The following is a 229,030-nucleotide window of genomic DNA, read 5'->3' on the forward strand; positions in this document are numbered from 1 at the left end:
GAGGGAGGCTGACGAGGACGGCGTGACCGCCGTTCTCGGGATCCCGTATGCCGCCGCGCCCTCGGCGTCCTGCGGTTCCGGGAGCCGCAGCCCCGTGCCCGCGCGCGGTCGTCTGCCTGATGGCCATGGAGCGGACGCGGGGGCCGGTCCGGCGGGCCGTCGCCCACAGTGTGCCCCACCCGCTGTACTCGCCCGGCCTTGCAGCGGCGGTCACCCGGCGGATCGCGGCGGAGGCCGGGACGGACCCACGCCGGAAGGATTGCTGGCCGTGCCGCCCGAGGCACTCGTGGCCGCCTCCGACAGGGCCGCCGAACGCTGCGCCACCGATCCGGTGACTCCGGTGCACGCCTACGCCCCGGTGATCTTCCAGCCCGTCGTCGACGGCGAGGTGCTCGCCACGGAGCCCCTGCGGGCGCTGGCGTCGGGGGCGGCTTCGGCAACCTGGACGACGCCGGCGAGGACTTCCTCATCCGAGGGGCCCCCGACGACCACGACCGCGCCCTTTCCGGCCGCATGCCCAAGGCCTGGGCCGAGTCCGCGGCCGAAGGGGACCCCGGATGGCCGGCCGTCAACTCTTGCACCAGCCCGGTACGGTACTGGTCCGTCCCGGTCGATCGCCTCGCCCTCGACGACCCGTCCCCGACCCGCGTCCTGTGGCGTGGCCTCCGCTACGGTCCGCTGCACGCCCGGCGGGCACCGACCGGGCACGCGACGCCGCACGCCTGACCCTTCGCGACACGCATCGGCCACCGGGTGACGCTGCGGAGCCGCCCGGCCCGGGCCGCGCACGCGCGGCCGGCCCGCGATCGGGTCGCAGGGTGACCGCCCGAGAGCGCGACTCGCCGGCCGTCCGGCCTGCGTAAATGGTCGGTTGCGCTACCGGCATGGGCCGATAATCGTGCGGTATGCAACAGGAGTTGGGGATCGTGCATGGACGTGCTGGACGTGTCGGATGTCGGACTGTCAAGAAGAGACCGGTTCGAGTGGTTCCGTGACACGGTGTCCGATGAGCTGATGCCGTTCAGCATGGACACGGGAGACCGGACGAACTTCCGTGCGCGGATCACCGACCTGGAACTCGGTGCGACGAGGGTGTCGACCTTCACCTTCTCGCCGGTCACGTCACGCCGCACGGCGGCCGACATCCGCCGGGGCGATCCCGAGGACTACCAATTGGCATGGGTCCGGCGAGGGAGCCTGAAGATATCCCAACGGGACGTCAGATCGGTGATCACGGGGGCCGGGGACTTCGCGTTGACCAGCAGCTCGATGCCCCTGAAGAACGACGGGAGCAGCCCGGACGGGCTGGCCTCGGTCTCCGTGCTGAAGATTCCCCGTTCGGCTCTGGCGCTGCGCCCCGAACGGGTCGACAGCCTCCTTGCGCAGCCCATCCGCGGTGATCGCGGAACCGCAGCGGTCTTCAGGAGCTTCCTGAGTACCCTCCTCGCGCAAGGCGCAACGTGCCAACGGCCGGAGCTGGCGGCCATGGAGTCCATCGCCGTCGACTTGGCGACCGCGTGTCTGGCGCAGCAGCTCGGCCGTCCGCAGGATGCACCGGCCGAAGCCCGCGCTCAGGAGATGTTGCAGCGGATCATCCGGTTCGTCGACACCAACCTCGGCGACTCCGAGTTGACCCCGCGAGCGGTCGCCGACCACCACAACATCTCCCTGCGCACGCTGTACAACCTCTTCCAGGACCAGCCGATGAGCGTGGCCGCCCGTATTCGCCATGGCCGACTCGAAGGCGCGCGCCAGGCTCTCGAGCGCCCGGAGTCGAGCGGGCGGGCCGTGCAGACTGTTGCGCTCCGATGGGGCTTCACCAGTGCCACGGGCTTCAGCCGGGCTTTTCGGGAGGCGTACGGCGTCACCCCGACCGAACATCGCGCGGCTGCCCTCGTGGCACGGCCCGAGGGCGGCTAGCGCCGCACACGTCGTGGTTTCCCCGGGTGATCGACCTCAGTCGTCGTCAGCCTGTGGTGTGGTTCCAGAGCTGGTTGGGTTTGCCGTTGCGGTACCAGAGACCGACGGCAGAGCCGCCGGCCGTGGCTTCGCCGCCGACGTCGACGACCAGGTTGTTGGCTTGACTGGTGATGACGTGCTGGGCGTCCATGGTCCACTTCTGGGTGGTGCCGCCGTTGCAGTCGCGGATGACGAGCTTGGCGCTGGCGGCGGAACCGGCGGTGGCGTCGAGGCACTTGCCGCCGTAGACGCGCAGTTCGTCGGCTCCGGTGTAGGTCCACTGCTGGTTGGCACCGCCGTTGCAGTCCCAGATGATCAGTCCGGTGCCGTTGTCCTTCGCGGCGCCGGGGACGTCCAGACAGAGTCCGGAACCGGTCCCGCGTATCGCTCCTGCCGGCCGGGCCGGCGCCCCGGCGCCCCATGCCCAGGTGAGCCGGTCCAGCCCCGTGGGATTGGTGACCTGCAACTTGACGTCGGAACCGATGCTCGCGGGATCGATCCGGGTCAGTGAGTACCAGTCGCCCGTGCGCAGCCCCGGCCAGAGGACGGAGCCCATCTTCAGCTCGCGGACGGTGTCCGTGGTGGCCTGCAGGTACGCGATCGAGGCATCGCCGTTCGACGGACCGTCGTAGTCCAAACCGGTCGTCATGAGTGAGCCGAACTCGTCCAGGACGGTACGCGCGGCGCAGCGCCCGATGTTGCTCTTGAGTTCCGCTGCCCACTTGGCGGGGCTCGTCCAACCGGGGTGCCAGAAGCCGTAGTAGTGGAGGGAGAGGTACGTGCCGTCGAGGCGTGCATCCGCGCAGACCGGTTTGACGTCGCCGTTGTAGCCGGCTCCGCTGACGAAGACCCGGCTGCGGGGAACCGACGGATGCTCCTGAAGCCACGCGGCGGCGACGTCCGCCCACTGGCCTGCCGTGTACCCGAAGGGTTCGTTCATGGGTTCGAAGTGGATGCGGCTGTCACTGGCGTACGCAGCGGTGACCGTCCTCCACATGTCCCCGTAGGCCGCTCGGTCGTCGATGAGCCCGTCGGGCTTGCCGGTCGTCGGGCTGGGAGACTCCCAGTAGCTGAGAATGACTTTGAAGTCGTGGGCGGAAGCGGCGTCGATGGCGCCCCTGTACGCCTGCCAGGCCGGCCCGTTGACGGTGTGCGGATTGACGGGCATTCGCACGGTGTTGGCGCCGAGTTTGGTCCGGAAGCCCTCGATCACCGCGCTCGCCTTGAGATAGACGGTGTCGTAGTCGTCGGTCGGCGCCAGTCCCGACAGCACGAGCGCGTCCGGGGTGAAGTTGTCACGCTCGTCGGCCCAGTTCACCCCCTTGAAGCCGGTGCTGCCGAGATCGGCCGCTCCTGCCGCCGCGACGCCGCCCGGGAGGGCGGGCCCAAGGCCTGAGCGGGGCGGGTGGGCGCCGTCCTCGACCGTGAACGCCGCACCGACGTTGGAGGGATCGACCGGGTCTGCCGATGCCGATGGTGCCCCGGCCGTGGCCGTGAGTGCGGCGGTCAGGGTGGCCGCAGGTAGCCAGCTGCGAATACGCACGAGTGGTTGTGCCCTTCCAAGGCGATCCTCACGAGGAAAACGTGAGGGGAAACGAACAGAAAAGACCGCGCCGCAACGGTGCGGATGGTCGGAGATCGCCTGGGGGCCGCGAAGAACAGTAACCCCTCGGATGCAAGTCCGCACCTCCGGGTGTCGCGCAATCCGCGACCGATCTCACGAACTCGGCGCCTCGGGCGCCAGTTGCACGGATCGTCGAGAATTCCTGCACGCCTTGCGTACCGCAAGCACGATTCAGCGGCTTGGATATCTGTGCGAGCGATTGCTCCAGACCGTCATGGTCCGGAGTGGGGATCCGCCGCCTCCAGGCCTGGGGAAGCCGAATCGAGGAGGCCGGCGGATCCCGACCCGCTTGCAGTTGCGGGCAGGACACGACGACGCCACCGACCCCCCTCCCGGCCGGGGAGGGGCGTCACACCACACAGGGGAATCATTGGGCGCGTCACTCCCGAGTGCCGCCCCACAGAGCCTGGGAATCGAGATTGCATCGAGTGCTTCGGCGATTCCTTCGATCGGGGTGATCCCTGCGGGAGGCGGCCGTCACCCCGATCCGTCGCTTCCTCCAGCGGCGGCTGGCGCCGGCAGGCCCCGTCCTTCAGCGGCATCGGCGGGTTCGAGTCGGAGGTCGGAGCGGAGGAGGGAAGAAGCGGTTGAGATGACTTCGTCGAGGACGTCGCGAGAGCGGATCAGGTCGGCGATGGTGTGGTTGATGCGGTCGCGCTCCGCACTGAGCTCGTCGACCAGCTGCGGGGTCGCCAACTCGCTCGGACCGCCGTCCGTGTCCCGCATGCAGGGCAATAGCTGTGCGATCTTCTTGCTGTTGAGCCCGGCCGCGTAGAGGGCCTGGACGCGGATGACGCGGTCGACCGCCCATTCGCCGAAACGGCGTTGCCCCCCGGGCGTGCGCTCGGACGCCAGGAGGCCCTGCGTCTCGTAGTAGCGCAGCGATCTCTCGCTCACCCCGCTGCGCCGGGCGAGTTCACCGATCCGCACTTCCCCACCCCCGTATGCCGGTGCCGGACTTGACTCTGACGTCGGTGTCAACTTCTACCGTACGGGCATGACGAACGCACCTGTCGAGTCCCGCCTCTTCGAGTCCGCCCTCCTCGGTCCGCTGGAGCTGCCGAACCGTCTGGTCATGGCACCGATGACCCGCAACCGCGCCACGGCCGACGGCGTCCCCCGGCCCATCATGGCCACCTACTACGCGCAGCGCGCCTCCGCCGGCCTGATCATCGCCGAGGCCTCGACGCCGAACGCCGTCGGGCAGACCTACCCGAACATCACCGCCATCCACGACGAAGCCCATGTGGAGGGGTGGCGAAAGGTCACCGACGCCGTGCGCGCGGCCGGTGGCCGGATGTTCCTCCAGCTGCAGCACGGGGGGCGGGTCGGTCACCCGGACAACAGCGGCCTCGTGCCCGTCGCCCCCTCGCCCGTCCCCCTCCCGGAGCCGATCCACACGCCGAAGGGTCGCCAGGCCGCCGTCGTGCCGCGGGAGATGACCACCGCGGAGATCCACTCCACCGTGGCGGACTTCGCCGCGGCGGCCCGCAAGGCCGTCGACGCCGGTTTCGCCGGTGTGGAGGTGCACGCCGCCAACGGCTACCTGCTGCACCAGTTCCTGGCCAAGGGCAGCAATCACCGCACCGACGGGTACGGCGGGTCCGTGGCCGGCCGCATCCGCTTCACGGTCGAGGTGGTGCGGGCCGTCGCCGATGCGGTCGGCGCCGAGCGGGTCGGCGTACGGATCGCGCCCGGCCTGACCGTCAACGGCATCGAGGAGGGCGACACCGAGGACATCTACCCGGCCCTGGTCGCCGCCCTGACCGACATCGGGCCGGCCTACCTGCACCTGGTGTTCGCCGACCCCGACCAGCCGCTCTTCCGGGACCTCCGCAGGGCCTGGCCGGGCACGCTGATCGCGAACCCGGTGCTGGGCTGGGGACAGCCCCTGCCGGCCGACGGGGGCCGCCGGGCCGCCGAGCGACTCCTGGCCGCCGGCGCGGACCTCGTCTCCCTGGGTCGCTCCTTCCTCGCCAATCCCGACCTCGTCGAACGCCTGCGGACCGGCGCACCGATCAACCAGGTCCGTGAAGAGGGGCTGATGTACACGGGCGGTGCGGACGGCTACACCGACTACCCGGCTCTGCCCCGCCTCACGCCCGAGTCCGCCGCCCTCCCCGCGCTCGCCGGCCGGTCGTAGCCCCCACGTGCGCGGGAAGGCGCTACAGCCCCCGGCAGCAGCGAGCCCCCCGGCCGGGTACGACATCCACCGGAAAGCCTTTTCATGCCCCCCGGACCGCTCGCGGCGGGGCCGGCGGGCGGGGTGGTCCGCCGCAAGGTGCCGAACGCCGGCCCGGGGATTCGTTCCTTGTCGTACCGACGGTGTAGAACACCGTCAAGCGAATGCGCGTGCGGCAACGCCATGTGTGAAGGGACCTGCATGCACTCCACCAGACACTGCTTCGGTGCGATCGCGGTCCTCGTCGTGCTCGGTACCACGCTCAGTGCCTGCGGCTCGAGCGGGGACGCAGCGGGTCATGTGCCGTCGAACTCCGCGACGCCGACCGGTGGGCCGGCGAGCGGTTTCGAGCGGGAGGGCGCCTATGACGGCACTGGACGTGACTGCAGCAGGCCGCCGACGTTCCGTCCTGGCGTGAGGTTGGTCCAGGTGAGCGCCCGCCGCGGCCGCGACGTGGAAGCAGTGAGTGTCAAGCCGGACTGCACGGCGGAGGGGTGGATCCATCGCGTCGAAGGAGAGCCTGCCACCTACCCGCTTCCTGCGGGAGTCGTGGCCGAGCTGGCCCTGTCCACCGGCCCGGGCACATACGCGCGCGTGGACAAGTTCGAGCTCGTGCGGCACATCGACGACTGCATGGCCCACGCATATGACGTCGTACAGCCACCCTATGCCTGCCACGACAACATCTTCGAGGTCACGCTGGACGCGCAGGGCAAGATCCGGACGATACGCGAGCGCTGGGTGGCCTGAGCCTCGCCGGCTATCGGACGTCGTTCCGGGGTTCGGGCCCGTGTGGCGGTACGCGGCACTCACCCGGCCGCGGTGGCCTTCCGGCGCCAGCGCAGGTGCCCGGCCGCACGACTTGCTCCCGTTTCGGCCCCTCCCGCTCGGCCAGCCCCGGACACTGCCCGGATGCGCCCTCCCTGCAGGTCATCGCAACCCGGGTGACGATGCCGGAAACGGCGCCCGGTCCGAACCGAAGCTACTGAGTTTGTGGGATTCGGTAGACAGAGACGTGAGAACGCGACTCGGCGGTGAATGCCGCGCCAGCCCAGTCCGCATGCCTGCTCTCCAGCTCGAATCCGGCCAATTGGGCCATGAGGTCGAGTTCGGCCGGCCAGATGTAGCGGTGGGGACTGCGGAACAGCCTGGCCTGCGTGGTCCCGTCGAACCGGAAGTGGTGCGACACGACGTGCTGATGCAGGACGTCGTAGGTGTCCAGACCGATGTAGCCGGGCTCGGACTGCCAGACGGTAGCCGTCTGGCCCGGTGGGAGCCTGCGCAGTTCAGGGACCCAGAGCTCGACCACGAATCGACCACCCGGTGCGAGGTGGCGGGCAGCGTTACGGAAGCACTCGACCTGCTCGGCCTGGGTGAGCAGATTGGAGATCGTGTTGTACACGAGGTAGACCAGCGTGTACTCCCCGGGCGCGACGGTGGTCGCCATGTCACCCATGACTACGGGGATCGTCGCCTCATCCACCTTGGTGCGCAATTGCTCCACCATCGGCAGCGACAACTCGATACCGGTGACAGGGATGCCTCGTGCGGCGAGCGGGACGGCTACCCGACCGGTCCCGATGGCGAACTCAAGAGCCGCTCCCTCCCTCCCGAGATGAGCGAGGCGGTCCACGGTCGGCCCCAACACCTCAGGTGCGGACATGCCGGATCCGGGCGTGTCGTAGCGGCGGGCGGTATCGGCGTCCCAGATTTCCTCCTGCTGCATTTGCCCAACGCTCGCCGCTGGCCTGAGCGCTGTCCAGCGATTTTCCGCTCCGCTCCCAGGGCTCAAGAGTAGGTATTGACTGCTGGAAGGCCGCCCTCCACGTTACGGACACCTACGCAACCCATCGTTCCTGCTCGGCAGCGATCCCGGCACTCCCACGCTCGGTAAGGCCGACTTCGACTGGGGAGTGTCCGGGGATCTTGTGTCCTGCTGTCGGAAGGCGGCGCGGTAGGCATGGGGAGAGGTGCCGGTGTGGCGGGTGAAGTGGTGGCGCAGGGTCGCCGGTGAACCGAATCCGGTCCGGTCGGCGAGGAGCGTGATGGGCGTGTCGGTGGTCTCCAGCAGCTGTCGGGCCCGGTGGATGCGGGCGTGCAGGAGCCACTGCAACGGAGTGGTTCCGGTCTGCGCGCGGAACCAGCGGTTGAGCGTGCGGACACTGATCCTGGCGTGGTCGGCGATGTCGGCGAGGGTGAGCGGCCGGTCGAGGCGGCTTTCCATCCAGTGCATGACGGGCTGCAGGGCGCTGAGATCGGTCGGGTCCGTGGGCCGTTCGATGTATTGGGCCTGGCCCCCGTCGCGTTGGAGCGGCATGACGACGCGGCGGGCGGTGGCGGCGGCGAGCGCTGCGCCGAGGTCACGGCGTACCAGATGGAGGCTCAGGTCGAGTCCGGCAGCCACCCCGGCCGAAGTGATCAGATGGCCGTGATCGACGAACAGGACGGCGGGATCGACGTCGACGCGCGGATAGCGGCGGGCGAACTCGTCGGCGTACTGCCAGTGGGTGGTGGCGCGGTACCCGTCCAGCAGGCCGGTGGCGGCCAGCGTGAAGGCGCCGACGCACACCGAGGCCAGACGTGCCCCCTGCGCCGCCGCCCGCTCCAGCGCATCGGTGACGGTCGAGGGCTGCGGGGCCAGGAAGCCGGCGTGGGCGGGGATGACGACGGTGTGGGCGCCGACGAGGCCCTCGAGGCCGTACGGGGTGTCGATCCGGAAGGCGCCGTGCTCGGGGGAGGTCGTCGCGCTGCGCCCGGGAGCACAGACCCGAATCTCGTAGCGCGCGGTGCCGGCAGCCTCGTTGGCCGTGCCGAAGACCTGGCCGGGCGTGGCCAGTTCGAAGGGGACGACACCGTCGAGCGCGAGGACAGCCACCCCAAGAGTCATGGCCAGAATTTAGCGCACGACGGCATTGTGGCCGCTGTCCCGGCGGCGCGTGGGGCCGCAGGATCGAGGGCGTTCCCCTTCCGCACACATGAGGAGCTGCTGCGATGGTTGTCGCCCTGCCTGCCGTCCATGACGCGTTCGACCTGCCCCGGACGGAGTTGGCCGCCCGCGCCCTGCGCTACGCCGAGGAAGCGGAGCCCCCGGTCATCTTCCGCCACAGCGTGCGCAGTTACCTCTTCGCCCGGGCGCTCGCGGACCACCACGGGATGAAGGCCGGGGCGGACTTCGACGACGAGCTGATGTTCCTGGGCTGTGTCCTCCACGACTTGGGGCTGTCGGAACAGGGCAACGGCCACCAGCGGTTCGAGGTGGACGGTGCGGACCTGGCAGCCCGCTTCCTCCGCGAACAGGGCGTCGATGAGGAGGCCGTGACGGTGGTGTGGGACGCCATCGCCCTGCACACGTCGGAGGGCATCGCCTCGCGCAAGGGTCCGGAGATCGCACTGGCCCATGCCGGCATCACGGTGGACGTTCTGGGGCGGGGCAAGGAGCTCCTTCCCGACGGGTTCGCCGACCACGTGCACGCCGCGTTCCCCCGCGCCGACCTCGCCTACGCCATCACCGACGTGATCCTCCGTCAGGTGTTGGACGACCCCGCCAAGGCAGGGCCGCTGAGCTTCCCCGGCCAGCTGCTGCGCAGCCACGTGCCGGCCGGCACGCTGCCCGACTGGCACGACCTGATCGACGCGGCCGGCTGGGGCGACCGGCCCACCACTGTCCGGCCCGATGGGCCACGCGACGAGCGAGCCGCCGAATCCCGGTGACAGCGCCCCCCCAACGGAATTGATGCGTTGAGGGTGAGTGCGGGCAGGCCGCGAAGCACCAGGCGCCTGATCGCAAGGGCAAGGCAAGCGGGGGGACCACGCCTCTGGAGGCCGGGTCGGCGGACGGCGCGCGGGGGCAGCAAGCCGGGATCCCGCGGTGGCAATCGAACGCATCCGGAGGATCCCGTGCTTGATCTCAAGGGCACTTGAGGTCTTACCGTTTCCGTACGAGCTGCACGGCGTGCAGGCTCAGTACTCGAATCGCCACGAGGAGGACGTGCCATGACCATCCAGCAGATCTCCGACGCCGATCTCGCCCGCCAGCCCGCTGCCTACTGGACCGGTGTCGCCTACGAGGCGCTGATCGCGTTCACCCGCGCCCGGCAGGCCGAGAGGGGTTACACACAGCCCCAGTTCTGGCTGCTGCGCAACCTGTCGGAGAACGACATCTCCCCCGATGGCCAGGGGATGACGGTGTCCGAGCTGCGGAAGGCCATGTCCACCTACATCCGGCCCGAGGACGACCTGGCGGCGGAATCCGACGTGCTCGTGGAGCGCGGCTGGCTCACCCGGGACGCCGAGGACCGGCTGTGGCTTACCGAGGAAGGGGAACAGGCCCGGGTAGCCCTCGCCCGTAATGCCCCCGCCATCCGCGCCGCCCTCCACGAGGGCATCGACGACTCCGACTACGTCACGACGGTGAAGGTGCTCCAGCGGCTGATCCGCAACGCGGGTGGGCCGGTCGGCTAGGGCACCCGGCCCAGGGGTACCCCCTGGGCCGCGGATCGGGGACCGGTCGTGTCGCCGCCGGTCCTGCCGGGATCGACCGCGTCATGAACCCCGTCAAGCAGACCGCCGCGGCCCGCTCCGGCGGCGCCGTCCACGCGTGTGCCGAGGTGAAGTGGTACGGCTCCCATTTCCACCCCGTGGACGGCGCCACCCATGTCCGACTGGCCCATCGCCCGCGCCAAACGCGATCGCTGGTCGCCGCCGTCAGCGTCAGCAGGGTGGCTCGCTGTCGCTCGGGCAGGCACCGGCGACCTGCCCCATCAGCGCGCGGGTCCGCTGGATCAGCTGCTCAGTGGGCTGGCAGGCAAGGTGGTCATGCGCGAGTCGAAGTCGAGCTGTACCAAGAGGCTCTTGCCGACGGCGCTGTCGTGCGCGGTCTTCGTGAACGGCGCCCACTCGTGGACCGGCGGAGCCGCCGCGCTGGTGACCCTTCAGCCGGCCGATCAGGTGCGAACCGCAAGCGCGGAGTCCGCCGCGCTCGGCACCACGACCACGGCGCAAGACGATCACGGACGCGCGCTACCCCTCCGCGCCGGCTGCCGCGCGTTGGTGTTCCTCCCGGTGCGCGAGCACCTCGCCCATGTGGGCTTCGGCCCAGTCCTTGAGGCCGGCCACGACGTGGTTCAGGGACAGGCCGAGTTCGGTCAGTTCGTAGGTGACGGTGACGGGCACGGTGGGAGTGACGGTCCTGGTGATCAGGCCGTCGACTTCCAGGGAGCGCAGGGTCTGGGTGAGCATCTTCTGGCTGGCGCCGGCGAGCCGGCGGGACAGTTCGGAGTAGCGCATCGACCGGGGCCCGTCCCCGTGGTCGACCCCGGGACGGTAGGGGCCGTCGCTGCCGAGGGCCGCGAGGACCAACGCGACCCACTTGTCGGATATCCGGTCGAGCAGCTGACGGCTGGGGCAGCCCGCCATGAACGCGTTGTAGCTCGTCTTCTCCTCGGCCCGGCGCTGAGCCGCTGTCTGCGTCGACATTGATCGCTCCTTCGGTACTCGAGAGGGGCTTACGCACTTTCAAGTGCCTGCTTCCGCACCGAGGTTAACGAAACCAACATGGAGCTCGGAAACGATCACCCGCCGCAAAGGAACGAAGCCATGAGCGCTGCCACTTCTCGCACCGCCGAGGGCGCCCTCCGCGGCCGCTCCATCGTCTGCCCCTGACCGACCGAGCCGAGTGGGCCACCCGCCACGACCACTGGCACCCAGCGGCCGCCGCTCCCGCCGGCCGGCGCCACACGACACCCCTCAGGAGACCCGCCATGACCGCCAAGCGCCTCGCCATCGTCCTCGCCGTCCTCAGCGGCCTGTTCCTCCTCTACACGGGGGGCGGCTTCCTCCTGGCGCCGCACACGTTGGCCGAAGGGTTCGGGGTGCCGAGCCTGCCGCAGGACGCAGGAGACGGGTTCCTGATGGTCAAGGGCATGCGGGACGTCGGTTTCGGACTGGTGATACTCACGCTCCTGCTGGCCGGCCAGCGCAAGGCACTCGGGCTGGCGATGGCGGCCATGGCAGTCGTCCCGGCCGGCGACATGATCATCGTGCTGAGCCAAGGGGGCCCGGCGGCGACCGCGTTCGGCGTCCACGGCCTGGCCTCGGCGGTCGTCGCCGTGACCGCGGGCCTGCTGCTGCGCGAGCGCCCGGCAGCCGCCTGACGCCTCCACGAAGACGACATCTCCAGGATCCATCCCCGGCAGACATAACTCACCGCCACCCCCACCGCCACGGTCGCCCTCGCTGCAGCCGTCGGCCACCGAAGAGGGACCGGAGCAGGTCGACCCCGCCGCTGGCCGGGAACAGAATCTCAACGACATCCGCGCGATCCAAGGGAAGGCCGTGATCCTCCCAGGCCACCCTCACTCCGCTGCCCGCACAGGTTCACCGTTGCTTCGAGTCACGCAGACCTGCGGCGGCCACGGGGGGATTTCGGAGGCCGTCGCCATGCGATCCCAGACGCTGCCCCCCTTGCTCGCGCCGCGGCAAGCCCACGGCTCTGCTTCGTAGCCCTTTCAATTGAAAGGGCTACGAATCGAAGTCGCGTAACACCACATTCGGCCTGAAACTATAGAGGTCGGCGATTCAAGGGCGTCGACGTCGTGAGGGTGAGCGAAGGCACCCGAGGCACATTCGTCCGCGTGGTCTCGCCGCGGGCGGGAACGTCGACCTCGCCGCCCAAGCCCTGCGCACTGATTTCAGCCCGCCGCACGTCGGGATCGTGCGGGACCGGAGATGAGAGATTCTGGAGGAGTTCCCATGACGACGCTGCGCCTGGCGACCTTCAACGTCGAGAACCTCTTCGCCCGTTGGCGGTTCAAGGACGGGGTGGACCCCGCGGAAGCGAACACGCGCGGGTGGATCGTCGATCAGACCCGCTTCAAGGAACTGGGCATGGACGACAAGGCGATCACCGGAGCGGCGGTTCGTGAGGTCGAAGCGGACGTACTCGCGTTCCAGGAGGTGGAGAACGTCGACACCCTCAAGGCCTTCCGCGACCGGTCGCTCGGCGGGGCCGCGAAGTACCCGTACGTGGCCGGCGTGGACGGCAACGACCTCCGGCTGATCGACGTGGCGGTCCTGTCGAAGCTGCCCATCACGCACATCCGCTCGTACCAACACCTCGTCGATCCGGCCAGCCCCACCGCCCCGCTCTTCTCGCGCGACTGCCTGGAGGTCGACGTCCTGGTCGGGGCGAACGGCGGGCCGGGCACCACGGTGACCCTGTTCGTCAACCACTTCAAGTCCATGAGAGAGGGGCGCAGCCAAACCCGGGCGAAGCGGGAACGGCAGGCCGCCGGGGTCATGGACATCGTCACCCGCCGCTTCGGGCAGTCTCCGGGCGACCATCCGTTCGTGGTCCTCGGTGATCTGAACGACTACCTGCAGACGAACGGAAACGGCAGCTCCGGCATCGACGGCCTGGTCGGCTGGGACCAGGTGGAGAACGTCGTGGCGCGACTCCCCGAAGAAGAGCAGTGGACCCACTTCTTCGCCGGCGGCAACGAGTACCGCCAGCTGGACTACCTGCTCCCGTCGGCCTCGCTCGCCGCCGCGGTGCCCACCGCGACGCCGGAGATCTTCCGCAAGGGGATGCCGCTGCGGGCCGTGCGGTACAAGGGCCCCCGGTTCATGGGTGTCGGCTTCGACCGGCCCAAGGCCTCCGACCACTGCCCGGTGATCTTCGAGCTCGAGGTCTGACGGCCCGGTCCCGCTCAGCCCAGGCCGACCGTACGGAGGTGGAGAGATGGACCCCTACGAAGCGAGAAGGCGCCTGTACACCGCCGAGGAACTGCTCGACGGGTTCGACCCCGACAGCTCCCTGGGGTTCACCTCCACCCGCGACTTCGTCATCTTCCGCAGGTTCGTCCTGGACGGAGCCTCGACGCCCGGCTCACTGGAGGTCCGTCGGCGGCAGGCCGTGCACGACGCGGGCATCTCCTGGGCGCTGGGGGCCCACCTGGACCGATCCCGCCCGCTGGTGGGAGTGATGGGTGGCCACAAGGTGGCCCGTGACGATCCGGCGTACCGTCAGGTGGCCCTGCTCGCACGGCACCTGACCCGGAAGGGTTTCCTCGTCGCGACCGGGGGCGGGCCCGGCGCGATGGAGGCGGCTCATCTGGGGGCGGCCTTCGCGCACGTCGACGTAGCCGCCCTGGACCAGGCCTGCGAAGTACTACGGAGCCACGCCCGGCTGCCCGACCTCTCCCAGCCCCTGTTCGAGCCGGACGGGTCGATCAAGCCGGACCGGAAGGCCGTCCTCGAGGAGGCCAACCGGTGGCTCACCGTGGCGCTGGAGGCGCGGAGGCTGTGCCCGTCGCCCTGCGGGGACAGCCTCGCCATCCCCACCTGGCGCTATGGCCAAGAGCCCACCACGCCCTTCGCGACGGCGTACGCCAAGTACTTCCAGAACAGCATCCGCGAGGAGGCGCTCGTCGCGAAGTCCTGGGCGGGCATCGTCTATGCCCGCGGCGGTGGCGGCACCCTCCGCGAGATCTTCCAGGACGTGGAGGAGAACTACTACGCGGCCGACGCTGCCCGGTTCACCCCGATGATCTTCTTCGACCCCGACGGGTACTGGCAGAACGACCCCGAGATCGGCCCGGACGGCGCCCTCCGCCGCCGGGGCGTCAAGATCGACCACGTGCTCGGCAAGGTCTTCGCGCTCGCCCGTGCCGCGAGCGGCGACACCGAGGCCTGCCTGGCGAAGGTCCGCTTCACCCTCGACGTCGACGAGATCGTCGGCCTGCTGCAGGCCCAGGTGCCGACCGCCGAGGGCAATCTGGCCCTGATGCTGGAGGGCCGCGCCGCCGAGCTGCCCGCTGCCTCCTGGAACCGCTGAGCCGCCCGGGGCCGGCGTCCTCCCGGTCCGCCTGCTGCCGGGCCTTGCGCTGCGCCGGCGCGCGGGTGCGACGCGCGTCCGCCGCACCCTGCCGCGGACGGTCAGCGCAGGCCGGCGAAGAGGTCGTTCTCGGGCACGGCCGCGCCGGTGGTGTCCTGGACGCGGAGGAAGGTCTCCATGCCCATCAGCCGGCCGAACCGCTCCTTGCCCATCCTGAGGAAGAAGATGTTCTCGCCCTGACTGGCGTGGGCGGCCAGCGCGTCGAACTTCTGACCGCTGAACGCGGTGGTGTCCACCCAGGTGGTGATGTCCTCGTCGGGGAGTCCGATCTCGGCCAGCGCGGCGGCCTCGGCAGGGTCCGGCTCCGGCATGTCCTCGTGGAACTCGCGCATGATCTCGCCGAAGCGCTTCATCGCGGAGTGCGGCATCGTCGTCCAGTAGACCTTGGGTGTCAGCCCGGTCATCTCCAGCGCGGCCATCGTGATGCGATGGGCCTGGATGTGGTCGGGGTGCCCGTAGAAGCCGTTCTCGTCATAGGTGACGACGACGTCGGGCAGGTGGCGTCGCATGAGCTCCGCGAGCCGGGCCGCGCCCTCCTCCACGGGCGTCCGCCAAAAGGAACCGGGGGCGTCGTTGCTCGGCCAGCCCATCATCCCCGAGTCGGCGTAGTCCAGCATCTCCAGGTGACTGATCTTCAGGACCTCGCAGCTCGCTTCGAGTTCCCGCCGGCGCAGCAGGGCCACGGCCGCCGGATCGTGCCCGGGATCACCCGGCTTGACACCCCCCGGCCCGTCGCCGCACCCGCCGTCGGTACACGTCACGAGGACCGTGCGGATGCCCTCCGCCGCGTACCGCGCGAGCACCCCTCCCGTTCCGGTGGCCTCGTCGTCGGGGTGGGCGTGCACGGCCATGAGAGTCAAGGGCCGGTCAGTCATGAATGAGTCCTCCAGCACGTACCTGTGGTGGTCCGGTGCGCGGCATCGTTCCGCGGTCCCGGGAGGCCGGAATCCTGCCGGGACGGAAGGCACCGCGTCCACCCGTACGGGGTCCGGCCCCCGGTCGGTGCAACGACGCCGACCGGACCGGCTGTTCCCGACGCGGGGCTCGGCTTGCCCGGCCCGCTGCGATGTCGGCCGGAACACGAGTGCGATGGTGGGCGTTGTCCGTTCATGGTGCGCTTGCTGACAAGCCCGTTCGTGGTGCTGATCGTGGTGATACCGCTGTTCGTTCTGGCGGCCGTCCAGTATGTGGTCCGGCAGGCTCAGCGGCGGGGGTGGCTGCCCGGCCGTTTCCGGGATCGGGAGCTTGGGAGCCGGGGTGCGGGTGCCACGGCCACCGAGGAACTGCATGCTCTGATCTACCCGAGCAAACGGGTCCAGCTGGAGCAACGCCGCATCGAGCTGGTGGTGCGGGATGACGAGCAGGATGGTGCCCCGCGGAGAGCCGGGATCGACCTCGACGCCGGCGTGGCTCGTCTTGAGCGCCGCCGGTCAGCCTGATTCCCCGCACCCGCTGCGAGGATCCCGACGAGCCGTCAGTCCTCCCGTGCCCAGCCGTGGCTACTCAGCGGCGGGAAGGAGACGGCCTTCGACGACCTGTACTGCGACACCCTGCCCTGGGCCGTGGACACCGCAGCGTTCGCGGCCTCAAGATCCCCGTGTCCGGCCAGGTCACCTGGAACACCGGACAGACCTCCGACCTCGACGCCCAACTCAGCACCGACCCCGCCCAGCCCCCGCTCGGCATCGGCATCGACCTCAAGACCGGCCCCCTCGCCGGCGACAAGGCCGCAGCCGTCATCCCCACCCCGGTCTCCGACGTCGACTGCGCCCTGACCGGACTGCAGACGCTCACCGTCCCTGCCCTGGTCATCTCCTTCATCTGAGCCCCCCACCGGCCGGGCGTCCTCCGACGGCGCCGCTGCGGGACGGTAGGAGTCCCTCGCTCGGCCACGCCGCCAGGACGCATCCCTCCCGTCGAAGACCTGCCCCGCCCAGCGGTCGCAGCCCTTCGACCCTGCGCCGTGCGCGGGGTCGAAGGGGCACACCTCGGGTGCCCCGCGGCACCACGCGCGCACCACCGACGGTCGGAGGCGATCGGATGGTCGAAACTCAGGACAAGGCGCGAGGGCAGCCTGAGGCCGGCGGAGACTGCGGCGAGATCCCGTTCGGGGCCGTGACGAAGGCGTGGCGGCTGTGCAGGTCGTCAGTGCGCCGTCCGCAGGTCCTTTCGAGCGAAACAGGGGCGGACGGCTCAGCCGTCGCCCGAAGTCGCCCGATAACCGGGGGCGAAAGGTCCCCCAGACCGTCCCACCTCGGGAGGCACCGTGGCGCACCCCGCCGACAACTCCGCCCAGGACTTCGTCCCCCGGGCCGCAGAATCCGTCCGCGAACACCTGGCCGCGGCCACGGGACTGCCCGACTTCCTCGCCGGAGCAGGCACCCTGACGCTGGCCGAGCGCCTGCTCATCGTCGACCAGGCGCTGCTCATGCTGGACCAGAACTACGTCCACCTGCCACTCAAGGCCGCGATGTACGCGGTCAACCCGGTGCAGCGCCTGCGAGTGCTCCAGCGCCGGCTGGAGCGGCAGACCGAGCAGAGCAAGTCACCGGAGTGGCTGTTCCACGCCGAGATGTCGGAGATCTTCAACTTGGTGCGGGACCTCCACACGAACTACCTGCTCCCCGACCCCTACCGCGGCAAGGTCGCCTTCTTGCCCTTCCTCGTCGAGCACTACGAGGACGACCGGGGCGAGCACTTCCTGGTCAGCCATCTGACCCCGGGCTTCTCCGCCCCTGGCTTCGAGCCCGGCGTCGAGGTCACCCACTGGAGCGGCATCCCCGTCGGCAAGGCCGTCGACCTCAACGCCGCCCGGTTCGCCGGCAGCAACGCGGCCGCCCGCCGCAGCCGCGGCATCGAGTCGCTGACCGTACGGTCGCTCACCAGGCACCTGCCCCCCTTCGAGGAGTGGGTGACCGTGAGCTTCATCGACGGCGCAGGCACCGCGCGCGAGCTGCGGGAGGCCTGGCGCATCGTCGACAACCTCGCGACCCCCGTCGCGGCGGAGGGGCCCTCGGCCGTCGCGCAGCCCGTGGGCCTGGACCTCGACATGGAAGAGATCAACCGTGCCAAGGTGATGCTGTTCGCCCCGAAGGTCGTCGCCCGCCGGAAGGCCCTGGACGCCGGCGAAGCCGCCCCCGAGGTGCACGCCGGGGAGATCTCCACCTCGCTCCCCGAGGTGTTCCGGGCGCAGGAGGTGCAGACGTCCGCCGGTACCTTCGGCTACCTCCGGATCTTCAAGTTCTACCACCCCCCGCAGGAGTTCATCGGCGAGTACCTCGACCTGCTCCAGCGGATGCCGGAACGCGGGCTGATCCTGGACGTCCGGGACAACGGCGGCGGATACGTGCTCAACGCCGAGTTCGCCCTGCAGACCCTCACCCCGCGCCACATCACCCCCGAGCCGGCGCAGTTCATCAACACCCCCCTCAACCTGCGGATCTGCCGCCAGAACCCGGAAGAGCTGGGCGCCTGGCTGCCCTCCATGGAGCAGGCCGTCGAGCTCGGCACGACCTACTCCAGCGCCGTGCCCCTCATCCCGGAAGAGCTCGCCAACAGGATCGGCCAGCAGTACGCCGGCCCGGTCGTCCTCATCACCAACGCCCGCTGCTACTCGGCGACCGACATCTTCGCCGCCGGCTTCCAGGACCACCGGATCGGACCCGTCCTCGGCACCGACGAGAACACCGGTGCCGGCGGCGCCAACGTCTGGGAGCACAAGGACCTGATCGACGCCCTCGCGAACGACCCCGGAACGCCGTACCGGCGGCTGCCGAAGAACGCCAACATGCGCGTGGCGATCCGCCGCACCCTTCGGGTCGGTCCCAACTCCGGCACCCCGGTGGAGGACCTCGGCATCACGCCGGACGAGCACCACCGGATCACCCGCCGGGACCTCCTCGAGGGCAACGTCGACCTCTTCGAGCGCGCCGGGCGGATCCTCGACACGCTCACGCCGCACGCCGTGGCCATCACGGACGCGACCGCGGCCGGCGGTGCCCTGCGGCTCAAGGTCAAGGCCGTCAACATCGACCGGCTGGACGTCTATGTCGACCAGCGCCCGCGCGCCTCCCTCGACCTCTCCGACGGCCAGGCCGACGTCACCGTGCCCGACGCGGCCGCCGCGCGCTCCGCGCGGGTCGAGGGCTTCGTCGGCGGAGAACTCGTCGCCAGCAGGACCGCCCAGCTCAACTAGGACGTGGCCGGCCGGCCGCATCAAGCCCGGGCGGTCACTGAGCGTTTTCAGCTTCGCCCACCCCCCAGGGTGGCCGTGGCCTTCGCTTGAGCCCTGGAAACTCGTCGACAGGGCCCGCCGGGCACAGCGGCTTGTCTGTGAGAAGTCGCGGGCGGGCACTTCGCTGAGGGGCTGACCCTGCGCTTCGGGACGGAAGACGAACGTGGGGAGGAATGGAACACATGCTCGAAGTACCATTCCTGCAAGGTTCTCCGGCCGGCACTTCTCAACCTCCGCAGTGGCGTAGTCGGACGGAGACATCCCTGTGGAGAGGACAGAGGGCAGAGGGCGATGAGTGTGGCTGAGAGCTGGTCGCGTGTGATGGGTCTTCTTCGGGAGCAGGCGCCGGCCGATCACGCGGATCTGCCGGGGCCCGCTACGGAGCAGGTGCTCGCGGCAGCCGAAGAGCGGATGGGGATCTCCCTGCATGGGGACCTGCGGACGTGGCTGTTGCAGAACAATCTGGACCTGCCGGAGCAAGATTTCGACGACGACGTGATGTGCTGCGGCTTCGACGGGTTCCCCGACGAGGGAAGCTTCTTTCTGGGTATCCGGGCGATGGAGAGGCTTTACGCGAACCGTTCCACGTCCTGCGGATTCGACCCTCCGGACCAGCCGGACTACCCGTTCTGGCGGAACGAGTGGATCCCGTTCCTGTCGGACCAGGACGGCTGGAGGGGAAAGTTCATCGATGTGCGGGACGGGCGCGTCGGCCGCTGGTTCGTGGGTGAGATCACGGTCACGGGCGAGTACGAGTCGATGGCCCAGTATTTCGACTCCGTGGCGGAGACGCTGACGAAAATCGCCCGTGGAGGCTTCCCTGTCTGTCGGTTCACCGAAGGTCGTCAGCGTTGACGTTTCAGGGTGCATGAGGCAGGTCGAGTGCGGCAGGATGGGGAACCAACAGGGCTCCTCTGCCGATGGGTTGAGACTTCGAACACCTCCCTCAACGGCACGGGAGCCCTGTGCGTTGCGGTCCTCATCCTGACTCGGCCAGGGTCACTCGATCAGTGACCACTCTGAAAGAGCTCACTGTTCGGGAACGGCAGCCGGCCGGAGGCGACTGAGGCCGTCAAAGTTCTCCCAGTTCGAGGACGGTGTCGCCTTCGTCGTGGGCGTCGAGGTCGCGGAAGGTGTTCCCGTGGGCGGGTTGTCAGTGGGTGCCCTTACGCTCGCCTCCGTGAACGTGGACGATCTCGAGTGGCAGGCGAGCCCGCTGTGCCGGGCGGGGGAGTTCGGCCGTGCCATGGCCGGGCGAGGCTTCCTCGCCCAGAACACACCTCTCGACCGTCCCGAGGACGTGCTCTCCCTGCTGGAGGACCCCGGCGTCGTGCCGCACCACGGCCACGAGGAGTTCCAGCATCGTCTTCCACTTCACGGCAGTCGAGCAGTGGCCGCCCGCCCGAGCCCGCCCCTGTTCCCCGGCACGAGGACGGGTACTCCCCGGAGCCCCCGTTCTCAAGGAGCCCGGGATCGGCTACCAGCGAATCCTCCCCTGTCCCGTATCCAGCCGAGGACCCCGCCTCCCCACCACCGAAGAGGACGCCCCGTCATGAACCGCAGCAGGCAGGCGACCCGCCTCGCCGCGCACCTGTCCCAGATCACCGCCGTCCCCGTCGAGCTGGCCCACGACAGCGGCGCCCGATGGGTCGTCCAGTGGCACGACGGCCCGCACCGCGAGGAGATGCGGGCACACCTCGACGCCGCTCTCGCCGACAGCGACCGATACGCCGCCATGCGCGACCGCACGATCGGCTGCTCGCGCGTCCAGACGCTGCGGGCCTGGGCGGTCCTGGCCGCCGCCGCCCGTCGCGAGGGCGTCCTCGCCTCGGCCGTCGCGGAGATAGCCGGACACAAGGGCGAACAGGAATCCGACGAGGCGGGCGCCCTGTGGCGGTACGTGCGGCAGCTGTGGGAGAACACCTCCTACCCGGAACGGATCGGCGCCCCGGAGGACGTTCCCCTCATCGAGCGACTCGTCGCCGCCAGTCGCCGGGACCATCCGTCAGGACGGTCGAGCACGATCAGCGAGCTGTACATGGCGGAGGCACTCCTTGCGAAATGACGGGGTGCGCCGCCTGGAGGATGCAGAAGCGCCCGGCCCTGAGCGGGTGTACGGGTGTCCCCACCCGCCGCCCCACATGCGCCCGAAGACGTCCGACCCACTCGTTCGAGCGGAGGTGGGCGGGAACGTCGTGGCTCGTACCGGTGGCTGAGGCTGACGGAGGGCCGTCTCGGCGATGTTCCACGACCTGTGGGACGGCGCCGATCCGGCGGACGGGGGATGGGCGGATGCGACGGTCGGAGAGGGGGCGGCGACCGCAGAGGCAGGGCGGCCCGAGGTTCCTGATACGGCCGGCACCGAGCCTTCTGCAACACCCTTGAGGACCGGTTCCGCACCCGGCAGCAGGAAACCACCAGGGCCGGGCCCTGGTGGTTTCCGTGCTTTCGCGCCGCTACGGCGGGTGCGGTGTGACTAGGGCGTGATCCGGACCGAGTCGCAGCCCAGGGCGCGGAACCGCGTGCCGTCGGCGGACCGGAAGTCAGTCCTCAGGCAGGCTTCGGTGGACTGCGGGGTCAAGCCGCTGTCGGCGGGCTTGAAGTGCATCACCATGTCCAGGTCCGCGTCACGGGTCCGCTCGTCCAGCTCGTAGGAGCGCTCGATGTGGCCCCTGTTGTGGATCTCCCTGGCGCCGGACACCGTGCCCGTGTTGAACACGTTGCCGCGCAGGCCCCAGCGGGCCGACAGGGGGTCGATCGACCCCGCGTCGAAGGAGAGCGGGAGCCCGTACTCGCCGGCCCTGGTCGTCAGCGCCGCGAGCGTCGCGTCGGTCAGGAGGTTGATCGAGTTCGGGAAGCCGCCGGGCCGGACGTTGATGGCGATCGGGACCACGCAATCGATCCTGAACGACACGGACCTGGTGTTGTTCGCCGGGACCGGGTCGACCCCGTTCGGGTCCGTCAGCGCGATCGCGTAGTCGAACGAGACCGTCTTGAAGCCGGGGGACAGGCAGGTGAGGCTGAACGCCTGGCTGACCGTCCGCGGTCCGCCGACCGCAAGGGCGGTCTGCTGCGCGGAAGTCGCCGCCGGCGCGACACCGGCGCCGCTGCTCGCGGTGGCCGTGCCGGTGAGCAGGGCGTCCACCGGGCTGGAGGGTCCGCCGTTCTCGACGGTCACCTCGACCGTGGCCTGAGCGGCCTGGCCGATCAGGACCTCGAGCGGCGAGCCCGTCTTCACGTCCGTGATCTTGACGTCGGCCTTGGTGATGACGAGCGTGTCCTGCGAGGCGCGGTCGTTGCCGCTCTCCGGGTCGGGCCCGTACAGGTTGTCGACGCTCGCCGTGGTGGTGATGGTCTTCTGCCCGCCGGGGTAGAGGAAGCCGGCCGGGATGTTCACACGGATGTCGAAGGACTTGGACGTGTTCGCCGCGAGGCTGCCGAGGTTGCAGGTCACGACACGGCCGGAGCGGACGCACGGCACGCTCGTGTCCACGAAGTCGACGCCCTCGGGGAGGGTGGTCGTCACCTCCGTCGAGTGGGCGGGGTTCGGCCCGTGGTTGGTCGCGGTCAGGCTCAGCTTCAGCTGCTCGCCGGCTCCGACCGGGTCGGGGGTGTCGGCGATGGCGACGCTGACGTCCGCGGTGTTGGCCTGGCCGGTCATGACGTCGCGGTCCTCGAGGGTCGGCAGCGTCTCGTCCAGGGGTTCGAGCGCTCCGTTCCGCGAGGCGGGGAACTGGCGGAACGGGAGTGAGACCCGGTTCCAGTCGTGGTGCCCGGTGATGTTCTGGTCGGTGTTGCTGGTGTTGCTCGCACAGTCCTGGGGGCTCTGGGGCGCGGGTGCGGGCGGGGCCGGAATCGGCCCGGGCGGGCTCGACGTGTTGATGTTGGTCGGCGGAACGGTCGACTCGAACGGCGGGTCGGCGTTGTCACCGTTCCAGTCGATGCCGCCGGTCAGCGGGCCGGTGCGGCGCCGGCCCGCCCCGTCCTTGAACACGATGGTGTTCTCGTTGTCGGTCGAGTCCAGTACGACGTTCTCGTTGAGCGCGTCCTCCTGCAGCTTCGGCAGTGGCGCGACGCCGCGGGGGCGGCCGTTCAGGGCGATCCTCGGCGGCGAGTAGTCGATGATCGCCCCGCCGCGGACGCGGCCGATCCCGAACTGCTCGTCGTAGTCCATCACGCTGACGTAGTTCGGCTTGCAGTTCTTGTCCTCGTCGCCACCGTGGTCGAGGTTCAGGTTGTGCCCGAGCTCGTGCATCAGGGTGCCGCCGTCGTGGTTGTACTCGACGAAGTCGTTGCCGCCGAGCTCTCCCTGCCCGCCGGACGCGCAGCCCGTGTCGGGCCCGCGGCCGTCGGTGTCCTGATCGGGCAGGGTGCTGATGGCGTAGCGGAAGATCAGCCTGCGGTTCCTGTTGAAGTTGGCCGTCGGGAAGGCGCCGCCACCGTCCTTCGCGTTCCTGAAGACCCCGTCGAGGCCGCAGTTGTTCAGGTGCTGGGGCAACTGGTTCCCGCCGCCGAGGTCGTCGCCGACCAGGCAGTCGGGATTGCCCGTGTCCGCAAGGGTGCAGTCGGGCTGCGGGTCCTCGACGCTCGTCTCCAGGTACTCGCCGGAACCGCCGTCGGTGTTGCTGCAGTCCACGTCGGCGGCGTCCGTCCGTCCGTCGCCGTTGTTGTCGATCATGTCGGTGCAGGTGCCCGGCGCCTGGCCCTTGCGGGCCCCGAGATCCACGAGGTTGCCCGTGTCCACGTGCAGTCTGATGCCCCGTGTGCCGTCGACGTTGTCGAACGGGGCGTCGGCGAAGGCGTCCCGCACCGCCTCGACGTCGTCACGCGCGGGCGCCTGCCCGGCGGAGTAGTCGAGCTCCAGGAAGAGGTCCTTGTGGTCGGGCTCGGCCCCGAAGCGCGGCAGGTCCACGTCGATCGTGCCGTTGCCGTCGTCGTTGTAGCCGTTGCGCTCCCAGCCGTCGAGCAGTCCGTCGCCGTCGGCGTCCCCGCTCGCCGAGTCGACGCTGATGTCGAAGCAGACCTTGACTGCCTCGCCGCCGTCCCCGGTGACGCAGTTCGTCGGCCAGTTGACGTCGCCGCTCCAGCGGCCGGTCCGCAGGTCGAGGGCCACGGCGACCGTCTCGCCGGCACCGGACTTGATGTCGAGCCGGTCGTCGTCCGACTCCGTCACGCCGGTGTCCGTGCAGAAGGGGCTGTCGCAGTCGTCGTGGTCCCAGACGGACAGGGTCAGGTTCGCCGTCGGGACGTCGTTCACGGTGAACGGATCGACGAGCCCGGAGAGCACCCAGAAAGGGGTGATGTGCGGGGCGTCGTCGACGTGGGTGCCGAAACTGTTGCCCGCGGTCGTCGTGGCGTTGATGGTCCCGGTGCCGAATTCGACGCCCGCATAGAAGTCCGCGTCGCTGCGGCCGATCCCGTCGAGGTCGTCGCCAACCCCGTCGACACTCGTCACGGTGACGGAGACCGGCACGGTCGGCACCGCATGTGCGGCCGGTGCGCCGACCCATGCCACCAAGCCGAAGAGCAGGGCCAGGACGAGGACGCCCGCGCGGAGCGCACCCCGTCTGTTCCCGAACACCTGACGAAACGCACGACTGACGACCACGCCGCCTCCTTCTGAATAAAGCCGAACATCATGGCGGAAATTGTCAGAAAAAAGAAATAGAGTTCACGGCGAGATAAATGCGTACGCACTATATGGCGCAAAAGGGTCGACAGGGTCGTGCATGCGGCGCGTCGGAATTGCCGAATCGTTCCGCTGGTCACCGTTGACCAGCGTGGACCAGTGCCGGTCAGTTCTCGGCCGCAATGCCCTTCAGGCCGTGCTCGAGCAGCGTGGTGAAGGTGGCGACCCACAGCCCCGCCACCAGCTCGGCGCTGACCGGCGCGAGGTGCACCACCGTGCCGGCGATCACGTCAAAGATCAGGTCCGTGGTGCGTCGCCGTAGCTGGTCGTGGTCGTGTCCCTCGGTCGTCATCGTCATCGTCGTGCGCCGCGCAGTCGTCATGGTCGCGCTCAGCGGGTCGGGGGACGGCCTCCGGACCGGCCGGCATAGGTGAACTGCCCGGTGGGGTGGTCGTAGACGACGGAGAACTCGTAGCTGACGGGGGAGCGGCCTGGAGCCGTTCCGGTCACGATCATCTTCTGCTTGGTCTGCGTGGGGACCTCCGAGTCCATGCGCTCGGCGAACCGGCCCCGCCAGGTGCGTCCCGGATGGTCCCGCTCGAGCGTCCGCAGGTGACCGTTCTCCTGGAGCTCCGTCATGGCGGCTTCCGGGGTGAAGGGCTGAGTGGCTGTCTGCGGAGGGGCCTCCGGAGCCGCGGGGAGACTTCCTTCGAGCCGGGTGAGGCGTGCGCGCGCGCCGGCCTGCCAGTCTTCGAGGTCTTCCACGTCCTCCAGGGAACTGGACCTGTTCACCTCCTGCTGCAGTGTGCGCACTTCCTCGGCCAGGGCTCGCGCCTGGCGGACGGACTCGGCCCGGTCGGGCGCGTCCGCGGGAAGGGACTCCGCGCGGCGGACGGCTTCCGTGGCGCGTCCGGACAGCTCCAGTACCTCGCCCTGGAGGGCGCGTTGGCGCGGCACGAAGTCGGCCTCCAGCGCCTTGTTGTGGACCAGGACCGCGCCCGCACCCACGTGATAGGTGTGGGGGCCCGCCACGGTGATGTTGTGGACCGTCCATCGGGTTCCCGGGCGCCGCTGCACGGTGTCCACGCGCAGGTCGGCGCCCGCCGCGGTACGAAGGCGATGGCCGGGCAGGAGCGAGCCGGCTTCGACCCAGCCGAGGCCCCCGACCCAGAAGGGGTGTTCGGGACTGCACGTGATCACGTGGCCGCCGGCCGCGACATCGAGAACCCGCGACACCGTGCGAGTCAGGACGTCCGTGATGCGCTCCGCGGTCGTCAGGCCGGTGTCCGGGTCCTGGGCGACGACCACCTGACCAATGCGGAGCGTCTCCACGGGCACGGCTCCGGTCGGGGTGGCGACGAGGGTGCCGGAGACGAAGCACCCGCCGCTTTCCTCGCCCTTGCCCACCAGCCAGTCGCGCACCGAGCGGGCGGTGCGACCGACGCCGGAGGCGATCTCGGCGGCGACACCGGTCACCCCGGTGGCCATCCTGCCGAACAGCCCGCCGGTCAGCTCGACCGGACGTACGAAAGCCCCGCCGGGAGGTCCCTTGATCGCGGACCTGGCGCCGACGAGGACGCCGATGAGCGTGACGGCCCCCAGCACGCCCCGCTCCGTCCGGTCGGCCGCCGACAGCGATCGGTCGGTGACCAGCTCCCGCCCCCGGACACCTTCGACGATGCCCGTGATCCCGACGGTGTCCGAGAGGGCGAGGAGGACGGCCGTCCCCGGACTGCCTTCCAGTTCCCGCTGCCCGAGGCGCTGGACGAGGTTGTGGACGAGCCCGACGGCGAGCAGGATCGCCCCTGCGACCATGACGGCGGTCCAGGCGGTGAGCAGGACGCCGAACGCCGCGGCGATCGCGGCGACGACGAGCGCGACCACGACCACCACCACGAGGCCGACGGCGATCTGGACGAGCGCGCGGCCCAGGCCTGCGAGCACTCCCCGGCCCGCTTGCTCGCCCGCCTCCCGAGAGCGGGTGTGGACGTCGTCGGTACGGGGGCGGGTGGCCTCCACGACACTGCGCGCGGCCGCGTCGCCGATGCTGGTGCGGAACTGGCCGGCCATCTCGGCAAGCCTGCCCCGTGCTTGCGCCATGGCATCGTCCGCCTGGGCGAGCACGGCGTCCGTGACCCCCTGCTGGCGCAGGCTCAGCCCCTCCGTGATCGCTGCGGCCGCCTGCGCCCTGTTGCCGCGAACCTGCTGCAGGGCTTCGGCGAAGCCGTCCCGGACCCGCTCCTGCTGCTGCGTGACGTGCCCCAGCATCTCTTCCGCGGCCCGGTCGAACGCGGAGGAGACGGCCGAGAACCGGTCCCGTGACTGCGCGACGGCGCCGCCCACGTGGGTCCGGGCGGCGGCCACGGACCCGGCCATGGTGGCCCGGGCGGCCGCGACCTGCTCCCGGACGCCGGGCAGGAAGGGTCGCTCGGCCTCCTCGATCACCGTCGCCGTCTCGTCGGCGCCGTGCCCCAGGTCCTGGCCGATCGCCGCCGCGGCGGACTCCAGCTCACCCTCGGCACCCGCCCTGCCGGTCTCGAGCTCCTCCGTGGCCTGCGCCGCGGCGGAATCGAGCTGGGCACGGGCGGCGGCGGTGGCGGAATCAACGCCTGCGGTGTCCTGCCGCAGCCGTGCGTCCACGGTGGCCAGGGCACCGGCCAGCCCGTCCCGGACCGCGGCCTGCGCCTCGTCACCGGCCCGACCCAACTCGCCGGTCAGCGTCTGCTCGGCCTCGGTGAGCTGTGCGGCGATGCCGCGCGTGTAGGCGACGCACCGCCGGCCGTGCTCCACCGCCTGACCCCGCAGCTCGCGAGGCACCGCGGCCTTCTTCGCCCGGATGTCCGCCGCACTCTCCCGGGCCACCCGCCGCGACGCCTCCCGCTGCTCCGGGCGCGGTTCCTCGCTTCCGGCGAACCGTGCGGCCACGGCCTCGCCGGCCTGCTCGCAGGCGCCCGCGGAGGCCTCCATCTCCGCGACCGCCATCGCTCCCTCCGCATCGGCCGCCGCCAGTGCGTCGGTACGCGCCGTCTCCCCGGCCTCGACCAGAGACCGGCGGCGGTCCTGCACCTGTGCCCGGGCCGCCGCCAGCCGCTGGGCGGTCGCCGAGGCGGTGGCCGCGACGTCGGCGTCGGCCTGCGCCCGCAGCGAGGCCTTCTCCCGTTCCGCCGCGGCGGCCAACTCCCCTTTCATCGCAGCCGACTGCTGCGCCAGCGCGGCGGCCTTCGCCGACGAGGCCGCGCGGACGGCCGCCTTCTGCTGCAAGCCGTGCTCCCGTACGCTCTGCCGGTGGGCGAGCGTTTCCGAGACGGCCTCCGTCCGCCGGACACCGGCGTCGGCCCGCAGAGAAGCCGCCTGCGCACCGGCGTCCGCGGTCTTCTCCGTGTTCGTGCGCCGATCGTCGACGTCCTCAGCCACATCCTCCAGGGGCGGCAGCGTCTGAGGCAGTTGCCGCCGCAGCGCGTCGGGCGAGCTCGGCCGCACCAATGCCTCCGCGCGCGCCCTCGCCAGCGGTCGCGCGCTCCCCTCCGCCGCACCGCCGCCGTCGTCCGGGACCTGCGTCGACCGTGGCGGTATGGTCCCGCCCGTACCCGGGAGAACGCGGCCCGCGGCCGTGTCGAGTGCCCGTGCCGTCTCCTCCCGTACCCGCCCCGCGCCGGGGGCTTGCCGCGCGGCGGGACCGGCAGGAGCCTCACGGGGTGGCATGACGGGCTGCGGAACCCGGGCCGGGATCTCCTTGGGCGCCAGTACGTTGCGGCCGCCCGCGCTCCGTGTCACTCCTACGTTGGGTTGGGTGGCCACCTCCGACAGCTCCCCCTGGATCACCGACTGGTCCAGTACCTGCCGTGGGTCGGCGCCGTCGTTTGCGGCGGCCCCCTTCCCGGTTTCGCGGGCGAGTGCCCCGACTACCGCTCGATTGCCGGCCAGCCTCTGGAGTCGGGCCACACCCGGTGCGCCCGCACGGCGGTCGACCCTGGTGAACGGTGTCGACGAGGGCTCGACGCGGGCAGCCTGTCCACCGGACGGTTCCGCCTGGTCATCGCGGTCGCGACGCTGCTCCGTACCCCGACTCATCGCCCACCCCACGTGCCGCGTTCGCGCCTCGGCCAACGCTCGGCGCTCAGCGGCGCGCACGCCAAGACACGATCGGTCACCTCCTCGGGCACGGTCGACTGCCCTGCCGTACGGCGAGGCACCCCGTACCGAGGCGGCAGAGCCCTTCGCGGCGTAGGCGGAACCACATCGTCGTTGAGGACTGGAGAGCGGGCGCTGTCGCCGGCCGGGAGGCCGACGTGCTCGGGGAGGAAGAGCCGGGCGGCGGTCGTGCCGGTCCTGCCCAGGCTGGTGGCGGGCAGCACGGTCACCGACCGTCGTGGACGGTGTCCGCGTCATGGGCTCCCACGAACAGGTCGGCCAGGCCGTCGCCGTTGGCGTAGGTCAGCGCGACGGCTGCGCCGAACTGCTCGGCCCTGCGCAGGACGCCGGGGACGCCGGCGGTCGCCCGGGTGAAGCCCTGCGCGGCGGAGGTGCGCAGGCCCTTGGTGGAGCCGTAGAGGATGGTGACCGCGCCGGCCCGCGACTGGTCGCCCGTGGTCTCGCCGTAGGTGCCGACGGCCAGGTCCGCGCGGCCGTCGCCGTTGATGTCCCCGAGGCAGACGGCGACGCCGAAGCCGTCGCCCGGCTCGGCGGCGTTCGTGCGGGCCCTCCGCAGCCGTCCCGGGAACGACGGGCCCGCACGACCCGGGAATTTCACCGGGGCGGAGCCTGCGGACGCGCCCGGCCGGTGCCGGCGTGCTTCTGGGCGTGTGGTCCGAGGCCTGCAAGCACCGCGAGCCGGCTCTGGGCGAGCCGGCCCACGAGTGCGCCGGCCGCCTCTGGCCGGTCCGTACGGACCTCGCCCGCTGCCCCGCCACCACCCGCCGGTTCGAGGTCGAGTCCGCCACCGCTGCGTTTTGTGCGGCTGGGCCTGGACATGACTGCCGCCGACGTTGTGCACGGACCCGGCGGCCGCGTCGTCAGCCAGGGCGCCCCCCACAGGCGTGGGTGGGGTCAGTCGGGGAGGCCGGCCACGAGGTGGACGTCGACCTCGTGGCCCATCGTCCTGACCCGCCAGGCGACGAGCTCCTGGTACGCGGGTGAGGCGTACCAGTCGTGCGCCGACCGGGCGGTGGGGAAGGCCACCAGGGCGGTCTTGGTGAACGTGGAGGGGCCCTCCAGCCGGGTCGGGCTGTCGAAGGCGAGCAGCCGTCCGTCGAACGCGTCGAGGGTCGGGCCGACGTGGGTGAGGTAGTGGCCGAGGGCGCTGTCGGGCGTGTCGTCGGTGCGGACGAACAGCACATAGTGCACAGGCTTCTCCTGATCGCTCCGGCGTGCCCGCCAAGGGCACGTACCTAGCTTCGAAAGGTCGTATGGCAAAAGCTTTGAAGTCGAATCTTTTGCTGAGTGAAACGCTAGCGAGGCATCTCGTCGGAGTCAAATGGTTCGACGTCGAAGTGTGGTGGTAGCCTTGGCGTCATGCGCGACACGGTGGACGACGTCATTGAGCGGTGGGACGCGATCCGCCCCGGACTGGACACGGAGCCGATCGGCGTCGTCCTGCGGATCTTCCGTGCGTCACGGCTCCTTGAGCAGGGGATCAAGGGCTACTTCGACGAACACGGCCTGGAGACCTGGGAGTACGACATCCTGGCCACGCTCCTTCGCGCGGGCGGCGGCAACGCACTCCGCATGAGCGACCTGGCCGGCGCCGCGATGATCAGCCCCGCGGCCCTCACCCACCGCATCGACCGGCTGGTCGCCAAGGGTCTGGTCACCCGCGCCACCGACCCCGACAACCGGCGCCTGGTACGCACGGAACTCACCGCCGAGGGCCGCGGCATCGCCGAGGGCCTGATCGAAGGCCATCTGGCCAACGAGCGCGAACTCATCGAGAGCCTCAGCCCCAACGAGAGCCAGCAGCTGGCGTCCCTGCTCCGCAAGCTGCTGATGCCCTTGGAGGACGACTCCCTCAAGGCGAAGCGTTCCTGATGCGGCGGGGGCGCGCCGAGTTCACGCTGGGGGTGGTCGCCGGGCTCCAGCTTCCGCCGGCTCCGCATTCGTTGGGAACGAGCTCTTACAGCTGGACGGTGGTGCCGGGCTCGAGGCGGTCGATCGGGGTGCCGGTCAGGCCCTTCTCGCCGAGGAGATTGGCGGTGGAGTGCTGTCCGAGGTCGCTGAGCATGAGTTCATGGATCTGGATGATGCGCTCGGGCTTGATGGTCCGGACGTAGTCGGCGGCTTCGCCGAGCTTTGTCCACGGGCCGCTGGTCGGCAGCAGGAGGGTGTGTACGGGGGCGGCGGGCGCGAAGTAGGCATCGCCGGGGTGGTAGACGGCTCCGTCGTCGAGGAGGTAGCCGACGTTGTCGGGGCACGGGATGTCGGCGTGGATCAGCGCGTGGCGGTGGCCGTGGACGGTGGCGGTGATGGCGCCGACGCTGAAGGTGTCGCCCGCGGCGACGGCGTGGACGCGGCCGTCGTGGCTGCCGAGGGTGGCTGTGACCGTGGCTGTGCCGTAGACCTGCAGCCCGGGCTGGACTTCGAGAGCGGCGGCGACGAGCTCTTCGTCGAAGTGGTCGAAGTGTTCGTGGGTGATCAGGACGGCGTGGGCCTGGCTGACGGCCTCTGCCGCGTCCGGGGTGAAGGCGCCGGGGTCGATGACCAGGCGGGTGCCGTCCTTCTCGAGCGTGACGCAGGCATGGGCGTGCTTGGTGAGCTTCACAGCGGGTCCTTTCCGAACCGACCGAATGTCTACAACCAAACTGTATAGTGTGGTTGTAGATATCGCACGGTGAGCGCCGCCTGCGACTTGACTCCCCCGCCCCCGCCCGCGCCCCCGCCCCTCGCTCAGGCGAGGGCTGGCGGGCGCTCCTGCAGCGCCAAAGCAAACAATGGAGCCAAGGTGTACAGTCTGGTTGATGGGCGTGGGTAAGGTGGCATCGTGGACGAGAATCAGCTGGCTGAAGAACTTCGCCTGACCATCGGACGGCTCGTACGCACTGTGCGCACTGCCGACAAGATGCCGCCCGGCGAGGCCGCCGTCCTGGGCTACCTGGACCGCAGCGGCCCGCTGACCACCGCCGACATCGCACAACAGCGGGGAGTCAGTCACCAGTCGGCTGCCAAGGCGGTCAAAGAACTCCTCGCTCAGGGCCTTGTGTGTACCGAGGCACACCCCAGCGACGGGCGCAAGCTGTTGCTCCACCTGACGCCGACGGGAAGTGGCCGTCTGGCCGAGGAGCGCCGAAGGCGTGCGGACTGGCTCGGCACCGCGATCCACGATGTCCTCAGTTCCAAAGAACGAAAGACGCTTGAGGCGGCCCTGCCTCTGCTCTCACGCCTGACCGCACACCTGAATGACAAGTAGCCCGGGGGCTGTCGTTTGGGCCATCGAGCGCTGTGCATTGTGACGTTGTAGGTCACGGGTCTGGTGTGCGTGGTGTCCGGGATGCCCGTGCCGGCCGCGCACGGATGACTTCGGCGAAGACCCGCGGTCGCGGGGGGCTTCGCGCTTGCCGCAGTCGGAGTGGCGCTCTCGATGCGGCGGGGGCCGCGGGCTCGCCACCGCCTCCGCTGGTCGGGTCGTGCGAAGCGCTTGGGTTGTGGCCGGCGGCGTCCTCGTTGGAGTCCGACCGGTCCACCGCGAGGTGGGCCAGCAGCGCCGACACCTGAGACCAGCCGCCCGGCTCCTTGCCGGCGGCCCCCTGCAGGTCGTTGAACGAGCGTGGCCGCCTCCCGCGGGCCGCGGTCGGCGGCCGGTCCGTCCGCGTGTCAGGGCAGGTGCGACAGCACTAGTTTCGTGAGGCGTTCGGGTGTGCGGAGTGGCAGGTAGTGGTCGGCGTCCGGGATTGTCTCGCCGCGGGCGCCGGGGATGTCGGTGACGAGCCGCTCGGCGATCACCGCAATCTCCGGGTGGTCGTGTGCACCGTGCACGACCAGCGTCGGCACGGAGATGTCTGCGAGGTGCGGTTCGGCAGCACGGCCCGTTGAGACGGTGCAGTGCTGCTCGCTCACCACTCGCCGCTCGGCGTTCGAGGCGACCATGTCCTCGATGAGCTCACCTCCGGGAGCCGTACGTCCCATTGCCGCCCAGATCGTCAGCTCCAGCTCGGCCAGGGTGGTCGTGTCCCGCTCGCGCCGGGCCGTGGCATAGACCGACAGCTCGGGACTCGGCGGCCAGACGTGCCCACTGACCGAGGCGCCGACCAGGACGAGTGCGGTGACGCGTTCCGGGTGGGCCAGGGTGAAGTCCAGCGCGGTCTCGCCGCCCATGCTCAAACCGACCAGCGCGGCGTGACGTAGGCCGAAGTGGTCGAGGACGGCGCGTAGGTCCTCGACGTCGCTGAACGGCTTTCCGGGAGGGGTGGAGCGTCCCAGCCCGCGGGCGTCGTAGCGGATCACGTCGTGGTGGCGGGCCAGCTCGGGAACGACGGCGTCCCACAGACGGGAGTCCATGCCCGCGCCGTGCAGGAGCACGACCGGGTTTCCGGTGCCGTTGCGCTCGGCCCACAGTCGTCCGCCATCGCGAGTAGGAATGCGGACCTCTCGTGGAGGCATGCCAGATCGTTCGTGGAAATCGGTCGTCACACTGCGATCATTTCAGAGCGTTCAGCCATGAGCCCCCTTCCCGACGGCCCGGGCGTCGTCCACGAGCACTTGGCCTCAAGCAGCCTTCCTGGCGCGGGTGTTGATGGCTTCGGTACACGGGCCGGTCGGTAATGTCCTGAGTCCCACCGTGCTCGCGAACGTCCCCCGTTCACGGTCGCGGCCAGATGCGCGCAGACCTCAAGTGGCGAGCGGATTAAACGGATTGTGCCGGCGCAGGACGTGGGCTTGAGTGTGCCCGTGACTGCACTGAACGATCTTGTACGGCCGGACCGCTACCCCCGCTCGTCACGCTACGACCCGTCGTGGCTCGTCGACCTCGACATGGGGCCCAACCCGCTGTGGCTCCTCGAGGACCTGGCCCGTGACCTCGATCTGCGCCCCGGCATGCGGGTCTTGGATCTCGGCTCGGGCAAGGGCGCCACCTCGGTGTTCCTGGCCCGCGAGTACGGCGTCGAGGTCGTCGCCGCCGACTGGTGGGTACCCGCCGAGGACGCGGCGGCGGTCTTCGCCACCGCGGGGGTCGCCGACCGGGTGAGAGCCGTACGGACGGAGGCGCACGTCCTGCCGTTCGCTCCGGAGAGCTTCGACGCGATCGTGAGCATCGACGCCTTCGAGTACTTCGGTACTGCGGACGGCTACCTGCCCTACCTGACGCGGTTCCTGCGCCCCGGCGGCCAACTGGGCGTGGCCACACCCGGGATGACACGGGAGGTCCGCGACCTCGGGTTCATCCCTCCCCATGTCAAGCGGGTGGTCGGCTGGGAGGCCATCGCCTGGCACACGCCCGACTGGTGGCGCTTCCAGTGGGAGATCACCGAACTCGTGGACGTCACGTCCGCGCGGCTGCAGGAGGACGCCTGGCAGGACTGGCTGATCTGGGCACGGGCCTGCGCCGAAGTGCAGCCGGACGGCCCGAAGACCCACCAGCCGGTGATCGACATGCTGACGCAGGACCGCGGGGAGTACCTCTCCTTTACCCTGGTGACCGCCCGCAAGAAGTGAGCGGAGGGGGCCGGCGGCCCCCCGTTCCCGCCGACCCGGCGCCGGAGTCGTGCGGCCGGCATGGTGACGGCGGGTCTGCTGACTGCCTGACTGCTGGCTATGCGGGCTGTACGGCCGCGGTCGGGCCGGGCCGGGCCGGGTCGTTGGCGAACGGCGAGCGGCGAGCGGGGTCTACGCCGGAGCGGCAGCCATTGCCAGCAGCGGCCTGATCCCATCGCCAACCCACAGGAACTGCACGTCGGTTCCGGGGTGTCTCGGCCACCGTCTACGGAGTTCGTACGAAGGCCCCGGCGCGGGCCGCCGCCACCGCCGCGCCGGCGGCCCGCCGGGCCGCGGTGTCGTCGAGCGGGGCGTCCGTGGTCAGCAGTCGGTAGTACAGCGGGGCGGAGACGGCCCGCACCACCTCGGCGGCGTCGGTGCCCCGGGGCAGTTCCCCCCGCGCCACGGCCTCCTCGACGCACGGTGCCCATTCCGTGACCCGGACCTCGTAGAAGCGGTGCAGGGCCTCGGCCGTCCGGGCGTCGCCCGTGGCGGCCGCGATGACGGCCTTGAACAGGGGTCCCTGGCGCGGGTCGGACAGGGTGCGCCGGACGAGCTCGGCGTTGGCCAGCAGGTCCTCCTCCAGCGAGCCGGTGTCGCTGCGTGGGAGTGACTGCTCGGCCATGTCCGTCAGCACGTCGGCGACCAGGCCGGCCACGGTGCCCCAGCGCCGGTACACGGTGGTCTTGCCGACCTCGGCCCGCCGGGCGACCTCGCCGAGGTCCAGCCCGTGGAAGCCCTGCTCGGCGAGCATGTCCCCGGCGGCGGCCAGCACAGCGGCCCGCACCCGCGCCGTACGGCCCCCGGGCCGCAGGCTCCCCGGCTCTGTCGACCCCGCGGCCCGCGCGGGCATCGGGGCATCACTCGACGACGTCATAACGGGTCCCTGGTTCCATTAGTGGCGATCTGCTGCTACGTTGAGGATCACTTTAAAGGGTCTGCGGTCCCATTACTGCTCACGGGAGGAGTCCGTCGTGGAATACAGGCAACTGGGCGCGTCCGGCCTGAAGGTCCCCGCCCTCGGCTTCGGTGCCGGCACCTTCGGTGGCCGGGGCCCCGTCTTCGGCGCCTGGGGCAGCACGGACGCCCAGGAGGCGCGGCGGCTCGTCGACATCTGCCTCGATGCCGGCATCACCCTCTTCGACACCGCCGACGTCTACTCGGCGGGCGCCTCCGAGGAGGTCCTCGGCCAGGCCGTCAGAGGCCGCCGCGACCGGGTGCTCATCTCGACCAAGGCGGGGCTGCCCACCGGCGACGGCCCCGGCGCGTACGGCACCTCCCGGTCCCGCCTGATCGGCGCGGTCGAGGACGCCCTGCGCCGGCTCGGCACCGATCGCATCGACCTCTTCCAGCTGCACGGCTTCGACGCCGCCACCCCCGTCGAGGAGGTGCTGTCCACCCTCGACCAGCTCGTCCGCTCCGGCAAGGTCCGCTACGTCGGCGTCTCCAACTTCGCCGGCTGGCAACTGATGAAGTCCCTCTCCGTCGCCGACCGACACGGCTTCCCCCGCTACGCGGCCCACCAGGTCTACTACTCCCTCGTCGGCCGCGACTACGAGTGGGAGCTGATGCCCCTCGGCCACGACCAGGGCGTCGGCGCGATCGTGTGGAGCCCGCTGGGCTGGGGCCGCCTCACCGGCAAGCTGCGCCGCGGCCGCCCGCTGCCCGCCGGAAGCCGGCTGCACGAGACCGCCGACTACGGCCCGCCGGTGGCGGACGCCCACCTGTACGACGTGGTCGACGCCCTCGACGAGGTCGCGCAGGAGACGGGCCGCACCATCCCCCAGGTCGCCATCAACTGGCTGCTGCGCCGCCCGACCGTCTCCACCGTCCTCGTCGGCGCGCGCAACGAGCAGCAGCTGCGCCAGAACATGGGCGCCGTCGGCTGGGAGCTGACCGCCGGGCAGATGGCCCGCCTCGACGCCGCCAGCCACCGCCCGGCGCCGTACCCGTACTTCCCGTACGAGCGGCAGGAGGGATTCGCCCGCCTCAACCCACCGCTCACGGCCCGCAATTGACGCCCTCCGGCCCGTTGCCGCCGTCGGCCCGGGCAGCCTGCCGCCGCACGCAGGAAGGGACCGCGACCACGTGCGCAGAGGTCTGGATGCGGACGGGCGGAGCCGGCGCGCCCGCACGGTGCGCCGCGCGTCGCAGCTCTGCGTCGTGGCCGCTCCGTCCCGGTGCCTTGGGGTGCGCCGGCGCTCGCCGGCGACGTGGCGCCGGGCCCAGGCGCTGCGAGGAACAGTGCCGCCTCGTAGGCTGCCAGCCATGAGCGAGATCCAGACTCCGACGCCCCGTGACGCCTTCGACCTGCTGATATCCGGTAACCAGCGCTTCGTCGCAGGCACTCCTGAGCACCCGAACCAGGACGCCGTCCGCCGAACCGAGACCGCGCCGTCCCAGCAGCCGTTCGCCGTGCTGTTCGGCTGCTCCGACTCCCGCCTGGCCGCCGAGATCATTTTCGATCGCGGCCTGGGCGACCTGTTCGTGGTCCGCACCGCCGGGCACGTCGCCGGTACCGAGGTCCTGGGTTCCATCGAGTTCGGCGTGAGCGTGCTGAACGCGCCGCTGGTCGTCGTCCTGGGCCACGACTCGTGCGGCGCGGTCGCCGCGGCCTGCTCCGCCCTCAAGGACGGTCAGACGCCGGGCGGCTTCGTCCGGGACGTGGTCGAACGGGTGACCCCGAGCGTGCTGGCCGCCCGCGCCGCCGGCCGGGAGAGCGCCGAGGAGATCCTCGCCGAGCACATCGAGCAGACCGTGGACCTGCTGCTGGAGCGCTCCCGAGTCCTGGCCGAGGCCGTGGCCGCCGGCCGCCTCGGCGTGGTGGGGATGTCCTACCGCCTGGCCGACGGCAGCGCTCAGCTCGTGACCACCCGTGGTCTCGAAGCGGCGGCCACCACCTCGTGACCGCCCCCGGCCGGGGCCCCTACGCGACGTCGCGGGGCCCCGCCGCCCGGCGGAGCCGGTTGGCGATCGCCAGCCCCAGCCCCTCCTCCACCGGCAGGGACGCGACGATGACGTCGCAGCCCTGCCGGTCGAGCTCGCGCAGGTACCCGTACAGCCCCTGCGCGTACGCCTCCATCGCGCCCGGCAGGGGCACCACCGTGTGCGCCTTCACCCCGGCGCCGGAGAAGGACGACGGCAGGAGGACGCCCACCCGGAACCCCTGCTCCTGGGCGAGCTCGGCCTCGGCCACGACCTGCTCCGGCTCGACGAGGACCACCCGCGCGTGCGGTGCGTAGTGGGACGGGTGCTGGCCCGGCACCCGGACGCCGCTGGCGGCGGGAACCCCGACCGGGCTCCCCAGCACCGCCTCGAGGTCTTCGCGGGTCACGCCTCCGGGCCGCAGGATGGCCGGGGTCCCGCCCGTGACGTCGACGATGGTCGACTCGACGCCGACCTGGCAGGAGCCGCCGTCCAGCACGAAGTCGACCGCGTCACCGAGCTCGGCACGGACGTGGCCGGCGGTCGTGGGGCTGACCGAGCCGAAGCGGTTGGCGGACGGCGCCGTGACGCCGCCGCCGAATGCCGACAGCAGTGCGAGGGCCACGGGATGGTCGGGCACGCGCACGGCCACCGTCTCCAGCCCGCCCGTCGCCTCCAGCGGCACGCGGGGGCCCCGCCGCAGGACCAGCGTCAGCGGCCCCGGCCAGAAGTGCTCGGCCAGCAGGCGCGCTGTCGCGGGCACCTCCTCGACCCAGTCGTCCAGCTGACGTGCAGCACCGATGTGGACGATCAGCGGGTGCGACGGGGGCCGGCCCTTGACCTGGAAGATCCGCGCGACGGCAGCGGGGTCCTCGGCGTTGGCCCCCAGACCGTAGACCGTCTCGGTCGGCAGGGCCACCAGACCCCCGGCCCGCAGCACATCGGCTGCCCTGTCGATGTCGCTGTTCGTTGCCGTCACGCTCATACCTGCCTTCGTTCCCGGCTCACCGCGGCCGTCGGACCGGCCGCGCTGACGGCGAGACTACAAACCCCCAGCCAGTCACCGCGTCATCCCACCCAGTCGAAGATCTTCCTGACCTCGGCGTGTCAGGATGCCGGGGACACGACCGCCGGCAGACGGACGGAACGGAGCTAGCAATGATCAGTGGTGCGCATGTCATCCTCTACAGCCAGGACGCCGAGGCGGACCGTTCCTTCATCCGTGACGTCCTCGGCTTTCCCGGCGTCGACGCGGGCGGTGGTTGGCTCATCTTCAAGCTGCCCCCGGCGGAAGTGGCGGTGCACCCGACCGAGGGCCGGCCCCAGCACGAGTTCTACCTGATGTGCGACGACCTTGACTCCCAGCTGGGCGAGTTCCGTGCCAAAGGCGTTGAGATCACCCGCCCGGTCAGCGAACAACGCTGGGGCAAACTGACCGCGATCCGTCTCCCCAGCGGCGCCGAACTCCCGCTGTACGAACCCCTGCACCCGGTCGCCCACGGGCTGTGAGCCCACCGGACTCCACTCAGCTCATCGCAGCGCGGGCTGCCGTGGGGCGCTGGACCCTTCCGAATCGCGTCCGCTGAGTTCGGGCGTGGTTGCCGGCCAGGGGGGGGCTGACTCCGCGCGGGCCGACTCCCGCGGGCGGCGGACGTAGGCCATGGTCCGGTGGACGGTCAAGCCCCGAGATGCCGGGGCGTGTCCCGTGCTCCGGGGTGGGGCCTACTGGAACCAGGCGCCGCAGGGCGCCCGAAAGCGAGCCCATGAGCCCGAGACGGACGGGCAGCATGCGAGGAGGCAGCCGTGGCGATGGTGGGACTGTTCTGGATCACCGAGTACTCGGTGTACGTGGGTTCCCCGCCGGACCCGGCGGGGCACTGCGTCCGCATCACCTCCGAAGGAGTGCAGGCACGGGGTCCCGACGGCATCCGGGCGTGGCCGTGGTCGACCCTGGGCTCAGTGGAGGTGGAGGCCGCGCCCGTGGGTGGTCATGCAAAGGACGTCGGCCGCTTCCTGGCGGTAGTGGCGGACGCGGTGGTCACGCTCGGGTCCAGCTACGGAGGCGGGGAACCGCCCCAGATGCTGCTTGTCCTGGAGACGCAGGACGGAGCGCAAGAGGTGCGGGTGGCAGCGGCGACCAGGGGCTACACCTCCCGGGAGATCGCCCTGTCCCAGAACCTCCTCGCCCGCTTCCGGGAGGGCACCGCAGACCCCCGGACCCTCATGAGCTGGAGCCGGCAGCACGGCGACGACACACCGAAACCGCCCGAGCGCGAAGCCCTCTTGCACGGGTGGACGCACGCGTGAGCCCTGTCGGCGTAGGCTCGGCTCCCGCAGGCCCGCACCGCCGGACCCGGCCCCGCCCCTCATCCGGCCGGTCCGACGAGACACCCCTCTACGGCCCGCCGCCGAAGAAGCCGGACCTCAGATCCCCGATCACGGCGTCGATCGGATGGCCACTCACGATGAACGGTCCACTCCAGGGCGCGCTGAGCGCGAAGAGCAACGCCAGGCTCAGCCCGACCACACTCGCCACACCCACGACGAGCAGCGACGTTCGCAGGCTGCTGTGGAAGACCAGCGCGCCGGCATTCACGATCAACGCCAGTCCGCTGGCCACGAGCGTGACGACGTAGAGCGTGGGAACGTCACGCGAGGCGGCCGCGACGCGGGCGCGACGACCACTGGTGACGCTGTCCAGGGAAACCAGCAGCTCCGTGCTCGCCGGGGAGCCCAGCTCGGGCCGGGCCGCCTCGGCGCGCACGCTCCGCTCCAACCGTGCGATCGCGCGAGCGGTGGCACGGTCGTCAGCGGACGCCGCCGGCGCACCCTCCCATTCCCTGACCCGCGTGGTCTGCAGGTAGTCCTGCAGCGCCATATGAATCGGCTCGGACCGGACCCGCGGACTCGTCGCCGCCCACGCCAGACGGGAGGCCGCGGCCGCCTCGTCACTCACCAACCCCTCCGCTGCGCGCAGGTAGCCGGCCTCGCTGGCCAGTGAGAGCGCCGCGAAGATCGCGAAGGCAGCCCCGAGCGTGGGCATCAGGGGCATGGCGATCTGCGGCACGCGGTCCTGTTCCCCGACCGGCACGAGCGCCCGGACGCCGACCCGCGCCACGGCCGCGACCAGTAAGGCAACGGAGAGCCAGCCCACAACCAGCACCACCGCCGGCAGCGAGGTCAACCAGTCCATCACATCACCCACAGTGCTTCCCAGAGCGTCACACGGCCGCGACACGTGCGCCCCGCAGCCGCCCCGGAGCTCCTCGCCGATCACCCGGAACGCCCCATGATCACAGACCGAACACCTCCCGTTCCGGCGACGCCCGGCACGCCCCCGGCTTCGTGGGCTGAACAGCCGAACACGTCCGCCTTCCGTCAGCCTCACGCCGCGGCCCGCGCTGCGGCAGTACCCGTCGGCAAGGCCGCAACCGCCTGCCGCGCCGGGAGGTGGGAGCCATCTACTCGTGGACCTGGGCATCATCGGGCAAGCAGCCGGCCTGTTCGCCGTCACCAACATCGACGACATCCTGATCCTGGCGCTGTTCTTCGCCCAGGGCGCCGGCTACCCCGGCTCCACCCGTCGGATCGTGCTGGGCCAGTACCTGGGATTCGCCGCGATCCTCGCCGTGGCGGTGGCCGCCGCCTTCGGTGCCACCTTCCTGCCCGAGTCCGCCATCCCCTACCTCGGCCTGCTGCCGCTCGCCCTGGGTCTCAAGGCCGCCTGGCAGGCCTGGAAGGACCACCGTGACGGCAGCGCAGACGAGGAGGAAGAACAGGCCGAGGAGGGCGGTCCGGGCCCGCTGGAGGTCGCCGCGGTCACCTTCGCCAACGGCGGCGACAACATCGGTGTCTACGTGCCCGTCTTCGCCACCGCCGGCGTCGGCGGTATGAGCGTGTACGCCGTGGTGTTCCTCGTGCTCGTCGCCGTGTGGTGCTTCGCCGGCAAGTTCTTCGCCACCCGACCCGTCATCGCCAAGGCCCTCGCCCGCTGGGGCCACGTCCTGCTGCCCCTGGTCCTGGTCACCATCGGCCTGCTCATCCTCATCGAGGGCGGCGCCTTCGGCCTGTGACCACGGGCAGGCATCACCGGGTCCGTCCGAATGCCACACAACTCCGGGTGCCTCCCGAACCGGTGAACACGTGCTGTCCCTCCTCGTGCACAGAGCCGGCGGACCGTGAGAGCTTCAACGCGGACACCCTCAACCCGTCCGCGCCCCCCGGCGCAGCCGCGGGCCGGGCCGCCGGCGGCGCCGCAGCACGGCCGCGAACGGGGTCGCCATCAGGGCCGCGATGCCCACCCCACCGGCCGTGAAGACGGTCGGGTTGACCCAGCCCGGTACTTGCTCGTCCCCGTTCCTGCCGTCCGGAGTGTCGGAGCAGACGATGGACACGGGGAACACCGACCTCGTCACCAGGTGCCGTCGAGGGGCCTCCCGGTCAGGGGCCAACCCGTTGCACTGGGCATAGGGGTCGGGGACGCTGAAGCCGGTCATGTGCCCCCAACCGAAGGCGAGGGCCGCGATCCCGAACCCGGCCAGCGCCAGTTGGAAGCAGGCGACCGCTCTCATGAGAGGGCGCAGCGAGCGGTGGCGCACCGACACGCCCACACGGACGAACACCGCACCAGCCATGGCCACGGTGAGGAGGGGAAGCCCGATCACCAGCAAAACGATCATGTAATCTCCGATGCGGGCACGCGGCCTGCGGTTGCGCGGCGATGCAGTACGTCCGGGGCCCGGTGACGGACTGGCACCGGGAGTGCGACCCCGACGCCGACGAGGTCATCATGGGCCTACCGGCCCACGGCGGGCGGGCGGTGGGCGGTCAGCACTGCCACAGGAATGCCGCCTCGCCGCAGGGTATGCACGTGAATGCGTAAGCGCGGCCCGTGCCGAAGTTCATGGCGGTGATGGGGTCGGGCCCCTCCTGCAGCTGAACGGCCAGCCGCATGGGCGCGGCGCAGCTCGGGCACAAGGGGGTCTGGTCGTACTGGAGCCAGGCCGGTGTGCCGCCCAGCTGCCCGAGGACGTGGTTGCGGGGACGGCCGGTCTGTGCCGCCCAGGCCGCGCATGCGCTGTCGTAGTCCGCTTCGGCAGCCACGTGCGGTTCCGCAGCGTGGGTGGCGCCGAGGAACAGCTTCTCGATGTCGACGGACCGACCTCGGGGCCGTGCGATACGGCGCAGACCTCGAGCCGGCAGGAGCAGTGCGAGGTTGCCGCCGGAGGAGGCGTTCCAATCCTCGCACTCGCCCAGACGGTTCTGGCAGGCGAACAACGCCAGCATGTGCGCGTGTGCCTGCCGTCCGCCGACACCGGCCAGGGCCGAACCGGACTCGTCCAGACGGAACTGCGCGAGGAACTTCAGCGGGCCACCGCATGGGGCGCACGTCGGCCATACGGTCCCGGGCTCAGCCAACGGCACGCCGCCGATCCGGGTGACCGCAGCGCCGGGTGTGCCCTGGCCAGCGTAGGTGATCAAGGTAGTCATGTTTGCCGACCATAGGACAGGGCTACGACATCCGACGCGCCTCGGGGGTGCGCCGTGCTGACTTCGACCAGGTGGCCAGGCTCGGGTGGTTGGCCCCCCGAGGCGACCCGGAGACCATTTACGGGACAACCCTTAGGTCGTTTCTTTCGGATCGCCGTGCTGGCCAGATGTTTCATCGTTGTGGAGCACTTTACGCCGGACGGGTGAGCTATCAATTCACCCGTTTACGCAAGAGCGGCAGGTTCGCCGTGCGGGTAAAATGGCAAGGGCCTCAAATAGCGGTCATCAACAGCATGGCCCGACGAAAGGTGCACCTGAGATGAAGGAATTCAAGGTCGAGATTGAAGAGGCTTTCCTAAAGCCTGACGAAAACGCGATCCGTGAGTTTGTGAAACAGTTCAATACGGAAGTTGAGAACGACCCTGCACTCGGGAACCGTTTCGCCAAAGATCCCGGTGCGGTGCTGGCGGAGCGTGGTCTGGCGGCTGATCTCCAGCGAGAGCTGCTGGCGGCCAGCGGTGTGCCTGGGGCGGATGAAATGGCCTGTCACATTAGCTGCTTCCGCAGCGAACTGAGCACTCTGGTCCACGATATTGCTCTGCCGTGGCCGCCAGGGAAGTAAAACGCGATATCGCTCAAGCCGCCGCTGCCCGAGCCTGCAGCTGGCGCACTGTCTATCGATGTGAGGCCGGGGTCCTGCGCCGGGGGTAGCCGCTCCGGAGAACGGGAGGAGGTGCCTCGTTGGTTTGGTCGTCCTCGGGCCTGGCGAATGCCGGCCAGAGGGAAGGTGCGGACGAGGGGAGGGCGAGGTCAATCCGGTCCGGTGAGCAACTCCACATCCAGTACAAAACCACCCTCCAGTCGTTCACCGCCCGCCTCCCGCACGGATGGCGGGCCTGGGTGAGGGCTGGTAGCCCTATCACCTGGCAGGAGTGCTCGGCCCCTGGGGAACTGCCGACGCAGGGGTGGAAACTCCATATCTCTGCCGCCGCGACTGACGTCCTTGATTTGCTCGATATCGTACTCCCGAAACTGGTGGAATCTGGAACTACCTTCAAGCTGGCGGCTGATGTAAGTTCCGTCATTCGACTCAATGCCGGACTTGCTGGACACTCGCAGGTAGGAAAGATTGTCACTGCCTATCCGGTGTCTGATGAGGTCTTGGTCGGTCTTGTGGACCGCCTGGACGCGGCCTGGCGCCCTCTCGGTTCGCCTGCCGTACCCTCTGACCTCCCGGCGGGTTCGGGCGGCGCTCTATTCCTCCGTTACGGTGCGTTCACGGGTACCGAGGTGGTTACCGATGCCACCGGTGTCATTCACGCGGCGCTGCGGACGCCAGCCGGGGAGTTGAGCCCCGATGTGCGAAGCACCCAGGGGGAGCAGCCTCGCTGGGCGATTCCTCCGATGTGCGTCAAAGACCAAGCTGGCTGCACACCTCCGGGCGCACCGATCGAGATCGACGGTGTCGGGTACCTTCCGCTCAAAGCGCTGGCCGTAGATCATCGCGGACGCGTGGACCTGGGGCTCCGTATCTCGGATTGCACGCTGATCGTCATCCGGCGCAGGATGCGCGGGGTCGAGGGCGACGAGTTCGGGAACGACGCCGTCAGCCGGCTCGACAACGAAAGGCGCATGCTGCTCCGCCTACATGGATCAGGCATCGCGCACGAACTCGTGGCCCATGACCCGGCGGCCGGGTGTCTCGTGGTGACCGACGCGGGCGGACTCAAGCTGGAGCAACTTCCCGTACGGCGTCGCCTCGAGGAACTGCCCAACCTCGCTGAGACGGTAGCAAAGCTGCACGAGTACGGGCTCGTCCACCGAGATTTGAAGCTGTCCAACATGCGGCTCGGCCCGGACGCACTTCGGCTGGTTGACCTCGAACTGGCCGCGCCAGCCGGGAAGAAGGAACCGATTTCCGCAGGCACACCTGGTTACGTGGCACCGGAAGGGATGCATTCCACGGTCAGGCCGTCGTACGACGTCTACAGTCTCGGATCCTGTATCACCCATGCGGTGCTGGGGCACTGCCCTGGCGGACTGCCGCAGAGTAACAACGCCGGGCGCCAGACGGGCATGTTGCGCCACTATGGATTGCGGACGGCCGCCTCGATCGTGAAGGAGTGCCATAACCCTGACGCGGAGCGCAGACCAACCGCCAGAGACCTGACCGATCGCCTCAAGGATGCACTCCCAGCTCTGCAGGCGGAGTCCGCTGCAGCCCTGGGCGAATCCCCAGATGCACTGGACGTGCGCTGGGCCCGTTCCGCTGCTGTGAGCGCAGGCTTGGCGAGCCGCTGGTTCCGGGTGGGCCAGGACGGCACCTATCACTGGAACGATCCCGGCCGCCAAGCCCATGTCTCCGAGGGGGTGAACCGGGGCGTTGCCGGAATCCTCCTGGCACTGGCTGCCCTGGACACCGCACTGGGGACCCAGCAGTTCACCGACGACATCAGGGGCGCAGCGAATTGGCTGGCCGAGCGGCCGGCTACCATCAAGGCACACGGCCTGTTCACAGGGAATAGTGGTGTGGCTGTAGCGCTTGCCCTGGCGGGACAACGGCTGGGGCGAACAGACCTCCTCCACGCAGCACAGCGCCGATTCGAGTACGCGACATCCAGCCGCACCCTCGATTACGACCTCTTCTCCGGGGCGGCCGGGATCGTGTGGGCGGGGCGGCTGCTCGACGCCGTCCTCGGAACTTCCTGGGGATGCGGTCTTGCCGAGCAGCAGGTAGAGCGGATCCGCAAAGCAGCGAGCAGAACCGGCGGGGTGGTCGGGTGGCCAGCCAACCTCGAGTACGACTCGTCTGGAGGCGTCTACATCGGGGCTGCCCATGGCACGGCGGGCATCGCGATGGCCCTCGCCGGATGGGCAGCTGCCACGGGCTGTACGAACACGATGCAGCTTTCAAGGGAAGCCCTGCAAAGCATCGCGGAGCACGGCCTCACGGATGACGGCTCTAACATCCGGGCAACCTTGTCAGGCACCACCCTGCCAGCACACACCTGGTGCCATGGAGCAGCCGGCTACCTCTGGTGCCTCCTCCAGTCCAGCCATGACGTGGCGGTGCCGTATACGGCAATACTGGAGTCGTTCGCCACCAAATTCGACCGCGCGATGCCGCTGTTGGCCAACCCCTCAATGTGCCACGGAGTGGGCGGAATGCTGGAGACCTGGCGCATGCTTCGTGTGCTGCCCAGTCACCGTGACCAGGCGAGTCACCAAATCGGGAGCCTGATCGGCATGCTGCGGCTACTCCACCACACATACCGAGGCGCCACTGTCTGGTCGTCCGATCAGCCTGCGATCGTCACTACCGACCTGTGGGTCGGATTCCTGGGTCCGGCAGTCCAACTTGCTCTGGCGGTCAACGGCTCATCTGCGTCGGTGATCTCTCCGGACTGGTTGCAGAGATGCGCGTCTCCCCCAGACGGCCGTGCTCGAACGGCAGGCTCTGACGGTGTCCGTACGGCTAGCTATGAAAACGGCAAGGACCGCATCGTCCACGGCGACCAATTCGCCGTCTGGCCGAAGTAGCACGCCGCGATCGCCGGGCCGGACCTCGTCCGGCCCGGCCAGGGCCGTGCCTACCCGCGCATGTTCAACGGCGGCTTCCCGAGGCGCGCGGTCGACCGCTCAAGACGCGTCGTCGCCGGCCGTGGCCGCGGGGATTCCTGGTCCCCGTCCGAGGTGAACACGATCACGTACGACTCCAGCCCCTGCTGCGGAGCGTCCGTGCCCGCGCGCAGGGCCGCGTCGAAGCGTTCAGCCGAATCGTGTCGGCCCTTCGCCCACACCTGGACCCGATACGTCGAGCCGGGATCGAGCTCCAGAACCGGCTCACCTGGAGCCACCGCCTGCCCCCACACCTCCATCGGGGACGCGGCCGGCGAGGCGGCTCCGGAGGTCGGGCCCCACACCTCCAGCAGCCCTCCGTACACGGGACGGTAAGAGACCGAGTCCAGCAGCTCCCAGCCCTCACCGCCCGGTACGCCCGGGCTTTCGGACAGCGCTAACGCCACCCGGGCCTCATGGTCCTGGACGCGGGAGACAATCCTGATACACCCGGCCGAGGAGAGCACTACCCGCTCCGACGTGAAGTCCGGCCCTTCCTCGTACGGCTCGAAGCCCTCCACCACCGCCTCACCCACGTCGAAGTGCGAACTCCACATCGACCAGACCGGCCCCGCTCACTGTTAGCACTCGAATCCCCTCTCAGCGGCAACACGAGCACCTTTCCACTGTCGGGTGCGGGTGCGGGTTCGGGATCGGTGCCAGCGGGTGGCGGTCAGGCGGTGCGCGGGCTGCCGGGCCTGTCGAGTGCTGCGGACCGAGCAGGCCGCGCTGAAATGTCACGGCGAAGCGCCCGATGACGGGTTACACCCGGTGCACGATCGGGGCCCTTCCGCCGCCAGGGGGGAGTGCGGGCCTTCAGTGCAAAGACATTCGACGGGGTGGGGTCAGTCCCACCAGAATTCCCAGGAGTGGGTAGGGGGCGGTGACGGCCAGGCGTTTGTCGGGCGAGAGCATGTCGTCGTCCTCGTCGACCGCGGTGTACGTCGCCCACCAGGTCGCGAGAAGATCGGCCGGGTCGTGATCGGCGGGCGATGACATCCGCTCGGGGAAGAGCTCGCCGGTGCCCCAAGGCGCGAAGCCGCGCTCGTGCGGGTCACGCGAGTCGAGAAGCAGGGGCCACACTCCTGAGCGGAAATGCTCGGCGCGGATCCGCTCCCACAACCCCCCAGGTATGGCCCCGTCGCTCAACCACAGGGCATGGACGCCCCCGTCGCCTTCATCAGAGGTGATCAACCGGCCGGGCGGAAGCGGGACGGCAAGGGTCGACAGCAGCTGCGAGTTCACGGGCGGATGCTAGCTCCCGGCTCTGACAGGCTCGCGGGAGGCAGCTGGACGTGGGGTACCTGCAGCTTCCCGGAGATGACGCCGATATCCTCGGCAAGGTAGTCGCCGTCCTGCGCGCGTTCTGAGCGGGAGCGCCCTGCGCCGCAGGCGGGCTGACCTCCGCGGCACGGCGCGCACGCGGCTCCTTCACGAGCCAACGCCAGCCAGTATCCAGCACGACGACGGGACCCACCTTGACCATGATGCCCGGATCACGCGTGCCGGGACGGACCTGGACGGTCCGCCTCACCGGCCACTCCGATCACACCGTGTCCGTCACCTGCAGCACAGCCGCGTGCCGGATGCCGCCCCGCTCGAGGGACTCCGCGAGCATGCGCCGCTTCGCCGCAGAGCACGCCAAAGCCCACGGGCGCCTCGCAGGCGCCCGCCCCAACGCCGCCTGCAGCTGCGGCAGCGCGCTGTGCGCCCTCCATGAATCCCGTGTCCAGTGCGCCGGCACCAGCCTGCTGGTCCTCGTCCACAACCCGGCCGTCGGCCAGGTCTGGACCCTGGCAGAGGTGTGCCAGACCTGCGCCCGGCACATCCCGCACCTCGCGGTCCTGGCCACCGCCAGACCCACGCTCCCCACGCCAGCGGCCCCTGTCGCGGAGCAGTCGGCGCAGCGGGCCGCGGTGCCGGGCGGTTTCTCCTCACCGGAGGCCGCACCTGATCCCGCACCGGGGCCGCGTCGCACTCACCGCCCCCACCGTCCTCGGCGGCCCCGGAGCTGATCCGGCGAGGCTGAGGTTGCTGCGGTTGGCGTGACCATCTCCGGTCTGGGAGAGGCCGGACTGTCGGTTGCGTTGTCCCGGGGTGGCTGGGCCGACGTGGACTTCATCGCCGGCCCCGACGGCGCGGGTTCCCTCCCGGCCTCGGGCATCGACTCAGCGTCGGACTTCGAGGCCCGTATGGATCACTGGTCGCTCGTGTCTTCGGGGGTCCGTGGCGCTGCTCAGTGAGTGAAAGCAGGTCCTCGGGAACGTCCCGGGCATCCGCACCGAGCCCCACTGCACGGAGAAGCCGAGCCACATCGGCAGTGCTCATTTCGCCCGGGCCGCTTCGAGCCCGGGCCACGTCCAGGCGGAAGACGTGCTCCGCGTCGACCACCCCGACCGCGCCGCGCCGGTGGATCTGGAGCAGCCGGATCGGGGTGGAGATCTCGGAGAAGACCGGCCCCCGACACCCAGGCCGCCCGCGACGACCTTGCCCAGACACCAGACGGGGCGCGTTTCAGGAGCGGGCTCCGCCCTCGCTTCCGCCGGCGCGCCCGGCTCCGGTACCTTCGGCGGCTCGGCTGCGAGTGGCCAGCCCCGGCGCACCCTCGGGTGTGCCGGGGGCAGTTGGACAGGCGTGGAGTTCGTTGACCGGCATCCGCAGCGGATCGCAGCAGGCTGGTCCACGGTGCGCTAAGCGCATCGTGTGAGTGACGCCCAAGGCGCCTTCCACGACACAGACGCTATGAGCACGGGTGCGGACGTTCAGGCGGTTCGAAGATCCGTACCGGGGGTGCGTCCCTGGGGCTTTTAGGGCCTGTATCGAAAGTACTTTCTAGGAGATCGTCAGGCTGCCCGGCTACGGTGCGGGCATGGTGAATTTCGTGCTGGTTGCCGGTGCACGGCTCGGGGCGTGGGCGTGGGGCGAGGTGGTGCCGTATCTGCGTGCGGCCGGCCACGGCGTCTATCCGTTGACGCTGTCCGGTCTTGCTGACAAGCGGGGTGTACCGGCGGGGCAAGCGACTCACGTCCAGGACATCGTTGCCGAGGTGGAGCGCCAGGGTCTGCGTGACGTGGTCCTGGTGGGTCACAGTTACTCGGGCATCCCGGTCGGTCAGGCCGCGGAGCGGATCGGTGACCGACTGGCCCGCGTGGTGTTCGTCGACTCAAGTGTTCCCACTGACGGCGAGTCGTTTGTCTCGGCCTGGCCGGACGGCGGGGCGGCAGTGGAGGCATCGATCGCCGAGAACGGGGGGTTCTGGCCGCTCGCGCCAGCTGCTCACTACGACGGCGAAGGTCTCACCGATGAGCAGATCGAACGCCTCGTGCGTGGCTCGACGCCTCACCCAGGTGCCACGCTGACCGAGCCCGCTGTGCTGGCGGGGCCGCTCGGTGAACTTCCGGCGACATACATCCTGTGCGTGATGCCGGGGGCCGAGCCCGACGGCGCCGAGCCCGACGAAGATGTGGCCGAGCTGCTGACCAGCAAGCGCTGGCGGCTGGCCAAGATGGACACCGGCCATTGGCCGATGTTCTCCCAGCCGCGCGAGCTGGCGCAGATTCTCCTCAATGCTGCCGTGGAGTGAGAGCACCTTCATGCCTGCGGCCTGGTTTTGGACGCGCTTGATGTGTGCTGGTCACAGCCATTCGCTGATGGCCGCTATGAGGACGGTCGCCTCGTAGCGGACCGCCAGCTTGTCGTATCGCGTGGCGACAGCACGGTGTCTCTTGAGCCGGTTGATCCCGTACTCGACCGCATGGCGCTGGCGGTAGTCGACCGGGTCGAAGTGCGGGGGCCGGCCGCCGCGGGAGCCGCACTTCTGGCGGTTGCGTGCCTGGTCGGCCTTGTCCGGGATGGTGCAGCGGATTCCGCGGCGGCGCAGGTAGGCGCGGTTTTTGCGGGAGGGTACGCCTTATCGGCCCGCACGCGGTCGGGGCGGACGCGTGGCCGGCCCGGTCCGATGCGGGGTACGCGGACCTTCTCCAGCACGGGTTCGAACTGCGGCGAGTCACCGCGCTGTCCTGCCGTCCCACGTGATCGCCCCCTTCGCGTCGGCCAGGGACTGGAGCCGGGTAAGGATCCGATGCCAGGTCCCGCTCCGCTTCCATCTGCGGAACGGGTCGTAGATCCGACTCCACGGTCCGTACTCGGCGGGCACGTCCCGCCACGGAACGCCGGTCCGGACCCGAAACCGTATGCCGTCGATCAGCCGACGCCGGGGCCAGACGGGCGGCCGCCCCGCCCTGGCGCCCTTCGGCAACAACGGCTCCAGCACCGCCCACTGCTCGTCCGTGAGATCTCCGCGCCCCATGAACCGTGATCATTCACAGCCCGAGATCCACTTTCGGTACACGGCCTAGAAGGGTTCAGCGGCCCGCAGGAGGTACTGCGGCAGGTAGGGGGACTCCACGCGGATGGCCCAGCCCCGGCGGCGGGCGTGGCAGGCCAGGGCCAGGACGTCGAGGTTGACGGAGACTTGGGGTCCGTCGGCGCGGTCGGCGACCTGGTAGTGGGCGCGATGGGCTTCGAGCGCGTCGGCCAGGGCGAGGTTGAAGCTCTCCTCGTCACCCTCCACGAGCTGCGACAGCAGCACGGCCGGCGGCATCGCGAAGCCCCAGTCCTTGGCCTTCTCGGCCTCCTGCAGCGCCCGTTGCGCGGCCGCTTCGGGCTCGGCGCCGGTCAGGTAGGCGTGGAGCCCTTCGCGGTACGCGGTGAACGCTGATCCGTCCCGGCCGGCAAAGGTGGGGCCGGTGAGGACCAGGGGGGCGAGGTCCTCACGCACACCGGTGATCAGGGCGAAGGCGACGGCCATCTGCCAGTACCCGGCACCGGCTTCCCTGCCCCGCTTGGCGGGGTAGCGCAGGGTGCGCCCGCCGATGGACACCTCGACCTCGGTGTCCGGCTCGGCCAGCGCGACGCGGAACAGGGCCGCGCCCATCTGAGAGGCCAGCCGAAGAGCGGCGAGCTGGGCGTCCGCGAGGTTGCCGGGGTTTCCCGCCCGCCACTGGAACAGGCGCTGCTGGTCCTCGAGCGCGCTGGCCAGATGCCCGACAGCAAGGGGCTTGCCGTCGACGGGAGTGAACGCTTCGTGGAGGTGTTCCTCGTACATGGCCTCGATCCGCTGGATCCCGTCCCCATCCTGCTCACAGACCGGCCGCTCCACGACGAGCGGGCCCGCGGCGAGCGCGGCGACGGCGTCCGGCCGGCGGTTCCGGCCGAACCCCGAGACCCGCGGTCCCTGTGTCTCGAAGCCGGTGACCAGCGCGTGCGGGAGGTAGTCCGTGTGGACGGAAGGTGCCCAGCCCAGCGTCCGGTACGCGAGGGCGGCGAGTGCGATGGGGATCAGGGGGAGGAGAGTGCTCGGTGTGGCCGTGGGGCCGTGCAGGGCGGCGTGCATGGTCAGGAGGTCGGCGAGTGCGGCGTCGAAGCTCTCCCGGTCCTCTGTCGTCAGTGCGCGCAGCGTGCGCAGCGCCAGGCTGTCGGGCGGGTCGAGGAGGGGCTCGCCGGTCTGTTCGGCGCGGGCACGGATCCGGTCCAGAGCAGCGTCGAGGGCAGCCAGCTTGGCCCGCGCGCTCGCCGGGTACTCCCCGTCGCCGGCGTCGTCCAGGACCACGGCCGTCAACCCCGTGGCGAGCTCGCCGGCAGGCGTTCCCTTCGCCTGCTCGGCGAACTTCCGCCGGGCGAAGGTGAACTCCTCACCGTGCCACTTCACCTTGTCCCGGAGCACCGACAGACACAGTGCGTCGATCCACTCGCCGGGCGTGACCGTTTCCTCGGGGGCGTCGTCACCCGGGTCGTAGCTCACGCCGAAGTTGACGTACTCCAGGAAGACGTTGAAGGTGCAGTGGGGGTGGTACGCGGCGTAGGCGACGGCGCCGACCGCAGCCTCGGAGGCGTCCTTGAGGGCCGCCTTGGCCTCAGGGGTGTCGAGGTCAGGTGTTTCGACGGAGAGCGCGCCGAGGTAGTCGAGGAACTTGTCCGCGATCGACTGCCATTCGTACGTGGCCATGCGGCCGGCCCTCGACATGGAGTGCACCTGACGCCCGATGCGGTTCGTGAAGTCCTCCCGGGCTGCCGAAACGGCGGCCCCGCCCACCTGGTGACGCTCTATTCGCACTGCCCTACTCCTTGATCGAATCTCAGCGACAGCCTAGGCGAGGACTCTGACAGGCCGGCGACGTGAGCACGGCCCCATGCCATGTGGCGTCGCTCTGTGAGCCCACCGCGGCCTGCAGGCGGGCAGGCACGGAAGGCTAGGAGTGGAGAGTGCACCTCTCACCGCCCGTCGGGCCGATGCTGGCCCGCTCCGTGACGGCTCTGCCGCCGCCTGGGGTGAGGCCGTTGTCACACGAACACCCTGGGACGGGTCCCTTAAGAGGCGCACGGGGCGGGCGAAGGGGTGCAGATGCACGGGATCGAGACGGGGCCGTTGCCTCTACGGTCGAGGCTTGGACTGTGGTGCCAGTTCTACCTCCAGTGGATCTACCTGCCGCTGGGCGGTCTTTCTCTCCTTTCGGCGATGCTGGCCGGCGGAGTGCAGGCGGCAGGGTCCGGTACAGTCCCGGCCCGCTCCAGACGTCGAGCCATGGGACCCGTACGGCGACGAGTCCGTGTACTGCGCTGTTCTGGTCGAACATCAACCCGTACGGCACCTTCCGCCTCGACATGGACAAGCGGCTCGACCTGCTGCCTGCCCTGGTGCCCGGGCCGCGCCGCGCGGCGGATGATGGCGTTCAAGCAGCAGGCTCGGCATCCGGCCGCTGAGCCGGAGCAACACCACCGCCCGCGTCGTGACCACCCGCACCCTTCCAGGGACGTGATCCAAGCGGGAGCATCCTGGTGACGGTGGACGGGGGTGGCAGACCATGGGGCGTAGACGGGGTGCGTGGGCCGGGTCGGCGGTAGCGGGAGGGGCCGCATTGGTGGCGGCTGTGCTGGGGCCGGTGACCAACTACGCCAGTGACGCGGTGCCTGGCTGGGCGGCGCAGGCGTGGGTGATCTGGCCGCTGTTCGCCGTGCTGGTGGTGGTCAGCATCGGGCTGTTGCTGTGGAGCCGGCAGCTGGATGCCGCACCAACGCCCGCGGCGCGGCTGGCACCGGTGGGCCGGCTGGCCCGAGGCCAGCAGGCTTCGTTACGCCCCCCGCATGTTCAGCGCGTGCGGGGGCGTGAGGGAGAACTCGCCGAGCTGGCAGGCATGCTTCGGCGGCCACGAGGCCGGTTCGCGGTGCTGTGCGCGGTCGGCGGGATGGGCAAGACAACGGTGGCCGCGCAACTGGCCACCCAGGCCGAGGCGGCGGGCTGGCGAGTGTTCTGGGTGCGCTGGCGCGACGGTGCCGAGCTGGCGCAGCAGATGGTGCAGGCGGCGCTGGCCTGCGGCCTGCCAGAGGCAGAGCTCGAGGCCGCGCGAGCGGGGCAGGCGAGCCTGCCGGATGTGGTCTGGCGACAGTTGGGCCGGGTGCGGCGGTGGCTGCTGGTGGTGGACAACGCCGACGAGCCGGACGAGATCGGCCCGGCAGGGGAGCCGGTGGCCGACTATCGCGGCTGGATCCGTCCTCACGGCCGGGGCCTGCTGGTGGTGACCAGCCGGGATGGCAGCGAGCAGACCTGGGGTCCGTGCGCACAGCTGCTGCCACTGGAGCCGCTGCCGGTGCGACCTGCGGGGCAGGTCCTGCTGGACGCTGCTCCAGTGGCCGGCACCGCCGAGCAGGCCCGGGAGCTGGCGGCGCGACTGGGCGGGCTGCCACTGGCGTTGCACGCGGCCGGCACCTATCTGGCCGGACCCACCAGCCGCTACCGCACCTTTGCCGCCTACCGCCAGGCCCTGGAACAGGAACTGCGGTTCTTGTTGGGAGCGGCGCACCCGAACGCCTCCCATCCGCAGGTCGCCCGCGCCGTGGTGCGGCACACCTGGGAGGTGTCCTTGGACCAGCTCGCCGGGGAGGGCAACGCTTTGGCCCGCCCCTTGTTGCGGCTGCTGGCCCTGCTGGCTCAAGCCCCCGTCCCACTGTCCCTGATCACCCCGGACCTGCTGTCCGTCGTCACCGGACACGACGTCACCGCGGTGGCCCTGGAAGCCGCGTTCGCCGGCCTGCACCGCTACGGTCTCCTCGGCCTGCCCCGCTCTCCCGGGAGCACCGGCCCGGCGTCGGGCAGCAGTGGTGAGGGGGCGCAGGTGGTGCTGCATCCCCTGATCCGAGAGATCAACGCTGTCGCCCTCACGGCCGAGACCTCCGATCTCGCCGTGTGGCACCGGGCTCTTGCCGAGCGGCTGACCACGGCTGTGCACGAGGCCAACCAGCGCGGGCGCGCTGGTTGGCCTGCAGCCGTGCTCCTCGCCCCCCACCTGCCGCTGCTGCTCGACTACGCGGACCCGCGCACCGCCACGCACCACCGCACCACTCTCAACACGCTGGCGCAGGTGCTGCAGAAGGCTGGCGCTTTCGGTGCGGCGCGCCTGCTGCATGAACGGGTCCTCGAGGTCGAGACCCGCATGCTGGGCCCCGAGGACCCCGATACCTTGACGAGCCGCAACAACCTGGGCAATGCCTTGTTCGGAATGGGAGAGCCGGCCGAGGCAATACGCCTGCTCCGGCAGACCCTGGAGGACCGCGTCCGCATCCTGGGCCCCGAGCACCCCGATACCTTGACCAGCCGCAATGACCTCGCATGCGCTTTGGACGGGACGGGCGAGCATGCCGAGGCGGTGGGTCTGCTGCGGCAGACCCTCGGCGACCGTACCCGTGTCCTGGGCCCCGAGCATCCTCACACGTTGGCCAGCCGGGACAGCCTCGGTCTCGCGCTGGATGGGATGGGCGAGCACGCACAAGCAGTGCGCATGCTCCGGCAGACCCTGGAGGACCGCATCCGTGTCCTGGGCCCCGAGCACCACCTCACCCTGCTCAGCCGCCACAACCTCGCCAGCGCCCTGACCGGGGCGGGTGAGCAGACGGAAGCGGTACGGCTGCTGCGGGAGGCGCTCAACGACCACGCCCGCATTCTGGGCGACGGGCATCCTCACACCCTCGCCAGCCGGGACAGCCTCGGTCTCGCGCTGGATGCGATGGGCGAGCACGCACAAGCAGTGCGCATGCACCGGCAGACCCTGGAGGACCGCACCCGCATCCTGAGCCCCGAACACCCGGATACCCTTGCCAGTCGCCACAACCTCGCCCTCGCTCTGACCAGTGCAGGTGAGCAGGCCGAGGCGATGGACCTGCTGCGCCGAACCCTCGATGACCGCGTCCGCATCCTGGGCGACGAGCACAGGCATACCTTGAGCACCCGCAACGCGCTGGAGACAGCGCTAGCCATGTCCACCCAACGGTCACAGAGCCGGTGGTGGCAGTGGCTGCGGCGCAGGAACGTCGCAGCCGGTGGCGGTTGAGGAGACCCTGTATCCCCGAGCCGCCGTCAAGCAACAAGCAGCACGCTGCAATTATTGTCGCGTTGCGTGAGCGTAGCGGTGGTTGGCTCGTCGGAGAACCGGCGGGCTACCTGCCGCCGTACGCGGTCGGCGTCCGAGCCGCCCGTCGACCGGCACGACGTTGACCTACATCGGCGACAGGCGCTCCTCCATGCTCCGGCTCAGCGGGTAGACGCGCTCGGCGGGCAGCAGCCGCTGGGCCTGGGCGGCGCGACCGCTGCGGACGAGCAGCGCGGCCTTGCGGACCTGCGGGGTGTGGTCGGTGAGGCTGACGACCCAGTCGTCGGCGAACGTGCGGATCAGGTGGCGACCGATGCCGACCTGGATGCTGTAGTGGTTCAGGGCCGCCCCGCGCACCGAACGTTCGGGGTCCCACTGCAGGTGCACGGCCGCGCGGGCCACCGCCTCCGGGTGCGCGGTCGTCGGTACGGCTTGGGACAGGGCCTGCTCCCAGCCGTCCCGTGTCATCCGCACCGCGAGAACGCGCTCCTGCCCCGGCTTGCGGGCCCAGTTGCTGCGGTGCATGAGCCACAGGAACGAGGGCTTGATCCACGTCATCCGCTGGAACGAGAACGGTGCGACGAAGCGCCCCGCCCGCAGTGCGGCGTCGGCGATCGTGGACGGGTAGGCCTGGTAGACCACGATGGTCCGGGCGTCGTAGTCGGCGCGGATCTGGTGTGGCGGCGTCATGCACCGCACCCTGTCACCCGCCGTGCCCGCGTCGCCAACGGTTTCCCGCACGCGAGGACCTGTTCCGACCGGCGCGGACGGACGCTGTGGCCGCTCGCGCTCGCCGTCACGGACCCGGGTCCCAGCCGCCCCTGGCCGGGGCTCGCGCCCGGACGGGAAGCCCTCGGAAGCCGAGATCCGGAAGGGGGCGAACCGGAGCGGTTCAGCGGTAGTTCAGCTCGGCGAGCTCGGTGGCCAGGCGGCGACGCAGCGCGGGGATGCGGGACGCGACGGGCAGCACCGTGTTGCGTACGGCGCGCAGGGCCGGATTGCGGGTGGTCGCGATCCGGGTCATGCGGTCGGTGAGTGCCACCACCCGCTGGGCTACGGGCCGGCGACGGGCCTCGTAGCCGTCGAGGTCCTCGTCGGCGAAGGCGCGGCCGAGGGCGTACGCGTCCTGGATGCCGGTGTTCATGCCTTGGCCGCCGGCCGGGGAGTGCACGTGCGCGGCGTCCCCGGCGAGCAGCAGCCGGCCGACCCGGTAGCGGTCGGCGACGCGGTGGTGGATCCGGAACCGGGAGGACCAGGCCAGCTCGCGGACGGTGGCCTGGCCGGGCATGCGCTCGTCCAGCAGCCCCTGTACGAACGCGAGTTGCGGCGCGGCGGGAGCCTCGGCGACGCTCGCGACCACCCGGTAGTGCCCGCCGGGCAGCGGTGCGACGACGGTGAGCCCGGTGGTGCCGAGCCCGAGCGTCACCTCGCCGGCGCCGGGAGCCCAGTCCATGACGACGTCGGCCAGCACGAAGGACTCCTCGTACGCGCTGCCGGTGAAGCCGATCCCGGCGGCCCCGCGGACCGCGCTGTGCATCCCGTCGGTGCCGATGGCGTACCCGGCGCGCAGGGTCTCGCCGGTGGCCGTGGTGAGGGTGACCCCCTCCGCGTCCTGGGAGATCCCGGTGACCTCGTACGGGCGGTGGACGTCGGCGCCGAGGGCGCGCAGGCGGGCGAGGAGCACGGCCTCGGTCCGGTCCTGGGGGACCATCAGCGCGTACGGGTAGGCGGTCGGCAGGCCGTCGAAGCCGATCGCGGCGAGGGGACGGGCGCCGTCGCGGATCCGGAACGTGCTGACCGGGATGCCGCGGCCGATCAGCTCGGCGGAGAGCGCGCGGGAGGGGGCGAGCTCGTCGAGGACCTCCAGGGTGCGGGCGTGCACGACGGCGGCGCGGGAGGTGTTGGCGCCCTCGGCCAGCCGGTCGAGGAGCACGAAGTCGATGCCGGCCCCGGCCAGGGTCACGGCGAGGGCGAGGCCGGTGGGGCCGGCGCCGACGATGGCGACGTGGGTGGTGGCGGGGAGCGGGAGTGCGGCGGTGCTGGTCATCACGGGCCTCCTGCAGTAGGCCAACGCCTGTTGGCCAACGACTGTTGACTACAGGGTGCCGACAGGGGGCTGGCGTGTCAACGCTTGTTGGCCTACGGTTGTTGGCATGACGGTACGACGCTCCTCCGACCAGACCAAGGCGGCGATCCTGCGGGCCGCGCGCGAGCGGTTCGCGGTGCAGGGCTACGAGCGCACCACCATCCGGGCGATCGCGGCGGACGCGGAGATCGACCCCTCGATGGTGATGCGGTACTTCGGCAGCAAGGAGCAGCTCTTCGGCGCGAGCCTGGCCATCGACCTGCGGCTGCCGGACCTGGGCGCGGTGCCGGCGGCTGAGCTGCCGACGGCGCTCGTGCGGCATTTCGTGGCGCGGTGGGAGGGCGACCCGGCGGACGACGCGCTGCTCGTGCTGCTGCGTTCCGCGGTGACGAACGAGCAGGCGGCGGCCCGGATGCGCGAGGTGTTCGCGGCGCAGGTGGCCCCCGCGCTAGCGGCGGCCCTCGGCCCGGAACGGGCGGAGCGGGTGGCGGGCCTGGTCTCGGCCCAGCTCCTGGGCCTGGCGCTGACCCGCTACCTCCTGAAACTCCCCGGGGTGGCCTCCCTGTCCCCGGAGGCCGTGGTCAGCGGCCTGTCGCCCGCCCTGGAAGCCACCTTGTCGGCCCCCTAGCAACGGAGGAGTCGAGCCGCTGCGGCCGTGTCGGCCGGCATCCGCCGCACCGGGCGAGTACAAGGGATGGCACACCGCCGACCCTCGGCGTTCCGAGACGAGGAGCACCATGTCGCACGCCCGGCCCGCTCTGCGTCGCCCGCAAGCCGGGCTCGCCCTCGCGCTGGCGTTCGCGGCTGCCGCCGCCGTGTTCGTCGCCGTGTTCCTGTTCGGCCGGGCGAACACGCCGGACTACACCGCGACGCTGTTCGGCCGGACGGGCACGGACGCCCTGCGTCTCAAGGCGCAGCTCGCCACCGCCGCCCTGGGGCTGGCAGCCGTGCAACTGCTCCTGGCCCTGTGGATGTACCGGCGGCTGCCCGGGGTGCGCCGGGTGCCGGGCCCGGTGCCCCTCACGCACCGCATCGTCGGCGTGGTGCTGTTCGCCCTCACCGTTCCGATCGCGGTGCACTGCGTGCGGGCGTACGGCGTGCAACTCACCGGCTCGCGCTCGGCGGTGCACTCGCTCGCGGGGTGCTTCCTCTACGGGGCGTTCGCCGCCAAGGTCCTGCTGGTGCACAGCCGGCGCCTGCCGCACTGGGCCCTGCCGCTGGCCGGAGGTGCGCTGGTGGTCGTGCTGGTGGTCCTCTGGTACACGAGTGCGCTGTGGTACTTCAACGGAAACAGCGTGCCGGTGCTGTCGCGGGGCCGCTGAGGCGTGGCCCACGGCTCCCACGACCGTGCGGACGCCCTTGAGGAGCGTCACGCCCTGCCGCCGCCGAGCCCGGCCCGCACGGCGCTGGTACGCCACCTACGTCGCCGCCGTTGCGGCCCGCGCTCACGGACGCCGTGAGCCGGCACTGCTCGCCGAGCTCGAGGCACTCGTCGCGGAGGCCGAGCAGACGTACGACATCCCCTATGGTCTGCTGGCGCCGGCCCGCCTGAACCGCGCGTGGGTGCTGATGGACGTGGCACGGGCCGCCGAGGCGGAGGCGGAAGTCCGGGACGTCCTGACCGACGACCGGTCGCCGGCCGCCTGCGAGCGGTACGTCTGCGCCCTGCTCTCCCGTATCACCCCGTCCCGATCGTCGGCGTCCGGTGTCCGTCCGGCCGACTCGGTCGGGGGCGGCCCGGACGGGGGGACCTGTGTGGCGGGCGAGGTAAATGTGTGGTCGTCGTACAGCCGGAACGGTTGAGGCGGGAAGCGACGTGTGCGACGGGCCGCGTGGCCCGCCGTACCGCTGCTCACACCGGAGGAACCCCATGAACCCGACCGCGTCCCGTCTGCTGCGCGCCGCCCGCTTGGCCGTCCCCGCCACCGCGGCGGTCACGCTCACCCTGGCCCTGGCCTCGCCGGCCTCCGCCAGCCCCTCGCTCGTGGCACGCAACGGCAGCAGCGTGCAGTTCGCCGCGCTGCCCGGTGAGGTGAACGACGTCACCTTCACCCTGAGCGGGGGCACCCTCGTCGTCAGGGACGCGGCGAGTCCGCTGACCCCGGGGCAGGGGTGCGTCCGCGTCGACAACAACACCGTCCGCTGCGGTACGGGCGTGACCCGGATCCAGGCGACCCTGGGTGACCTGGACGACCGGGCCGACAACCAGACGTCCCTCGCGAGCGATATCGACGGTGGCCTGGGCCGCGACATCCTGCTCGGAGGCGGTGGCGCCGACAGGCTCACCGACCCCGACGGCTGGCCGGCCGCTCCGTCGGGGACCACCTTCGACGGTCGCGCGGGCAACGACACGATCGTCTCCCGCAACCTCGGCTACGACCGGGTCGTGTGCGGCTCCGGCTTCGACATCGCGATCGCCGACAACGCCGGCCTCGACGTCCTTTCGGGCTGCGAGTTCGCCCAGCGCTTCTGACGCCTCCGGTGCGGCGGGCCCGCCCCGGGCCCGCCAGGCCGCCTCTCCCCGTGCTGTGCGTCGCGTGGCCTGATGCCGAGGACCGTGTACATCATGTCGGTCACGTCGTCAGCGCCATGGCCGGCGCCATGGCGCTCTACCGGTGGTGACCCCGGTGAAACCCGGGAAGAGGTGGCATGGCGCACCGGGATCGGGGGACCAGCGGTGCATGACTACCAGCAACCCCGACCCCGATCCACGAACGACCACAGGGCTGACCGCCGGCGGCGCCGTGCCGGCCGGAGCGACCCCGCCGGCCGAGTCCGGCACGGGCACCGGAACCGGCCCCCACAGGCCACCGAAACGCGGGTGGGCAGGCGGACCGCTCACGGTCGTCGTCGTACTGGCTGTCCTGGTGGCGCTGTTCTTCCTCGTCTACGCCATCGTCGTGGCCCTGTGAGCCGTGCGTGGCGGGCGCGCCCGCGCGGGTCGGGGGTCGGGCGGTTCAGGAGCACTTCCTCGTACCGCCCCAGCGCCAGCAGCAGGCACAGCATCAGGGCCGGCACCAGCACCGCGACCAGTGCGGCGAGCGGGTCCCCGGGGCCGTGACGCATCACGTGGGCCCGTGTCGGCGCAGCCCTGCCCGCCGGCCGAGCACGTAGCCACCAGCCGCGGCCGCTGCCGCGAGCGAGCCCGCGAGGGAGGCGATGACCGGGAAGACCTTGCGGTCCTGTACGGCTTGCCAAGCCGGGGCGAGGGTGTCGCGTGCAGCCGTGGCTGCCGCGTGTGTCTTCTCGGCCAGAGGCGCGGGCACCACCGTCAGGCTGCGGCTCACGGTCTCCCTGGCGTCCGCCGCTCCGCCGGAAGGCGAGCGGTTACGGCTGCTGTCGGCGTCGGCGTCGGCGTCGGCGTCGGCGTCGGCGTCGGCGGTGTCGGGCTTCTCCCATTCGGTCATGTCACGCGTCTGGCCGTCTCGGGGACTTCTATGCGGGCTTCGGCGCACCGGCTGTCGGCTGCCTGCTGCGCGGCGCATGGCACCGGCGGGCGAGGGTACGAGCGAGGTGGCCGCGGCTGGAGCGGGTACCCCCGGTCCCGCACGGTCGGAAGGCTCCCGTACGACGGGCTCCCCGTCGCCCGTCAGCACGCCGGCGGCACCGCTGCCGCCGAGCGGCTCGGTGGATGGAGCAGCCCCGTCAGAGTCGCGAACGAGTGGTCCCAGGTCCATTCCGTCCGGATCCAGTGGCGGCCCTTCTCGCCCATCCGCTGGGCGAGTCCGGGGTTGCGGAGGAGCCTGGTCAGTCGGTCCGCCGTCGCCGCCACCGAGCGACCGTCGACGACGTAGCCGGTCTCGCCCTCGCGCACCGCGTCGGGGGCGCCGCCCGAGTCGCCGGCCAGGACGGGCAGTCCGCACGCGGCGGCCTCCAGGTAGACGATGCCCAGCCCTTCCACCTCCAGGCCGCGTCTGCGGGTGCGGCAGGGCATGGCGAAGGCGTCGGCGGCGGCGTAGAAGGAGGGGAGCGCGTGGTGGGGGTGGCCGCCTGCGAAGACGACCGAATCCACGACGCCTTCGGCCCGGGCCAGTCGCCGTAGTTCGGGAGCGTACGGGCCGTCGCCGACCAGCAGGAGCACGGCGTCCGGGAGCGCCCTGCGGATCCAGGGCAACGCCCTGATCAGGGTGTCCTGGCCCTTGCGCGGGACCAGCCGGGCCGCGCACAGGATCACCGGGCGGCGGCCCAGACCGTAGCGCTCCCGCACCGGCCCGCCGTCCAGGAAGGGGTGGAAGGCCGTGGTGTCCACGCCGGGGACCAGGCGTGCGGTGCGGGTCCCGGGCGCGAGGGCGGACTCGATCGGCCGTCGGGTGCTCGTGCCCAGCCAGGTGAGGGCGTCGACCTGGGTTCCGATGCGTCGCAGCAGCGTCCTGGCCCCGGGGGTGCGGGCCCACCACACCTCGTGGCCGTGCGTGGTGGCGACGGCGGTGCGGATGTCCGTCGTCTGCCGCAGTCGGTGCGCCATCAGGCCGAGTGGTGCCGCGGCGCCGAACCACACCCGGTCGCAGCCGTACCGGCGGGCCACGGCCGCGGCGTGCGCGGTGGCCCGGGGCGTGGGCAGGAGGGTGCGTGCCGGGTGGCGGATCACCGGGTACGGAAAGGAAGCGTCGGATGCCGGCCCGGGCGCGGCGGGGTCCGGCGCCGAGGTGAGGACGACCACCCCGTCGGGCGGGAAACGGTCGGCCAGTTCACGGACGAACGTCTCGATACCGCCCTGCCGGGGCGGGAAGTCGTTGGTGACGATCAGCGTGCGAGGGCGGGAGCCGTGCGTCATACGGCGGCCTCCTCCTTGGAAGGGGCGACAGGGGAGATAGAGGGGACGGAAGAGACAGAGGAGACAGAAGAGACAGGAGCGGCGGACGTCTCAGTGGCGGTGCCGCGCCGCGGCATCCGGTACGCCAGCGCCCCGAGCAGCAGCGGATAGACCAGGTATCCGAAACGGGTCGAGGGCATCAGGGTCATCGCCAACCCCAGACCGAGCGCGAGCCGGGCTGCCGCCGCCCGCGCCGTTCCCGGCGGCCGCGACACCAGCGACACGGCGATCAGCAGCGCGCTCATCGCGAGGAGCCCGAGCGCGACCACCTTCCCGCCGGGGGCGTACGTCGCCAGCAGGTGGCCGGGCAGCGGGCTGGCCGCCGGCGAGGCGGTGCCGGTGAGGCCCAGCGGGAAGGCGATGACGCTCCGGTAGAAGCCGGCGGGGTCGGAGAGGGCGAAGGGCAGCACCGCCGCCGTCGCGGTGGACAGGGCCACTGCGGCGTACCGCAGCGCGGGTCGGCCGCCCCTGCCCGCCGCGAGCGGCGCCAGTGCCACGGGCAGCGCGGGCCACGCCGTCCACTTGAGCGCGGCGCCGGCCCCGAGCACCAGCGCGGCGCGGCCCGCCCGCCCCTGCCCGGCGAGGACGACGCCGAGGCACATCAGGCCGGCGACCGGAAGGTCGGTCCCGCCCACCGCGACGGGCAGCGCGACGAGAGGGCAGGCGAGCAGCCGGGCCCGGTACAGGCCGGCCGCGCCGAGGGCCGCCACGAAGGCCCCGGCCAGCCACCAGCGCGCATCCCCGGGCAGTACGCCGAAGAGCGCCATCCCGGGCAGGTACGGGTTGAAGTCGGCGACGGCCGCGGGGTCGGCGACGTACGGGCTGCCGGTCGTGAGGAGCAGCCGCCCCGACCGCTCGACGACCGCGACCTCGAGCTGTCCGAGTCCGGCCGCCACCGACGAGACGAGCGGCACCACGACGGCCCCCGCCACGGCGACCACCCGGGCGGCCGGGCGGGAGCGCTCGGCGCAGGCAAGGACCGCCGCGACCGCGTAGCCCGGCCCCGCCACCGCCCCCCACATCCGGTGCGGCCCCAGGTCCGAGACCAGCGCGACCCCCAGCGCGGTGAGTGCGCAGCCGGCCCAGGCGTACCGCTCGTGACGCGTGCACCGGACGTGCCGGACGTACCGTTCAAGGTTCTTCGTCATGCCCACCGACGTTAGGAATCCACGGGCCCGAGGGCGTCAACCCCGGCTCCGGACCGGGGACTCGACCCGTGGCATGACGTCCGGCCGCAGACTCAACCCGTGCGGCGACGCGCTCACCCGCTCCGGCACGGACCATGGACGCATGAGTACGCCCCTCCAAGACCGCTTCCACGCCTGGATCGCCGCGCCCGCCCACCCCTGGGTCACCGGCGGAGCCCTGACCGTCGGCGCCGTGGCGGAACTGATCGCCTTCCCCGGATCCGTGACCTCCACGATCGGGGTCCTCGTCTCCTCGGCCTCGCTGATGTGGCGGCGGTCGTTCCCGCCCGTCGCGGTCCTCACGGTCGCCGCAGGCCTGCTCGGGTTCGCCGGCGACGTCAGCCTGTACGTCTCGATCATGGTGAGCGGGCTGATCGGCTGCTACACCCTGGGCCGCAACCGGGTGCTGCACCCCGCGGTCACCGTGGCGGGCGCCGCGCTCGGGGCCCTGTGCGTGAACATGGTGCACATCAACACGTGGTCGCGGATGGACCTGCCGGTGCCCGCCCTCTGGGAGAAGGGCTCGCTCAGCCTGTTCGCCGAGTCGTTCCTGCTGACCGTGGTCATCTTCGGGGCCGTCATGATGGGTGACGCGGTGCGCTCCAGGGAGGAGACCCGTGACGAACGGAACCTGGCGCAGGCCCAGTTGATCGCCCTGGAGCGGCAGCAGGCCGCCGAGGCCGAACGGGCGGCCATCGCCCGTGAGCTGCACGACATCGTCTCGCACTCGGTGTCGATGATCGCCGTGCAGGCCGAGAGCGCCACGTACACCACCCCCGGGCTCACCCCCGAGGCCCGCGACGGCTTCCAGCAGATCGCCGGCACCGCCCGCTCCTCGATGGCCGAACTGCGGCGCCTCCTCGGAGTCCTGCGCACTCCCCAGAGGCAGGGGGAGGAGGCCCTCACCGCCCCGCAGCCGACCCTCGACCATCTGGCCGAACTGGTCGAGCAGCACCGGACGGTGGGCGGCGAGGCCGAGCTGAGGGTCACCGGGGAGCGGGTGCCGCTGCCCGCCGCGTGGGAGCTGTCCGCCTACCGCATCACCCAGGAGGCGCTGACCAACGCGCGCAAGCACGCGCCCGGCGCCCGTACCGTTGTGGAGATCGACTACGGCACCGACCGGCTGCTCACGCTGCGCATCCGCGACGACGGTCCGGGTCCGGGTCCGGGCTCCGGTGCGGGCCCGGGCGTGGGCCACGGCCTCACCGGGATGCGGGAGCGGGCGGCGCTGGTCGGCGGTCGACTCAGCGCGGGCGCGAGCCCGGACGGCGGGTTCCTGGTGGAGGCGGAGCTTCCCTGGGGCGCCAAGTGATACGTATGGAAAGGGAGTTGAGCGTGATCAGGGCAGTGGTCGCCGACGACCAGGCGGTCGTCCGCACCGGCTTCGCCAACCTCCTCGACACCCAGGAGGACATCGAGGTCGTGGGCGAGGCCGAGGACGGCGTGCAGGCGGTGCGCATCGCGGCCGAGACCCGGCCCGACGTGGTGCTCCTCGACATCCGGATGCCGCACAAGAACGGCATCGAGGCGGCCCGCGAGATCCTGGCCGGGCCGCAGTGCACGACCAAGGTCCTGATCCTGACGACCTTCGGCCTCGACGAGTACGTGTACGACGCGCTCGCGGCCGGGGCGAGCGGCTTCCTGCTCAAGGACGCCACGTTCCCCGAGCTGCTGCACGCGGTGCGGGTGGTGGCCGCCGGGAACGCGCTGCTCTCACCCGAGATCACCAAGCGGGTGATCGGCGAGTTCGTCCATGCGCGGGCGTCGCGGCTGCCGGTCCACTCCGTGGGGGAGCTCACGGCACGGGAGGCGGAGGTGCTCGCCCTGATCGCCCGGGGGCTGTCCAACGCGGAGATCTCGACCCGGCTCACGATCACCGATCACACCGTGAAGACCCACATCAACCGGCTGTTCGCGAAGCTGGGGCTGCGGGACCGGGCGCAGGCGGTGATCGCGGCCTACGAGCTGGGGCTGGCGCGGGTGGGGGCAGGGTCGGCTGAGCGACCGCTTCCCGTCGCCGGTGGCGAGAGGGCACGTGTCGGGGTGCGGTCCCCGTCGCGGCCCTGATGGCCAAGACCGCACCCCGTACCTTCGACGCTACCCACAGGCCAGCCGGCCACACGATCGGATTTTCGCGGGTGCTCGGCGCGCGGGCAGGTCGTACGGACCGGTGCGGCGCAGTGCTGCGGCCTGGCGCGCTGCTTCGCCCTGCGCCCTCACGACGCGGTGGCATGATCGGGTCGCGGGCGCGGTGGTCGCGTCCCGGCAGGGGGAGGTCCACCGTGACATCCGAACGACGGACCCGGCACCGGAGTTCCGGGCGCGCGGCACCGAGGTCGACGGCCTGCTCGGCGCCCTCGGCCAGGAGGAGGTTCCGGGCCTGGGCCGGCTGGCGTTGATGGAGTGGACCCCCGCGCGTGAGGGCCGGACCCTGCGGGTCCTCGAGGGCGGGGCGGTGTTCCAGCTCTCCGTGTGGACGGACGAGGCGAGCGCGTACCCCCCGTCGGCCCGGCCGAGGGCCGTCGCGGGACGGCTGATTCGCGTCCTTGCCGGGGGAGCCGGGGGACAGGAGGATCCCCCTCGACCCGACGGCACGGCGGAAGGGGGCGGCGATGGGGCTGTGGAGGGTACTCGGACGGGCCGGGCTCGTGGCGGCCCTGGCCTGGGTCGGGCTGGCCGCGGGCGGGGCGGCGGAGGCGGTGCCCGCGGCGCCGCAACTGGTGGTGCAGCGGACGAGTGGGCTGCTCGACGGGGACATCGTCGAGTTCACGGTGAAGGGCGGTCCGCCCAGGGCCTACGTATGGGTCGAGATGTGCGCCCCCGACACGGTGGCGGGGGCCTGCGACGAGGACACCGGACGGCAGTTCCGCGTACTGCCGGACGGCACCCTGTCGCCCTCGCCGAAGAAGCTGTACGCGCAACTCGCCACCGGCGCGGGCACCTTCGACTGCCGCACCGCCACCGCGGCGCAGCCCTGCCGGCTGGCCCTGACCGACAACGCCGGCGCCGTCCTCACGACCGTCACCCTGGGCTTCCGGCCCCGCGGCGCGCTGGAGGCGGCCCCCACCGTCAGGGTGGATCCGTTCGAGGGACTGGTGGACGGCCAGTCCGTGCACGTCACCGGGCGCGGCTACGAGCCGCAGTACCACTCGGTGGTCATGGAGTGCGCCGCCGGCTCCACGGAGACCACCGGCTGCCGCAGCCGGGGCCGCCCGCCGGCCACCACCGACCGGGGGCGGCTGGACGAGACGGTCGCGCTCTCGGCGGCCTTCACCGCCATCGACCGTCGCACGGTCGACTGCCGCGTCGCCCCGGGCTGCGAGGTGGTCGTGTTCGGCACCCGCGTCCGCGGCCCGCACTCGGTGTCGCACCCCCTCCACTTCGCCCCGCCGGCGACCCCGCCCGCCCACTGACGACCCCGCTCGGCGGAGCTCGCCGTTCAGGGTCGCGGCCCACGGTCGGCGTGTGCGCTCGGCTATTCTTCCGGCACTGCTCGCCGACCGTAGGGATGACCAGAGTTGCCTCGAACGGGAATTCTCCCTCTGCGAGCACTGATCGTGACGGGTACGGCCCGCCCCGCCGGCAGGGCCGTTCCTCGATAATGCGTTGGCGGCGCCGGGAGGCGTCTTGTTAGCCTGACGGGGTCGTTCTGATTCGTTCTGGGCCTGTGTGCCCTGGAAAAGGGTGTTTGATGACCCGGCCCGCGCCGAGTGCGCCTCGCCGTACCGCGTAACCGTCCGTCGCCTTCCGCTGCCCGCTTCTCCGGGCGGCTGCCGGACGTGTCCTCCGGTGCTCTGACCTGCCCGTCCGCCGTCCGGCGGCGTTGTCGGGCAGCCTTCTGACGAGGCCACTCGGCCTGCTCTTGCTGTCGTGACCGTTTCCAGCAAGGAGCACCCGGGTGTCCAGCCACACCACCAACAACAACACTCTCGGCCTCAGCACCTTCGCCTGCGCGTGGTGCGGTCTGACCGTGTCCACGTACGCCGCCGACGGCGCGCCGCGCAACCACTGCCCGTCCTGCCTGCACTCCCGGCACGTCCTCGACCACGTCGAGGGCGGCCCGAGCGACTGCGAGGGCCGGATGTCCCCGATCGCCATCGCCGTGCTCCGCACCGGTGACTGGAGGGTGATCCACCGCTGCGTGCGCTGCGACGAACTCACCTCCAACCCGATCTGCACGGACGACAACCAGCTCATCCTGATGCGCATGGCCGTCCGCCCGCTGGCCCAACCCCCTTTCCCGCTCGAAGCGTTCGGAACCATCTGACCGCCCGACGGAAAGGACCACCGCCATGGCACGCAACAACCACAGCGGTCGTGCTCAGCGCCGACGCCGTCCGCAGCGCCACAAGGACGTCCTGCACGCCCAGGGCGGGCACCGGGCCGACGGCTTCCGGTGCACGTCCTGCCGTCTCGACGTGTCCCTGGACGCTCCCGGCACCGCGCACCGCAACCACTGCCCGAACTGCCTCGCCAGCCTGCACGTCGACCGGAAGATCCCCGGCGATCGCGACGCGGACTGCCACGGCCGGATGGAGGCCCTGGCCATGTCCGTCCGCCCCGACGGCGAGTGGTTGATCGTCCACCAGTGCGCCTCCTGCGGCGAGCTCAGCGCCAACCGCATCGCCGGCGACGACAACCCCCTCGCCCTCGTACGCCTCGCCCTCAGACCCCTCGCCGACCCCAAGGCCGCCGGCCGAGCCCTGCTCACCCTGTGACCCGGACGCGGCGGTCGCCGGCGGGACGCACCCGCCCCCGCGCCCCACCCGCGGCCCGACCCCCACCCCGGGTTTCACCAGACACTCCTGGCGCGATCCGGCCCCCTCGACCTGGTGGTCGAGGGGGCCGGATCGGTCCCGGTCGGTGAGCGGGTTCAGACGAAGTACAGGAGCTGGACCCTGATGGAGAGGTCCTCGGGCCAGCGCGACTCCACGCGGACGTGCACGCGTCCTCCGTCCAGGGGCACCACGTTGTGCAGGCTGATGACCGCGTCGCCCATGATGGGCTCGCCGCTGCCGGGGCTGAACTCCGTGACGCCGGCGAGCACGAAGCTGAACGCTCCTCCGAAGCCGGGCACCGTCAGAACCCTGTCGAAGACACCACGGCCCACGAGGTCGAAGGTCATGGCGGCCAGCTCCGGATTCAGCAGTGCCCTGCCCCCGCCTGCGCCCGTGGACGGGATCGCCTGCTCGGGCCCGGCCTTCATCGCGCTGCCGCTCGCCGTGTTCCCGGTCACGGGTTCATGCAGATTGCTGTGGGTGGTCATGTCCGTTCCCTTCGGTGAGGAGGGGATCCCGGGAGAGACGTGTCGGTGTCCGCACGCCATGCCCGTACGGGGATCTCCGGAAGGCCGGCCGTGTGCGCCGGGGGCTCGATGGGGGAGGATGCTCCGGCCTCGCCGTGCGAGCCGACCGCGTACGTTCCGGTCTCCCTCTCATGGTGGGCGGGATCGGCATCGCTGCGGCCCCCTGGATTCGGGGATGTACAGGCCGTGGACCGGAAGGCAGCGCGCGCGGGTCGTTGGGAGGGCGTTGCCGGCACCGCGCAGGCCGGCACGCCCCCCGCCGATGGCATCACATCTTGATCGACTTTAGGGTCGTCTTCCCGGACGACGTCCGCCCCTCCGCGAGCGAGAGGAGCGGACCGCTGCATGGAGGAACCATTGAACCTGCTCGCATCGGGCCGACGAGTCCTCGTCAGCGGCGCCTCGCGGGGCCTGGGCCGCGCGCTCGCCGAGGCGTTCGCGGCCAACGGCGACACGGTCGCCGTCCACTACGGCTCCCGAACCGAGGAAGCCCGCGGCACCCTCGCCTCCCTTGCCGGGAGCGGCCACACCCTCGTCGGCGGGGACCTCGCCGACCCCGTGGCGGCGGCCTCCGTGGTGGACGCGGCAGCCGACGCCCTCGGCGGCATCGACGTCCTGGTCAACAACGCGGGGGTCAACGTGCGCCACCCCCTGCCGGAGACCCCGTACGAGGAGTGGGTGGCGGTGTGGCAGCGGCACGTGTCCGTGAACCTGCTCGCCACCGCGCACCTCAGCCACCTCGCGGCCCGGCGGATGATCGACCAGGGCACCGGCGGCCGCATCGTCAACATCGGCTCCCGGGGAGCGTTCCGGGGCGAGCCCGACCACCCCGCCTACGGGGCGACGAAGGCCGCCGTCCACGCGCTCGGCCAGTCCCTCGCGGTCTCCCTGGCCCCGTACGGCATCGCCGTCGCCTCGGTCGCCCCCGGTTTCTTCGAGACGGAACGCGTCGCCCCGCGTCTGGAAGGCCCTGAAGGCGCGGCCATCCGCGCACAGAGCCCGTTCGGCCGGGTGGCCGACCCGTCGGAGATCGCCGCGGCCGTCCTCTGGCTCGCCTCCCCGGCGGCCGAATGGTCCTCGGGCGCGATCCTGGACCTGAACGGAGCTTCCCACCTGCGTAGTTGAGTCGTCGATCGGGGCTGGTCGGCGGGCGCCGTCCGGCAACGGGTCGCCCGCGCGGTGACCCGAGGGACGCAGGACGTGTAGCGGCACCTAGGATGCGGTGGCGGGCGGGGCCGTAGCGCAGAGGTCGACGCGCGTGGTCTCCAAAACCATGAGGACGCCGGTTCGAATCCGGCCGGCCCCGACCCCTCCTGCCCCACGACCGCGGGCGCATGCTCCTCGCCCTGATCCACCAGCTCCACGGCGGCCCGCGACCTTCGGGAGACACCGCCGCTCGGTGTCTGGATGCTTCTCACGTGAGACCGGCCCGGCGGGCGAACCCGCGGCGAAGCCCGGGAAGACGTCCGCCCGCTCCGCGGCCGAGACGTGCACGTTCCTGGCCGAGGGCCGCCAGGCGCGCGTGGAGACCGCCCCGGCCGCCCGCGTCCCCGCCCGGCCGGGGACCCGCCCGGTCCCCCGGGCGGGGGTGAACCCGCCGCAGTGGTGCGGGGACGCCCGAGGCCACATCGGCCACGAGTAGCGCGACGGCCCGTCACGGCGCCGCGCGCCGTGCCCCCTCGGCGCCCCGCGGCCCATGAAGCGCACGGTCGGCGACCGGACCGGTGTGCCGAGGGGTGCCGTAGCCCGGTCGGATGCGGCCTTGCGCGGCGTGCCGGGGGGTGCGCGGCGTGTCCGGTGGCACCGCGCATCGGCCGCGTGCTCCCTTGGGAACGCGGCCTGTCGCGCAGGCCGGTGCGAACGGAGGTCCGTATGACGGAATCCTACGCGGGCACCTACTACCCGCAGCTGCGCGAGGTTCTCGACCCCCGGTACTCCGGGCTCTCCGACCAGGAGTTGGAGGAGGCCTTCGCCGACGCGTTCGGCGAGAGCACGCCCGCCGAGTACGAGGAGTTCTTCGGCGGCCTCGGCAGGACCCTGGAGAAGGCGGCCAGGCAGGTCGGCAGAGTCGCCTCGGCCGCCGGTCCGGGCATCCTCCGGGGCGCCGCGGCAGGCAGTGCCCTCGGCCCCTTCGGGGCGCTCGGCGGCGCGTTGCTCGGCGGTACGTCGTCGGCGCTCCAGCGGTACGGGGGCCGCGAGGCCCGCGGCGTCGGCGCCGGCATCGGTAGTGCCCTGGGCGCCGCGGGCATGCTCACCGGCCGTGGCGGAACGCCCCCCGGTCTCCCGGGGACGGCCACCAGCGGTGGGGGCCCGACCGCCTCCGCGGGCGGGGGCCCCGCCACCTCCGCGCTGTTGGCCCTGCTCGGCCGGCCCGAGCTGATCGGGGCGCTGACCGCGCTCGCCTCCGGCAGCGCGGCTCCTGTGCCCGTGGGGCAGCAGGGTGTTCCGGTGCAGGCCGGAACCTTCGCGGGCCTGCTCGGCGCACTGGCCCGGCAGGCCGGTGCGGAGTGGACGGAGTCCGTCGGCCGGGCCGAGGAGGCCGAGGGCGAGGACCGGGCGGGCGGTCTCCTGCGCCTGCTCGCCGAGTCCGAGGCGAACGGCCCCGGGGACTCGGCATCGGGCGGCGGGTGCGGCTGCCGGGGCCACGCGCGGACCACGCGCTTCGCCCGCGCCGGCAACACCGGCTCACACGGCGGCGGCGACGCCTCCGGCCACGCCGGGTCGCCTTTCGCGGACCCGGGCTACGACGACTTCCCCTTCGACGATCCCGACTTCGACGAGTCCGAGTCCGAGTCGGACCACGAGTACGACGAGTCCGACTACTACCACCTGTCCCCCTACGACCAGTCCGGCGATGACGGGGCGTACGACGAGACGCTGACGGACGCCGAGGACTTCGAGGCCCGGTTCCACGATCTGGTCCGCACCCGGTGACCGTGTCGCCGCAGATGCTCGAGATGCTGCAGCGCCACTTCTCGGGGGACACGGCCGCCGACGGGCAGATCGGCCCGGACAGCCCGGCGGCCCACCTGGCCCAGCTGCTCAGCGAGCGCGAGGCGCGGTTGCAGCGCGAACTGGCGGAGGCCGAGGAGGCCGAGCTGCGGGAGGCCGAGGACGCCCGGCGGCTCGCCGGCCGCGAGGAGCGTGCCGCGGCGGTCCGCCGCCACGTCGCCGAGCTCACCGCCCAACGGGACACCGCGTACGAGCTGCTGGACGACCTGGCGGCCGCGCTCGGCGCCTGCCCCGCCTGCTTCGGCACGGAGCACACCTGCCGGTGGTGCCGCGGGCGGGGTGCGCCTGGCTTCACCACCCCGGAGCCGGCCCTCTTCGCCCGCCTGGTACGCCCCGCGGTCGTCGTGCACGCCCGACTGCACCGGCGGGTACCTCCCACCCGTCCCACCGAACCACCGCCCCCGCGCGAAAGGACCCACCCATGAGCGGGTACGACGACCTCGACACCCTGCTGGACGGCCTCGACTTCGACGAGTTCGACGAGAGCTCCCCGAGCCGCCGCAGCATGCGAACCCCCTCCCGGCGCAGCAGCTTCACGCCGAGACACGCCCCGACGCCCGCGAGCCAGGGCCAGGTGCAGAGCAGCGTCCGCAACCTGGACAGCAAGATCGAGACCCTGGGCAACGCGGTCAAGTCCCTGGAGTCACGCACCGATTCGCTCACCGCCGGGCAGAACCGGCTGGCCGCGACCGTCCGCAAGGAGGCCGAGGAGCGCAAGAAGGGCTCGGACGCGATCCGGGCGGATCTCCAGCAGACCAAGATGCTCACCCTGCTCCTGCCGATGCTCACCCAGGAGTCGGTGGACGCCTCCGTCGGCAGCAAGCCGGTCAAGGTGGTCACCCAGTCGCAGAACCAGTTCGCCACCCTCATGCCGCTGCTGCTGCTCATGCCCGGCATGAGCGGGGGCGACGCCGGCAAGGGCGGCCTCGGCGGCGACATGATGACGAACCTGCTCCTGCTGTCGATGCTGACCAAGAAGTGAGGCACGGATGGACACGTTGGACTTCGGACCCGCCACGGGTCGGAGCAGTGGGCAGGTGGGCGTCCCCGAACTGATGGGACGCAAGCGCACCGACGCCGAGCAACGGCTGCGGGCACTCGGACTGGTGGCCCGGTTCCACGAGATCATCACCGAGGGCGTCAAGGACACCGTCTTCCGCCTCGACCCTCCTGCCGGTGAGATCGTCGAGGCGGGTTCGACGGTGACCGTGCACACGATCTCCCCGGCGCCCGGCCCCGTCGACCTCGACCGCCGGCTGGAGGAGCTGACCGACGCGGTCAAGGCACTCGAGACCGAGGCCGACGCGAAGAAGCGCCACGAGGACCTGCTCAAGAAGATCGGCGAGCTCAAGGGCGGCGTACCGTCCCGCCCCCCTGCCCCCCCGGGCAAGCCCTAGGGATCGGAAAAGTTCTAGCGATCGGAGCGGCCGAGGATGGATCCGGCGCTGTACGAGTTGGCCCGCCACGGCCCCGACGACGAGGTCGGCGTCATCGTGCGGCTACGGGACCCGCAGCGGCCACCCGCGTCGGTGCGGGTCGTCAACACCTTCGGCGACATCGCCACGGTCCGGGTGCGCCGCGGGGACATCCCGGACCTGTGGGCCGACCCCGGGACCCTCAGCGTCAAGGCGTCGCACCTGTACGCCCCGGACGTCGAGGCACCGGAGCACGACGACCCGTACCACGCGGCCCCGGCGGGGGACGAATCGGCGGAGTACCGGCACCGCAGACCGCGGCCGGCCGAGACCGGCCGCGGGGTCGTCATCGGCATCGCCGACTGGGGCATCGACTTCGCGCACCCCGACTTCCGCCGTCCGGACGGGACTTCACGGCTGCTGGCGCTCTGGGACCAGCGTCCGGTGGACCACCGGGACCCCGCCCCCACGCGGGGGTACCCGGCCTGGAACCCCGGGTACCCGGCCCACCCCGGGTACCCGGCCCACCCCGGGTACCCGGCCCACCCCGGGTACCCGGCCCACCCCGGGGATCCCGGGGATCACGGCCGGATCCCGGGCCTGCCCGGCCCGAGCGGCACCGGGCGGCTGTTCACCTCCGCCCACCTCGACGCCGCCCTGCGCCGGCCCGACCCCTACCGGGCCCTGGGGTACCACCCCGCCGACTTCGACCACGGGTTCGGCGCGCACGGCACCCACACGCTGAGCATCGCAGCCGGCGGCGGCCTGGCCGGGGGGCCGCCGGGCCTCGCGCCGGAGGCCGGGATCGTGGCAGTCAGCCTGCCCGGGCAGGCCGGAACGGGGGGCGTGCCACTGGGCAGTTCCGGCGACATCCTCGACGCCTGCGCGATGATCTTCGAGACGGCGGGGGACCGCCCGTGCGTCATCAACCTGAGCCTGGGCCGGCACGCGGGCGAGCACACCGGCCGCCAACTGCTGGACCAGGCCCTCGACCACCTGGTCGGCACGGTCAAGGGCCGTGCGATCGTGCTGAGTTGCGGCAACTACTTCCAGCGCCGGACGCACGCCTCCTGGCGGCTGCACCCGGGGGAGGAGCGGACCTTCCGCGTCGAGGTGGACCCCGGCGACCGGACTGCCAACCAGGTCGACATCTGGTATCCCGGCCGCGACCGGCTGACCGTCACCGTGGCCACGGCGGACGGCGCCCACCGGCAGTCGGTACCGCTGGGCGGCCGCGGCGTGGTACGGATCGGCGGCCGGGATACCGGGCGCATCCACCACCGGGCCTGCGACCCCAACAACGGCGATCACCAGATCGCCCTCTTCCTGGACCCCGCCCCCGACGTGACCGGCTGGGACGTCACCCTGCGCGCCGACGACGTGGTCGACGGCCGGGTGCACGCCTGGATCGAGCGCGACGGCGGCTGCCGCAGCTGCCAGGCGCGCTTCGATGACGCCGACGTCGACACCCGCACCACTCTCGGCACCCTGGCCAACGGCTTCCGCACGCTCACGGTCGGTGCGTACGACGCCCACGACGAAGGGCGCCCGCCCGCGCCGTTCTCCTCGAGCGGTCCGACCCGCGACGGACGCCAGAAGCCCGACCTCGCGGCGCCGGGCGTGATGGTCACCGGCGCCAGATCACGGCCGCGCGACGGCGCGGGGGTCCCGGCGTACGTGCGGATGTCGGGTACCTCCATGGCCGCCCCCGCGGTGACCGGCACCGTGGCCCTGATGTTCCAGGCGGCCGGCCGGCCGCTGGCCGTCGAGGAGACCCGCCGGGCGCTGCTGGCCGCTTGCGAACCGCCCGGACCGGGCGTGGACCCGCGCCGGGTGGGCAGCGGCTACCTGCGGACCGACCGCGCGGTCGCCGCCGTCCGCGCGCCCGCGGCCGACCTCACACCCGTGCCGGTGCCGGAGCCGGAGCCCGATCCGATGGTGCGAAGCGCACCGGAGCCGATGTCGGAAGCCGCCGTCCCGGCCCCGGTGCCCGGCTGCGGGGAGCCCGTGGCCGCCGGCGCGCGGCCGGCCGTGCTCCGGACCGGGTCGCGGCACCCCGCGGTGGGCGACGCACAACGCCTCCTCAACGCCTTCGACGCGCGCGAACTCCGTGCCGGACGCCCGGAGTTGCCGTACGCCCCGCTGGTCGTGGACTGCGCTTTCGGCGACCGCACGTACGCCGCCGTCCTCGGCTTCCAGCGGCGGGTCTTTCCCGACCGGCCGAAGGAACACGACGGGCAGGTCGGCCCCAGGACCTGGGCCGCGCTCGAAGCGGCCCTCAAGGCGCCGCTCACCGTCCCTGACGACCCCTGCGCCCCGTCCAGGATGAAGGTCGCAGTGATCGGCGGCGGTTTCGCCGGTCTCACGGCGGCCTGGTGGCTGACCGCGGCCGGCGTCCAGGTCACCCTGTTCGAGGCCACCAAGGTGCTCGGCGGCAGGGTGCGCACCGACCGGTCCCTGATCCCCGGCAAGGTCCTCGAGGCGGGCGCGGAGCTGATCGGTGAGAACCACGTGGCCTGGCGTGCCCTGGCCAAGGCCTTCGGCCTCACCCTGGAGAAGATCACCGGCAAGGAGGACTACGGCCGCATGAAGCCGCCGCTCAAGGTGCGCATGCGGTTCGGCAGCTTCGACCTCACGGAACCCGAACAGAAGAAGCTCGCGGCGGACCTCCAGCCGGTGCTGCGCAGGATCGGCGCCGAGGCCCGTGCGGTCGACGCCCGGCGCCCCTGGACGAGCCGGGACGCGGCGAAACTGGACGCCATGTCGCTGTCGGACCGGCTCGACGACACGGACATGTTCGGCCTGGCCTCCTCTCCGGCCCGGCACTTCTTCGAGTTCGTGACGGAGAACGACCAGTGCGTGCCGGTGGCGGACCAGAGCTACCTCGGCTTCCTGGCCGCCGTGAAGGCCCACTCCTTCCTCGGGGACATGCTCGCCTACTGGACCCGTACCGAGACCCATCGCTGCCGGGGCGGCAACGACAAGCTCGCGGCCGCGCTCGCGCGCAGCCTGTCGGGCATCCGGCTCGACACCGAGGTCACCGCCGTGGAGGCACGGACCGGCGGGATCCGCGTCACTTCCCTGTCGGGCGGGAAGGTCGGGACCGCCGACTTCGACTACGCGGTCATGGCCGCCCCACCGGCCGTGTGGCCGACGGTCACCGGCCACACGCCCTTCGTCCCGGCCGACTACACGATGCAGCACGGGCCCTGCGTGAAGTTCCTCAGCACTTTCGACGACGACATCTGGACCAAGGACGGGCTGGCCCCGTCAGCGCTCTGGGACCAGCTGGGCAGCGTGTGGGAGGGCACCGACAACCAGCACACGCCGTCCGCGGGCCGGTGCCTGACGGTGTACTCCGGCGGCGGCTACGTCCTGGACCCCAAGAGGTACGAGGCGCGGCTGCCGCTGCTCTACCCGCGCTACACGGCCGAGTTGAAGAAGACCCTGATGGCCGACTGGCCCAAGGAGCCCTTCGTCAAAACCGGTTACTCGGTGCCCGGCAAGAACCAGGTCACCACGGTGGCGAAGAACCTGAGCGGCTCCTACGCGGGACGGTTGTTCTTCGCCGGCGAGCAGGCCTCGCCGGGCTTCTTCGGGTACATGGAGGGGGCGTTGCAGTCCGGGCTGCTCGCCGCCTTCCGGGTGGGAGCGGCCTGGCGGGCCTCTTGCGGCCGGCCCCCGGTCACCCCGGAGGACGTTGCGCAACTGGCCGTGTTCATCGGCACGGAAGCGGCGGAGAGCGAGGCGAACATGATCGGGCCCGGTGGGCTGAGCGACCTGCTGGCGCAGGCACCGGCGCAGGCGGAGGCGGAGTACGGCGAGGCGGTCGGGCCCTGCCCCGACGTGCCCGTACCTCCCGCCGCCCGCCCACGGCTGCTGAAACGCGGTTCCGAGCACACGGCGGTGCGCGCGGCGCAGCGCCGCCTCAACGCGATCCACGCCGACGAGGTGGCGGCCGGGCGGCCGGGCATCCCCGGCGCTCCCCTGGTCGACGACTGCCAGTTCGCGAAGCACACGTACGACGTGGTGCTGGCGTTCCAGCGGATGGCCTTCCCCGGCAGACCCGGGGAGCAGGACGGCGAGATCGGGCCGCACACCTGGGCGGCCCTCGATGCCGGACTCACCCCGGTCACCGCCCCGCCGAGCCCGCCCATGTCCGCACCCCGCCCGGTGACCCGGCCGTGCTGCATGCTCGAGTCGGGCTCGCTCGCGGGTGTGAGCACCTTCGGCGACCACGCCGACCCCACCCCGAGGACGGTGTACACGGGCAAGGCCGGCTTCGTGGACCTCGGCCACCTCTGGGACACCTGCGACGGCACGGCCTTCGCCTACCAGGAGATCCACGACGCCGGTGGTCGCAAGGGCACCAGGATCAGCACGGCGGAGGGCGGCGAGGCGGTCCTGACCTCCGACGCTCCGCGCGCGGAGTGGATGGAACTGGCGCGGTCCATCGCCTACGACGACGCCCTGGGGCACGAGATCGTCACCTACCCCCTCGGGGCCGGCACGTGCGGCCGGCCGTGGATGGTCGGGCGGCACAACTCCTCCTTCTCGCCGGAGGACCTGTGCTCCAACTACCTCGGCACACTCGTCGCCGAGCGCACCCTGAAGGCGGGCGGACCCTTCGTCGCCGAGGCCGAGCGCCAGGTGGCCGCCCTGCTCCTGTCCCTCGACGGCCAGTCGGACACCGAGACCCGGGCCGCGTTCGCGAAGATCTCGGGTCGGTGGGTCGACTCGACGCTGTCCTTCACGGACTCCTGCTTCCTCAAGCGGCGCAACTTCAGCTCCGTACCGTGGAAGGCGGGGCACAAGAGCGACGCGCCCACGCCCGCGTTCGTGGTCAGACCCTTCAAGCTCACCGCCACGTACGACTACACCCACCCGGGAGGGGTGTCCCGGGCCGGCTTCGGGACGGCGATCGCCAAGATCAAGACTGCGGCGCGCAAACAGTACGGAGCCGACTTCGCCACCCCTTGATCCCCCCGCGCCGCCGCCTCGCCCTTTCCGGTGACGGCCGCGAGGCGTACGGTCGGATCATGGCGGACGGGTACGACCTGCTGATCGTGGGTGGCGGGGCTGCCGGATGCGTACTGGCGGCGCGGCTGAGCGAGGACCCCTCGCTGCGGGTGCTCGTGCTGGAGGCCGGGCCGGACTACGTGGAACTGCCCGCCGCGCTGCGGGACGGCTCCGGACCGCACACGGCCTCGCACGACTGGGGCCTGTCGAGCGAGCCCGGCTCGGTCGGCCGGGCGATCGCCCTGCCGCGCGGGAAGGTGATCGGCGGCTCGTCGACCACCAATGCGGCCTTCGCCCTGCGCGGTTCGCCGTACGACTTCGACGCCTGGGCGGCCCGGGGGAACCGCGGTTGGGGCTGGGAAGACGTGCTGCCCTGGTTCGTCGCGGTCGAGAACGACCTGGACTTCGGCCACGAGCCGCACCACGGCGGGCACGGGCCACTCCCCGTCCGCCGGTACGCGGGCGAGGAACGCAGCGCCGTCGCCGCGGCCGGGCAGGCGGCGATCGAGGCCACCGGAGTGCCGGCGATCGCCGATCACAACGCTCCGGGTGCCGTGGGGGTGGGCCCGCTGCCGGTGAACGAGGTCGACGGGGAACGGCTCGGCGCGGCATCGACGTACCTGGCGGCGGCCCGGGCGCGGCGCAACCTCACCGTGCGCGGTGGGGCGCCGGTCGACCGGGTGGTCCTCGAACGGGGGCGCGCGGTCGGGGTGCGGCTGGCGGACGGGGAGGACGTGTTCGGCGATCACGTCATCGTCGCATCCGGCACCTACTCGAGCCCGGCGATCCTCCTGCGCTCGGGGCTCGGCCCTGCAGACGAGCTGCGTGCGGCGGGCATCGAGCCGGTGCTGGACCTGCCCGGTGTGGGACGCGGTCTCGCCGATCACCCCGCGGTCTCCGTCGACGTCGCCTACGCGGGGGCGGAGCGCCCACGCCGTCGCTTCCAGCTCGTCGCCACCTTGCACAGCGAGCAGGCCGATGCACACGCCGAGCCGCCGGACCTGCAGCTGATCGTCGGTGGCCCGTTCGACGACCCCGGCGGCGCGGCGACCGGCGCGACGTTCTTCGTCGGCGGCGCGCTCCTCACACCGCGGTCGCGCGGCCGGATCCGGCTGCGCTCACCGGACCCGCTCGAGGCACCGCGCATCGACCTCGGCTACTTCTCGCACCCCGCCGACCTGCCGCGGCTCGTGGAGGCCGTACGTCGGGCCTGGCGGGTGGCGCGCGCGGAGCCGCTCGACGACCTCTCCGCCGGCACGGTGAGCGCGCCGGACGACGACGGCGACGCCGCGGTCGAACGGTTCGTCCGGGCCCACGTGTGGACCTACCACCACCCGGTGGGCACCTGTGCGATGGGCCCGAGCCCGGCCGCCGGGGCGGTCGTCGATCCGGCCGGCCGGGTGCACGGACTGACGAACCTGCGGGTGGTCGACGCCTCGATCATGCCGGACGTGCCGTCGGCGAACACCCACGTGCCGACGCTCATGCTCGCGGAGCGCATCGCGGCCTCGATGCGGGCCACCGGCGCTGCCGGTGGCCCGGGGCGGAGCCCGGATCGAGGCCCTGGCGGACCACGGCCCTACGATCGTGGCCATGACTTCCGCACTGATCCTCATCGACCTGATGCCGCGCATCGTCGCCCTCCCCCTGGCACCGCACTCCGGTGACGAAGTGCTCGCGCGCTGCCGCGCGTTGGCCGCCTCGTTCCGGGCCGGCGGCCGGCCGGTGGTACTGGTCCGGGTGGAGCGCCCGAACGTCGCCGAGCAGCCGCCGGGCAGCGGCTTCGCCGACGACCTGGTGCAGGACGGCGACATCGTGGTGGTCAAGAGAACCGTCGGAGCGTTCTACGGCACCGACCTGGACGAGCAGTTGCGCAAGCGCGGTGTGGACACCGTGGTGGTCGCCGGGCTCGTCACCACGATGGGTGTCGAATCCACCGCACGGGCGGCCTCCGACCACGGCTACGAGCTGGAGTTCGTGGCCGACGCGATGTCCGGACTGGCTGCGGACGAGCACGAGTTCACCGTGGAGCGGAGCTTCCCGCGGTTCGGCGCGGTACGGAACACCGCCGACTACTGCTGACGGCGGGGCCGGGGCGAACCGCCGCCCGCGCCGGCCGCCCTGCCGTTCGCCGTCAGTCCGCCCGGCGGCTCAGGCTCGTCATGGGGGAGCGGAGCGTCCAGCCCAGAGCCTCGTACAGGGCCTTGCCGTCGGGCGTGCCCACGAGTACCCCGTCCCGCGCCCCCGCCTCCCACGCGGCGTTCTGCAGCGTGCGCATCACCAGGGAGCCCAGCCCCTTGCGCCGCTGGTCCGGCGCGGTCTCGATCTGGTCCGCCACCGCGGTGCGGCCGGCCAAGCCCGCCTGGCCCCTTGCGGCCAGCCGCCCGTCCTCGGCACGGACGAGGACCTTGAGCACCCCGCCCCTGCTCCAGCGCGTCACGGTGTACCCGGCCGGCGGCCGTGCGACAGGGGCGGCGGTGAGCGGCTGGGTCATCAGGAAGCCGGCGATGCCCGTCTCCCACTCGTCCCCCGCCCAGGGGCGCACCCGTTCGGCCGGGGCGAAGAGCTTGAGCCAGGTGCCCGGCGGGGCGCCGGCGGCGAGTCTGCGGACATCGGCCTCCACGGGCACGGGCACCACGTGCCGGGCGACCTCCTTCGACAGCCCGACGGCGACGGTCCACCCCCACGGTTCCTCGACCGGGTCGGCCGCGCCGCGTGAGACGGTCCAACCGTCGATCCACTGCTTCACCGAACCGATGAGCCGGTCCTCAGCCACGCTTCCCCCTTGTGTAACGAGCCGCTGCGCGTAAGGGCCATTACATCATCCGTCGGCGGGACGGCCGGCGGGCCCGACGGTACACCGGCGCGTCACCTTGCACGACGCCTTCTTCGTGCGCCGTTCACACGGCTGTGACCTGCGCATTTCATGCAGAGGTGGGGACCGATCAGGTCTCGCCAAACCGGTGTCCGATTCTGGCTCCCGACCCCTTCTAGGGCGAATGGTCTATACCTCTGAAGCTACTGTGGGGCTCCAGCAGGGCAGTGCAAGCAATTCAGCCGTGGGGGGCTTCGTGACCGTGCACCATCTTCCGCAACCACCGTCCGACGACGAGCTCTACTGGTACTTCGGCCCGCAACGGCGCTGGGTCCTCGTCGGCAGTTCGCTCGCCTTCGTCTTCACGGCGGCGACCATGCTCACCTTCGCCCTGCGCACACCCGCGCTCTGGGCGTTCCTGGCGGTCCTGGGGCTCAACCTCGTGGCCCTGGTCCTCTCCTCCGTCAACAACCTCCGCCAGCGCCGCCTGACCCGGCGGTCCCACGAGGTCCTCGTCCACGCCTGGCAGCCCGCCCGGGCGCCGAGCGTCGACCTCTACCTGCCGACCTGCGGCGAACCGCTCCCGGTCCTCGCCAACGCCTACCGCGCGGTCGCGGCCGTCGCCTGGCCCGGCGAGCTGACCGTGTGGGTCCTGGACGACGCCGACCGGCCCGAAGTCGCGGCTCTGGCGGGCTCGTACGGCTACGAGTACGTCGTACGCCCCGACCGCGGGCACCTCAAGAAGGCCGGCAACCTCAACCACGCGCTCACGCTCAGCAGCGCCGACCTCATCGCCATCCTCGACGCCGACTTCGCCCCGCGGCCCGACTTCCTGCACCACCTCGTGCCGTACCTCGCCGACCCCGGCGTCGGCATCGTGCAGAGCCCGCAGTGGTTCGACACCGACGAGACCATGGGCTGGATCGAGCGCGCCGCCGGCGCCGCCCAGGAGTGGTTCTTCCGTTGGATCCAACCGTCCCGCGACGCGAGCGACGCCGCCATCTGCTGCGGCAGCAACGCCGTCTACCGGCGGACCGCCGTCGACGCCGCCGGCGGCTTCGCCCGGCTCGACCACAGCGAGGACCTGTACACCGGACTCGCCCTGCACGCCCGGGGGTTCCGCACCCTGTACGTGCCGGTGCTCGTAGCCAAGGGCACCTCGCCCGACGAGCTCACCGCCTTCGTCAACCAGCAGTACCGGTGGGCCATGGGCAACCTGCACCTGATCGGCACCCCGGTACTGCGGCGGATGCGCGCGCCCTGGCGGATGCGGCTCTGCTTCTACGAGGGCGTCGTCGGCTACCTCACCACCGCCGTGAACACCTTCGCCGCCCCGCTGCCACCGCTGGTGATGATGTTCCGGTACCCGGACCAGATCCGCCCCTGGCACGTGCTGCCGCTGCTCGCACCGCTGTGGCTGTGGCACGTGCTGCTGCCCCGGATCAGCCGCACCCGCTGGCGGGTGGAGGTCATCCGCGCCAACGTCCTGACCAGCGTGGCGGCCGCGACCGCGTTCCTGCACACGCTGCGCGGGCGCAGCGCCGCCTGGGTGCCCACCGGGGTGCGCGGCAAGGGCGCCCGCGGCGGCATGGCCCGCCGGGTGGTGGGCGTCTCCCTGCTCTGGCTCGTCGTGTCGAACGGCGCTGCCGCGGTCGGCCTCGCGCTGGCCGTGGCCCGCAACGGCTGGGAGCCGAACTGGGGCCTGTTGCTCTACCTGGTGGTGCAGTGCCAGATCAACGGCCCGCTGATCCGCGACCTGGCGGTCGAGCTGCGTCGCGGGGCGTCCCGGGCTGCCGCGCCGGTTCCGGACTCCGGGGCCGAGCCGGATCCGGACTCCGGGGCCGGGGCGGTCGGCCGACTGCGGCGCGCGGTGGTCGGCCGGACGTCGACGGCACTGCGTCCGCGCACGGGCATGCTGCCGCGCCGCTGGCCCGAGACCGTCGCCGCGTCCGCGGTCCTCGTGCTCACCGGGCTGCTGGCATCCGGCTGGGTGAACCCGATGCTCCCGTGGCTGGGCTGAGACCGGCCGGGTCGCCTCCGGGCGATCGAGAAGAATCGATCCTGCATCACCGAAAGGCCTCATGACCATGGCTTTCCCCGTGGCACCCGGCCCACGTTCCGGAACGGAGTCGGGACCGAGCCCGCACCGCTCCGCGTTCCGGCCCGACATCGAGGGCCTGCGCGCGGTCGCGCTGCTCTCCGTGCTCGCCTTCCACGCCGGACTGCCCGGCACGGCCGGCGGGTTCGTCGGCGTGGACGTCTTCTTCGTCATCTCCGGATACCTGATCACCGGCCTGCTGGTCCGCGAGGCGATCGCCACCGGTCGGATCCGGCTCGGCGACTTCTTCTCCCGCCGCGCCCGCCGGCTGCTGCCGTCCGCCGCCGTCGTGCTCGCCACGGTCGCCGCGGCCGGCGCCTGGCTCACCGTGCCGCTCCAGCGCACCGACCTGGAACGGGACGTCCTGGCGAGCGCCCTGTCCGCGGCCAACTGGCGGTTCGTGGCGCAGCGGACCGACTACCTCGACGCCGGACTCGCCCAGAGTCCGCTGCTGCACTTCTGGTCCCTCGCCGTCGAGGAGCAGTTCTACCTGGTCTGGGGACCGCTGACGGCCCTGCTCGTGCTGCTCTTCGGCACGCCGCGGGCCGCCCGCCGCGGGCGCGCCGTCCGGCTGCTGCTCGCCCCGGCCGCCGCGCTGCTGGCCGTGGTGTCGGTCACGCTCGCCGTCCGCTGGACCGACACCTCGGCATCGCTCGCCTACCTCGGCACCCCGTCACGGGCCTGGCAGTTCGCCGTCGGTGCCCTGCTGGCGCTGCTGCCCTGGCACCTCGTGCGCGGCCCGCGGCCGCTGCGGCTCCTGTGCGGCTGGGCCGGCGCCGCGGCGATCGTGTGGTGCGTGGCGGCCTACGACTCCGCGACCCCGTACCCGGGTCGCGCGGCGCTGGTGCCGACGGCGGGGGCAGCCGCCGTGATCCTCGCGGCGGTCCCCGGGCGCGACGAACGCCCCGCGCACGACGAGCGGTTCGGCATCGCACGGATCCTGGCACGCCGGGCCCCGCGGGCCGTCGGACGCCTGTCGTACAACCTGTACCTGTGGCACTGGCCCGTGCTGGTGCTGGCCGAGTCGCGGTTCGGGGAAGCGCTCGGCGCCCCGCCCGGCGGCCCGCTGGGCTGGCCCGCGAAGGCCGCGCTGACACTGGTCGCGGTGCTGCCCGCGTACGCCACGATGCGCTGGGTCGAGCAACCGCTGCGGCGCAGCCGCACCGTGTCCGCGCACCCGCGGCGCGGACTGTCGGTCGGGGTCTCGGCCGTCGTGTTCCCGATCGTGCTGGCGCTGGTCGTGGGCACGACGACGGTGCGGCTGCTGGGTCCGGGCACCCCGGTCGACCCCGCGGGGCTGCCGCCGGGCGCCACCTCCGGCCCGTCGTTGCTGGCCCGCACCCCGGGGGTGCCCCTCGCCGACGGCCCGGTGCTGCCGGGACCCGCACAGGCCCGCAAGGACTTCCCGCCGGACGGCGCGTGCGAGGTCGCGCCGGCCGTGACCCGCAGCCCGCAGTGCCTGTTCGGCAACGTCACCAGCCCCGACCGGATCGTGCTGCTCGGCGACTCGCACGCCGGCCAGTGGTTCTCGCCGCTGCTGGCCCTGGCCGCCCGCCGCGGCTGGGCGCTCCAGGAGTTCGTCAAGCAGGGCTGCCCGCTGCCGCAGCTCGCGGTCGACAACCCGCAGCTGGGCCGCGGCTACCGGGAGTGCGACACCTGGCGCGCGGACACCCTGGAGCGGCTGCGCACCGGACCCCGGCCCCGACTGATCGTGATCGGCTCGCTCAACCGGTACACCGCCGACCCGCGGCGCCTGCTGGCCGGCTGGGAGACGACGCTCGCCCCGCTGCGCGCGCTCGGCGCGCCGATCGTCTACGTGGAGGACACCCCGGTACCGGGCACGGACATCCCGGCGTGCGTCTCGGGCAGCCCGGACTCCCCGGGCGACTGCGCGTTCGGCCGGGCGGACTCCCGGCAGCCCGATCCGCTGGCCCGCCGGATCGCGGCCGGCGCCCTCCCCGGCGTGTCCAGCATCAGCGTCAACCCGGTGCTGTGCCCGGGGAACGGCCCGACCTGCCCGGCGGTGGTGGACCGCATCCTGCTGTACCGGGACGACTCCCACCTGACGAACGCGGCGGCGGTCGTCCTGACACCCCGGCTGGAACGGCTCCTGACGGAGTCCGGCGCGCTGCCGGCCGCGGGCAGGACCGGTACGCCGGGCACCCCGCCGGGACCCGGCACGGGTGGCGGCACCGGCCCGGGTGCCGGTGCCGCGGGGCGGCCCGGCCCGGACGGCTGGGTCCGCCTGCTACGGGACGACTTCGACGGCCCGGCGGGCAGCCCGCCCTCGGCCGCGAACTGGATCCACGACATCGGGACCTGCTACCCGGGCTGTCCGGCACCGCAGTGGGGTACGGGCGAGATCGAGACGATGACCGACTCGACCGACAACGTGCGCCTCGACGGCAGGGGCGTCCTGGAGATCGTCCCCACCCGCACGGACGGCCGCTGGAGTTCGGGACGCATCGAGACCCGTCGCTCGGACTTCGCGGCACCGTCCGGCGGGGTCCTGCGCGTGGAGGCGTCGCTCGCCCTTCCGGACGTCACCGGCCCGGAGGCGGCGGGCTACTGGCCCGCGTTCTGGACCCTCGGCGCCCCGCTGCGCAACGGCTACACCGGTTGGCCGGCCGTCGGCGAGCTGGACGTCATGGAGTCCGTCAACGGCCGCGCCGCCGTCTTCGGGACCATGCACTGCGGGGTCGCCGTCGGCGGCCCGTGCCGGGAGCCGGCGGGCCTGGGCTCGGGCCCGCAGCCCTGCCCCACCTGCCGCACGGCCTTCCACACGTACGCCGTGGAGGTCGACCGGTCGCCCGGCGCCGAGGAGGTGCGCTGGTACCTGGACGGCAGGGTCCACCACCGGGTCACGGCCCGGCAGCTGCCCGCCGGTACCTGGCGGCGGGCGATCGACCACGGTCTGTTCCTGATCCTCGACGTGGCCGTCGGCGGCGGCCTGCCGCAGGCCGACGGCGCGACCCCCGGCCCCACCACCGAGCCGGGCCACCCGCTGCGCGTCGACCACGTCACCGTCGCGGTACGGAAGGGGGGCGCCCCCGGGTGACTGCCCGGACCGGCGGTCGTGGCGTCACGCATCGGTGAGCCGGTCCTCGACTGCGCCGACCCCGAGCGGCTCGCCGACCCCGAGCGGCTCGCCGGGGCCGCGGCGCGGCCGTGACGCCGCCCGGCTCAGCGGCGCAGCCCCGCGGCCTGCCGTACCGCTTCGGACAGCCGGACCACGTCGGCGTCCTCGGTGCGCGCCGCCAGCCCCTCGGCCCGCCGGGCGAGCGCATCGAGCGGGAGGGCGCCGGGCAGCGGCTCCCAGCCCCCGGACGCCTCGCGCAGCGCCGAGGCGAAGTAGGCCGCGACCGCGGTCACCTGCAGCCGGGCCGGGGCCCGCTCCCACAGGTCCCCGTGCAGGGCCGCCGCCTCGACGGTGCCGGAGGCCTCGTGCGGGGCCCGGGTCCGCGGGTCGAGCCACCGTACGGTCGCGGTGGCCAGGTGGCCGGCCGCGCCCGGCCGCGTACGGACCGCGTAGAGGGCGGTGACCGTGTGGCCGGGGCCCACTTCGCCGCCGTCCACGGCGTCGTCGCGGAAGTCCTCGTCGGCGACCTTGCGGTCCTCGTAGCCGATCAGGCGGAAACGTTCCACGGTCTGCGGGTCGAAGGCGACCTGGGCCTTGGCGTCCCGGGCGCGCAGGTCGATCTGGGCGGGCAGGTCCTCGCAGAACACCCGGCGCGCCGACTCCTGGTCGGCGATGTAGGTGGTGTGGCCGTCGCCGTGGTCGGCCAGGCGTTCCATCAGCGCGTCCCCGTAGTCGCTGCCGACGCCCACGCCGGACAGCGTGATCCCGTGCCGCCGGCGGGCGTCGTCGATCCGGTCGAGGATGGCGTCGGCGGTGGTCGCCCCGGTGTTGGCGAGTGCGTCGGAGAGCAGCACGACCCGGTTGGTGGCTCCGGGCCGCAGGCCCGCGACCGCCACCTCGTAGCCGCGGACCACTCCGGCCTCCACGTTGGTGGACCGGCTCGGCAGCAGGCCGTCGACGACCTCGTGCACCCGCTGCCGGTTCCCGTCCAGACGGGTCATCGGCAGCCGGGTCTCGGCCTGGTCGCTGAAGGCGACCACGGCCACCGAGTCGTCGCTGCGCAGCCGGTCGGTCATCAGCCCCATCGCGGTGCGCACCAGGTCGAGCCGGCCGGTCTCCGCCATCGAGCCGGAGATGTCGACGACGAACGTGAGGGCGGCCGGCCGCCGGTCGGCCCCGCGTGCGGCGGGGCCGGTCGTCAGCCCGACGCGGACCAGCGACCACCCGTCGGAACCGGCGAGGCGCGCACCGTCCACGGCGACGGCGAAGCCGTTGCCGTCGGGGCGGGGGTAGTCCTGGCGGAAGCTGTTGACGAACTCCTCCGGTCTGACCGTCTCCGGAGCCGGCAGGCGCCCGTCGGCGAGGCTGCGACGGGCGAATCCGTAGCCCGCCGTGTCCACGTCCAGGGCGAACGTCGACAGGTAGTCGGCGGGAGGGGCGGGGCTCCGGATCCCGTCGTCCTCGCCTTCGGGCGCGCCGTCGGCGGCGCCCGGGCCGGTCCCCGCCGTTCCGGCGCTGACCCCGGCCGTACCGCCGCCACCGGAGCGGGAACCGCCGTCGGGCAGGACGTACGCAGGTCCCGGACCGGAGCGGCCGGACCGGTCCGACGCGGAGCCGCCCGAGCAGCCGGTGAGCAGCAGCCCCCCGGCCGCGAGCGCGGCGATCGATCGTGCGAACTGCCGTGTGGACAGCATCAGTTCGGCCCCCTCGGGTCGTCGACGTCTCGGAGTCTCCGAATGTGACGCCCGAGGGGGCCCGTGGGAGCCGTCGAAGGGGTTGCGAATCAGTCTCGAAGCGACAACGGCATGCGGAACGTCAAGGTCGGGCCGCGATCGCGACACGAACCCCTCACGAGGGGAACCGCCCTCGGATCAGAGGCGTGTCTCCGGCTCCCTCCTGTCCGCGTCCGGAGCGGCCTTCACGCCCGGCGCCTCGACAGCCTGCGGCCGCGGCCACGCCTCACCGACACCACCGTGATCGGTACGAGCGGCCGACGCCCGGAGGTGGCGCAGCAGGGGCAGCCTTCCTCCGTCACGCAGACGCAGTTGGGTATGCAGGATTCCGCGGGGTCACCGCGTCCGGCTCCCGAGGCCGGTACCACCTGTGTCCCTCCCGCGCCGCCGACGGTGCGGAAGCCCGTCCCTCCGGAGCGCAGTGACTTCTCTGCCGTGAACCCTGGTACGAGCACGCGGATCACCTCTTCATGGATACGGCCGACACCTCACCGGTCGTAGTAGGGCTGGAACCGGCTGACCAGGAACGGAAACGTCTCGCTCACGTCCACGCGCGCGAAGTACTTCTCCGTGACGTCGGTCTCCCGGCCGGTGTAGGAGAAGACGACGTCCATGATCGTTCGAGTTCCGCTCAGCCGGGAGGGCCGCACCTCGACGCCGGACAGGGACTGGTTGTTCGCGAAGGCCTCGGCCGTCCGGGTGTAGACGGACGGGTACCGCACGGCGAGGTAGTTGAGCGCGCGGTGCTCGTCCGTCGCGCCGGCGTTGTCGGAGAGCTGGACGGTGCGGTCGAAGAGCTCCCGGGCCGTCGACCGGTACCGGCCGGCTTCCTCTCCCTCGGGCATCGGGAGGGTGTCGATCAAGGACTCCCGGTCGAAGGAGTAGATCTGGTCGAAGACCACGATGGGCACCATGAGCCCGTTGCAGAGTTCCGGCGCCGAGATCGGACCGCGACGACCGATCACGACGTCCACGTCGGCGCCGTCAGGCGACGGCCTGATCGACTCGATCAGCATGGACAGGTCGGCCGGGTCACGGGTGCGCAGCAGGTAGGTGTCCAGCCCCTGAACGGTGAACACCCAGCACAACTGCCGCGCGAGGTAACGGTTCCCGGGTTCGGCGAACACGGCCTGGAGCGCCTCCCGGTCGGTCAGTCCGTAGGTGTCCGTCCTGCCGGTCGCCTGGGCGAACTCCTTCTCCACGCCGAGGGTGGGAAAGCGCGGTTCGATGCGCCCCAGTGCGAAGACGTGCACGGGCGGCGAAGCGGTACGGTCGGCGCCTGTGGCGGCGGCGCACGACGGGCAGGTCTCCTGCCCGAACCCGGCCGAGACCGCACCGGTTTCGAAGACCGGCGGTGACGGCGGTTCCGGCGCGGTCGGTGCCTGTACCAGCGGATCGTCGAACGACTGCGGTTCGGAGACTTCTTCGGCTTCCCCGACCATGACGCGTTCTTCCATGTGTCCGTTCCCTTCCGGTCGGCAGCAGGACGTCTGTGGACCAGCGCTCAAGGACTGCGGCGGCCGCCGAAGCCGACCCAGTGGTTGAGCGCCTCGGCGCGTCGACGGCACCCGTCGCAGGGCCGGATCCCGACGGTCGCGGTGGCGCGCTTGATCACGTCACCCAGGCCGATCTCCCCGTCCGTGACGAGCCTCGGCAGCCGCACTCGCGGTGTCGGGGGAGTCCCGGATGTCCCGTGGCCGCGGGGAGCGCTTTCGTCCTTCACGTCTCTTCCTTTCAGGAGCCCGCCGCTCTTTCTTTCAGGAGCCCGCCGCCGCGAGCCGGCGGTGGGCTCCCCAGGCGTCGAGCAGCGGGGGTGCGACCCCGAGGCCGCGGGGTGCGCCGGCGAGGAGGGCGTGGCGGATCCGTGCAGCACTCGCCGTAGGGAACAGCGACCACAGCAGGGCGATCGCTCCGGTCACCAGGGGGGCGGACACACTCGTTCCGCCCACCGGCAGCAGGCGACCCGCCGTCTGCAGGCTCACGATGCCCTCGCCCGGCGCCCGCAGGCCGCGACGGGCCATGGTGGCACCCAGGTTGGAGTAGCTCAGGAGTCGACCCCGTACGTCACAGGCCGCCACCGGTACGACCGATGCATGCCGGGTGAGGGCCGAGCCGCCGACGAGGCCCTGATTTCCGGCGGCCGCTACGACGATGACGCCACGTCGCGACGCGTCGTCCAGTGCCTGCGTCAGCGCCTCGCACCCTCGGGCGGATGACCAGCGCAGGTCGGCACTGATGTTGACGACCGAGGCGCCGGCCGCGACGACTGCGCGGATCGCCTCCGCGAGGTCTTCCGGACTGGCGGTCGGCATCGGCCCGTGCCCGGGCGCGGTCTCGGCGAATATCGGCCGCACCAGGAGGGTGCAGCCCGGGCAGATGGCCGGCGCACCGGAGCCGCGGCGGCCTGCCAATACGCCCGCTACGAAGGTGCCGTGGCGGCACGCATGGCTGTCCGGGTACGTGCATGCGGCGCGCGCAGTAGCGGTGACTTCTCGAACGTTCCCGGCTACGAGCTCTGGATGTCCCGTAGCGACGGGACCGTCGATGAGGCCGACCGCCAGGTCGGACGTACCGCTCGTCCGACGCATCAGCGGGGTGAGTCCCACGAGATCGAACGGCGCGGCTGCCCGACTGCCCGGCGGCGCACCTCCCTTGCACGCCTCGTACGGCGCCGCCTCGGACCTCGTCATGCTGGAGCCTCCTAGCGATCACCAGGTTTGCTCGCGACGGGGCGTCCGTTCGAGAACGCCGGCTTCTCAGCCACGTGGGAAGCGTGTGACGTGCACGGTCACGTGGCGCAGCCGCGGACGAGCACGTGTCACGGGGCGCACCGGATCGTAGCCCGGCTACTGCGACTGGTAGCAGACGCAGTCCACCGTCCCGTCCGGGCGGCTGATGGCACCGCACCCCATGAGCTGGCACATCTGGAACCACTCGTCGTCCGAAATGGGTATCGCCGGTACCACGTGACCGGCGGCATCCGCGGTGGAGCGGACCAGGGACTGCGTGAACGAGGACGACGCCCCGCCGACGCAGGATTCCGCCGTGAAACCAGGTGTGTTCATACCGTCCTCCTCCACCTCGTTGTTCGTCGCAACGGGCGAGAGCGAACACGCGGGAGCAGATGAGTCCCATGATAGTTCCGGCACTCCGGTGGCAGCCATTCGACCGGCCGAGGCCTCGGGGGCCGGAGGCAGGGGACGGGCGGGCGGGGGGTCACGTCAGCAGGCGCAGTGACGTCGCCGCGATGCCCAGTCGTACGCTCTGGCCCCAGGTCAGCTGCAGCGCATCGGCCTCCATCCCGTCGCCGAAGACCACGATCCGGTCCGACTCCACGGTCAGCCGCAGCCCCTGATCGCGCTCCAACCGGCCGGCCACCCTCGAGGTTCCGGTGGCGGGCGACGGCCAGGCCTCGCGCACGAACCACAGGAGCCGGCGGTCGCACGGTGCGGGCAGTTGTGCCGTGCCGCCGCGCTCCAGCCACAGCGAGCGCAGCCAACCGGTGGCTCCGGTGCCGGTGCCGACAAGTACCCCGGAGGACGCCTGCGCCTCGCCCGGGCCCTCCTCACCGTCGGGGCCCAGGCGGTAGCGGACCGTCTGATGGCCGGGCGGGCCCAGGTAGATCTCGTTGAGTGCGAGCAGGCGCTGGGTGTCGTCGGCGACGGCCTCGACCATGGTCAGGTCCTCCGTCCGCCCCCCGGTGCTCGCGGCACGCAGGAGGGCGGCCGTGTCGGCGCAGCGGTGCCGGACCAGGATCCCGGGGTTGCGCCCCGGGTCGGTGTCGATGCCGACCACCGGCTGTCCGGTGAGGTACTTCGCGGCGTTGGCGACCAGACCGTCCTGCCCGACCACGACCACCACGTCCTCCGGCGCGAACAGGAACCGGTCCAGGTCCGCCCGCTCCACCTGGGAGCTGCGCCAGGTGAGGGGTACCGCCGCCGCCACTTCCCGCAGCGCCTGCCGGGTCCGGCCGTGGCGGTCGAGCACCTCCTCGATCGAACGGCCGCGGCTGGAGAGGAAGAACGCGGCCTGACCGTGCGTGCCGTGCCGGTCGATCAGTTCCTCGTACTCGGTCCTGCGGTGCACGAGCACCGCCCGCGGGGCCAGGCTCACGCGTCCGCTCCGGAATCGGGACGCCCGAGCCGGCTGAGGAGGCCGGTGAGGACGTCCGGGGAGAGCGTGATGCTCTCGACCCGCGGCAGGTTCTCCGCCAGTCGGGTCGCCGCCAGGGCGTACAGCGTGCCCGGGCCTGCCTCGCCGTGCACCTGCAGCCAGGCGGCCTGGGCCTCGGCGCGCGCCGAGCCCGTCGCGCGTGCCGCCTCGGCGTCCGCGCGGGCCAGCCGGACCTTGCGCGCCGCCTCGGCCTCGGTGCGTACGCTGTCGGCCGCCGCCTTCTCCTCGGCCTCGCGTCGGGAGTTGATACCGCGTTGTTCGACCAACTGCTCCTCGCGCCGGGCAAGTTCGATCTGGCTGGCCAACTCGTTCTCGGCGATCGCACGCTCGCGCTCGACGGCGACGGCCCGCCGTTCGTACGTGGCCCGGTCCGCCTCCTGCTGGATCTGCTCGCGGGCCGGTGTACGCAGGGCGCGCTCCACCTCGGCTTCGGGCCGGATCGCGACGACGCGGACGGCCACCACGTCGATACCGGTGGCCGGGAGCCTGGGCTCGGCGGCCAGACCGGTGGCGACGCTCTTCCGTACGGAGGCGACGCCGTCCACCAGGGCGACGGCCAACGAGGTCCGGGCCAGTACGTCCAGCGCGTGCTGCTGCGCGGTCTCGGTGAGGAGCGTGGAGATCTGCTCCAAGGGGGCGCCGCGCCAGCTGCCGGTGTCCGGGTCGACCGAGAAGTCGAGTCGGTCCGCGGCCTCGGCCGGGTCGCTGATCCGGTAGGTGACGGTGGCCTGCACGGTGACGTCCTGGAAGTCGGACGTACGGGCGTGGAAGGCCATGGCCAGCTCCCGGTCGTCGACGGGCACTTCGGACAGCGCCGCCGACAGCGACCGGTACCAGAAACTGAGCCCCCGGCCGTCGTGGACGAGCCGGCCGCGCTTGTGGTGGCGGATGTGTGCGGTGGGCGCGGAGCGCAGGTGACGCCAGCCGAAGCGCCGGGTGATGTCGGCCATGATGGACCCCCTGTTTCGTCAGTCTGACGATAATTGCGAGGGGCTGATATCGTCAAGGGGACGAAAAGAAGGCGAATCCAGCCGGCACTCGCCCAGAAAGACGGACGGTGAGTCAATCCGCGGATCCGGGGCAGGCGAGCCCATGACAACGCACCCGACACCGGGCCACGAGCCCGAGGAGGTTCACAGACATGGTCCCGCTGCTCCTCGTCCTCCTTCTCGCACTGATCCTCTTCGGCGTCGGCTTCGCAGTGAAGGTGCTGTGGTGGGTCGCCGTCGCGGTGCTCGTCCTCTGGCTGCTCGGCTTCATCGCGCGCCCCGCGGGCAGCAACGGCCGCTGGTACCGGTGGTAGTCACGGCAGCGCGGACACCACCCGAGCAGAACCGCCGAGAAAGGACCTCGCGTTCATGAACGACAACATCTGGATCTACCGCCTGCCCGCCGGCCACCCCGTGGACAAGGACCTGACGGGCTACGCGGTGGAGGCCGTCGACGGCACCATCGGCAAGGTCGACGAGCAGTCGAACGAGACCGGCGCGGGCTGGATCGTGGTGGACACCGGCCCCTGGATCTTCGGCAGGAAGGTGCTCCTTCCCGCCGGCACGATCACCCGCATCGACACCGCCGAGGAGAAGGTCTACGTAGACCGGACCAGGAAGCAGGTGAAGGAGTCGCCCGAGTTCGTCCGGGACGAGCACCTCCACGACCCGGACTACCAACGGGAGATCGGCGGCTACTGGGGCGACGCCCTGCGCTTCTGACCGTCCCCGACCACCGCCCCCGGCCACCGCCCCGACGTGCGGCGCCGCAGGTCTCCGTAAGATCCCTTTCCATGTCGCACGCGTGGTCCGGCTCTCGTCTCGACCTCCACATAGCGCCCCACCCCGCGGGCGGGCGGCGCTCCGGCCTGGAGTCCGCGCTGCGGGAGGCGATCCACCAAGGGCGGCTTCCCGCCGGCACGGTCCTGCCGTCCACCCGGGGGCTGGCCGCGGAACTCGGGCTCTCGCGGGGCACGGTGACCGCGGCTTACGGCCAACTGGTCGAGGAGGGCTATCTGACCACGCGCCCGGGGTCGGGCACCGCGGTGGCCGAGCTGCCTCGGCGCGTCACGGTGGCCGATCCCCCCGCGCCCGAGCCGTCCCCTCCCCGGCACGACCTTCGCCCCGGGCACCCGGACGTCGCCGCCTTCCCCACCCGGGCCTGGCTCGCCGCCACCCGCCGCGTGCTCACCCGGGCCCGCCCCGAGGTGTTCGGCGCCGGGGACCCCCAAGGCCGCATCGAACTGCGCCGGGCCCTCGCCGGCTACCTGGGTCGCACGCGCGGCGTCGTCACGACGCCCGGCCGGATCGTCATCACCTCCGGCTACTACCAGGGCCTGGGTCTACTCAGCGGCGTACTGGCCGCCGGGGGCGCCCGCACCGCGGCCGTGGAGGACCCGGGGCACAACCTCTACCGCGACGTCATCCGGCGCGCCGGACTCACCCCCCTGCCGCTGCCCGTCGACGGGCGTGGCGCCCGCACGGACGTACTGGGTCGGGAGGCGGACGCGGTCTTCCTCACCCCCTCTCACCAGTACCCGACCGGCGTCCCGCTCCGTCCCGGACGCCGCCGGGCCGTGTGCGCCTGGGCGCGCTCGACCGGCGGCCTGGTCGTCGAGGACGACTACGACGGCGAGTACCGCTACGACCGTCAGCCCGTCGGAGCGCTCCAGGGCGTGGCCCCCGAACACGTCGTGTACTGCGGTACCGCCTCCAAGACCCTGGCCCCCGCGCTCCGGCTGGCCTGGATGGTCCTGCCGCCCCACCTGGTGGGGCCGATGGTGCTGGCCAAGCGCCGGGCCGACCAGTACACCGAGAGCCTGGGCCAACTCGTCCTCGCGGACCTGATCACCACGCACGCCTACGACCGCCACGTCCGTGCCGCCCGCATGCGCTACCGCCGCCGCCGCGAACTGCTCGTGACCCGGGCGGCCGCCCATCCGCGCCTGGCCGTCCAGGGAGTCCCCGCCGGCCTGCACACCCTCGTTACCCTCCCCGCCGACGGCCCCGCCGAAGACGACGTGCTCGCCGTCTGCGTTCGCCGAGGCCTCGCCCTGCGCGGCCTCACGGAACTCCACCACGACCGGGCCGGCCGCCCGCAGGGCCTGCTGATCGGCTTCGCCGCCCCGTCCGAACGGGCCTACCCCGGGGCCCTCGACGCCCTGTTCGACGTCCTCGCCTCCGAAGTCCCCACGGGGAGCACGCAACCGGACCAACTTTCCGGCACGTAGGCGGATCTTACTTCTGGTCCGGGGCCCTCCCTACGCTCGCCGTAGCGACGAAGCGGGTGCCAGCCCGAGCGCCCGCCGCCCCCACCCCGGGGGCCGAACTCCGGAAAGGACCAGGCGCGACCGTGATCGTGACAGCACACCTCAGCGACCCCCACATCGACGGCGAGCAACGCAGCGTCGACCGCATCCAGGCGGTGATGGACTACCTCGACGCCCTGCCCCACGACCTGGACGCCGTGCTGGTCACCGGCGACATCGCCGACCACGCACTGCCCGGCGAGTACGAGCTGGCCCGCCGCCTTCTGGCGTCCCGCCACCCGCTGCTGCTCTGCCCGGGAAACCACGACGAACGCGGCGCCTTCCGCCGCTTCCTGCTCGGAGAGCCCGCCTCGAGTGCCCCCGTCAACCAGGTCCACCGCACCGAACGGTTCACCATCGCCCTGTGCGACTCCTCGGTACCGGGGAAGGACGAAGGCTTCCTCGAGGACGACACGCTGCTCTGGCTGGAGGACGTACTCGCCCGGACGCCGGGCGACACACCGGTCCTCGTCGGCTTCCACCACCCCCCGACCCTCCTGCACGACCCCTACATCGACGGCGTGCGACAGTTCGGCGAGAGCCGTCTCGCCGCTCTCGTCGAGCGCCATCCCAACATCGCCGCCCTCGTCTGCGGCCACGCCCACACCGCGGCGGCCACCACCTTCGCCGGCAAACCCCTGCTCGTCGCCCCCGGTGTCGCCTCCACCCTCCGGCTCCCCTGGGAGCACCCCGCCCAGCCGGGCGGCCACGTCCACCTCGACCGACCCCCGGCGCTCGCCTTCCACGTGCTGGACGACACGGGACGCCTGACGACCCACTACCGCAGTGTCGTCTGACGACCACGGTGCTCCTCGGACCGCGGCGGGCCCTCGGTGCGTGTCCGGCGCCCGGCTCAGCAGTCGGGGATCACGGTGCCGTCGTTGTCCTTGGCGACGTCGTTGCCCCACCGGGCGAGGTAGAACGCCGACACCCACTGGCCGGCCGGGCCCACGTCCGGGTCCGTCTTCAGCCACCAGTGGTTGTAGGCGCCGCCGCTGGCCACCTGACGGCCCCACGCCTTGCAGAAGACGTAGTTCGTGCCCTGGTACAGGGTTCCGGTCGCGGTCGTGCTCGTGGGCGAGCCGTGGACGGAGGCGTTGGCGAACGTGTCCACCCAGAACTTGACGGTGCCGCCCGGAGGCGACGTGCCGCCGGGGCAGTCGGGGATCACGGTGCCGTTGTTGTCCTTGGCGACGTCGTTGCCCCACCGGGCGAGGTAGAACGCCGACACCCACTGGCTGGCCGGGCCCACGTCCGGGTCCGTCTTCAGCCACCAGTGGTTGTAGGCGCCGCCGCTGGCCACCTGACGGCCCCACGCCTTGCAGAACACGTAGTTCGTGCCCTGGTACAGGGTTCCGGTGCTGGTGGTGCCGGTCGGAGAGCCGTAGACCGGGGCGTTGGCGAAGGTGTCCACCCAGAACGTGCCCGAGGGCTGCGGGGGGACGGGGGAGTCGCCGCCCTGCCCGTACAGGCGGATCGCGCCGTAGTAGTCGGAGTGCGCGGTGAGGGCCGCCACGCGTACGTAACCGCCGGAGTACGGGGCTTCGGCGATCCAGCCCTGGCCGAGGTAGACCGCGACGTGGTGGATGGTGGAGGGGGATCCGCCGAAGAACACCAGGTCGCCGGGGAGGAGGGGCGCGGTGCCGTCCGTGCGGTAGTGGCGGGCAACGGCGCGGGAGCTGGGCCACTGGGTGCGGGTGGTCCCGTTGATCACGTCGGCGCCGACCGCCAGGAAGTAGGCGTACCGGACCAGGCCGGAACAGTCGAGGCCCTTGACGTTGCAGTCGTCGGGGGCGCCGTTGGACGGGTCACAGATCCCGTAGGAGGGGCCCGGCCGAGCACCGTGGCCGCCACCCCAGGAGTACGGAGTCCCGATCTGCGCGCAGGCGGAGTCGACGGCACGGACCGCCGCGGGGGCCGCGCCGCCACTGAGCACCCCGCAGGCGGGGGCGGCCTGGGCGGGCGGGGCGCCCGGGGCGAAGAGGACGAGGGAGGCCAGGGCGGCGGCGAGCGGCGCGGCCCAGCGCAGGAGCGTGGAAGCCCAGGCGGGCAGCGGGTTGACGCGCGTAGTTCTCGGGGACACGGGTACTCCGATGAGGATGTGCCGCGAAGCGGGCAGGGTGGGGGGGGCGACCGCTGCCGCCGACCCTGGCAGCGGCCCCCACCCGCGCGCAAGAGTCCCAACCTCCCTTTTCTGTAAGCCTGTTGCTGCCAACTCCCCGCTGCCGCGTCCGGTCCTGCCCCGCTGGCCGGGGGACACGGCCCCCCACGGTGGCCCGAACCCCGGGCCCGCCCCGTACCGTCGGCCGACGACGCGCGACGCGCCTGGCCCCCCGTTCCGCTCGGCGGCAAGGCCTGACGACAGATGTGATCAAGCCATACTTCCGTCACCCGGCCGGCTCAGCAGGACCTAGAGTGTGCGCGTGACCGAGGAGCAACCCGAACTCATCGCCGGCAGGTACCAGCTGGTGGAACGCATCGGCCAGGGCGGTATGGGCCGGGTGTGGCGTGGCCTCGACCAGCACCTCTTCGGACGTGAGGTCGCGGTCAAGGAGATCCTTTTTCCGCCAGGCACGGACGACGACGACCGCGCCGCGCTGGTCCGGCGTTTCGTCGGTGAGGCCCGTGCAGCGGTCACGCTCAGCCACCCGGGGATCATCACCATCCATGACGTCGTGGAGCACAACGGCGTCCCCGTCATCGTCATGGAGTTGGTCCGCGGGCAGTCCCTGGCCGCCGTCATCCGCCGCGACGGGCGGCTCACCGTGCGGCGGGTGGCCGAGATCGGCGCCGCCGTGCTCGATGCGCTGGCCGAGGCGCACGGCGCGGGCATCGTCCACCGTGACATCAAGCCGGACAACGTCCTCCTGACCAAGGACCGCGTCGTCCTGACCGACTTCGGCATCGCCCACCTCGCGGACGCCACCACCAAGCTGAGCCGGAGCGGGAGCGTCATCGGCACGCCCCACTACATGCCGCCGGAACAGCTGGAAGGCGCGCGCCCGACGCCTGCCAACGACCTGTGGGCACTCGGCGCGACCCTCTACCACGCCGTCGAGGGGCACCCGCCGTTCGACGCGGAGGGGCTCCACGCCCTCGCCGTGGCCGTCTTCACCCGACCGCACCGGCCGGCGGTCCGCGCCGGCTTGCTCGCGCCCGTGCTGGACGCGCTCCTCACCAAGGACCCGGCGCAGCGCGTCGGCGCCGGCGAAGTGGCCGGCATGCTGGCATCGGTGCTGCGGTCCTCCCCACCCGGACCCCACACCTCCGCCGGGAAGGCACCCGGACCCGAGCGCACCTCGCCGCCTACGCCCGACCCGCGCGCGACCCCACTCCCGACGCCCGACCCGCCCGCGACCCCACTTCCGACGTCCGACGCCGCGACGGCCACCCCCGCCCCGGCGGACCCGGAGGAGCCGCCCGCCACGACACCGTCCCCGCAGACCCCGACGGTCCTGGACCCCGGGTCCGGCACGGGCACCGCACCCCGCCCCCTGCCGGACCGGCCGACCGCCTCGCCCGTACCCGAGGCCCCACCCGAGGGACAGGGGGCGAACACGGCGCCGAAGGCGACCGGGGACGGCGAGCGGGCCTCGGCCCGACGCCGGCACCCGGCCCGGCGTTCCGTGGTCCTGGCCACGGTTCTGGCGACGCTCGCCACGGGATCCGTCCTCACCTGGACCCTCACCCGAGCCGACGATGCACCGCACGGAGGCGGGGCCGCCGGCAACGGCGCGGCGGCGTCCCCCGTCACCGTGGTGATCGGGGTGGACGCGCCGCTCAGCGGCGGCCTGTCCGCCATGGGCGTCGGCATCAGGAACTCGGCCGAGCTGGCCGCCAGGACCGCCAACGAGACCGGGCGCGTCCCCGGGGTGACGTTCGAGATCGAGGCCCTGGACGACGGGGCCGACCCGGCCAAGGGCGCGTCCAACGCCGCGCGGTTCGTCTCGGACGAGAAGGTCCTGGGAGTGGTCGGCCCCCTCAACTCCGTCGTCGCCAAGACCCTGGTGGCGCCGCTGACACGGGCGAACATGGCCGTCGTGTCGCCGGGCAACACCGACCCCGTGCTGACGCTGGGCCCCGACTGGGCCGCCGGCACCACGTCCCGCCCCTCCTCCACCTACTTCCGCACCATCGCGACGGACGTCGACCAAGGCCCCTTCGCCGCCCGGTACCTGCACGGCGAGGCGAAGAGGACCAAGCTGTACGTGGTGGACGACGCGAGCGCCCACGGCACCACCCTCACCTCCGGTCTCACGGCCGAGTTCACGAAGCTCGGCGGCAGCGTCGTCGGAACAGAGCGGGTCGATCCCGCGGAACGCGCCTTCGCGGGCCTCGCCGAGCGGGTGCGGTCCTCGGGAGCCGACGCCGTGTACTTCGGTGGCTACTACGACACCGCGGCGCCGCTCTCCCAGCAGCTCAAGGAGGCGGGGGTGGACATCCCCCTCATGGGGGGCGACGGCATCTTCGACCAGCAGTACCTCACGACGAACCCCGAGGCCGAGGGGGACCTCGCGACCAACATCGGCGTCGCCGCCGGGGAAACGGCGGCGGGGCGGGACTTCCTCACCCGGTACCAGAAGGCGGGATTCCCGGAGCCGGCCGGCTGGTACGGGCCCTACGCGTACGACGCGACGTGGGCCCTCGTCGAGGCGGTGAAGGCGGTCGTGGCGGCCAACGGCGGCACCCTCCCCGGCGACGCCCGGGCGAAGGTGCCGCCGGCCGTGGGCCGGCTCGGCTTCGACGGCGTCACGGGCCGCGTCGCCTTCGACGCGAGCGGCGACACGGTCAACCGTCGGCTGACGGCGTACACGGTGAACGGCGGCAGCTGGACGGCCGTGACGAGCGGACCGGCCGCCCGCTGAAGCCGGCCGGGTCGCCGTCGTCCGCGCGCCCGGGTGGACATCGTCCGCGCGGCGCGGGGCCGGTCGGAGCAGCACCGCTTGCCACGGATCGCGGCCGCTCCGAGGCTGGTGTCCCCAGGCGGAAGGAGACGGGCATGAGCCGGATCCTGGTGACCGGCTCCGCGGACGGTCTCGGGCGGGCCGCGGCGCAGGCGCTGCTGGCCCAAGGGCACGAGGTCGTGGTCCACGCGCGCAACCGTCAGCGCGCGCAGGCCCTCCAGGAGCTGCTGGACCGCGGCGCGGGGCTCGTCGTCGGCGACCTCACCGAACGCGACGCCGTACGGAACATCGCGGCCGAGCTGAACGACGCGCCCCCGCTCGACGCGGTCATCCACAACGCCGGCGTCTACCGGGGGCCGGCCGTCATACCGGTCAACGTCGTCGCGCCGTACCTGCTCACGGCCCTCCTCCCCGCCCCCCGCCGGCTCGTGTACCTCAGCAGCGGTTCCCACTTCGGCGGGCGCCCCCGTCTCGACGGGGTCGACTGGGAGGGCAGGAGCTCCGGTTCGTACGCCGACAGCAAGCTGTTCGTCACGGCGCTCGCGGCCGCCGTGGCCCGGTTGCGCCCCCACGTGCTGAGCAACGCGGTGGACCCCGGCTGGGTGCCGACCAGGATGGGAGGACCGCACGCGCCGGACGATCTCGACCTCGGGCACCGTACCCAGGAACGGCTCGCCGTCGCCGATGACGCGCAGGCCCTGACGAGCGGCGGGTACTGGTACCACGAGCGGCGGCGCGAGCCGCACCCCGCCGTGCACGACGAGGCGTTCCAGGACCGGCTCCTGGGCACGCTGGCCGAGGAGACGGACACGGAGCTCTGACGCAGCCGGATCCCCGACCTGGGGACACCGCGGCCCAGGACCGGGCGGACGCACCCCGCTGCCGGTGCCGGTGCGGGCGCTGTTCAGCCGTTGCGCGTCAGCGGTTGCCCGGTGAAGCTCACCCCTGCCAGGCCATGGGCCATGAGGTTGCGGATGTTGCCGTGATCGGTGTCGTTCGGCGTCGCCAGCACGCTGCGGTAGTGCTCGCCGAAGGCCAGCAGCGCCTCCTGGTCGCTCAGCCCCTCCAGCAGGGCCAGTCCCAGCGTCTTGCAGGAACCCTCGTTCTCACCCGCGGCGTTCTCCAGCTCACCGTTGCGGAACGCCTGCGGCTGGTACGCGTAGTGAGCGGCGACGAAGGCCAAAGTGTCGGCGAACCCGTGCTCACCTGACGCCAGGCTTGCCCGCAGCGAGTCGAGATCAGTCATGTGGGTTCCTCGGGGTTGAGCAGACGATCCGGTTGCCGTCCGTGACCGGACGACCATACCCCCCTCGTGGTCGGCCGGTGAGAATCGGTCCACGCGTCGGAACGCGCGACGTTTCCGCAGGCCACGCCGTGCGACCGGGCGACCCGCCGGGGGCAGGGTCCGGCCGCGGTGCGTTGTCAGTGCCGGGGACGATGATGAGCTCCATGACCGAAAACAGTGCCCTGCTCTCTCCCGCCGCCTACGTCGAGGCCGTGACCACCGCCGTGGCGGCGTCGGCCGCCTACTACGGCGACGGCACCACCCCGCTCGGTGACGACGAGTACGACGGCCTGCTGCGCGCCATCGCAGCCTACGAGGAGGCCCACCCCGACGAGGTGCTCGCCGAGTCGCCGACCGGGAAGGTCGCGGGCGGGGCCGTCCAGGGGGACGTGCCGCACTCGGTTCCGATGCTTTCCCTCGACAACGTCTTCGACGCCGACGAGCTCGCCGAATGGGCCGCAGGGCTGGAACGGCGTCTCGGGCACCCGGTGACCGGGTGGTGCGTGGAGCCGAAGCTCGACGGCCTCGCCGTGGCCGCCCGGTACCGGGGCGGCCGGCTCGTTCAGCTCCTCACCCGGGGCGACGGCCTGGCCGGCGAGGACATCACCCACGCCGCCGACGCCGTCCTCGGCATGCCTCCGGTACTCGCCGAGCCGATCGACGTCGAGCTGCGCGGCGAAGTACTGCTGACGACCGCGCAGTTCGAGGAGGCCAACCGGATCCGGCTGGCCCACGAGGCCACGCCCTTCGCGCACCCGCGCAGCGGAGCGGCCGGCACCCTGCGGGCCAAGGACCGCCCCTACCGCGTCGAGTTGACCTTCTTCGCCTACGGCGCGATCGGCCTGGACGACCTCGGCCACCTCGCCCTTCTGGAGACCCTGGCCGCGCTCGGCGCCAACACGGCCGCCGCCACGGCCGCCGCCCCGATGCGGTGCGAGACGGTGGAGCAGGTGCAGGAACGCATCGACGAGGTCGCCGCGCTGCGCGCAGACCTGCCGTTCGGGATCGACGGTGTCGTCGTCAAGGCCGATGCGGCCGAGGACCAGCGGCAGGCCGGCAACGGCTCGCGCGCCCCGAGGTGGGCGGTGGCCCGGAAGCTGGCGGCCGAGCACAAGGTGACGCGCCTGCTGGCGGTGGAGTGGAACGTCGGCCGCACCGGGATCATCGCCCCGCGCGCCGTCCTGGAGCCCGTGGTCATCGACGGGGTGACGGTCACCTACGCCACGCTCCACAATCCGTCCGACATCACCCGCCGCGGGCTCATGATCGGCGACCAGGTGTTCGTGTACCGGGCCGGTGACGTGATCCCCCGGGTCGAGGCACCGCTGGCCGACCAGCGCACCGGCGCCGAGAGCCCGATCGTCTTCCCCGAGACGTGCCCCCGCTGCGGCGACGCGATCGACACCTCCGAGCAGCGGTGGCGGTGCGTGCGCGGCCGGAGCTGTCAGGCCGTCGCCTCGGTGATCTACGCGGCCGGCCGCGACCAGCTCGACATCGAGGGTCTCGGCGGCACGCGCGCGGTCCAGCTGGTGGAGGCCGGTCTGGTCAAGGACGTCGCCGACCTGTTCACGCTGACCCGCGAACAGCTCCTCGGTCTGGAGCGGATGGGCGAGACCAGCGCCGCCAACCTCCTGGCCGCGATCGAGACCGCCCGCGGGGCGGCCCTGAGCCGGGTGTTCTGCGCCCTCGGCGTCCGCGGCACCGGGCGCACGATGTCCCGCCGGATCGCCGCGCACTTCGGCTCGATGGCCGCGATCCGGGCCGCCGACGCGGACACGCTGGCCGGGGTCGACGGCATCGGCACCGAGAAGGCCCGCGTCATCGCGGCCGAACTCGTCGAACTCGCCCCGCTCCTCGACAAGCTCGCGGCCCAGCAGGTCGGCGTCCAGGTCACCGAGCCGCAGGGGCCCCCGACCGACGGGGACGGGGACGAGGCCCCGGCGGGCGGCCCACTGGCCGGACAGGCCGTCGTGGTGACCGGGTCCATGACCGGCCCCCTCGCGGCGTTGTCCCGCAACGAGATGAACGAGCTGATCGAGCGCGCCGGCGGAAAGGCGTCGTCGTCGGTGTCCAAGCGCACCACCCTCCTGGTGGCGGGGGAGAAGGCCGGCTCCAAGCGCACCAAGGCCGAAGAGCTGGGCATCCGCATCCTCGACCCCGAGGAGTTCGCCGCCCTCGTCGCCGAACTCCTCCCCACCCCTTAGCCATCTGGCCGGTGCGACGATCGTTCCCCCGCGGGGTCAGCGGACGGTCAACGGATCAACCCGCAGGGTCCGGTGCTCCGCGTCGTAGAAGAAGAAGTCGTCGCCCAGCACGTCTCCCGGTTCCGGAAGCCTCGTCCTGCCGAGCGCCGGCGCGCCCACGCCGAACACGGAGAGCGCGCTGGCCCCGGGCGGGAAGGTCAGGTCGCAGACGAAGTCGAGGCCGCTGCCGTCCGTCCTCATGTGGACGACGGACCCGGCCTTCACGAGGTCGGAGTAGCGGACGAGGTACGGACGGCCGCCGCAGTCCAGGAGCGCGAGGTGGGTGACGTTCGGCTGCCAGAAGCGCGACGGCGAGGCGAAGGCCATCGTGAAGCCGGCGGGCGTCAGGCGCCTGATCATCACTTCGCCGCTCTGCAGACGGTACGTCACGACGTACGCGTCGCCGTCCGCCGGCACGGTCACCACCGCGGTGTGCCCCGCGCCCCAGTGCATGGTCCGGACGAACACGGGCTCTGCGGCGGGGTCGTCGATGCGGTAGAGCGACGCCTCCCCGGTGAAGGTGTCGTAGCCCACGAAGTGCGGGGCCCCGTCCAGGAGGACCGTGACGACGTGCGAGTGGAACGGGCCCCCTGGAGGCCCTTCCCAGGCCGGGGCCAGTGCGTCCCGGGCCGCGCTCGTCCGGAAGAGTGCCGTGCGGCCGGAACCGGACTGGTACGCCAGGTAGTTCAGCGACCCGTTCGACTCGAACGGGACGAGCCAGGTCCAGCCCGACCCGATCGTCCCGGTGCCCACGGCGGGATGCGCCGGCTCGAGGGCCGGTGTGCCGTCCGGCCGCCGAGCGGCCTCCAGGTAGTACCGCTCGGGCTTCGAGATCGCGTACGCGCCGGTCGTCATGTGGTACGAGAGCAGGCGGGCACGCGGCCCCGCCATGAAGTTCTGCACGTGCGTCCACTCGCCCGCCGGCGCCGTCGAACCGCCTCCCTGGGTGACCATCAAGTGCCCGAGGTCGATGCGGACGATCCGCTCGCAGACGCGGCAGAAGGGTTCTCGGCTCCGTCTCATCTTGCAGGTCAGCGAGGGCCGGTAGACGCCGCAGTCGTAGCGGGCGGCCCCCTCGAAGGCACCCACGGCACCGGCCGGTATCGGTGGTCCGTCCTGCCTGACCTGGTGGTTGCGGGTACAGGGGTTGGCCACCACCGTCGAGGGGACCTGGGACTGCGCGAGCGTGAGCTCGGCCGCCCACTTCATCGTCCGCACGTCGGTGCGGGTGGTGACGTTGCCCGCGGTGGGGTCGGTGCCGCCGTGGCGGCGCGGGGGATCCGTCAGCTCGTCCTGTTCGTACTGGTACTCGTCCTCCAGCCCGAACGCCTGGTGCCCCAGCTCGTGGACGGCCACCTGCGCCCAGTTGGGACTGCGTTTGCTGGTCCAGCCGACGCCGTCGTGCGCCGCGCCGCCGTCGAGCTCCGTGTTGTTGACGATGACCAGGAAGTTGTTCACCCCGTCCAGGCCCGGCCGATCCTTCACGAATTTCTTCACCTGGGCGCTGTCGCCCCACAGGCTCCGCTCGATCTGCTCCTCCACGCCGGTCACCGGGTTCTTGTAGATGTCCCGACCGAACAGGGCTCTGAATCTCGTACCGAATGTCGAATCCGCTGGAGCCGGCTTGAGCAGCTTGATCTTGTTGCCGGTGTTCGTGGAGGGCTCGCTCACCTGCACGACGTTGATCAGGGGGCGGAGGTCGCGATGGTTGAACGGCACGGTGGACAGGAGCTCGATGACGAACGTGACCGCATCGACGTCGAACACGCCGGCGTCCAGCTCGGCCTGGGTGTACCCCTCCGAGACGACGGCGACGGTCCAGCCGCTCCTCACGGTCGACGGCCCTCCCACGAGGAACTGCACGGTGTTCATCCGTACCTCCGGGGCGTCAGGCGAGCGGGAACGTGCCGATGACGACGGCCGCTTCGTCCGCCCGGGCCGCGTCGAGCGGACTGCTGAAGAGGACCAGCGTCCCGGGCACCGCGTAGAGCGGCACCAGCAGTTCGAAGGTGCCCCGCGGTGCGTCCAGGGGGAAGCTGGACAGCCCCGGGGCCTCGGCACCGGAGGGCACCTCCCTGCGCAGGGCGATCGGCTGGTGCAGGGCGCGCCGGTAGCGGACCGCACCCCGCGCGTCGCGCACCTCGTACCAGAAGCCGCTGCTGCCCTCGGGCGCGTCGGGGCCGTCGGGGGGCGGAGCCGTCACGGCCACCTTCGCGGCGACGTTCGTGAGCCGTACGGCCGGCCCGCCCGCCGCCCAGTCCGCGCTGTCGTAGGAGAAGGTCAGGCGCATGGACGCGGTCGGCACGGTCGTCGGCGGCCCTCCCGCCAGCGCGGCCCAGGTCTCCGGTGTCACCGTCCCCGTCACGGCGAGGCCGTGCCCCGCCTGGAAGGCCCCTACCCCCTCGGTGGTCGCCGGACCGAACACCGCGTCGACGGCGAGCACGGGCACCCCGGCGGAGCGGTTGAGGGACTGCTGTACGCGGGCCACCGGCGGGCCGGTCATCTCCGGTGTACGGGGGCCCGGTTCCAGCAGCGGGCGGGGCGCCGCGAGCGCGAGCGCGAACCAGTCGGGTGTGGTGATGGTGCCGGTCGGCGGAAGGGGTCGGCCCGCCTGGAAGGCCAGCACCGCCGCCTGCGTCAGATCGCCGAAGTTGCCGTCGACGACGAGCGGCGGCTGGGCGGCTCCGGCAGCGTTCAGGAGTGCCTGGGCGAGCTTGACCCGGCCGTCGACCTCGTGGGGGTCGGCCATCCGGGCCAGTGCGGGCAGTTCGGCCCAGTCCAGGAGGACCGGCTGGGCCGGGTCGGGGACGGGGTCGGTCGCCGGGTCGACGGCCGCCGGGAACTGGCGGTGGCGGAGCCCGGTCGAAGCGGGCTCGTAGTCGTCGCCACCCTGGTAGGTGACGGCGATGTCGTGGATGCCGGGCGGCAGGGCCGTGGTGCTCACCCGGGCCCGCCCCTGCGCGTCGAGCTGGGCGCTGCCCAGGAGCGTGGTCGCCGTGGCGAACGTCACCGTCCCCTCGGGCACTTCCTGGTCCGCTCCCAGGGCGCGCACGGTCGCTTGGCACGTCACCTCGTTCCCCCCGTCGGCCGCGTCGGACCGCACGGCGGGTGTCACGACGTAGCGGCCGACCGTGTTCCAGGGGACGGTGAGGGTGCCGTCCCGCTCGACGTCGAAGGGTGAGGAGAAGACGCCCTTCGTCGTGTGGGGGAGGTAGCCCTTGCCGGGCAGCAGCACCGCCGCGATCTCCCGTGGGTTCGAGGGCCGGGGCTTCGTGCCGCTCTCCATGTTGGTGAGGCCGAAGAGATCGCCGTCCGCCGCGGTGGCGTCGATCACGACGGGGTAGCCCTTCAGGACGAGGGTGTCCCCGTCGGCCGAGGCGAACCCGTCGTAGGCGGGGTCGAGGCTCACGTCCCCGTCGCGGGTGACCCCGAACGCCAGGTCGGGCGTGACGTTCGGCGCCGGGCGCAGGGCGTACCGGTATCCCGGCAGCGTGGGAAGGAGCGTCACCCCGTTCACCGCGGTGCGGGACAGCCAGAGGGTCTCGCTGCGGTTCATGCCGTCGGGTTCGAGGTCGTGGGACAGGGCCGTCCCGTCGATGCGGATCGTCCGCCCGCGGACGGTGAGTTCGTTCCCCTCGGCGGAGGCGAACCCCGAGTCCTTCGGGTCCAGGGTCACCTCGCCGTCCCGGGTGACGCCGTAGGACAGGTCGGCCACGACTCCGGACCCCGGCTGGAAGCCGTAGCCGTACCCCGGGAGCGGGACCACCCTGAGCGTGTGGACCGACTCCCGTGGGAGGGACTTGACGTCCTTTCCCGACAGTCCGGTCGGCACGAGGTCGTGGTCGAGCGCCGTGCCGTCGATGCGGACGTCCCGTCCCCACACCCGCAGGGTGTCCCCTGCGGCGGAGGCGAATCCGGAGTACTTCGGGTCCAGGGTCACCTCGCCGTCCCGGGTGACGGCGAAGGACAGGTCGGCCACGACTCCCGCCCCCGGCTGGAAGCCGTACCCCTTACCCGGGAGCACGGTGAGCGCGTTGACCGTGTCCTTGGGTAGGAACGCGACCTTCTCCTTCCTGAGCCCGGTGGGCTTCAGCTCGTGGAGCAGCTCCCGGCCGTCGACGCGGATCGTCCGCCCCGTCACCGTCAGCGAGCCGGCCCCGGCCGCGGCGCAGCCCTCCGCCTCCGGGCCCAACCGCACCGTGCCGTCGGTCCCCACCGCGAAGAGGAGCGTGCCCGCCCCGCCGTCGAGGCGGTAGCCGGGGCGCGGCAGCAGGAGGAGGTCGTGGGGGCTGCCGCGCACCAGCGTCGGCCCGGCGTCTGCCCCGCCGGTCCGCAGGAGCAGGTCCTGGTCCAGGGCGGTGGCGTCCAGCCGCACCGGGAGCCCCCGTACGGTCAGACGGCGCCCGCCGCGTCCGAGGACGAACGCGTCGAAGGAGGCGTCGAACTCGACCGTTCCGTCGGCCGTCACCTCGAACACGAAGTCCGACGGGGGACCGGTGCCCTGCTTGAGGTGGTAGCCGCCCGCCACGGGCAGCGAGAGCGTCGGGGGCGGGGTGGTCGAACCGTCCACGGAGCCGGTCGCGGCCTCAGGGACGGTGAAGGAGCGGAAGGTGAGCCGCGAGGTGTCGATCTCGATGTCGGGCATCGCCACATCCGGTCGGAAGGGGGCTCGCCGGCCGAACGCGGCCGGGCCCCGGCTGGACCGTTCACGACCACCGTACCTCGGCCCGAGCGGCTCCTCACCTCGTCCCGAGCAGGCCCTCCGCCGCGCCCCCGCGCCCGGCGGCCCGGGCCGCGGGGACACCGCGGGGACACCGCGGTCACGGCCCGTCAGAACGGCGTGGGGCCGTGGATCTCCAGCCGGGGCGCGGTGTCGATCCAGGTCGCCGACCGCACCGGGACCAGGCCCACCCCCTGCCCGCCACGGGTCCAGCGCCGGACGACCGGGGCTCCCGGGCCGGCCGTGAGCAGTTCCCGTTCGTCGGGCGTCAGGGCGCAGACCCACACCGCGGCGTGCGGCGTGGGCGTCTCGCCCAGCGATTGGCCCGTGGACCGGTCCCAGCGGCGCAGCACGCCGTCGTACGAACCGGCGATGATCTCGCCGTCGCCGGTGAGGACCAGCGCGGCGACGCCGGATCCGGCGCGGAGGGGTTCGAGGAGCGGCCGCCCGCCGTGGCGGTCCCAGCGGCGGACCGTGCCGTCCCGGCCGCCGGTGACGATCTCGGTGCCGTCGGGGGTGACCGCGACGGTGAGCACGGCGCCGGCGTGGCCGAGCAGGGGCTCGCCGATCGGTGCGCCGCTCTCGCGGCTCCAGCGCCGTACCGTGCCGTCGCCGCCCGCGGTGACCAGCTCGTCGTCGTCGCCGGTGAGGGCGAGCGCCCGTACCGGCCCGTCGTGCGCGGCCAACGCCGCGCCGCGCGGACTCCCGTCGGGGAGGTTCCAGCGGCGGACCGTACCGTCCTCGGCGGCGGTGACGAGCTCGGAACCGTCGGAGGTCAGGGCCAGCGCCCGGATCCAGTCGGCGTGCGCGGTGAACGGTTCGGCCGCCTGGCCACCGCCCACCCGGCGCCAGCGCCGCACCGTGCCGTCGCTGCCGGCCGTGATGATCTCGCTCTCGTCCGGCGTCAGCAGCAGCGACCAGACCGTGCGCGCGTGCGCGGAGAAGAGCGGGGCCGGCGCGGTGCCTTCGACCCGGTCCCAGCGGTACGCGCGACCGGTGATGTCCGCTCCGACGACCTCCGCGCCGTCACGCGTCAGCGCCAGCGCGCACGTGACCCACCGCGACGTCATCATGGCGTACCCCCCTGCGCCGGAAGCGCGGCGTCGAAGGCCAGTCCACTCGCCGCCTCGCCCCGCCCGGCCCGGACCCGGCGCCCCACCCAGTGGTACAGCCGCCCCTGCCCGTCCCGGACCACGACCGGCACCCTGGACACGGTCACTCCCGCGCGCGGGATCTCCTCGTCCCGGAAGTACACCGGTTTCACCTCGGGTTCCAGGAGCCGCCCGACCGCCCCCGGCTGCACGCCGTCGGCGGTGCGCCGCACCACCCCGCGCCGGAACCGGACGGCACCCCGCGCCGCACCGTCGCCGTCGGCACCGCCGGCGGGGCCGGGGACCAGGGGCACCGGCACCAGGGGGACCCAGTACGGCGGCACCGGGGTGAGCAGCCGGTACGCCAACACGGCACCGGGCCCGGGCACCGGGTCGGGCCCCTCGTCGAGCGGGAACTCGTCGGCGCGCGCCCGGGGCCTGCCGGTGGCGCTCTGGACCACCCGCTCGATGCCCCAGCCGAGGTTCGCCATCTCGTCGCGGACGAACAGCACCTCCTCAACGGCCCCGCCCTCGGTCCGCGCGTGGGCCGTTGGAAGCAGCGGCAGCAGCGGGGCGCCCGGGGCGCCGGCCTCGTCCCGGGCGTCGCTGAGCCGGAACAGGGACAGCTGCCGGTGCGCGACGGGCGCGATGTCGAGCCTCCCGCCGAACGTGTCGAGCACGCTCAATCCGGTGACCCAGTGGAGCTTCCCGACCTCCAGGTCGACCGGCACGATCCAGTGGTCGTTCCCGTACACGTTGGCGAACTCCATGACGAGCAGCCGGGCGAGGTCCGCGGGACCCGCCTCGATCGCGGGCATGTTCACGGTGGCGTCCTCGAACTCCCACCAGCGGTCCGCCGGCATCCCCGGGTACGCCGCCCGAGTGGGCAGGGACACGTGCCGCGGACCGGGGGCGTCCGGCAGGTCGAGGGGCGTGCCACCGGCGTCGAGGTCGAAGCGGTACGGGTCGGCGCTCCCGCCCGGGTACTCGGGTGCGGTCAGCACGACCCGGCGGTCGCCCACCTCGGCCTCCACCCCGAAGCGGTGCTCCAGCCGCTCGGTCATCCAGGTCGAGGGGCTCGGCACGGGGTGCTCCGCGTCGAACCACCGCTGCCACCGGTCCGCCGCCTCGTCGAAGAGCGCGGCCGCGGCTCCGGCCAGGTCCGCCGGCCGCCAGCCGGCGGCCAACTCCCGGGCGAGCCGGTCACCGTCGGGCGTACGGTGCCGGAGGACCCGCCACAGGGCCAGCCCCGCCGGGTCGATCGGATGCTCCGGCCCCGCCCCGCCGTCGGCGGGCCTGGCCAGGGGGCACCTCTTGAGGACCTTGCGCGTCACGTCGTCGCGCACGCCGGGGGACAGCGGACCCAGCAGGGACAGGAACCGCGCACCGGCCCGTGCCGCGGCCCTGAGCGTCAGCTCCCGCGGACCGCCGGCCTCCGCCAGGTACTCGACGGGAGTCCCCGGCGGGTACGGCGCGGACGGGCTGCCGGTCCCCGGCCGGAAGCGGTCCACCTCCGCGCCGGCCGTCCCGATCGTGACCAGGACCGGTGAGCCGCCGTCCTCACCCCGGAACTCGGCCAGCTGCCACTGTCGGGCCAGCAGGAACAGCGGGTCCGCGACCCGCGCCTCGAGGGCCTCGTCCAGCTGGCCGCCGCTTCCGGAGGAGCGGACCTGCGGCTCCAGCCGGTGGAAGTGGGAGAACCGGGCCGCGTCGGTCATGGCTACGACTCCCTGTCCGTGAAGATGCCCACGAGCCCGTCCGCCTTGGACTGCTTCATGATGTCCTTGACGCCGACCGCCGGATTGCTCCCGAGCGAGGAGTCGGGGAGGTACGCCGCCGGCAGGTAGCGCCCCAGCCAGCCCAGCGCCGGCAGGTCGACCAGCCTGAGCTTCGCCAGCTCCAGCGCCTCCCCGACCACGTCCGCGACCGCGTCGACGGTCCACGGCGACCCGGCGGTGGCCGGCACCGCGAGCAGCACGGCGTGCGGGGCGCGGGCGCCGGGCGCGTCGAAGTGGAAGGCGGCCGCCGCCGGCTGCGTGGCGGCCGGGATCACCTCGGACCACTCGTCGACCAGCAGGACGGCCACGGGATCCGAGAAGTCGGGCCCGTCGGGTCCCGCGGGGCAGTGGAGGACGAGCCCCGTCGCCGGGTCCGCGTCGTCCCGCCAGCCGTCCGCACCCACCCAGCGCCGCCCCGGGCCGAACGGCGTCTGACCGACGCGCAGTCCGTACCCCCCGCCGGTGCCCGTGGCCTCCGTGAGCAGCAGCAGATCGGCGAGCGCCGCGGCGCCGGGCCGGGCGCCGGCCATCCGCTCCAGCCAGTCCCGCGGTGCAGGGTGCGCGACGCCCCCGAGTCCGGCACCGAACGAATCCTGGAGCGCCGCCGCGGCCGGGCTCGTGAGCGTGACGAGGCCGACGGCCCGGAAGCCGGGACCGAAGACGGCGTCCAGGGCCGCCAGGGAGGCCTCCGGCGGGGTGTTCCCGGGAACGGCGGGGTTCGGCAGGGCGGCCCGCGCGCGTTCCCCCCGCGCCGCGGCCTGCCTGGCCGCCGCATCCGCGGCGTCGGCCGGTGTGCCGCCGTCGGGCGGCGGCGGTGCCACGATGCCGAACGCGGCGAGCTCGCCCACGTCCAGGGCCGCGCCGGCCGCGTCGAGACGGGCGAGGGCCGTGTCGGCCCGCCCGTACAGCTCGGCGTCGCGCGCCGCCTCGGCGGACGGCGCCGAAGCGCTCAGGTCCGTCGGGCCCGCCGACCGGCCTGCGGCGAGGACGGCGCCGACGGCGACGGCGAGCGACTCCGTGTCGAACAGCGACCGCACGGCGGCGGGCCACTCATCGGCCCGGCCGCCCAGGAGCCTGGGCACGGCTCCGGCGGGTGAACCGGCGGGCGGATGATCCGCCAGGGAGCCTTCCAGGGCGGCGCGCAGCGCGCCCGAGCCCACGAGCGCGACCACGTCGAGGGCACAGAGGCCGACCGGGGGCCAGGCGTGCTCGTGCACGGGCGCCGCCGTGACGTCCTGCCCCGGACGCGTCCATGCCGCACGGAGCCGGATCCCGGCGGCCGGGCCGAGTTGGTGGCTCGCCCAGGCGTCCAGCCGCGGCTCCGCCGTTGCGCGGGGACGGGTGCGCTGGGCGGCGGAGTCCCAGCCCGCGGCCGGCGCGGCGTCGCGCGGGACGGCGACCATGATCCGGTGCGTCACCGGGGTGCCGTGCCCCGGAGTGTCGAGCACCTCGGGCCGCGGCGGTGCCTGGCCTCCGGCGGCGAGGCTGTCGAACGTGGCTCCCGCCCGGTCGGCGCTGCCGCCGGCGAACTGGTGGACGCCCTCGGCCAGCAGGAGGTCCGCGACGGCGTCGATGTCGTCGTGCAGGGCCTCCAGCTGCTTCCTGACGTGTTCCTCCTCCGTGGGGTCCAGCGCGGGCCGCACCTCGGGCAGCAGCGTCGTCATGGCCTGGGCGACGGGGATCTCACCGAGTTCGGCTCCGTCGGTGACGTCGTGCACACCGATGAACTGCTTGGCCCCGGTCGCCTCGTGCTGCACGGGCTGCGTCGGCCAGAGCCTGCGCAGCGGTGCGATCACCCGGTCGAGTACGAGGCCGCCCCCCGGACGTTCCCGGGCGTCGTGCAGCCGCCGCTCCAGCCGGTAGCCGAGCAGGGCCCCGATCGGCTGGCCCTGGCGCACGCCGTCCAGGACGTCCATGGCGACCCGCATGCGGCGCGAGGACAGGTCCACCGCGAAGGCCCCGGGATCGTCCGCATGGGACAGGTAGCCGCTGTGCAGGATGGCGGCCGTGGTGGCCTGGGGGACGGACGGGGCGAGGACGAAGCCGTCGCTGGCGGGTGCCGACCGCGCCGACAGCCCCTCCACCCAGCCGTACGCCCCGATCTGAAGGCCCGTCGGTCGGCGCTCCGGCGCCCGCATCGCGTGGAGCCGGGCCGTGGCCAGCGAGGTGATCCAGGCGTCCAGCCGGTGGGAGACGAGGTCGAGGCATTCCCCGAGCAGCCGCTCGACCGGGGCGAACGGATCCTCGCCCCGGTCGTGCCAGGCCCGCACCCGCAGGGCGAGATGGCCCAACGCGGCGTCGATCTCGGCGAGTCGGCTGCTCCAAGGGCGCTCGGGGAGCTGGGCGGTGAGGACGCCGTGCTTGTCGCGGGCGGCCGCACCGATCGCCCCGAGTTGGTCCTGGTGGGCCTGCTTGACGACGTGGCCGACGGTGACGGTCGCCGCGGTGACGGGGTCCGGTACGTCGAGGGCGAGGAGCGAGGCCGCCGTGAACGGCCGGAGCAGCACCCCCGCTGCAGCCGTGATGGGAGCGGACTTCTCGGGGGAGAGCAGCAGCTCCGCGAACCGGTTCCCGCGCTGGGCCGGCGACAGGTGCGGGTCGGCGACGGCGGCCGCCGCGCGGCCGTACTCGAGGTTGGCCGTGTGCCGCAGCAGTGCCTCCAGCAGGGTCCGGGCCTGCTCCGGCCCGATCATGAGCCGGGGGGCCTCGAACTGCTCGACGACTCCCGCCAGGAACTGCAGGAAGTCCTCGAGCGGGTCCGGGGCGCCGGGCAGCGGGGGGACCCGGACGAAGGGCAGCCACAGCCGGGCGGCGTCCCCGCCCTCGTTCTGGTGGTGGGAGACGACCGGCTCGTAGGTGATGCCCAGGGCCCGGTTCAGCGCCCGGGACAGGCGGCTCTCGACGGTGCTCGGGCACTCCTCCGCGGCGTCGGCCCACTTGTGGATGAAACACGCGTTGAGCATGCCCCGCACTCCCCGTACGCCGCAGGTGCGGGAGACCGGCGCCATGCCGAGCGCCCGCAGCACGTCCCGCTCCGGCTTGGGCAGGTCGAGGCTCTCGCCGGGCTGGTCGGGGCCGCCGACCCGGGGCAGGGTCGCGACGCCGATCTCCCAGAACGGGCGCAGCGTCGTCAGCACGTGGTGCAGGCCGGCGAGATGGGCGTCCTCCCGCGGGTCGGGCTGCCAGCGGGCCGTGGCCGTGACGGGCAGCAGTCCGTACGGCTGCCTGCCGATCCGCAGCGCGGGCAGCGGGCCGCGCGCCCGGACCAGGTCCGCGTAGTGCCCGCGCAGCCACGCCCGGTCCAGCGGCAGCTCCTGCGTGTGGCTGTCGCTCTCCAGGAGTTCGTCGAGGAAGAAGTCTCCGGTGGCGCTCCACAGCGCCAGTTGCAGGGCGCGCGCATCGGCCTGCTCCGGCTCGCGGGCGCCGCCCAGCGCCGCGAGCGCCGCGGCGGGCAGGCCCAGCGCCGTGGCGACGCGGTCGCCGTTGGCCCACGGGTCGGCCGGGGCGGCTGCCTGCGGTGCCGCGGCCGCCCGGAGCATGTCCTCGACGTCCGGCGGCGCGCCGGGGGAGCGGCCGCCCGCGTCCGGGATGTTGTTGGTCGGGGTGCCCTGGGACAGGAACGAGGCCCGGCCGTCGTCCGCGCGCCCCGAGAGCAGCCGGCCGATCCTGGCCGCGGACTCCTCCGGGCCGAGGGACGCGGTCACGCCGAGAACCAGCACACGGGTGAGCAGGGGCTCCTGCCCGGGGTCGTACCCCGGACCGTCCAGGGGCACTTCGATGGCCAGGCCCTTCTCCTGCGCCGCCGCGAAGTCGGTGAGCCACAGCAGTTCGGGGTCCAGTGGCGACCCGACGCCGTCCGGTCCTGCATCCGGGTCCGGCCCCATCTGCACCGTGTCCGGTACGGCGGAACCCGGGGCCTGCCCCACGAGGACGAGTGCGCCGTCGGGCGCGGTCTGGTAGGCCAGCGCGACGAACCGGTCGGGGAGGGTGGACGCGGTCGCCGCCCGGTTCCAGCCGCGGGACCGGGTCGGCGGGGCGTCGAAGTGGGGTTCGGGGCCCGGCGTCCCGTCGGGGAGCGGCCCTTCCGGCCGGTCGTCCGGGGCCGGCGCGAGCCGGGCGGCGATCCAGCGGGCCCGGGCCGGGCCGAGGGCGCCGGACAGCTGGTCCCATGCGCTGCGCAGGATCCGGTCCCGGTCCCCGGCCGCGTTCTCGGCCCGTCCCGCCCGCCACACCAGGCGCCAGAAGTCCTGCCCCTTGCGCACCTCGCCCTCGGTGGGGTCCGGGTCGTGGGACTCGACGTGGACGTCGTCGGGGAAGATGCGCACGTGCAGTGCGGGGGGCGCCGCGCCGCCGACCCGCAGCCTGGTCTCCAGCCGTACGGGCATCAGCACCAGTGGGACGTCCGGGTCGAGGCGCGCGAGCAGTTCGTCGCCGGGGGCGTCCGCGACGAAGGCCCCGATGGCCGCGTCCAGGGCCTTGCGGGCGGCGCGGATCGCCGAGAGGGCGTCCCGGCGCTGGGCGGGCGTGGCCTTCGGACCGAGGAGGGCGCGCTGCCGCTCGGACTCGGCGACGGCCTGGCGCAGGGGGCCGAGATCGGTCATGCGGAGTGTCTCCCTGGGGTGGGCGGCGGTCGTCGGAGGACCGGGGTCAGCCGGGTTTCTCGCGGAGCAGCCGGCGGGCGGGCATGACCACCCGCACCGGCTGCTGGAAGCACTGCCGGGCGGTGCCCGCGGCGCTCTCGCCCCAGACCAGCTCGCCGAGCGAGACGTTCGGCAGCCGCACGGACGGGGCGTGCCGGGCGGCCTCGTACTCGGTCGGCGAGGTGAAGACGTGCTTCCAGTTGAGGTCGTTCCAGTCGTCGGCGAGCGACGGCGGGACCGTCTCCGGTGGCCTCTGGTACTGCTCTCCCCACGACGTCGGCGCCGTGGGGTCCGCGGGGTCGTCCAGCCCGAAGACCGGTTCGGTCGGCTGTTCGGCGAGGACGAAGCCCCAGGGCTCGGCCAGCACGTCGGCCTCCGTCAGGGGGAAGCCGAAGAAGGCGGTCTCCGCGTCCAGCGCCCCGCGGAAGACCGGGTGTTGGGCCTGGTCGTCGACCGGTTGGTGCTGTGCGTCCGGCGGTCCGTGGAGCGGGGCCGCGTAGACGATCAGGTCGGGGTAGCGGCGCAGCAGCGCCGTCCGCAGCAGCAGTACGAGGCGCTTCGGAGGCCCGGTGACGTGCGCGCCGAGCGGGAGTGTGGTGCTCCATTCGGACAGCGCGGGCGCGTCGGGCTCGGCGCCCCAGAAGCGGGTGAAGTACGTGCCGCGCTGGTCGGTGGGGTACCCGCGCCAGCGCAGCTCCCGGGCGAACTCGTGGTTGAGCCCGGCCATGTACGCCGCGACGAACGCCGGGTTCGGGTACGCGAGGGCCGCGGTGTCCGGCTCGACGTTCTCCAGGCCGGCGAGCATCCATTCGGTGGACTGCGCGGCGAGCGGCCGCCACATCGGGTCGGGGAAGGTCGGAGCCCACTGCACGGGCGCCTCCGGCCGGTCCGTGGCGGGCCGTTCCACCCGGGACCGCACGACGGCGTCGACGGCCCGCCGGGGGTCGAGGAGTTCGGCGACCGTGTCCCGGGCCTCGGCCACGGGGAAGGAGCCCCGGGGCGGTACGACGGGAGCGTCGGCGGGACGGTAGAGGCGGTCGCGGGCCGCGACGGCCATCGCGCGCGCGTCCGCGGGGGTGATGTCGAGCACCGAGGCCGCCGGCAGCCGCCCGGCGGCTCCCTTCAGGCGGTCGTGGCCGATGACGGTGCCGAGCGGGATCGACCCCTCGGCCTGCCAGCCGGCCAGGACCGCGTCGAGGTCCGCCTCCTGCCACCCGTCCTGACCCCCGCCGGGGCCGGGGGCGGCCCGGAGCCCGGTGCCGCCGCAGTCTGCCCGCCAGATGCCGGCGGTCCCGGTGGTGTCCCAGTCCCAGGTGCCCGGGCAGGAGCCGTGCAAGGTGCCCCACCTGCCCGCCGACTGCCACACGCCGTCGAACGTCCCGTCGGACGTGCTGGACAGCGGGTCCCAGGTGCCGGTGGCCACGCCCTGCCAGGTCCCCTGCTCCCCTGCGCCGTCCCAGGTCCCGCTCGCCACGGCCCGCCAAGGGCCCCCGGTCCCGCCGCCGGGGTCGGCGTTCCAGGACCCCTTGAACGAGCCCCGCCAGCTGCCGTCCGCGACGGCGGTCCGCCAGGTTCCGCCGCACGTGCCGTTCCACCGGTCGGCCGGCTCGGCCGCGGAGGACTCGCTCCACGGTCCCGCCCAGGTCCCGGTGAAGGCCACGTCCGCCGCCGCACCGCTGGGGGGCGGCAGCAGGGGAGTTGCCGTGACCCTCCCCGAGGGGAGCAGCAGGGTGCCGCCGGGGGTCAGACGGATCAGGGCCAGGTAGTCCTCGGGTACCTCGACCTCGGGCAGCGCCCCGAGCGGCAGCGCGGAGTCGAGCGCGCCCGCGGTGGGGGCCGCGAGGGTGTCGAGCCGGTCGGCGAGGAGTTCGAGGAGTCCGGCCCGCTTCTCGGCCCGCTGTCCGAGCACCCGCCAGCCGAGCGGCGTCGTCCCGTAGGCCCCGAGCTCGGCCAGTACGGCGGGCAGCCGTGCGGCGCCGACCACGCGTTCGGGGGCGACGGCGAAGGCGACGGTGCCGTCGGGTGCCCCGGGGGCCACGGCGAGGCCCCGGCCGGCGACCGACAGTGCGGCGATCGTCGTGGCGAACGGCCGCTGGCCGGGGGCCTGCCCGCCCGGGGTGCCGACGAGGGCGATGCGTCGGCACAGCGCCCCGCGCGGTCGGACGGCACGGCGGAACGCGGTTCCGGACATGGCGGTCGGCAGCGCGCTGGCGTGGACGGCGGCGCCGAGGGTCGTGCTGCCGAACGCCGCCCTGCTCTTCAACGGCGCCGCCAGGTGCAGCAGCCCGTCGGCGTCGAGACCCGTCACGTGGCGCCGGTGCAGGCTCGCGCCGACGAGCCGGGCGAACCTGGCGAGTTCCAGGAATCGGTTGCTGGCCGTCGCCTCGGCCAGCTGGCTCCACGCCGAGGCCATGAGCTGTTCCTGTTCGCGCTGGACGGACCGGGTGCCCAGGCCCGCGGCCACCCGCCAGCGGGGCTCCAGGTTGAGGGTGCCGGGCCAGCCGGGTTCCGCGGGCAGGACGCGCGAGCGCAGCGCGTGGAAGCCGCCGTACAGAGGGGGCTGGACCAGTGGGTCCTCCTCCCCGTCGTCGGTCCTGGTCGTGTCCAGGACGGAGGCCAGCGCCTGCTGCCACGCGGCCCCCGGGGCGTCGACCGGCCACGCCGCGCCCGGCGGGGCGTCGGGGCTGGTCAGCGCGCTCTCGACGTCCTGCGGCAGCAGCCCGGGCCCGGGCTCGACGAGGCCCGGCCGACTGATGTCCATGGCCCGCCGGCCGCCGGTGCGTGGCAGCGGCCTGCACCGCAACCGGTCGGCCAGGGACTCGAAGTCGCCGCCCTCGCCCGTGGCGAAGGTCCATGAGTGGTAGACGGGCAGGGTGGCCTCGTCGTCCGTCGCCCGCCACGCGGGGGACAGGTCCCCGGGATCCTGCCGGAGGCCGGCGGGGTCCGCCTGCAGGAGGCCGGCACGCCTCCCGGCCTCGAACGCCGGCACCAGGCAGGCGGTGTACTCGGTGTGCGGCAGCAGCCGGCGGGGGGCGAGCAGCCGTGACAGGGAGCGGCGGTCGTCCTCCGGGTGGCCGGTGACCGTCTGGGTGTGCGCCCACAGGTACAGGCGCATCGGGTCGGGAAGCTCGTCCACCGGCACGTGGAGCACCGGCAGCGCCACCCCGGGGCGCCGCCGCGGCCGGCCGACGGCGGTCGGGACGCAGACCAGCGTGATCCAGGGCCGCAGTTCACCCCCGTCCTTCGGTGCGAGCGGGGTGAACAGCCAGGGGAAGTCGGTCCGGTCGAACTCGATGAGCGGGAACCGGGTGGTCTCCGCGTAGGGCGTGCCGGGCCGCGGGTAGACCCGGACGATCTGTTGCGGGTCGACCGCGACCACGTCGCCCGGACCGTACAGGTCCAACGGCACCTGCCTGAGGGGGCCGTCGTTGACGGCCGCGCCGGCCGACAGCCGGCCGCGCAGCGGGCCGGTGACCGACGGGCCGTCGAGCTCGCGCAGCGAGGCCGCGGCACCGGTCCGGTCCCAGGCGGCGAAGGTGTACGACGTCATGGCCTCACCTCGTGTACGGGTACGACGCGGAGCCCGGCCGCGGTGCCGGCGACGGACCGCAGCGCCTCCGCGGCCTCGGTGAAGGTCACGCCGCTGGGGTACCCCGGCCGGGGCGTCAGGGTGTCCGCGTCGACGACCGTGAACGCGCGCTCCCTGAGAGCGCTCGGGCACCTCGCGTCGGCGGCGTACCGCGTACGGGCCGTGTGGGCGCCCCCGGTGGCCACGGCCCCGTACGGGACGGTCCGGGCCAGGTAGGCCGCGTCCGCCGCCCAGCGGGGCAGCTTCCGGTGCCCGTCCCCGGGCGACCCGAGCCACTTGCTCTCGTACCGCACCTCGGCCTCGTACCGGCGGGCGGCCGGCGGCGGAGCCGACGGGGTGAGCTCGATGCCGGAACGGAGCCGTTCGAACGGGGGCTGGGTCAGCCGCTCGTCATCGGTGAGCTCGAAGAAGTCGGCCCGCGCGAAGTGCTCGGTGACCGGGGTGCTCGCCCCCGCGTCGGCGGCGTTCCCGCCGGGGACCGCGTAGCGGACGGTCACGTCGAAGGACTGGGGCGCGGGGAGCCGTCCCGCGCCGAAGCGGCTGATCGGGATCCCGAGGGGCACCAGCCGCTGGCTGAACCGGACCCGTCCGAGCGGGTGCAGGAGCCGGCCCCCGTCCTTGCCGTCGGCGAGCAGGGTGACCAGGGCCCCGGTGCCCCGGGGCAGCAGCGGCGCCCAGTTGCGGGCCTCGTCCAGTTCCCGTTCCAGCCGCTGGGCGACGTCCGGCGCGGGCGTGGCGGTGATCTGCCGGCTGCAGGCCCAGTGCTCGTCGAAGGGGAAGTCGATGTCGACCCAGAACAGCGAGACGCTCGCCCGGCCCGCGATGTGCCAGCAGGGCGTGGGTCCTTCGACCCGGACCCGCAGCTGCACGGTGCAGATCGACCGGCCGGCGAAGCGCAGCGCGAACGCGCCGCCCAGGTCGAGGACCACGCCGAAGCTCGGCTCCCAGCGCACCAGCGCGTCGAAGTGCAGGTGACCGGTCACTCCCGTGCTCCTGGTGCCGACGACCACGGCGAGCGCCGCGCCGGCCTGGACGGTGCCGGGAGTGAGCGCGAGGTAGCCGGTGAACGAGATCCGCAGGAAGGGGGAGTCGGCCAGGGTGAGCGCCAGCCGTCGGGGCGTCGGGAAGCCGGCCGGGGCAGGGTAGGCGGGATGCCAGCCGCCGGCGCTGAGCAGGAACGCGGGCCCGGGGCCGGCGGTGATCCGCACGGCCAGGCCGCCCTCGATGCCCGCGGTGAGCATCCGCGAGCCCGTCAGGTCGGCGGCGAACTGCACCGTGCCGTCCGCGTCGACGACACCGCCGACGGACGCCTTGAGCTCGATGACGGGGGCCTGCGGGGCGGGCAGCGCCACCCTGAGGCGGCCGAGCAGGGAGGTCGTGCCACGGGTGGGTTCGATGATCACGCCGATGTCGGCGGTCACGAACGACACCGGACGGCCCCATCCGAGCCGGAGCATCGGGCCCACGACGACGCTGCCCCGCCGCGTGACGAACACGGTCGCGAGCGTGCCCAGGATCTGGGCCGCCGCGGCCGCCGGTTCGTCGGGGAACAGCACGCGGTCGAGGTGCCCGGACTGCACGGCGGCGGCGAGCCCGGCCCGGTCGACGGCGTGCCCGATGCCCACGATCCCGCCGACCGCGTTGAGGGTCAGGGCCAGGCCGAGCTCGATCGGCGGCGTGAACTCGGCACTGAGCGCGACCAGAAGCGCCCCCTGCCGGGTCCGCAGCACGGCGAACGCCCTGACGTCGACCGGGCCGAGGCCGAGCGCGAGAGCACCCCGGTACTCGCCGTCGGCGCCCGCCAGGAACCCGGAACCCCTGGCCGGGCCGATCGCCAGGCTGAGGGCGATGGCGGTGGCGGGCAGCGCCCTACCGTCTCCGTCGGTTGCGACGGCGATGCCGACGCCGTCCACCGAGGCGTCCGCCAGGCCCGGGATCGAGGCGCCGAACGACGAGGTGAAGGAGAGGGCGCCGTCCGTAGCGGCCAGGTACATCGACGGAGCCCGCAGACCACCGGACGCACTCCTGAGCGGCAGCGCCACGACGCGCCCCGTACCGCCCTCGAAACGCACCCCCTGGCCGTCGACCCGGGCCACCAGGTCACCGACGAGCACCGGTCCGCCGGGAGCGAACAGGCCCAGCAGGCCGTCCGCGTCGGGGAGCGCGAGGTGCAGGGGACCGGCGGCGAGCTCGAGTACGGCAGCGGCCGGATCCGCCGGGACGGTCAATGTGAGCGTGCCGCCGCGGGGCAGGCGCAGGCCTTCGGTGAGGCCGAGCTCCCCGATGCGCAGCACCACGGTGAACTCCGCGCCCAGAGCAGCCCCGACCGCTGCCTGGACACCGCCCGCGTCCGCTGTGAACAGCCCGGGCACCTCGAGGTCCCAGAGGGGGGACGACCGGTCGGCGGCACCCGTGAGCACGTCGACCACACGGAGCCACAGCTCTCCGCCCGGTTCCCCGACCGACGCACCCAGGCGGCCCAGCAGGCCGCCGGCCGTCAGGTCCGAGGGAGGCAGTACCCCCAAGGCCTCGCGCACCGCCTGCCGGCGTCCTGCCGCGTCGAGCCCGCCGAGCGTCGCGGCGATGCCCGACAGTCCGGCGCGCAACTCGGCGGCCAATTCAGCGACCGAACCCATGAGCGGCGCCTTTCCACCGTCCCGATGGTTCCCAGAAGGGTCTGTACGCGCGGGCGTACCGCGCGGCGCGCCCCCACAGCACTCCATCCTGGTGCCGCGGCCCTGCCTGGCAAGGCACCCCCCGGCCCCTCATCCGTACGGTGGACCGCCATTGCGCCGCTTGGCCCTCCGCCGGTGGCCCCGACGCACACGGTGCGGATCCCGCGCGGATCGGTACCGGCACCTGCCTAGCTGTTCTCGCGCGGGGGCGGGAGGGCTTCGGCCGCCGCGGCTGCCGCGGCTCGGGCGTGGTCGCGGGCGACCGCGGCTTGGGCGGTGTCGCCCAGGGCGTTGGCGAGGCGGGCCCGGGCCGACCAGTTGTAGGAGCTGTCGGGCCGGAGCCCGATCCGCTCGCTGACGAGCACCCGGGCCAACTCGTGCCGTCCGGAGGCGAGTGCGGAGTCGACGAGCGTCTTCTGGAGGGCGTCGCGCTGGGCGTGGCTGCCTCCGAACTCGTGCAACCTGCGGCGCAGCGGCCAGAGCAGTTCCACGACGGTGGCGTGGTCGCCCCGGGCGTGCGCGAGCAGCGCCTCACACGCGGGTAGTCCGATCTCCGCCGTCATCCGGCGGTTGGTGACGGCGCTGGTGTCGGCGCCGGCTCCGGCCAGCCACCGCCGCCGGTCGGCGATGAGCCGCTCCGCCGCCTGAGTGCGTCCGGCGCCCGCGTAGGACATGACCGCGTGGACGTCGTTGAAGGCGTAGTGCGGCGGGTCGGCCCGCGCGGCCCAGGCGTCTGCCAGGGCTTCCCAGCGGGCCGTCGGCCGTTCTCCGGCGAGGTGGATCCGCCACAACAGGGCCGCAGCGTCCAGCAGTTCCATCGCCAGGCCCGCCGATCCTTCGTGGTGCAGGGAGGTGTCGTAGATGCCCAGTGCGGTGTCGGTGTCCCCGGCCTCGAGGGCGTAGAGGGCGTAGTGCCACCAGTTGTGGACGTCGAGGTAGTTGTCCCGCGTCCACTGCGGGCGCCGGGCGTCGAGGTAGCCGATGCCTTCCGACACGCGTCCTTGCATCTCGTAGGTGTGGACGACGGCGTGGATCGCCCAGACGTCGCGCGGGTCCGCTTCGACCGCGGCGAGCCCGGCTTCCTCGGCCTGGCGGTAGTGGCCCGACTCCTCCAGTCCGAAGGCGTACATGCCCAGGACCAGGCTCCGGTGCGGATCTGCGGTGTCCCAGGCGGAGAGGGCTCCGCCGATGCGGTCGCGCAGGCGCACGGCGTCGCCGGTGAAGAAGTCCAGCTGGTGTCCGACGGCCAGGGCCAGCGCGTCCGTCGGGTGGGCCGCGGTCAGCTCCTCGAGCAGTCCGGCGGCCCGCTGCATGTCTCCGGCCAGCCACGTCCCGGCAGCCGCGACGTGCAGGCGCTCGCGCACCGGCAGGGACGTGAGGTCCACGCCGGCCAGGTACCGCTCGAACCGCTGCCGTGCCGCGGCGGCCTCGCGCGGCTCCGTGCCCAGCACACCGAGGTACGCGGCGAAGGACTGTGCGACCGGTGAGGTAGGCCCGCTGAGGAGGGCGTCACCGACGGCCCGCTCGACCTCGGGGCTGAAATGGAGCAGCGCCTCGACGGCGCGGTCCAGATGCCCGGCCGTCTCCGGGGTGCACGCGTGCAAGGGGTTGCCGTACCGGTCCGTCACCATCAGGGAACACCTCGGCGCGCCGGTGGGGGTGGGGTGGCGAGCGCGGCGCGAGAACGCCACCGCGGTCATCCTGTTCCGGGCAGGACCGTGCCATGCCGTCAGCGCCCGAAGGTCCCCCGGCCGGGGGGCGGGACGCATCCGGCGCCGTCCACGTTCAGCGCGATGGACGGCGGCTCCGGGCCGCCGGAGATCTGGTAGGAAACTTTCCTATCAGATAGCATCCCGCGCGGCGGCTTGGCGCGGCGCCCGCTCCCCGCTCTCCGGGGAGCGGGCGTGACGCGCTCAGCGAGAGCTCTGCCCCGGCCGCCGTTGCGCGCGCACGCCCGAGGCACCACCGTCACGGGCCGACCCGCGCTGCCCGCACCGGTGCCCAGCTCTCACCCTTCCCAGGCAAAGGGAGTCACAGGTATGCACCACCCGCACGCCTCCGCCCCACCGCGCCGCACCACCACCCTGTCCCTGCTGCTCGCCGCCGTCCTGCTCGTCACCGGCGGCCTCGTCCTCGCCTCCACCGGCCGCGCCGCCGCAGCAGACCCGCTCCTCTCCCGCGGCAAGCCGGCCACCTCCTCCTCCCAGGAGGGTGCCGGCCTCAACGCCGCCAAGGCCTTCGACGGCGATCCCGCCACCCGCTGGGCCAGTGCCGAGGGCTCCGACCCCCAGTGGATCCGGGTCGACCTCGGCACCACCGCCGCCGTCTCGCGCGTCCGCCTCACGTGGGAGGCCGCCTACGGCAAGGCCTACCGCGTCCAGATCTCCGCCGACGGCGCCACCTGGACCACGCTCGCCTCCGAGACCGCCGGAAACGGCGGCACCGACGACTGGACCGCCCTGAGCGGCAGGGGACGCTACGTCCGCGTCCACGGCACCGCCCGCGGCACCCCGTACGGCTACTCGCTCTACGAGTTCGAGGTCTACGGGACGCCCGACGGCACCATCCCGCCCGGCACCGGCGCCTTCACCGTCGTCGCCGCCGGTGACATCGCCGCCCAGTGCACCGCCTCCAGCAGCTCCTGCGCCCACCCCAGGACGGCCGCGCAGGCCCAGCGGATCAACCCGAAGTTCTACCTGACGATGGGTGACAACCAGTACGACGACGCCCGGCTGTCGGACTTCCGGAACTACTACGACAAGACCTGGGGCGCCTTCAAGGCCAGGACCCGGCCCGTCCCCGGCAACCACGAGACGTACGACCCGGCCGGACCGCTCGCCGGCTACAAGTCGTACTTCGGCGCGATCGCCTACCCCCAGGGCAAGCCCTACTACAGCTTCGACGAGGGCAACTGGCACTTCCTCGCCCTCGACTCCAACTCCTTCGACGACCCCGCCCAGATCAGGTGGCTCAAGGACGACCTCGCCCGCACCACCAAGGGCTGCGTCGCCGCCTACTTCCACCACCCGCTCTACTCCTCCGGCGGCCACGGCAACGACCCCGTCTCCAAGCCCGTCTGGCAGATCCTCTACGCCGCCAGGGCCGACCTCGTCCTCAACGGGCACGACCACCACTACGAGCGCTTCGCCCCGCAGGACCCCGCCGGCCGGGCCACCGCCGACGGCATCGTCGAGATCGTCGGCGGCATGGGCGGCGCCGAGCCGTACCCCATCGAGACCGTCCAGCCCCACAGCCAGAAGCGGATCAGCGGCACGTACGGGGTACTGAAGCTGGACCTCACCGACACCACCTACACCTGGCAGTACGTCGGCACCGACGGCCAGGTCAAGGACTCCGGCCCGACCTACACCTGCCACTGATGTACCTCGCGACCACCGGTCGCCGGGACGCGCCGCCCGCCCCCTCCGGGGCGCGGCGGCGCGTCTCCGCCACCGTCCTCGCCCTCGGCACGGTCAGCCTGGTCACCGACGTTTCCTCCGAGATGGTCACCGCCGTGCTGCCCCTCTACCTCGTCGTCGGCCTCGGCCTCACCCCGCTCCAGTTCGGCTTCCTGGACGGGCTGTTCACCGGCGCCACCGCCCTCGTCCGGCTCGCCGGCGGCCACGCCGCCGACCGCGGCGGCCACCACAAGGCGGTCGCCGGGACCGGCTACGCCCTCTCCGCCTGCTCCCGGCTCGCCCTGCTGCTCGCCGGCGGCGCGACCGGCGGGATCGCCGCCGCCCTCGCCACCGATCGCCTCGGCAAGGGCATCCGCACCGCCCCGCGCGACGCCCTGATCGTCCTCGACAGCCCGCCCGACGGCCTGGGCCGCGCCTTCGGCGTGCACCGCGCCATGGACACCACCGGCGCCCTCCTCGGCCCCCTGGCCGCCTTCGCGCTCCTGTGGGCCACCGCCGACGCCTACGACGCCGTCTTGGTCGTCAGCTTCTGCACCGGGCTGCTCGGGGTGCTGCTCCTCGTGGTCCTGGTACCCGGCGGACGACGCGAACCGGTGGGCGCCGCCCACCGGGTGCGCGACCTCGCCGCACCGCTCCGCCTGCCGGCCGTACGCCGGATCACGCTCGGCGCCGCGCTGCTGGGTGCGGCCACCGTGGGCGACGCCTTCCTCTACCTGCTGCTCCAGCAGCGGACCGAACTGGCCGCCACCTGGTTCCCGTTCCTGCCGCTCGGCGCCGCGGCCGCCTACCTGCTGCTCGCCGTACCGGCCGGGCACCTCGCCGACCGCATCGGCCGCCGCCGCCCCTTCCTGTACGGGCACGGGGCCCTGCTCCTGGCCCTCGGACTGCTCCTCGCCCCCGTGCCCGACGCGGTGCTGCTGGCGGCCGTACCGCTCCTGATCGGGGTCTTCTACGCCGCCACCGACGGCGTCCTGATGGCGCTCACCGGGCCGCTCCTGCCCCCGGGGCGACGGGCGGGCGGACTCGCGCTCGTCCAGACCGCCCAGGCCCTCGCCAAGGTCGGCGCCGCGACCGGTTTCGGGGCCGCCTGGACGCTGTGGGGAGCGACGACCGCGCTCCTCCTCACCCTCACCGCACTCACGGCGGCCCTGGGCGGCGCGACCCGACTGCTGCCGGCCGAACCGCCCCCCGCCACCGGTCCGGCGCCCTCGCCGTCCGCACCGCCCTCCGAAAAGGGGTCCTCCTCATGACCGCCGCGACCGCCCCGAACCGGCACCGTCTGTGGACCCTCGTCCTCGGCGTCCTGCTCCTCGCCGGCGGGGCCACCGCCTACACGCTGCACGCCGCCGGGCGCCCCGACCCGGGCGCCCCCGGCGCGGACGCCGGCTTCACCCTCGACAGCGGCTCCCCGGGCGCCCTGTGGTTCCGTGACACCGCCACCGGGCGCGTCGCCCGCCAGGACCCCGCGGCGCCCGGGAAGCGGGTGGCGCTCGGGCCCCGCTGCGACCGCTTCCACGCCGCCGCGGACACCGCACTGTGCCTGCAACTGCGCCCCGGCGTGCCGGCCCGCTCGTACGTCCTCGTGCTCGACCGGCGGTTGCGCGAGGTGCGCAGGATGGGCCTGCCGGGCATCCCCGACCGCGCCCGGGTCTCCGCCTCCGGCCGGGTCCTCGCCTGGACCACCTTCGCGAGCGGAGACTCCTACGCCACCTCCGCCTTCTCGACCCGCACCTCGATCCTCGACCTGCGCACCGGCTACCTGGTCAAGAGCATCGAGCAGATCCCGCTCACCCTGGACGGGCGCCGCCACCACGCCCCCGACGTCAACTTCTGGGGCGTCACCTTCGCCGCCGACGACAACCGCTTCTACGCCACCGTCGCCACCCGGGGGCACACCTACCTGGTCGAGGGCGACCTGAGGAACTGGGCGGCGCGGACGCTGAAGGAGAACGTCGAGTGCCCATCGCTCTCACCCGACGGCACCCGCATCGCCTACAAGAAGAAGGTCTCCACCGACCCCCGCGCACCCTGGCGCCTGTACGTCCTCGACCTCGCCACCCTTCGCGAACACCCCCTCGCCGACCCGCGTTCCGTCGACGACCAGGCCGCCTGGACCGGCCCCGACACCGTGGCGTACGCATACGGGGGCGCGGTCTGGACCGTCCGGGCGGACGGCACCGGCACCCCGCGCCGCCTGGCGGCCGGAACGACCTCGCCGGTGATCCCGCGGTGATGCGGGTCCCGGACGACGGATCCGATGCCCCGGGGACGGTCACCCGTACACGGTCACCCGCAGCGGAACGGAGCCGCCTCGCGGTCCCGATGGCCCTCGGCCCGGTGGCGGGTCAGATCCAGCCGCGACGGGTGGCGATGACGCCGGCCTGGAAGCGGTTGACCGCGCCCAGGAGTTCGAGGAGGCGACTCATGCGCCGGCGCATGGTGCGGACCGACCAGCCGAGCTGGCGGGCTATCGCGTCGTCCTTGAGGCCGCTGACCAGCAGGGTGAGGACCAGGCGGTCCTCCTCGCCGAGCGGGTCCTCGGCGGGGACGTCGAGCGGCAGGGCCTGCTTCCAGCACAGCTCCCAGTAGTCGGTGAGGGCGTCCAGCAGGGCGGAGGGGCGGATCACCGCGGCGCGCACGCCGTCGAGGTCGAGCGAGAGCGGCATCAGCGCCAGCCGGCGGTCCGCGATGGCCAGTTTGATCCGCAGGCCCGGCATCACCCGGGCCTGCTCGCCACGGCGCACGAGCCCTCGGATGTCCTCGAGCACCCCCGGCCACTCCAGCGCCTCCGGGGCGTACACCGCGCGGTAGCGCACGCCGCGCCCGAGCGCCGTGCTCTCCACCGGGTTGGCGGTGGTCAGCGCGTACGGCGGGCGGTCCAGCGTCATGACGTCCTCGCGCGCCTCCTGCTGGAGGCGGACGAACCAACGGCCGAGCGCCTCGCGGCCCGTGGCGATCTCCACCTCCTCCTCGCCGGCCGTGCCGGCCTGGGCCGCCGCGAAGAGGCGGGACAGTTCCCCAGCCGCCGCACGCACCCGGTCCAACTCCGCGGCCCTGGCCCGCACCAGGGACTCGACCGCGGCCCCCGGCTCGATCGCCGCGTACCGGCGGCGGACGCCCGCCAGCCGCCCGACCAGGCCGTGGTCGTGGAGCCGGTCCAGCGCCCTGGCGGCGCGCAGCGGGGAGCAGCCGAGGTCGGCGGCGAGCTCGGCGGGGCCCGCCGTGCGCCGGGTCAACACGGCCCGGTAGACGCTCTCGTCGAAGGGGTCGATGCCTGCGGCGGTGAGCTCGTTCGTCATATGCCGAGAATGGCCCACTTGTGCCAGCGGCAGCAATGGGCCGCCGTGATCTGTTGTCCCGAGCGCGACCGCGGCACTAGGACTTCGACCCATGGCCAACAACGCACGAACACCCCGACGTCTGGCGGCCCTTACGGTCACCACCGTCGCGCTCGCCGGGACGCTGACCGCGCTGCCCGGCACCGCCACCGCGACATCACCCGACCCGAACCAGCGGGTCATCGTCGAGCTGTCCGGGGACGCCGCCGTCGCAGCCGCCCCCGGCGGCTCGCTCACCTCCTCGGCCGCCCGTAACGGCTCCGCCGTCGACGAGGCCCGGCGGACCCTGGCGGCGCGGCAGGACGCCTTCCTCGGCACGGCACGGAACGCCGGACTGCACCCCGCCGCACCCCGGAAGCTCGGCCTGCTCCTCAACGCCGTGGCGATGACCGTGCCCGCCTCCGAGAGGGCGCGGCTGGCCACGCTGCCGGGCGTCCTCGCCGTCCGCCCCGACACCCGCATGCAGGTCCAGACGGACGTCAGCGTGCCGCTGACCGGCGCGCCCGAGGTCTGGAAGCGCAGGGACCCGGCCGGGGTGAGGGCCACCGGCAAGGGCACCGTCGTGGCGGTCCTGGACAGCGGCGTGGACTACGGCCACCCCGACCTGGGCGGCGGCTTCGGCAAGGGCCACAAGGTCGTCGGCGGCTTCGACTTCGCCAACGGCGACGACGACCCGATGGACGACAACGGCCACGGCACCCACGTCGCCGGCATCATCGCGGGCAAGGCGGCCGGGAAGGGAGGCGTCACCGGCATGGCGCCCGACGCCGGCCTGCTGGCCTACAAGGTCATCGGCGCCGACGGCAGCGGCTACACCTCCGACATCGTCGCCGGCATCGAGGCGGCGGCAGACCCGGCCAACCCCCACCCGGCCGACGTCATCAACATGAGCCTCGGCGGCCCCGGTGACGGCACCGACCCGCTGGGCCGCGCGGCGAGCGCCGCCGTGCGGGCCGGAGTGGTCGTCGTCGCGGCAGCGGGCAACAACGGGCCCGGCACCGGCACCGTCAGCACCCCCGCGTCCGCCGCCGGCGTCATCGCGGTCGGCGCGTCCACCAGCGGGATACGCACCCCCAGCGCCTACCTGGCGGGCCGCGAACCCGAACTGATCCAGACCTACCGGGGCATCCTGTCCGCCAACCCGCCCCGCGAACCGGTCACCGCGCCCCTCGTGGACGTCGGCGCGGGCACCGCCGAGGACTGGAAGCGGGTCGGTGACGTACGCGGCAAGATCCTGCGCGCCGACATCCTCGTCCCGCCCGGTACGGACGTCCTGAGCCAGAACGACATCGACTGGGCACGCGAAGCCGAGAAGCGCGGCGCGCTCGCCGTCCTCGGCGGCCTCCCGGCCAACTCCGGGCCCGTACTCGCCGCCACCCCGGGAACGGTCCAGGCCGGGCCGAGCCCCGCCCGCCCCGACCCCGCCCGCACCGCCGCCTCCGGCGACTCGCTGCGCATGGACCGCCTGGTCGTCCTGGGCATCGACCCGACCCAGTACGCCCAACTGAGCCGTGAACTGGCCGCCGGGAAGGTGTCCGTCACCCTGCGCGGCACCGACGCCACCGACCGGATCGCCTCGTTCTCCTCGCGCGGCCCCGGCACCGGCTTCGGCCTCAAGCCCGACCTGGTCGCCCCCGGCGTCGAGATCCGCTCCACGATCCCCACGTCCTTGTACCGACCCGGTGTCTACCGCATGTCGGGCACCTCGATGGCGAGCCCGCACGTCGCCGGAGCCGCCGCCCTGCTGCGCCAACTGCGCCCGGACCAGGGTCCCGACCAGATCAGGTCCGCCCTGGTCGGCACCGCGAAGCCGCTCGCCGGCACCGGCCCCACCGTCCAGGGCAACGGACGGCTCGACGTGGCCGCCGCGGCGTCGGCCACCCTCGGCGCCGCCCCGACGTCCCTGTCGTTCGGCCTCGCCGACCTGGGGGAGCGGACCGTCGGCGGCACCGCGAAGGTACGCCTGGCCAACCCCGGCAGGAAGCCGCTGACCGTCACCCTCGTCAGCAGCGGTCCCACCACCGTGTCCCCGTCCCGCATCACGGTCCCCGCCGGGCGGTCCGCGACCGTCAAGGTCACCCTGCGCGCCGCCCGCCCGGCCACCGACACGGAGATCGGCGGCCGGATCACGGCCACCCCCGATCGCGGCCCGGCCCTGCGGGTGCCCTACCTGCTCGTCGTCCGGCACCTCGCCGTCCAGGCGTCCCCCGACCCCAGCGACGGCCGCTCCACCGTGCACGTCGCCTCCCCGGCCGCCCTGGACGCGCCCCCGCAGATCCGGGTCACGCCCCCGCACGGCCACGCCTTCACGCTGCCCACCACCATGAACGGCGCCGGCTACTACCAGGCCGAAGTGACCGGGAAGGCGGCCGGCGCCTACCGGCTGGCCGTACGCGCCACGACCACCGACGGCCGGCGGATCACCGGAACCGGCGCCTTCGAGGTCACCCCCGCCGACACCCGCCGCGACCGCTGGGAGCCCATCGGCCCCAACAGCGAGGCCGGCCACCTCGCGCTCTCGCCCGCCCGCCCGAAGCAGGCCGTGGTGACCCAGTTCCGCAAGGCCGCACCCTGGCTGACCACCGACGGCGGCGCCCACTGGCGCCAGGTGGGCAGGCTGCCGATCGCCGACGGCAACGGCACCGGACCGGTCGTGGTCGACGCCCGCCGCCCCGACCGCTGGTGGTACGCCGTGAACACGGCCGCCGACCCCACCCGCCGCGGCACGATCCTGCGCACCGACGACAACGGCCGCACCTGGCGCCGGCTCGACGTGCCCGACGCGCACATCGACGCGTTCGTCGCGGACGAGCGGACCCGTACCCTCGCCGCGGTCGTCGACGGCACGCTGCTGGTCAGCACGGACGCGGGCGAGCGCTGGGCGACGTACCCCACCGCCGTGAGCGGTGAGGTCCGCGAGGCCACCCTCGTCGGCGACACCCTGTACCTGGCGACCTTCGACAGCCTCTGGCGCATCGACGGCGTCGGCACGGGCGACCCCGCAGCCGCGCACCGCATCCTCGACGAGCCGGTGAACACCCTCCGCGGCATGGCGGCCGACTCCGAGGTGGTGGTGACCTACGTCCCCGGTACCGGCGTCCGCGGCTCCTACGACGAGGGCCGCACCTGGTCCACCCTGCTGCCCCTGCCGCAGGGCGGCAACGGACTGTCCGCCTCCGGCGGCGACCTCTACCTGCGCGGGCTGTTCGGCGCCGGACAGGTCAGCCACGACCACGGCAGGACCTGGAAGCCCCTGCCCGCCCCCTCGAAGGCCGCCATCGCGATGGACTACGACCGCTGGGCCGACGGCTCGGTGACCGTCTCCAGCGAACAGGACGGCCTGTACCGCGGCTCGGCAGACGGCACCGACTACCGCAGGATCGGCGTCCAGGGCCTGACCACCCTCGCCCTCGCGACCAGCGGCGACCAGCTGCTCGCCGGAACCGTGAGCGGCACCTACCGCACCGCGATACCCGTCGCCGGCCCCGAGTGGGGCCGGTCCGGGGCGGAGGGCATGACCGGTCGCCTCACCTCCCACATCGCCGTCTCGCCCCGGGACACCGAGGTGGTGTGGCAGATCCGGCGCACCGCGACCGGCCTCTTCGAGGTCTCCAAGAGCGCCGACGCCGGCCGGACCTGGAAGGTGAAGGGCACCTCCTCGGAGGTACCGACCTCGATCCTGATCCACCCGGCGGACCCGGACCGGGTGGCGGTCAGCTTCAGGAGCATCCTCGGCGACGGACTGTTCGCGACCTCCGACGGCGGCAGGACGTGGAAGAACCTCTTCCACGAGAGGTCCTTCGACGCCATGGCCGGCGACCCGCGCGACCCGCGGCGCCTGTGGCTCGGCAACGCCTCGGGCCTCTACCGCTCGGACGACGGCGGCGTCACCAAGACCAAGGTCGCCGAGGGACCCGTCTCCGCGATCCTGATGGACGGCCGGCGCCTGGTCGTCGGCGGTTCCGCCGTCCGGGTCAGCACGGACGGCGGCAGGACCTTCCGCACCGCCGACACCGGCCCGCTCGCGGTCCACGTCTCCGACCTGCTGCGCGTCCGCGGCGCGCTCTACGCGGCCACGACCGGCTCGAGGGCGTCCGGACTCGTCCAGGGCGGCCGGGGCGTCCTGCGCAGCACCGACAACGGCCTCACCTGGGAGAACATCTCCAGCGGCCTGCAGAACACCGACACCACCGAGCTGGCCGCCGCCCCCGACGGCCGCACGCTCTACGTCGGCACCGTCGACGGCGGCGTACACCGCCTGAAGCTGCGCCGCTGACCGCCCCGCACCCGACCCGCGTGACCGTCCGACCCGCGTGACGTCCGACCGTCACGTCCCCACGACCGGAGCGCGCGCCGACCGGACCCGGGAGCCCCGGAACCGGTCGGCGCCCGCGCGCGTGCCCCGGGAACTCAGGAATGGGCGTGGCAGAAGCCGCGCACGGCCCGGTTGAACTCCTCGGGCCGTTCCAGGTTGCTGACGTGCCCCGCGCCCGGGATCACGACCAGCTCGGCATCCGGGATCGCCGCGTGGAACTGCCGCGCCACGGTCAGCGGCGAGCGCACGTCCCGCTCGCCCCAGAGCAGGAGCGTGGGCACCGACACCGTGGGCAGGAGGTCCCGCTGGTCCGTCTCCGCCATGAGCGACAGCTGCGTCCTCAGGGTCTCCGGGCGCACGGCGTCCGCCATCGCACCCAACAGCGCGACGTACGCCGCGGGCGGCTCACCGGCGAACAGACCCGGCAGGGTCGGATCGAACGCGCCGCGCGGCGCGGCCAGCATCCGGCGAGTGCCCTCGACCCGGGCCCGCACCTCCGCCGCCGGAAGGGAGCCCTTCCACCCCGCGTAGGTGTCGGCGAGGACCAGCGTCCTGACGAGGTCCGGGTGGTGGCGGTAGAACTCCAGGGCGACGGTGCCGCCCCAGGACAGACCGGCGATGTGCGCCGGTCCGAGCCCCAGGGACGCCACGACCGCGGCCACGCACCGGGCGTGGTCCGCGAGGACGAACGACCCGGGTACGTCCGAGGAGCGTCCGGATCCCGGCTCGTCCCAGGCCGCCACCGTGAACGCGTCCCCCAGCGCCGCGAGTTGCGGCCGCCAGACGCGGGCGTCGTCCGCCGCGCCGTGCAGGAACACGACGGGCGGCCCCGCGCCCACCCGGTCGTAGGCAACCGTCAGCCCGTCGACCTGCACCGTCGCCATGACTCCAGGGTAGGCCCGCCCGCCAACGCCGTCGCGGCGCCGGACACCGCCGCTCACCGCGGGGCGTCGAATACGTGTCTCCCGATCCGGTCCGTTCGCCACTCGTCAACCATGACCGGAACCTACGTGCCACGATGCGGCCATGCGTGATGTTCGGAGCGATCCCGAGTTGCAGGAGCTGGTTCGGCGGTTCGTCGCGCCCGATCGGCGGTACCTCCGGTTGGGCGGGGGCGTTCTGCGGCTGAACCCGGTCGAGCGCTCCGCTTTCGTGCGGGATCTGGCGCAGGCCGCCCACGACATCACTCCGGCGGAACTCGGCATCCTCTTCGAGGGCGGATGGCGCGAGCGCAGGACTGCCGCCTGGCTGGTTGCCGTGGCACACAGGACCGAGTTCCGCGACCTCGTCGACCGGCTCCTCCTGGCCAGCGCGGGGCCGTATGCGGGCCCGGCGTACTGCGTCGCCCTCGCGAAGTTCGGCACTGCCGCGGATGCCGAGCTGCTCAGCGCGTACCTCGATCACTACTTGCCGCGTCCCGACCTCGACTACGACCAGGCCGTCGTCCTCGGGACGCTCCTGTACCTGGATGAGACTCTCGGCTCCGCGTACACGACGCGGTTCCTGGCCCCGGACGGTCCCTGGGACCGATGGCTCGAAGCCAGGGCCGTGGAGGCCTTGGACCCGCAGTCCTGCCGGCAGGCCGTGCAGCAACTCATCGCTTTCGCCGACGAGACCGCCGAAGCCCTCGCCTTGCTGGACTGCGAGAACTGACCGTGACCCCTGCTGTTTCGAAGGCGGTGCGCAGTCCGTCTTGGCCGGTGACATGCATGCAGCCGAGCTTGAAGGAGGTGGGGCCCGCTCCGCAACGAGACAAGGCACGCCGCTGGAGCCACCCCGATCGGTGGCAGGCCACACGTCGACCGGGTCACCGAGCGGACTCGCCCCCTTCCAGGGCCCCGTCCCCGCACCCGGCCTGCCGCGGACCTCGCGGCGTCAGTCGTGCGGGCCCGAGCAGGTGGCGCGGTAGGGGAGTTCGGGAAGGTGGGCGTGCCACTGCGCCGCGTCGAGACCGCCGCCGTAGCGGGCGCACACCGCCGCCACCACGTCTCCCGCCCCGACGCGGTGTGCGGACGGCGCGGTGTGCGGTCCCTGGACCAGCACGGTGGCGCCGTCGCGGGTGAAGGCGATCCGGGCAGCCGGGTCGCCCGTGCCGGGGAGCGGGCCGCCGAGCGGTGTGCGCGAGGGAACGTCCCACAGGCGGACCGCGCCCGTGGCGTCCCCCACCGCGAGCATGCTGCCGTCCGGCGAGAACGCCGCGCCGGAGTACCCGCCCGGCACCACGTCCGTCCCGTACGGGCCGCCGTCGAGGGCGGTCGGCGAGCCGGGCGGCGTCCCGTCCCGGAGGGTGACGCGGCCGGCCGCGTCGGCGAGCGCGAGGTGCCGGCCGTCCGGACTGAAGGCGGCCGCGAAGAACGCGGATCCGCGAAGGTCCGTCGGGGTCTCGACGCGCTCGCCGGGCACGGTGACCAGCTGGCCGTCGGACAGGGCGAGCATCCCGCCGTCGGGCCGGACCGCCATCGGCAGCGCGCCGGTCGACTCGATGGACACCACCCGGTGGGCGGAGAGGTTCCACAGGGCGGCGACATCCCCGAGGACGTCGAGGATCCCGTACACCACCGGACCGCCGTCCCGCAGCACCGGAGCGAGGGCCGTGAGGGCGGAGCGGCCGGACACGCCGGGCGCCGGGGGCGAGGTGGGCACGGGGAGGTCGGGAAGCGGCCGGCCGCCGCGCACGTCCCAGACCTTCACGGTCTGCGAGTCCCCGCCGCCGCGGGCCGGACCGTAGGCGAAGAGGCGGCCGTCAGGGCTGAAGGCGGCCACCACCGGGCCGGTGTCCACCGCGCGGAGCGCCGGTAGTCGGCGCAGCGGTACGGTCCCCTCCGGTACCGGCCCGCCGGCGCCCGCCGAGCCGGGGTACACCTCGGGCACCACGGTCGCGCCGTTGCGGCGCAGGACGACGGCCAAGGACCCGTCCGGCGAGAGGTGGACCTGGTCGGACCCCTTGCCGGGCCACGGGGCGCCGCGCAGCGGCCCGAGCCGCAGCACGGCCACGCTGCGCTGGTCCGCGCGCACGTACCGCAGCACCCCCGCCCGCTCGTCGACGCGGACGTCCGTGGGCCGTTCGCGGCGCAGCCCCTGGTGGAAGACGAGCGGGTCGGGCCGCTCGTCCGCGGTGCGCCACACGCGTGCGGCGTCCGGCCCCACCGCCGCCAGCAGCGTGCCGTCCCGGTTGAAGGCCAGGCCGGTCACCCCGGCGGCGGTGGGGAGCACCCGGTCGCGAGCGCCGCCGCTCCCGGTGGACGCCAGGAGGACGCCGGTGTCGAGCCCGACGGCCAGCCGGGCCCCGTCGGGGCTCAGGCGCAGCACCTCCGAGCGGCACGAGTGCGCGGGGACCCGGGCCGCCAACCCGCCGGCCGCGACCCTGCGCCGCCCCGGCACGTCCCAGACCTCGACCCCGTGGCGTCCGCACAGCGCCGCCCGGCGGCCGTCCGCGCTGACGGCCGCGCCCGTGAAGGCCTCGGCGGCGGGCACGGTGAACAGCGGCCGGCGGCCGACGGCGTCCCAGAGCTGCACGGCCCCGGGCAGGGCCACCGCCAGCACCCGGCTGCCGCCGCCCCACACGAGGTCGGTCCCGGCCGGGGCACCGCGCAGCACGAGCGAGGACGCGCTCCCGGTCCGCAGGTCCAGCAGCCTGATCCGGGCCCACCGCCGCTCCGGGTCGGTGGCGTCCCCCTGGCTGATCGAGGCCACCCGTGCGCCGTCCGGGCTCGGCCGCGCCCGCTCCGGCCAGTCCCATGCCGACGGCTCGGGCCCCGGGAAGAGACCTCCGTCCGGGGGCCGCAGCCGGCGCGGGGACGAGCTGGAGGGCGAGGCCACGAACCCCGCCAGCGCGTGGACGGCCAGCCGGGTGGGCGCGCGGAGGTCCCACAGTTCCACTCCCTGGTGCCGGCTCACCGTGAGCATGCGGCCGTCCGGGCCCGCGAACTCGCTGCGCACGACCGAGCCGCCGGAGCCCACGGTGACGTCGGCCGCTGTCCGGTCGGTGAGCGCGGCGTACAGTCCGGCCCTGGTCTGCGGGGTGCGGGCCAGGCGCCAGGCCGCGACGTTCAGCCGGGCGGCCGTGCGCGGGTCGCCGGCCCGCAGCCCCTCGGCGACCGCGGCCGCCCTCAGCGCGAGGGCGAGGTTCCGACGGACCTGAGCCGTCAGGCCGGCCTGCCAGGCCAGGGTGCCGGCGATCAGGGCGGCCACGGTCAGGACCGCGAGCGCTCCCCGGCCGATCCGCCTGCGCACCGCGGCCCGGCTCCGGGCCCGGCCGCTCGCGTCGAGGAACTCGGCCTCGACGGGCCGGAACCCGCGTGCGCCCCCGTCCGCGGCGCGCAGCGGCGCGAGCGCCACGAGCAGCGCCGCCGGGGCGAGGGCACTGGGGTGCCGGCCGAGCCGGTCCCAGGCCTCCGCCGCCGCGGTCAGCCGGTGGCGCAGGCGCAACTGCTCGCGGCTCTCCTCGAGCCAGCCGTGCAGGCGGGGCCAGGACGAGATGAGCGTCTCGTGGGCGAGCTCGACGGTGTCCTGGCCCAGCGTGACCAGCCGGGAGGCGGCGAGCGCGTCGAGGACCGGCCGGACGTCTTCCGCAGGGCCGAGTTCGTCCAGCCGGGCCGGGCGGCGCGTGTCGGGCAGCCCGTCCTCCCCCGGGTTGACCAGGCCGAGCAGGATCCGGCGGGCGGTGCCGGCCCGCTCGGCGTCGAGTGCGCGGTACGCCGCCTCGGCGGTCCGCACGACGGCCCCGTACACCCCACCGGCGGCCTCGTACGCCTCGAGGGTGAGGCGGCGTGCCGTGCGGCGGCGCCAGGTCTCCAGCAGGGTGTGGGAGAGCAGGGGCAGGGCGGCGGCGTCGCCGTGCAGCTCGTCGACGAGCAGGGTGGTCAGCGCCCGCTCGACCACGGTGGCGCGGGCGGCCGCCGGGGCGACGATCGCCCGGCGCAGTTCGTCCCGCGTCATGGGCGTCACCGGCAGGCTCGCCCCCCGCACCACCTCCGCCAGCGCGGGGTCGGCCAGGCAAGGGGCGTAGAAGTCCGCCCGGACGCCGAGGACGACCCGGACCCGTGAGCCGTCCGCCTGCGCGGCGGTCAGCAACTCCTTGACGAACCCGGCCCGTTCCTCCGGGTCGCGGCAGAGCGTGAAGACCTCCTCGAACTGGTCCACGATCAGCCAGGTGTCGCCGGGCGCGTCGGCGGGCGCGACGGCCGGGCGGTGCCGTTCCAACGGATGCGCGCCGGGGGTGAGCAGCCGGATCGCGGCCGCCGCACCCCCGGACTCCTGTAATCGCGGCACCAGCCCGGCCCGCAGCAGCGAGGACTTGCCGCTCCCGGACGGCCCGAAGACCGCTACGACCCGGTGCTCCCGGGCGAGTACGACCAGGTCGTCGACGAGCTGGTCGCGGCCGAAGAACAGCTCCCGGTCGCCGGGCTCGTACCGGGCCAGGCCCAGGTACGGGGCCGGCTCGTCGTCCTGCTCCGCGGCGAGGGCGGCCAGCCGGTCGGTGGCCCGCTGCCAGCGGCCCCGCCACAGCGCCGGGTCCCCGCCGCACGCCGCGGCGTACGCGAGGACCACGGGCAGGGTGGGCAGCTGGTCGCCCGCCGCGGCCCGCGAAAGCGTCGCCACCGAGTAGGCCCCGGCCCGGCGCGCCATCGCGGCGTACGTCGGGCTGCCCGCCGCGCGCCGCAGCTCCCGCAGCGCCACCGCGAACTCCGCGACCGGCCCGTCCCCCGGGTCCAGCGGCTTCTCCTGTCGGCCCATGCCACACACCCCCCACGACGCCGGCCCCCGCCGGCCCTGCTCCCCTTGATCACGCACCCAACACGCTCGACTCCCCGTGCCACAAGGCGTCTTCGCGCCGTGTGCGGGCGTGGCGACCGGGTTGTTTCACGGCCCGATCGGGGCAGCGCAACAACCGTGCGGCGGCGGAGGGTCGGATCGGCCGAGCGTCGGCCGGGGGCCGCACCGTCGGCCCCGGACCCAAGGGGAGGAACCCGTATGCACCGACCCGTGGCCCCGTCCACCCGTCCCCGCACCCGCCCGCCCGGGCCGCGCCGCCCGCTCCGCCTGGCGGCCCTGATCGCCGCGGTGCTGACCGCACTGGCGCTCAACCTGCTGACGGCAGGGCCCTCGCAGGCACGGACGGACTCCGTGTACGGCGTCCTGCTGTTCAACTACACGACGTACAAGTGCCTGGACGTGCCGGACTACGGCGCTCCGAACATGGGGAGCATCGTGCAGCAGCACGACTGCCTCCGCGGCGCCGGCGACAACCAGATGTGGGACCTCGTCGACGGGGTCGACGGCTTCCTGATCCGCAACGTCAAGAACCAGGCGCTGTGCCTGGACCTGCCCGGTACGGGCGTGCCCGGCAACTCGACGGTCGGCTTCTACCCCTGCCAGGACACCACGGCGGACAACCAGCTGTGGTACCAGTGGTGGGACTCCGCCGGCCGTGCCTTCCGGCTCGTCAACGCCCGTTCGTACAACGCCGGCCGACCGGTGTGCCTGGACGTCGCCGGCCTCGGGGACGGTGCCGACGACCTCCGGGTCGGCGTCCACACGTGCAGCACCAGCTACGGCGACGACCACTGGTGGCAGACCGCCTGACGGTCCTGCCGCGGACCGGCGCCGCCCGGGCGCCGCCCGGTGCCGTGGGGGACGCGCACCGCGACGGGTGAGGGGCGCCCGACCATCGGGGGAGGTCGGGCGCCCTCGCGGCGTGCGCGCCGCGTGCCGCACCGGAGTGGGAGATCGCGTCTTTCACCTGCTCAGCCCGTGCGCCTGTAGGGAGCGCAGTGCGCCGCCCAGCGCGTTGAGCGAGGCGACGTCCCCCACGCGTACGCGGCCGCGGTCGTCGGCGGTGGCGAGGACGCCGCCATCGGGGGAGAAGACCATCGCGGTACCGATATTTCGCCGTGGGGAGTTGTTGCACAGCCACGCTCCGGCGACGAATCAACGTGCAGCAGACCGGGGATCCGGTACCCCGCACGGAAGGCGGCCGAGAAGTGGCGGGCCCACATGCCCCGACGCATCCTCGGTGGGGGAACCGAGACAGGAGGATGATCATGGGTACCCAGGCGTACGAAGAGCTTCCGGTCGACCGGGCGGTCACGCTGGAGGAGTCGGTCGAGTTCAAGACGAGGACCGCACGCCGCGTCGAAGCCAAGACGTGGCGCTTCCACGGAAGCCTCGCGAGTGCGGCCGACTGCGCGACGGTGGCGAATCAGGCGCCGCCGCAAGGGCCGGGCGAAGTGGTGGTCGCGATGGGCAACGGCGTCTTCCCCCTGTGGCTCTACTACTAGTGACTCCGGATCCGGAGCGCGTCGGTCGTGCGGCGTCCTGAGCCGCGTGAGTGGTCGGGGCCTTGTCCACCGGGCCCCGACCACCACGGCGCCGCGGCGGCCCCCGCCGCGGTCGCGGCTGCCGTCCACACCGACCGCCCCGGGCCACGGCTCGTGACGTGCCCCGGCCGGACGGCTGCTCAGGAGGTCAGCGGGGCCGGCGCCGGGGTCCCGTAGAACGTGATCGGGGACCAGCCGTTCTGCTGCGCCAGCTGGTTGAGTGCCCCGGCGATCTCGATCGGCGGGACGTCGTGCGTCTGGGGCGCATCCATCATGGCGACGCTGAATGTGATCGTCAGCTCTCCCTCGAACCCGGGCAGCGAGGTCCTGCCTTTGAACTGGGTCCCCGGCGGGAACGAAGGCCCGCTCTGCGCTGTCTGCGTCGCGCCGGCCTGAGCGGCTTCGGCGTGCTCGGGCGCGGCGGCCTCGCCTTCGGCCGCCTGGGCGGTCCCGGCGCCGACAAGTGCCGCTCCGGCCGCGGCGGTTCCCGAGTAGCCCAGCAGCGAGCGCCGTGAAATGCCTGACATGGTTCCCCTCCGTACTGACGTCGTTCCGGTGCGTGCACCTGCACCCATGTGGTGATCGTATGAGCCGATCCGGCCGTGTGGGGCTGAATGGGATCTTCCGGGAACCGGCTCTGATCAGGGGTCCGTCAGGAACAGGGGAGGGGCCCACTCCGCCCCGCCCTGACCGAAGGCGGGACGGAGGGCGTCGGACCGGCGCCTCGGCGGCTCATTGAGGCCGGCGTTGAGGGCGATCCGGCGGTCGCCGCCGCTCAGGTGGACGGTGATCGCGCCGATGTGCAGCAGGACGAAGCCGATGGCCGCGGCCGGCGCCAGCGGGGGAGCGATACCGGTCAGCGGCGGCAGGATCAGGCCGGTCGCGCCGAGTACTTCCACCGCCCCCAGCACCCTGAGGGCCGGCAGGGGTACGCGGTCGCCCCAGGCCATCATCGGCGAGAGAGCGTGGCCGTGCCGTCGGTTCAGACGCGGTCGGTGGCGGGCTCGGTCGCGTAGCGGCCCATCACCTCGCTGTGGGCCCGGGGCGTCGGCGGCCGGCCGTCGGCGAGCAGCGTCTGGAGGTCCCGGAAGTACTGGACGTACAGGTCGGGGGTGAACGTGCTGAGCATGACGGCGGGTTGGTCGGTCGGGTTGGCGAAGGTGTGCGGGGTACCGGGCGGAACCATCACGAGCGTGCCCGTCGTGGCGTCGTGGACCTCGTCCCCGACGGTGAACCGCACGACCCCGGAAAGGACGTAGAACCCCTCGTCGTGCAGGCCGTGGCGGTGCTGCGGCGGTCCCTGGGTGTGCGGGGCGAGGACGGACTCGGCGATCGCGAGGCGGTGCCCGGTGTGGCTGCCGTCCTCCAGGACGCGCATGCGCGTGGTGCCCAGAACGATCGTCTCGCCCTCGCCGGGTCCCACCACCGACAGGGCGGGTCCGGTCTGCGGCTCGCTGTTTCGTGCTTCCTCGGTCATGTCCACCAGTGCACCGCCCGAGCCCCTTCGGTGTCCAAGACCCGTTCCACGGCACCGATACCCGATGCGTATCGTTGCAGCGTGGAGCTACGTGCCTTGCGTTATTTCGTCGCGGTCGCCGAGGAACTCCACTTCGGCCGGGCCGCCGTCCGACTGCACATGAGCCAGCCGCCGCTGAGCCGGGCGGTCAAGCGGTTGGAAGCCGAGATCGGGGCCCTGCTCTTCGCCCGCCCGCCCACCGGCGTCACGCTCACTCCGGTGGGGACGGTGCTGCTCGACGAGGCACGGGCCCTGCTCGACCACGCCGACCGCGTCCGGGTACGCGTGAGCGCGGCGGCCGGCGCCGCGACCATCACCATCGGCATCCTGGGCGACGGCACCGACCCGGGGGTGTCCCGCCTGGCGGCCGCCTACCGCCGGATCCGCCCCGGCGTCGACATCCGCATCCGCGACACCGACCTGAGTGATCCGACCTGCGGGCTGCGCGCCGGACTGGTCGACGTCGCGCTGACTCGGGCGCCGTTCGACGAAACCGCCCTGACGGTCCGTACCCTGAGGACCGATCCGGTCGGCGTGGTCCTGCGCGCCGACGATCCGCTGGCCCGCCGCGACGGTCTGCGACTGGCCGAGCTGGGCGACCGCCGCTGGTTCCAGTTCCCCCAGGGCACCGACCCGGTCTGGCAGTCGTACTGGAACGGCGGCAGGCCGCGCGAGGGCCCGGTGGTGCGCGCCGTCCAGGAATGCCTGCAGGCGGTGCTGTGGAACGGTACGGTCGGCCTGGCCCCGCTCGGACACGACCTGCCCGCGGAGCTGGCCATGGTGCCGCTGGTCGACATGCCGCCGAGCCGAGTGGTGGCGGCATGGAACGAGGGCGACACGAACCCGTTGCTCCACTCCCTCATCGAGACCGCGACCACCGCCTACCGTCGCTGAGCAACGGTACGCCGGCCACGCGGCGGAGGCCGCGAAAGCTGATGACCTCGGCGGGGCATTGCTCGCCGGGACTGATCTGTCGACGGCATTCCGGCACGGGCTCAGTCCGGTGGACGAGGCTGTCCGAGAAGGCTCCGGCGCCGTGATCACACCAGCCACGGCAAGATCATCTCACCCTCGACCGGGCGCCTTGAAAAGACATCACCGGCCCGTCTGAGGCAGTCAACCCTCGATCCGCACGGCAACCTCGCGCAGGGCATCGGACTCGGGGACGCGGAGACGCGTGCGGACCAGTGTCCGCATCATCGCCGCGCCTGCCACCACGGCGCAGAGATGCAACGCCACCGCGACGGTGATGTTCTCCGGCGGCGTGACATCGGCCGGGTCCGCCAGCGCCACGTACAGCATGAGGGGCAGCTTCCAGGCGCTCCACGCGAACAGCGAGCCCGACCCGACCCACCCCAATGTCAGCGGGAGCCAGCGCGGCAGCCTGGCAGGACGCGCCCGGGCGACCGTCCAGATGCCGGCGGATCCGGCGAGTGCCCAGAACCCCCATACCGCGGCCAGCACGTACCAGTCAGCGTTCCGCCGGGCCGGATGGGCGATTCCCAGAGTGCCTCCGGCCGCCCAGTACAGCCAGACCAGACCGACTGCGCCACCGACGACGGTCGCCCACGGCCGCACCGTACGCGGCCGGTCACCGACGCGCCCGAGGAACGCGTCCGGCCAGCGGCGCCGCAGATACGCCGGGACGGCGAGGGCAAGCCCCAGCCCCATCCCCACGAAACCGAACTCGACCAGCACTCCCTCCCAGACCGGCATGGCCGGGTCGTCACCGCCGCCGCCCTCTGATCCACCGCCCACGTTCAGGAGCGCACTGAGCAGACCGAAAGGCAGCACCGAGACGAGGAACCCCGACCCCACCCAGGAACAGAAGGCCACCAGCACCCCCGGTATCCGCATCCCCCACGGCCGCACCAACGCGAGCGCCACGGCAATCCCGATCACCGCCATACCGACCGTGACGGTGTTGAGCACCACCCACTCCGCCAGCCCGAACCCGTTGCCGATCGGCAGCACCCCCACGAGAGAGCCGACCACCCACGAGACTTTGATCAGCAAGTACGGCGCCAGCGCCAGGGCAGCCCCGTACGCCGCGTTCCGCCCGACCTGATCCCAGCGATCCACCCGAACCCCCCTTCATCAGCAGGAATCCCAGCCTCCGGCCTCACCGGCCCGGCCGCGTCGCCCGCCGGACGTATTCGCCTCCCCCACCCGGGGGAGGCGGCGAGTGGGGGAGGCGGACAGGCTCCACGCTGCCCCCGCCGATCCGTGGCGTGCGCGGGCGAGGCCCGGTGCCCCTGGCGCCCCGGGGGCGGTACCGCCGGGGCCGCTCTTCCCTCCCCAGCGCGGCGGCGGCGAGCATGTCCAGTACCGACTCTCGCACCAGCGGCTCGCTAGGGGGCTGTCCTCGACGGCGAGCTGATCGTGGACGAAGGCCACGGTCTCGTCCCACAGCCGGTACCGCTCGGCGGACACCGGTGCCCAGTCGGGCGTCTCGAGGCTCGGTGATCCCGCGCCGCGCGGTCGGTCCTCGCTGGCGTCAGGTGTGCAGGTGGCTGTTCGTGCCGTCGTGGTGGTCGGCCATGTCGTCGTTGAACCAGTAGTCGCCGGCGGCGAGGTAGCGGAAGGCGTGGGTGGAGTGGGCGGGTAGGGCGATGGTGGCGGCCCGGGTGCCGTCGCCACGGAGGGTGAGGGGGTGGGCGTGGGGGTTCCAGTGGTTGAAGTCTCCGACCACGCTGACCGGGCCCGGAGGTGTCTCCCCGGGGAGAACGAACGTGACCTGGGTGCGACCCTTGAGCTTCTGGCGTTCGAGCACTGGCGGGCTCCGATCATGTGGGGAACAGTCATGAGGCCCCTGCATCCTGCCCCCGGCTCCACCGGGTCGGCGCGGGGAACACGCCCACTTGGCCGGCGTGCTCACCCGGCCGGGGCGGCGCTGCCACGCCGGCCCGGTGTCGCGCTGCCCGCCGCGCACCCCCAGGTACGGATGGCAACGCCGCCGACCGAGGCAGGCGGGCAGATGCGCATTTGGACGGCTGCGACCCCCGCAAAGCCCCCTCGGCGCGTCGCTCGGCCTTCAGCCGCCTCTCCACACGTCCGGTGGCCCCGACTGGCCCCGACTGGCCTCGAGATCGGCAGGCCGGCCGGGTCAGGCGCCACCCGCGTATCGAACGCGCGGGTAACAGGGCGGAACCCGCCCGCATTTGATAGATGTGGGTCGGTTGTCGTATCTGCGGGGCCTGGAAGGGGTGTTGTGATGGGGTTGCTGCCCACAACGCTGCGCCAGTGCCGGGCGTGCGGGGCGAACGAGGACACCGGTGAGGCGCGCACGGTGGTGGTCGTCGAGGGCGGCCTGTCGGTGACCTGGCACCTGCTCGCCTGTCCCCACTACCGGGCCGATCGGGTCCTCGCCGGTCGGGAAGGCTGAGCTGTTGACCGAGGCTCCGATTTCGGTACCGGGCGGGCGGCAGAGTCCCCCGTTCGACGAACCCACCGGCTGGGCTGGCCGCGATCTCTGTGACGGTGGTGCTGTGCCGGTCGGCGGGTGCCCCGGGCCCGCCCGGATCCGCGACGCGCAGCGCCCGGGCGGGCCGTGGCGCTACAGCCAGTGCTCGACTCCGAATTCCACGCTGACCGCATGGTGGGTGGCACTGACGGGGCAGTCCCCGTTGAACGCGCTGCCATCGGCGAAGAACATCGCCCCGCACTTGCCGCAGAGCGCCCACCCGGACTTGAAGTGTTCGAAAGCACCCCAGTTGAGCGGGAACTGGTAGGACGTCCCGGCGGCGTGCGCGCCACCGGACTGCGGGCACCGGTTGCCGTCGACCTGTGTGGAGAAGATGACCTCGCAGGCGGTGCAGTGGTTGAAGCCGGGCGTCCACCCCGTGACGACCGTACCGTCTCCCCGCGACGACGGGTCGGTGGTCATCTCGAACGCCCAGTCGCTGTTCGGGATGTGACGGCCCAGGAACTGGGGTGGCGTTTCGGGAAGGGGATCCGCGCTGCACGAACCGTTGGGTACGGGATGGTACGGAGGGGGGTCGTTCGGGGGAGGCCAGCCGCTGTAGAAGAGCGCGAGGCAGTTGTGGCATCCGGTCCAGCCGAATCGAGTGGGCATCGGTCGTCCCTGGTGTCGTCGGCGAAGGGTGGACCCTCGCCGGGGGGATCTCTGAGGGGGCCCGATCTCAACGTAACCCCGGCCGGCCCCGCCGAGCACGTGGATCAACGACCCGACCCGACCCGACATGGCCCGCCCGGCACGGCCCTCACCCCGTCCGAACCCGCTCGAGCCCCGATGCGGAACACGCTTCCGGCCGACCGCGGATACGACCACGCCGAATGCTGCCTCCCCGGCCGGACCTGCGCCTGCGCGCGGCACGAATGCGGCGGCCGGTTCCCGCGCCCTGGCGCGCAGAGCACGGCGCCACGGTGGCCCCGGTGAAACCAGGCCCGCGCGCGGGACGGCTCCCGGCGGCAGATTGGCCGATTTAGGACTTCCAGATGATCATGGCTGGTTTAGGCTGCTCGGTGGGTCGCCTTTTGGTGACCGGGTAGATTACGTCGATTTTACTGGGGGAATCATGCGTAGGTTTGCCGCGAGAGCTGGTGCCGTGTTCGGGGCCGGTGCGTTGATGCTGTCGGCCCAGGCCGCACCGGCGTCGGCGGACGTTCCGACGGAGCGTGGTGTCTTCCGGAACAAGTTCAGCCGTCAGTGTTTGGAAGTGGCGGACTGGAGCAAGAGCAGGGGTGCTGCCATCCGGCAGTGGCCGTGCACGGGCGGGCTGAACCAGAAGTGGTACGTGCGCAATTCTCCGGACGGTGGATCCGGGCGAAAGATCGTCGTCAACGCCAACTCCGGAATGTGCCTGGATGCGCCCGGCGGGAACTGGGGCAACGGATCTCAACTGATCCAGTGGGACTGCAATGGCGGGCTCAATCAGGCGTGGTGGATTTTCCACGACGCCAATGACGACCAGAAGGACATAAAGTTCTACTCTGGTGACGCCTCCAACGACCAGGTGATGGAGATCAATGACTTCAGCACCGAGAACGGCGCTCGGGCGCAGATGTGGGAATACAACGGGGGGTCCAATCAGCTCTGGGATCATCTGATCGGCTAACAGGCGACAGGGAGCGGGGATCCGTTCTCCTGTCAGCTGGTCGAGCCGGTCCCGGAGCGGCGTCGAGGGCTGTCACCCCACGGGTGGCAGCCCTTCGCCGTGCCGTTGCGCCGCAGGGGGTCTTCGGGGGAGTCGGTGTGCCGGACGGCTGGGGAGGCCGCCCGTCACGTACCCGTGTCCGCGCCCGGGCGGATCCGCCGGCATCCGCCACGAGGAGCCGCGTAGCACGCCACTCGAGCCACCGTCGACTGCGTGTCGTTCGGCCGGATACCGGGCGGGGGGCCCAGGATCTGAGCATGAGCGTCGCTCCTGAGGCACGGCATGGGGTGAGCGGGTCCTGCAGGCCGTGCACGCCGAGGTCGCCGCCCGCCGGGGGCAGCAGGCCCTCACCCGAGCGGTCGCCGGGGGAGGCCCGGACCCGCCGCGCCGAGACCACGGCGGCGGCGATTCCGCCCTCATGACGAGAAGGCCTGGTGAGGGCACCGCCCGAGCCGGTCCGCATTCCTTCGGTGGCATCTCACCACGCACGTTCGGAGGCCACAACGGCACCCGTCGATCGCCAGACCATCCTGAGGGCGGTGACCTTCTGGTTCCGCCCTGCCTTCGCGCTGCGCGTGCTCAACCGCTTCCAGCGGCTCGTCGGCTTCGACCGCTCGATGGCCCTGGCCTCCTCCGCGCTGACGGCCCTGGTGCCCTTGGCCATCCTCCTCGGCGCCCTGGCGACACATCTGGGCGGCAAGGACGTCGCCGACGGCGTCATCGCCCGGTACGGCCTGACGGGGGACGGCGCCGAGGCCGTGCGTGACGTCCTGTCCGCCGCCGGCGACTCGACCCCGTTGGGGATCTTCGGGGCCGCCTTCCTCCTGATCTCCGTGCTGAGTTTCGCGCGTGCCTCCCAGCGGCTCTTCGAACAGGGCTGGCAGCTGAGCCCGCTGAGCATCCGTAACACGGTCAACGACCTGAAGTGGATCATGTTGTTGGCCGTGTACGTCGCACTGAGCGGCTGGGTCCACGCGGCCCTCGGCCGCAGGCCCCTGGCCCTGGCAGCCTCCGTCGTGGTCGCACCGCTGACAGCGGCCTTCCTCATCTCGAGCGGCCGGGTCCTGTCCGCCCGCCGGATCACCACGCGCGACCTCGTACCCTTCGCATGCATCGGAGCGGTCCTGCTGGCCGGCTACTCGATGGCCATGACCGCCTATTTGCCCCGCCTGTTCAACTCCTACACAGACCGCTACGGCGCCGTCGGAGCCGTCTTCGCCATGCTCTCCGGCCTCTTCGGAGCCATGGTCACCACCGTCGCCTCAGCCGCCCTCGGGCGGGAAGTCCACGACGAACTCGCCAGGATCGGCCGTGGCGAGCGCCCGCCCGAGCACGAGGTCCGCCGGGAATGGGAGACCCTCCTGCTCCAGACGCGAGCACGCTGGCACGCCACCCGCGGCCAGACCTTCCTGGCCCGTCTGACGAGAAGGCGCTGACGGGCGGCCGTCGTGGTCGGGGGAAGTCACCGGCCGGCAGTGGATGTCCCGGCTGCTACCACCCTGCTACCTTTCCCGGTATGAGCAGCGCGAAGAAGCAGACCCAACTCCGCCTGGAGCCCGACGTCCTGGCCGCCGGGAAGGACGCGGCCGCCGCTCGCGGTCTGGACTTCAACCAGTACGTCCAGCGCCTGATCACCGAGGACACCACCGGCGCCCGAGCCGCGGGCATGGCCGCCGCCCAGCACCTCCTCGACGTCCACGGCGCCTTCCTGGAGGACCTCGAAGCCCGGCTCGACGCCCAGCACGCCCCCGCTCCGCGCGACGGCCGGGGCGCTGCTGCGTGAGCATGTCCCTGCACGTCGACCTGACCTGGATCCTCGAAGTCGCCGAACGCGCCGGCCGCCGCGACCCCGCCCCCGAGGACCTCGGCGTGCCCTTGGCCGCGGTCGCCCGCCACCGCGCCGAACTCCTCGAACACCCCGTGTACGACGACCCGTACGCCCGCGCCGCCGCCCTCGTCCACACCCTGGGCCGCCTGCGCTGGCTGGAGCGCTCCAACCTCGCCGTCGCCTGCGCGACCGCCGCGATGTACCTGGCCGCCAGCGGCATACCCGCCGACCCCGGCCGCGACCAGCTCACGGTCCTCGCCCGCGAGCTGTACGACCCGCGCACGACGGTCGGCCGGATCGCCGAGCTCCTGAGGTCCTGGGCGAAGTAGGAGCACAGGCCGCGGCCGGGCGTGCCGGAAGGTGGCGTGGTCGACGGACGACGTCAAGGGCCTCACGGGCGCCTGGCACTACGTCAACCACTACCTCGGCACCCCCGACAAGTGGCTGCTGCCCAAGGACCCCGACCTGGTCGGGGCAAGGTGGAGCCAGGAGCGCGAAGGGGTGGTCCAAGACCGACGCACCATCAGAACGCGTTGTGCCTGCGGAACCTGATCGGGCGCCCGTCCGGATCGACGAGGAGGCGGTACAGCGGCATGACGGCGGTGCGTACGGGCGTCGACATGTCCGGCGGACGGTAGGTGCGCAGGCGGCCCGGCGGCCGGGGGCCGCGGCCTCCGCCCTCGTGCCAGGCGTCCAGCGCACGGGCGCACGCCGCGAAGGCGTCGAAGGCCTTCACCGGGTCGCACAGCTCGTTCGGCGTGTACGGCGCGTCCGCGGCGCCGGCGTCCACGTGCTCGCAGGAGAGTTTGAGCCGCAGGTCCCGCGCGAACCGGCGGGCGCCGTCCCCGAGTCCGCCCGGATCGGTGGGCGGCCGCCCGTCGGCGCTCTCGTCCAGCACCAGGCAGCTGAGCTCGGAATCGTGCGTCCAGGAGCGCAGGTTGACGTTGTCCGAGCCCACCGCGGCCCACACGTCGTCGATCACGCATACCTTGGCGTGCACGTACACAGGTGTCCCGGCGTGGTTCTCCAACCCGTACACCGCCAGCCGGTCGCCCCCGGCACGGCGCAGCCGCTCGAGCGCCGAAATGCGACCGACCAGGTTCATCGGCAGCGTGAGCCGCCCGTCCTGCTCGGGGAAGCTGGGGATGACGACGACCATGCGCAGCTCCGGACGGTCGCGCAGCGCCCGGGCGAAGGACTCCACGACGTTCGGGGACCAGAGGTACTGGTCCTCCACGTAGACGAGCGCCCGAGCCCTGCGGAGTGCCTTGAGGTAGCCGCGCGCGATGCTGCGCTCGCCGTCGGGGGCGAACGGGTACCCGCGAAGCAGCCGGTTGGGGTAGGTGCGCAGCACCTGCACCGTGTGGCTTCCGCAGGCAGGGGGGTCGGGCAACTGCGGGGGGACGGCGTCCGCGTCGGTGTCCTCGTGGCTCACCAGTTCGCGGAGGCGGACCAGGGGGCTGCGGCTGAGGGGCGACGGATCATCCCAGCGCTCGCGGAAGCCGGCCTCGACGTCGCCGACCGCGGGACCGCGGAGCGCGAGCTGCACGTCGTGCCAGGGGGGCCTGTGCCCGTAGGCCGATGCGAAGGGCAGGGCCTGGGGGTCGCCAACGTGTGACACGTCGTCGTTGCGGCCGTGGCACAGGTCGATGCCGCCGACGTAGGCCACGTCCCTCTCTGGACGGCCGGGGTGGCGCAGCACGACGAGCTTCTGGTGGTGGGAGCCGCCGGGGCGCACCCGCATGTCGAGGAGGCACTCCGCGCCGGCCTCCTCGAGTTCCTCCTCGAGGTGGCGGTTCTCGCTCTCGCTGAACTGGAACCCGTCCAGGTGGGAACGCCAGACGAGCCCCTTGACGATGACCCCCCTGGACGCTGCCTCGCCGAGGACCGTACCGATCTCCGTCCCCGGGCCGTCGAGCCGCTCGTCCGGGTCGCCGCGCCAGTCGGTGAACATCAGCAGGTCCCCCGCGCGCTGCGCGCGGACCGACCGGAGCAGCTCGGCGAAGTACGTCGCCCCGTGCACCAGCGGCCGCACGTCGTTGCCGCGGGTCCACGCGGCGCCGTCGGGGTGACGTCCGTCCAGCCGGGTCGAGCCGTTGCCCCGCTCACGGACGGTGAGCATCCAGTCGCCGTACTCCACGGTGCAGCCTCCGAACAGGCGGATACCCCTCGGCACGATCCCGACACGGGCGCACGCCACCACGTGCTCGCGACACGGCCGCGTCCCGCCCGCCAGGGCTACCGGCCCGCGCGGATCCCTGCAGGAGTGAGGCCGGTGTGCAGACGCATGGTGCGGGTCAGGTGGCTCTGGTCGGCGAAGCCGCACAGCTGGGCGATCGTGGCGATCGGAGCGTCCGTGGTGAGCAGGGCGCGGCGCGCGCGTTCCAGGCGCAGCCCGACCAGGTACTGGTGCGGGGACCGGCCGGTGGACGCGCGGAAGGCCCGGGTGAAGTGCGAGGGGCTGACACCCGCCACGGCGGCGAGTTCGGTCAGCGAGAGCCGGCCGTCCAGGTAGCCGTTCATGTGGTCGACGACCCGGTTCAGCCTCTTGGGCGTGAGCCCGCCCTCGCGCTCGGGCAGGCGCGGGCCGCGCGTCGCGGCGGTGCGGATCAGGTGGGCCGCGAGCGCCTGCAGCATCGACTGGGCGTACAGCGGATCGGCGGGCCGTGGGCCCTCGTACTCGGCGACCAGGCGCTCGACCAGCATGCCCAGGAACGGGTCGGTCAGGTGGTAGCGCGGGGCCAGCTGCAGCGGGCCGGGCAGGTCGCTCTCGGTGGCGAGCTTCTCCAGCCAGGCCGGTTCGAGGGCGACCAGCATCAGCTCGGCGTCCTGCTCCCAGCACGGCCGGGAAGCCCAGCCGGCCGGGTTGACCAGCGCCTGGCCGCGGTGGAAGCGCTCGCGCCGGGGCGACCGTCGGCGGTCCAGCTGAGGTCGGCCGAGCTGCCGGTGTGCACCACCACGACGTGCCGCGACACCCCCGACGCCGAGGCCGAATACGACGTGATGCACGCGGTGAACGCCAAGGCCGCGTACTTCTTCATCCGCGAGGCGGGCAAGCGGCTGAACGACGGCGGCAAGGTCATCACCATCGTGACCTCCCTGCTGGCGGCCTTCACCGACGGCTACTCCACCTACGCCGGCGCCAAGGCACCCGTCGAGCACTACACCCGGGCCGCGGCCAAGGAGTTCGCCGCCCGCGGCATCTCGGTCAACAACATCGCGCCGGGCCCGATGGACACCCCGTTCTTCTACGGCCAGGAGACCCCGGAGCGGGTCGCCTTCCACAAGTCCCAGGCGATGGGCGGCCGGCTGACGAAGATCGAGGACATCGCGCCGATCGTCACCTTCCTGGCCACCGAGGGTTGGTGGATCACTGGCCAGACCCTCTTCGCCAACGGCGGCTACACCACGCGCTGAGCCTTCGGACGGCGCCCGGGACCGTTCGCGTCCCGGGCGCCGTCCGTCCCCTCGACACCGTCCCTGCGCGATGTGGACGAGCGCTGTGAATGCTGTCCGGTACCTGAGATTCCGATCAGGGTTACTTGCCGGTCAACTTGACGGCACAGGCCCGAGCGCAGTCTCCCGCCGCTCCGGGTCGGGCGTGATCGCCTCCAGCGGCGGTACGGATGCCTACCGCCAGTGGCGCAGGGTGCGGGCCAGAGCCGGGGGGAGGAGGCGCTTGCCCAGGCGGCGGGTCAGTCGGCCGCGCCGGGTCGGCGTGTTCCCTGACGGTACGGCCGCGGGGCCGGGAGCCTGTTCCGGGGCCGGGGCCGGGGCCGGGGCCGGGCCGGGGCCGGGGGAGGTCGTTTCGTAGCGGGAGCGCGGGTGCGGTGGGGGGACCGCCTTGCGGCCGGTGATCCGGATCAGGGGTGCGCCGGCCACCTCTTCCACCCCGTGCCACAGGTCCTCGCGGGCGGTCAGGAACGCGGCCAGTTCCGTGCGCAGCGGCTCGGGGTCGTCCCACGTCGCGTACATCTTGTGCTGGGTGATGCACAGGACGTGCAGGCGCCGCGCGTCCACGGCTCCCCAGACGGCCGCTGCGACGCCCGGGCAGTGCTCCGCTCTGAAGTCATCGAAGACGACCACTGCTCCGGGGGCTGCCAGGAGCCGCGAGGTTTCCACGTCCGTGCGCACGTGCGCGTACAGGTGCGAGGCGTCGACGTGAACGAAGCGGCAGGAGGCGGGTCGCACGCGGTCGGGCAGTACTGCCGTCACTGCCTGCACCACCGTTGGCAACTCGTCGTGGAACGCCCGGTAGTTGGCCTCGAACGCCCGGCGCGTCAAGGTGGCGTACGAGCGTCGCATCTCGCCGTCGTTGCTGGCGTCCTCGGCCGGGGAGTCGAAGAGGTCGCAGACCGTGAACTCCTCTCCCTCCTTGAGGTACCCGCCGAGGAAGATGGCGCTCTTGCCCATGTAGGCGCCGAGTTCCAGGAGGTCCCCGCCGCCGGACGGGCTGGTGTTCTGGCGGCTCAGGAACCAGTCGAAGAGGATCTGGTCTGCCGGCCAGAACCATCCCTTCACCTCGTCCAAACGCGTGGGCGCAGGGAGGCTCAGGGGTTCCTCGGGCCGTGCAAGCGGTGCGGTCATGGGGTGGACATCCCAGGAGCGAGGGGGTGGTCGATCCGGCGAGAGTACGAGCTGCAGGTGACGGTACGGCGAACGGCCGCCGGCTGCACAGCGGCGCCCGTCGGTACACCACACGGCTCCGGGCGCCGTCGCGCTCGGCTCCGCGTCCGCCGGTGCTCTGGCCGCGACCGTGGGCGCCCGGTGGGCCCTGGGGGGAGGGCTCGGGAGGACGCAACCGTACGGAAAGCGAGAGAAGCGGGCGCAATCGTCGCGGAACCGTCGTATCCACGCCCTGCGTCATGATCAACAACGGTTGCCTACCGAAGGAGACCCATGCCCATGCGTCCTGCCCGCCGTACCGTTCTGGCCGCGCTCGGAGCCGGAGCCGGCGCCGTGATCACCGCCGCCTCCTCCGGGTCGGCCGCAACCGGGCCCGCGGCGCGGGCTGCGGGCCCGGCCGGTCACCGACCCTCGCGGGTCCTGGCCGCACTCGAACGCGAGCACGGCGCGCGCCTCGGGGTGTACGCCCTCGACACGGGCACCGGACGGGCCGTCACCCACCGGGCGGACGAGCTCTTCCCCATGTGCTCGCTGTTCAAGACGCTGGCCGCCGCCGCGGTACTGCGCGATCTCGATCACGACGGCTCGATCCTCGCCCGCCGCATCCACTACACCCAGGAGGACATCAACCGGTCCGGCTATTCCAAGTGGACCGAGCGGGCCGAAAACCTCGCGAACGGTCTGACGATCGGCGAACTGTGCCGGGCCGGCATCACCTACAGCGACAACACCGCTGCCAACCTGCTGCTGCGTGAACTCGGCGGCCCGGCCGCAGTCACCCGCTTCGCCCGCTCCCTCGGCGACCGGGTGACCCGCCTGGACCGGTGGGAGCCCGACCTGAACAGCGCCGAACCGGACCGCGTCACCGACGTCACCACCCCGCGGGCCATCGCCCGTACGTACGCCCGACTGGTCCTCGGCAACGCCCTCGACCGCCCGGACCGGGAGCTGCTGGCCGAATGGCTGTGCGCGAACACGACGAGCGACGAGCGCTTCCGCAAGGGGCTGCCCACCGAATGGCGCCTGGGCGACAAGACGGGCGGCGGCTCCTACGGCACGAACAACGACGTAGGCGTCGCGTGGCGTCCGGACGGGGCACCGCTGGTCCTGGCGGTCCTGACGACGAAGCCCGAGAAGGACGCGGGGGCGGATGACGACCTCGTGGCCCAGGCCGCGACCGCACTGGCCGAGGTGTTCACCACCTCACCCGGCCACGCGGCCGGGTGAACCGGCCGACCGGAGGCCAGGGACCAGCGCCCAGGGCGAGCCTTCGACGGTGACGTCGCGGCGGCGCGCCGTGAACGGCAGCCGGTGACGCGCGGGTCGGCGGTCGACTGATCGCCACGGCGGAGATCCCCAGCCCTGGCCTCCGCCGGTCACCCACCCCCGAGACGGCCGGGCCTCGGCCCGCCCGCCCGGAGATGACGCGCGGGCGGGCCGAGCACCCTCCTCCGGTGGGCTACCTCGGGCCGATCGTGACCTTGTACGTGGTTCCGGCCCTCCCGCGGGTGTTCACGGTGACGGTCCGGCCACGGCCGTCCCATCTGGCGTCGCCGCCCCGGACCGTGACGCGGTAGCCGTTCGGATAGGCGTCCTCGGGCACGGTGATCTGGGTGGGTCCCCGGACGTCGTCGCGCGTGCGGAAGGTGAGCAGGTAGGTGTGAGCGGCGGGGTCGTACGTGAAGCTCAGCGGGTCACCCGCGACGGCCCGCGCGTAGGGCTGGGCGAGCAGCCGGGCGCTGGGCTTCGCCGCGCCCGTCTGGTCGAGGAAGCAGTAGCCGCCGCCCCGGCACCACTGCCACCACGTCCAGCCGCTGGAGAACCGGTCCAAGGAGGCCGTCATGTCGGTGACGAACTGGCTCGCGTGCGGAACGTAGGGGTTGCCGCCCCACTCCCCGACGATCACCGGCATGCGGTTGCGGGTCGGATAGTCGCTGATCGCGGCCTCGTAGGCGGGGATGAAGGTCCCGTCGGGGTCGTAGTCGGAGCCGGTTTCCATCGCGGTCTCGTAGAAGTGCGGCGCGTACCCGGCGTGCGGGTCGTCGATGTGCCCCAGTCGGGTGGGGACGCCGAGACCGACGATGACGGTCGGTTCGACGAACACCCACGACGTGCGGTCGACCAGGCGGATCGCGTGGGCGAGTCGGTTCCACATCTCGGTGAGCTCGCCGGCCTCGAAGCGGGCCGCGGCGGCAGGGAGGTCCTCGCCCTCGAGGAACCTGGCGAACGGTTCGTTCATCAGGTCGTAGCCGAGCAGCGCCGGGTGCCCGCCCAGGGCGGAGGCGACCGTCACCCACATGCGGGCGTGCGCGGCACGCAGGTCGGCGTCCTTGTGCAGGTGGTCGAAGGCGGCTTGTACGGACGGCTCGAAGTACTCGGAGAACCAGTCGTCGGGGATCGGCCAGAACGGCAGCCCCTCGTCCCGGGTGGCCCAGTCGGGAACGCCGCGCGAGCCGAAGTGGGGCCCGTACACGTCCTGGTGGGCGTCCAGGACGACCTTGACGTGGTAGCGCTCGGCCCAGTCGAGGATGCGACGCATCTTGGCGAGGTAACCGCGGTCGTAGTGCCCGCGGGTGGGCTCGAGGTCGTCCCAGAAGAACGCCAGGCGTGCGAGGTTGAACCCCCGCGCCGCCATGTCTCTGAGGTCGCTCTCGCGGATGTCGGCGAACGCGTCGGCACCTCGACTGCTCTTGTCGGCGAGGTTGAACCCGCGCCACTGCAGTGCGCGACCGCGGTCGTCGGTGATGAAGGTACGGTCACCGACCGTGACGCGGTCGGGGGTACGGTTGGGACGGGCCTGGGCCTGCGCGGGCAGGACGCCGAGCAGGAGGGCTGCCACGGCGAGGGCGACGGGGGCGAAGCGGGAGGTCCGGACCATGCAGGAGACCCTTTCAGGGGTGGCTTCTCGGACGGAGGGCTGCCGGCCGGTCGGATGTTACTGATGAGTGACTCAAGTTCCCATCATTCCGCAGGAGTTGACCAGACACCCTGCATCGAGGACGGCCGTCGCCGAGGACCGAGGCGGTGGCTGAACGAATCCATCAGCTTCCGCCGGGAGACCCCTCGACAGCTGCCTCGCGTCGAGGACGGATGGGCAAGCTGGCGCGGGCCCCTCTCCGATCCCGTGTGCGTCGGCCCGGCGCCAGGCCCCCGCCCGTGCCATGCCCCAGCCGTTCCGCCGGTCCAAGGCCGGTATCGCAGGGTGCAGGAAGGGCTCCGGCACCTTCCGCGGCCGTGAACAGCAGTTTTCCGCATGAGATCCGCACGGCTGGCACCACTATCGTGGTCGTGCCAGGATTGAGAGAATTGGTCAGGCCTTCAACAGCGCGGCGGTGCGGGGATTCCCCGACACGCTCAAGTCCGATCGAACCCGAGCCCGCACCTTCCGCCCGGAACCGCCCCAGCAGCTCGCCGACGCGGTGCCCAGCCGTTCTGGACGGCGGCGTCGGCCCCCGGCGAACGCTCCAGCCATTCGATTGGGCCGACGCCCTCTCACACCGTGGCTCCGGTCCAAGCCCGCCAGCTCCCGTCCAAGCCTGCCGGACGGCACCTGTCGCTTCGCGACGGGTGCCGATGGATCAGGACACCTGGCCATGCGAGGTGGAGTGATGAGCATTCAACGCTCCCGTCCGGACTCGAACGGGATCACCAAGCGGTTGCCGTCGCGAGCAGCACGCCCGGGACGACGGAGGCGGTCGCACCCGGGACGGCGCCGGACGGGCCCGATGACGCTGTCCGCGACGCTCGTCGCGGTGCTGCTCGTCGCGGGGAGTGCGTCCGCACAGGGAGCCTCCTCGCACCCTGGCGGACAGGCCGCGCCCGCCGGCGCACGGACCGCCGTGACCGTGCCGGACAGCTTCAGCCCCGTGGTCGTGACACCGATCAGCAGTCCGACGTTCCCCTGGCTGGGCAGCGACCGGAAGTACCACGTCTCCTACGACCTGCAGTTGACCAACGCCTCGCGGCTGCCGGCCACGCTCACCAAGGTGCAGGTGGTCGACGCCGAACACCCCGACACCGTCGTCGCCACCCTCTCCAGCCGCCAACTGGTCGATCCCGACTGCACGTACGGAGCCTGCAACCTGCTGCGGGTGCTGCCCTCGTCGAACGCCACCGACACCGTCATGGCCCCCGGCCAGTCCCGAGCCCTGATGGTGGACCTGACCTTCGACTCGCTGGACCAGGCGCCGGCCGAGGTCATGCACCGGCTGTTCCTCACCGGGCAGGCCGCGCCCCCGGCCACCAAGCCGAGTCCGATCAGCTACCTCGCCGCGCCGTTCGACATCTCCTCCGGCACGCCGCGGGTCATCGCGCCCCCGCTCAGAGGGGACGACTGGGTCGCCGCGAACGGCTGCTGCGGCACCGGCGGGGCGCACCGCCCCGCGCTCAACTCGGTGAACGGCAAGCTGGCCAACTCCCAGCGCTTCGCCATCGACTGGATGAAACTCACCGACGAGGGCAAGTTCTACAACGGTGACAAGACGAAGAACGAGAGCTACGCCGACTACGGCGAAGCGGTGTACGCGGTCGCCGACGGCACCGTGAGTTCGACGCTCGACACGGTCGAGGCAGGCACCCCCGGCATCCTGCCCGCCAACGACCCCGTCCTCGGCCCGAAGCTCACCGTCCAGAACGTGGACGGCAACCACGTCATCCAGGACCTCGGCGGTGGCGTCTGGGCCATGTACGCGCACCTGATCAAAGGCAGTCTGCTGGTCAAGCCGGGGGACAAGGTCAAGAAGGGCCAGAAGATCGCGGATCTGGGCAACACCGGCAATTCCAACGCCCCTCACCTGCACTTCCAGCTGATGGACGACCCGTCACTGCTGGAGGCCGACGCCGTCCCCTACGTCATCGACCGCTTCACCTACCAGGGCCAGATCCCCTACCCGGTCTGGCTGGCCACCGACGACTACCTGAGCGGCACCTTCCTGCAGGGCAGGCTGCCCGAGCCACAGTCCCGCACCGACGAACTGCCTCTCGTCCTGGCCGTCGTCGACTTCCCGGATTCGTGAGGACGCGCTGGGCCTGACTTCGGGCCGGACCTCGCCCGCCACGGCATCACGTCGTGCTCACCGCCGGCGCACCGCAGCGAACCAGCGCACGATCGCCGACGTAGCCGCGACATTGGAGCCCAGGTGGCGAGATCCGCGGTAGTCGACGGCGCCGAGATCTACGACCGGGGCGTCCACGCCGTTCCTGATCAGAGCCGCCTGGCAGTGCTCCGTGTTCGCGGTGACGGCCTGCTCGTCCCCACGCGCCGCATAGAGGCGGACCGGGGCCCGGGGCGCCCAGTCGGTGCATACGGCATCGGTTGTGCGCAGCGCGGCCGCCAGCGGCCCCGTCGGATGCGCGAGCAGCTCGCGGCCGTGTTCCGTCAGCAGCTCATCGAGAGTGCCTGGCGTGCCCCGCATCAGCTGTTCCCCGGTGTGCGCACCGTCGAAGAGCGCCTCGACGGTGGTGTCGTACGGGGCTCGGAAGACCTCGCCAGGGGTGTCGTAGACGTGGTGGAGCCGTTGGAAGGCCACCAGGGTGTAGGCGGCGTACACCACACTCGGCTTGGGTGCCAGCCTGCCCTCGAGCAAGGCGGGCAGCTCCGTGCCACCGAAGTCGTACGCGCCGCTGACCGGTGCCAGCGCACCGAGCCTGAACCAGGGGTCCTCACCCGTCTGAAGAGCCCGGCCGAGCCCGAGCGCCGCCGACGCGCCCTGCGAGAACCCCGTGACCATGACCTTCCGCGCCAGTACGTGTCCGGTGCGGGGCGCGAAGGCGCGGGCCGCCCGCAGCATGTCCAGCGATGCCGTGGTCTCGGAGCCGATGTCCATCCAGGGGTGCAGACCGGGTCCCTTGCCCATCCCCAGATAGTCGGGCGCGACCCCCGCGGCGCCCGCCGACGCATGCGCGATCACCGGCGCCGACACGAAGGCACGGCGCTGCATGGACGGGGAGTCGTCCTTGTGGCTGCCGGTGCCGTGCGCGAAGGACACCGCGTGCAGCCGTTTCACGCCGTTGAGCGGCAGCACGAACAGTCCGCTCGCCGTGGTGGGCCGTCCGTGCGGATCGACGGTCCGGTACACCAGCCGGTACGCGACGACGCCGTGCCGGACGGTGTCGTCTTCGAACCCGACCGCTCTCAGCTCGGCGGCCACGTCCTGCGGTGTCGCGAGCGTGTAGATCTTCTCGGCGGAGACCAGTGTGCCGCGGCCGTGCTCCCCGTGCTGTGCCTGCGTCTGTGCGTGGGCGGCAGGCGCAGTGGCGGCGGTGGCGGTGGCGACGGACGGCGCAGCCAGTACCAGACTGCAGCAGAGGGCTGCCCCGACTGCCCGGAGGCCGCCGCGGTACCGCATTGCGCCGCGCGAGGACGGTGAGGGGACGATGACCACTGGTTCCTCCAAACATGCTTCCGGCAAGGCAGGTTCAGCTTCACGCTCTTGCCACTCCGGCGCACTGGTGCAACCCCCCGAGTCCCCGTCGTGCCAACCCCCGTTCGCGTGACCGACCTACGTGTCGCTGAGGGTGACAGCAGTCGGGAGGAGGGTGCCGTCCGGGAGAACCGCAGCGCTTGGACGTCGCCGGTGTAGTCGTCGACCGGCCGACCGCTCTGGTCGCGCAGGCTGTAGGCGTCCCACAGGTGCACTGCGCCGCCGGAGGCCGCGGCGAGCCTCCGCTGCGACTCCGTGAGGGTGGTGAACTGCCGCACCCGGCGCGCACCGTGTACGACACAGGGCCCTCACCTTCCGGGTGAGGGCCCTGCGGCTCACTCTCGCCCTGCCCCTGATCCGGTCCGCGCCCGCACTCCACGTCCAGCCGTGGTCGGTCGGGTAGACCGACCCGCTCACGCCGGCAAGGCGAGGGGGGCGCGGCCGATGCGGATCAGCGCCGGGCAGCGGGGCGGTTGGGCGGCGGAGCGAAGACCGAGTGGGCCGTCCGGCTGCCGTCGGGCGTGGTGGACGCGACGAGGGCCGGGACCTTGGACACGTCGACCACGCCGTTCTTCACCCAGGGCGGAGCCTTGGGCGCCCGGGAGGCCGACGCGGCGAACCCGTCACCCGCCAGTTCGTGGTAGCCCGACCACACGCTCCCCCCACGCCACTCGTCCCACTCCTCGTCCCACACGTACCCGTTCGCGGTGACGCCGTAGAAGCCGGGTCCGCACGGGACGTTCCAGTACCGCGAGAAGTCCGTCTTCCACTGGGTGGCGGTGTTGAACCGCCAGCCGGTGTCGAAGCAGACCGCCCACTCGGTGCCGGTCCACTTCCAGATGGTCTCCAGCGAGCCGATCCAGCCCGCCGGGACGTACCGGTCCCAGCCGCAGCGGATCAGGTGGTCGAAGTCCTTCGTGTGCGAGTACACCGTCGACTTCGAGAATCCGCCGCCGTTGCCGTGGCTCACCTCGGACCGCCCCTCGGTGCACACGGGGGTCTCCGACAGCTCCGGGTCCTCGTAGTAGGTGAGCTCCTTCTCGTACACATAGTGGGCCTGCGCCGCGGTCGACGTCGCCAGCAGCGTCAGGGCGGCCAGGGCCGCCACGCCGACGGCTCGTGACACCCCTCGGATCCCGCGCGGCGTAGCGCCCGAGGCCCCCCGCTGCCGACCGGCCGTCCGACTCTCTTCCTGTTTCATCCAGGTCCTCCCCTTGGACGGGGCCGCGCTCTCCGAACACGGCCCGGCCGATGTCCGGCCGAGACCCACGCTCCGTGGCCGGCGGATTGTTGCGCTGCCCCTCCCCGACCACGAAACAATCCGGTCGCCCGCACCGCTCCGGGCGCGGCCGCGCCGCCCGGCCCACGCGGCCTCGCGAAGCCGGGGCACGGGCCCCACCGGAACACGGACGGCAACTCCACCCGCTTCTCCACCCGCGGGTCCGGCCAGGATTCGCAACCGACGGCCTACGGCAGGTGGCGGGCGAAGAAGCGGTCCAGCCGGCGTCGTACCGCAGCGATCGTGCAGGTCGGGTCGCCGGAGCCCACCAGCGCGGCCCGCGCCTCGGCCGTGACCAGGCCGGTGGCGGCCAGGTGGGGCACCAGGGCCGCGTAGTCGGTGAAGGCCCAGTGGTTGGCGTCCCGGAGCACCGCCCGTTCCCCCGGAACTCCCCTCCACGAGCTGTCGATCCGGTCGGCGCCCGCGGAGAAGCCGTCGGTGCGGAAGAGCAGGAGCGGCCGGCCGGTGTCGGGCACGGCCGCGACGTCGAGATAGCCCTCCAGGTTGGCGACGGCCTTGACCCGGGAGGCACGGACGGCGGCGTACACGGCGGCGGTGCCCCCGGCGGAATGCCCGTAGATCCCGATGCCGGAGGCCTCCGGCAGCAAGCGGGGGAGTCGGTCGAGGACGAGGCGGAGGTCGGCCACCCGGGTGTCGATCATGGTGCGGAACGTCGCCGGGTCCGGCGGCCCCATGAGGACGGTGGTGCGCAGCCCGGTCGGCAGTTCCACCTGACTGGCGTCCCCGGGGTGGTCGACGAGGACCACGGTCCGGCCGTGGCTCGCCAGGTCCTCGGCCAGGCTGCTGCCGAGGGCGCGGCAGTCCCCGCCGCCCGGGCTGTAGAGGAGCACCGGCCGCCGCCCCGGCAGTGGGGGTGCGCCGATACGCCCGTGGGTGCGGACGGCGCCCCAGTCCACCGTGCCCTCCGACGGGAGACCCGGGTGGATCCTCGGGGCCAGCTCGGCGAACTTGCGTGCCTCGGCCGGGGTCAGTTGCGTAGCCCGCGGGCAGCCGCGCACCCCGGCGGCCGGGTACAGGACGGTGAGCATGACCTCGCGCGCCCCGCCCACCCACGGGTCGGCACGGGCCGGGTCGGTGAGGTGGACGGTGCGCAGGCCTACGGGGTACGGGCCGGTCGGCGCGGGCAGCGAGAGCGCCTCGAGGGCCGGCGAGCGGGCTGCGACGGGGGCGAGCGGCACGGCCAGGGCGCCTTTGAGGAGGGTGCGTCGGGAGGTCATGCGAGCATCCTGGGGGCGCACCGGGTCGGTCCGCGAAGGTTCAGGCCCAGCCCGAAAGGCTGGCGAAGAGCAGGGAGTTGTAAAGGTGCTGCGGATCCACCTCACGGCGGACGATCTCGCGCGGGTGCGCTTCCCGCCCCGCCCGGCCCCGCTCCAGGAGCTCCACGCGGCCCTGACGACCGCCGTCGCGCCCGGCCCGAACCTCCCGCTCGTCGGTCGCTGGCGCGCCCGGGTCCTGCGCAGCCTGCCGGCCGCCGCGAACCCGCTCTCCGATCTGGTGCCGGGCGGGCGGCCGCCGGCCTTCCTCGACGTGCTCGGCGAGACCCTGGAGGAGGCCTTCGAGCGGATCCGCACGACCCGCCCGGAGCACGTCCGCGCCGAGCTGGAGCGGGTGTACGGGGCGGGGCGCCCGGCCCCACGCTGGATCCGCGGGCTGCACGCGGGCGAGGCGGCGTCCTGGCAGACGGTACGCCGGGCCCAGCGGGCCGCGTACGAGGCGGTGCTGGCACCGGTGTGGCCGCGGGTCCAGGACCTGCACCGCGAGGCCTTCGCCCGGCACGCCCTGACCGTCGCCGAGCACGGCCTGGCCGCCGCGCTCACGTCCCTGGCGCCGGGCAGCCGCCTCGACGGCGCCCTCTGGGAGTGGCCGTCCGCCGCCGAACGCGAGGTCCACCCGGCCGGCCGCGGCCTCGTCCTGCTGCCGAGCCTCCACCATTCCTCGGGCCCGCTCGTCCAGGACGTCCCGGCCCGCCCCGTGGTCCTCACCCTCCCGGTGGGCCCCGGCCTCCCACCCGTACCGGACGCCGCGGACGGGCCCGACGAGCCCCTGGCGGCAGCCCTGGGCCGCACCCGGGCGGACCTCCTGCGCCTGCTCGAGGAGCCACGCACGACCACGGAGCTGGCCCGGGCCCTGCGGGTGAGCAACGCGACCGCCTCCGAACACGCGGCGGCACTACGGGCGGCCGGGCTCCTGACGACGACCCGAACGGGCAGGTCGGTGCGCCACACCCGGACGCCGGTGGCGGAACTGCTGCCGGACGTCCGCGCCGGGAACTGAGTCACGAGCCCCAGGTGCATTGACCGCGCCACGGCCGGCGGCCAGGTGTCCGAGCCCTGTCGCTGCGTGTGGTGCCCGTCGCCGACCTCGTCATCCACCTGCGGGAAGCCGCGTCGAGAACCGAGCGGACCACGTGGTGACCACCGAGGACTGGGCTGCCCACCGAGTTCCCGATGGTGGCGTTCGACGTGCCGGCCAGCACGGACTTCGGCGCGCTCAAGGAGTTGTTGACCCGCGGGCAGGACGAAGGCTGGTGGCATTTCGAGGTCGGCAGCGGGACCGAGGCCTTCTGGAGCGCCTGGACCGGAATCCGTAGAGTTTGATAGTGACCGACAGCGGCCGGCTGATCGACCGCCTCGTGCAGCATCGGTCGCTGGTCTGGCCACCGCCGCGTGACCAGCTCACCGGCCTGTGCCGCGTTGGGCTCACCTCCGGAGACCGCGCAGAGGACTCGCCCAGTGGAAACCGGTTGGTTGGAGCAGGTCGGCGGGGTGGGCTGAGTTGCGGACTCTCGTCCAGGACCACGCCGGGGTGACGGCCGCCTTCTCCTTCGACGTGCCCTTCGAGGAGACGCTGCGCCGGCATGCCACCCGCCCTCAGTCGAGCGAGTTCGGCGAGGCGCAGATGCGGGACTGGTGGAAACCGAGGGACCTGATCGCAGGACTCGCTGAGACGGTCGTCGTGCCTGAACTGACGGCCGAGCAGACGGCCACGCTGGCGATGGAAAGGGTGGGCCTACCCGGGCCGGAAGTGCTGCGGTAGCCGGAGGTGTTGTCGGGTCATGACTCAGACCGCTACGCCGGGGCTTCGTTCTCCCCGCAGCCGCAGTGGCTGTCCGATGAGGCGGTGTGAATGCGGCTCGGTGACCCGCGGGTGGTCGCCGGCTCGACTGGGGGATCGCTTAGTAGCGGACGTTGGGCTGAGTGACCAGCCCGCGCCGCCGGCCTGAGTGACCAGCCCGCGCCGCCGGCCTCCTGCCGTTGGCCATTCCCGTGGGCCGAACCAACGCCCTAGACTGCGACCGCTTCAGGACCTGGCGATCATCGGAAGGGCGTCGAGATGAAACGAGTACTGATCAGCGCATTCGCGGCCGTGGCGTTAGTCGTGTCCGGGGGGAGTGTCGCCACCGCGTCCGACGGCGCTCCGCCGCGCACCACGCACGGCCCTTGCCAGTACACACAGACTCCGGACGAGCCGCCGGCGCGTTCTGTTCCGCTGCCGCCGGATCCGCGGCGCACCCCCAGTCGCGGCACGGTCGACATGGCTGTTCCGACCAGCCAGGGCCCGCTCCCGCTGCAGTTGGACCGGGCCAAGGCGCCGTGCACGGTCCAGAGTTTCCTGCACCTGGCACGGCATGGGTTCTACGACCGTACGGTGTGCCACCGTCTGACGGCGTATCCGACGCTGAAGGTCCTGCAGTGCGGCGACCCGACCAGTACCGGTGAGGGCGGGCCCGGGTACAAGTACAAGGACGAACTGCCGGTCGACCTCCCGCCGGCACCGACCGATCCGACCGGCGCGCGCCGCCTCTATGGACGCGGCCTGCTGGCGATGGCCAACGCCGGTCCGAACACGAACGGTTCACAGTTCTTCGTCGTGTACGGCGACTCCGCACTGCGACCGAACTACACGGTGTTCGGCACGGTCGGCGCCACCGGCCTGACGACACTCGACGAGGTCGCCGCCGGAGGCATCGAGCCGACCGCGGAGAACCCGGCACCGGTCGACGGCACACCTGCGCTGCGGACCGAGCTGCTCCGCGTCCGGCCGTCCTGCCGGCATTGACGCACCGTGACGTGGCCAGGTCCTCGATGAGCGTGCCTGGCGCTTGTGGCCGCACCAAGCGGACGACGCCAGCTGGGTGAAGCGTCCGGGTGCGGAAGCGCAAGGCTCCAGACCTCGTGCCGGACCACGCGAAGCGCCCAAGGCCCAACCAGTGGACTCCGTACGGTGCTGCCCATGGACGACCACCCATCGCGACGTCGTGGGTGGTCGTCCAGCAAGCCGCGACCGGTGTCCGGGCCGCGGTCAGCTGTCGTAGACGGGGGTCACCTGGTCGGGGGTGAGCGGGTAGGGGTGGGTGCGGACGTCGCTGACGGCGCCGGTGACCTGGTGGATGTCGGGGACGCCGTCGCCGGTGGGGTCACCGAAGACGGCGGCCGGGCCGCCCGGGTGCCACGGGACGTAGAACGCGTACTTGGCGATCGGCGAGAGGTTCCCCGCGTAGTCCTCGGTCTGGACGTAGAGGATGTTGGTGCCCCAGCGGCTGGGGGTGATGCCGGGAATCTGCCCGGCCGTCGGCATCGCGGCCCGCACTGCCACGTCCGCGCCGGCCAGTTGCGGGTCCCAGCCCCAGCGCAGGCAGGCGAGACCGGAGGTGTTCAGGCCGGAGGAGTTGGGGTCGACGGCCGTGATCGGACCGCGCCGGTCTGGCCCGCGTAGATCTACGCGGTCTGGCCGTTGCCGGAGGGCGGGAACTGCTTGGCCGTGTCGCTGACGGTGGCAGGGAAGGCCACGGTCGGCGGAGTGGTGTCGACCCGGAAGTGGCAGGTCGGGGTCCAGTCCTGCCGGCAACCACACGTGGCGCTGAATTCCCTGCCACGTCCGCAGAGGTCCGGTTCGCTGTTTTGAGTCGATTCCGGTCGGCTTCCCGCACCTCCAAGGCGCTTCAGGCGTCGTGGAATAGTGCAGTTCAGGTGCCTGATCGAGAAGCGTGACGCAGTGCCGGGCCGCATTACGCAGCTGGTTGGATCCATGGCGGAATCGGGCTCTTTACGTCGGGCCGGACGGACGGAAAGCTTTAGGGCGGCAGCGGGACGCCGGCAGCGTTTCGCCGGAGTCGGGGGCTGGCATTCGTGTCGAATTCAGCTCCCAAGTCGAATTGCGGATAGACGTGCGGTACGGCCGCGGGGTACCGGCCGCCGCCGAATACGAGGAAGCCCTTTCCGGTGCGCCTCGGAGGACGAGAATGCTCCCCGGCGGTCGACTCTGATCGCATATTCGACGGAACGGCGGAATGCGGCGCGGAGCAACTCAGGCCGCTTCCACCCCCGTGAGTCCCGCCAGGCACATCAACGAGCGTACGCGCACGAGCATTCCCACTCCGCATGCTCCTGTGCGCTTCTTTCCTGCGCCGGTTGACACCGTCCGGCACCGCAAACGACTCCGTGCGCTCGCCGCACCCGCTGACGCACGACGGGCACAGGCCCTACGTTCTTTCCGAAGGCATATTCAGCCGACGCTCCTCGCCATTGAGAGGGACGGGCATGACGAGCCACGCAACCGAAGCCGACCTCGAAGACCTGCTCCGCCGGGCGCTGGACGCCACGGGCGAGGGCCCGCGCTGGACCACCGACGCGGACGACATGTGGTGCCGCCTCACGCCCCGGTCCGCCACGCAGCGCGAACAGGGCTGGAAGCTCCACGTGTCGGCGACCTCCGCCTCCGCGCCGACGGTCCTCACGAAGGCCCTGGACGTACTGCTGCGGGACGACTCGACGTTCAAGTTCGCCCGGTCCCTGGAGAAGGTGAGCGCGCTCAACTCCCGCGCCACGCCGCGCGGAAGCTCCGGGAAGTTCATCACCGTCTACCCGCGCTCCGACAAGGACGCGCCCCGCATCGCGCTGGAACTGCACCGGGCCACGGCGGGCCTGACCGGCCCCCGGATCCTGTCGGACCAGCCCTACGCCGTGAACAGCCTGGTCCACTACCGCTACGGCGCCTTCGTCGGCCGACGCCGGCTGTCGGACCAGGGACTACTGGTCTGGTACATCGAGGACCCCGACGGAAACCCCGTCGAGGACGTGCGCGCCGGCCGGTACGCGCCCCCGTCCTGGGCCGTCAGCCCCTTCCCCGCCTCCCTCCCGGTCCCACCGCCACCGCAGGAGGCCCCGGCCGGCCCGGTGCTGCTCGGCGGCCGCTTCTCGGTGCGGGAGGCGATACGCCACACGAACAAGGGCGGCGTCTACCGCGGAACGGACGTCACCACGGGCGCGCCCGTGGTCATCAAGGAGGCCCGGCCGCACGTGGAGGCCGACGCCTCCGGGGCCGACGTACGCGACTGGCTGCGCGCCGAGGCCCGGACCCTGGAGAGCCTCGACGGCACCGGCCTGGCACCGGAGCCCCTGGCGATGTTCGAGCACGGCGGGCACCTGTTCCTCGCCCAGGAGGAGATACCGGGCATCCCGCTGCGCAACTGGGTCGCCGAGCACTTCCGCGACGTCGGGAGCGACCGCTACCGCGCCGACGCCCTGGCCCAGATCCTGCGCCTGGTCGACCTCGTCGCCGCGGCCCACGCCCGCGGCTGCGTCCTGCGCGACTTCACCCCCGGCAACATCATGGTCCGGCCCGACGGCGCACTGCGCCTCATCGACCTGGAGCTCGCCGTCCTGGAGGGCGACGAAGCCCTCCCGACGACGGTCGGCACCCCCGGCTTCAGCGCCCCCGAACGCCTGCTGGACGCGCCCGTCAACCCGACGGCCGACTACTACAGCCTCGGCGCCACCGCCTGCTTCGTCCTCGCGGGAAAGGTGCCCCAACTCCTGCCCGAGGAGCCCCCCACCAGGCCCGCGGAGCAGCGGCTCGCCGAGTGGCTGGCCGCCTGCGACCGTACGCTCCCCCTGCCAGACGGCGTGCCCGAGATGATCCTCGGGCTGATGAAGGACGACCCCGCCGAGCGCTGGGACCCGGCCAGGGCGCGCACGGCCCTGCGCCCGGCGGAGCGAGCGACCCCGGCCCAGGGCCGTGCGCGCCCCGCCGCCGACCCGCCTCGCACGGCCCCCCTGCCCGACCCGGTACCGGCCGCCGTCGCCGGGATCGTCGACCACCTCGTCGACTCGATGACCCCACAGGACGACAAGAGACTGTGGCCCGTCTCCACCATGGCGGGGGAGACCGACCCCTGTACCGTCCAGCAGGGCGCGGCCGGTGTCCTGGCCGTTCTGACCCGGTACTTCGAGCTCACCGGCGACCCGCGCCTGCCGGAACTGATCTCCACCGCCGGCCACTGGACGGCGGCCCGGACGGACACCCGCGCCACGCGCCCCGGCCTGTACTTCGGCGGCCGGGGGACCGCATGGGCGCTGTACGAGGCCGGACGCGCCGTCGACGACCGCACCCTCACCGAGCACGCGATCACGCTGGCCCTGGCCCCGCAGGAGCCGACGCCCAGCCACGACATCACCCACGGCTCCGCGGGCAGCGGACTCGCCGCCGCCCACCTGTGGCAGCGCACCGGCGACCCGCGCCTGGCCGAACTCGTCGTCGCCGCGGCCGACCGGCTGGCCGCCGCGGCGCACCCCGGGACGACCGGCGTGAGCTGGCCGGTCCCCGCGGAAGCCGCCCCCGGCGAAGCCGGCAAACGCTACCTCGGCTTCGCGCACGGAACGTCCGGCATCGGCTGCTTCCTCCTCGCCGCCGCGGCCGTCTCGGACCGCCGGGACTACCTGGACCTGGCGGTGGCGGCGGGGGAGGGGCTGGTCGCCGACGCGGTGGTGATCGGAGGAGCGGCCCAGTGGCCGGCCCAGGCGGGTGACGTGCCCACGGCCCCCTACTGGTGCCACGGCTCGGCGGGCATCGGCTCCTTCCTGGTCAGGCTGTGGCGGACCACCGGGGACGACCGGTTCGGCGTCCTCGCCCGCCACGCCGCCCGCGCCGTCGTGGAGCGCGCCACCCGCGCCGCCCTCACCCAGTGCCACGGACTGGCCGGCAACGGCGACTTCCTCCTCGACCTGGCCGCGGCCACGGGTGACCCCGCCCACCACGCGTCGGCCGAGGACCTGGCCCGTCTCATCGCCTCCGAACGGGCCCACCGCGACGGCCACGTCGTCTTCCCCAACGAGTACGGGGACGTCTCGACGGGCTGGAGCGACGGATCCGCGGGAATCCTCGCGTTCCTCCTGCGGATCCGCCACACGGACCCCCGGCTCTGGATGATCCAGCAGCCGGGCTGAGCGGCAGGGAACCTGCCGCCATCTCACAGAGAAGGAGAAAGTCATGGAGAACCGCGACCTCGAACTGCTGGCTCACCTGCACGCCCTTCCGGAGACCGACCCGGTCGGCGCCGACGGAGCGGCGTTCGCCGCGACCTGCGAGTGCGTCGGGCTGCTGACGCTCCTCAACACCGTCTGTGTCGGCATCAGCTGCGCCTAGCGGACCGGTACGCCCCTTCGGCACCGGTACTGCCCAGCGGCCGTGACAACGGCGGGCCCGTTGACGCGGCGCTGGGAACCGGCCCCCGTCGGGAGGGAGTAGCCCGCGCTCCCTCGTCGACACCCGCTCGGGGGACGCCGAAGAGGGCTCGATGAACCTCCGGCCGGTGGCTGCCCATGACGCCACCGGCCGGAGCGCCGCCCCACCCACCCCGCACCTCGCACCTCGCACCCCGGGCCCTGAGCCCGTGACCCCCAGCACCCACCCCGAATCCGAAGGCCGCACCACGCAGACGAGGACCGACCATGCAGCCGCACGCCGGAGACGACGGCCCCACCCGGGCGACCCTCCTCACCGCCGCCCCCACGGACGCGGACGCCACGCGGTCCCCGCCCGCGCCGCCGTACGCCATCAGCACCCGAGGTCTGGTCAAGACCTACCCGGGCCCGGACGGCACCGCCACCCACGCCCTGCGCGGCCTGGACCTGGACGTGCGCCAGGGCGAGACCTTCGCCTTCCTCGGCCCCAACGGCGCCGGCAAGTCGACCACGATCGCCCTGCTGTGCGCCCTGGCCCGCCCCACCGCCGGACGCGCCACGGTGGCGGGCACCGACGTGCTCACCCGACCCGACGCGGTCCGCGCGCAGGTCGGGATGGTCTTCCAGCACAGCGCCCTGGACACGGACCTCACGGTCCAGCAGAACCTCCACATCCACGCCCGCCTCTACGGCATGAGCCGCCGCCAGGCCCTCCGGCGCGCCGCAGAGACGCTCGAAGCGGTCGGGCTCGGCGACCGGCGTCGCTCCCCGGTGCGCACCCTGTCGGGCGGCATGCGGCGGCGCCTGGAACTCGCCCGCGGCCTGCTCCACGAGCCCCGGATCCTCTTCCTCGACGAGCCGACCACCGGACTGGACCCCCACGCCCGGGCCCAGGTCTGGGAGCACCTGCGCACCCTGCGCGACCGGCAGGGCACCACCCTCTTCGTCACCACCCACTACCTGGACGAGGCGGAGAACTGCGACCGCCTCGCCATCATCGACGGCGGCCGCCTGGTGGCCCAGGGGACGCCCGTCGCACTGAAGGCCGCGATCGGGGACGACCGGGTGGTGCTGCGCACCGGCGACGACGCGGCGGCACGCCAGGCCGTCGACCGGATCGCGCCGCCGGGCGCCGTCCTCACCCCGGACGCCGACGGGCTCTGCCTGCGCGTGCCCGACGGCAGCGCCTGGATCCCCCGCCTCTGCTCGGCGTTGGAGGCCCGCGGCATCCCCGTCCACGCCGCCTCCGCGACCCCGCCGACGCTCGACGACGTCTTCTTCCACCACACCGGTCGCAGCATCACCACCGTGCCACCGCTTCCGACACCGTCCGCGCCCGTTCCACCCGTGACCGAAGGGGACGCATGACCGCACCCGCGCTCCGGCCCCCGGGCGCCCCCGACACCTCCGAGGCCTCAGACGCCCCCGGCGCCTGCGGACTCCCCGTGCGCGGACCGCTGACACGCACGCGCCGCGAACTGCGCGCGGTCCACGCCCTGGTCCACCGCGACCTGCTGCGTCTGTCCGCCCAGCCCACGCACACCGCCCTGACGCTCATCCAGCCGGTGCTCTACCTCTTCATCCTCGGCGGCGGCCTGACCGCGCTGATCCCGCACTCCGCGCTGGGCGTGGGCTACCAGACCTACCTCTTCCCCGGCATGCTGATGATGACGGTCCAGACGCCGGCCATCATGGTCGGCATCCGGCTCATCACCGACCGCCAGACCGGCTACCTGCGCGAGCTCCTGATGGCCCCGGTCCGCCGGACGACCATCCTCCTGGGAAGCTGCGCCGGAGGCACCGCGGTCGCCGCGGTGCAGGGGGCCGTCCTGCTCGCCCTGGCCGGCGCGGTGGGCCTGCCGTACGACCCGCTCCTCCTCGGGCTGCTCCTGGCCGCGATGATCCTGGCCTCGTTCACCATCACAGCCCTCTCCCTGGCCCTGGCCGTGACCCTCCGGCGGCCGGAGGCGTTCCACATGCTGCTCGGCCTGGTGATGATGCCGCTGCTGTTCCTCTCGGGCGGCTTCTTCCCGCTCGACGGCCTGCCCGGCTGGGCCCGCTCCCTGGCCGCCGCCAACCCGATCGCCTACGGGGTCGACCTGCTCCGCCGCTGCATCGGGCTCCGGGTCCCCGACGGGGCGGCCGCCGCCGGCATCGAGTGGTTCGGCCGGCAGCCACCGCTCCCGCTGGAAGCCGGTGTCCTCTCGGTGGCAGGTGCGTTGGCCCTGCTCTGGGCCGCCCGCCGCTTCAGCCGCCCCGAATGACACCGCTTCCAGGCCATGACGCGCCGCCTGACCCGCTTTCATCGGCGACCGGTCCCGGCGTCAGACGACTTGGCAGGGGGTGCCGGGGACGCGTTCGGCGGCGGTGTGGAGGGTGAAGAGGTGGCGGGTGCCGGTGAGGTCGAGCACGCGCAGGGCCTGGCGGGGGACGCCGATGAGGTGCAGGCGGTGGCCTTCGGCCGCGGCGCGCCTGCGGAGGGCCAGGAGTACGTCGAGGCCCGCGGAGTCCATGTAGGTGACCCCGGACAGGTCCACGGCGAGGGCCGGGCCGTCGAGGGGCAGGGCGGCGGTGACGTCCGTGACGTAGGGGCCGGATTCGAAGTCGAGCTCGCCGGCGACGCGCACCACGATCCGCTCGGGGCGCGCGCAGACGGCCACGTCGAGGGTGGGGAGCATGATCCTCGTCCGCCTCGGGTCGGAGCCATCACGGTCGCTCCCGGGGCGGGTGCGGAGGAGGCCGTCAAGCGCGCGGCGCCGGGCCGCGCACAGCCGAGCGAGACCACCCGTACCGTCCATCAGCCACCTTCGGTGACTGGTTGGTGGCGCGGGGTCTCCCACCAGGCCAGGCTGGTATCCCTTGCTCCTGCCCGCCCCAGCCCCTCCACACGCCTGACCGGACCGGCGCGTGGGGGCACGGCCGCCGCGAGGTGCCGCGTCCCCCGGACCGCACGGGCGCAGGACCGGCGCGGCCCGGCGCGGCCCGGCGCGGGACCGCCCTGTCGGGGGCGTCCGGAACGAAGCGACGGCGGTGACCGTCCCGGAGAGCGGGGCGACGGTCTCGGTGCCGTCGACCGCGCGCCGGGCCTTGCGGTCGGCGTCCGCGGCGGCAGAAGCGGGGTGCCTCGGCACGGCCGGTGGCCCGGGCCGGGGCTCCGCCTCCCTGCCGGCTATCGCCGCCGGTCCGCCAGCGTCCCGGACGACGCGTCCCGCTGGTGCGGCAGCGGCGGAAGCGACGAGGGCGCGCCGCCTGCCTCGTCCCGCTGGAGCGCGACCGTGCGCGTGGGCGCGGGGATCGAGATGCCCTCCGTCCGGTACCGCTGGTGCAGGCGCTTGATGAACTCGTGCTTGATCCGGTACTGGTCGCTGAACTCGCCGACGCCCAGGATCACCGTGAAGTTGATCCTGGAGTCCGCGAAGGTGTGGAAGCGGACGGCGGCCTCGTGGTCGGGTACGCCCCCGGTGACGTCGGCCATCACGCTGTCGACGACGTCGAGGGTGACCTTCTCCACGTGCTCCAGGTCGCTGTCGTAGCCGACCCCGACCTGGACGAGGATCGACAGCTTCTGCTCGGGCTGCGAGTAGTTCGTCATGTTGGTCCGCGCCAGACGGCCGTTGGGGATGATCACCAGGTTGTTCGACAGGTTGCGCACGACGCTGTTGCGCCAGTTGATGTCGACGACGTACCCCTCCTCCCCGCTGCTGAGACGGATGTAGTCACCCGGCTGGACCGTCTTCGAGGCGAGGATGTGCACACCCGCGAACAGGTTGGCGAGGGTGTCCTGCAACGCCAGTGCCACGGCGAGACCGCCCACCCCGAGGGCGGTGACCAGCGGGGCGATGGACACCCCGAGGGTCTCCAGCGCCACGAGGACGCCCATGGCCAGCACCACGATCCGGGTGATGTTGACGAAGATGGTCGCCGACGCCGCGACGCCCGTCCGGGACGCAGCCACCGACCGCACCAGCCCGGCCACCACCCGGGCCGCGCTGAGCGTGGCGATGACGATGAGCACCGCCGTGAGCGACTGGTCGACCAGCCCCCCGATGCGCGCGGTGAGCGGCAGGGCGGAAGCGGCCACCGCGGCTCCGGCGATCACGGCCGCCCAGGGGACGACGGTGCGCAGCGCGTCGACGAGGACGTCGTCCCCGCTCCACTTGGTCCTGCTCGCGTGCTTGCCCAGCCACTTCATCAGAGCCCGCAGCACCAGACCGGCCACACAGCCGGAGGCCAGCGCGATGCCGGCCACCACCCAGTCGTGCAGGACGAGGTCCCGGATCACCGTCCGGCCCCCCGAGCGCGGAGGGCGAGGGAGCAGGCCGCCGCGGGCCGCCGTACGTGCCGTGTCGTCACCTTGTCACCTGTCAGGTCGTGTTGTGCGCAGCCACATGGAGCGGATGTACGCATTCCGAACGGACTGTCATCCTGACCCATGGCCCGACGACCCCGACAGCCGGACCCCCTGGCATAGGGTGGGCAGTGTGCGCGTACTTCTGGTGGAAGACGATGAGCCGGTGGCCGAGTCCCTGCTCCGGGGCCTGCGCCGGTACGGCTTCGAGGCCGAGTGGGTCACCACGGGCGGCGCGGCACTGAGCCACCAGGGCCCGTACGACCTCGTCCTCCTCGACCTCGGGCTGCCCGACACCGACGGGCTCGACGTGTGCAGGGCGCTGCGCGAGCGCGGTGACGTGCCGATCATCGTGATCAGCGCGCGCAGCGACGAGACGGACCGGGTGGTCGGCCTGGAGCTGGGCGCGGACGACTACGTGTCCAAGCCGTTCGGGGTGCGCGAGGTCATCGCGCGCATACGGGCGGTGACGCGGCGCACGCAGCCCCGCACCCCGTCGTCGCCGGCGCCGGGCACGCCCGACCGGTACGGAGCCCGGCTGACCATCGACCGCAGGGCGGCCCGCGTCCGGCTGGACGGCAGCGAAGTGGCGCTCGCCCCCAAGGAGTACGACCTGCTGGCCTTCCTGACGGAGGAGCCCGGCGCCCTGATGTCCCGCGAGCAGATCATGGAAGCGGTCTGGGACGCGAACTGGTTCGGGCCGACCAAGACGCTGGACGTGCACGTGGCGGCGCTGCGGCGCAAGCTCGCCGGAGCCGTCACCATCGAGGCCGTACGGGGCGTCGGCTTCCGGCTCGTCGTGAACGAGGGCGGGGACGACACCGCCTCATGATCCGCCAGCTCATCCGCAGCTACATCCTGCTGGTCGCCGTGGCGATCCTCTTGTTCACCGTCCCGGTGGCCTTCACGCTCACCGCACAGCTGCGCGACGACACCGAGGCGCTCCTCATGCGCGAGGCCACGACCATGGCGCTGCTTCTGGGCGACGGCAACGCGAGCTCCTGCCGGGCGCTCGAGGCGATGGTGGGCGCGTACGAGCAGCAGACGCGCGACCGGGTGGAGGTGACGACCACCGGCACCTGCGCACCGGACATCCCCGCCCCCGCCCCCGACGCCGCCCTGGAGCGGGCCGTGGAGAAGGGCAGGCCGACCACCGACTGGGGCTCGGACCTCATCTGGGGCCGCAACCTGGTGATCACCGTTCCCGCGAAGGACCGGGGCCGGGTGGTCGGGGCCGTGCGCATCGTCTACCCGACCGCTCACCTCAACCACCGACTGTGGACGATCTGGGGCTTCCGGGCCGGCCTCGCCGTCGCGGTGCTCGCGGTGGCCGCCCTGATCGGCGCTGTCGTGGCCCGCCGGCTGACCCGCCCGCTGCGCCAACTCAACGAAATGGCGAGCAGGTTCAGCGACGGCGACCTGACCGCACGCTCCCCGGTGGAAGGCCCGCAGGAGACGCAGACCCTCGCCCGCACCCTCAACCAGGCGGGCGAGCGCCTGGACAAGCTGATCGCCTCGCAGCGCATCTTCGTCGCGGACGCCTCCCATCAACTGCGCACGCCGCTGACGGCGTTGCGTCTCGCACTGGACAACATCGCGGACGGTGTCGACGACGAGTTCGTCCGGGAGGACGTCGAGCTGGCGACCGCGGAGGTCGTGAGGATGAGCCGTCTGGTCAGCGGACTGCTGGTCCTGGCGCGCGCGGAGGCGAAGGTGGCGGCGGCCGAGCCGGTGCCGCTCGTGGACATCGTGGAGGAGCGGCTGGCGCTGTGGCGGCCGGCCGCCGAGGAGCGCGGGGTCTCCGTCGCGTTCGTCGCGGCCGCCGAGGGCCGGCCGTCGGTGCTGGCCGGCCCCGGCCACCTGGAGCAGGTCCTGGACAACGTGCTCTCGAACGCGCTCGAGGTGTCACCGGACGGTGCCACGATCACCGTCCGCATCGACGCCCGGGGCGCCGGGGTACGGCTCTCCGTTCTCGACGAGGGCCCCGGCATGTCTGACGCGGACAAGTCCCGGGCCTTCGACCGCTTCTGGCGCGGTCAGGGCCTGACCGGGCGCTCCGGCTCGGGACTCGGCCTCGCCGTCGTCAAGCAGCTGGTGACGGACGACGGCGGCACGGTGACCCTGCGGGACGCGCCCGGCTCCGGCCTGTGGGTCGTCATCACCCTTCGGGCATCTTCGAGGAGTGGTGGTTGACGATCAGCCACGCGCCGTCCCGCTTCTCGTACGCGTACGTGTAGCGGGCCTTGACGGTGCTCTTCTTGCCGGTCGCGGGGTCGGTCAGCGTGAAGGCGTAGACGCCGGTGTCGATGGCGGTGTTCTTGTCGAGCACGCTGATTATGCTCTCGATCTTCTTGCCGACGGGCTTGCTCTGCAGGAAGTGCTCGAAGTAGTCGACGATCTCGGCGCGGTCGGTGCGGACCTGGTTGGAGACCGTGGGCAGCAGGACGGCGTCGCTCGCGTAGCGGTCGGCCACCTTCTGGGGGTCTCCGGTCTGCAGGGCAGTGTTCCAGCTGGTGAACAGGCGCGCGATCTCGCCCTCGCTGGGCCGGGACCGCTCGTGCTGGGTCCCGGCGGTCGCGGCGTAGGTGCCCATGGTGCCGAGGGCCAGGCCTGCGCCGCCGATGACGACGGCCACGCGCTTGCTGACGGTGAGGCGGGTCAACGTATCTCCAGTGTGGTGCGGGTCGGAAGGGGGCTCCTTCCGACCGGGACCCCTCGGGGCCGCCGGTCAGGAAGGACCTCCAGACTCGCCTTCCGCCGGTTAGCGACCGTGCAGGAGTCCTCCAACGCACGTCCAAGACCCGTCCAAACAAACGAAGGCCGGGTCACGGAACGTAGGCAGGACCCACTTTCCGTGAGAGCTCCATGCGACCCGACGCGGCCTCCGGAGCTCAGCCACCGGGTGCGCGCGGTGGGACGTGGCGAGCATCCCGGTCTTCAGGTCCTCGATCCCGCGCCGGCTCGCTTCCAGTTCCTGCGCGAGCCGGTCCGGCCTGCTGCACCACACCGACACCCGCCCGGGCGAGCTCCCGCGGGCCCGCTCGTCGTGTGCGGCCTGGTGTACGGGTCCACGTGCGGGGCTCCGCCCGCGACGCCCTCTGGCGGGGCGCCAAGGCGTTCGCCGCCGTGAGCGCGGTGGGTCACGGCCTGCTGGCGTACTGGTCATGAGCCGCGTCGCGGCATGCTTCGCCCACCCACCACGGGCGGAAGCCCTCGTCGTGCACGGACGGCCCCGCCGACCGGGATCCCGGCGGTCGGCGGGCGCTCGTCGGGACGCTGCTCAGTCCCGCCGCTCGGCGGCGCGCTCGGCGAGCCAGCCGGCCATGGCGCGCACGCCCACGCCGATGGCCCGCTCATCGGGAGCGAAGGCGGGGTAGTGCGGGAAGGCGGTGTCGATCGGGGCGCCCGGTGTGCGCACGCCGAGGAACGTGTAGGTGCCGGGAATCGCCTTCAGGAAGAGGCTGTAGTCCTCGCCGTTGAACGGGAACGCGGCGTGCAGCGTGGTCACGGCGCGCGGGCCGAGGCGGCGGCGCAGGTGCCCGGCGAGGGCGCGCGCGTCGTCCTCGGGGCAGACCAGGGCAGGGAACGGCTCCGGCCGGAAGGCCACGGTGGCGGCGGGGAAGGTGCGGGCGAGGGAGCGGATCCGGTCGCGCACCTCGGGCCACCGGGCCTCGGGCCAGCAGCGGTAGGCGGCGCGCACGGCGAGCCGGCCGTCCCCCGCGGGTTCGGGGGCGGAGGCCTTGGTGACGAGGAACCGGGCGAGCGGGCCGTTCGGGGTGCGGACCTGGGCCACGAGCCGTTCGAGGTCGGCGGCGTCCTTCGGGAACGGCACGGTGCCCAGGGCGTCGTGGGCGGCGGCGAAGGCGGCGGCCGAACCGGCCGCCTCGGGGCCGCCGAAGGTGACCGTGGCGTCGTCCTGGCCCGGTAGGCCGACGCCGGGGGTGACGGCGAGGGTGCCGACGGGGAACGGCCCGCAGTGCAGGGCGTGGATCTCACGCGGCCGGTGCTTCACGAGGACATCGGCCGCGATCATCGCAGCGGCCCCCTTGAGCGTCTCCTCCGCGGGCTGGAAGAGGAAGACGACGGTGCCGGCGAGGCGATGGCGCAGACCGGCGAGGACCTCGGCGACGCCGATGCCGATCGTGGCGTGCAGGTCGTGGCCGCAGGCATGCACCGGCCCGGATGCGCCGCCCGGGGTCTGGACCCCCTTGGCGGGGACGGCGTCCACGTCGGCCCGGTAGGCGACGGTACCTCCGGGCAGGGCGCCGCGCAGTACGGCGACGACGCCGTGCCCGCCGACGCCCTCGCTCACCTCGAGGCCGGCGGCGCTCAGCCGCGCCGCGACGACGCCGGCGACATGGCGCTCGTCGCCGGCGGTCTCCGGGTGGGCGTACAGGTCGCGGCGGACGGCGAGCAGGTCGGCGTCGAGGCGGGCGGAGGCCCGGTCCACGGCAGCCTGGTCGAGGCGGCCCCGGCCGGTGCGGCCGCCGCTCGCCCGGGCGGTGCCGGCCGACGCGAGTGCGGCCGCGCCGCCGACGGCGGCGCCGAGAACGACGCGACGGCCGGGAGCCGATCCGTGGTTGTCGGTCATGCGTGTGCCCCCTGGTGTTGAAGGTCCGTCAACCGCCGGTGCGGCGACGGGCGAGGGCCAGCATCGGCCACCCGTGATCACCAGGCAACCGGACGGAAGAGGTCCGCCGTGAGGTCAGGGAACGGTGCAGATGACGAACGCGCTGACCTTCGCCGATTCGGTGGCGCTGGGGCTGTACCTACCGCTCCAGTACCAGGTCGAGCCGATGGGGAACGAACGGGACACGGTGAACAGGACGGAGGTGCTGTAACCGCCACCGCCGGTGGGTACCTCACCGGCCGGACACGTCGCCGTGACGGTCATCTCCTGCCCCGCGGTGACGTACGACTCCAGGCCGTTGATCTGGTGGAACGGAGCGGCGAGGGCCACGGTGCCGCTGGTGGCGACGGCAAGGGCGGCGGCAGAGAGGGTGAAGAGGACACGACGCACCGGGGACGGGTGCTTCATAGGACATCCTTCGGTTGGATCGGGGACAGGGTGAGCACCCATTGGATTGCCCGATCTCGACATCGAATGTCGCGAAAGCCTGAAACGTCACCTGAACCGGCGACAGCGCGACCGGCGTTCCGATCCGCGATCTCCGATCCGCCGGCCGGGGTCCATCGGCCCGCGACCCGCACCCGGCGCTGCGACCGGACGCTCCAGCGGGCCCGACCGGGTGACGGCAGGTCGGCCGCGCAGGTCGGCCATGCCTGACCTCCAGCCTCCGGGCCACAGGTCCGATGCCGGCCTCAACGAACGTCGCACCCGCACGTGTTGGCGTCCTGCATCCTGATCCTGGGCCACATCAAGGGAGCGGGTGCGGCGCATCAGAGGGGGCCCGCGGCCCGCGCTCCCCACGTCTCAGGAGGAGCCAGGTGAGTTTGAGCGGTCTGCGCCCGGGGGACCCGAACCGGATCGGCGAGCTGACGCTCGTCGGCCGGCTGGGGGCGGGCGGCATGGGTGTCGTCTACCTCGCACAAGGCCCCGACGGCCGACTGGTCGCCCTCAAGCGGCTGCGCGAGGAGCTCGCTTCGGACGCCGAGTTCCGGGCCAGGTTCCGGCGCGAGGCCGCGGCGTTGCTGCGTGTCCAGGGAACCTGCACGGCACGAGTGCTGACCGTCGAGGTCGAGACGAGCAGACCGTTCGTCGTGATGGACTACGTACAAGGACCGACCTTGGCGGAGCACGTCGGTGAGCACGGGCCGCTGCGGGGTGACATGGCGCACGGCTTCGCCGTAGGGCTTGCCGAGGCGCTCGTGGCGATCCACCAGGCCGGCGTGGTGCACCGCGATCTCAAACCCGGCAACGTTCTGCTCTCGGAGCACGGCCCGAAGGTCATCGACTTCGGCATCGCGCAGACCGCTGACGCGACGGCGCTGACCCGCACCGGCGTCGCGGTCGGAACCGTCGGCTACATGGCTCCGGAGCAGGTTCGTGGACAGGCCGGGCCTCCGGCCGACGTGTTCGCGTGGGGGTTGACCGTCGCCTACGCCACCACCGGACGTCCGCCCTTCGGCACCGGACCGGCCGAGGCGGTGCTGCACCGGCTCCTGAACGGGGCTCCCGACCTCGACGGAGTACCCGGTCAGCTCAAGGCACTCGTGGGATGGGCCTTGACCACGTCGCCCGAGCAACGCCCCACCCCCGGACACCTGCTCTCCGAACTGACCCGCACCACGGATCCTGGGACCGTCCTCGACGTCGAAGCGGTCAGCACGGTCCTCGGTGCCACGTGGCAGATGCCGGAAGCGGACGCACCGCCCGCTCCGATGCAGAAGCAGCGCACCCTGCCGGCCGCCGCCGCGGCCGCGACGGTGCTCCTCCTGACGGCTGCCGGCATCCTCTGGGCGGTGCTGTCCGGTCACGGCCCCTCGACGGCGTCCGGCTCGACCTCGCCCCCGGACCGGCCGGCGAGCAGCGTGCCGTCGTCATCACCGATGACATCACCGACCACCGCTCCCGATACGACGCCTCGCTCGGCCACCCCTGAGACGACACTGGCCACCTCGGCCGTGCCCCAACCGCCCCCGCCGCTCCCGTCACCTTCCGCCTCCACGGGCTCGATCACCAACACCCACAGCGGACTGTGCATCGACACCGACGGACCGCAACGCCCCGGACTCGGCGTGGTGCTCCGCGCGTGCGGGAACTTCGGCGGCCAGGTCTGGCGCCACGACGGGACCAGCCTGCACGTCACGAACACTCCCAGCGGCCTGTGTCTCGACACGGACGGGACCCCCGCCACCGGCGCCAGGGCCGTGCTCAACACGTGCGGCCACTTCACCGGCCAGCAGTGGCACTACGAGGCCGACAGCAGCCGGTTCACCAACCCTGCGAGCGGTCTGTGCCTGGACACGAACGGGCCCCCGGCCATCAACCTCGAGCTGGTCCTCAACACCTGCGGGAACTACACCGGCCAGCACTGGCGGATCTGAAAGCGGCCCGAAGACCGGCGACGCCGTCGGCACACGGCAGCCTGCGGACCACGTCGGAACTCCACGGCGGGGTGCGCGGCTGTCGTGGGCGGCCCGGGTCCGCGGTGGTCAGGTCCCACGGCGTCGCTCGACGAGGTCCGGGTAGGCGAACACGACGTGCAGACAGGCGAGGTCGGGATCGGCCAGGCAGCCGGCAGCCGGACGCAGGTGGCCCCGGGCCGCCGACCTGCCCGAATGTGGCCCCGACCCGGCCGGGACATGTCCCGGACAGGCCGATCGCTTGTCCGCCCCCGGCGGGCTCCACCAGTCTTCCGGTCTGTCAGCCGGGCCCGGTCACGGACCCGGACGGAAGACGACGGAAGGACGGACGGATGTCCGCAACGGGGTCCATACGACGGGGCCGCAGGCTGAGGGCCGCGGCGGTCACGGGGGTGGCCGCGGCCCTCACGGCGGGCGGCGCGCTGCTGGCCGGTCCGGCTCAGGCGGCCGCGGAGTTACCGCCGCAGACCGGGACCGCCACCGCCGCGACCGGCACCGGCACCAAGATCGCCGAGGTGGCGCTGGGCCAGTTCCTGACGACCAACCCTGAGGTCAAGAAGCGCCGGTACGAGGGCGACGCCAAGGGCGGCACCGAGCGCAACAACTGCAACTTCTACACCGGCTTCTGGACGAACAGGGCCAACTTCCGCTGGGACCGCACCAGTGCGCCCCGCCACGGCACCATCACCAACAGCCAGGCGTGCGGGACCAGCAAGGGCTTCATGAAGATCAAGAAGGGCGGCGTCTGGAAGAAGACCTGGGTCGACGTCCCGTGGACCTCCCGGGCCTGGTGCGCCGACTTCGCCAAGTTCACCTGGTACTGGGGCGGCGCGAAGATCACCGGCCTGAACGCCGGGGCCGATTCCTTCCGCCTCTACGGTCTCGACCCGCACAACAAGACCTGGCACACCGGGAGCCAGGTCGCCTCGGGTGCGTACGTGCCCAGGGCCGGCGACGTCGTGGCCTACGACGACGACCACGACGGCAGGGCGGACCACGTCGGCGTGGTCACCAAGTACAGCACGCGCCTGCGCAAGTACCACTCCATGGAGGGCAACACCTCGGTGGAAGGGCTCGAGTACAAGAAGGCCCAGAACGCCGTCGCGCCACGGGTCCTCGGGTACGCCTCGCCCGTTTCGCTGTGACGCGCGCGGCGTGGACTGCCCGATGACACCGTGACGTTGTCCTGAAGGCGCGTGGCACCGCAGCGGGCCTGCGACCAGCATGGCCGCATGGACCCCATGGTGCAGGCGCTGGAGGAGCTGCGGACCGCCGACGAACTGTCGGCGTTGATGCTGGAGTTGAAGGAGCGGTCCCGGCTGACCTACCGGCAGCTGGAGGAGCGGGCCGCGGGCCGGGGCGAGCTGCTGCCGCGCAGCACGCTCGCCTCGGTCCTGCGGCACCGCTCGCTGCCGCGCCCGGAGCTGCTGGTGGCCTTCGTGCACGCCTGCGGTGACGGCCGGCACGAGCAGCAATGGCTGGCGGCCCGGCACCGGATCGCCGAACCGCCGGTGGACGAGGTCCTGGGGGAGCGCCCGGGGGAGGGCCTCGGCGCCGCCCCCGCGAAGGAGGCCCTGGTGCCCGTGCCCGTGCCAGTGCCACTGCCCGTGGACGGAGCCGGCCGCGGGCGCCGCAGGGTCGTCACGGCCGCCGCCGTCGGCCTCGTCACGTTACTGGCCGCCGTCGCCGCCTGGTCGTTCCAGGGCTCCGGCGCTGGCCGGCCCGCCACGGGCCCCGGCCCCGCCGGGCACGCGGCGAGCACACCGGATCCGTCGGCCCTCCCCGTACCGCTCGGCGCCGTGCGCATCCGCCCACTCGCCGCGCCCGGGCTGTGCCTGACGGACGGCCGTGTTCCCGACGGCCGGTACCGCTCCCTCGTCGCCGTACAGCGGCCCTGCACCGAGACGGCCCCGCAGCGCACCACCCTCGTCCCGCTCGGCGGGAACGCCTACCGGATCCAGTGGTTCCACCCCGACTTCGGCACCGGCTGCCTGAAGGTCCGCACCGGCGGCGCGCCCGACGGCCTCCTCGAGCCGTGGGACGCCTGCGCCGCGGCGACGGCCTTCCACCTGGAGCGCGGGACGGCCCCGACCACGTACCGCTTCCGGGTCGCCGGCCGCGGCTGCGTGCGCATCAGGGCGGCCAGTGCCGCACCCGGCACCGAGGCACTGGTCGAGCCCTGCTCCGCCGCCCCCGGTGAACTGTTCACCGTGGAGGCCGCCACGCCGGCCCCGCCCGGTGCCACACCCCGTCCCGGGAGCACCACCGCTCCGGCCGGCACCACTCGCTGACGGTTCCGGTCGACGTGCTGCAGCACCGCGGACTGGGCCACCACGCGATCCGGACCGGCGCGCACGCCCCTGTCCCGAGCATGACCGCCCCTGCCTCGCCCCGGACCACGGCTGCCGCCGTGACGGCGACTGCGGCGGCGGGAAATCGGGTGACGGCGTGGCTCGCCGTTGCCTAGCATCGGCCGCTGCACCTGCCCGCTCCCTTCCCCCGAACGGTCGCCGCATGAAGTCCCTGGTCCCTCGTGTGCTGCGTGACGAGCCCCAGTTCGCCCGCCTGTTCGCGGGCCAGTCCTTGTCGGTGCTCGGCGACCGCGTCGCGTTCGTGGCGATGCCCTTCGCCGTGCTCTCGGTGGGCGGCTCCGCCTCGGACGTCGGCCTCGTGGCCGCCGCCGGCCTCGTCCCCATGCTGCTCTTCACCCTGGCCGGAGGCGTGTGGGCGGACCGCTTTCCACGCCACCGCATCATGCTCGCCTCCGACCTGGTGCGGTTCGTCGTCCAGGGGCTCATCGCCGTACTGCTGCTCACCGGCGTCGCCGGGGTCGCGCACCTGGCCGTCCTGACGGCCGTGTTCGGCAGCGCGGACGCGTTCTTCATGCCCGCTTCCACGGGCCTGATCCCGCTGGTCGTCGGGTCCGACCGGCTGCGGCAGGCCAACGCCCTGCGCGGACTGGCCCAGTCCTCCGCACTCGTGCTCGGTCCGGCCGTGGCCGGTGGCCTGGTGGCGCTGGCCGGCCCCGGTGGCGCGCTCGCCCTGGACGCCCTGACCTTCGCCGTCAGTGCCGGATTCCTGGTGAGGTTGAAACCCCGTGGGACGGGCTACCCGGCGCGGGCCGCCGAAGAGGGCACGTTCCTCGCGGAGTTGCGCGCGGGCTGGGTGCACGTGCGGAGCCGTACGTGGGTGTGGTCGGGCATGGCAGCCATGGCGGTGTACCACGTCGTCGTGCTGCCGGCCGTGTTCGTCCTCGGCCCGGTCCTCGCCGAGCACGAGTGGGCGGGGGCGGCCGGCTGGTCGACCGTGGTCGCGGCCTTCGGCGTCGGCTCCGTCGTCGGGGACCTGTGTGCCTACCGGCTCAGGACCGCGCGCCCGATGGCGGTGGCCGCCGCGGCCCTCGCCGTGGCGGCGAGCCAGGCGCTCGTCATCGGCTCGGGCGGGTCCCTCGCGATGGTCGCGGTACTGGAGGCGGTGACCGGCGTCGCCGTCTCGGTGTTCTTCGTCCTGTGGGAGACCGCGCTTCAGACGCATGTGCCCGAGCACGCCCTGTCGCGCGTGAGTTCCTACGACTACCTCCTGTCGTCAGGACTGATGCCGCTCGGCCTGGCGCTCGCCGGCCCGGTGTCCCAAGCCCTCGGCATGCGCCCGACGCTGTACGCGATGACCGCCGTCGCCGTTCCGGCGGCCCTCGCCCTGCTGTGCGTCCCGTCCGTACGGCACCTCCCGGCCCGCGCCGTCGCACCGGGCGGCGACGACGCCCCGGCGGAGCCGGCGGTCATCCGACCCTGAACGTCCAGCGCCGTGCGCGGCCCGGAGTCACCGGGAGTCCGTGGGAGTCGCGTGGTCCGGGCGCGCTCTCAGGCGCGGGCCTGTTCCGGGGCGCTCGCGGGCCGGTGGCCGTGGCGCAGGCCGTGGTGGTGGAGCTCGTGGTGAATGGCCATCCGGATGGAGGCCAGGCGCTCCGGGGTCAGCCTGGCGGGGTCGATGCTGACCTGGTCGAGGGAGGCCACCGCGGCGCCGGCGCCCAGCGCGGGGGTGTAGCGCTCCTCCAGGCGCCGGAACTTCCACCACAGCACGCTGCCCACCCAGGTGGCCAGGAAGATGCCGACGATGAAGTACCCGATCTTGTTGAGATCGATGCCGTTGAGCGTCTTCCAGGGTTCCCGGTCGGCGATGCCGAGCTTGTCGGTCAGGACGCCGGACAACTCGAGGGTGCCGACGACGAAGGCGACGAAGATCGACATGCCGGTGGTGGTGATGTTGTAGTAGATCTTCCGCACCGGATTGCCGAAGGCCCAGGAGTACGCCTTGGACATGAAGATGCCGTCGATGGTGTCCATCAGGGACATGCCGGCGGCGAAGATGAACGGCAGGGCGATGATCGCCAGGGGCGGGAGGGTCACGCCGGCCACGCCCGCTCCGGCCGCGGCTGAGGCGGAGATGCCGAGCAGGGCGACCTCGGTGGCGGTGTCGAAGCCGAGGCCGAAGAGGATGCCCACCGGGTACATCTGCCACGAGTGGTTGATGAACTTGTTGTAGCGGCCCTTGAAGATGCGGTTCATGAAGCCGCGGGAGGACAGCAGTTCCTCCAGCCGCTGCTCCTCGTAGGTGCCGCTCCTGACCTGGCGCCAGACCTTCACGATTCCGGCCAGGATCACGAAGTTGAAGGCGGCGACGACGTAGAGGAACGTGCCGGAGACCAGGGTGCCGATGAGGCCTCCGGTGTCGGCGAAGCTGCTCTCGAAACGGACCGCCGCATTGGCGGCGAACGCGACGCCCACGCACATGGCCATGACGACCGTCGAGTGGCCGAGGGAGAAGGCCAGTCCGACGCCGAGCGGCTTGCGGCCCTTCTGAAGGAGCAGGCGCGTGGTGTCGTCGATGGCGGAGATGTGGTCCGCGTCGAAGGCGTGGCGCAGCCCGAAGACATAGGCGAGGCTCGCGGCCCCCGCGTACAGGAGGGTGCCGTGGGAATCGGAGATCGAGTGGTACTTCTGAATGCCGTTGTAGTGGATGAACAGGCCGAAGCCGATGACGTGCAGGGCCGCTACCACCCCCAGGAGCATTCCGATCCTGCCGAGTTCCCGGCGGTCGAAGGTGTCTTTGAGCCGTGACGCCCTGGACGGACTCATTGGCAGCACACTTCCCCTCGTCGCGGCCGCGGCGGCGCCGGACGGCCCACTCCTCACCGACCGGACCTCTTGCCGAGTCAGCGTTGTTGCACATACTTCGCATTGAACAATTATCAGCATTCGTGACGATCCAAAGCACTGTCAAGGGTCGTGGCCGGAGCCCCGCTGGAGTGCTCCTGGACGTGGTACGGATGCGCCACGAGTCGGTTCCGGCAGGCCCGGTTCAGCAGGGGACGGAGGGCGGGGATGACCCTTTCCGCGGAGTACTGGGACCGCCGCTACACCCAGGGAGAACAAGGCTGGACCCGCCAGCCCCATCCATTGGTCACTGGTGAACTCCGTTGCCAGAGAACCGAGATGGCGGGGCCCCGGGCCCTCGACCTGGGGGCCGGGGCCGGGCGTCACGCACTGTGGCCGGCGCGGTACGGGTGGGCCGTGACGGCCGTGGACTTCTCCGCCGCCGCGCTGGCGCGCGCAGCGGACCGGGCCGCGGCGGACGGATCGGAGGTGCACGCGGTGCTGGCCGATCTGGCCTCGTACCAGGCGCCGGCGGGGCACTTCGGCCTGGTCCTGGTGGCGTACGTGCACGGTGCTGCCGGGCCGGCCGCGGACGGGGGCCGCCCCGTCCGCGGCGTTCCACCGGCTACTCCGGTGTCCGGCGTGCCGCGAGCCGGACGAGCAGCGTCTGGAGGACCGCTCGCTCCAGGCTGGAGAGCGGGGCGAGGAACTCCTCGTGCACCTCGGTCATCACCTCACCCGCCCCGTGGAGTACTTCGGCCCCCCGGTCGGTCAGGTGAAGGGCGAAAGTGCGCCGGTCGGAACCGCGCCGGCGTTCCAGCAGGCCGGTCCGCTCCAGCTCGTCGACGAGGGCGACGATCGTCGTCCGGTCGATGCGCAGTTTGGCCCCGACCGTCCGTTGGTTGAGGCCGGGTTCCGCCTCGACCACACTGAGCACGCCGAACTGCCGCATCGACAGGTTCAGCTGCGAGAGTCCCTCCTCCGCGAGCTCCGTGATGTGCTGACTCGTTTTGCGCAGGAGGAAACCGTGCCACCCCCGCAAGCCCTCGAAGAGGGGCGGCGGACTCTCGCCGTCCAGTTCCTTGTCCACTGTCAAATCTTGCCTCCCTCTTGCAGCGCAATGTCAGAGCTAGGTCCGGTCTTGAGCGCACTCCCTTGACGCACTCGCCAGGCCCTGGACATTCTCGGATCGCAGTTCGACAGCACAGCTGACTGTCCTGACTGCAGACAATCAACCTAGCTCGGATCCAGTCAACCCATGACCCAGGGGGCATGATGGTCCGTGTCATCGAGTACACAGATCCGGTCGAGCACTGTCCCGGTTACCTGGTCTACGACGCGACGTCGAGCCGGCTGGCCGCGGGGGGTTGCCGGATGCAGTCCGGCCTGACCGCCGACACGCTGCACATGCTCTCCAGCCGCATGACGCTCAAGCAACGCGTCCTCGGCCTCAACGTCGACGGTGCCAAGTGCGGCATCGCCTACGACCCGAACGGCCCCCGCCGGCTCGCCGTCCTGCGCCGGTTCCTGGAGTTCCTCCAGGACGAGCTGCGCGCCCGCTACAGCATGGGGTGCGACATGGGCACGCAGTTCGCCGAACTGGAGTCGATAGCGGCCATGTTGGGCGTCGAATCGGTCAAGATCGCCATTCGCCACGCACAGGGGATCCCGGACCACGAGTTCCGGGCCCGGATGGCGCTGCTGGACACCCCGGTCGGCCCCCTCACCATGGGCCAGCGCCGGGCCGGCCACGCCCTCGCCCATGCCGCGCTCGCCGCAGCCGCACACGGCCGCCACGGCGGCGGGCAGCTCAGCGTGTCCCTGCAGGGCTTCGGAACGCTCGGCCGGGCCTGCGCGCTGGCCCTGCTCGAGGAGGGAGCGCGCATCACGGCGATCGCCGACGCGTACGGCTGCGTGGTCGATCCGCGCGGGCTGGACATCGCCCACATGATCAGCATCGACCAGCGCCGTCCGGTGCCGACCCTGCTCGGCTCCCCACTGCGGCTGTCGGCCGAGGCGCTCCTCGACCTGCCGGCCGACGTCCTGGTCCTGGCGGGCGGGGAGGACGCGCTGACCGCCGAACGGGCCGCGCTGCTCCCGGTGCCCGTGGTCGCGGTGGGCGCGAACTACGGCCTCAGCGACACCGCGGAGCAGCTCCTGATCGACCGAGGCGTGGTCGTCGTGCCGGACTTCATCGGCGGGATCGGCGGCTCGGCCTCCATGGAAGCGCTGTTCGGTCCGGAGCGGACCCCTGGTCCCGAGGAGGTGCTGCAGACGCTCGCGGGGATGATGCGCGAGCTCGTCGGGGACATCCTCACGGGCGCCCGCTCGCTCGGCGTGAGCCCGCGCCGCGTCGCCATGGACATCGCCTCGGCGGCCGTCGTCCGGCCCACGGAGCGCCCGTACGGATCGTGCCCGTACCGCGAGGTCACCAGACCCCGCGGAAACCGGGCGGCACCACTCGCCAGCACACAGCGCACCTGAGAGGGGAAACCGATGAGCATCACTGCCACGTCGCCCGAAGCCGGCCTGGCCGCCGACGCGGAGCTCGCCTCCACCGCCGGCGAGTGCACCCACGTACGCAGCCACATCACCGACTCGCCGTTCTACGGCCACCGGTACAGTACGGCGACCAGCCACCGGATCTTCTGCAACAGATGTCGCTACCAGAGATGGCTCGACGTCGAGGCGGCCCTCGCCCTGAGCCAGGCGGAGCTGGGCATCATCCCGGCCGAGGCCGCCGCCGGCATCGCGCGGGCCGCCCGGGTGGAGCTCCTGGACCTGGACACCGTACGCGCGGAGATCCGCCGCAGCAGCCACTCGCTGGTCGCCTTCCTGCGGGGCTTCCAGGCCGTCTGCGAGGGGGACTCCGGCGAGTACGTGCACTACGGCGCGACCACCCAGGACATCCAGGACACCGCGCAGTCGATGGAGATGCGAGACGTGCTGGACGAGGTGGAGCGCCGGCTCCGCGTCATCGTCGGGGCACTGGCGACCATCGCCGAGGAGCACGCAGAGACCGTCTCGCTCGGCCGCACCCACGCACAGCCCGCCCTTCCCATGGGGTTCGGCATCAAGGTCGGCAGCTGGATCGACGAGCTCGCACGCCACCTGGAGCGGCTCAACGAGGTGCGCGGCCGGGTGGCCGCGGCCCAGCTCTTCGGCGCGGTGGGCACCATGGCCGGCTTCGGCGAGCAGGCCCTGCCGCTGCTGGAGGACTTCGCCGCGCGGCTCGAGCTCGCCGCCCCGGCCGTCGGGTGGCACGTCGCCCGCGACCGGGTGGTCGAGTTCGTGTCCTTCATGGCCATGGTGGCGGGGACGATGGGCCGGATCGGCGACGAGGTGCGCACTCTGGTGCGCCCGGAGTTCGGCGAGCTCGAACTGGGCTGGCGGCACGGCCAGGTGGGCAGCAGCACCATGCCCCACAAGCGGAATCCGGAGAGCTGCGAGCAGGCCGTCGTGATGGCCAGGCTGGCGGCGGCGCAGGTGGTCAACGCGTACGCCTGCATGGTCGGCGACCACGAGCGCGACGCCCGTACGCTGCGCATCGAGTGGGCGTGCGTGCCCGACGTGTCGCACTACGCGCTGTCCGCCTGCGAGATCATCGAGCACGTCGTCGACGGTCTGCAGGTACAGCCGCAGCGGTTGCGGGCGAACGTCCGCGACGTCGCCGAGCAGATCGCCACCGAGAAGCTGATGCTCGCGCTCGGCAAGCACATCGGCAAGCAGACGGCGCACGAGTACGTCTACGAACTCGCCCAGTCGGCCCGACAGAACGGCGACTCGCTGCGCGAACTGGTGGACAAGGACCCGCTCGCCGGAGCCACGATCGGCGAGGACGAGCTCGACCGGATCTTCGACCCGGCCGGCTACCTCGGTCAGTCGGCCGCACTGGCGGCGCGCGCGGTGGCACTGGCCCGGGTCTGGGCGCCGGCCGAGCCGGCGGACGGCGCGCAGGACGCCCGATGAGCACCATGGCGACGAAGGCACCCGAGAGCCTGACGGACCTGGCCCGCGCGAGTGAGATCGTCTTCATGCGGCCGCTGTACGCGAGCCTGGTCGCGCATGCCGTGCGCAAGCTGACCGGCCACTACCTGGAGGGCGAGACCGAGGAGCGCAAGGCCTTCGGGATGCTCGCCGGCCGGCCGACCGGGACCGGCATCGAGGTGGGGGCGGTCTTCCCGCTGATCACCAACCTGCGGCACGACAGTCGCCACCACCAGCGGATGGACGAGGTGGTCAACGCGTACGCCATCCCCTCGCAGACGCCGAACGAACAGCGCGGCTGGATAGCGGACCCGCGGGAGCTCATGGAGATCGAGCGGGCCTGCGACGCGTCCGGATGGGTGCTGTTCGGCAACTACCACACCCACCGGGTGGCATGGCCGCAGGATCCGGTGCGCGACAGCTGCACCGGACTGGACCGGACACTGGCCGGCGGATCGGGCCAGTGGACCCTGATCCTCTCGGTCGTCGACCTGCATCGGCCGCGGCTGCGCGCCTACTTCGAGGGCGACAACGGCCACGAGGCACCCATCCGCGTCGTCCCCGCACTGCCGCGCCAGCGGACCGCCCGGCCCTGACCGCGGCCCGCGTCCGCAACGCTCCTTCCCTTCACCACTCGACGAGAGGTCACCATGGACCGTCACCAGGCGTACAGCGACGTCATCAGATTCCACCAGCACGAGTGCCCCGGCGTGGCCTTCGGCCTGCGGGTCGCCGAGGCCGCGATGGACCGGCTCGGCCTGGAGGAGGCCACCGGCAACCTCGTGCTCGTCAGCGAGACCGACGCGTGCGCGGTCGACGCCCTGCAGGTCCTGACCGGGTGTACGTCCGGCAAGCGCAACCTGATCCACGAGGACAACGGGCGCAACGTCTTCACGTTCTGGGGCCGCGGCGCGTCCTCCGGCGTGCAGGTGCGGGCCGCGGCCGGCAGCATCGTCTTCCGCTCGGAGGAGATCTGGGCGCTGGCCTCGCGCATCGAGGACGGCACCGCGACCGCCGAGGACGAGGCGCGGTTCGCCGCGGCGCAGGCCGACCGGATCGCCAAGCTGCTGACCGTGCCCGACGAGGAGATCCTCGTGGTGGAGGACGTCACCGAGGAGGCGCCGCACACCAAGCACGTGGCGCGGGTCGACGTCTGCGTGGACTGCGGCAACCCGACGAGCGTGGAGACCCTCCACGAGCACCGCGGGCGGATGGTGTGCCCGGCCTGCCACCTCGCCGCGCACGGCGGGGTGCTGCCCGAGGGGCACGGGGACCACGGACACCACCCGCACAGCCACAAGGGCAAGCACCAGCACGGCCACGGCCACCAGCACGACCACAAGCACTGACGCGAGCCACCGAGGTGCTCGCCGCTCGGCGGGCGGAGCGAGGGAAGAGAGGGGGCGGCATGCCCGTACTCGTGATCGGCGCGCACAGCGCCCTGGGCGGCTTGGCCGTGGCTGCCGCGCTGGAGCGAGGTGCGGAGGTGGTCGCGGCACTGGACACCACCGACGACGGGCCGCCTCCGGCCGACGGGCCGCTGACCGCGCCGGGCGTACGTCTGGTACGGGCCGGCCCCCTGGACGGCGGCGCGCTGCGGGCCGCGGCCGAGGACTGCGAAGCGGTGCTGCTCCTCGGCCCGCCCGCGCCCGGTCGGGTCGCGGCGCAGAACGCCGCGGTGGACGTCGCCGCGGACATCGGCGCGCACCTGGTCAAGGTGTCGTGCTGGGGTCCGTCGGTGGGCCATGACAGCCCGGTCCCGGCCGGGCGCCGGGACTGGATCACGGAGCGGTACCTGGCCCGGCGCGGAATTCCGTACACGGTCATCGGCCCGAACCGCGCGATGCAGTCGCTGCTGGGCGACTGCGCGGCGGGGGTGCGGGAGCACGGGGTGCTGGCGGATCCCGCCTCGGGGCGGGGCGTCAGCCTGGTCGACGCGGTGGACGTCGCCGCGGCGGCCGCCGTGGTGCTCACCGAGAGCGGTCACGAGGGGCGCAGCTACGCCCTGACCGGGCCGGACGCGCCGACGTACGCCGCCCTCGCCGACCTGCTCGGCGACCTGACGGGGCGGCCGGTACGGACGTCCGAGGACGGGTCGGTGGGCGGTCCGGGAGCGGCGGACGAGGACGAGACCGCGCTCAGGCGGCTTTACCGAGAGGGGGCCGGAGAGCCGGTCACCGACGACCTCGGGCAGCTCCTCGGCCGTGCGCCGCGCACCGCCGAGGAGTTCCTCGAGGCCCACCTGCACCATTTCCTGCCTCACGACGGAAAGGCTTCGCGATGAGTGTCACCGTACGGATCCCGACGATCCTGAGGACCATGACGGGCGGCGCCCGCGACGTGCGGGTCGCCGCCACCGCGCCGACCGTGGCGGGGGTGCTCGACGCCCTCGACGCCGGGCATCCCGGCATTCGGGCGCGGCTGGTCGACGAGCAGGGCAACCTGCGGCGGTTCGTCAACCTCTACCTGGACGACGAGGACGTGCGGGGGTTCGAGGGCTTGGCGACGGCCGTCCGGCCGGGCGCCGAGCTCGTCATCATCCCCGCCGTCGCGGGCGGCTGACTCCCCTTCACCACGGCAGCCGGAGCCGCGCCACCGCGATCACGCGGCGCTGCCGACTCGCCGGCCCTGACGGCGACATGACGTGACATCAGCACCAGCTCGCCCGCCCCCGGACGTCACTTCGACGCCCTGGGGCGGAGCCCGACATACGACAGTTAATCAGGGTTACTGACAATCGGCAGACTTGTTTGAGATGGGATCGACTCCAGATGGCCGACGACTTCAGCTCCGTGTTTGAGCCCCCACTCGACCGCTCCCCGGACGTGGACGACCTCGTCCGGGCCACCATGGAATGGCACTTCTCCCCGTTGACCGGCAGCCCGTACTGGGTGAACCGGTCGAAGGACTTCTCCTTCGATCCGCGCACGGACGTCCAGTGCCTGGCCGATCTGCGGCTGTTCGAGGACGTACCGGTCGACTGGAGCCGGATTCCCGCCGATCAGCTCGTCCCGCTTGGCAGCCGCGGGCAGTCCCCCCGTTTCGCCGTCCACGAGTCGGGCGGCGCCACCGGCGCGCCCAAGCGGATCGTCGACGCCACGTCCCGCCGGCGGAACGTGGCCTGGCAGTCGATGATGCTCGACGAGCAGGGCTTCCCGGCCGGCGAAGGCCACTGGCTGCACATCGGGCCGACCGGACCGCACGTGATGTCCAAGAACATCGGCACGCTCGCGGAACTGCGCGGACACATGTGCTATTTCGTGGACATCGACCCCCGGTGGGTCCGGCGCTGCGTGACCCAGGGCCGCCACGACGAATACCGGCGCTACGTCGACCACATCCTCGACCAGGTCAAGGACGTGCTCGACACCCAGGACATCAGGGGCATCTCCACGACCCCCAAGATCCTGGAGGCGATCGCCGCCCGCGAGAACGTGTACGAGCCGCTGCGCGAGAGCGTCCGCGGCATCATCTGGGGCGGTACCAGCATGGACCCCGAGTCGCTGCGCCTGTTCGAGGAGGAGCTCTTCCCCGACGCGAAGCTCGCCGGGGCCTACGGCAACACGATGATGGGCGTCGCCCCGCAACGCACCCCGCGGCCCGGCGACACCGCGGCCTGCATCTTCCGCCCGTACTACCCGTACACCGTCGTCGAGCTGGTCGATCCCGCGGACCCGGCCCGCCCGGTCGCCGACGACGAGCACGGGCGGGTCGTCATCACCGTCATGACCCGCGACTACTTCACCCCGCCCACGCTGGAGCGCGACCTGGCCACGCGCCGCGCCTCGGCCGACGGGTTCCCGGGCATCGAGCTCTCCGCGGTGCGGCCGTACGAGGGCGCCGGCACCGGCGTGGTCGAGGGCGTGTACTGATGGCGGCCGCGACGGAGCTGTACGAGATCCCGCTGCTGCGGGCCGGCCGTACTGCCCGCTCCGCGGAGCAGGCGGAGCTGTGCGGCGTGGACGGTACGCCGCTGGCCACCGTCCACCTCGCGCCGCCGCTGCTGGCCCGGCTGACGGTGGCCGACGCGCGCCGCGGGGAGGACCGCGCACCGGACGCGGCCGTCCTGCGGCGGGCGGGCGAGCTGTTCGCCACCGCAGAGCTCGCCGGCCTGACCCCCGAGCGCTACTGCGACCTGCAGGCACGGGTCGCCGGCGTTCCCGTCACCGTGGCCGGGCACTCGCTCCAGGACGTGGCGAAGACCTTCGCCAACGTCGGCGCCCGGCTGGCGGCCGAGAGGCCGGCGGGGCTGGGCGGGGAGCTCGCCCCGGGCGAGATCAACGCGGTGTGGGCCCGCCGCGGCGACGTGCTCGCGGTGATCGCCCCCAGCAACAACCCCGGCACCCACACCCAGTGGCTCACTGCCCTGGGCTGCGGGTACCGGCTGGTGGTCAGGCCGGGTACGCGCGACCCGTTCACCCCGGCCCGCATGATCGCCGCGCTGATGGCGGCCGGGGTCGCCCCCCACTACCTCTCGCTGCTGCCCGGCAGCCACGCCACCGGTGACGCGCTCGTCGAGGCGGCCGACCTGAGCCTGGTGTTCGGCGGGGACGCGGCCGAACGGCGCTACGGGCGGGACCGGCGCGTGATCCTGCGCGGCCCCGGACGGTCCAAGCTGCTGCACACGGGTCCGGTCACGGAGGAGACCCTGGACGTGATCTGCGACTCGGTGGGCTACGACGCCGGCATGCGGTGCACCAACGCCACGGCCGTGTTCACCGAGGGGGACCCGAAGGAGCTGGCCACGGCCCTGGCCGAGCGCCTGGCCCGCCTCACCGCCGCACCGCCGCAGTCCCCGCAGGCTCAGGTACCGGTCCTTCCGGTCGCCGAGGCCCGCGCGCTGCGGGAGCACCTGGCCGCCCGGCAGGAGGGAGCCGTCGACGTCACCACCGCGCTGTACCCGGACGGCCCCGTGGCCGACTTCGGCGACGGGTCGGCGGGGCTGCGCCCGGCGGTCCTGCTCTGCGACCGCTCGGACCATCCCGGGGCCCGGATCGAACTGTCCTTCCCCTGTGTGTGGGTGCTGCCGTGGGAGCGTTCGGAGGGCTTCGGGCCGCTCCGGGACACCCTCGCGCTGACGATCCTGGGCGACGAGCCGGAGCTGGCCCGTCAGGCGCTGCGCGAGCGGTCCATCCGCAAGGTCCTGCTCGGACCGCTGCCGACGCACTCGGCGGGCGACGTCAGCCCCCATGACGGGTACCTGAGTCACGAACTGATGGAGGCACGGGGCTTTGGCGCGGCCGCGTCCGTGCCCCCGTCGTCTCTGTAGGCGAGGAGCCGCATGAACACGCACGCAGTCGAGAGCGGGCACGCAGCAGAAAGCCGGCAGGCCGCCGAGAACCGGCACCTGCGGCTGCTCTACTACGGTTCGTTCCTCGGCAACTTCGACCGCATCGTGATCACACCGTTGCTGCTGCCCGCGGCCGAGGGGCTGCACGTCAGCGTCGGTTCGGTGACGGCCGCGCTCACGGCCTACCTGCTGCTCTTCGGCGTGATGCAGCCGGTGCACGGACTGATCTCGGACGTGTTCGGCCGGGTGAGGGTCATGCGGTGGGCGCTGGCCGGAATCTGCGTCGCGGACCTGCTGTCGGCGCTGGCGCCCAACCTCGGCCTGCTGGTCCTCGGCCGGGCACTCGCCGGAGCCTCCGCCGCCGCCCTGCTCCCGGTCATGGTCGCCTACGTGGGTGACCGGCTGCCCTTCGAGCGGCGGCAGCGCACGGTGGCCACGGTGCTGGCGGCCGGCGCGGTCGGCACGGCGGGCGCGACCGTGGTGGCCGGAGTCTTCACCCACCTGTGGAGCTGGCGCGCCGCGATCCTGCTGGTCGCCGTGGCGGCGCCCGTGCTCGCCCTGGCCTTCGGCCGGATCCCCGAGGCCTCGGTCCCGGCCCCGGCCGGAACGCGCGTGGCCGACCGGCTCCGCATGGTCTTCCGTGTCGGCTGGTTCCGGTTCCTCGTCGTCTTCGCCCTGTTCGAGGGCGCCGCGATGCTCGGATTCTTCAACTTCTTCAACGCCGCGCTCCAGGTGGGCGGTCACAGCATCGTGGACGCGGGAATCGTCACCGGCAGCTACGGACTGGCCGCCGTGGCGGGCGGGATCGCGGTACGGACCTTCGGCGACCGGGTCCCGGCGGCCACCCACTTCGCCGTGGGAGGGGCCCTGCTCTTCCTGGGCTACCTGGTGTGCGTACCCGCGCAGTCGATGGCGACGGTGCTGGTCGGTTCCGTCCTGTCGGGCCTGGCGTTCGCTCTCGTGCAGTCCATCGTGCAGACGTGGGGGACGCAGGTGGCCCCGTCCCAGGTCCGCGGAATCGCCACCTCCCTGGTGGCCAGCGCGGTGTACACCGGGGCCGCCCTGAGCACGTACCTCGTCAGCGGGCTGGCCGACGAGCACAGCTTCGGGCCGCTGTTCGCGATCGCCGCCGCCGTCACCCTGCCGGTGGCCCTCGTCGGGCCGGTGGCGCGGGCCCGCTTCGTCACGGTCCTGGCGCGGCAGCAGGCATCTGCCGTCTGACATCCACCGGCCGCACCAACCGGCCGGAACCAACGCAGTACCGAACCCTTGGAGGTGTGCACATGACTCGGACGGTCCTCATCACCGGAGGCGGTACGGGCATAGGCAAGGCGGTGGCGGCCGAGTTCCTGGCCGGCGGCGACCGCGTGGTCATCACGGGGCGGCGGCAGCACGTGCTGCTCGCCGCTGCCGAGGAGCTGGGCGGGAACGTTTCCACCGTGGTCTGCGACGCCACCGACCCCGAGCAGCTGGAGAGCCTGCGGGCGCAGCTGTCGGACGGGGTGGACGTACTGGTCAACAATGCCGGTGGCAACCGGGAGTTCGACGGCCCGCCGCCGAGTGATCTGCAGGGTCTGGCGGACCGCTGGCGGGCCAACATGGAGACGAACCTCCTGGGGGCCGTCCTCACGTCGGCGGCGGTGGAGAAGCTGCTCGGTCCGGGCGGGGCCGTGGTGAGCATTGGGTCGTTCGCCGCGGACCGCGGCGCGGGCTCGTACGGCGCCGCCAAGGCCGCGATGAACTGCTGGAACATTTTCCTGGCCGGCCAGTTGGGGCCGCGCGGGGTCACCTGCAACGTGGTCGCGCCCGGATACATCGACGACACCGAGTTCTTCGGCGACCGGCGCACCGGCGCCTTCCACGAGGAGCGGGTGGCCGAGACGCTGGTCGGGCGCGCCGGGCGCCCCGAGGACATCGCCCGCGTCGTGCACTTCCTGGCCTCGCCCGGCGCCCGCCACATCACCGGCCAGGTCCTGCGCGTGGACGGCGGCGTGATCACGACGCGGTAGCCCACCCCGCCCCCTCCGCGGCGGCCCACCGGGCCGACGTAGCGGCCGGAGCGCGTCCGCCTCGCCTTCAGCACCGTCTGGCAGGCCTCGGCATGCACGCGTCGGCCGGGCAGCACACCACTGCCCGGCCGACCTGTGTGGGCTTCACCGCGCGCCGGCGGCCGGGCTCGTCCCACCAGGATGCGCCCGCCGGTCCACCTTGATCACAGGGACCGATCGACCCCGGTGCGGGACCGCCGTCCGCTCGAGGCGGTCGGTTGAGCTGGGCGGGTACCGCCGGTGCTCTGACCGCGGTGGAGTGGTGGGCGGGGTACGAGCTGATCGAACCGTTGTGCCGGACCGGACCAACGTGCCGCCGGGGCCCGCCCCCAAGGGGCCCCGGCCGCCGGGACGCGTGTCCTAAGCGTTGCGCGGGAAGAACCTGACGGGCGTGTCGCCGGTGTACGCGAGTTCGCCTCCGGGAAGGCAGTTCTCGGCGCGGCGGCGGCCCAGCCCGTCGCAGTGCTCCGCGCTCAGCCGCATGAAGACCGTGGTCGTGTGCGTGCCGGCGCTCAGCGAAGAGAGCGGGGGCGAGCCGAAGTAGGCGAACGGAAGCCCGTCGAACTCGGCGATCCGGCGGATCACCTCAGGGCCGAAGGTGTAGCTCTTCTCCTGGGCGGTGCCGATGTCCTGGACGATCCGGACTCCTAGGAACTTCGAGAGGAAGTCGTCCATCGGATTGAACAGCGCGGGTGTGTAGCCCCGCGGGTACCGGGCGTGGTCGCCGCTGGCCGCCGTGCCCCAGCTCGGGAACGTTCGGACCCACTGCTCGCCCACGAACGCCTCCCGGCAGGCCGGCGGACCGATGATCCGCTCGCTGATGCCCAGGAAGGTGTTGACGTTAGTCCCCTCAGGATCCAGGCAATTGTGATCGGCCGGAGGAACGGCCGCCTGCCCCTGCGCCTGCGCCTGCACCGTGCCGACGCCTGCGGCGGCGGCGGCCAGCACTGTCGCCAGCACGGCGGAGACGACCGTCGCGCGCATCCGAGTGGGTTTCATGGGGGTGCTGCCCTTCAGCTCGACCTCGTCGCCATCGGGCCGACCATGCCTCCAGTCGACGAAGCGCCCGTGCTGGACACGCCAACCGTCTACCGCATGGCTGACGGCCGAATGCCCTGGGAGGCTCACTTACGCCGGAGCCCCGGCTTATGTGTTGCGGGTACGTCAGTCCGTCGTGAAGTAGCCGAGGAGGTCGGTGATCACGTGGTAGCAGCGCGCCCCTTACGCGATGGCTGGCCTGGCCCTGCTCAACATGATGAACGGGCGCGCCTGGCCACCCGCGCAACAGGCCCTCGACACCCTGCTGCTGTACCAGCTCGCGGAGTTCCAGGGCCTCGATCGCTTCTGCCCGGCTGCCAGTGGCACCTTCTCGCCGCCGAGGGGATGGTGCCGCCCCCGTGCGCCCCACGTCCGCGACCTCCTCCAGGACCTCATCAGCCGGAACGGGCCCGCGGCTGACCCGGAGGTCGAGCTGCGGCTGGGGGAAGGCGATGTCAGACCCGACTCGTAGCGTCGAAAGCGAGGGATCGGACCAGACGGGCTCCGGGGGCAAGGGATGCCCTGACCACGACCGCGCTGCGCCGGACGCCGACGGGAGGGTCGCGTCTTGCGCCGGCCCTGGCCGGTGTGTGCGAGGGCGCCGGCGAGCTGGTCGTGATTCATGGAGGAGCGGCCCGGGATGTCGGCCGCCTTCTCGTACAACTCGGCCTTCGTCAGCGACCGTAGCGACCCGCCTCGCGAAGTTCCGTTGTGCTTCTTCGCGGCAGGCTTCTCGGCGCGTCCTGTGCCCGGAGACGCACGGTGCGCTCGCCTTCGGAACCTTCTTCGACCAGCTCGATCCGTACGCCGGCCTCGCTCCCGTACGGGCCTACGAGTCCTGAACTTCCGCTCCGCGGTCTCGGGGCTGCTCCACGTGCCGGTGAGGGCGAGCGAAGCCTCGGCCCCGAGTTGCAGCCTGACGTGAAACGACACACGCGGATCATGCGCGGGCCAGCATGCCTCCTGCAAAAGCCGGCCGGGGCAGCCTCCGGACAGTCGTTCTGACCCGGCGCCCCGGAGCCGGCGCCCGCGTCGCCACGTGCGGTGCGCCCCGGCCGCGGGGTCAGGAGGACCGGGCTGCGCCCGCCCACATGGCGGGCCTGCGCTCCGCCCAGGGCGGGGCTCGCCCCGGATACGCGGCGAGCCGGAACAGCATGTCCTCGCGTCCGGAGCCAGCGACGGTCTAAAGGGTGGCTGGGCGACCGCGGCGCGGCAGGGACGAGCTCTGGGGAGGGGAGTGTCAAGCAATTCTTGACAAGTCAGCCGCGTCAAGGTTTCCTTGACGCATGTTGATCTTGAATTCCAAGGCGCGGCACCGGGACCTCTTTCCCGCCACCGCGTCCATGGCCGCTGTGCTGCCACTTGCCATGAGCCTGCCGGCCCTGACGGTGTTGTTCGGCGACCGGTTCGGCACCTCCGCCACCCTCGCCCTGATCGTCGTGGGTCTCGCGCTCATCGCCTGCACCGCTGGCCTGACCGCCCGGGCGGCGGAGCGCGCGCGCCGCGACGAGGCGGTCCTCGACGCCCTCGAACCCCTTGCCGGGCTGCGCCGATGAACGACGAACCGCTGCTGCACCCGGCGGAGATGGACCGGATCCGCGAAGGGATCGCCGCTGTCGTCCTGGGCGCTCCCGAGGGGCTGGCTGAGTCGCTCGAACACGATGCCCACGGGTACCTGCGTCTCTTGGACGCCTCGCGCGTCGGTGCCGAGGAGGCGAGCCGGCTGCTGCGCGAGGTCGTCCAGGGCGCCAGGGCCGCCGGCCACAGCTGGGACGCGGTGGGGCGTGTCCTGGGCGTGAGCCGCCAGGCCGCCCAACAGCGCTTTGCGGACAAGGCCGGTGGCGCGGGCGTGTCGACCCCGCGCACAGACGGGCCGAACGCCCCCAAGCGCCGCACCCTCGGCGGGTTGACCGCCTTCAACGAGATGGCTGCCCTGGAGGAGGCCGGCCGCGACGGATGGCACATGGTCGGCTACGGCCCCTTCTTCCACGAGGTGGAGGCGTCCGGCCACCCCTGGGAGCACTGCCGGGTCACGCTCCCCTCCGTCGCGCGGCACCGGCTGATGAAGTCGGAAGGCTGGATCCCGGTCGGTGCGGGGTGGTTCCCGTGGCGGTACTACAAGCGTCCCGTCGACCCGGCCTCGTAGCGGCGCTGCCGGCGGCAGCCGGGCGCTTGGCCTGTGGGCAGGCGCCGCCGGATCGCCGGAGGTTCCCCTGATCCTCCGTCAGGCAGGCCGTCCTGGTCATAGGCTGATGCGTGCCATGGCTTCGTCATCGGGGGTGGCGTGTGGAGCGCGGTGAGCTGATCGCAGGGCGGTACGAGCTGATCAAGCGGCTGGGGCGGGGCGGCATGGGGGAGGTGTGGGCCGGCCGGGATCAGGTGCTGCACCGGGATGTGGCCGTCAAGATGCTGGTGCTCGATGACGGGGTGCATGCGGATCTGCCGCGCCGTTTCGAGCGGGAGGCGGTGGCCGCCGCGCAGATCGGTCATCCGAACGTGGTCGCGCTGTACGACCGCGGGGTCCACGACGATCTGTGGTTCCTGGTCATGGAGCGGGTCGATGGGGTCGATCTCGCTGCGCACATCCGCGACGGGGGCCCGGTGGCCGTGCCCCGCGCGCTCCGGATCGCCCAGGACATCTGTGCCGCCCTGGTCGCCGCACACCAGGCCCAGATCATCCATTACGACATCAAGCCGCACAACGTCATGATCACCCCGGACGGCAGGGTCAAGGTGGTGGACTTCGGCATCGCCGGTTTCATCCAGAGCGCCTTCACCCTTGCCGGTTCCTCGCAGCTCGCCCCCGCAGGCACCCCGGAGTACGGCGCGCCTGAGCAGTTCCTCACCGAGCGCGGCGACGCGCGCTCCGACCTGTACGCCCTGGGCGGCGTCCTCTTCGCCCTGCTGGCCGGCCGGGCGCCGTTCACGGGCCACAGCGGCCTCGCGATAGCGCAGCGCAAGCTGGTCGAGGACGCTCCGCGGCTGGACGCACTCGGCCGGAACGTGCCGCCCGCAGTGACCCAGTTGGTGGCCGACCTGCTCGAGCGTGACCCAGGCCGGCGCCCCCAGACGGCCGTGGCGGTCCATGAACGGCTGGTCGGACTCCGAGCCTCCCTCAACGGAGCTCCCGGGATCTCCGGAGCGACGACGGTGACCTCCGGACCGCATCACATCGCCGACCCGCCGCCAGTCCTGCCGCCCATCGGGCGGCCCCCTCGCGGCGATTCCTTCGAGGTCGCCTGGACCGGCCGGGAGCCGGTCACCGACTACGCGCGCCCGGTCTGGCAGGCCGCCGTGTCCACGCCCCTCGCCGTGATCTCCGGCGCGACCTGGGCAGCCGATTCCCTCGCGCTGGCCGGGGCAGGAGCCTTCCCCTTCGGGGCGAAGGGCGAGGATGGGGTGGGGGACGGCCTCTGGGGGGTCCTGGGCGTGGTGTGGATCATCGCCATGGCGGGAACGCTCGTGGGCCTCGCCGCGGTGGCGGTCATGACCGGGGCGAAGAGGCACCACCGGCGTATGCTCCCGAACCGGACTCCGTGGTCCCTTGCCGTTGCTCCGCAGGGCATCGTCACCACGGGCTCGTTCGGCCGCACGGTGACCTGGGACCGGATACAGATGGTCACCGTGGACCGCATAACGTCGGGGAATGCGGCGTACAGCTATACCGGACTTCGTATCCGCTTGGTCCAGAAGCCCAAGGCCAACAGCGTCTGTCCCACGGGCTGGTTCTACCGCAGCCGTCCCAACACCAGCTGGGACGACGCGCTCCCGCTCTGTGTCCTCGGTCCGCTGTCCGAGCAGCAGTACTCCGAACTCACCAAAGCCCTCGCCCGCTACGCCGGCAGCCGGTGGCGACCCGGGAATCGTCCGCTGAGGCCGTACGGTTCCTGAGGGCCCTCCCGCGGCACGGGTTTCCCGGACCACGCCGGGTCCACCGCCGTGGGCGATCCGGTCGGTCCGACGGCCACCGCGCGCTGTTGTCCGACTACTTCCACGCCTACGGGCCGGATGAGCCGCCCATGCTCACCCACCACGGCGCAGGCTGGCATCGGGTCCGCGTCCACGCCCGCGCATCGCCCCCGACGGGGACTGCAGAGAACCCCTTCGAGTACTACCTGATCACCACGTGGCCCCAGGAGCCGGGCCCACCCGCTGTCCTGCAAAGCAGCGCTCGCATCCGCGCAGCACTTGCCAAGTCCACACCGCGACCAGCCCCTCCACCAGACGAAACGCAACCCGACGACGAGGTCGTACCAGAGCGTGCACGGCCGCCTTCGTCGAAAGCAAGCCCATCCCACAGACGCCCGAAGCGGCACCCCACCCCGTTGACCCCCTCAGCGACGAGGAAGCCGGAGCCGTCCTCGAAGTGGACGCTCCTACCGTGCGCTTGTACGCCGCCAGTGGCTGCCTTCCGGCCGTACAGCGGTCGGCGGCGATCACTTGACGCAGCCCTAGGTTGACACTCGCACGAGTGCCAACCTAGGGCTGACGTCGAACTTCTCCGCCCGCAACGTTACTTGACGTTGACGGCCTTCCAGGCCGCGGCCACCGCCTTGTACTCGGTGCTGGTGGAGCCGTACAGGTCCTTCGCCGCCGCCAGGGTCGCGGTGCGAGCCCGCGCGTAGTTGGTGGTGGAGGTCATGTAGGTGGAGAGCGCCTTGTACCAGATCTTGTACGCCTTGACCCGGCCGATGCCGGACACGGCGACGCCGTCGTGGGTGGGCGAGTTGTAGCGGACGCCGTTGATGGTCTTCGCGCCGCTGCCCTCGGACAGCAGGTAGAAGAAGTGGTTGGCGGGGCCCGACGAGTGGTGCACGTCCAGGCTGCCAAGGCCGGAGTACCAGTTGTCCTTGGACTTGCCGTCCTTGCTGGGCTTGTCCATGTAGCGCAGTGGCGAGCCGTCGCCCCGGATGTCGATCTTCTCGCCGATGAGGTAGTCGCCCAGGTCCGAGGCGTTGTTGGCGTAGAACTCCACCGCGGTGCCCAGGATGTCGGAGGTGGCCTCGTTCAGGCCGCCCGACTCGCGGCTGTAGTTCAGGCCGGCGGTGGCCGCGGTCAGGCCGTGGCTCATCTCGTGGCCCGCCACGTCGAGCGAGGTCAGCGGGTCGCTGTTGCCCTTGCCGTCGCCGTACGTCATGCAGAAGCAGTCGTCGTCCCAGAAGGCGTTGACGTACGCGTTGCCGTAGTGGACGCGGGAGTAGGCGGCGGCGCCGTCGCCGCGGATGCCCAGGCGGCCGAGCGCGTTCTTGTAGAAGTCCCAGGTGACGGCCGCGCCGTAGGCGGCGTCGACACCGGCGGTCTGCCGGTTGGTGATCGAGCCGTTGCCCCAGACGTCGTTGGCGTCCGTGAAGAGCGAGCCGGTACCGGTGGTGCCGCCCTTCAGGTCGTACGTCTTGTGGCCGCCGCGCGCGCCGTCCCTGAGCTGGTACCTCGAGCCGCGAAGGGTCGTGGAGAGCTTGACCTTGCCGCTGTACTGGCTGGTGCCGGTGCCCGAGAAGACGCTGTTGAAGGAGAACAGCTTCTTGCCGGTGCGGGCGTCGGTGATGGTGTGCACCTTGCTGGGGGTGCCGTCGGCGTCGGTGCCCTTGACGACGCTCTCCCAGGCCAGGACCGGGGTGCCGGAGGCGGCCCAGACGACCTTGCGGGCGCCCTTGGGGGCGGTGGCCGCGTCGGTGGTGATGACGAGGGCTATCTTCGCGTCGCTCGCACGCGTGGTGCGAAGCGTGGCGCCCTCCTTCTGGTGCACGATCAGGTCGCCGCCGAGGACCGGGAGTCCGGCGTAGGTGCGCTCGTAGCGGGTGTGCACGGTGCCGTCGGCGTCGCGTATCACGTCACGGGCGACCAGGCGCTCGGCGGAGCCGAGGCCGATGGCCTTGGCGGTCGCCGCCGCACCGGCCTGTGCCTGGGCGATCGCGGCGGCGTGCTGCGGGCCGCTCTGGACGACCGCGCTGGCGCTGGCCTCGAGGTCGGGCTGGGCGGTAGCCGAACCGGTCTGCAGACCGACGACGACCATCGCGGCCGAGGCGGCCAGCGCGCCGACGCGGACGATGCGGGTCCGGGACGAAGAGGTGGACGTGCGGTTCACTCTTGCTCCTTCGCAGGTGCTGTGGGGGGTTGGCTGCGAGCGTGTCAGCGAAGTGATCGTTTTGACAGGTTTCAAATAAGGACTTGACCTTTTGTTGTCCGAAGGTCGAACTCCGATGTCCGAATGTCGGATCCGTCCCGTTCGCGACCGTAGGTATTGACCGACAGTTGAACCGACACGGACACGCTGGTACTTGACGGACGATAGGCAGAGATGTCCATACGATCGCCGGATCGCCAGGATCCACCCACGGCGGCCCGCGCCGCGCCGCAGCGCCCGACGAAGGAAGCCGCATGACCAACCACGCTGCGGCCCCTCCGGGACCCGGCTCCCTACCTCACCCGGGGTCACCGTCCTGATTGTGGGCGGGAGTTCCGGCATCGGCCTGGCCGCGGCCGCCCTGCTGGCCGGAGTGGGCGGCGGGCCGGTGTAGTTGCTCCGGAAGCGGTCCGGGGTGTGCACGCGGCCTGCACGAGACGGACGCCCAGACAGGCCCGGGGCGGCCGACGACCTTCAGTAGCAGTCCATGGCCGGGCACGACGGGCGTGCCGTGGGCCTCGTAGACCCGGCGTCTCGCGCACGCTGTGGCCGCTGGGCGCAGATGGCCGTCCACGGCGACACCGCCCGCATCCATGGCGCCGCCGACGCCCTTGGAGTGAATCCGCGCACCCATCGCAACCCTATTGAGGCCGGGCCTGCGCCGCCGACCAGCTCTCGGCCGGCCATCCGGCCCGCGCCCTGGCCAGCGTCGTCCTGAGGCGCTCGCCGAGCTGACCGTGGCCGACCAGCACGCGAAGAAGGGCGGGCGGATGTTCTTCCACATCCAGGAGTCGTGATCGAGCTGGGCCAGGAGGATGCGGTCGTCCTCGTCTGCCTCGGGACGTCCTCACGGCAGCATGAGCTGCTGGGCCGGGCGGGAGAGGGCGAGCAAGCGGTGGATGATGCCGGCCACGGGGTCCGGCTGCGGGTCGAGTGCGGTGAAGAACCGCTCGATCTCTGCCGGGCCGGCCGGCAGCGGTGCGGCGAGGCAGTGTCGAGCCCGGGCCCGGGTGTCGGCCAGGGCCGCGGCCCAGGCGGTCTGCTCCGAGGCGACCGGGACCGGGAAGTACGCGTCGGCGCGACCGGCCACGACGAGGAGGCTCGTGCAGGCACGCCGCAGCGCCGCGGCGTCCACGGTGCCGTTCGCGCCGACGCTCTCGACCGCGGCGGCGAGACCCTGCTCGTACTGCTGCATGATGGTCCGCCCGCCGAAGTAGGCCCAGGCCCACACCTGCAGACCGGCTGTCAGGCGATCCACCGGTCTGCGCTGCAGGGCGGTGACGAACTCGTGCGGGTCCGGACCGCCCGGGCCGGACCCGGAATCGCCGGGCGCGGCGTAGCCGAGCACACCGACTCCGAGCAGGGCGATGCAGCAGAAGGCGACGCAGGTCAGGCGCAGGGTACGCCGTTTGGGGACCGGTGCGCGGCGACCGGCAGCGGTGGGGGACCGTCGGCGCAGCCGTCCCGCGACGGCGAACGGGAGCGCCGCGACCAGGCTCACCATCCCCGCCAGTGCCAGGAACTGGGGGAGGTAGAGGCCGAGCAGTTGCAGGCCGTTGCCGGCGGGGAAGGCGCAGGAGGCGCGCACCGTCCGCAGGGCGGGCACGCAGCCGTCGGTCGCGTTCACGGCCAGCAGGACGACCAGGCCGACGGCCGTCGCCGTGCCCGCGCCGACGGCCGCCGATGCGCCGCCACCTCGGCCCAGGAGCGCTCCGGCCGCTGCCGCGAGGACGCTGCCGCAGAGTAGGAGCGCGAAGAGCCAGCCGGTGTAGACCGTCAGGGCCGGGACCAACGGCTGCTCGTCCCGCCAGATCCACACCTGCGCGCGGTGGGTCAGCAGGATGGTCACCGTGCCGACGGCCGCACCGCAGAGCAGGCCGGGCAGTACACCGCCGGTGCGCCGCTGCAGGCCTGTGAGCAGCCTGATGGCCAGCGGGACGAGCCACAGCGCGACGGTCAGCCAGACGGTCCACCGGAACAGAGCCAGGAGCACGACCACCAGCGTGAGGTCGGCCAGGACGTACGAAGTGGTCGAGGGAACCAGCTGCTCCGAGGGCTCGAAGCCGGCGTTCAGGAACGACAGGGCCGTGGTGGAGGAGTACGGCATCCCGGCGGCGAGCGTGGTCCCGCTCGCCTGCCACCAGCCGTACCACCAGGCGAAGGCCGCGGCGGCGACCGAGACGACAGCCGTCCCGGCCGCCGCTCTCCGCAGCCCGGGCCCCAGCCCGGCGCAGAGCGCGGAGCAGCCCGCCGTCCACCAGAGCACTGCTGCGGGCACCAGCACCGGCAGCAGGAGCAGGAGGACCTCCGGGAAGCGCGGCACCCAGTCCAGCCCGAGGAACTGGTTGCAGACCAGCTCGCCCAGCAGGTTTCCGGCCCCGAACCAGAGGCCGGCGCGCAGGCCGGAGGGCGGGACGGTGCCCGACGGGGCGTGGAGCACGCTGCGCCGCACGGCATCTGCCGCCACCGCGGCGGCCAGCACCGCCGCCGGCCACACCCCCGGACCGCCCAGCCAGACCGGCAGGTAGGTGTTGAGCCCGTGGGTGAAGGTGAGCAGATAACCGAGGACCACGACCGAGATCCCGGTGAGCACCAATTGCTGGGGCCGCACCGCCACCGGCGCGGCGGCGTCGGCGAGTGCGGCGACCCGGGCCTCCCAGGACGGATGGGTGCGCAGCAACGCCCGCACCGCCCGGTCCGTCGCCGCCACCGGGCCCCGGCGGCGTACGGGTGCCCGCCGATCCCGGGCCCGCGCCCAGTACCCCGGGTCGGCACCGTGCGCGACGGCGCCGAGGTCGGCGTGGATCTCGCGGGCCCGCAGCAGCTCGGCGGTGGTGAGGTGCATCAACACCACCATGGCCGCCGCCAGGCCCAGATCCCGTACCAGCGGCGCCGGCGGGGGAGAGGGGAAGGCGGGTGTGAGGACGGCGGGCACCAGCCGCCAGCCGACGACCACCACGAAGGGGACGACGACGCAGACGAGGAAGACGCGCCAGAGCGCGAGGGTCAGGTATGTCAGGTCCACGTCCCGGTTGCGCAGGTGGGCGTACTCGTGGAGCAGCGTCGCCTCGAACGCCTGCCGGTCCGTCCGGTACAGGGTCACCAGGCCCAGATCGAGCCTGATCGTGTACCACCCCGACCGTCCGAAGGCGACGGCGTTCGCGCTGAACGGCGCTGCCTGGTCGACCACGAAGGCGGGCGTCCGTGGCAACCCACAACGGGCGGCGAGGGTGCTCAACCACGCGATGAGTTCCGCCTCGTCGAGCGGGACGGTCCTGGTCCGGTACCGCTTCCAGGTCGGGAACAGCAGGTGCACCACGACCCCGAGGACGAGTACCGCGGCGGTCGCCACCAGCGGAGACCCCAACAGCTTCCACGGGCCCACGTACGCGTCGATGCACAGACGGTACGCCGGGTGGCTCAGCGGCAGGTAGTTGGCCTGGCTGGTGTGCCCGGGGTCGACGCCGGCCGCCAGCGCGCAGCCCGCGGTGTCGTGACGAGGGTCGGTCACCAGCAACAGCAGGTTCGAGAGCATGGCCAGCGAACCGGCCGTGAACACCGACGCCAACAGGACGAATCGCCGGGTCGTCCCCGCCCCGGGCGCGGGCAGGAAGGCCCACCCGCGCCCCGCCCCCGCCCAGCTCACGCGCGGCCTTCGGGACGCCGTGCGGTCATCCGCCGTCCCCGGCACCGTCCCCGGCAGCGGACTCGGGCCCGTCCACCGCCCGCGGCAGGAGGGCGAGCCGTCGCACCACGCCGTCCGCGATCCGCTCGCCCCGCTCGGCCGACAGCCGGGCCTGCCGGGCCGCCTCGAGTACGCACTGCTCGACCGAGGCCAACTGCTCCCGAGTGAGGGCGGGCACGCTGACGGGCACCGGGGTCTGGCGTCGGCGGAAGAACCCGCGCCGGGCGGGCCGGTCCCGGCCCACCCGCTGCGCCACCGCGTCGACGACCCGCCGTACGGACTCGTCCGCCGCGAACCAGACGGCAGGGGTCAGCAGGACACCGATCTCCTCCAGCCCGAAGCCCAGGGGCTCGCCCCGGGCGGGCCGGGTGGTGAGGCGCTGCTGCACCTTCTCGGGGTCCAGCCCGCACAGCGACTCGGCCAACGGCACCTCCGCGGGGGCAAGTCGGGTGATGACCGCGGTGACGATGGCATCCCGCAGCTCAGCGGCCGGTGGCTCAGGCAGGAGGTCAGCCGAGGGACTGGAGTTCATGCTGCTCCTTGGCGACCAGCTGGTCGACGTCGGTGGGGCTGAGGGGGTGGACGAGGAGCTCGGGCGCGCTCGTGTAGTCCCAGAACGATGAGCGGCCGGAAGAGTTCGCCCTGGCCCGGTTCGCGGCATCGGCCCGGTCGAACAGCGGGCCGCCCGCCGGGTTGTTGCAAGAGATCTTCCCGGCCAGGCTCGCCCCGGTGAGCCGGTAGGCCCGCAGCCCGCTGCTGCACCCGCCGACCTCCTGGCCTCCGGTGGTGATGGAGGCCACCTTCATTTCGATGTAGACGTTGTCCAGGCGGTGTGCAGGGCTGGTGGCGTTGTACACGGGCCCCGAGAAGGCGACGTCCACCAGGCACCCCGTGTGGCTGCAGGCGACCTTGCTGCCGTCGCCGCGCTGCTGGAGGATCTGGACCGAGCCGCCGGTCGTCGCGGAGGCGAGTTCCTTGGTCAGCCGCACGACCTTGCCGTACAGCGCGGTGGCATCGGTGACCGGCGTCAGGTTGATGCCGAGTGAGTAGGTGAGCGGGGTGTGGGCCTCCATGGCCCTCGACCGTCGGGAGGACGGATCCTTCGCCATCGCCTTCAAGGCGGCCATGGCCGTCTCCAGGTTGGGCGGCTCCCAACGCAACACCCGGTAGGGGGCGTTCTTCGAGACGTACAGGTATCCCTGGACCGTGTCGGCCCGCCAGGCCGGTTGGCCGTCCACGGCGACAGTTGCGTCGGCCTCGTCGCCGACCACCGGCAGGCGTGGCTGCTCGTCGAGGGCTGCCCTCAGCTGCGCGGCCAGCTTGCCGGGTACCACGTATGTCTTGAACCTCGGAGCCAGGTTCTTCTCGTCGCCGCCCGGATCGTAGATCCATCCTTTGAGGGCGGCGTCGTTGCGGTAGCTGACGTAGTCGCGCCCGGCAACCGTCGTCACATCCTCGGCCACCTTGTCCGAGAAGTCTTCGCTCCCGCCCATCGCACCGAACCGCTCGGCGGTGGCGGTCACGGCCAGGTCGTAGTACCCGGTGAACTGGTTGTGGTCCTGGTACCGCACCCCCGGCGCCCGGGCGAGCGCGGCCAACGCCTGATCGAAGGGCTCGCGGACCTCCCGCTTCGGCTCGCCCCCCTCGAAGAGCACGACCACGGCGACGGCGAGCAGGACCAGGAGGGCCAGGGCCGCGAGTGCGAGCCGGCGCCGGCGCCACCATGGTCCGGGCCCGTCATCGACGGGGCCCACGAGCGGGTGGCTGCTGACCGTCGCCTCGACGGAGTCGGCGAGGAACCGCTGGCCCCGCTCCGCCCACTGCGGGCCGTGGACCGCGACGGCCGCTGCCTCCAACTCTTCCCGGAAGGAACGGACATCGGGGTACCGCTCGGCCGGATCCTGAGCAGTGGCCCGCGCCACCACCCGGCGGACCGGCCCCGCCAGTTCCTCATACGTCGACGGAACGAGCCCCGTGCCCACGGGCGCCTCGTGCTGGTCCGCCAGACTCGCCAGGAAGACCACCGCCGCCGAGTAACCGTCAGTGGTGGGCGAGGCGGGTGCGCCCGCCCGTAACTCGGGGGCGGCGTCATCCACCTCCGTGTCCGGAGGGTCGTCCGCCGCAGCGGCCACCGGGCGGGCGGGGGCCTGGAGCCGACAGTGCCCGTCGAGATCCACCAGCACGTCGGCCGCCCGGATGCCGCCGTGCACCAGGCCCTGCTCATGGGCTTGGGCCAGTCCGATCAAGACGTCACGCAGTACCACGACCCCGGCCTCGGGCGGCAGGCGGCGAACGGCCAGCAGCGCCTCCAGGGTGGCACTCGCCACCGCCGTCGCACGCTCCCCGTATAACTTCGGGTCCTGCTTCGATCGTTCCGGCATGCACGCCCCCGTGTCTGCAACCGAATGCGGATCGCCCAGCGTAGGTCCGACGGCGCGTCCCTGTACATGGCGCCGGCCGGACCGACGAGCCGCCTGGTGAGTCCGGTGTGCACCGGGCGCAGGTACCTGTCCGCCACGGCCCGTTGCCGTGGCCGTGCTCACCACCGTCGTCGGTCCCACCGCCCGGGCCGCGCCGGAGGCCGCCGCGGCGGATACCAAGCCACTGGTAAAGCAGGGGGCCGATTCCAACGGTGACGGCTACGCCGATCTCGCCGTCGGCGCCCGAACGCCACGGTCGACGGCCTGAAGAAGGCCGGATTGGTGTCGATCGTGGACGGCTCTGCCACCGGCCTTCGCTCTGACAAGCAGCAGCTGGTCAGCCGTGCCACGCCGGGCGTCCCGGGCGGCCTTGCCGAGTCGTCCATCGGGTGGGGCTACCGGTCCTCGTACGGCGATGTGGACGCGGACGGCTTCGACGACGTGATCCTGACCGGCTCGGGCGTCGGCGCGCCGGGCGTCCTGTGGGGCAGCGCGAAGGGCACCGTGGGAGGTACCCGCATCAGCCAGGCCGACAGCCGATGCTGCGGCCCGTAGGGCTGGGCGGCGTTGGCGTAGCTGGTGGCGATGCGTGCCGCCAGTTGCGGTGGCTGGCCTACTGGGTGGTGCAGCCTGTGCGTGGGTCTTTGTCGGGCGGGATGCGGTTGGCGCCTTGCGGGAGGGTGACGGCGGGGCCGCCGAAGGAGCGGAACTCGATGGTGCTGTCGGGGAGACCTTGGGGCCTGCTCATGCGCATGCGGACCGGTTGGCCGTTGTCGTCCAGCCACGCGTCCACGTGGATCCGCGGGTCACGGTCTGCGGGGGACCCGGGGACGGCGCGGTCCGGAACCGGGGGCGCCAGGCACGGGAAGGTCTTCCGCAGCAGTGTGTTGTGGGCCGTCCGTTCGACGGCCGTCGAGTAGTGCATGACGAGCCGGCCGCCGACGGTCCCCGGCCCCACCCGCTTCGCGTCCCCGCCCACCAGCAGGGTGCTGAGGAAGTCGGGCGCGGAGGACGAGACCGCCGCCGTGCCCCTCTCCCACTCGACCTCGGGGTTGCCGTCGTACCCGGTGTAGTAGTACACGTCGTCGTCGATGCGCCACCGCGACATGCCGGGCAAGGTCAGGGCATCGTGCGGGCTTTGCCACGACATCCGGCCCGGCTCCGGCCAGGACTCCCCGGAGAGGGGGTTCTCGGCGGTGACCAGGACCTCGGCCGCGCCAGCGGCCAGCGCCCGTTCCCCCGCCTCCTTGAGCAGCCGGGCCGGCGGACCCTGGTGGGCGCGCCACAGCGCCTCCACCGCCCGCTCCCGCCGTACGTGCTCGACGGCGTCCGGCACGAACACCACCCCGCCAGCAACCGCGCCCAGCACGGCCACCGGAACCCAGATCCGCCAGTACCTCTTCGGCATCGTCCCCCCTCGTGGTCCCCGCCCCTGCGGGAACCGGATCGTAGATCACGAGGGGGAGGGGACGGGAGACGGGGACCCCTCCGCCCGGCCCGGGGGCTGGCAGAGCGCAGCGACGCACGCCGTCTCGGCCGGGTGCGGCGGGTGATCCGTCACGCAGTGCCGTACGCGGGCCTGGGCCAGGGGGCGTGTGCAGGCCGCGTACGACTGCGGCGGCCCGGTCCCAGTGTCCTGGTGCGCCGAGCACGGGGACGGGGCGGGCCCGGTGCTGGAGTGGCACCCCGGCGGCGGCATCCGGTGCTCCGAGCTGGCCGAGAGCGCTGCCGGGCGGGGGCGGCGGACGGCCTGCCGCGCTTCTACGGCTGGTGCGCGGTGGTGAGGAAGTCCAGGACCAGCGGGCTGGCGTGGGTGCGGGCTTCCTCGAAGTAGGCGTGGCGCATGTCGGGGAGCAGGTGGAGTCGGGCGTGGGGGATGCGGCCGGCGAGCAGGGGTGCGTTGGCGGTGGGGTTGAGCAGGTCGTCGGTTCCGTGAAGGACCAGGGTGGGTGCGCTGATGCTGGGCAGGAGGTCCCAGGCGTTGTGCCGGTTGCTGGCTGCGAGGTGGTGGCGCCGGGAGTGGGCGGGCATGCGGGGGTCGCCGAGGGTGTGGTGCGGGCCGGGGTGGTCGGCGAGCCAGCGGGGTGTGTACATGAGTTCCAGCAGGGCTTGCCGCGCGGCTCCGGGTTGGGGCTGGGTGAGGGCCTGGCGGACGTCGTTGCTGCGTTCGATGCTGTGCGGGCCGCCGGGTGAGGTGCAGCCGAGGACCAGGGCGCTGACGCGGTGTGGGTGGCCGGCGGCGAGCTGCTGGGCCACTCGGCCGCCCATGGACGTGCCGTAGATGTCGGCTCGGTCGATGCCGAGGTCGTCGAGGACGGCGACGACGTCCTGGGCGAACAGTTCGGTGCTGTGGGGGGTGTCGGGCTTGTCGCTGTCGCCGGTGCCGCGGTAGTCGAGGGTGAGGGTGCTGCGGGCGGGATGGAAGTCGGCGCGGACCGGGTCCCACCAGTGGTGGTTGTTGGCCTGGCCCGCCAGGAGGACGAGTGGCGCTCCGTTGCCTTGGAGCTGGTAGGCGATGCGGGTCCCGTCGGGTGTCGTCGTGTACGGCATCGGCTGGTCTCAACTCCGGTGTGGGCGGGCAGGGTACTCCGCTCGGGCTTGAGCGGCTGTCAATTATTGATGCACCGCTCGACCGTTGTTGCGTTGCCTGTAGGCGTCGCGGTCGAAGGCCGGCGGACGGCGGCCGCGGCGGCCCAGCCGCTTGCGGTTGGCCGTCTGGTCGGCCGGTTGCGGGATCACCGCCCGGATTCCGCGCCGCCGTGGATGCCGGCGGATCGCCCGGGACGAGTGGGCCTTGTCGGCCAGGACCACATCCGACGTGGCAGTGGGCCGCCCGATCCGCCGCGGCACCCGCAGGCGGGCCATGACCTGGGCGGATGCCGGTGCGTCACCCGCCTGGCCAGGCGTGATGACGAATGCGAGGGGCCGGCAGTGGCCATCGGCGGCGAGGTGGAAATTCGTGGTCCGTCCGCCGCCGGGGCGTCCGAGGGCATGGTCGGTCGGCCCGTCGGCCGGGGCACCAGCGGGACTCCGACCGAGCAGGGGAGAGGAACGGCCCCTGCATCCTGACCCGCTCGAGGCGGGCCGGCGCGGGGAACACGCTGCCTGGGTGCCGCGGTCACCCACCCGGGGCTCTGACGCTGCCGCGCCTGGCCGGTGACCTTGTGACTTGCCCCTCCCGTGACGTGAGGCCCTACGGTCCCAGGTCATGAAGATCATTGTTCATGACACGGCCTCCTCCATGCTCGATCTCCTGCAGCGCCCGCTGGAGGAGCGGCCAGACGCCCTACGGGAAATGCTCAGCCCTCTGCACAGCGTGATGTCCATTGCCGGCGTGGACGTGGTCCAGATGCACCAGATGGGCAGCGGCTTCCGGATCGACCATGAGGACCCGCGCTACCTGACGGCCCTGCGCCAGATGAGGGACGCGAGGGTGTGGGAACAGATCGAGGACTGCCTCGCCACGGCATGGGAGCGGTTGAGTGGCGCGGTGCCCGGAGCCAGGAGCGCCGAGACCGTGCATGTCGTGCTGGTCCTCGGCGACCCTGATGACGAGCTGCTGACGGTCCGCAACGCCGGCTACCTCGGTATGGGTGGTATCCCCGGGGCGATCCAGCTGACGATGTGGCCTACCGAGACCAGCCTGGCCAGGATCGGGTACGCCGCCGCGCACGAGCTCCACCACAACGTGCGCTATGCCAACGTGGTCTGGAACCCCATGACGGTCACGGTCGGCGAGCAGGTCGTGGCCGAGGGACTGGCCGAGGCGTTCGTACGGGAACTGGCGGGCGAGCCGGCCATGGGCCCCTGGACGACGGCGCTGTGCGGCCCGGAACTGAACGACGTCTGTGAGAAGGTCGCGTCCGCGATCGATGTGGCGGGGATGCAGAACCTGCCCGCCTACGTGTACGGCGACGCAATCGCACAGCGCATGGGGCACCAGCCGGTCGGACTGCCTGACTTCGCCGGATATGCGGCCGGCCTTCGGATCGTGGACGCCCACATGGCAGCCTCCGGCCTCACCGCTGCCCAGAGCACGGCGCTGCCCGCACGCGACATCCTCGCGAACGCAGGTGTATCGAGCAGCGCGTGACTTACCTCGCTCTTCGCCGTCACCCACAGCCAGCCAGCCAGCCAGCCAGCCAGCCAGCCAGCCAGCCAGCCAGCCAGCCGACCGCAGGTCAGTCAGCCGGCGGCTGGGGAGGTCCGGCGAGCAGCTCTGAGGCCACGTCCGAGTATCGGGCGGCCGATTTCAACGAGCGCCATCAGCCGCGCCAGGCCGGTCGAGGTATCAGCCCGACGCGCACACGGGGTTTGCTGAGTGGCCCGGAAGGTAAGCAGAGCGTTTCTGTGGGACGAGGTCTCGGTCCACGGTTCGGCAAATGGCGGTGATGGCTGCGTCGGGGCGCGGCAGGGTGGTGTTCCACACCCGGGTGGTGTTGTCGGCTTCGCGGTGGCCAAGGTGCGCCCGTCTGGGCTGAATGACAGCGCGCACACGGACAGGGGTTACTTCCCGGGCGCTTCCTCGTGTGGCACCCGCAGGCCGACGCCCGCCCTGGCGGGCATGCCCTCCTTCCGTCCCGCGCCGAGCGCGCACCGCGGCGGCAGCCCGCTCCCGTGCCCGCCACGGACCGGCGAGAAGCGTCGGCCTCCCGCCCATCCGGTCGAGCCGAACTGACCGGGTCAGGGCCAGTCGACGGCGAAGGCCCGCCCGGGGTTCCGCGTGAGGATGTGATCCACCAGCTCCGCACCCAGGGCGGCCACCAGCCGGGGTCGCACCCGGCGCAGCAGGTAGGGCATCCCGGGGCCGCCGTCGACCGACCGCGCCCCGGAGACAACGGTGTCCCCGCCGAGCAGCAGCCGATGCCCGAAGCCTGCCTCGGCCAGCGCCTTTACCGCGTCGGGCATCCGCCAGTCCGTGGCGTGATGGGCGAGTGAGGGACCGTCGAACGCCAGATAGCAGCCCGCCTCCGCGGCTTGGCGCTGCACCACGCCGTCGGGCGAGCGGTTGAGGTGCCCGAGGACCACCCGGTGCGGTGGGACCTCCAGCTCGTCACACAGCAGGTCGAGTACGTCGAGTGCGCCCGTGCCGTGCTCCAGGTGGACGGCTATGGGCGCGCCGGTCTCGTGGTGGGCCTCGGCCGCGGCGGCCATCGTCCAGTGCGCGTGCGCATCGAGGGCGTGGAAGCCGCCCGCGACCTTGATGAGCCCGGCGCGGACGCCCGATGCGCCGATGCCTGTGGTCAGTTCGCAGACGAAGACGTCGGCGAGCTTGCCGCGCATCGCGTCGAGGAACTCCGAGTCGTAGTGGGCGGCTTGATGCAGCCCGGTCGCGCACACCACGTGCACCCCGGCCGCGCGGGACAGCGGCGGCAGGTCCGCGACCCGTCGTCCCATGCCGTACGGCGTCCACTGGATGACGCTCGCACCGCCCGCGGCGCGGAACGCGGCCAGTTCGGAGCGTGCGGCCGGGACGTCGTCCAGCTCCTGGCCCGGGAGCTTCGGGCTGCGGATGAAGAGGTGGTCGTGGGCGTCGCACACACCGAGGTCTTCGGGGCGCACGTCTCCGAGGACGGTGCGGACTCGGTTCACCACTGCCGTCCGCGTGGCAGTTCGTGTCTCCCGGGCGCCGACACGTGCAGCACCTCGAAGACGTCGCCCGAGGCCGTGGGCGTGTGGTGGTCCCAGAGCGAGAAGTGGACCAGCTCCCAGCGGTGCGAATCGGCGGCGGCCGCGGCGAGTACGGCGCCGTCCTGCGCGGCCAGTCGCCCGGCTTCGCGCACCGCGTCCTCCATGAACTCGGACAGCGGCACGGCTTCCGGGACCCGCTGTCGCCGGCGCACCGCGACGACGGCGGGGGAGCCGGCCGCGGCGCCCTCCTCGTAGGCCAGACCCGTCCACTGCCGCACCTCGGGCCGCCCGAAGTCATTGACGGGCCCCTGGAAGGCGCCTCCCCACAGGAAGGTGTTCATCCCCTCCATGGTGTTCCAGAGGTAGAACGGCGCGTACTGGTTGACCGGCGAACCGTGTACCCCGCGCTCGCGCATCAGGTACGTCTTGAAGCCGAGGCCGTCCCACTCGTCGAGGGCGTGCCCGAGGCGGGAGACACGGTCGCGGATGATGTCCATGTCGTAGTCGGCGGGCAGGGTCATCTCGTACTGCATGGCGTGCATCGTGAGCTCCTTCCTCAGGCGGGGTAGTGGCCCACGTGTTCGTGCCACTCGACGGTCGAGCCGTCCTCAGCCGCCTCCACGACGGCGAGATGCGTCATGAAGGTGCCGGGAGCGGCGCCGTGCCAGTGCCGTTCGCCGGGCTCGATCCACACGGTGTCGCCCGCCCGGATCGCCGCGACGTCACCGCCCTCGCGCTGGACCAGTCCCTCGCCCTCCAGGACGTGCAGGACCTGGCCGTGGGGGTGGCGGTGCCAGGCGGTGTGCGCGCCGGGAGCGAAGTGCACGCTGAACATCCGCAACCGGGACGGTGACTCCGGGGCAGCTATCTCGTCCAGCCACACCGCGCCCGTGAAGTGCTCCGCCGGGCCCTGCAGGGTGTCGGGTCGCTTCGTCGTGATGTGCATGCGGGATCTCCTCAGGATGCCGGTCGAAGAAGGGAGAGCAAGCCGCGTACCCCCGAGTCGAAGGCCTCGGGCGAGCCCGACGCACGGGCCAGGACGTAGCCCCCTTGCACCGTGGCGAGGACCGTAGCGGCGATCTCCCGCGCGTCGAGGGATCGGGCGAACTGGCCCTGTTCCTGGCCCTCTTCGACGATGCGGGCGAGCCGCTCACGCAGCCAGTCGAGCGTCTCGTCCACCGGGGCCCGCAGATCCTCGTCCGCGACCACGTCCGGGTCCATCGTCAGACGGCCCACCGGGCAGCCGCGCAACACGTCGCGTTCGCGCTCCAGATAGGCCCGGATCCGCTCGTACGGCGTGCCGGGCCCGTCCAGCGCGCTCTGCGCGGAGGCGCGCAGCTCCTCGGCGGTGCGGCGGATCGCGGCCAGCGCGAGGTCCGGTTTGCCCTGGAAGTAGTGGTACATGCTGCCCTGGCCCGCGCCCGCGCGCTCCAGGATCGCCTTGGGGCTGGTGCCTACGTAACCGCGTTCCCACAGCAGTTCGCGGGTGGACTCGATCAGTCGGTCTCGAGTGCTCATGCGAATACTTTACATACTAGTAGGTACAGAATGCGAGCCATACGAGACTCGACAACCAGTGCTGTGGGCGATCGAGTGGGACGGGACGTCGTGGGACGACCCGTCCGACGACCAGCTGCACGATCTGCTGGCCGACATGAGCTTGACCTGGCGGTTTGTCGTGGTTCAGCGACGGGCCGCCGCCCGCGGTAGCCGGGGCGGCGCCTGGCTGGCGCGGGCCGCGCCGGCCAGGGGCCGAGGTCCCCGTCCTGGGCCTTCATAGTTTGTCCGGCGTTTCACCAACCGGCGGGCTCTAGCGCGGCGGTGTCGGCATCAGTGCGAGGCCCACCAGGTCGAGGGGGCCGCGACGGTGTAGCCCAGCGACTCGTACAGCGGTCTGCCCAGCTTCGACGCGGTGAGCGTGAGCGGGAGGTCCGCAAGGGGCGCGAGGGAGCCGAGCATGACGGCCCGCCCCACGCCGCGCGACCGGAAGGACCGGGACGTCGCGATCCAGTAGTGGCTGCCGATGCCGTCGTCCACGACGCTGACGCCGGCTCCCACGGGCACGCCGTCGTGCCTGGCGACGAACACGTCCACGCCCGGCTGCTCGATCAGCGCCGCCGGGAACAGCTCGCCGGGGCGGTACGGCTCGAATCCGGCCAGCTCGAAGCCCTCGATCACGATCCGCTCGGCGGCCTGGAGGTCCTCGTTCCGCCCCGCCCGGATCACCTCCAGTGCGGGTTCACCGACCGGGCCGGGGGGCCGCAGCATGACCGGCATCTGCCAGCTGCGCAGGGCCAGGTGGCTCAGGTCGGTCGAGCTGAACGGATCCTCGACGTTCGCCGGGCCCGGGGCCCGGCGTACCAGCTCGCTCACTTCGGCCAGCTCGTCCGGGTCGAGGTCCGGCTCCTGGATCAGGATCCGCAGGCCGGCGCGCAGGTCGCCGTCGACCGCGACGAACCCGCGGCGGCGGATGACCGCATGCCCCCGGCTTCGGCCGGTCGCCGCCCAAAAGGCGGCGGAGTTACGGGCCTGACGCATCGGGGCATCGGCCAGGGTCAGGGTCACAGGCTGTCCTGCCGGCATGGATTGTGTTGTCATCGCACCGACGGTAATGCCCAACGGCCCGATTTCAGAGGCGGTTTCCCTGCCGTCCCGCAGGGCGCTCATCCCCCGGTCCAGTCGGACGGCATCGGAAGTCGTCCCCTCCTCTGTGATCGGTACGAGCCCGGATCGAGCCAGCGAGGCTGGCGATCCCGTGGGCGCGCGGCAAAACTGTGCCGTAGACCTCGGCGGGGCGCTTGCCGTCCGCCGGCACGACGGCCGCGGCGGGGGAGCTAGCGGGCCGGTCGGGGGCGGGGCGGACGGTGACGCATCCGGTGGTGGCGATCAGGCCGGCGAGGAGGAGGGGAAGGAGCCGGCGGGGCATGCCGCCCACCGTGCCGCATGGGGGCTTCCACCCGGTCCAGACGGCTCCGGCGTGCCCCTCGGACGGATGACCCGCACCGCCTCGCAACCGGGGACAGGGGACCCTGGGAATGAGGGGGCGACCCTGTGAGGGAGGCGCCGAGGTGACGCTGCGACCGCCGGCTGAGCCGATGCTTGCGCAGGCCGCCGAGACGATCCCGGGCCCGGCCGCCCTTCGCGCGGGGGTCGCGTTTGAGCAGAAGTTCGACGGCCACCGCGCGCTCCTGTTCACCCCGACCACCGCGGGCGGCGGCCCGACGCTGGTGCAGACCCGGCGCGGGGCGCTGGTTCAGGACAGGTGGCCGGACCTGGTCGCCGCCGCCGAGCAGCTTCCCGGCGGCCTGGTCCTCGACGGCGAACTCCTCGTTTGGGGCGTCGCGGCGAGCCGGCTGTCGTTCGAGGGGTTGCAGCGCCGTGCCGCGGCGCGTGCCCGTGGCGCCGCCGCTCTCGCTACCGGGTGGCCGGCGTACTTCGTGGCGTTCGATGTGCGGCAGCAGGACTGCGCCGAGTGCCTGGCCCTGCCTTACGTCGACCGCCGCGCCCGCCTGGAAGCCCTCTTCGTCGACCACGCCCTGACCGCCCCGTGGACCCTGTGCCCGATGACCACGGACCTGGCCAAGGCGCGGGAATGGTTGGAGTCCTGGACTGATGCCGCGTGGGGAAGCCGCGACGTCCTGGACGTGGTCCTGGTCCGGCCCGAGGTCGTGGCGGAGGTGAGCGCGGATCGCGCGGTGGACCACGCTGGCGTCTACCGGCACCCCCGGCGCTTCCAACGGCTGCGCCTGGACGTGACCGCCGCCGACGTCGTGCGGTTCGGCGCCGGGCCGGCCGCGGCGGCCGACTGAGCGCCCTGCGGGGTGCGGCCGGTGCACCGATAGTCGTCATACCGCCTTCAAAATGCGGAGATTCATGCGATTTCAGCGTGTGTGTGCGAAGAATCGTGCAGAACACTTGTTACGGAATCAATCACTCCGAATGGCGTATACGCGTGGGATGCGCCGGGTGGTGCGCCGGTGCGTGGTGATCGCGGGCGCCGTCTGGGTGACGGGTGGGCGCATTGGTCGCCGGATGTCAGGGTCACGTACGAATGATTTGCGTGCGCCATGCAGGCGACCGTGACGGAAATGTCCGTATCCGGTAACGGCCCCGGCGGGCCTCTGCAGCCGGCGCGGTTCGGGGTCGAGAGTTTGGGTCCTCGGCACCGCCAGGGGGTCGGGTACCCGGACCGCTACGCACCTCGTATCGGCGGGTGACCGCTAGTTCTTGAGGGAGCATCACATGACGCTTGCGTCGTCTACCCGTCGTATCGCCGCCACCGTCCTCGCTGCTGGGGCCGTTGTTGCCGCGGTCGCCGTGCCGGCCTCCGCCGACGGCGGTGACCACCGACACCACCAGCGGTCTCAGGTGGAGATCAGCCGGGTCCAGGCCGACAGTCCCGGCCGCGACGACGGCTCGAACCGTTCCCTCAACGCGGAGTGGATCGAGATCACGAACAACAGCCGCCACGGCGTCAACCTCAAGGGCTGGACCCTCAAGGACGAGGACGGCAATCGCTACCGCTTCAAGGACATCCGCCTGGGCGGCCGCGACACCATCCGCATCCACACCGGCCACGGCCGCGACTCCCGCACCGACCTCTTCCAGGACCGCGACGACTACGTGTGGGACAACCGCTCCGACACCGCGACCCTGCGCGACGACCGCGGCCGCACCGTCGACACCGAGTCCTGGGGCCGCCACCACCGCCACTGAACAGACGACCGGGCCGGCTTGCGGTGAGGGGTAGCCGGCCCGGATCGTGGGGGAGTCGGTGTGCCGGACGGCAGGGGAGGCCGCCCGGCACACATCCATGCCCGCGATCGGGTGCGCCCGGCGGCAACCGTCCCCAGGCCGCCGACCCGACAACCGTGGTTGTTCGGTCGGTGACCGGTGCGTGGCCCGCGGCGGCGGGGGAGGCTCGGGGGTGAAACGGCGTCGGGTTCGGCCCGGGGATCACGCGGCAGCTGTGTGAGGGGATTCACGGTGGAGCGGGACGTATGGACGACGGCCGAGTTCGAATGTCTCGCACCAGGGCGCTGTCGGCGTGCTCCTGGCGGACGGCATCGCCCCGGACCCGGTGTACTCCGACAGCGCGTCGGGGCCCGGCGGGCGATCGGTGTCGCAGTGGAGTGTGTACGACGGCCGCCTCGGTCGCCCGCGCGCGAACGGACTGCGCGCGGTGTGCTCGTGCGGATGGGCCGGACCGCAGCACCTCTGGACTGGGACGCGATCGGTCGGGACGAGCTGGCGGAGGCCGGGGGGACGGGTCGGCGGCGGCGTGTGAGCCGCGGCCCAACAGCTCCCATTTCGCCACCGGTACCCGTCAGTTCGGCAGTCTCGGGCCTTGTCAGTGGCACGGCATACTCTGCACGGAAGGAAGCGGGGGACCGTTCACGCACGGACGCGTGATTCCGGGCACGCGACACGACGTGTGCCCGGATGCGCCCCCGCGGTTCGATCCTCAGGGGGGATCTTGACCACACTGAACCGCGGACGCCTGCGCATGCTGGCCGCCGGGGGCGTACTCGCCCTGGCCGCCGGCGCCCTGGCCGCCGCCCCGAGCAACGCCGTCCCGAAGCACCATGCGCCCGGCGCAGCCTTCGCACGGCCCGTGACCGCCTCGGCCCCGGGGCCGGCCTCTGACGCCGCGCCGCGCCGCCCGGGCGGGCACCCGACCGTCGTCCTGCCCGCGCAGGTCGCGCCGTCCGCACGGGTGACCGCCGCTGCAAAGCCGCGGCACGATGTCGACGGCGACGGCCGCAGCGACCTGATGGACATGGAGTACGACCAGGTCACGGCTGTGTACCTCTCGAAGATCCACGAGTGGAGCGAGTACACGATCTCCAAGACCGACCCCCAGGCCTCGTTCACGGACCTGCTGCCGGTGGGTGACGTCGGCGGCACGACCAATCCCGAGCTGCTCTCCCTCTCCTTCGACGGGGTCCTTACGCTCTACGAGGCCGGGGTGAAGGCCACGTCCGCACCGCTGTGGACGGGCCGCGGGTGGCAGATCTACAACCGCGTCGTCGCCACCGGCGACCTGACCGGCGACCACCACCCCGACCTGCTGGCCCGGGACTTCGCCGGCGACCTGTGGCTGTACACCGGCACCGGCAGCACCACCAGGCCCTTCAACTCCCGGGTCAAGGTCGCCTCCGGCTGGGGGATCTACGACCAGATCGTCGGCGCCAGCGACGTCGACGGCGACGGCATCGGCGACGTCTACACCCGCACCCTGACCGGCGACCTGTGGTTCCACAAGGGCGCCGCCAGCGCCTCCGCCCCGCTCAAGGCCCGCGTCAAGATCAGCTCCGGCTGGAACGCGTACAACGTCATCACCGGCTCGGACGACGGCGACGGCGACGGCAAGAGCGACCTGCTCGCCCGTGACCACGAAGGCGTCCAGTACTGGTTCAAGTCGACCGGGAGCGGCAAGCTCGCGGCGCGCTCGTACTTCGGCGACGGCTACGAGAAGAGCAAGTTCCTCGTCGGCGCGGGCACCACGCAGCTGTACGGCAAGGGCGCGAACCTCATGACCCAGTCGTCCGACAACGTGCTGGCCAAGTGGTACGTCCTGGCCAACGACGACTACCTCTCGCCGCCGATCGCGGCCGGCAAGGAGGCGTCCGGGTCGCGCAACGCCTTCGCCACCGGGCTCAACAGCCACAACCACGGCAGCTACGTGCAGAACATCGGCACCGACCTGTACATCCGCGGCGTGAAGGTCAGCTCGACGTGGAGCTGCAACCTGATGGTCGGCCCCGGCGACCTCACCGGCGACGGCAAGGGAGACCTGCTCAGCCGCGACTCAGCCGGCGTCCTGTGGCTGCACCCCGGCGACGGCGCGGTCGACACCAAGCTCGGCACCCGCATCAAGGTCGGCACCGGCTGGAACGGCTACAACGCGCTGGTCGGCGCCGGCGACTTCTCCGGCGACGGACGGCCCGACCTGCTCGCCAGGGACACCACCGGCCGGCTGTACCTCTTCAAGGGCACCGGCACGTCCACCGCGCCGTTCGCCGCCCGGGAGCAGATCGCGACCGGCTGGGGCACGTACGACGGCCTGGTCGCGCCCGGTGACATCACCGGGGACGCGAAGGGCGACATCCTCGCCCGCACCGCCAACGGCGACATGTACCTGTACGCCTCGACGGGCAACGCCGGCACCGCGACCTTCTCCGCCCGCGTGAAGTTCGGCACCGGCTGGAACATCTACAAGACCATGCTCTGAGCCGTAACAGGCAACAGCGGGCCCGTCCACCGGCACCAGCCGGCGGGCGGGCCCGCGCCCGTACCGCAAGGCGACTCGGCCCGTGCCCTGAAGCCACGCGAGGGCTACTGCGGGCGCGGGTCTGGCTCGGAGGAGCCGTTCACCAGCCTCGTCGGCCGTGCCTGGCCGTCGCGTTCCCACCACAGGGCCGCGGCGTCCCGGAAGTGGACCGTAAGAGCCAGCTCGGTCGCTTCCCGAGGAAAGAACCCTTCGTGCTCCACCCAGACCATCTTCCCGAGCTCTACGGTGCACGTGTCGCCAGGTGCGAGGTTGGTGCCCGTGGTCCTTGCGCCCTCGGCCCACAGCGACCCGGGGATCCGCAGGCCCGGTAAGGCATGTGGACCGAGGCCCACCCGGTGAAGGCCACCGTCGAGGCCGACGGCACGAAGACCGGTCGCGCCAGGAGAGGGTGTTCTCGCCGGTGAGGCGGCGGGCCATGAGGTCGGTCAGCGCGATGTGGATGACGGCTTCGGAGCGGGTGCAGGGGCTCGTAGTCGCGGGCCGGGCGGCGGTGGAGCATGAGCCAGCCGTAGGTCCGCTCGACCGCCCAGCGTTTCGGGAGGGGGGTGAAACCCTTGGTCCCGGGCTTGCGGGCGGTGATCTCCATGTCGATGCCCAGAGCGGCGGCATGCTCGACGAGGTGTTGACGGTACCCGCCGTCGACCCGCACTTTGCGGCCCTTTAGTAGTCCAGTGCGACCTTCGCCGCTGCGGCCATGCCCGCGTACATTGTGGCCATCTGGGCGTGGAGCATCGCCGCCGCGTGGTACTCCTGCTCCTTGCCGAGCGTCCACGTCTGGAAGGCCTCGTCGGCGTTCTTGCGGTGCCGCAGCGCCAAGTCATAGTAGTCCGACGCCTGTTTGTCGCCCATGCGTCCCATCCGGTCCCCCTCGTCGCCTTCACGTCCGGTGTCGGTTCAGGCTACGGATCGGACGGGGATCATGAAAGCCGAATGCCCGCCGTGCACAGGGGAGAAGACTGTCCGGACCTTCAGGGCGGGCCGGACGGTCCGACTACTGGCTGGTGCCGTGGGTTTGGCCGTTCCGCTTGCGGACCCCGGCGCGGATCTTCTTGGCTGTGTACCCCGACCCGGCAATCAGGAACGCGGCGACGATGTTGCCGAGGCAGTTACGGGAGATGGGCCTGAGCCCCGGCGGCAACGAGGGCCCGGTCGCGATCTTGCGGTGCAAGCTGTGCGCGACCCGCCCGCAGTGGTCCTGCCGTCACCCCACCCGCGGCTACCTGCTCCGCGTCGACCTGGCGGTGCCCGAGCGGACGCCGACGCTCGCTCAGGAGTGGCCCTCGATCAGGCGATGGCAGCGAGGCAGACCTGCGGCCGGTGCCGGAGGCGGTTCTACATCTGTCTCTCCAAGAAGCAGGGCTGCTGCCTGGAGTGCTTCGACGGCACGCCCGTCGACCCCAGGAGCCTCATGACGCTCCCGGCCTCGTCCGTTCACCGGCTGGCCGCGCGAGCCAGCCCCGTCCCGACCACACCGGGCCGGGACGGGCCCGCATAACCGGCCGCAGCACCGGCAAAGGCCGGCCGCCCGCTCCCTCACCCATCGAGATCAGGAGAGATCCAGCATGACGCATCGTCCCGTCGTCTTCGCCGCCCTGCTCGGACTGACCCGCGCCGGGAGCGCGATCGGAGACTTCTGGGTGCAGTCGGACTTCTGCGCCCGTGTGAAGGGCGCCTCCGACGACCACCCGGTCACCTACGTCGACCCGGCCACCGAGGAGAAGGCCGACGGCCGCAAGGCGTGCCTCCAGCACTGCCTGACCTACACGGCCACGCAGGCGATCGTGGCCGGTGTCGGCGCTCGCGCGCTCGGCATCCGGGTCTACCCGGCCGCCGCTGCGGCCGCGCTCGCCATCTCCTTCGGCACCCACTACGCCGCGGACCGACGCGTCCCGGGCAAGGGCCTGCTGGAGAGGCATACAGGGAAGCTAGCAGGCAAGCCTCTGACCTGCGAAAACTTCGCTGTTAGTTCGTCGTACCGGACGACGCCCGCGGCGGGCACCGCTGCCATCGGGGCCAGCACGGACGCCGAGCATCGCCGCGGCGAACAGACGGCGGGATGGGGTGCGTCGCATGTGGGGGTGCTTCTTCCAGCTCAGGGACTCGGATGGCAACGTCACCCCCCGAGCCCGGCTGGAGGCCCGGTCCCGTACGCCGCCCGGCGAGTCCACTCGTTCGGAGCCACCCGGGGCTCCGATGCGGCCTCGGCCGCGGGCCCTGGCGACCTCCGGTTCGGCCCTCCCGGATACCGCACCGGCTCGCTCCGGTCGAGCGGCGAGCAGTGCGCGGCGGGGGTCGCCTGCCGGCGCCGCCTACGGCCGCAGCTGGGCCGCGAGTGCCTCGGCGACCTTCCTGAGCGACTCGCCGGCCAGGGCCGGGTCCGCCTTGGTGACGGGCCATCCCTGCGAGACCACGAGCGCCAAGTCGCCCTTGCCCGCCACCGCCACCCGTGCGACGGCGACCGTGCCCCGGCCCGGGGTGACCCTGGTCTGGCCGATCCCGGGCTTGTCCTTGGAGAACGCCATCACCTCGGCGGCGCGGAGGTTGCCGAGGTAGGCGATCTGCGGCAGCGCCAGGTTCACCGCCACCCCGCCCTCGGACGTCGCCACGAGGTCGATCTCCACCGGGGCTTCCGAAGCCGTGAAGTTGCAGACGACTGACGCGTTCGGCGGGACGGCTGGGTTGGAGGGGACCCCGGACGGCGTGGGCTGCCCGCTGGGCCAGGCCTCAGCCGGCCGGCCCTGGTCGACGGTCCCTTGAGCCGCGGGGTGGCCGCCGGACGCCGCGGGGGTGACGGTCCGTTCGGCACCGGCCGCCTTCAGCGCCGCCGTCGGGTCGAGGCCGAACGGGCAGGCCGACGTACCCGTCAGCTGCTTCGCCGTCGAGGCGACCCGGTCGTAGGACAGCCTCTCACCGCCCGAGGCGGCTCCGCCGGAACTCCCGGACGAGGAACAGGCGCTCCCGGCAAGGGCCATCCCGGCCGCGCAGGCCAGGGCGAGAACGCGGGGGTGCTTGGCTGCAGCGGACGGGTGCGGGTCGACTAAGCGATCAGCTGTCATCCGGTCAGCCTAACTACCTCGCGAGCCGACGACCACTCCTGCTGCCGACCCTCACTCACGAGGGCAACAGCTCTTTCGTCACCGCAATAGGACGTCGATACGCCGGTACCGGTCGAGCCGGTTGCTGACGGTCTGCTCCTCGTCGTTGTCGTGCGTGTGGCGGCCGGTCACGGTCCCTCCTCCCGCTCCTTGATCGCTTCAGCCACGGCGCGCCGGGCTTGTAGAGGGTGGCGCGTACTGCCTCGTCGCTCATGCAGAGCTGTTCGGCGAGGTCGCCGAGGGTGAATCCGGACAGGGTCCAGGCCAGATGGCGCTGCCGAGCCGGCAAGCTGTTTCACCAGGGGCAGCAGGTCGTGGCGCGTCTCCCATTCCGTCATCGCGTCCAGGTCGATCAGCAGTGACGTCGGCTCCGGCACCTCTTGCACGAGCTGCTCCGCGCCAGCTCTGACCCCGGCTTGGCCGTGTTCGATGTCCATGAGAAACGACAGCACCGTTCGGCTCACTGTCCCGGTTTTCAGCGGTCAGCTCGCTGTTCCTCGGGCCCGGGTGGTCAGGCCGGGGGTGACGAGGGCGAGCCAGCGGTTCCGGGCCGCCGTCGGCCGGTTGGTGGGCGCGGTGGAGAACAACAGGTAGATGTCGTTGACCGTGATGTCCGCATGGATGTCACCGTCGGCCTGCCCCGCCCGGATGAGGCCGGCGACAGCCGCGCTCGCGCGGTCCTCGTCGGCGTGGTCGCCCGGTTGTGCACCGAGGGTCTGGGCCGCGGCCTTGACGGCACGGTCGGTCGCGGACTGCTCGATGACGCGGCCGAGGAACGCGGTCAGTTCCTCCAGGGCGCGGGTGGTGCCGTCGACGACGCGCGCGAGGGCGGCTTCGGCGTCGTCGGCGACGCGGGCGACGTACTCGGCGACGACGGCCGCGACCAGGTCCGTCTTGGTCGGGAAGTGCCGGTACAGGGTGCCGACTGCAACACCGGCGGCGGCGGCGATCTCGTCCATTCCCACGTCGGGGCCGTGCGCGGTGATCTGCTCGCCGGCGGCGGTGAGGATCTTCTTGCGGTTGCGGACCGCGTCGGCACGCGGGGCCCTGGCCTGGGTCACGGGAGGTGCGCCCTTTCACTTGCATCAAGGTGAACTGTCGTTCAGGATAGATGATGAACCTGAGTTCATCTTAATGGTGAGGAACCTGCCATGCCCGCCAAGACCGCCCTCGTCACCGGTGCCTCCTCCGGCATCGGCGAAGCCACCGCTCTCAAGCTGCAGGAACTCGGCTACACCGTCTACGGCGCCGCCCGCCGCGCCGACCGACTCGCCAAGCTCGCCGAGCACGGCATCCACCCGCTGGCGCTGGACGTCACCGACGAGGACTCCATGCAGGCCGGCATCAAGCGCATCGTCGCCGAGACCGGCCGCATCGACGTGCTCGCCAACATCGCCGGCTACGGCTCGTACGGCGCCCTGGAAGACGTGCCCCTGGATGAGGCCCGCCGCCAGTTCGAGGTCAACGTCTTCGGCGCGATCCGCCTGACCCAGCTCGTCCTGCCCCACATGCGCGCCCGGCGCGCCGGCACCGTCGTCAACGTCACTTCCATGGGCGGGAAGATCTACACCCCGCTCGGCGGCTGGTACCACG

Annotated in this window: 188 protein-coding genes, 1 tRNA gene and 6 pseudogenes (1 of these 195 cut by a window edge); 106 read left to right on the forward strand and 89 right to left on the reverse strand. The window is 72.4% G+C overall.

Features of this window, described 5'->3' with window-relative positions; all coding sequences use genetic code 11:
• Window positions 1-930: 930 nt before the first annotated feature.
• On the forward strand, window positions 931-1,920 hold the full coding sequence (locus ACIQCH_RS00725; protein ID WP_402576434.1) for a helix-turn-helix domain-containing protein: 990 nt from the start codon (window positions 931-933) through the stop codon (window positions 1,918-1,920).
• Between the two features lie 46 nt (window positions 1,921-1,966).
• Here ACIQCH_RS00725 and ACIQCH_RS00730 read toward each other — a convergent pair whose 3' ends face one another.
• Both ACIQCH_RS00730 and ACIQCH_RS00735 read right to left on the reverse strand, forming a co-directional pair.
• Window positions 1,967-3,502, reverse strand: coding sequence for a ricin-type beta-trefoil lectin domain protein (locus ACIQCH_RS00730; RefSeq protein WP_402576436.1), 1,536 nt, complete (start codon window positions 3,500-3,502; stop codon window positions 1,967-1,969).
• Between the two features lie 558 nt (window positions 3,503-4,060).
• The gene (locus tag ACIQCH_RS00735) at window positions 4,061-4,513 is read right to left on the reverse strand and encodes a MerR family transcriptional regulator (protein ID WP_402576438.1); all 453 of its coding nucleotides are present in this window, start codon (window positions 4,511-4,513) and stop codon (window positions 4,061-4,063) included.
• Window positions 4,514-4,580: 67 nt separating this feature from the next.
• Here ACIQCH_RS00735 and ACIQCH_RS00740 point away from each other — a divergent pair, with 67 nt between their 5' ends.
• Window positions 4,581-5,726: an alkene reductase gene (locus tag ACIQCH_RS00740; protein WP_402576440.1), complete on the forward strand. Its 1,146-nt coding sequence runs from the start codon at window positions 4,581-4,583 to the stop codon at window positions 5,724-5,726.
• 240 nt (window positions 5,727-5,966) lie between these two features.
• Entirely contained in the window at window positions 5,967-6,515 is a 549-nt protein-coding gene (locus tag ACIQCH_RS00745; protein ID WP_402576442.1) for a hypothetical protein, read from the forward strand.
• A 232-nt stretch (window positions 6,516-6,747) separates the two neighbouring features.
• On the opposite strand, the gene ACIQCH_RS00750 is transcribed toward ACIQCH_RS00745, so the two are convergent.
• Together ACIQCH_RS00750 and ACIQCH_RS00755 are read right to left on the reverse strand one after the other, a co-directional pair.
• The gene (locus ACIQCH_RS00750; protein ID WP_402576444.1) at window positions 6,748-7,491 is read right to left on the reverse strand and encodes a class I SAM-dependent DNA methyltransferase; all 744 of its coding nucleotides are present in this window, start codon (window positions 7,489-7,491) and stop codon (window positions 6,748-6,750) included.
• A gap of 102 nt (window positions 7,492-7,593) precedes the next feature.
• Window positions 7,594-8,652, reverse strand: coding sequence for a GlxA family transcriptional regulator (locus ACIQCH_RS00755; RefSeq protein WP_402576446.1), 1,059 nt, complete (start codon window positions 8,650-8,652; stop codon window positions 7,594-7,596).
• A gap of 104 nt (window positions 8,653-8,756) precedes the next feature.
• On the opposite strand from ACIQCH_RS00755, the gene ACIQCH_RS00760 reads away from it, so the two are divergent.
• Both ACIQCH_RS00760 and ACIQCH_RS00765 read left to right on the forward strand, forming a co-directional pair.
• Window positions 8,757-9,476, forward strand: coding sequence for an HD domain-containing protein (locus ACIQCH_RS00760; protein ID WP_402576448.1), 720 nt, complete (start codon window positions 8,757-8,759; stop codon window positions 9,474-9,476).
• 282 nt (window positions 9,477-9,758) lie between these two features.
• Entirely contained in the window at window positions 9,759-10,226 is a 468-nt protein-coding gene (locus ACIQCH_RS00765) for a MarR family winged helix-turn-helix transcriptional regulator (RefSeq protein ID WP_402576450.1), read from the forward strand.
• 558 nt (window positions 10,227-10,784) lie between these two features.
• On the opposite strand, the gene ACIQCH_RS00770 is transcribed toward ACIQCH_RS00765, so the two are convergent.
• A complete protein-coding gene (locus ACIQCH_RS00770) occupies window positions 10,785-11,240 on the reverse strand; it encodes a winged helix-turn-helix transcriptional regulator (RefSeq protein ID WP_402576452.1) in 456 nt (151 codons plus the stop codon).
• Between the two features lie 284 nt (window positions 11,241-11,524).
• Here ACIQCH_RS00770 and ACIQCH_RS00775 point away from each other — a divergent pair, with 284 nt between their 5' ends.
• From ACIQCH_RS00775 to ACIQCH_RS00785, 3 genes are all read left to right on the forward strand, one after another.
• The gene (locus tag ACIQCH_RS00775) at window positions 11,525-11,917 is read left to right on the forward strand and encodes a DUF4267 domain-containing protein (RefSeq protein ID WP_402576454.1); all 393 of its coding nucleotides are present in this window, start codon (window positions 11,525-11,527) and stop codon (window positions 11,915-11,917) included.
• A gap of 598 nt (window positions 11,918-12,515) precedes the next feature.
• On the forward strand, window positions 12,516-13,457 hold the full coding sequence (locus ACIQCH_RS00780; protein WP_402576456.1) for an endonuclease/exonuclease/phosphatase family protein: 942 nt from the start codon (window positions 12,516-12,518) through the stop codon (window positions 13,455-13,457).
• 46 nt (window positions 13,458-13,503) lie between these two features.
• The gene (locus tag ACIQCH_RS00785) at window positions 13,504-14,598 is read left to right on the forward strand and encodes a hypothetical protein (RefSeq protein WP_402576458.1); all 1,095 of its coding nucleotides are present in this window, start codon (window positions 13,504-13,506) and stop codon (window positions 14,596-14,598) included.
• 101 nt (window positions 14,599-14,699) lie between these two features.
• Here ACIQCH_RS00785 and ACIQCH_RS00790 read toward each other — a convergent pair whose 3' ends face one another.
• Window positions 14,700-15,533 (reverse strand): PIG-L family deacetylase, encoded by an 834-nt coding sequence (locus ACIQCH_RS00790; protein ID WP_402576460.1) that lies wholly within the window; start codon window positions 15,531-15,533, stop codon window positions 14,700-14,702.
• A gap of 234 nt (window positions 15,534-15,767) precedes the next feature.
• Between ACIQCH_RS00790 and ACIQCH_RS00795 the strand changes: the two genes are divergently transcribed.
• The 5 genes from ACIQCH_RS00795 (at window position 15,768) to ACIQCH_RS00815 (ending at window position 20,957) form a co-directional block, all read left to right on the forward strand.
• Window positions 15,768-16,097: a DUF6191 domain-containing protein gene (locus tag ACIQCH_RS00795; protein WP_402576462.1), complete on the forward strand. Its 330-nt coding sequence runs from the start codon at window positions 15,768-15,770 to the stop codon at window positions 16,095-16,097.
• A gap of 158 nt (window positions 16,098-16,255) precedes the next feature.
• The gene (locus ACIQCH_RS00800; RefSeq protein ID WP_402576464.1) at window positions 16,256-16,483 is read left to right on the forward strand and encodes a hypothetical protein; all 228 of its coding nucleotides are present in this window, start codon (window positions 16,256-16,258) and stop codon (window positions 16,481-16,483) included.
• A 441-nt stretch (window positions 16,484-16,924) separates the two neighbouring features.
• Window positions 16,925-18,853 (forward strand): S41 family peptidase, encoded by a 1,929-nt coding sequence (locus tag ACIQCH_RS00805; RefSeq protein WP_402576466.1) that lies wholly within the window; start codon window positions 16,925-16,927, stop codon window positions 18,851-18,853.
• A 330-nt stretch (window positions 18,854-19,183) separates the two neighbouring features.
• Window positions 19,184-19,747, forward strand: a complete 564-nt coding sequence (locus tag ACIQCH_RS00810; RefSeq protein WP_402576468.1) for an SMI1/KNR4 family protein — start codon at window positions 19,184-19,186, stop codon at window positions 19,745-19,747.
• Between the two features lie 697 nt (window positions 19,748-20,444).
• Window positions 20,445-20,957, forward strand: a complete 513-nt coding sequence (locus tag ACIQCH_RS00815) for a hypothetical protein (protein ID WP_402576470.1) — start codon at window positions 20,445-20,447, stop codon at window positions 20,955-20,957.
• A 411-nt stretch (window positions 20,958-21,368) separates the two neighbouring features.
• Here the strand turns inward: ACIQCH_RS00815 and ACIQCH_RS00820 are convergent, their stop codons facing one another.
• From ACIQCH_RS00820 to ACIQCH_RS00840, 5 genes are all read right to left on the reverse strand, one after another.
• Window positions 21,369-24,473: a hypothetical protein gene (locus ACIQCH_RS00820; RefSeq protein WP_402576472.1), complete on the reverse strand. Its 3,105-nt coding sequence runs from the start codon at window positions 24,471-24,473 to the stop codon at window positions 21,369-21,371.
• A 214-nt stretch (window positions 24,474-24,687) separates the two neighbouring features.
• On the reverse strand, window positions 24,688-24,903 hold the full coding sequence (locus ACIQCH_RS00825) for a hypothetical protein (RefSeq protein ID WP_402576474.1): 216 nt from the start codon (window positions 24,901-24,903) through the stop codon (window positions 24,688-24,690).
• Between the two features lie 8 nt (window positions 24,904-24,911).
• Window positions 24,912-27,935: a polymorphic toxin-type HINT domain-containing protein gene (locus ACIQCH_RS00830; protein ID WP_402576476.1), complete on the reverse strand. Its 3,024-nt coding sequence runs from the start codon at window positions 27,933-27,935 to the stop codon at window positions 24,912-24,914.
• Between the two features lie 943 nt (window positions 27,936-28,878).
• Window positions 28,879-29,271, reverse strand: a complete 393-nt coding sequence (locus ACIQCH_RS00835; RefSeq protein ID WP_402576478.1) for an FG-GAP repeat protein — start codon at window positions 29,269-29,271, stop codon at window positions 28,879-28,881.
• A 296-nt stretch (window positions 29,272-29,567) separates the two neighbouring features.
• The gene (locus ACIQCH_RS00840; RefSeq protein WP_402576480.1) at window positions 29,568-29,864 is read right to left on the reverse strand and encodes a DUF1330 domain-containing protein; all 297 of its coding nucleotides are present in this window, start codon (window positions 29,862-29,864) and stop codon (window positions 29,568-29,570) included.
• A gap of 168 nt (window positions 29,865-30,032) precedes the next feature.
• Between ACIQCH_RS00840 and ACIQCH_RS00845 the strand changes: the two genes are divergently transcribed.
• On the forward strand, window positions 30,033-30,545 hold the full coding sequence (locus ACIQCH_RS00845; RefSeq protein ID WP_402576482.1) for a MarR family winged helix-turn-helix transcriptional regulator: 513 nt from the start codon (window positions 30,033-30,035) through the stop codon (window positions 30,543-30,545).
• Window positions 30,546-30,630: 85 nt separating this feature from the next.
• Here ACIQCH_RS00845 and ACIQCH_RS00850 read toward each other — a convergent pair whose 3' ends face one another.
• Window positions 30,631-31,275, reverse strand: a complete 645-nt coding sequence (locus ACIQCH_RS00850; protein WP_402576484.1) for an MBL fold metallo-hydrolase — start codon at window positions 31,273-31,275, stop codon at window positions 30,631-30,633.
• A gap of 219 nt (window positions 31,276-31,494) precedes the next feature.
• Between ACIQCH_RS00850 and ACIQCH_RS00855 the strand changes: the two genes are divergently transcribed.
• The gene (locus ACIQCH_RS00855) at window positions 31,495-31,920 is read left to right on the forward strand and encodes a MarR family winged helix-turn-helix transcriptional regulator (protein WP_402576486.1); all 426 of its coding nucleotides are present in this window, start codon (window positions 31,495-31,497) and stop codon (window positions 31,918-31,920) included.
• 404 nt (window positions 31,921-32,324) lie between these two features.
• Here ACIQCH_RS00855 and ACIQCH_RS00860 read toward each other — a convergent pair whose 3' ends face one another.
• Window positions 32,325-33,110 carry an alpha/beta fold hydrolase gene (locus ACIQCH_RS00860; protein ID WP_402576488.1) on the reverse strand — a complete coding sequence of 262 codons (786 nt, stop codon included), beginning with the start codon at window positions 33,108-33,110 and terminating at the stop codon, window positions 32,325-32,327.
• A gap of 288 nt (window positions 33,111-33,398) precedes the next feature.
• Here ACIQCH_RS00860 and ACIQCH_RS00865 point away from each other — a divergent pair, with 288 nt between their 5' ends.
• On the forward strand, window positions 33,399-34,163 hold the full coding sequence (locus ACIQCH_RS00865) for an SAM-dependent methyltransferase (protein ID WP_402576490.1): 765 nt from the start codon (window positions 33,399-33,401) through the stop codon (window positions 34,161-34,163).
• Window positions 34,164-34,428: 265 nt separating this feature from the next.
• Here ACIQCH_RS00865 and ACIQCH_RS00870 read toward each other — a convergent pair whose 3' ends face one another.
• Window positions 34,429-35,079, reverse strand: coding sequence for a TetR/AcrR family transcriptional regulator (locus ACIQCH_RS00870; RefSeq protein WP_402576492.1), 651 nt, complete (start codon window positions 35,077-35,079; stop codon window positions 34,429-34,431).
• Window positions 35,080-35,176: 97 nt separating this feature from the next.
• Between ACIQCH_RS00870 and ACIQCH_RS00875 the strand changes: the two genes are divergently transcribed.
• Both ACIQCH_RS00875 and ACIQCH_RS00880 read left to right on the forward strand, forming a co-directional pair.
• Window positions 35,177-36,220: an aldo/keto reductase gene (locus tag ACIQCH_RS00875; RefSeq protein ID WP_402576494.1), complete on the forward strand. Its 1,044-nt coding sequence runs from the start codon at window positions 35,177-35,179 to the stop codon at window positions 36,218-36,220.
• Window positions 36,221-36,470: 250 nt separating this feature from the next.
• On the forward strand, window positions 36,471-37,109 hold the full coding sequence (locus ACIQCH_RS00880) for a carbonic anhydrase (RefSeq protein WP_402576496.1): 639 nt from the start codon (window positions 36,471-36,473) through the stop codon (window positions 37,107-37,109).
• 19 nt (window positions 37,110-37,128) lie between these two features.
• On the opposite strand, the gene ACIQCH_RS00885 is transcribed toward ACIQCH_RS00880, so the two are convergent.
• On the reverse strand, window positions 37,129-38,112 hold the full coding sequence (locus ACIQCH_RS00885) for an L-threonylcarbamoyladenylate synthase (protein WP_402576498.1): 984 nt from the start codon (window positions 38,110-38,112) through the stop codon (window positions 37,129-37,131).
• Window positions 38,113-38,285: 173 nt separating this feature from the next.
• Between ACIQCH_RS00885 and ACIQCH_RS00890 the strand changes: the two genes are divergently transcribed.
• Together ACIQCH_RS00890 and ACIQCH_RS00895 are read left to right on the forward strand one after the other, a co-directional pair.
• Window positions 38,286-38,636 carry a VOC family protein gene (locus ACIQCH_RS00890; RefSeq protein WP_402576500.1) on the forward strand — a complete coding sequence of 117 codons (351 nt, stop codon included), beginning with the start codon at window positions 38,286-38,288 and terminating at the stop codon, window positions 38,634-38,636.
• Between the two features lie 294 nt (window positions 38,637-38,930).
• On the forward strand, window positions 38,931-39,434 hold the full coding sequence (locus tag ACIQCH_RS00895; RefSeq protein ID WP_402576502.1) for a hypothetical protein: 504 nt from the start codon (window positions 38,931-38,933) through the stop codon (window positions 39,432-39,434).
• An 88-nt stretch (window positions 39,435-39,522) separates the two neighbouring features.
• On the opposite strand, the gene ACIQCH_RS00900 is transcribed toward ACIQCH_RS00895, so the two are convergent.
• The gene (locus ACIQCH_RS00900; protein WP_402576503.1) at window positions 39,523-40,320 is read right to left on the reverse strand and encodes a hypothetical protein; all 798 of its coding nucleotides are present in this window, start codon (window positions 40,318-40,320) and stop codon (window positions 39,523-39,525) included.
• Between the two features lie 274 nt (window positions 40,321-40,594).
• On the opposite strand from ACIQCH_RS00900, the gene ACIQCH_RS00905 reads away from it, so the two are divergent.
• Entirely contained in the window at window positions 40,595-41,200 is a 606-nt protein-coding gene (locus ACIQCH_RS00905; RefSeq protein WP_402576505.1) for a cadmium resistance transporter, read from the forward strand.
• 129 nt (window positions 41,201-41,329) lie between these two features.
• Here the strand turns inward: ACIQCH_RS00905 and ACIQCH_RS00910 are convergent, their stop codons facing one another.
• A complete protein-coding gene (locus tag ACIQCH_RS00910) occupies window positions 41,330-41,806 on the reverse strand; it encodes a hypothetical protein (protein WP_402576507.1) in 477 nt (158 codons plus the stop codon).
• Window positions 41,807-41,954: 148 nt separating this feature from the next.
• A complete protein-coding gene (locus tag ACIQCH_RS00915; RefSeq protein ID WP_402576509.1) occupies window positions 41,955-42,617 on the reverse strand; it encodes a hypothetical protein in 663 nt (220 codons plus the stop codon).
• Window positions 42,618-42,936: 319 nt separating this feature from the next.
• On the opposite strand from ACIQCH_RS00915, the gene ACIQCH_RS00920 reads away from it, so the two are divergent.
• Both ACIQCH_RS00920 and ACIQCH_RS00925 read left to right on the forward strand, forming a co-directional pair.
• Window positions 42,937-43,239 carry a hypothetical protein gene (locus ACIQCH_RS00920; RefSeq protein ID WP_402576511.1) on the forward strand — a complete coding sequence of 101 codons (303 nt, stop codon included), beginning with the start codon at window positions 42,937-42,939 and terminating at the stop codon, window positions 43,237-43,239.
• 413 nt (window positions 43,240-43,652) lie between these two features.
• A complete protein-coding gene (locus ACIQCH_RS00925; RefSeq protein ID WP_402576513.1) occupies window positions 43,653-46,157 on the forward strand; it encodes a lanthionine synthetase LanC family protein in 2,505 nt (834 codons plus the stop codon).
• Between the two features lie 50 nt (window positions 46,158-46,207).
• Here the strand turns inward: ACIQCH_RS00925 and ACIQCH_RS00930 are convergent, their stop codons facing one another.
• Entirely contained in the window at window positions 46,208-46,771 is a 564-nt protein-coding gene (locus ACIQCH_RS00930; protein ID WP_402576515.1) for a hypothetical protein, read from the reverse strand.
• Window positions 46,772-47,051: 280 nt separating this feature from the next.
• Entirely contained in the window at window positions 47,052-47,480 is a 429-nt protein-coding gene (locus tag ACIQCH_RS00935; RefSeq protein ID WP_402576517.1) for a hypothetical protein, read from the reverse strand.
• A gap of 1,624 nt (window positions 47,481-49,104) precedes the next feature.
• Here ACIQCH_RS00935 and ACIQCH_RS00940 point away from each other — a divergent pair.
• Window positions 49,105-49,818 carry an alpha/beta fold hydrolase gene (locus ACIQCH_RS00940; protein ID WP_402576519.1) on the forward strand — a complete coding sequence of 238 codons (714 nt, stop codon included), beginning with the start codon at window positions 49,105-49,107 and terminating at the stop codon, window positions 49,816-49,818.
• 51 nt (window positions 49,819-49,869) lie between these two features.
• Here the strand turns inward: ACIQCH_RS00940 and ACIQCH_RS00945 are convergent.
• Together ACIQCH_RS00945 and ACIQCH_RS00950 are read right to left on the reverse strand one after the other, a co-directional pair.
• Window positions 49,870-50,544: pseudogene (locus ACIQCH_RS00945) on the reverse strand (transposase).
• A 45-nt stretch (window positions 50,545-50,589) separates the two neighbouring features.
• The gene (locus ACIQCH_RS00950) at window positions 50,590-52,329 is read right to left on the reverse strand and encodes an Imm49 family immunity protein (protein ID WP_402576891.1); all 1,740 of its coding nucleotides are present in this window, start codon (window positions 52,327-52,329) and stop codon (window positions 50,590-50,592) included.
• 847 nt (window positions 52,330-53,176) lie between these two features.
• Here ACIQCH_RS00950 and fxsT point away from each other — a divergent pair.
• Window positions 53,177-55,618 (forward strand): FxSxx-COOH system tetratricopeptide repeat protein, encoded by a 2,442-nt coding sequence (gene fxsT, locus ACIQCH_RS00955; RefSeq protein WP_402576521.1) that lies wholly within the window; start codon window positions 53,177-53,179, stop codon window positions 55,616-55,618.
• Window positions 55,619-55,783: 165 nt separating this feature from the next.
• Here the strand turns inward: fxsT and ACIQCH_RS00960 are convergent, their stop codons facing one another.
• Together ACIQCH_RS00960 and ACIQCH_RS00965 are read right to left on the reverse strand one after the other, a co-directional pair.
• Window positions 55,784-56,347, reverse strand: a complete 564-nt coding sequence (locus ACIQCH_RS00960; RefSeq protein WP_402576523.1) for a DUF4291 domain-containing protein — start codon at window positions 56,345-56,347, stop codon at window positions 55,784-55,786.
• 202 nt (window positions 56,348-56,549) lie between these two features.
• Window positions 56,550-57,704: an FAD-dependent oxidoreductase gene (locus ACIQCH_RS00965; protein ID WP_402576525.1), complete on the reverse strand. Its 1,155-nt coding sequence runs from the start codon at window positions 57,702-57,704 to the stop codon at window positions 56,550-56,552.
• A 106-nt stretch (window positions 57,705-57,810) separates the two neighbouring features.
• Here ACIQCH_RS00965 and ACIQCH_RS00970 point away from each other — a divergent pair, with 106 nt between their 5' ends.
• The 5 genes from ACIQCH_RS00970 to ACIQCH_RS00990 all read left to right on the forward strand — a co-directional run bounded on the left by ACIQCH_RS00970 (window position 57,811) and on the right by ACIQCH_RS00990 (window position 60,655).
• A complete protein-coding gene (locus ACIQCH_RS00970) occupies window positions 57,811-58,371 on the forward strand; it encodes a TetR family transcriptional regulator (protein ID WP_402576527.1) in 561 nt (186 codons plus the stop codon).
• Window positions 58,372-58,480: 109 nt separating this feature from the next.
• Window positions 58,481-59,065 carry a DUF6529 family protein gene (locus tag ACIQCH_RS00975; protein ID WP_402576529.1) on the forward strand — a complete coding sequence of 195 codons (585 nt, stop codon included), beginning with the start codon at window positions 58,481-58,483 and terminating at the stop codon, window positions 59,063-59,065.
• Window positions 59,066-59,102: 37 nt separating this feature from the next.
• Window positions 59,103-59,546, forward strand: coding sequence for a hypothetical protein (locus ACIQCH_RS00980; RefSeq protein WP_402576531.1), 444 nt, complete (start codon window positions 59,103-59,105; stop codon window positions 59,544-59,546).
• A gap of 67 nt (window positions 59,547-59,613) precedes the next feature.
• Window positions 59,614-60,216 (forward strand): hypothetical protein, encoded by a 603-nt coding sequence (locus ACIQCH_RS00985; protein WP_402576533.1) that lies wholly within the window; start codon window positions 59,614-59,616, stop codon window positions 60,214-60,216.
• A gap of 208 nt (window positions 60,217-60,424) precedes the next feature.
• Window positions 60,425-60,655, forward strand: a complete 231-nt coding sequence (locus tag ACIQCH_RS00990) for a DUF6480 family protein (RefSeq protein WP_402576535.1) — start codon at window positions 60,425-60,427, stop codon at window positions 60,653-60,655.
• A gap of 153 nt (window positions 60,656-60,808) precedes the next feature.
• Here ACIQCH_RS00990 and ACIQCH_RS00995 read toward each other — a convergent pair whose 3' ends face one another.
• From ACIQCH_RS00995 to ACIQCH_RS01005, 3 genes are all read right to left on the reverse strand, one after another.
• Window positions 60,809-61,150, reverse strand: coding sequence for a hypothetical protein (locus ACIQCH_RS00995; protein WP_402576537.1), 342 nt, complete (start codon window positions 61,148-61,150; stop codon window positions 60,809-60,811).
• A gap of 182 nt (window positions 61,151-61,332) precedes the next feature.
• Complete coding sequence (locus ACIQCH_RS01000; protein ID WP_402576539.1) at window positions 61,333-62,517, reverse strand: glycosyltransferase family 4 protein; 1,185 nt, start codon at window positions 62,515-62,517, stop codon at window positions 61,333-61,335.
• Window positions 62,514-63,704 (reverse strand): hypothetical protein, encoded by a 1,191-nt coding sequence (locus tag ACIQCH_RS01005; RefSeq protein WP_402576541.1) that lies wholly within the window; start codon window positions 63,702-63,704, stop codon window positions 62,514-62,516. Before ACIQCH_RS01005 ends, ACIQCH_RS01000 begins: the two co-directional genes overlap by 4 nt.
• Window positions 63,705-63,846: 142 nt before the next feature.
• On the opposite strand from ACIQCH_RS01005, the gene ACIQCH_RS01010 reads away from it, so the two are divergent.
• From ACIQCH_RS01010 to ACIQCH_RS01030, 5 genes are all read left to right on the forward strand, one after another.
• A complete protein-coding gene (locus ACIQCH_RS01010; RefSeq protein ID WP_402576543.1) occupies window positions 63,847-65,055 on the forward strand; it encodes a sensor histidine kinase in 1,209 nt (402 codons plus the stop codon).
• Window positions 65,056-65,060: 5 nt separating this feature from the next.
• Complete coding sequence (locus ACIQCH_RS01015; protein ID WP_402576545.1) at window positions 65,061-65,810, forward strand: response regulator; 750 nt, start codon at window positions 65,061-65,063, stop codon at window positions 65,808-65,810.
• A gap of 545 nt (window positions 65,811-66,355) precedes the next feature.
• Window positions 66,356-67,156 (forward strand): neocarzinostatin apoprotein domain-containing protein, encoded by an 801-nt coding sequence (locus tag ACIQCH_RS01020; protein WP_402576546.1) that lies wholly within the window; start codon window positions 66,356-66,358, stop codon window positions 67,154-67,156.
• Between the two features lie 485 nt (window positions 67,157-67,641).
• Window positions 67,642-68,010, forward strand: a complete 369-nt coding sequence (locus ACIQCH_RS01025; protein ID WP_402576548.1) for an RNHCP domain-containing protein — start codon at window positions 67,642-67,644, stop codon at window positions 68,008-68,010.
• A gap of 25 nt (window positions 68,011-68,035) precedes the next feature.
• Window positions 68,036-68,461 (forward strand): RNHCP domain-containing protein, encoded by a 426-nt coding sequence (locus ACIQCH_RS01030; protein ID WP_402576550.1) that lies wholly within the window; start codon window positions 68,036-68,038, stop codon window positions 68,459-68,461.
• A gap of 155 nt (window positions 68,462-68,616) precedes the next feature.
• Here the strand turns inward: ACIQCH_RS01030 and ACIQCH_RS01035 are convergent, their stop codons facing one another.
• Window positions 68,617-68,979: a hypothetical protein gene (locus ACIQCH_RS01035; RefSeq protein ID WP_402576552.1), complete on the reverse strand. Its 363-nt coding sequence runs from the start codon at window positions 68,977-68,979 to the stop codon at window positions 68,617-68,619.
• A 414-nt stretch (window positions 68,980-69,393) separates the two neighbouring features.
• Here ACIQCH_RS01035 and ACIQCH_RS01040 point away from each other — a divergent pair, with 414 nt between their 5' ends.
• The 9 genes from ACIQCH_RS01040 (at window position 69,394) to ACIQCH_RS01080 (ending at window position 80,576) form a co-directional block, all read left to right on the forward strand.
• Entirely contained in the window at window positions 69,394-70,173 is a 780-nt protein-coding gene (locus ACIQCH_RS01040; protein ID WP_402576554.1) for an SDR family NAD(P)-dependent oxidoreductase, read from the forward strand.
• A gap of 106 nt (window positions 70,174-70,279) precedes the next feature.
• Window positions 70,280-70,354, forward strand: a tRNA-Trp gene (locus tag ACIQCH_RS01045).
• A 566-nt stretch (window positions 70,355-70,920) separates the two neighbouring features.
• Window positions 70,921-71,982: a hypothetical protein gene (locus ACIQCH_RS01050; RefSeq protein WP_402576556.1), complete on the forward strand. Its 1,062-nt coding sequence runs from the start codon at window positions 70,921-70,923 to the stop codon at window positions 71,980-71,982.
• Window positions 71,983-71,996: 14 nt separating this feature from the next.
• Window positions 71,997-72,485, forward strand: coding sequence for a hypothetical protein (locus tag ACIQCH_RS01055; protein ID WP_402576558.1), 489 nt, complete (start codon window positions 71,997-71,999; stop codon window positions 72,483-72,485).
• Window positions 72,482-73,042, forward strand: a complete 561-nt coding sequence (locus ACIQCH_RS01060) for a hypothetical protein (protein ID WP_402576560.1) — start codon at window positions 72,482-72,484, stop codon at window positions 73,040-73,042. The genes ACIQCH_RS01055 and ACIQCH_RS01060 overlap by 4 nt, the downstream gene beginning before the upstream one ends.
• A gap of 7 nt (window positions 73,043-73,049) precedes the next feature.
• Window positions 73,050-73,457 carry a PASTA domain-containing protein gene (locus tag ACIQCH_RS01065; RefSeq protein ID WP_402576562.1) on the forward strand — a complete coding sequence of 136 codons (408 nt, stop codon included), beginning with the start codon at window positions 73,050-73,052 and terminating at the stop codon, window positions 73,455-73,457.
• 36 nt (window positions 73,458-73,493) lie between these two features.
• Window positions 73,494-78,455: an FAD-dependent oxidoreductase gene (locus ACIQCH_RS01070; protein ID WP_402576564.1), complete on the forward strand. Its 4,962-nt coding sequence runs from the start codon at window positions 73,494-73,496 to the stop codon at window positions 78,453-78,455.
• 59 nt (window positions 78,456-78,514) lie between these two features.
• On the forward strand, window positions 78,515-80,161 hold the full coding sequence (locus ACIQCH_RS01075) for a GMC family oxidoreductase (protein WP_402576566.1): 1,647 nt from the start codon (window positions 78,515-78,517) through the stop codon (window positions 80,159-80,161).
• Window positions 80,088-80,576, forward strand: a complete 489-nt coding sequence (locus ACIQCH_RS01080) for an isochorismatase family protein (RefSeq protein ID WP_402576568.1) — start codon at window positions 80,088-80,090, stop codon at window positions 80,574-80,576. Before ACIQCH_RS01075 ends, ACIQCH_RS01080 begins: the two co-directional genes overlap by 74 nt.
• A gap of 52 nt (window positions 80,577-80,628) precedes the next feature.
• On the opposite strand, the gene ACIQCH_RS01085 is transcribed toward ACIQCH_RS01080, so the two are convergent.
• The gene (locus ACIQCH_RS01085; protein WP_402576570.1) at window positions 80,629-81,270 is read right to left on the reverse strand and encodes a GNAT family N-acetyltransferase; all 642 of its coding nucleotides are present in this window, start codon (window positions 81,268-81,270) and stop codon (window positions 80,629-80,631) included.
• Between the two features lie 295 nt (window positions 81,271-81,565).
• Here ACIQCH_RS01085 and ACIQCH_RS01090 point away from each other — a divergent pair, with 295 nt between their 5' ends.
• Together ACIQCH_RS01090 and ACIQCH_RS01095 are read left to right on the forward strand one after the other, a co-directional pair.
• Window positions 81,566-83,329, forward strand: coding sequence for a glycosyltransferase family 2 protein (locus ACIQCH_RS01090; protein ID WP_402576572.1), 1,764 nt, complete (start codon window positions 81,566-81,568; stop codon window positions 83,327-83,329).
• Between the two features lie 67 nt (window positions 83,330-83,396).
• Window positions 83,397-86,465 (forward strand): acyltransferase family protein, encoded by a 3,069-nt coding sequence (locus ACIQCH_RS01095; protein WP_402576893.1) that lies wholly within the window; start codon window positions 83,397-83,399, stop codon window positions 86,463-86,465.
• Window positions 86,466-86,590: 125 nt separating this feature from the next.
• Here the strand turns inward: ACIQCH_RS01095 and ACIQCH_RS01100 are convergent, their stop codons facing one another.
• The 7 genes from ACIQCH_RS01100 to ACIQCH_RS01130 all read right to left on the reverse strand — a co-directional run bounded on the left by ACIQCH_RS01100 (window position 86,591) and on the right by ACIQCH_RS01130 (window position 93,342).
• Complete coding sequence (locus tag ACIQCH_RS01100) at window positions 86,591-88,180, reverse strand: von Willebrand factor type A domain-containing protein (RefSeq protein ID WP_402576574.1); 1,590 nt, start codon at window positions 88,178-88,180, stop codon at window positions 86,591-86,593.
• Between the two features lie 527 nt (window positions 88,181-88,707).
• Complete coding sequence (locus tag ACIQCH_RS01105) at window positions 88,708-89,676, reverse strand: hypothetical protein (RefSeq protein WP_402576576.1); 969 nt, start codon at window positions 89,674-89,676, stop codon at window positions 88,708-88,710.
• Between the two features lie 47 nt (window positions 89,677-89,723).
• Window positions 89,724-89,882 carry a hypothetical protein gene (locus ACIQCH_RS01110; protein WP_402576578.1) on the reverse strand — a complete coding sequence of 53 codons (159 nt, stop codon included), beginning with the start codon at window positions 89,880-89,882 and terminating at the stop codon, window positions 89,724-89,726.
• 94 nt (window positions 89,883-89,976) lie between these two features.
• A complete protein-coding gene (locus ACIQCH_RS01115; protein ID WP_402576580.1) occupies window positions 89,977-90,909 on the reverse strand; it encodes a S8 family serine peptidase in 933 nt (310 codons plus the stop codon).
• Window positions 90,910-91,065: 156 nt separating this feature from the next.
• Entirely contained in the window at window positions 91,066-91,284 is a 219-nt protein-coding gene (locus tag ACIQCH_RS01120) for a hypothetical protein (RefSeq protein WP_402576582.1), read from the reverse strand.
• 151 nt (window positions 91,285-91,435) lie between these two features.
• Complete coding sequence (locus tag ACIQCH_RS01125; RefSeq protein ID WP_402576584.1) at window positions 91,436-92,332, reverse strand: hypothetical protein; 897 nt, start codon at window positions 92,330-92,332, stop codon at window positions 91,436-91,438.
• Complete coding sequence (locus ACIQCH_RS01130) at window positions 92,329-93,342, reverse strand: SPFH domain-containing protein (RefSeq protein ID WP_402576586.1); 1,014 nt, start codon at window positions 93,340-93,342, stop codon at window positions 92,329-92,331. Before ACIQCH_RS01130 ends, ACIQCH_RS01125 begins: the two co-directional genes overlap by 4 nt.
• Before the next feature lie 191 nt (window positions 93,343-93,533).
• Here ACIQCH_RS01130 and ACIQCH_RS01135 point away from each other — a divergent pair, with 191 nt between their 5' ends.
• The 4 genes from ACIQCH_RS01135 to ACIQCH_RS01150 all read left to right on the forward strand — a co-directional run bounded on the left by ACIQCH_RS01135 (window position 93,534) and on the right by ACIQCH_RS01150 (window position 96,487).
• Complete coding sequence (locus ACIQCH_RS01135; protein WP_030194870.1) at window positions 93,534-93,695, forward strand: hypothetical protein; 162 nt, start codon at window positions 93,534-93,536, stop codon at window positions 93,693-93,695.
• A gap of 55 nt (window positions 93,696-93,750) precedes the next feature.
• Window positions 93,751-94,104: a PRC-barrel domain containing protein gene (locus ACIQCH_RS01140; RefSeq protein WP_402576588.1), complete on the forward strand. Its 354-nt coding sequence runs from the start codon at window positions 93,751-93,753 to the stop codon at window positions 94,102-94,104.
• A 71-nt stretch (window positions 94,105-94,175) separates the two neighbouring features.
• The gene (locus ACIQCH_RS01145; RefSeq protein ID WP_402576590.1) at window positions 94,176-95,612 is read left to right on the forward strand and encodes a PLP-dependent aminotransferase family protein; all 1,437 of its coding nucleotides are present in this window, start codon (window positions 94,176-94,178) and stop codon (window positions 95,610-95,612) included.
• A 122-nt stretch (window positions 95,613-95,734) separates the two neighbouring features.
• On the forward strand, window positions 95,735-96,487 hold the full coding sequence (locus ACIQCH_RS01150) for a metallophosphoesterase (protein WP_402576592.1): 753 nt from the start codon (window positions 95,735-95,737) through the stop codon (window positions 96,485-96,487).
• A gap of 56 nt (window positions 96,488-96,543) precedes the next feature.
• Here ACIQCH_RS01150 and ACIQCH_RS01155 read toward each other — a convergent pair whose 3' ends face one another.
• The gene (locus ACIQCH_RS01155) at window positions 96,544-97,773 is read right to left on the reverse strand and encodes a C40 family peptidase (protein ID WP_402576594.1); all 1,230 of its coding nucleotides are present in this window, start codon (window positions 97,771-97,773) and stop codon (window positions 96,544-96,546) included.
• A 340-nt stretch (window positions 97,774-98,113) separates the two neighbouring features.
• On the opposite strand from ACIQCH_RS01155, the gene ACIQCH_RS01160 reads away from it, so the two are divergent.
• Both ACIQCH_RS01160 and ACIQCH_RS01165 read left to right on the forward strand, forming a co-directional pair.
• Window positions 98,114-100,555, forward strand: coding sequence for an ABC transporter substrate-binding protein (locus ACIQCH_RS01160; RefSeq protein ID WP_402576596.1), 2,442 nt, complete (start codon window positions 98,114-98,116; stop codon window positions 100,553-100,555).
• Between the two features lie 134 nt (window positions 100,556-100,689).
• Window positions 100,690-101,415 (forward strand): SDR family NAD(P)-dependent oxidoreductase, encoded by a 726-nt coding sequence (locus tag ACIQCH_RS01165; RefSeq protein ID WP_402576598.1) that lies wholly within the window; start codon window positions 100,690-100,692, stop codon window positions 101,413-101,415.
• An 83-nt stretch (window positions 101,416-101,498) separates the two neighbouring features.
• On the opposite strand, the gene ACIQCH_RS01170 is transcribed toward ACIQCH_RS01165, so the two are convergent.
• Window positions 101,499-101,840, reverse strand: a complete 342-nt coding sequence (locus ACIQCH_RS01170) for a HopJ type III effector protein (protein ID WP_402576600.1) — start codon at window positions 101,838-101,840, stop codon at window positions 101,499-101,501.
• Window positions 101,841-102,034: 194 nt separating this feature from the next.
• On the opposite strand from ACIQCH_RS01170, the gene ligA reads away from it, so the two are divergent.
• Complete coding sequence (gene ligA / locus ACIQCH_RS01175; RefSeq protein WP_402576602.1) at window positions 102,035-104,083, forward strand: NAD-dependent DNA ligase LigA; 2,049 nt, start codon at window positions 102,035-102,037, stop codon at window positions 104,081-104,083.
• 36 nt (window positions 104,084-104,119) lie between these two features.
• Here the strand turns inward: ligA and ACIQCH_RS01180 are convergent, their stop codons facing one another.
• The 8 genes from ACIQCH_RS01180 to ACIQCH_RS01215 form a co-directional block, all read right to left on the reverse strand.
• On the reverse strand, window positions 104,120-105,994 hold the full coding sequence (locus ACIQCH_RS01180) for a M64 family metallopeptidase (protein WP_402576604.1): 1,875 nt from the start codon (window positions 105,992-105,994) through the stop codon (window positions 104,120-104,122).
• 16 nt (window positions 105,995-106,010) lie between these two features.
• On the reverse strand, window positions 106,011-108,767 hold the full coding sequence (locus tag ACIQCH_RS01185) for a peptidoglycan-binding protein (protein WP_402576606.1): 2,757 nt from the start codon (window positions 108,765-108,767) through the stop codon (window positions 106,011-106,013).
• Between the two features lie 185 nt (window positions 108,768-108,952).
• Window positions 108,953-109,915, reverse strand: coding sequence for a WD40 repeat domain-containing protein (locus ACIQCH_RS01190; protein WP_402576608.1), 963 nt, complete (start codon window positions 109,913-109,915; stop codon window positions 108,953-108,955).
• Window positions 109,912-111,651 carry a hypothetical protein gene (locus tag ACIQCH_RS01195; RefSeq protein ID WP_402576610.1) on the reverse strand — a complete coding sequence of 580 codons (1,740 nt, stop codon included), beginning with the start codon at window positions 111,649-111,651 and terminating at the stop codon, window positions 109,912-109,914. Before ACIQCH_RS01195 ends, ACIQCH_RS01190 begins: the two co-directional genes overlap by 4 nt.
• A 2-nt stretch (window positions 111,652-111,653) precedes the next feature.
• Window positions 111,654-116,312 (reverse strand): hypothetical protein, encoded by a 4,659-nt coding sequence (locus tag ACIQCH_RS01200; RefSeq protein WP_402576612.1) that lies wholly within the window; start codon window positions 116,310-116,312, stop codon window positions 111,654-111,656.
• A gap of 46 nt (window positions 116,313-116,358) precedes the next feature.
• Window positions 116,359-119,901, reverse strand: a complete 3,543-nt coding sequence (locus ACIQCH_RS01205; RefSeq protein ID WP_402576614.1) for a hypothetical protein — start codon at window positions 119,899-119,901, stop codon at window positions 116,359-116,361.
• Window positions 119,898-122,576, reverse strand: coding sequence for a DUF6603 domain-containing protein (locus tag ACIQCH_RS01210; RefSeq protein WP_402576616.1), 2,679 nt, complete (start codon window positions 122,574-122,576; stop codon window positions 119,898-119,900). The genes ACIQCH_RS01205 and ACIQCH_RS01210 overlap by 4 nt, the downstream gene beginning before the upstream one ends.
• Window positions 122,577-122,803: 227 nt before the next feature.
• Entirely contained in the window at window positions 122,804-124,246 is a 1,443-nt protein-coding gene (locus ACIQCH_RS01215; protein WP_402576618.1) for a tetratricopeptide repeat protein, read from the reverse strand.
• 408 nt (window positions 124,247-124,654) lie between these two features.
• Between ACIQCH_RS01215 and ACIQCH_RS01220 the strand changes: the two genes are divergently transcribed.
• Genes ACIQCH_RS01220 through ACIQCH_RS01230 form a run of 3 tightly spaced genes read left to right on the forward strand, consistent with a single transcriptional unit; the run spans window position 124,655 to window position 128,267 of the window.
• Window positions 124,655-125,995 (forward strand): discoidin domain-containing protein, encoded by a 1,341-nt coding sequence (locus ACIQCH_RS01220; protein ID WP_402576620.1) that lies wholly within the window; start codon window positions 124,655-124,657, stop codon window positions 125,993-125,995.
• Window positions 125,995-127,284: an MFS transporter gene (locus ACIQCH_RS01225; protein ID WP_402576622.1), complete on the forward strand. Its 1,290-nt coding sequence runs from the start codon at window positions 125,995-125,997 to the stop codon at window positions 127,282-127,284. Before ACIQCH_RS01220 ends, ACIQCH_RS01225 begins: the two co-directional genes overlap by 1 nt.
• Window positions 127,281-128,267 (forward strand): hypothetical protein, encoded by a 987-nt coding sequence (locus tag ACIQCH_RS01230; protein ID WP_402576624.1) that lies wholly within the window; start codon window positions 127,281-127,283, stop codon window positions 128,265-128,267. The genes ACIQCH_RS01225 and ACIQCH_RS01230 overlap by 4 nt, the downstream gene beginning before the upstream one ends.
• Before the next feature lie 112 nt (window positions 128,268-128,379).
• Here ACIQCH_RS01230 and ACIQCH_RS01235 read toward each other — a convergent pair whose 3' ends face one another.
• Entirely contained in the window at window positions 128,380-129,333 is a 954-nt protein-coding gene (locus ACIQCH_RS01235; protein WP_402576626.1) for a hypothetical protein, read from the reverse strand.
• Between the two features lie 91 nt (window positions 129,334-129,424).
• Here ACIQCH_RS01235 and ACIQCH_RS01240 point away from each other — a divergent pair, with 91 nt between their 5' ends.
• Window positions 129,425-133,648, forward strand: a complete 4,224-nt coding sequence (locus ACIQCH_RS01240) for a S8 family serine peptidase (protein ID WP_402576628.1) — start codon at window positions 129,425-129,427, stop codon at window positions 133,646-133,648.
• Between the two features lie 134 nt (window positions 133,649-133,782).
• On the opposite strand, the gene ACIQCH_RS01245 is transcribed toward ACIQCH_RS01240, so the two are convergent.
• Window positions 133,783-134,571 carry an alpha/beta fold hydrolase gene (locus ACIQCH_RS01245; RefSeq protein WP_402576630.1) on the reverse strand — a complete coding sequence of 263 codons (789 nt, stop codon included), beginning with the start codon at window positions 134,569-134,571 and terminating at the stop codon, window positions 133,783-133,785.
• A 142-nt stretch (window positions 134,572-134,713) separates the two neighbouring features.
• On the opposite strand from ACIQCH_RS01245, the gene ACIQCH_RS01250 reads away from it, so the two are divergent.
• Window positions 134,714-135,340 (forward strand): DUF6000 family protein, encoded by a 627-nt coding sequence (locus tag ACIQCH_RS01250; protein ID WP_402576632.1) that lies wholly within the window; start codon window positions 134,714-134,716, stop codon window positions 135,338-135,340.
• Window positions 135,341-135,562: 222 nt separating this feature from the next.
• Here ACIQCH_RS01250 and ACIQCH_RS01255 read toward each other — a convergent pair whose 3' ends face one another.
• Window positions 135,563-139,423: a DNA-binding protein gene (locus ACIQCH_RS01255; RefSeq protein ID WP_402576634.1), complete on the reverse strand. Its 3,861-nt coding sequence runs from the start codon at window positions 139,421-139,423 to the stop codon at window positions 135,563-135,565.
• 237 nt (window positions 139,424-139,660) lie between these two features.
• On the opposite strand from ACIQCH_RS01255, the gene ACIQCH_RS01260 reads away from it, so the two are divergent.
• Window positions 139,661-140,272 (forward strand): RICIN domain-containing protein, encoded by a 612-nt coding sequence (locus ACIQCH_RS01260; RefSeq protein WP_402576636.1) that lies wholly within the window; start codon window positions 139,661-139,663, stop codon window positions 140,270-140,272.
• A 153-nt stretch (window positions 140,273-140,425) separates the two neighbouring features.
• Here the strand turns inward: ACIQCH_RS01260 and ACIQCH_RS01265 are convergent, their stop codons facing one another.
• The gene (locus tag ACIQCH_RS01265; RefSeq protein ID WP_402576638.1) at window positions 140,426-140,560 is read right to left on the reverse strand and encodes a hypothetical protein; all 135 of its coding nucleotides are present in this window, start codon (window positions 140,558-140,560) and stop codon (window positions 140,426-140,428) included.
• A gap of 170 nt (window positions 140,561-140,730) precedes the next feature.
• On the opposite strand from ACIQCH_RS01265, the gene ACIQCH_RS01270 reads away from it, so the two are divergent.
• Window positions 140,731-140,967: a hypothetical protein gene (locus ACIQCH_RS01270; RefSeq protein WP_402576640.1), complete on the forward strand. Its 237-nt coding sequence runs from the start codon at window positions 140,731-140,733 to the stop codon at window positions 140,965-140,967.
• Window positions 140,968-141,146: 179 nt separating this feature from the next.
• Here ACIQCH_RS01270 and ACIQCH_RS01275 read toward each other — a convergent pair whose 3' ends face one another.
• The 3 genes and pseudogenes from ACIQCH_RS01275 to ACIQCH_RS01285 form a co-directional block, all read right to left on the reverse strand.
• Entirely contained in the window at window positions 141,147-141,533 is a 387-nt protein-coding gene (locus ACIQCH_RS01275; protein WP_402576642.1) for a hypothetical protein, read from the reverse strand.
• 114 nt (window positions 141,534-141,647) lie between these two features.
• Window positions 141,648-141,968, reverse strand: a pseudogene (locus ACIQCH_RS01280) (DoxX family protein); the annotation flags it as partial.
• A gap of 20 nt (window positions 141,969-141,988) precedes the next feature.
• Window positions 141,989-142,483, reverse strand: a complete 495-nt coding sequence (locus ACIQCH_RS01285) for a cupin domain-containing protein (RefSeq protein ID WP_402576644.1) — start codon at window positions 142,481-142,483, stop codon at window positions 141,989-141,991.
• Between the two features lie 81 nt (window positions 142,484-142,564).
• Here ACIQCH_RS01285 and ACIQCH_RS01290 point away from each other — a divergent pair, with 81 nt between their 5' ends.
• Window positions 142,565-143,416: a LysR substrate-binding domain-containing protein gene (locus ACIQCH_RS01290; protein ID WP_402576646.1), complete on the forward strand. Its 852-nt coding sequence runs from the start codon at window positions 142,565-142,567 to the stop codon at window positions 143,414-143,416.
• A 222-nt stretch (window positions 143,417-143,638) separates the two neighbouring features.
• Here the strand turns inward: ACIQCH_RS01290 and ACIQCH_RS01295 are convergent, their stop codons facing one another.
• Together ACIQCH_RS01295 and ACIQCH_RS01300 are read right to left on the reverse strand one after the other, a co-directional pair.
• Window positions 143,639-144,604, reverse strand: a complete 966-nt coding sequence (locus ACIQCH_RS01295; protein ID WP_402576648.1) for a hypothetical protein — start codon at window positions 144,602-144,604, stop codon at window positions 143,639-143,641.
• Between the two features lie 415 nt (window positions 144,605-145,019).
• Window positions 145,020-145,295 carry an isoamylase early set domain-containing protein gene (locus tag ACIQCH_RS01300; protein ID WP_402576650.1) on the reverse strand — a complete coding sequence of 92 codons (276 nt, stop codon included), beginning with the start codon at window positions 145,293-145,295 and terminating at the stop codon, window positions 145,020-145,022.
• A gap of 441 nt (window positions 145,296-145,736) precedes the next feature.
• Between ACIQCH_RS01300 and ACIQCH_RS01305 the strand changes: the two genes are divergently transcribed.
• Window positions 145,737-145,907 (forward strand): hypothetical protein, encoded by a 171-nt coding sequence (locus ACIQCH_RS01305; RefSeq protein ID WP_402576652.1) that lies wholly within the window; start codon window positions 145,737-145,739, stop codon window positions 145,905-145,907.
• A gap of 171 nt (window positions 145,908-146,078) precedes the next feature.
• Here ACIQCH_RS01305 and ACIQCH_RS01310 read toward each other — a convergent pair whose 3' ends face one another.
• A complete protein-coding gene (locus ACIQCH_RS01310) occupies window positions 146,079-146,597 on the reverse strand; it encodes a hypothetical protein (protein WP_402576654.1) in 519 nt (172 codons plus the stop codon).
• A gap of 493 nt (window positions 146,598-147,090) precedes the next feature.
• Here ACIQCH_RS01310 and ACIQCH_RS01315 point away from each other — a divergent pair, with 493 nt between their 5' ends.
• The 5 genes from ACIQCH_RS01315 (at window position 147,091) to ACIQCH_RS01335 (ending at window position 150,019) form a co-directional block, all read left to right on the forward strand.
• Window positions 147,091-147,600 carry an RICIN domain-containing protein gene (locus tag ACIQCH_RS01315; protein WP_402576656.1) on the forward strand — a complete coding sequence of 170 codons (510 nt, stop codon included), beginning with the start codon at window positions 147,091-147,093 and terminating at the stop codon, window positions 147,598-147,600.
• A 578-nt stretch (window positions 147,601-148,178) separates the two neighbouring features.
• Window positions 148,179-149,075, forward strand: coding sequence for a YhjD/YihY/BrkB family envelope integrity protein (locus ACIQCH_RS01320; RefSeq protein ID WP_402576658.1), 897 nt, complete (start codon window positions 148,179-148,181; stop codon window positions 149,073-149,075).
• A gap of 80 nt (window positions 149,076-149,155) precedes the next feature.
• Complete coding sequence (locus ACIQCH_RS01325; protein ID WP_402576660.1) at window positions 149,156-149,422, forward strand: hypothetical protein; 267 nt, start codon at window positions 149,156-149,158, stop codon at window positions 149,420-149,422.
• Window positions 149,423-149,424: 2 nt separating this feature from the next.
• Complete coding sequence (locus ACIQCH_RS01330; protein WP_402576895.1) at window positions 149,425-149,796, forward strand: fic family toxin-antitoxin system, toxin component; 372 nt, start codon at window positions 149,425-149,427, stop codon at window positions 149,794-149,796.
• 31 nt (window positions 149,797-149,827) lie between these two features.
• Entirely contained in the window at window positions 149,828-150,019 is a 192-nt protein-coding gene (locus tag ACIQCH_RS01335) for a hypothetical protein (RefSeq protein WP_402576662.1), read from the forward strand.
• Here the strand turns inward: ACIQCH_RS01335 and ACIQCH_RS01340 are convergent.
• The gene (locus ACIQCH_RS01340) at window positions 149,991-151,607 is read right to left on the reverse strand and encodes a phospholipase D family protein (protein WP_402576664.1); all 1,617 of its coding nucleotides are present in this window, start codon (window positions 151,605-151,607) and stop codon (window positions 149,991-149,993) included. The genes ACIQCH_RS01335 and ACIQCH_RS01340 overlap by 29 nt on opposite strands.
• 98 nt (window positions 151,608-151,705) lie before the next feature.
• The gene (locus tag ACIQCH_RS01345) at window positions 151,706-152,284 is read right to left on the reverse strand and encodes a helix-turn-helix domain-containing protein (RefSeq protein WP_402576666.1); all 579 of its coding nucleotides are present in this window, start codon (window positions 152,282-152,284) and stop codon (window positions 151,706-151,708) included.
• A 156-nt stretch (window positions 152,285-152,440) separates the two neighbouring features.
• On the opposite strand from ACIQCH_RS01345, the pseudogene ACIQCH_RS01350 reads away from it, so the two are divergent.
• Window positions 152,441-152,884, forward strand: a pseudogene (locus ACIQCH_RS01350) (SDR family oxidoreductase); the annotation flags it as partial.
• 213 nt (window positions 152,885-153,097) lie between these two features.
• Here the strand turns inward: ACIQCH_RS01350 and ACIQCH_RS01355 are convergent.
• Window positions 153,098-154,054 carry a class I SAM-dependent methyltransferase gene (locus ACIQCH_RS01355; RefSeq protein WP_402576668.1) on the reverse strand — a complete coding sequence of 319 codons (957 nt, stop codon included), beginning with the start codon at window positions 154,052-154,054 and terminating at the stop codon, window positions 153,098-153,100.
• A gap of 312 nt (window positions 154,055-154,366) precedes the next feature.
• Between ACIQCH_RS01355 and bla the strand changes: the two genes are divergently transcribed.
• A complete protein-coding gene (gene bla, locus ACIQCH_RS01360; RefSeq protein ID WP_402576670.1) occupies window positions 154,367-155,320 on the forward strand; it encodes a class A beta-lactamase in 954 nt (317 codons plus the stop codon).
• Between the two features lie 232 nt (window positions 155,321-155,552).
• Here the strand turns inward: bla and ACIQCH_RS01365 are convergent, their stop codons facing one another.
• Window positions 155,553-156,971, reverse strand: a complete 1,419-nt coding sequence (locus ACIQCH_RS01365) for a cellulase family glycosylhydrolase (RefSeq protein ID WP_402576672.1) — start codon at window positions 156,969-156,971, stop codon at window positions 155,553-155,555.
• Between the two features lie 847 nt (window positions 156,972-157,818).
• Here ACIQCH_RS01365 and ACIQCH_RS01370 point away from each other — a divergent pair.
• Window positions 157,819-159,108, forward strand: a complete 1,290-nt coding sequence (locus tag ACIQCH_RS01370) for a M23 family metallopeptidase (protein ID WP_402576674.1) — start codon at window positions 157,819-157,821, stop codon at window positions 159,106-159,108.
• A gap of 57 nt (window positions 159,109-159,165) precedes the next feature.
• On the opposite strand, the gene ACIQCH_RS01375 is transcribed toward ACIQCH_RS01370, so the two are convergent.
• The 3 genes from ACIQCH_RS01375 to ACIQCH_RS01385 all read right to left on the reverse strand — a co-directional run bounded on the left by ACIQCH_RS01375 (window position 159,166) and on the right by ACIQCH_RS01385 (window position 163,032).
• The gene (locus tag ACIQCH_RS01375) at window positions 159,166-160,476 is read right to left on the reverse strand and encodes an alpha/beta hydrolase family protein (RefSeq protein WP_402576676.1); all 1,311 of its coding nucleotides are present in this window, start codon (window positions 160,474-160,476) and stop codon (window positions 159,166-159,168) included.
• A gap of 490 nt (window positions 160,477-160,966) precedes the next feature.
• The gene (locus ACIQCH_RS01380; protein ID WP_402576678.1) at window positions 160,967-161,641 is read right to left on the reverse strand and encodes a hypothetical protein; all 675 of its coding nucleotides are present in this window, start codon (window positions 161,639-161,641) and stop codon (window positions 160,967-160,969) included.
• 341 nt (window positions 161,642-161,982) lie between these two features.
• The gene (locus ACIQCH_RS01385; RefSeq protein WP_402576680.1) at window positions 161,983-163,032 is read right to left on the reverse strand and encodes an alpha/beta fold hydrolase; all 1,050 of its coding nucleotides are present in this window, start codon (window positions 163,030-163,032) and stop codon (window positions 161,983-161,985) included.
• Between the two features lie 85 nt (window positions 163,033-163,117).
• Here ACIQCH_RS01385 and ACIQCH_RS01390 point away from each other — a divergent pair, with 85 nt between their 5' ends.
• The 4 genes from ACIQCH_RS01390 (at window position 163,118) to ACIQCH_RS01405 (ending at window position 165,874) form a co-directional block, all read left to right on the forward strand.
• Window positions 163,118-164,089 (forward strand): helix-turn-helix domain-containing protein, encoded by a 972-nt coding sequence (locus tag ACIQCH_RS01390; protein WP_402576682.1) that lies wholly within the window; start codon window positions 163,118-163,120, stop codon window positions 164,087-164,089.
• Window positions 164,090-164,262: 173 nt separating this feature from the next.
• The gene (locus tag ACIQCH_RS01395; protein WP_402576684.1) at window positions 164,263-164,412 is read left to right on the forward strand and encodes a DUF4265 domain-containing protein; all 150 of its coding nucleotides are present in this window, start codon (window positions 164,263-164,265) and stop codon (window positions 164,410-164,412) included.
• Between the two features lie 178 nt (window positions 164,413-164,590).
• A complete protein-coding gene (locus ACIQCH_RS01400) occupies window positions 164,591-164,851 on the forward strand; it encodes a hypothetical protein (RefSeq protein WP_402576686.1) in 261 nt (86 codons plus the stop codon).
• Window positions 164,852-165,349: 498 nt separating this feature from the next.
• A complete protein-coding gene (locus ACIQCH_RS01405) occupies window positions 165,350-165,874 on the forward strand; it encodes a peptidylprolyl isomerase (RefSeq protein ID WP_402576688.1) in 525 nt (174 codons plus the stop codon).
• Window positions 165,875-166,117: 243 nt separating this feature from the next.
• On the opposite strand, the gene ACIQCH_RS01410 is transcribed toward ACIQCH_RS01405, so the two are convergent.
• Window positions 166,118-166,411, reverse strand: coding sequence for a hypothetical protein (locus ACIQCH_RS01410; RefSeq protein WP_402576690.1), 294 nt, complete (start codon window positions 166,409-166,411; stop codon window positions 166,118-166,120).
• Between the two features lie 944 nt (window positions 166,412-167,355).
• Between ACIQCH_RS01410 and lanL the strand changes: the two genes are divergently transcribed.
• The 4 genes from lanL (at window position 167,356) to ACIQCH_RS01430 (ending at window position 172,541) form a co-directional block, all read left to right on the forward strand.
• A complete protein-coding gene (gene lanL, locus ACIQCH_RS01415; protein ID WP_402576692.1) occupies window positions 167,356-170,040 on the forward strand; it encodes a class IV lanthionine synthetase LanL in 2,685 nt (894 codons plus the stop codon).
• A 43-nt stretch (window positions 170,041-170,083) separates the two neighbouring features.
• A complete protein-coding gene (locus ACIQCH_RS01420) occupies window positions 170,084-170,239 on the forward strand; it encodes a VenA family class IV lanthipeptide (protein ID WP_384745735.1) in 156 nt (51 codons plus the stop codon).
• 305 nt (window positions 170,240-170,544) lie between these two features.
• Entirely contained in the window at window positions 170,545-171,645 is a 1,101-nt protein-coding gene (locus ACIQCH_RS01425) for an ATP-binding cassette domain-containing protein (RefSeq protein WP_402576694.1), read from the forward strand.
• A complete protein-coding gene (locus tag ACIQCH_RS01430; protein ID WP_402576696.1) occupies window positions 171,642-172,541 on the forward strand; it encodes an ABC transporter permease in 900 nt (299 codons plus the stop codon). Before ACIQCH_RS01425 ends, ACIQCH_RS01430 begins: the two co-directional genes overlap by 4 nt.
• A gap of 60 nt (window positions 172,542-172,601) precedes the next feature.
• Here the strand turns inward: ACIQCH_RS01430 and ACIQCH_RS01435 are convergent, their stop codons facing one another.
• Window positions 172,602-172,955 (reverse strand): STAS domain-containing protein, encoded by a 354-nt coding sequence (locus tag ACIQCH_RS01435; protein WP_402576698.1) that lies wholly within the window; start codon window positions 172,953-172,955, stop codon window positions 172,602-172,604.
• A 491-nt stretch (window positions 172,956-173,446) separates the two neighbouring features.
• The gene (locus ACIQCH_RS01440) at window positions 173,447-174,559 is read right to left on the reverse strand and encodes a mechanosensitive ion channel family protein (RefSeq protein ID WP_402576700.1); all 1,113 of its coding nucleotides are present in this window, start codon (window positions 174,557-174,559) and stop codon (window positions 173,447-173,449) included.
• A gap of 199 nt (window positions 174,560-174,758) precedes the next feature.
• Here ACIQCH_RS01440 and ACIQCH_RS01445 point away from each other — a divergent pair, with 199 nt between their 5' ends.
• Window positions 174,759-175,457, forward strand: coding sequence for a response regulator transcription factor (locus ACIQCH_RS01445; protein WP_402576702.1), 699 nt, complete (start codon window positions 174,759-174,761; stop codon window positions 175,455-175,457).
• Window positions 175,454-176,818, forward strand: coding sequence for an ATP-binding protein (locus tag ACIQCH_RS01450; protein ID WP_402576704.1), 1,365 nt, complete (start codon window positions 175,454-175,456; stop codon window positions 176,816-176,818). The genes ACIQCH_RS01445 and ACIQCH_RS01450 overlap by 4 nt, the downstream gene beginning before the upstream one ends.
• Here ACIQCH_RS01450 and ACIQCH_RS01455 read toward each other — a convergent pair.
• The 3 genes from ACIQCH_RS01455 to ACIQCH_RS01465 all read right to left on the reverse strand — a co-directional run bounded on the left by ACIQCH_RS01455 (window position 176,784) and on the right by ACIQCH_RS01465 (window position 179,663).
• On the reverse strand, window positions 176,784-177,287 hold the full coding sequence (locus ACIQCH_RS01455) for an SgcJ/EcaC family oxidoreductase (RefSeq protein ID WP_402576706.1): 504 nt from the start codon (window positions 177,285-177,287) through the stop codon (window positions 176,784-176,786). The two genes, ACIQCH_RS01450 and ACIQCH_RS01455, sit on opposite strands and share 35 nt — an antisense overlap.
• Window positions 177,288-177,905: 618 nt before the next feature.
• On the reverse strand, window positions 177,906-179,216 hold the full coding sequence (locus tag ACIQCH_RS01460) for a M20 family metallopeptidase (protein ID WP_402576708.1): 1,311 nt from the start codon (window positions 179,214-179,216) through the stop codon (window positions 177,906-177,908).
• Window positions 179,217-179,330: 114 nt separating this feature from the next.
• Window positions 179,331-179,663, reverse strand: coding sequence for a hypothetical protein (locus ACIQCH_RS01465; protein WP_402576710.1), 333 nt, complete (start codon window positions 179,661-179,663; stop codon window positions 179,331-179,333).
• Window positions 179,664-180,079: 416 nt separating this feature from the next.
• Between ACIQCH_RS01465 and ACIQCH_RS01470 the strand changes: the two genes are divergently transcribed.
• The 4 genes from ACIQCH_RS01470 to ACIQCH_RS01485 all read left to right on the forward strand — a co-directional run bounded on the left by ACIQCH_RS01470 (window position 180,080) and on the right by ACIQCH_RS01485 (window position 185,464).
• A complete protein-coding gene (locus ACIQCH_RS01470; RefSeq protein WP_402576712.1) occupies window positions 180,080-181,633 on the forward strand; it encodes a serine/threonine protein kinase in 1,554 nt (517 codons plus the stop codon).
• A gap of 371 nt (window positions 181,634-182,004) precedes the next feature.
• A complete protein-coding gene (locus ACIQCH_RS01475) occupies window positions 182,005-182,817 on the forward strand; it encodes a CHAP domain-containing protein (RefSeq protein ID WP_402576714.1) in 813 nt (270 codons plus the stop codon).
• A gap of 87 nt (window positions 182,818-182,904) precedes the next feature.
• Window positions 182,905-183,963: an RICIN domain-containing protein gene (locus tag ACIQCH_RS01480; protein ID WP_402576716.1), complete on the forward strand. Its 1,059-nt coding sequence runs from the start codon at window positions 182,905-182,907 to the stop codon at window positions 183,961-183,963.
• Between the two features lie 223 nt (window positions 183,964-184,186).
• Window positions 184,187-185,464 carry an MFS transporter gene (locus ACIQCH_RS01485; protein ID WP_402576718.1) on the forward strand — a complete coding sequence of 426 codons (1,278 nt, stop codon included), beginning with the start codon at window positions 184,187-184,189 and terminating at the stop codon, window positions 185,462-185,464.
• Window positions 185,465-185,532: 68 nt separating this feature from the next.
• On the opposite strand, the gene ACIQCH_RS01490 is transcribed toward ACIQCH_RS01485, so the two are convergent.
• Window positions 185,533-186,741, reverse strand: a complete 1,209-nt coding sequence (locus ACIQCH_RS01490; protein WP_402576720.1) for a HoxN/HupN/NixA family nickel/cobalt transporter — start codon at window positions 186,739-186,741, stop codon at window positions 185,533-185,535.
• A 423-nt stretch (window positions 186,742-187,164) separates the two neighbouring features.
• Here ACIQCH_RS01490 and ACIQCH_RS01495 point away from each other — a divergent pair.
• Window positions 187,165-187,380: pseudogene (locus tag ACIQCH_RS01495) on the forward strand (methyltransferase domain-containing protein); the annotation flags it as partial.
• A 70-nt stretch (window positions 187,381-187,450) separates the two neighbouring features.
• On the opposite strand, the gene ACIQCH_RS01500 reads toward ACIQCH_RS01495, so the two are convergent.
• On the reverse strand, window positions 187,451-187,915 hold the full coding sequence (locus ACIQCH_RS01500) for a MarR family winged helix-turn-helix transcriptional regulator (RefSeq protein WP_402576722.1): 465 nt from the start codon (window positions 187,913-187,915) through the stop codon (window positions 187,451-187,453).
• 182 nt (window positions 187,916-188,097) lie between these two features.
• On the opposite strand from ACIQCH_RS01500, the gene ACIQCH_RS01505 reads away from it, so the two are divergent.
• The 10 genes from ACIQCH_RS01505 (at window position 188,098) to ACIQCH_RS01550 (ending at window position 198,111) form a co-directional block, all read left to right on the forward strand.
• Entirely contained in the window at window positions 188,098-189,309 is a 1,212-nt protein-coding gene (locus tag ACIQCH_RS01505; protein WP_402576724.1) for a Glu/Leu/Phe/Val dehydrogenase dimerization domain-containing protein, read from the forward strand.
• Window positions 189,310-189,321: 12 nt separating this feature from the next.
• Window positions 189,322-190,794, forward strand: coding sequence for an adenylosuccinate lyase family protein (locus ACIQCH_RS01510; protein ID WP_402576725.1), 1,473 nt, complete (start codon window positions 189,322-189,324; stop codon window positions 190,792-190,794).
• Entirely contained in the window at window positions 190,791-191,408 is a 618-nt protein-coding gene (locus ACIQCH_RS01515; RefSeq protein ID WP_402576726.1) for a hypothetical protein, read from the forward strand. The genes ACIQCH_RS01510 and ACIQCH_RS01515 overlap by 4 nt, the downstream gene beginning before the upstream one ends.
• A 54-nt stretch (window positions 191,409-191,462) precedes the next feature.
• The gene (locus ACIQCH_RS01520; protein WP_402576727.1) at window positions 191,463-192,161 is read left to right on the forward strand and encodes an FmdE family protein; all 699 of its coding nucleotides are present in this window, start codon (window positions 191,463-191,465) and stop codon (window positions 192,159-192,161) included.
• A 59-nt stretch (window positions 192,162-192,220) separates the two neighbouring features.
• Entirely contained in the window at window positions 192,221-193,096 is an 876-nt protein-coding gene (locus ACIQCH_RS01525; RefSeq protein ID WP_402576728.1) for a hypothetical protein, read from the forward strand.
• Window positions 193,093-193,374: a MoaD/ThiS family protein gene (locus ACIQCH_RS01530; protein WP_402576729.1), complete on the forward strand. Its 282-nt coding sequence runs from the start codon at window positions 193,093-193,095 to the stop codon at window positions 193,372-193,374. The genes ACIQCH_RS01525 and ACIQCH_RS01530 overlap by 4 nt, the downstream gene beginning before the upstream one ends.
• Window positions 193,375-193,583: 209 nt before the next feature.
• Entirely contained in the window at window positions 193,584-194,684 is a 1,101-nt protein-coding gene (locus tag ACIQCH_RS01535; RefSeq protein WP_402576731.1) for a phenazine biosynthesis protein, read from the forward strand.
• Window positions 194,684-196,081, forward strand: coding sequence for an aldehyde dehydrogenase family protein (locus tag ACIQCH_RS01540; RefSeq protein WP_402576733.1), 1,398 nt, complete (start codon window positions 194,684-194,686; stop codon window positions 196,079-196,081). Before ACIQCH_RS01535 ends, ACIQCH_RS01540 begins: the two co-directional genes overlap by 1 nt.
• A gap of 12 nt (window positions 196,082-196,093) precedes the next feature.
• Window positions 196,094-197,323: an MFS transporter gene (locus ACIQCH_RS01545; protein ID WP_402576735.1), complete on the forward strand. Its 1,230-nt coding sequence runs from the start codon at window positions 196,094-196,096 to the stop codon at window positions 197,321-197,323.
• Between the two features lie 62 nt (window positions 197,324-197,385).
• A complete protein-coding gene (locus tag ACIQCH_RS01550; RefSeq protein ID WP_402576737.1) occupies window positions 197,386-198,111 on the forward strand; it encodes an SDR family NAD(P)-dependent oxidoreductase in 726 nt (241 codons plus the stop codon).
• A 399-nt stretch (window positions 198,112-198,510) separates the two neighbouring features.
• Here the strand turns inward: ACIQCH_RS01550 and ACIQCH_RS01555 are convergent, their stop codons facing one another.
• A complete protein-coding gene (locus ACIQCH_RS01555; protein WP_402576739.1) occupies window positions 198,511-199,149 on the reverse strand; it encodes a hypothetical protein in 639 nt (212 codons plus the stop codon).
• Between the two features lie 229 nt (window positions 199,150-199,378).
• On the opposite strand from ACIQCH_RS01555, the gene ACIQCH_RS01560 reads away from it, so the two are divergent.
• The 4 genes from ACIQCH_RS01560 to ACIQCH_RS01575 all read left to right on the forward strand — a co-directional run bounded on the left by ACIQCH_RS01560 (window position 199,379) and on the right by ACIQCH_RS01575 (window position 203,079).
• Window positions 199,379-199,660, forward strand: a complete 282-nt coding sequence (locus ACIQCH_RS01560) for a hypothetical protein (protein ID WP_402576741.1) — start codon at window positions 199,379-199,381, stop codon at window positions 199,658-199,660.
• Window positions 199,661-200,474: 814 nt separating this feature from the next.
• Window positions 200,475-200,744 (forward strand): hypothetical protein, encoded by a 270-nt coding sequence (locus tag ACIQCH_RS01565; RefSeq protein ID WP_402576743.1) that lies wholly within the window; start codon window positions 200,475-200,477, stop codon window positions 200,742-200,744.
• Entirely contained in the window at window positions 200,741-201,334 is a 594-nt protein-coding gene (locus ACIQCH_RS01570; protein ID WP_402576745.1) for a hypothetical protein, read from the forward strand. Before ACIQCH_RS01565 ends, ACIQCH_RS01570 begins: the two co-directional genes overlap by 4 nt.
• Before the next feature lie 140 nt (window positions 201,335-201,474).
• A complete protein-coding gene (locus ACIQCH_RS01575; protein WP_402576747.1) occupies window positions 201,475-203,079 on the forward strand; it encodes a serine/threonine-protein kinase in 1,605 nt (534 codons plus the stop codon).
• Between the two features lie 622 nt (window positions 203,080-203,701).
• On the opposite strand, the gene ACIQCH_RS01580 is transcribed toward ACIQCH_RS01575, so the two are convergent.
• From ACIQCH_RS01580 to ACIQCH_RS01595, 4 genes are all read right to left on the reverse strand, one after another.
• Entirely contained in the window at window positions 203,702-205,201 is a 1,500-nt protein-coding gene (locus ACIQCH_RS01580; protein WP_402576897.1) for a M4 family metallopeptidase, read from the reverse strand.
• A 958-nt stretch (window positions 205,202-206,159) separates the two neighbouring features.
• Complete coding sequence (locus tag ACIQCH_RS01585) at window positions 206,160-208,871, reverse strand: M48 family metalloprotease (protein ID WP_402576899.1); 2,712 nt, start codon at window positions 208,869-208,871, stop codon at window positions 206,160-206,162.
• Between the two features lie 112 nt (window positions 208,872-208,983).
• Window positions 208,984-209,529 (reverse strand): hypothetical protein, encoded by a 546-nt coding sequence (locus ACIQCH_RS01590; protein WP_402576749.1) that lies wholly within the window; start codon window positions 209,527-209,529, stop codon window positions 208,984-208,986.
• A complete protein-coding gene (locus ACIQCH_RS01595) occupies window positions 209,507-211,378 on the reverse strand; it encodes a hypothetical protein (protein ID WP_402576751.1) in 1,872 nt (623 codons plus the stop codon). Before ACIQCH_RS01595 ends, ACIQCH_RS01590 begins: the two co-directional genes overlap by 23 nt.
• Before the next feature lie 148 nt (window positions 211,379-211,526).
• On the opposite strand from ACIQCH_RS01595, the gene ACIQCH_RS01600 reads away from it, so the two are divergent.
• Together ACIQCH_RS01600 and ACIQCH_RS01605 are read left to right on the forward strand one after the other, a co-directional pair.
• Window positions 211,527-211,685 carry a hypothetical protein gene (locus ACIQCH_RS01600; RefSeq protein ID WP_402576753.1) on the forward strand — a complete coding sequence of 53 codons (159 nt, stop codon included), beginning with the start codon at window positions 211,527-211,529 and terminating at the stop codon, window positions 211,683-211,685.
• A 14-nt stretch (window positions 211,686-211,699) separates the two neighbouring features.
• Complete coding sequence (locus tag ACIQCH_RS01605; RefSeq protein WP_402576755.1) at window positions 211,700-211,972, forward strand: hypothetical protein; 273 nt, start codon at window positions 211,700-211,702, stop codon at window positions 211,970-211,972.
• Between the two features lie 58 nt (window positions 211,973-212,030).
• Here the strand turns inward: ACIQCH_RS01605 and ACIQCH_RS01610 are convergent, their stop codons facing one another.
• The 3 genes and pseudogenes from ACIQCH_RS01610 to ACIQCH_RS01620 all read right to left on the reverse strand — a co-directional run.
• Entirely contained in the window at window positions 212,031-212,825 is a 795-nt protein-coding gene (locus ACIQCH_RS01610; RefSeq protein WP_402576757.1) for a hypothetical protein, read from the reverse strand.
• Window positions 212,826-213,178: 353 nt separating this feature from the next.
• Complete coding sequence (locus tag ACIQCH_RS01615) at window positions 213,179-213,967, reverse strand: alpha/beta fold hydrolase (protein ID WP_402576759.1); 789 nt, start codon at window positions 213,965-213,967, stop codon at window positions 213,179-213,181.
• Window positions 213,968-214,032: 65 nt separating this feature from the next.
• Window positions 214,033-214,420 (reverse strand): annotated as a pseudogene (locus tag ACIQCH_RS01620) (transposase); the annotation flags it as partial.
• Between the two features lie 205 nt (window positions 214,421-214,625).
• Between ACIQCH_RS01620 and ACIQCH_RS01625 the strand changes: the two are divergent.
• On the forward strand, window positions 214,626-215,510 hold the full coding sequence (locus ACIQCH_RS01625; protein WP_402576761.1) for a DUF2268 domain-containing protein: 885 nt from the start codon (window positions 214,626-214,628) through the stop codon (window positions 215,508-215,510).
• Between the two features lie 590 nt (window positions 215,511-216,100).
• Here the strand turns inward: ACIQCH_RS01625 and ACIQCH_RS01630 are convergent.
• The 5 genes from ACIQCH_RS01630 to ACIQCH_RS01650 form a co-directional block, all read right to left on the reverse strand.
• Window positions 216,101-217,012: a phosphotriesterase gene (locus ACIQCH_RS01630; RefSeq protein WP_402576763.1), complete on the reverse strand. Its 912-nt coding sequence runs from the start codon at window positions 217,010-217,012 to the stop codon at window positions 216,101-216,103.
• A complete protein-coding gene (locus tag ACIQCH_RS01635; RefSeq protein ID WP_402576765.1) occupies window positions 217,006-217,590 on the reverse strand; it encodes a DUF4865 family protein in 585 nt (194 codons plus the stop codon). The genes ACIQCH_RS01630 and ACIQCH_RS01635 overlap by 7 nt, the downstream gene beginning before the upstream one ends.
• Window positions 217,591-217,604: 14 nt before the next feature.
• Window positions 217,605-217,994, reverse strand: coding sequence for a cupin domain-containing protein (locus ACIQCH_RS01640; RefSeq protein WP_402576767.1), 390 nt, complete (start codon window positions 217,992-217,994; stop codon window positions 217,605-217,607).
• Between the two features lie 11 nt (window positions 217,995-218,005).
• Window positions 218,006-218,566, reverse strand: a complete 561-nt coding sequence (locus tag ACIQCH_RS01645; RefSeq protein WP_402576769.1) for a TetR/AcrR family transcriptional regulator — start codon at window positions 218,564-218,566, stop codon at window positions 218,006-218,008.
• Between the two features lie 312 nt (window positions 218,567-218,878).
• Window positions 218,879-219,613: a GNAT family N-acetyltransferase gene (locus ACIQCH_RS01650; protein ID WP_402576771.1), complete on the reverse strand. Its 735-nt coding sequence runs from the start codon at window positions 219,611-219,613 to the stop codon at window positions 218,879-218,881.
• 503 nt (window positions 219,614-220,116) lie between these two features.
• Here ACIQCH_RS01650 and ACIQCH_RS01655 point away from each other — a divergent pair.
• The 3 genes from ACIQCH_RS01655 to ACIQCH_RS01665 all read left to right on the forward strand — a co-directional run bounded on the left by ACIQCH_RS01655 (window position 220,117) and on the right by ACIQCH_RS01665 (window position 224,282).
• Window positions 220,117-220,857, forward strand: coding sequence for a hypothetical protein (locus tag ACIQCH_RS01655; protein ID WP_402576773.1), 741 nt, complete (start codon window positions 220,117-220,119; stop codon window positions 220,855-220,857).
• 433 nt (window positions 220,858-221,290) lie between these two features.
• Window positions 221,291-221,764, forward strand: coding sequence for a lamin tail domain-containing protein (locus tag ACIQCH_RS01660; protein WP_402576775.1), 474 nt, complete (start codon window positions 221,291-221,293; stop codon window positions 221,762-221,764).
• A 760-nt stretch (window positions 221,765-222,524) separates the two neighbouring features.
• Window positions 222,525-224,282, forward strand: coding sequence for an FG-GAP repeat domain-containing protein (locus tag ACIQCH_RS01665; RefSeq protein ID WP_402576777.1), 1,758 nt, complete (start codon window positions 222,525-222,527; stop codon window positions 224,280-224,282).
• A gap of 432 nt (window positions 224,283-224,714) precedes the next feature.
• Here the strand turns inward: ACIQCH_RS01665 and ACIQCH_RS01670 are convergent.
• From ACIQCH_RS01670 to ACIQCH_RS01690, 5 genes and pseudogenes are all read right to left on the reverse strand, one after another.
• Window positions 224,715-224,997: pseudogene (locus tag ACIQCH_RS01670) on the reverse strand (transposase); the annotation flags it as partial.
• A gap of 5 nt (window positions 224,998-225,002) precedes the next feature.
• Window positions 225,003-225,191 (reverse strand): hypothetical protein, encoded by a 189-nt coding sequence (locus ACIQCH_RS01675; protein WP_402576779.1) that lies wholly within the window; start codon window positions 225,189-225,191, stop codon window positions 225,003-225,005.
• Window positions 225,192-226,651: 1,460 nt separating this feature from the next.
• Entirely contained in the window at window positions 226,652-227,398 is a 747-nt protein-coding gene (locus ACIQCH_RS01680; protein ID WP_402576781.1) for a hypothetical protein, read from the reverse strand.
• Between the two features lie 167 nt (window positions 227,399-227,565).
• Entirely contained in the window at window positions 227,566-227,874 is a 309-nt protein-coding gene (locus ACIQCH_RS01685) for a hypothetical protein (RefSeq protein ID WP_402576783.1), read from the reverse strand.
• Window positions 227,875-227,919: 45 nt separating this feature from the next.
• Window positions 227,920-228,498, reverse strand: a complete 579-nt coding sequence (locus ACIQCH_RS01690) for a TetR/AcrR family transcriptional regulator (protein ID WP_402576785.1) — start codon at window positions 228,496-228,498, stop codon at window positions 227,920-227,922.
• 90 nt (window positions 228,499-228,588) lie between these two features.
• Between ACIQCH_RS01690 and ACIQCH_RS01695 the strand changes: the two genes are divergently transcribed.
• Window positions 228,589-229,030: the 5' portion of an oxidoreductase gene (locus ACIQCH_RS01695; protein WP_402576787.1), read on the forward strand. The gene runs 389 nt beyond the window's last position; only the first 442 of its 831 coding nucleotides appear in the window; its start codon is at window positions 228,589-228,591; the stop codon falls past the right edge of the window.

Origin of the sequence: Streptomyces sp. NPDC093225 (assembly GCF_044753805.1) — a bacterium.
Taxonomy (GTDB): domain Bacteria; phylum Actinomycetota; class Actinomycetes; order Streptomycetales; family Streptomycetaceae; genus Streptomyces.

What these genes read in the sequence shown, in the direction of transcription:
- ACIQCH_RS00725 (WP_402576434.1), top strand. Translation starts at nt 931, where the DNA reads ATGGACGTGCTGGACGTGTCGGATGTCGGACTGTCAAGAAGAGACCGG.
- ACIQCH_RS00740 (WP_402576440.1), top strand. Translation starts at nt 4,581, where the DNA reads ATGACGAACGCACCTGTCGAGTCCCGCCTCTTCGAGTCCGCCCTCCTC.
- ACIQCH_RS00745 (WP_402576442.1), top strand. Translation starts at nt 5,967, where the DNA reads ATGCACTCCACCAGACACTGCTTCGGTGCGATCGCGGTCCTCGTCGTG.
- ACIQCH_RS00750 (WP_402576444.1), bottom strand. Translation starts at nt 7,491, where the DNA reads ATGCAGCAGGAGGAAATCTGGGACGCCGATACCGCCCGCCGCTACGAC.
- ACIQCH_RS00755 (WP_402576446.1), bottom strand. Translation starts at nt 8,652, where the DNA reads ATGACTCTTGGGGTGGCTGTCCTCGCGCTCGACGGTGTCGTCCCCTTC.
- ACIQCH_RS00760 (WP_402576448.1), top strand. Translation starts at nt 8,757, where the DNA reads ATGGTTGTCGCCCTGCCTGCCGTCCATGACGCGTTCGACCTGCCCCGG.
- ACIQCH_RS00765 (WP_402576450.1), top strand. Translation starts at nt 9,759, where the DNA reads ATGACCATCCAGCAGATCTCCGACGCCGATCTCGCCCGCCAGCCCGCT.
- ACIQCH_RS00770 (WP_402576452.1), bottom strand. Translation starts at nt 11,240, where the DNA reads ATGTCGACGCAGACAGCGGCTCAGCGCCGGGCCGAGGAGAAGACGAGC.
- ACIQCH_RS00775 (WP_402576454.1), top strand. Translation starts at nt 11,525, where the DNA reads ATGACCGCCAAGCGCCTCGCCATCGTCCTCGCCGTCCTCAGCGGCCTG.
- ACIQCH_RS00780 (WP_402576456.1), top strand. Translation starts at nt 12,516, where the DNA reads ATGACGACGCTGCGCCTGGCGACCTTCAACGTCGAGAACCTCTTCGCC.
- ACIQCH_RS00785 (WP_402576458.1), top strand. Translation starts at nt 13,504, where the DNA reads ATGGACCCCTACGAAGCGAGAAGGCGCCTGTACACCGCCGAGGAACTG.
- ACIQCH_RS00790 (WP_402576460.1), bottom strand. Translation starts at nt 15,533, where the DNA reads ATGACTGACCGGCCCTTGACTCTCATGGCCGTGCACGCCCACCCCGAC.
- ACIQCH_RS00795 (WP_402576462.1), top strand. Translation starts at nt 15,768, where the DNA reads ATGGTGCGCTTGCTGACAAGCCCGTTCGTGGTGCTGATCGTGGTGATA.
- ACIQCH_RS00810 (WP_402576468.1), top strand. Translation starts at nt 19,184, where the DNA reads ATGAGTGTGGCTGAGAGCTGGTCGCGTGTGATGGGTCTTCTTCGGGAG.
- ACIQCH_RS00815 (WP_402576470.1), top strand. Translation starts at nt 20,445, where the DNA reads ATGAACCGCAGCAGGCAGGCGACCCGCCTCGCCGCGCACCTGTCCCAG.
- ACIQCH_RS00825 (WP_402576474.1), bottom strand. Translation starts at nt 24,903, where the DNA reads ATGACGACTGCGCGGCGCACGACGATGACGATGACGACCGAGGGACAC.
- ACIQCH_RS00845 (WP_402576482.1), top strand. Translation starts at nt 30,033, where the DNA reads ATGCGCGACACGGTGGACGACGTCATTGAGCGGTGGGACGCGATCCGC.
- ACIQCH_RS00860 (WP_402576488.1), bottom strand. Translation starts at nt 33,110, where the DNA reads ATGCCTCCACGAGAGGTCCGCATTCCTACTCGCGATGGCGGACGACTG.
- ACIQCH_RS00870 (WP_402576492.1), bottom strand. Translation starts at nt 35,079, where the DNA reads ATGACGTCGTCGAGTGATGCCCCGATGCCCGCGCGGGCCGCGGGGTCG.
- ACIQCH_RS00880 (WP_402576496.1), top strand. Translation starts at nt 36,471, where the DNA reads ATGAGCGAGATCCAGACTCCGACGCCCCGTGACGCCTTCGACCTGCTG.
- ACIQCH_RS00885 (WP_402576498.1), bottom strand. Translation starts at nt 38,112, where the DNA reads ATGAGCGTGACGGCAACGAACAGCGACATCGACAGGGCAGCCGATGTG.
- ACIQCH_RS00890 (WP_402576500.1), top strand. Translation starts at nt 38,286, where the DNA reads ATGATCAGTGGTGCGCATGTCATCCTCTACAGCCAGGACGCCGAGGCG.
- ACIQCH_RS00900 (WP_402576503.1), bottom strand. Translation starts at nt 40,320, where the DNA reads ATGGACTGGTTGACCTCGCTGCCGGCGGTGGTGCTGGTTGTGGGCTGG.
- ACIQCH_RS00910 (WP_402576507.1), bottom strand. Translation starts at nt 41,806, where the DNA reads ATGATCGTTTTGCTGGTGATCGGGCTTCCCCTCCTCACCGTGGCCATG.
- ACIQCH_RS00915 (WP_402576509.1), bottom strand. Translation starts at nt 42,617, where the DNA reads ATGACTACCTTGATCACCTACGCTGGCCAGGGCACACCCGGCGCTGCG.
- ACIQCH_RS00920 (WP_402576511.1), top strand. Translation starts at nt 42,937, where the DNA reads ATGAAGGAATTCAAGGTCGAGATTGAAGAGGCTTTCCTAAAGCCTGAC.
- ACIQCH_RS00940 (WP_402576519.1), top strand. Translation starts at nt 49,105, where the DNA reads ATGGTGAATTTCGTGCTGGTTGCCGGTGCACGGCTCGGGGCGTGGGCG.
- ACIQCH_RS00960 (WP_402576523.1), bottom strand. Translation starts at nt 56,347, where the DNA reads ATGACGCCGCCACACCAGATCCGCGCCGACTACGACGCCCGGACCATC.
- ACIQCH_RS00965 (WP_402576525.1), bottom strand. Translation starts at nt 57,704, where the DNA reads ATGACCAGCACCGCCGCACTCCCGCTCCCCGCCACCACCCACGTCGCC.
- ACIQCH_RS00970 (WP_402576527.1), top strand. Translation starts at nt 57,811, where the DNA reads ATGACGGTACGACGCTCCTCCGACCAGACCAAGGCGGCGATCCTGCGG.
- ACIQCH_RS00975 (WP_402576529.1), top strand. Translation starts at nt 58,481, where the DNA reads ATGTCGCACGCCCGGCCCGCTCTGCGTCGCCCGCAAGCCGGGCTCGCC.
- ACIQCH_RS00985 (WP_402576533.1), top strand. Translation starts at nt 59,614, where the DNA reads ATGAACCCGACCGCGTCCCGTCTGCTGCGCGCCGCCCGCTTGGCCGTC.
- ACIQCH_RS00990 (WP_402576535.1), top strand. Translation starts at nt 60,425, where the DNA reads ATGACTACCAGCAACCCCGACCCCGATCCACGAACGACCACAGGGCTG.
- ACIQCH_RS00995 (WP_402576537.1), bottom strand. Translation starts at nt 61,150, where the DNA reads ATGACCGAATGGGAGAAGCCCGACACCGCCGACGCCGACGCCGACGCC.
- ACIQCH_RS01000 (WP_402576539.1), bottom strand. Translation starts at nt 62,517, where the DNA reads ATGACGCACGGCTCCCGCCCTCGCACGCTGATCGTCACCAACGACTTC.
- ACIQCH_RS01005 (WP_402576541.1), bottom strand. Translation starts at nt 63,704, where the DNA reads ATGACGAAGAACCTTGAACGGTACGTCCGGCACGTCCGGTGCACGCGT.
- ACIQCH_RS01010 (WP_402576543.1), top strand. Translation starts at nt 63,847, where the DNA reads ATGAGTACGCCCCTCCAAGACCGCTTCCACGCCTGGATCGCCGCGCCC.
- ACIQCH_RS01015 (WP_402576545.1), top strand. Translation starts at nt 65,061, where the DNA reads ATGGAAAGGGAGTTGAGCGTGATCAGGGCAGTGGTCGCCGACGACCAG.
- ACIQCH_RS01020 (WP_402576546.1), top strand. Translation starts at nt 66,356, where the DNA reads ATGGGGCTGTGGAGGGTACTCGGACGGGCCGGGCTCGTGGCGGCCCTG.
- ACIQCH_RS01030 (WP_402576550.1), top strand. Translation starts at nt 68,036, where the DNA reads ATGGCACGCAACAACCACAGCGGTCGTGCTCAGCGCCGACGCCGTCCG.
- ACIQCH_RS01040 (WP_402576554.1), top strand. Translation starts at nt 69,394, where the DNA reads ATGGAGGAACCATTGAACCTGCTCGCATCGGGCCGACGAGTCCTCGTC.
- ACIQCH_RS01050 (WP_402576556.1), top strand. Translation starts at nt 70,921, where the DNA reads ATGACGGAATCCTACGCGGGCACCTACTACCCGCAGCTGCGCGAGGTT.
- ACIQCH_RS01055 (WP_402576558.1), top strand. Translation starts at nt 71,997, where the DNA reads ATGCTCGAGATGCTGCAGCGCCACTTCTCGGGGGACACGGCCGCCGAC.
- ACIQCH_RS01060 (WP_402576560.1), top strand. Translation starts at nt 72,482, where the DNA reads ATGAGCGGGTACGACGACCTCGACACCCTGCTGGACGGCCTCGACTTC.
- ACIQCH_RS01065 (WP_402576562.1), top strand. Translation starts at nt 73,050, where the DNA reads ATGGACACGTTGGACTTCGGACCCGCCACGGGTCGGAGCAGTGGGCAG.
- ACIQCH_RS01070 (WP_402576564.1), top strand. Translation starts at nt 73,494, where the DNA reads ATGGATCCGGCGCTGTACGAGTTGGCCCGCCACGGCCCCGACGACGAG.
- ACIQCH_RS01075 (WP_402576566.1), top strand. Translation starts at nt 78,515, where the DNA reads ATGGCGGACGGGTACGACCTGCTGATCGTGGGTGGCGGGGCTGCCGGA.
- ACIQCH_RS01080 (WP_402576568.1), top strand. Translation starts at nt 80,088, where the DNA reads ATGACTTCCGCACTGATCCTCATCGACCTGATGCCGCGCATCGTCGCC.
- ACIQCH_RS01095 (WP_402576893.1), top strand. Translation starts at nt 83,397, where the DNA reads ATGGCTTTCCCCGTGGCACCCGGCCCACGTTCCGGAACGGAGTCGGGA.
- ACIQCH_RS01100 (WP_402576574.1), bottom strand. Translation starts at nt 88,180, where the DNA reads ATGCTGTCCACACGGCAGTTCGCACGATCGATCGCCGCGCTCGCGGCC.
- ACIQCH_RS01105 (WP_402576576.1), bottom strand. Translation starts at nt 89,676, where the DNA reads ATGGAAGAACGCGTCATGGTCGGGGAAGCCGAAGAAGTCTCCGAACCG.
- ACIQCH_RS01115 (WP_402576580.1), bottom strand. Translation starts at nt 90,909, where the DNA reads ATGACGAGGTCCGAGGCGGCGCCGTACGAGGCGTGCAAGGGAGGTGCG.
- ACIQCH_RS01120 (WP_402576582.1), bottom strand. Translation starts at nt 91,284, where the DNA reads ATGAACACACCTGGTTTCACGGCGGAATCCTGCGTCGGCGGGGCGTCG.
- ACIQCH_RS01130 (WP_402576586.1), bottom strand. Translation starts at nt 93,342, where the DNA reads ATGGCCGACATCACCCGGCGCTTCGGCTGGCGTCACCTGCGCTCCGCG.
- ACIQCH_RS01135 (WP_030194870.1), top strand. Translation starts at nt 93,534, where the DNA reads ATGGTCCCGCTGCTCCTCGTCCTCCTTCTCGCACTGATCCTCTTCGGC.
- ACIQCH_RS01140 (WP_402576588.1), top strand. Translation starts at nt 93,751, where the DNA reads ATGAACGACAACATCTGGATCTACCGCCTGCCCGCCGGCCACCCCGTG.
- ACIQCH_RS01145 (WP_402576590.1), top strand. Translation starts at nt 94,176, where the DNA reads ATGTCGCACGCGTGGTCCGGCTCTCGTCTCGACCTCCACATAGCGCCC.
- ACIQCH_RS01165 (WP_402576598.1), top strand. Translation starts at nt 100,690, where the DNA reads ATGAGCCGGATCCTGGTGACCGGCTCCGCGGACGGTCTCGGGCGGGCC.
- ACIQCH_RS01170 (WP_402576600.1), bottom strand. Translation starts at nt 101,840, where the DNA reads ATGACTGATCTCGACTCGCTGCGGGCAAGCCTGGCGTCAGGTGAGCAC.
- ligA (WP_402576602.1), top strand. Translation starts at nt 102,035, where the DNA reads ATGAGCTCCATGACCGAAAACAGTGCCCTGCTCTCTCCCGCCGCCTAC.
- ACIQCH_RS01180 (WP_402576604.1), bottom strand. Translation starts at nt 105,994, where the DNA reads ATGAACACCGTGCAGTTCCTCGTGGGAGGGCCGTCGACCGTGAGGAGC.
- ACIQCH_RS01185 (WP_402576606.1), bottom strand. Translation starts at nt 108,767, where the DNA reads ATGCCCGACATCGAGATCGACACCTCGCGGCTCACCTTCCGCTCCTTC.
- ACIQCH_RS01190 (WP_402576608.1), bottom strand. Translation starts at nt 109,915, where the DNA reads ATGATGACGTCGCGGTGGGTCACGTGCGCGCTGGCGCTGACGCGTGAC.
- ACIQCH_RS01195 (WP_402576610.1), bottom strand. Translation starts at nt 111,651, where the DNA reads ATGACCGACGCGGCCCGGTTCTCCCACTTCCACCGGCTGGAGCCGCAG.
- ACIQCH_RS01200 (WP_402576612.1), bottom strand. Translation starts at nt 116,312, where the DNA reads ATGACCGATCTCGGCCCCCTGCGCCAGGCCGTCGCCGAGTCCGAGCGG.
- ACIQCH_RS01205 (WP_402576614.1), bottom strand. Translation starts at nt 119,901, where the DNA reads ATGACGTCGTACACCTTCGCCGCCTGGGACCGGACCGGTGCCGCGGCC.
- ACIQCH_RS01210 (WP_402576616.1), bottom strand. Translation starts at nt 122,576, where the DNA reads ATGGGTTCGGTCGCTGAATTGGCCGCCGAGTTGCGCGCCGGACTGTCG.
- ACIQCH_RS01215 (WP_402576618.1), bottom strand. Translation starts at nt 124,246, where the DNA reads ATGGTGACGGACCGGTACGGCAACCCCTTGCACGCGTGCACCCCGGAG.
- ACIQCH_RS01220 (WP_402576620.1), top strand. Translation starts at nt 124,655, where the DNA reads ATGCACCACCCGCACGCCTCCGCCCCACCGCGCCGCACCACCACCCTG.
- ACIQCH_RS01225 (WP_402576622.1), top strand. Translation starts at nt 125,995, where the DNA reads ATGTACCTCGCGACCACCGGTCGCCGGGACGCGCCGCCCGCCCCCTCC.
- ACIQCH_RS01230 (WP_402576624.1), top strand. Translation starts at nt 127,281, where the DNA reads ATGACCGCCGCGACCGCCCCGAACCGGCACCGTCTGTGGACCCTCGTC.
- ACIQCH_RS01235 (WP_402576626.1), bottom strand. Translation starts at nt 129,333, where the DNA reads ATGACGAACGAGCTCACCGCCGCAGGCATCGACCCCTTCGACGAGAGC.
- ACIQCH_RS01240 (WP_402576628.1), top strand. Translation starts at nt 129,425, where the DNA reads ATGGCCAACAACGCACGAACACCCCGACGTCTGGCGGCCCTTACGGTC.
- ACIQCH_RS01245 (WP_402576630.1), bottom strand. Translation starts at nt 134,571, where the DNA reads ATGGCGACGGTGCAGGTCGACGGGCTGACGGTTGCCTACGACCGGGTG.
- ACIQCH_RS01250 (WP_402576632.1), top strand. Translation starts at nt 134,714, where the DNA reads ATGCGTGATGTTCGGAGCGATCCCGAGTTGCAGGAGCTGGTTCGGCGG.
- ACIQCH_RS01255 (WP_402576634.1), bottom strand. Translation starts at nt 139,423, where the DNA reads ATGGGCCGACAGGAGAAGCCGCTGGACCCGGGGGACGGGCCGGTCGCG.
- ACIQCH_RS01260 (WP_402576636.1), top strand. Translation starts at nt 139,661, where the DNA reads ATGCACCGACCCGTGGCCCCGTCCACCCGTCCCCGCACCCGCCCGCCC.
- ACIQCH_RS01265 (WP_402576638.1), bottom strand. Translation starts at nt 140,560, where the DNA reads ATGGTCTTCTCCCCCGATGGCGGCGTCCTCGCCACCGCCGACGACCGC.
- ACIQCH_RS01270 (WP_402576640.1), top strand. Translation starts at nt 140,731, where the DNA reads ATGGGTACCCAGGCGTACGAAGAGCTTCCGGTCGACCGGGCGGTCACG.
- ACIQCH_RS01275 (WP_402576642.1), bottom strand. Translation starts at nt 141,533, where the DNA reads ATGTCAGGCATTTCACGGCGCTCGCTGCTGGGCTACTCGGGAACCGCC.
- ACIQCH_RS01285 (WP_402576644.1), bottom strand. Translation starts at nt 142,483, where the DNA reads ATGACCGAGGAAGCACGAAACAGCGAGCCGCAGACCGGACCCGCCCTG.
- ACIQCH_RS01305 (WP_402576652.1), top strand. Translation starts at nt 145,737, where the DNA reads ATGGGGTTGCTGCCCACAACGCTGCGCCAGTGCCGGGCGTGCGGGGCG.
- ACIQCH_RS01310 (WP_402576654.1), bottom strand. Translation starts at nt 146,597, where the DNA reads ATGCCCACTCGATTCGGCTGGACCGGATGCCACAACTGCCTCGCGCTC.
- ACIQCH_RS01325 (WP_402576660.1), top strand. Translation starts at nt 149,156, where the DNA reads ATGAGCAGCGCGAAGAAGCAGACCCAACTCCGCCTGGAGCCCGACGTC.
- ACIQCH_RS01330 (WP_402576895.1), top strand. Translation starts at nt 149,425, where the DNA reads ATGTCCCTGCACGTCGACCTGACCTGGATCCTCGAAGTCGCCGAACGC.
- ACIQCH_RS01345 (WP_402576666.1), bottom strand. Translation starts at nt 152,284, where the DNA reads ATGCTGGTCGCCCTCGAACCGGCCTGGCTGGAGAAGCTCGCCACCGAG.
- ACIQCH_RS01355 (WP_402576668.1), bottom strand. Translation starts at nt 154,054, where the DNA reads ATGACCGCACCGCTTGCACGGCCCGAGGAACCCCTGAGCCTCCCTGCG.
- bla (WP_402576670.1), top strand. Translation starts at nt 154,367, where the DNA reads ATGCCCATGCGTCCTGCCCGCCGTACCGTTCTGGCCGCGCTCGGAGCC.
- ACIQCH_RS01365 (WP_402576672.1), bottom strand. Translation starts at nt 156,971, where the DNA reads ATGGTCCGGACCTCCCGCTTCGCCCCCGTCGCCCTCGCCGTGGCAGCC.
- ACIQCH_RS01370 (WP_402576674.1), top strand. Translation starts at nt 157,819, where the DNA reads ATGACGCTGTCCGCGACGCTCGTCGCGGTGCTGCTCGTCGCGGGGAGT.
- ACIQCH_RS01385 (WP_402576680.1), bottom strand. Translation starts at nt 163,032, where the DNA reads ATGACCTCCCGACGCACCCTCCTCAAAGGCGCCCTGGCCGTGCCGCTC.
- ACIQCH_RS01395 (WP_402576684.1), top strand. Translation starts at nt 164,263, where the DNA reads ATGGTGGCGTTCGACGTGCCGGCCAGCACGGACTTCGGCGCGCTCAAG.
- ACIQCH_RS01405 (WP_402576688.1), top strand. Translation starts at nt 165,350, where the DNA reads ATGGCTGTTCCGACCAGCCAGGGCCCGCTCCCGCTGCAGTTGGACCGG.
- lanL (WP_402576692.1), top strand. Translation starts at nt 167,356, where the DNA reads ATGACGAGCCACGCAACCGAAGCCGACCTCGAAGACCTGCTCCGCCGG.
- ACIQCH_RS01420 (WP_384745735.1), top strand. Translation starts at nt 170,084, where the DNA reads ATGGAGAACCGCGACCTCGAACTGCTGGCTCACCTGCACGCCCTTCCG.
- ACIQCH_RS01425 (WP_402576694.1), top strand. Translation starts at nt 170,545, where the DNA reads ATGCAGCCGCACGCCGGAGACGACGGCCCCACCCGGGCGACCCTCCTC.
- ACIQCH_RS01430 (WP_402576696.1), top strand. Translation starts at nt 171,642, where the DNA reads ATGACCGCACCCGCGCTCCGGCCCCCGGGCGCCCCCGACACCTCCGAG.
- ACIQCH_RS01435 (WP_402576698.1), bottom strand. Translation starts at nt 172,955, where the DNA reads ATGCTCCCCACCCTCGACGTGGCCGTCTGCGCGCGCCCCGAGCGGATC.
- ACIQCH_RS01450 (WP_402576704.1), top strand. Translation starts at nt 175,454, where the DNA reads ATGATCCGCCAGCTCATCCGCAGCTACATCCTGCTGGTCGCCGTGGCG.
- ACIQCH_RS01460 (WP_402576708.1), bottom strand. Translation starts at nt 179,216, where the DNA reads ATGACCGACAACCACGGATCGGCTCCCGGCCGTCGCGTCGTTCTCGGC.
- ACIQCH_RS01465 (WP_402576710.1), bottom strand. Translation starts at nt 179,663, where the DNA reads ATGAAGCACCCGTCCCCGGTGCGTCGTGTCCTCTTCACCCTCTCTGCC.
- ACIQCH_RS01475 (WP_402576714.1), top strand. Translation starts at nt 182,005, where the DNA reads ATGTCCGCAACGGGGTCCATACGACGGGGCCGCAGGCTGAGGGCCGCG.
- ACIQCH_RS01480 (WP_402576716.1), top strand. Translation starts at nt 182,905, where the DNA reads ATGGACCCCATGGTGCAGGCGCTGGAGGAGCTGCGGACCGCCGACGAA.
- ACIQCH_RS01485 (WP_402576718.1), top strand. Translation starts at nt 184,187, where the DNA reads ATGAAGTCCCTGGTCCCTCGTGTGCTGCGTGACGAGCCCCAGTTCGCC.
- ACIQCH_RS01490 (WP_402576720.1), bottom strand. Translation starts at nt 186,741, where the DNA reads ATGCTCCTGGGGGTGGTAGCGGCCCTGCACGTCATCGGCTTCGGCCTG.
- ACIQCH_RS01505 (WP_402576724.1), top strand. Translation starts at nt 188,098, where the DNA reads ATGATGGTCCGTGTCATCGAGTACACAGATCCGGTCGAGCACTGTCCC.
- ACIQCH_RS01510 (WP_402576725.1), top strand. Translation starts at nt 189,322, where the DNA reads ATGAGCATCACTGCCACGTCGCCCGAAGCCGGCCTGGCCGCCGACGCG.
- ACIQCH_RS01515 (WP_402576726.1), top strand. Translation starts at nt 190,791, where the DNA reads ATGAGCACCATGGCGACGAAGGCACCCGAGAGCCTGACGGACCTGGCC.
- ACIQCH_RS01520 (WP_402576727.1), top strand. Translation starts at nt 191,463, where the DNA reads ATGGACCGTCACCAGGCGTACAGCGACGTCATCAGATTCCACCAGCAC.
- ACIQCH_RS01525 (WP_402576728.1), top strand. Translation starts at nt 192,221, where the DNA reads ATGCCCGTACTCGTGATCGGCGCGCACAGCGCCCTGGGCGGCTTGGCC.
- ACIQCH_RS01530 (WP_402576729.1), top strand. Translation starts at nt 193,093, where the DNA reads ATGAGTGTCACCGTACGGATCCCGACGATCCTGAGGACCATGACGGGC.
- ACIQCH_RS01535 (WP_402576731.1), top strand. Translation starts at nt 193,584, where the DNA reads ATGGCCGACGACTTCAGCTCCGTGTTTGAGCCCCCACTCGACCGCTCC.
- ACIQCH_RS01540 (WP_402576733.1), top strand. Translation starts at nt 194,684, where the DNA reads ATGGCGGCCGCGACGGAGCTGTACGAGATCCCGCTGCTGCGGGCCGGC.
- ACIQCH_RS01545 (WP_402576735.1), top strand. Translation starts at nt 196,094, where the DNA reads ATGAACACGCACGCAGTCGAGAGCGGGCACGCAGCAGAAAGCCGGCAG.
- ACIQCH_RS01550 (WP_402576737.1), top strand. Translation starts at nt 197,386, where the DNA reads ATGACTCGGACGGTCCTCATCACCGGAGGCGGTACGGGCATAGGCAAG.
- ACIQCH_RS01555 (WP_402576739.1), bottom strand. Translation starts at nt 199,149, where the DNA reads ATGAAACCCACTCGGATGCGCGCGACGGTCGTCTCCGCCGTGCTGGCG.
- ACIQCH_RS01560 (WP_402576741.1), top strand. Translation starts at nt 199,379, where the DNA reads ATGGCTGGCCTGGCCCTGCTCAACATGATGAACGGGCGCGCCTGGCCA.
- ACIQCH_RS01565 (WP_402576743.1), top strand. Translation starts at nt 200,475, where the DNA reads ATGTTGATCTTGAATTCCAAGGCGCGGCACCGGGACCTCTTTCCCGCC.
- ACIQCH_RS01570 (WP_402576745.1), top strand. Translation starts at nt 200,741, where the DNA reads ATGAACGACGAACCGCTGCTGCACCCGGCGGAGATGGACCGGATCCGC.
- ACIQCH_RS01580 (WP_402576897.1), bottom strand. Translation starts at nt 205,201, where the DNA reads ATGGTCGTCGTCGGTCTGCAGACCGGTTCGGCTACCGCCCAGCCCGAC.
- ACIQCH_RS01590 (WP_402576749.1), bottom strand. Translation starts at nt 209,529, where the DNA reads ATGAACTCCAGTCCCTCGGCTGACCTCCTGCCTGAGCCACCGGCCGCT.
- ACIQCH_RS01595 (WP_402576751.1), bottom strand. Translation starts at nt 211,378, where the DNA reads ATGCCGGAACGATCGAAGCAGGACCCGAAGTTATACGGGGAGCGTGCG.
- ACIQCH_RS01610 (WP_402576757.1), bottom strand. Translation starts at nt 212,825, where the DNA reads ATGCCGAAGAGGTACTGGCGGATCTGGGTTCCGGTGGCCGTGCTGGGC.
- ACIQCH_RS01615 (WP_402576759.1), bottom strand. Translation starts at nt 213,967, where the DNA reads ATGCCGTACACGACGACACCCGACGGGACCCGCATCGCCTACCAGCTC.
- ACIQCH_RS01625 (WP_402576761.1), top strand. Translation starts at nt 214,626, where the DNA reads ATGAAGATCATTGTTCATGACACGGCCTCCTCCATGCTCGATCTCCTG.
- ACIQCH_RS01635 (WP_402576765.1), bottom strand. Translation starts at nt 217,590, where the DNA reads ATGCACGCCATGCAGTACGAGATGACCCTGCCCGCCGACTACGACATG.
- ACIQCH_RS01640 (WP_402576767.1), bottom strand. Translation starts at nt 217,994, where the DNA reads ATGCACATCACGACGAAGCGACCCGACACCCTGCAGGGCCCGGCGGAG.
- ACIQCH_RS01645 (WP_402576769.1), bottom strand. Translation starts at nt 218,566, where the DNA reads ATGAGCACTCGAGACCGACTGATCGAGTCCACCCGCGAACTGCTGTGG.
- ACIQCH_RS01660 (WP_402576775.1), top strand. Translation starts at nt 221,291, where the DNA reads ATGACGCTTGCGTCGTCTACCCGTCGTATCGCCGCCACCGTCCTCGCT.
- ACIQCH_RS01675 (WP_402576779.1), bottom strand. Translation starts at nt 225,191, where the DNA reads ATGGGCGACAAACAGGCGTCGGACTACTATGACTTGGCGCTGCGGCAC.
- ACIQCH_RS01680 (WP_402576781.1), bottom strand. Translation starts at nt 227,398, where the DNA reads ATGACAGCTGATCGCTTAGTCGACCCGCACCCGTCCGCTGCAGCCAAG.
- ACIQCH_RS01685 (WP_402576783.1), bottom strand. Translation starts at nt 227,874, where the DNA reads ATGGACATCGAACACGGCCAAGCCGGGGTCAGAGCTGGCGCGGAGCAG.